We start from the raw sequence: 230,686 nt of genomic DNA, 5'->3' as shown, positions 1-230,686 counted from the left end.
TTAAAATTATCGAAAAAGGACCAGTTATGACAGCTGTTTCGATTACTTCAGATGCTCCCGGTGCTAACAAACTGGAGCGTATCATTTCGCTTTACAACGGAAGTGATGAAGTGTTGATTCAGAATGTTTTGGATAAAAAAGCAATCCGTACTAAAGAAGGAGTTCACTTTGGGTATCCGTTCAACGAACAGTTTACCAAAACCACTCTTGATGCCGGTTACGGATCAATGGAATTTTTGAAAGATCAATTAGCGGGATCAAATATGGATTACCTGTATGGAAGAAGATGGGTGGATGTTTCTGCTGGAGATAGAGGAATTCAGTGGATGTTGTTGGAGTCGCCTTTGGTGGAACCTAACAGTATCATTGATGAAAGAAGAGAGGTTGTTCCTAACCATAAGGAATGGAAAAAATCAGAGAAACCAACTTCGACTTGGTTCAGTTACGTGATGAATAATTATTGGCACACAAATTATAAGGCAGATCAGGAAGGAATTGTAAATTTCAAATATGCACTTCGTCCACACGCTGCCGTAAATGACACCGAAATGGAAAAAGAGGCTTCCGAATTTACGCAGCCTTTGATTGCATTGACAATTAAGGAAGATGTGAAACTACCTTCCAATCTTTTTGAACTGACCAATTCAAAAATAGTCGTTACCAGTTTGACACCAAATGAAGATGGTACAATATTGATGCGTTTGTTCAATCCGGAACAATCGGAACAAGAAACCAAATTTGTATGGAAATCTTTGACACCAAAATCGATTATTGATGTGACTACTGGAAAAGAAAAATCAAATTCATCTGAAATCACCATGGTGGGAAGCGGCGTTTCGGAGTTTATATTGAAGAATTAGAACAAAACAGTTAATCAGAATAAAAAAAATATGAAAACATCCTCAAAAATAATATTGTTGCTGGTAATGACCATTTCGATTTTTTCCTGTTCAAAGAAAGAAAATGATTTTAATCCTTCATCTTGGGTTGATCCGCAAATTGGGTCGGTTCATGGACGCTGGTTTTTTTACACACCAGCTTCAGTGCCTTTTGGTATGGCAAAATTGGCGCCTCACACAAATGCCTATGGAAGTATCGGGAGTTGGGAGCCTTGCGGTTATGATGACCGTCATAATTCAATTGAAGGTTTTGGCCATTTTCACGAATTTCAAATTGGCGGATTGGTGGCCATGCCGGTAACGGGAAAATTACAGACAACTCCGGGAACTTTGGAAAAACCGGAAACGGGTTACCGATCGACTTTTGATAAAAAAGAGGAACATTCTGAGCCAGGATATTATTCGGTTTTTTTGAAAGAATACGGTATTAAAGCTGAATTAACAGCTACCGAAAGAGTTGGTTTTCACAGATACACTTTCCCAGAATCGAAGGAATCACGCATAATTTTCGATATAGGACACCGTCAGGGTGAAAGTAGTGGTGTGACCGAAGCCGAGATGAAGCTTTCCGGGAAAAATACCTTGGAAGGAACCATAGAAACTTTTCCGGAATATTTAAAATTCTGTGATCCAGAAAAACGAGTGAAAATGTATTTTGTGATTCAGATGAACAAAACACCAGAATCATACGGTTCTTTTGTGGAAGACAAAACTTTCGACAATCAGGCTTTAACCAAAGGAATTGGAAACGGAATGTATGTGAATTTCTCGACTAAAAAAGGTGAAGTTGTAGAAATGCAGGTTGGACTTTCTTATACGAGTATTGAAAATGCAAAACTGAATCTGAAAACTGAATCTGAAGGTCAGACTTTTGATGCGGTAAAAGAAACAGCACACGAGAAATGGAATGAAAAATTAGGACGAATCAAAGTTGAAACGAAAGACAGTATTAACAAAGTAAAATTCTACACAGGTTTGTATCACGCTCTTTTAGGTCGTGGATTAGCGAGCGACGTGGACGGAAGTTATCCAAGACACGATGGTAAAATAGGTCATATTCCTTTGGACGAAAAAGGGAAACCTAAATATAATCATTATAACACGGATGGAATTTGGGGAGCATGGTGGAATTTGGGTCAACTTTGGGCATTGGCTTACCCAGATTATTTGAGCGAATACATTCAATCGAATATTGATTTTGCAAAAGAAACTGGTTGGTTGCACGATGGTGTGGCTGCGGGAGCACATTCTAATGGTGTACAAACAAACTGTTTCGGTTTGATGATTGCAATGACTTACAATAGTGGTATTCGTGATTTTAATGTAGAAGAAGCCTATAATATTGCCTATAAAAATGAAACTGGTTATAACAACCGTCCATTTGGTTCAGGGAAATACGATTTGGCTTATTTTGTAAAAAATGGTTATATCCCTTCGAAAGATACTATTTTGTCAAACGGATGGAAATTCAATTTTGGGGCTTCACACACACTTGAATTTGCCTATACTTCTTATGGGGTTTCTCAATTTGCAAAGGCTTTGGGCAAAAAATCAGATTATGAAAAACTGATGAAACAGGCTGGAAATTGGAAAAATATTTTTGATCCAGAAACCAAATTTATTCGACCAAAATACGAAAATGGAGTATTCGTTGAAAATTTCGACCCAATGCAGGCTTGGAGAGGATTTCAAGAGGCCAATGGTTACCAATATACTTGGTATGTACCGCAAGATCCAGCAGGATTAATAAAAATACTAGGCTTGGATTTGTTTAATCAACGATTGGAAACGACATTTAATGAAAGTCAGAAATCGACTTTTGGAGGTGGAAAAGGAATTGACAGTTTCTCAGGATTAGAAAAGTTATACAACCATGGAAACCAACCTTGTTTGCATCATTCTTATTTGTTCAATTATTCTGGAAAACCTTGGTTGACGCAAAAATGGTCACGTACGATTTGTGACGAATTCTACGGTGCAGAACCACTTCATGGTTATGGATTTGGACAGGATGAGGATCAAGGACAATTGGGAGCCTGGTATGTTATGGCGTCTATGGGGTTATTTGATGTTCAAGGACACGCAGCCATGAATCCGACGTTTCAATTTGGAAGTCCATTATTTGATAAAGTAACCATCAAATTGGATAAAAAATATTATAAAGGCGAAGAATTAGTAATTGAAACCAAAAACAATTCGAAGAAAAATAGATATATCCAATCGGCTTCTTTCAATGGAGAAAAAGAGGAGAACGCTTGGATTGACCGCAAGAAACTAACAGATGGAGGAACTTTAATTTTTGATATGGGAGCTAATCCTAATACCAAATGGGGAGTAAAAACACCACCGCCATCGATGAGTACAAGCAAATAATTAGTGATCAAATCCTGTAAGCTTCTAACGATCTTGTAGGCTGACTTTAAAAGTTAATATTAGAATCTAAATCTTATTGTGTTTTTGCAATAATTCAAATTAAATTAAAATGAAAAGAATCCTTTCGTCTATAGTTGCACTTGCTTTTGCATTGACTACTTCAGCTCAGCAAAAAACGGTTATTGACCCAAAATTATCTGAAAAAATAAAAAATGATTCCTACATGCCTTTTGTAAAAAGCAAAGCTTTGGAAGTAATGAAAACTGGAGTTAATGCTGGAGATGGCTACCGTGAAGTGTGGATTAGGGATTACAATACATTTATCGAATTGGCTGCTCAAGTGACTAAAAAGGAAGATATAAAAGAAAATCTTTTAGTGTTTTTCAGAATGCAGGGAGAGGATGGAAACATCATTGACGGTTATACACCTAAAGAAAAAATTGGAAAAGGTGAAACTGATTTTTCATATTCAAAATTGGAACCAAGGTATGCAGCTCATAAAAATACAGTAGAAACGGATCAGGAAACGTCATTGTTACAAGCAGTTTATAAATACATTAAATTGACAGGTGATAAATCAATTTTAGCTGAAAAGGTTGGAGATATAACTGTTGCTAAAAGATTGGAATGGTCTATGGATTTTCTTATGCAACACAGGTATACCAAAAAATACGGCTTAATTACCGGAGCAACCACAGCCGATTGGGGTGATGTACAACCAGAGCCAGGTTACGGAGTTGATGTTGACGGGAACACACACGTAGCTTGTGATATTTATGATAACGCAATGTTTGTCATGGCATTGGAGAATATGATTGAAATCATTCCTATGACTAAAACGAAATGGGGAAAAATCAAAACAGATGTAGCAAAAAATTGCCGTACATATCTTTGGGATGCCAAAAGACAAAAGTTCATTCCGCACTTGTATTTGAATGGATCACCTTTTCCTGCTGATTTTGACGAAAATAATATTTTCTACTTTGGAGGAACTACTGTGGCAATGGAAGCAGGATTGTTGAGCAAAAAAGAAGTAAAAGCCTCATTGGACGAAATGGTAAAAAGAGTAAAAGAAGCCGGAGCGCCTTCTATCGGTTTGACGCTTTATCCTCCTTATCCTAATGGTTATTTCGTAAACAAAATCATGAATCCTGTGTACAGCTATCAAAATGGCGGTGACTGGACTTGGTTTGGTGCAAGAACGATTCAGCAATTAATCAAATATGGTTATGTGGAAGAAGCTTACAGAGAAGTGCAACCTATGCTGAAACGTGTGAAAGACAATAATGGTTTCTACGAATGGTATTCGGTAGATAATAAGCCAAGAGGTTCTGGAACTTTCAGAGGGGAAGCGGGCGTTTTGTACACGGCTATTGTGATGTTTGAAAATCTGAATAAATAATAGAATTAAAATGAGAGGTGAAGTTGATAAAACAGTAAATCAACTTCGCTTTTTTGTTTTTATATGAACTAATCAAAATCCAAATGAAAAAAAGTATAAATCAATTTATAGGAACTAAAGGCTTTAAATTTTTGCTTTTTTTGCTGTTGACCAGTTTTCAGTTTAATTCTTACGGCAAGACAATCCCTCTTGTTGTAAACGGCAAGAGCGATTATGTTATCGTAATTTCTGCCAAGGAAAATGAGTCGGAAAAAAAGGCAGCTTTGCTTTTACAAAAAAACATTTTTCAAATATCAGGTTATGAGATCCCTATTTCAAATCAATTGGGAAAAAGAAAAAAAGCAATCTATATCAATGTTTCCAATATCGTTCAGGATCCTGATGGATTTTCGATAAGGACCAAAAATGAAAAGCTTTACATTGAAGGTGGAAACAAAAAAGGTTGTATTTATGGCGTTGTAACGTTGTTAGAAAAGTATATGGGTTGTCGTTATTACAGTTCGACTTATGCATCTATTCCTTCGAAAAAGGATATTAATTTGCCTGAGATTGATTTGAAAGACGAACCAAAAAATGATTGCAGAATAGTTTACATCGTTGATAAAGTTGGGCAGGAATTTATAGATTGGAATCGACTCAATACCATTGATGACATTTTTGCGGAAGGTTATTATGTGCATACATTTGGGAAATTTGTTCCGTGGCAAGAGTATTTCAAAAGCCATCCGGAATATTTCTCCGAAATGAATGGCAGAAGAAATATTGATCAGTTGTGTTTGTCAAATCCCGAAGTTTTGAAACTGACTATCGAAAAACTAAAAAAAGAAATGGTACTTCAGCCAAATAAAGAATATTGGTCGGTAAGCCAGAATGATAATTTTTCGTATTGTCAATGCGAAAAATGCAGTAAGACTATTACAGAGGAAGGAAGTCCATCAGGGCCAATTATTCGGTTTGTAAATGAGGTAGCTAAACAATTTCCAGACAAAATCATCTCGACTTTGGCTTATGAATATTCACGAAAAGCACCCATTATTACAAAACCTGCCAAGAATGTGCAGGTGATGTTGTGTACTATCGAATTGAATAGAAGCAAATCAATTGAAGAAGATAAAGGAAGCGAATCATTCAAGAATGATATAATTGAGTGGGGAAAAATCTGTAATCACATTTATTTGTGGGATTATAATATCGATTTTGCCAATTCAGTGAGTCCTTTTCCAAATTTACACGTGTTACAGCCCAACATTCAGTTTTTTGTAAAGAATAATGTTTCAGCTCATTTTCAACAGGCTAATGCTTCGGTAGGCTCTGAATTCTCAGAGCTGAAAGTGTATTTGCTTTCCCGTTTGTTATGGAATCCTGATGCAGATGTAGCTCAATTAACAGACGAGTTTTTGAACGGATATTATGGCAAAGCGGCTCCTTGGATCAAAAAATATATCGACAAATTAGAGAGTGAATTGAAGAAAAGTAACGATGGACTTGATATTTATGGACATCCGACAAGTCATCAGAATACTTTTTTATCACAAGCCAATATAAATGATTATAATTCTTTTTTTGATAATGCAGAAAAAGTTGTTCAGACTGATGCAGCCCAGTTACTACATGTGAAAGTGGCGCGTTTGCCATTGCAGTTTGCTATTATGGAAATTGGAAAGAATGATATGTTTGGACCAAGAGGTTGGTATTCGGAGAAAAATGGAGAATACAATGTAATTCCTGAAAAAGTGCAAATGATAGAAGATTTCTATTCGGTTTGTCAGCAGGCTAATATTGATCATTTGAATGAATCGGGACTGACACCGAAATCGTACTATGAAAGTACCAAACGTTTTATTGATGTACAGGTAAAAGGGAATTTGTCGTTTAAGAAAAAGGTAACTTCAAGTGATGCTCCATCACCTCAGTACAGCAAAGGCGATTTGGCTTATTTGACAAATGGTGTTAGAGGAGACAGCAATTACAAAGTACATTGGCTTGGGTGGAATGGAATCGATTTTACTTTAACGCTCGATTTGGAGAAAACGGTTCAAGCAAAAACAATCGAAATCAGTTCACTTTGGGATGCCAAAAGCTGGATTCTTCATCCTGCAGGTATTCGCTGTTTGGTTTCGGAAAATGGGAAAGATTTTGCAGAGGTTGGTAACGTGTTAACAGACGGTGATCAGGAAAAAGCAGAAGTGAATAAAGTGTTTGCGTTTGGAGTACCTCAAAAAGGTATTCGATATGTGAAATTTGAGGTAAAAGGAACAAATCAATTGCCTGAGTGGCATCCTTCAGCAGGATCGAAATCATGGGTGTTTATTGATGAGATTGTAGTGAAGTAAAAGTTTAAATAAAAGGCTATAAAGTTTTGTCTGGTTGGAATAAAGTGAAAGAGGACGTACGGAAAATCGTGATACCAAATTCCCTTTTGAAAATCCAGATAGTACGCCATTAAAAATTGATACTGATTATTTCGGAAATAAACGTTCTACTGCAAACCTTTCACCAGGAGCATTTGGGAATAATGGAGGTAAAATTGATAAATTGCAGGTTTGGTAAGAATGTGTACTACCTGTGAATCTGAGATAAAGAATAATTAAACTTGAATATAATGGATATGAATTTAAGAAGACTGTTAGTTGTGTTATCAATTAGTTTTTACACTTTGGTTGCTGTTGGCCAACAGAAAACGTCAGCTTACAAAAATCAAGATTTGCCTGTTGACAAAAGAGTTGAAGATTTATTAAAGCAACTTACTGTTGAAGAGAAAATTTCGTTGATTGGTTTTCAGAGTCGTCCTGTGGAGCGATTGGGAATTCCTGCATACAATTGGTGGAATGAAGCTTTACATGGTGTGGCGAGAGCTGGACGTGCAACAGTTTTTCCACAGGCCATTGGAATGGCAGCGACTTTTAATGATGAATTGTTTCATCAAGTGGCCACTGCGATTTCGACTGAAGCTAGGGCCAAAAACAATATGGCAGTTGCCAAAGATCGTCGTTTACAATATATGGGTTTGAATTTTTGGTCGCCTAATATTAATATTTTTCGAGATCCACGTTGGGGTAGAGGTCAGGAAACTTATGGGGAAGATCCTTTTTTGACAGGAAAAATGGGAACGGCTTTCGTCAAAGGAATGCAAGGTGATGACTCAAAATACATGAAAACAGCGGCATGTGCGAAACACTTTGCAGTGCATAGCGGACCGGAAAGTACTCGTCACTCATTTAATGCGATTGTCGATGAAAAAGATTTAAGAGAAACATATTTATACGCTTTCAAAAAATTAGTTGATGCCAATGTAGAATCGGTGATGTGTGCTTATAATAGAGTGAATTCGGAACCTTGTTGTACCGGAAAAACTTTGTTGACGGATATTTTACACAAAGAATGGAATTTCAAAGGTCACGTGGTAACAGACTGTTGGGCATTGCAGGATATTTACGAAAGTCATAAAGCATTGCCTAATAGTGTTGCAGTTGCAGCGGCGGCTATTAAAGGTGGTGTAAATATGGATTGCAGTGATTTACTGCAAAAAGATGCACTAAAAGCATTAGAGCAAAAGTTAATTACGGTAAAAGATATTGATAAAGCATTGGCTCCTTCGTTGCGTACACAATTCAAATTGGGTTTTTATGACAAACCAGAAGATAATCCGTATCGAAAATATGGAGTTGACAGCATTGCCAATTCATACCACATTGGATTAAGCCGAAAAATGGCGGAACAAAGTATGGTTTTGCTAAAAAATGGTCTTGTGAACGGCGTAAAAATACTACCAGTAGACAAAGAAAAATGCAAAGCGATTATGGTTGTGGGACCAAATGCCGCATCGATTGATGCTTTGATGGGAAATTACCATGGAATCAGTGATAAGGCTGTAAATTTTGTTGAAGGAATAGTGGGGGCGGTTGCTCCAGATACAAGAGTGGAATACGATATGGGTTGTGACTTTACAGATACCCAACGTTTCAACGGAATGTGGGCTTCGTCCATGTCTGATTTGACGGTTGCGGTGATTGGATTCAATCCTGTTTATGAAGGTGAGGAAGGTGATGCTTTCTTGGCGGATGGAAAAGGCGATCGAAAAAACATGGAGTTGCCAGCTTCACATATTGCGTATATGAAAGCGTTGCGAAAAGGCTCTAAATCACCAATTGTTGCGGTGGTTACAGGTGGTGGAGCTGTAGATGTTTCTTCTATTGAGCCGTATGTTGATGCGATTATTTTCGCCTGGTATCCAGGGGAACAGGGCGGAACTGCTTTGGCTAACCTTATTTTCGGAAAAGTGTCGCCATCAGGACATTTACCGATTACATTTTATAAATCTTTCAGTGATTTACCGGATTATAATAGCTATGCGATGGGCGGAAGAACCTACCGTTATTTCAACAAGGAGGTTCAATATCCTTTCGGATTCGGATTGAGTTATTCGACTTTTGGTTACAATTGGATTCAAAAACCAGAGAATGTAAAAACGACTTCCGATAAAATTTCAATGCAAATAAAAATTGAAAACACTGGTCAATATGATGCTGATGAAGTGGCTCAAGTATATATAGAATACCCAAATGTTGATAGGATGCCTTTGAAAGAATTGAAAGCATTCAAACGTGTGTCAATTACTAAAGGGAAGTCTCAAAATCTAACTTTGGAGATTCCATTGCAAGAACTTCAAAAATGGGATGATGCTAAAAAACAATTCAGAATCTATGAAGGAAAATATACTGTGAAAATTGGTTCAAATTCGAGAGATGCCCAGTTGGAAGCAAGTTTTGAGATTTCCATGAAATAATAATAACTCTAATAAGAAGATTACAAGTTTACTGCTTTCGCAGAAAAAAATAAACAAATTAAAAGAAATGAATAAAAATTTAAAATCAGCACTTTTTGCAATTTTAGGACTTTTTTGTCTGCAAGTGCACAGTCAGTCTGCCAAACAAAATTTGACACAATATGTAGATCCTTATATAGGAACTGGATTTCACGGACATGTTTTTATGGGAGCAAATGTGCCTTTTGGAGGAGTTCAGTTGGGGCCAGTGAATATCTCACAAGGATGGGACTGGTGTTCGGGTTATCATTATTCGGATCCAACGATTATCGGATTTTCGCATACACATTTGAGTGGAACGGGAATCGGAGACCTTGGCGACTTACTTTTTATGCCTGCACAAGGTAAAATCAACCTAAAAAAAGGAACTGCCAAAGACATGGATAACGGTTATATTTCGTCTTTTGACCATAAAGATGAAGTGGCAAAACCGGGTTATTATTCGGTTATTTTGAAGAAAAATGGAATCAAGGCCGAAATGACAGCTACAGAAAGAGTTGGATTTCAAAAATATACTTTCCCTGCTTCAGAACAATCACACATTATTTTGGATTTGGTTGAAGGAATCGGTTGGGACAAAGCGGCAAATACTTATATCCGTGTAAAAAATGATACATTGATTGAAGGTTACCGTTTTTCAAAAGGTTGGGCTGTTGATCAACGTATTTATTTTGCAGCGATTTTGTCAAAACCGGCCAAGAAAATCCAATTGTATAATAATACAAAAGAGATGATCAATAAAGTGGTTTTGGGAGACAGTGCCAAAGCTGTAATCCAATTTTCGACATTAAAAGATGAGGTAATCAAAATTAAAGTTGGGATTTCTGCTGTGAGTTCCGAAAATGCGTTAATGAATATCAAAAAAGAAATTCCAGGTTGGAACTTCGAAAAAGTGACTGCCGCTGCCGATGAAAAATGGAACAATGAGTTGAATAAAATTACGGTAAAATCGAAAGATGTAGTCAAAATGAAAACATTCTACACGGCTTTATATCACACGATGATTGCGCCTTCGACTTATAATGACAGCAATGGTGATTATTACGGTTCGGACAAACAAGTGCATAGGGCTGCAGGATTTACGAATTTGACTACTTTCTCTTTGTGGGATACTTATCGTGGGGCAAATCCTTTGTTTACGTTGACTCAACAAGAAAGAGTTTCGGATATAGTCAATTCGATGTTGGCGATATATCAAGAATCTGGGCATCTTCCAGTATGGCATTTGATGGGGAATGAAACCTATTGCATGCCCGGAAACAGTGCAATTCAGATTGTTGTTGATGCCTATTTGAAAGGAATTAAAGGAATTGATGGTGAATTGGCTTTCGAAGCGGTAAAAGCAACTGCTATGCAGGACGACCGCGGATTGAATTACGTAAAATCATTAGGATATATACCTGCGGATAATTTGAAAGAATCAGTTGCAATCGGAATGGAATATGCTATCTCCGATGGTGCAATTGCAATGATGGCAAAAAAGATGGGGAAAACCGAAGATTATAATTATTTCTTCAAACGTTCAAAAGCATATCAAAAATATTATGATTCCTCTACAACTTTTGTACGTGGAAAAGTGAGTGATACACAATGGAGAACACCATTTGATCCGTTTAAATCAGCACATATGAAAGATGATTTTGCCGAAGGAAATGCTTGGCAGTACACTTGGTTGGCACCCCATGATGTGGAAGGACTTGTTGCGATGCTAGGAGGTGAAAAAACGTTTACAAAAAAACTAGACTCTTTATTTACGGTAAAAGGAGATATGGGAGCAGAAGCTTCAAATGATATTACTGGTTTGATTGGTCAATATGCTCACGGAAATGAGCCGAGTCATCACATTACCTATTTGTATAATTTCGTAGGGCAGCCATGGAAAACAGCTGAAAAAGTGCGTTATATTATTGATAATTTGTATAGTGATAAGCCAGACGGTTTATGTGGAAATGAAGATGTAGGACAAATGTCGGCATGGTATGTTTTGAGTTCAATGGGAATATATTCCGTGAATCCTTTTAATGGAGTTTTTGTTTTCGGAAGTCCGTCAATGGATGAATCAGTGTTGAATTTAGGCGATGGCAAAAGTTTTACCGTGAAAGCGATCAACAACAGTCCAGAGAATAAATACATTCAAAAAGCTACATTAAACGGAAAAGCCTACACCAAAAGTTATATCCTTCATTCAGATATTATGAAGGGTGGAGAATTGATTTTCACAATGGGAGCAACTCCTTCGAAATCTTGGGGAACTGCCGTGAAAGATCGCCCTTACTCGGTTGAGATTAAGAAATAGCTTTAGTTGTTTTTAAGTATTAATTTATAGTGTAAAAAAACATGAAAAAGAAACTGATTTTTGTTGTTCTGGTTTTCTGTACGGCAATCATTGCTAAGGCTCAAACAGAATACTACGTTTCTGCTACTAAAGGAAGTGATGCCAACAAAGGATCAAAAGAGAAACCGTTTAAAACTATTTCTGCTGCCGCAAAAGTAGCCAAAGCAGGAGATGTAATTACAGTTCATGCCGGAACATACAGAGAAAGTATTCAACCGGAAGTGGGCGGAATTTCGGATACAAAACGCATTACCTATCAAGCCGCAAAAGGAGAGAATGTTGTCATTAAAGGTTCGGAAGTTGTGAAAAAATGGACGAAAATAGGAAACGATACTTGGAAAGCGATTGTGCCTAATACTATGTTTGGTAGTTTTAATCCATTTAATGATTTGATTCGAGGTGATTGGTTTTTGGCGAATGGACGTCAGCATCATACTGGCTGTGTGTATTTGAATGGAAAATGGTTGATGGAAGCTGCAAAAAAAGAAGATGTTACAAATGTTGCTATTCCTAATGATCCGCTTTGGTTTGCCGAAGTGGATGCTCAAAATACTACAATTTATGCTCAATTTATCGGCGTTGATCCAAACAAGGAACTGGTTGAAGTGAATGCACGGGAAACAGTTTTTTATCCGAAGAAAGCATTTGTGAATTATATCACAGTGAAAGGTTTTACAATGTGTCATGCTGCAACCAACTGGGCACCGCCAACAGCAGAACAAAAAGGATTGATTGGAACCCATTGGAGCAAAGGTTGGATTATTGAAAACAATGACATCAGTTATTCAAAATGTTCTGGTGTTTCGCTTGGAAAATATGGTGATGAATGGGATAATAAAGCCGAATCTGCCGAAGGTTACGTAGGAACGATCAACCGTGCTTTGGCAAATATGTGGAATAAGGAAAACATTGGCGGACATATCGTTCGTAACAATACGATTGCTTTTTGCGAGCAAACAGGGATTGTAGGGAGTATGGGCTGTGCCTTCAGTATGATTTCAGGAAATACGATTCATGATATTCATTTTAAAAAATTGTTTAGCGGTTACGAAATGGCAGGGATTAAATTTCACGGAGCTGTTGATGTGCAGATTATCGGAAATCATATTTATCGTTCCGATATGGGAGTTTGGTTGGATTGGATGGCGCAAGGTATACATGTAGCTAACAATTTGATGCACGACAATATAGCATGGGATTTGTTTTTGGAAGTTAATCACGGTCCTATGTTGGTTTATAATAATGTTTTACTCTCAAAAGTGTCTGTATTTATGAATTCGAGGGGAGCAGTATTTGCACATAATCTTTTTGGAGGTAAAGTAAATGCTATTTCTTATGATAGTCGTTTGACACCTTATCATAAGCCACATTCCACGGATATAGTAGCTTTACACGATAATCCAGCTGGTGATATTCAATTTAGAAACAATTTATTTATCAGTGGTGGAGAGGTAAGTCAGTATAAGAAAAATATTTTGCCAGTTTTCTTCGATGGAAATGTATATACAAAAGGGTCAGTGATGGCAGTTTTGGGTGATAAGCAAAGGAGTTTTGGTGAAATAAATGAACAGGCAAAAGAGAAAGTGAAAAATGTGCCTGATGTAGATGCTGTGGAAAAAAACTTTATTTCAAATGAAAATTTTGATGCCGATGCAAAATTGATTACGGAAGGAAAAAGTGTGTATTTAGAAATTAAGTTGGATAAAAATTGGTTAACAGATCAAAAAAGAACACTTGTTTCTACGGACAATTTAGGAAGAACAATTGTCTCTAAGCTTCCTTATGAAAACACTGATGGAACAAAATTTGTCATTGACAAAGATTATAATGGAGCAAAACGTTTGGAAACAAATCCATCTCCAGGACCTTTTGAAATTAAAACTTCAGGAGAACAAAAAATGAAGGTGTTTTAAAAGGATAAAAATGAATTAAAAACCAAAAGAGACAATACTAAAAGGCTGCCTCTTTTTTTGTCAATTGCATAGTTAGTCAATAGCTTTTAATTTAAATTTTTAAAATCAGGCATGCACAATTTAAAACTTATTATAGGATTCTTTTTGATGCATTGGGTAATATCTGCCCAAGACAATTTAGATTTTAAAAAATTAGTTGGAAAGGTTGATTCTTCGGACTTTTTTTTATCTCCTGATTATTATACATGGTGCAGTAGTGTTGTGAAAGGCGAAGACGGTAAATATTATATGTTTTATTCCCGATGGTCGCATGGAAACAGAACCGAAACCGATGATCCGATGAATTATATTTTTAATGGGTTTAGTGGATGGTGTAAATATTCGGAAATTGCTTGTGCCGTAGCAGATAGGGTTGATGGTCCTTATAAATATGTTGCTACTGTTTTAAAATCCAAAGGTACTAACGATTGGGATAAATTTACTTTCCATAATCCTCAAATACGAAAGTTTAATAATACATATTATCTGTATTATATCTCAAATTCATATGATTCATCTTTGTTTGAGAATGACGACAAGAAAACAAAGGAATGGAAACAATGGTTGAAATATAATTGTACACAAAAAATTGGAGTTGTTAAAGCGAATCATATTTCGGATTTTATTAATGGAAAATACACAAAACCTAAAGTGCCATTAATGCAGCCTGATAATGTAAAAACTTTTGAAGTTACCACAAATCCAACTGTTATTCAGGGACATGATGGAAGATATTACATGATGTTTAAGTCCCGTAAACCCAATGTTGGGAATATGACTTTTTGGATGGCGGTTAGTGATGCTCCCGATGGAAAATTCACGATCGTAAGTGATGTGTTTACCAATGAAGATATGGCTTGTGAAGATCCATGCATGTGGTATGATAAAAAGAGAAAAAGATATTACGCTGCTGTAAAATATTATTCCAATAGCAAAAAATTAGTGCCTCAGTTTGGTGCATTGGCTCTTATTACATCAGAAGATGGTGTGAATTGGCAAGGTGCCAAGAATCCTTTGATTTCGTTGCGTGAACTGAAAACTCAAGAAGGGAATATTGAATTGGCACATTTGGAACGTCCTTTTGTTTATACGGATGATAAAGGACAGCCAATAGCTTTGTTTGCTGCTGCATCAATCAAAGAACCATCAAAAGGTGGAGAGCATCCAACATCAGAATACAATTCTTTTGTGGTTTGTTTTAAATTGAAAAGTGATAAAAAATAAAAATGTATAAATTGAAATTTGATAAAATGAAAAAGATTGTTTTTCTACTGATTGTTTTATTGGGAATGGGATTGATACATGCGCAGAAAAAACAAGTAAGTGATGGGAAACCCAACGTGATTGTCATTTTAATGGACGATATGGGATATGCTGATACAGAACCTTACGGTAATGCTGGATATTCGACTCCCAACTTTGACAAGTTGGCCAATGAGGGTGTGCGCATGACGCATTTTTATGCTGCCCAAGCAGTATGCACAGCTTCGAGAGCAGCTTTGTTGACAGGTTGTTATCCTACCAGAATTGGTTTAGGTCATGCATTGGGACCTTGGGACACAACGGCATTAAATCCAAAAGAAGAAACTATTGCCACTGTATTAAAAAAGCAGGGCTATGTCACTGGAATGTTAGGAAAATGGCATCTTGGATCTAAAGCGCCATTTCTTCCAACTCATTATGGTTTTGATACTTTTTACGGTATTCCGTATTCACATGATTACTGGCCAGTGGATTATAAAGGAAATCCAGTTCCGAAAGACACACCTAATGATTGGCGTGCCACATGTCCAGTTCTTCCTATTTATGAAGGAGATACTCAAGTGGGGACTATCCCTACGCTAGAGGAGGCATCACAACTTACAACTACGCTTACCGAAAAAGCAGAAGCGTTTATTACTAAAAATAAAAACAAACCTTTCTTTTTGTATTTGGCTCATCCTTTGCCTCATGTACCGCTAGCTGTTTCTTCAAAATTTAAAGGAAAGTCGGGGGCTGGATTATATGGAGATGTTATTAGTGAAATAGATTGGTCTATTGGGAAAATAATGGAGGCTCTGAAAAAGAACGGGATCGATAAAAATACGTTACTAATTGTTACAAGTGATAATGGTCCATGGCTTTCTTATGGAAATCATGGAGGTTCAACTGGTGGTTTGAGAGAAGGAAAAGGAACCGCCTGGGACGGAGGAACGAGAGTACCTTGTTACATTAGTTGGCCTGGAAAAATTGCTCCAGGATCAGTATCCAACCAGCTGATGACGAATATGGATATTTTACCGACAATCGTTGGTGCGACTAATGCTCATTTGCCAAAAGAAAAAATAGACGGTCTTGATTTTTTACCCATGTTAACTGGAAAAATCAATAAATCCCCCAGAGAAGTGTTTTATGTGTATTATGATAACAATAATTTGAAAATTATCCGATATAAAACTTGGGAACTGGTTTTACCTCATAATTCCCAAGCATATAGTCAAGGGTTACCAGGAAAAGATGGAACTCCAGGAAAAGTACCTTATGTAAATGTGCCAATGGCTTTATATGATCTTATTCATGATCCAGGAACGATTCAGGATGTACAAAGTCAGTATCCAGAAGTTGTTGAAGAAATTATGAAATTGGCTGAACTGGCAAGAGAGGATATGGGAGATGCACTTACCAAACGTGTTGGGAAAAATAACCGACCTGCAGCCAAAATGGAATAAAGAATTTAAAATTAACTTAAGTTATGACCAATAAAAATGACGAAAAAAGCATATCTACTTTTACTTTTTTTTCAATGTTCATTTCATTTATGACTTTTGGACAAGCAAGTAAAAAACAACCCAATATTATTGTTATAATTTCAGATGATCATGCGTATCAATCTATTGGAGCTTATGGTGTCAGTTAAAAGGTTAACCAAATATTGATAAGTTAGCCAATGAAGGAATGCTTTTTACAAATGCCTGTGTGACCAATTCGGTTTGTGAACCTAGTTGGGCAACATTCTTGACCGGAAAGTTTAGTCATATAAAATGAATATCACAAGTAAGAGGTTGAACTAATCTGTTGGACTCTTGTACTCCGCAAGTTTAATTTTGAATAGAAGACAAATACTAATTAAATAAAGATAATATTGAGTTAGTAAATATATTTTTGCTATTGTATCTTTAGTATTTTAAAATAGTAGGTATAAAGCGAGTTATGTAGAAGCAGCAGATGCATTGGGTTATAAGTTTAATATACCGCTAAAAAACTAAAAGTCTAAAATTTAATAACTAAAAAATGAAGGTTGCCTTATTTATACCTTGTTATATCGATCAATTTTATCCAAATGTAGGTATTGCCACTTTGCAATTATTAGAAAAATTGGGATGTAACGTTACTTTTCCTTTGCAGCAAACCTGCTGTGGACAGCCTATGGCCAATAGTGGTTTTGCAAGTCTGAGTAAGGGTTGCGACGTCAATTTTGTTAAAAATTTCTCTGGATTTGATTACATAGTCGCTCCCTCAGGAAGTTGTGTTTTACATGTAAAAGAACATTTGCATGATGACAAACATCCAGGAGAAGCATTACAGATTCGTAATGCCATTTATGAACTCACCGAGTTTCTCACCGATATTCTTAAAGTAGAAAGTATTGATGCCAGTTTTCCTTATAAAGTAGGACTTCATAATAGTTGTCATGGACAGAGAGGATTGCATCTTTCTTCGATGACCGAAAGAATGTTACCTGAGTTTTCTAAACCGGAACAATTATTAAAAATGGTCAAAGGTATAGAGCTTAGTAAACCTAAACGCAATGATGAATGTTGTGGTTTTGGTGGGACATTTTGCGTGTTTGAAGAAGCCGTAAGCGTTAAAATGGGTAAGGACAGAATAAGTGAACATGAAGTGAATGAAGTCGATTACATTACAGGAGGAGATACCAGTTGTCTAATGCATTTGGAAGGAATATTAAAAAGACAAGGGAGTAATACAAAAACCATTCATATAGCTGAAATATTGAATAGTTTGTTATAAAAAACAATTTATCTTTAGTAAATATTAAAATAAATTTAAAAAGTATGACGGCAAAACATGCTGCATTAGCGGAAAAATTTATAGCAGACGAGCCAAGAACCGATTGGCACGATGAAACATTATGGTTTGTTCGTGAGAAACGGGATAAGGCAGCCCATGGTTTGCCGGAATGGGAACAATTAAGGGAATGGGGTTCCCAAATAAAAAATCACACACTCTCCAATCTTTCAAATTATTTAAAAGAATTTGAAGAAAAAGCTACTGCCAATGGCATAAAAATACATTGGGCTGCAGATGGCGAGGAACATAATAAAATAATTCACGAGATTATTCGGAGACACAATATTCAAAAAATTGTGAAAAGCAAAAGTATGCTTACTGAAGAATGTCATCTGAATGAGTATTTGCAACATAAAGGTATTGAGGTAGTCGATACGGATCTGGGCGAACGTATTGTTCAATTCAGGAAAGAGCCTCCAAGTCATATTGTACTGCCTGCAATTCATTTAAAGAAAGAAGATGTTAGCGCTACTTTTCATGAGCATTTGCAAACCGAAAAAGGAAATAACGATCCGCAATATTTAACAGAGGCAGCGAGACAGCACCTCCGTAATAAGTTTGTTGAGTCAGAATTAGCAATAACCGGAGTGAATTTTGCGATTGCAGAAACTGGAGGTTTTGTGGTTTGTACCAATGAAGGAAATGCCGATATGGGAGCTCATACTGCTCCTGTCCACATTGCTTGCATGGGGTTTGAAAAATTAATTCCGAAAGCAGAACATCTTTCCGTTTTTTTAAGATTGTTGGCCAGAAGTGCCACAGGCCAGCCAATCACTACTTATTCCAGTCATTTTCATAAACCAAGACCGGGGCAGGAAATGCATATTGTGATTCTTGATAATGGTCGCAGCCGACAATTGGGCCGCGAAGATTTTAGAAACTCATTAAAATGTATCCGCTGTGCTGCCTGTTTCAATACTTGTCCAGTGTATCGCCGTAGCGGAGGTCATAGTTATCATACTGCAGTGGCAGGGCCAATTGGTTCCATTCTAAATCCTAATTTGGATATGAAAGCCAATGCCGATTTGCCTTTTGCATCGACTTTATGTGGCAGTTGTACTAATGTATGTCCCGTTAAAATTAATATTCACGAGCAGTTGTGGAAATGGAGACAAGTGGTAGTTGCCGAAGGGTATGTTATGTCCAGTAAAAAAATAGGAATGAAAGGAATGAATTTTGTAATGTCGAATCCTAAAGTGTACCGTTTTGCCGGAAAAATGGGAAGATGGTGTTTGCATTTATTTCCTTTTATGGTTAAGAATAAATTAAATGTTTGGTTCAAACAAAGAGAAATGCCAGAAGCGCCTAAAGAATCATTCCGAGATTGGTATTTAAAAAACGGGAAAACAAAAAAATAAAACAGAACTCCTGACAACGAAAGAGTATGAGTGTAAGAGAAAATATTTTGAATGCCATAGCGGCCAACCAACCTAAATTGGTTCCGCTTCCTGTAATAGATGAAGCTTCTGTTATCCATTATGAGGATTTGTATGCGCAATTTAAAACAGTGTTGGAAAGCATTGGAGGAAAAGTAGAATTGATTTCGAATACAGAAGTACTAAAAGAGCAATTAGCAGCTGATAAGTCAAGCGGAAGTTTTGTAGTGAATACGATAGCAGCTCTTGGAAATGTTGATAATCAAGTTGTTTCTTTAACGGCAATCGAATTGGAAAAAGTAGATAAAGCCTATATCGAAGGAACTGTTGGGGTAGCTGAAAATGGTGCTGTGTGGGTTTACGAAAGTCAAATGATAAACAGACTTGTTCCTTTTATCTGTCAGCATTTGGTTTTGGTAATTTATAAAAAAAGTATTGTACCAACTCTGCATCAGGCTTACGAAAAAATAGAAGCAGCTAGAGAAGGTTTTGGGTTGTTTTTAGCAGGACCTTCTAAAACGGCCGATATTGAACAGTCATTGGTGATTGGTGCACACGGAGCAAGAAGCGCAACGATTTATGTCGTAGAATAAAAGTATAAGTTAATAGTGTTTTGTCCTGTAAATTAAGTCGTTATCCTCTAGGAAGGCTTAGTTTTATAATTTTGGACAAATAATAATTAAACAAAGATAATATTGAGTTAGTTATTATATCTTAGTAATTATACTTTTATACTTTTAAAGTTATATAATTTTAATAAAAAATAAGAGAATAGTAGTGTTTTTGAATGTTAGTTTTCTAAAACGATTTACTAAATTGATTTTAGAAAAAGGTTTCTGTATTGATGGATATTCGAAAAGGAATGAATTTACAGTAAAATATAAGTATAATATAATAATAGCAAGAAAATGAAACTAATACGTTTTGGAGAAGTCGGAAAAGAAAAACCAGGTATTTTAATCGAGGAAAAAAGATTTGATGTTTCATCAATTGTAACTGATTACAACGAAGCATTTTTTGAGAACGATGGATTGGAAAAATTAAAGAAAGCATTGGAAAGCAATCCTGTTTTACCAGAAGTTGATGCTTCTGTTCGATTGGGATCTCCGGTAGCCAGACCTTCAAAAATTATTTGTATCGGATTAAACTATGTGGACCATTGCCATGAAACCAATGCTCCAATTCCGGAAGAACCAATAATTTTCTTTAAATCGACTACCGCTTTATGTGGTCCAAACGATGATGTTATTATACCAAAAAACAGCGAAAAAACAGATTGGGAAATCGAATTGGCTTTTGTGGTTGGTAAAAAAGCGAGCTATGTGGAAGAAGCCGATGCTTTGGATTATGTTGCTGGATATTGCCTGCATAATGATTACAGTGAAAGAGCTTTCCAAATTGAACGCGGAGGACAATGGGCCAAAGGAAAAGGATGTGACACATTTGCTCCACTTGGACCCTTTTTGGCAACCCAAGATGAAATTGCAGATGTCAATAATTTGTCGATGTGGTTAACGGTAAACGGAAAAACCTTTCAAAACAGTAATACATCCAATTTGGTTTTCAAAATTCCTTTTTTAGTACATTATTTGAGTCAGTTTATGACTTTGCTTCCAGGTGATGTAATCAGTACAGGAACTCCTCCAGGAGTTGGTTTGGGAATTAAACCAGACCCTATTTATATGAAAGCTGGAGATGTTGTTGAATTAGGAATGGAAGGCTTAGGGTCTAGTAAACAATTGGCGGTAGCTTACAGCAAATAAATTACTGTTGCAAAAAAAGCATTTTTGCATTGGAGATTATAATAGTCGGATTCCACATTCATTAAAATATAATTGTAGTTATTTATGAAAATCGACAGTCATCAGCATTTTTGGAAATTTCATCCGGTAAAAGATTCTTGGATTAATGCCGATATGAAGATACTTCAACGGGATTTTTTGCCATCAGATTTGCATTCATTGCTACATGAGAATGACATCGATGGTTGTGTGGCTGTTCAGGCGGATCAAAGTGAAGAAGAAACTCATTTTCTATTGGAATTGACTTCGGAAAATGATTGGATAAAAGGAGTTGTGGGATGGATTGATCTTAGAGCTGAAAATTTAGACGATCGATTGCAATATTTTTCACAATATAAAAAGCTGAAAGGTTTTCGTCATATCGTACAGGCAGAACCCGAAGACGATTTTTTATTAAGAGAAGATTTTTGTGAAGGAATATCAAAATTGGCAAAATATAATTTCACCTATGATTTGTTGATTTTTCCCAAACATTTGTCCTATGCTGTTGAATTAGTAAAACAATTTCCAGAACAGTCTTTTGTGATAGACCACTTGGCAAAACCTGATTTTAAGCAATCTGATTTTTCTCTTTGGGAAAAAGGAATTCGTGAAATTGCGAATTGCCCAAATGTATTTTGCAAAGTATCTGGTTTGGTTACCGAAGCCGATTGGAACAACTGGAAAGAATCTGATTTTACCCATTGTCTGGATGTTGTCACAGAAGCTTTTGGAATGAGTCGTTTGCTTTTTGGCAGTGATTGGCCAGTAAGTTTGCTTGCTGCATCTTATAAGCAATCTTGGGGGATTTTATTTCGTTATTTTTCGAAATATCCAAAGGAGCAACAAGATAAATTTTGGGGAGGAAATGCAATAGAATTTTATAACCTATAATGAAGATATTTGATTAATTATAAGATTCTTAAATCGATTCGTGTCGATAAATATAGAATCTAGTTCAGAGCCTAAAATAATAGCGCAGTATAAAAAACAGTAACATAATAAATAAAAAAAATGTTAAAGAGCAATATAGATAAGTCTACAGGATTTGAAAAAAGATTTGAGAATATTAACACCGTAGTTTTTGATAACTCAACTTCGGCTTCGGTGGCTGTTGCAAAAGAAATAGCAAATATTATCCAACTAAAACAAGAGAATAATGAATCTTGCATATTGGGACTGGCAACAGGATCTTCCCCAAAAGGATTATATGCTGAGTTGGTGCGCATGCACAAAGAAGAAGGACTTAGTTTTAAAAACGTGGTTTCATTCAATCTAGATGAATATTACCCAATGGAACCCGATTCGATAAATAGCTATGTTCGATTTATGAAGGAATTGTTGTTTGATCAGGTTGATATCTTGCCTGAAAACATCCATATTCCAGACGGGACTTTGTCAAAAGAAGAAATTGCAGAATATTGCGCCAGTTATGAAACCAAGATTGAAGCTCTTGGAGGTATTGATTTGCAGATTCTGGGAATTGGAGGTAACGGTCATATTGGATTCAATGAATCGGGATCTTTACAGAATTCCAAAACAAGATTGGTGGCATTGGATCATATCACAAGAGTGGCGGCAAGTGGCGATTTCTCGGGACTGAGTAATACTCCAAGAACTGCAATTACACTAGGGGTAAAAAAAATAATGGAGGCCAAACAGGTTATACTGATGGCTTGGGGAGAAGGAAAATCAAACATCATCAAAGCTTCAGTTGAAGGCACGGTGACCAATCAAATTCCGGCTTCCTTTTTGCAGGAACATAAAAATGCTGTTTTTGTTTTGGATAAAGAAGCCTCTTCAAAATTGACAAGAATTAACGCTCCTTGGTTGGTGGAAAAAATTGTGTGGACTGACAAATTGATTCGAAAAGCGGTATTGTCTTTGGCTCTTCACCTAAAGAAACCAATTTTAATGCTTACCGATGCAGATTATATCGAAAACGGTATGAGTGATTTATTAGCCGATTCAGGTCCGGCTTATGATATCAATATCAAAATATTCAATAAATTACAAAATACGATTACCGGATGGCCTGGAGGAAAACCAAATGCTGATGACTCGAACAGACCCGAAAGAGCCGAGCCTTCAAGAAAAAGAGTCCTGATTTTTAGTCCACATCCAGATGATGACATTATCAGTATGGGGGGGACTTTTATGAGACTGCAACAGCAAGGACATGAAGTGCATGTGGCTTATCAGACTTCTGGAAATATTGCCGTTGCCGATGATGAGGCATTGAGATTTGCCAATTTCGTCCTTGATTACAATGAAAAATTCGATATTAAAAGTGTTGAAGCGGATACCATTTATAAAAAGGCAGAAACATTCCTTAAAAACAAAAAAGCAAGCGAGATAGATATTCCGGAAGTTAGATACTTAAAGGGATTAATCAGAAAAGGGGAAGCCCGTTCAACGAGCCATTTCGTAGGTTTGCCAGACGAACAAATTCATTTTATGGAGCTTCCTTTCTATGAAACAGGAACTATTGAGAAAAAACCTTTGGGAGAAGATGATATCCAGTTGACAATGGATCTTATCGAAAAGATAAAACCACATCAAATCTATGCAGCAGGTGATTTAGCAGATCCGCACGGTACGCATAAAGTTTGTTTGGATGCCATTTTTGAATCCGCTAGACGATTGAAACCAAAAGACTTTATGAAAGATTGCTGGGTTTGGTTGTATAGAGGCGCTTGGCAGGAATGGGGAATCGATGAGATTGAAATGGCCGTACCAATGAGTCCAGATCAGGTTTTGTCCAAAAGAAAGGGAATATTCAAACATCAATCTCAAAAAGACGGTGTGGTGTTCCAAGGTTCGGATGCTAGGGAATTCTGGCAAAGAGCGGAAGACAGAAATAGAGAGACAGCTATGTTTTACCAACAGCTCGGGCTAGCTACTTATGCGGCTATGGAGGCTTTTGTTAGATGGGAATATTAATAAAAATCATTTACAGACAGGGAGTTTTCTGTAGTAAAAAATCTAAGAATAAAATATTTTATAAATAAATTAAAAACGTAAATATGGTAAGATCATTTATCGTTACACTTCTTTTTTGCAGTGCAATGTCATTTGCTCAGGAAGTAAATATCATTCCTCAGCCGGTACAAGTTACCAGAAACACAGGGAGTTTTGTAATTAATGCTAAAACAAGTTTGGTTGTTTCCAATAATGAGGATAAGCGCACTGCGTCTTTCCTGAATAAATATTTATTGGATTACTATGGTTTTAAATTGCCAATAGTTAAAATTGCCGATAAAAATTGCATTGAGTTAAAAAGCCTTAAGGGTATTGATGGACTTAAGAGTGAAGGTTATAGTCTGAAATCAGACAATAAAGGTGTTGTAATTAACGGGAATTCTCCAATTGGTACTTTCTATGGGATGCAAACTTTGATTCAATTGCTGCCTGTTGAAAAAAGCAATAATCTTGTAATTGCATCGGTAGATGTAAAAGACGAACCTCGTTTTGTTTACAGAGGATCAATGTTGGATGTTGCGCGTCACTTTTTCCCGGTTGCCTTTGTTAAAAAATACATCGATTATTTAGCTCTGCATAAAATGAATTATTTTCATTGGCACCTAACCGAAGATCAGGGGTGGAGAATTGAAATTAAAAAATATCCTAAACTTACTGAAATTGGATCCAAAAGAAACGGATCTATTATTGGTAGATACCCAGGTACAGGTAGTGATAATACTCCAGAAGGAGGATTTTATACTCAAGAAGAAGTCAAAGATATTGTAAAATATGCCTCTGATCGTTTTGTTACAGTAATTCCAGAAATCGAAATGCCAGGACATAGTAGTGCTGCCATTGCTGCCTATCCTGAGTTAAGTTGTTTTCCAAATGAGAAAACTGAACTCTCAGATAAAATGATTTCTAATAAAAGCAAACAGGAATTGGCAAACGGAAAAACTAAAATTGTTCAGGAAACATGGGGTGTTTTTACGGATGTGTATGCCCCAACAGAATATACATTTAAATTTTTGCAAGATGTTATCGATGAGATAGTACCTTTATTTCCTGGGAAATACATTCACGTCGGTGGAGATGAATCACCAAAAGATGCTTGGAAAAGAAGTGAGTTTTGTCAAAACATGATAAAAGAAAAAGGATTGAAGGATGAGCATGAACTTCAAAGTTATTTTATCCAACGTATGGAGAAATATATTAATGGCAAAGGAAAAACATTAATAGGCTGGGATGAAATTCTAGAGGGTGGTCTTGCGCCAAATGCTATTGTAATGAGTTGGAGAGGAGAGAATGGTGGAATTACAGCAGCAAAAGAAAAACATCAGGTGATTATGACCCCAGGAAGCCATGTTTATTTGGATCATTCCCAAACGAAAAATGACAAAGAAGTTACTATTGGTGGTTTTACGAACTTAGAAAAAATTTACAGTTATGAGCCAATTCCAAAGGAATTGAATGAGGAGGAGGCTAAGTATGTGTTGGGAGCCCAAGGAAATGTATGGACAGAATATATGCAAACTCCTGCCAAAGTAGAATATCAGATATTTCCACGTTTGAGTGCTTTAAGCGAAGTTTTGTGGTCTCCGAAAGTAAATAAAAATTGGGCAGTATTTCAAACAAAAATCGAGACTCAGAAAAAAAGATATACTATGTGGGGTGCAAACTATTTTATAGAATATCAAACTGTACTACCAAAGACATTTAATAATTAAAGATTATTCAATTTTGGACAGTTTTTGACACTGTCCTAAAAAGTGTAAGTTTTAAAAAAGGGTTTGACTTTTTAATTAAAGTCGAACCTTTTTTTATATGTTCAGGATTAGTTGAGATTGATCATCAATTTTGTTTTGTGACGTTCATTTTTGCTACCAATTTTCTTCGAATAATTTTATTAAATCTTTTTTTTAATAGTTCATATTACTTTTAATGAATCTATTCTTAACTTTATAAACTTGTGAAGGTACTTTTAAGAAATCAATCCAAGACAATAGCTTGTATTGCATAACAAAAAAATATAAAGATGAAAGATCAAAAAAAAACTAGCAACAAAACCAAAGCGGCACTTGTTTTGTTGATTGTTATGGTTATTATTCTAATAAGCAATTTTATTAGATTGCAAAACTCCCAAAAAGCGAATGAAAACATTAATGCAATCTATAACGACAGATTGGTGGTTGCCCACTATATCTTTCAGTATGACAATGAGCTTCATTCTATAAAAGCAATGGCTCTACAAAACGTGCTAAGTGACTTGCAGAAAAAAGCTGCAATTGCGACTGCCATACAAAACATTCATAAAATTGATAAATTATATTTGAATACTTTTTTGACTCCCAAAGAAAAAACATCTTTTGTTTCTTTTTTGGCTTCCTGTTCTGCTATTGAACTTCAATCGCAAAATAACAACTGGAGTCAAGTGACACAATCTAGTGACCAAGCGCTGAAAACACTGGAATTATTGTCACAAATCCAAATTAGTGAAGCTAAATTCAATCTAGAAAGTTCCAATTCCATTCATAGGGAGAACACGACTTGGGGACAACTTCAAATTGCTTTATTGGTGGTTTTAGGCGGTTTCGCATTATATTTGCTAATCGTAAAGAAAACCAAAATAAAAGTCAAAATACCAGAAGCACCAAGTATGAATTGACCGCAACCGAAAAATAAAGCACCACAGTAACACAATTTTATGGATCGTGACCAATTTATTTTCTGCCTCGAAGCAGTTCCAGATGTAGAGACTAGTTTTAATACCGAAGTGCTCAAAAACTTAGAGCGACTAGCTTTTGATCAAGGAATAGCTAGCATTTACAAAACGTGTGATACTATTGAAGGTTTGGAAGACAGCTTGAATGCGTTGCTTTATGACGACCATAATTTTAAGGACTATGAAATCATCTACTTAGTGATGCCAGGTGAAGAAAATAACATTTGCCTTAACAACTATTACTACAGTTTGGAAGAAATAGCCGAAATCTTTGAAGGAAAGATGAAAGGGAAAATTTTGCATTTCTCTAATGCCAAAGTTTTGGATCTAAGCGAGGAAGAAGCACAATACTTTTTGGACATAACAGGTGCTCGAGCTGTTTCGGGTTATGGACTAAAATCCAATAACTTAAAAAGTGTATCTATTGATAAAGCTTTTTTTAGCCTATGCCAAGAATATGACGATATCATAGAAATTGTAGAAGAATTGCATCAAAAGCACTATTCACTTTGTAAGTTGCTGGATTTTAGATTGTATTATTAATGGATGTAATTTTAAACTTTCTAAAAAGACATGTTTTAGATTTAATAAAAGCTGCATTTTTACAAAAACCAATCGATTAAATTCCTAATTTAAGGGCAGAATTAATTGTCTCTAAAATTTAGGTATTCAATGATAAAAGCGCAATACACTAATTATTCAATCTCAAAAACAGATGTTTACGTAAATAGAGCGGTGACTTATGTAAAATCTACTCTTTTGTTGCAATCTTTTTGTATGGGATGTCTATTCATAAGCTATATCAATTTTGATGCCTTAGCTACTGCTAAAGATTTCGCGTTTAATTTTCATCTTGTTTTTGGCTCATATTTTTTCAGTTTGGTTTTAACAACTCAATTGGACGCTTACAGCCGATATCAGAATTATAAAATGGCCAAAGATTTAATGCATCAATACGGCTTTAAAAAATCTCTTATTAAAATATTTTCTAAATCCAGATGCCAAAGGGATGCTTTTGCAGAAGCAGCAAGAAGTCTTGGTTACAAAAAAGAAATCGATAATTATTTTTATAACATTGGATTTCGCTGGTATCATATTTTACCCGTAATTATATTAAAAAAGCCGACAATTCTTTTGACCAAAGAGTATTGGATTTCCACTTTATTTGTGGCAAATTATAAAAGTAAATATTTTTACTGGTGAGAAAATTAGATGTCCAAAAGATAGCGCTCAGTTATGATGCACAACCCATCGTAAAAGGTATCAGTTTTTCGATTACCGAAGGTAAAATAACAGCTCTTATTGGGCCAAATGGCGCTGGGAAAAGTTCTATTTTCAGAATCTTATCTGGATTGGTCAGTCCTGATAGCGGATTTGTTTTCTTGGACGGAATCCAAATGAAAAGCTTTAATGATTTACGCAGTCATTGTGGTTATTTACTCGAAACCGCAGATTTTTATGCTTATCTAAGTGGTAAAAAGAACCTAGAACTTTTAATAGCCCTCACCAGATCTTCTGCAAATGCAACTGAACTTCTGGAAATGGTTGGACTGGCAAAAGATGCGGACAAAAAAGTACAGCATTATTCCAAAGGGATGAAACAAAGACTTGGATTGGCACAGGTTTTAATAGATAATCCTTCTTTTTTAATTTTGGATGAACCCTTCAATGGTTTGGATCCAGAAGTGAAGGAACTAATTCTGAAACTACTGACTGACTTAAAGAACAAAGGAAAAGGCATTTTGGTTTCAACCCATTTATTGGAAGATATTGAAACTATTGCAGACGATTTTATACTGTTAAACGAAGGCGAAATTTACCTCTCTGGTTCAATGGAAACTTTTGGAAATGATAGACAAAATGTAAAAATGCACTTTGATGTACTACTTCCGCAAAATTTAAATCTAGGATTTGAAAACTGTATGAACGCAAATGTTCTTACGCTTAAAGCAAATGAAAAAGAAACCCAAACCATTTTGAAAGAATTATATGAATTGGATCTAATTCCTTATAAAATAGACAGATCGAGTCTATTATATGACAAATACATGGAAATTATTAAATGATAGAACTATTACGATTTGAGTGTATAAAGCTAATTCACAGACGCAGAACTTTTTTAAGTATTGGGTTGATGATGGTCTTGGTTTGCCTCATTTTTTGGGGATTAAAATCTGAAGGCACGAATGCTTTAGCTTTTATATTTCAATCTTTGGATAGAAACTTTGAAGTTCAGGGAAATGTTTTGAATGGCTATTTGGCATGTTTTTTAATATTAAATACACTTTGGATTCACGTACCTGTTTTAATTTCCATCGTAACTGGTGATCTATTCAGTTCCGAATTGGAAAATGGCACCATTCGTATTTTGATGACAAGGCCAATAAGCAGAAACCGTGTTGCCTTGTCCAAGCATTTTACAGCCGTTGTGTTTGTGTTTTTCTTTATCATTTGTTATGCCATTATTTCAATAATTCCGGCTTTGATTTTGTTTGGCAAAGGAGATTTAATAGTAGCTTTTAATGGATTACAAATCATCGAAGAATCCCAATTGCCATTGCGTTTTTTGGGAGCATTTGGCTTTGCTTTTTTGGCTATGACAACCCTTGCAATTCTTTCTGTTACCGTTAGTTTTTTTGTTAGAAAATCATTGGTTTCCATTTTAATCACATTGGGGTTTATTATCATTAGCACATTGTTACAAACCTTATCGGGGTCCTTGTTTACAGGCTGGGAATTCTTTTTGATAACCTATCATTTTTCACAATGGCAATTATTTTTTTATTCGCATATTGATTATGGGGCCATTGCTAATTCAACGATTTGGTTGCTTTTATTTTCTATTGTTTGTATCGTTATTTCAATCATTCGATTTAAATTTTTAAAAATAACAGAATGAGGTATATTCTTTTCATAGTTATTGTTTTCTGTAATAGCTTTTTTGCAAAAGCGCAAACAGAATTAATGGAGAAACTCAAAGCTCGTTACGACATTAAAAATGGATACGAAACTATGGTAAACATTAGCATTGATGTTCCTGGATTAACAGTTTCTCCAAAAGATTTAAGCATTAAATATGAAAAAGGGAAAAAAGTACAGATAAAAGGAAAAGGAATATTGTTGATTCCAAAAAAAGGCTTGACCAATCAGTTTTCGGAATTGCTTTCTAGCCAAGCACATTGGATTTTTCTTTCGGATAATGGAGGTTTTGTTAATTATAAATTGGTTTCTATGGATTCCAAAAGCGATTGGGTTACAGCCGATTTAAAAATACTGAAAGAGCAAAGCAGAATTGACGAGATTGACTTGATTACCAAAGATTCAGGGGAATATCTAATCAAGCATTCCTATTCTTCAGGTAATTTTCCGAGTACGACAGAAATTAGTTTTTGGACTAGCAAACTCAATATTCCCTTGAAGTTTCTGGGAAAAACAAGTTTAAATAAAGCAAAAGACAAAGATGGAAAAATAAAGGGAAAAATCTTCCTGAAGTTCAGCGGTTTTCATTTTTTATAGGGTAGTAATCGTGTTGGTCGATTTCTATTGTCGATAATAATTAATGGCAATTTTATTCTGAGGTTGTCAATTAAAATTATTGTTCTTGTCATGCGAGAGAGATAAAAGCTAGCTACCGAAGTAGCGCGGATAGCCCGACAACATTGGGGTAAGGGGCGAATCGATGGAAAGTAGGGTAACCCCTTTTCCTAATGGTGGCTCGCCCACACTAGCTTTTGCGAACTGATGGATTAAATACATGTTTTTAAACCATAAAAAAAACGCAGCCCATTATGGAATGCGTTTATCTATACTTAAGAAACGATTTTATTTATCGATTGATCCGAGAACTCTTTTCATGAAAGTATTTAGAGCTTCTTTTTTGTCTGTGCCTTGTTGTACCATTTTGTGGACTTCAATTGCGCCGTACATGTTTGAAATCAATTCTCCGATAACGTCCAATTCTTCATCTTTCAATGATGGGATTTCGGTCATGGCTTCCAGTACTTCGATGGTTTCGATAATGTAATCCTGATCGTTTTCCTCGATGAATTGGGTCAAATGTTTTATTACGGGTAACTTCATTTTAGTGTTTATTTGTTTAATCGGTATTTGTTTAATCGTTATTTTTTGAAGTGTTTAACTGTTTATAATAGTTTAGCGTTTCAACAAATAAACGTTTGCCAATTAAAGAATTTCGTTTACCAATTCAATTAAAACTTCTTGTTTGTTGGTTTGCGTTTCGTTTACCAATTTTCCATTTTTGAAAGTGGCAAAAGTAGGCAAGTTACTTACGTTGGCTAGTTTTCTGGATTCTGGAGAACTTTCGGCATCAACTAAAACAAATGAAATTCCGTCATTTTCTGTTGCCAATTTTTTGAATTTTGGTTTCATGATTCTGCAATTTCCACACCATGAGGCTGAATATTGAACCACCACTTTTTCGTTTTGTGCTATTAAAGCACCTAACGTATCTTCGTTTAATTCGATTAACATAGATTTTTATTTTAAGTTGCTAAGATTCTAAGTCTCTAAGTTACTAAGTTTAAAAACTTAACATCTTAGCGACTTAGTAGCTTAGAGTCTTTTTTGTATTAGTTTAAGCTTAGGTATTCAGCAGTACTTTTTCTGTCAGCACTCATTGCTTCTTTACCAGCTTCCCAGTTTGCAGGGCAAACTTCACCTTTTACTTGAATGTGAGTATAAGCATCAACCATACGTAAATATTCGTTTACGTTACGTCCTAATGGCATATCGTTAACACTTTCGTGGAAGATTTTTCCAGTCTCGTCAATTAAATATGTAGCTCTGTAAGTTACGTTTGAACCTTCGATGATTACTGAATCTGTATCTTCGCTGTAACTAGTAGATTCGATATCAAGAATTCCTAAAATGTTAGCTAAATTTCTGTTTGTATCTGCAAGAATTGGGTAAGTTACACCTTCAATTCCACCATTATTTTTTGGAGTGTTTAACCAAGCAAAGTGTACTTCGTTAGTATCACAAGATGCACCAATTACGATTGTGTTTCTTTTTTCAAATTCTGGTAAAGCAGCTTGGAAAGCGTGTAATTCAGTTGGACAAACAAAAGTGAAATCTTTTGGGTACCAAAACAAAAGTACTTTTTTGTTGTTTTTTGTAGCTTCTTCGAAAATGTTGATTTTTAAATTATCACCCATTTCTGAAATAGCGTCTACTGCAATACTTGGGAATTTTTTACCTACTAATGACATATTAATTAATTTTATTGTTTGATATTTTTAATGGTGCAAATATACGGCATCTAAAAAGAGTCGAACAATAAAATTTTATTATAAATATTTATATAGTGATAGTTTTTGATTATTGAAATTCGTTAAATCCCTGTAATTGAAACTGGTAAGCTGCCTTTTCCTTTTTTGTCTTCCAATAATTGTTCGGCTGCACTTTCTTGAAACTCCACAAAATCCTGATACATCACAACAATTCCTATGGTTTTATCTAGATTTGGAATCACTTGTAAGGCATAAGGGTTTCCAAAAACATAGAGAATGCATTTTTTGGTTTGAAACAATTGACCTAAAAACTCCAAAACAGAATCTTCCAAATCAAATTTATTCAAAGGTTTTGCTTTAGGTATAAATAAAGAAATGAGTACGGTATCAAATGGTTCAAGGTCTTCAATTAGTGTTGTTTCAACTAAATCGTTGGCATTTTCAATAGCATATTCTGGAGATGGTAAGATTGGACCTAATGTTTTAAAAAACTGATTGTCAATTGTTTTGTAAATACTCAATTTAGCCAGGCGCTCCCTGTTTTTAGCGTCAAAAAGAAGGATTGAGCTATTTTTATCCTTAATTTCGGTAATGCAATAATCGGCTATTTTTCGATTTAATTCTGAAGTGATTTTGAAATCGAAATTAGCAGCAGGTTCTTTGTTTTCGTTAAAAAGGCCTGCTTTTTCCTTGCATTTCATAATGCGATTTAAACTAGCTTCGATTCGTTCTGGACTTGCATTTTTTAGGATTTCTTGAATTCCTTCAGCTACGTTTTCGGCAAAACATAGGACATCATTCCCAGCGTTGAAAGCTTCCCATTCCAATTGGCCTTTAACATCATATAATTTGGAAACGCTGTGCATGTTCAAAGCATCCGAAATAATTAAGCCGTCATAGTCTAATCGCTCACGCAAAAGAGTCTCAATAATGTTCTTTGATAGAGTAGCGGAAGTTTCTTTTCCGTCGTTCAGAGCGGGAACAGCCAAATGACCTATCATGATAGAATCTATCTGATTTTCGATTCCTTTTATAAATGGCACCAATTCGTTTTCGAGTAATTGTTCTAAGTTTTCCTGTAGAACAGGTAATCCCAAATGCGAATCCACATTGGTATTCCCGTGTCCCGGGAAGTGTTTCAAACAACCTAGAATTCCAACATCGGACATTCCGCGAAGGTATTCTAAAGCGTATTGAGCGACTTTTTCTTTATTGGAACCAAAAGAACGATACCCAATAACCGGATTATTAGGATTATTATTGATATCGGCCAATGGAGCTAAATTATAATGGATCCCAGCCTCTTTTAAGTCCAATGCAATTTGTTTTCCCACTTCGTACACTAAATTTATTTTTGATTCGGGCAAAGCACCAAGGGTAATAGCATAAGGATATTGCGGTGTTTTTTCGACACGCATCGCTAAGCCCCATTCGGCATCAATACTCATCAATAGGGGAGTGGTAGCACATTTTTGATAACGCAAAATCAGGTCTTTCAAACGCTGATAGCTGTCATCGTTGAATTCCACTTTTTTCTTGCTCTCATAGTTGGTTGCCGCACTGGCCCTGCTATGAAAAAACGTTAATCCACCGATGTTATGTTCTTTGATTAATCGTTCTGTTTCCAGAATATTCTCTTCCGTATCGTTGATAAAAACGGCAGGAAAAAAGAATTGCCCTATTTTTTGTTCTAGTGTCATTTTGAAATGAATATGATATTTAGTTTAAATATGACATATAAGTTAAAAACTGTTAGTTATTAAGCTTAAGTGTTCAATAATTACTATTATAAATATACGTTTATGACTTATATGTTTAAAAAAAGATGTTTTTATTTCTCTTCTACTTTCTTACCATACTCATCTGGATAATCAAGATATTGGGATAAAATTAATCCTGGAATTGTGGCCAAAAACACCCAAATAAAGAAATTTCCGTATCCTAAATATTCTTGTATAAAACCGCTGGCCATACCAGGAAGCATCATTCCCAATGCCATAAAGCCAGTGGCAATAGCATAGTGCGAAGTTTTGGACTCACCTTCGGCTATGTAAATCAGGTACATCATAAAGGCAGCAAAACCTAAACCATATCCAAATTGCTCAGCAATAACTGCGGCATAAATATAATAAACAGATGTTGGATGAAAATATGCCAAGAGTATAAAGCCAATTATAGGTAAGTGCATAGCAAGGAACATACGTAGCATCCATTTGCGCAGTCCACCTTTGGAGATTATGATACCCCCTAGAATTCCTCCAATGACAAGTGCTATTACTCCAAAAGTTCCATAAATGATTCCCACATCTTCAGTGGCCAATCCCATGCCTCCCTTAGTTTTGTTATCAATTAAGAAAGGTGTAAGCATTTTTAACAATTGGGATTCACCTAATCTGAAAAGTAAAATAAAAGCAACTGCAATTCCAATTTGTTTCTTTTGAAAGAAAGAGGTAAAGACTTCACTGAAACTTGTTTTTTGACTGGTTTCGACCTCGGTGGTTTCTTCTACTTTGGGAGTCGAGAAAAAGTTGTAAATGGTGAGAGAAATAGCAATTAGGGCAACAAAAATCATAGTATAAGACCAGGCTTTGGTATTATCTCCAAATTTATTCTCCAAAAAACCTGCTAGAATTACAATCAACCCATTACCGGTAAGCATTGAAAGTCGGTAAAATGTACTGCGAATCCCTAAGAAAAAAGCTTGTTGTTCTTTGGCCAATGCCAACATATAATAGCCATCACTTGCCACATCATTGGATGCAGAAGCAAATGCCCCAACCCAAAAAAGTGCCAAACTCAATATGAAAAAATGATTAAAAGAAATTGTCATACCCACAATCAAAAAGGTAATTGCAATCAGCAATTGCATCGCCAAAAACCATTTTCTTTTGGTGGCATACAAATCAATAAACGGACTCCAGATTGGTTTAATAACCCAAGGTAAGTACAGTAAACTGGTGTAAAATCCAATGTCTTGATTATCAACCCCTAAATCTTTATACATTATCACCGATACCGAGATGATAATAGCATACGGAAAACCCGATGAAAAATTCAAAAACGGAATCCAATACCAAGGCTTATTTTCTTTCATTATTTTTATATTGTTTAACTGTTTATTTGTTTAAAAGTCTAATGGTTAAGAACGTTTAGTTGTGTCTAGCTTTTTGGGTTCGCTTTAAAGCAATCTTTATTTTGTTAGTGTTTCAACTTCAACTTGTAAATCGATTATGGTTTCTGGGCTTTCATTGGCATAATAATCTACGAAAGTAAAGGCAAAGGCTTTTTTGCCTATCATTTTATAATCTGGTACTTCAATGCTGAATCCTTCATTTTCTTCTACGACAGCAATTTTGTCCAGAATTTGTGAAGCATCATTTATATTTATTTTAGAAGCATCTTTTGCGCCGTAAACCACTATATACCTAACTTTTGATAACAGTTTTGGCTTCTGAAAAGAAATATAATAATTGGCCGTATCTTTAGTGATGGTATTGATAGCCAATGTTTCGGTAATTGTCTTTTTAAAATTAGGTACAGGCAATGGCAATGCTGGATATTTGTATTCATATTCTTGGAGTACTTTGACTACGTCCATATTTTTATTCATAAACCACTTGGCACTAAAAAAACCATTTCCCTGCACATTTGGATACGAACGTGTAAGGTCAATTTGATTTGGAATTTCAAATTTATTATTCCAGTGTCTGTCAGAATCGGATTTGATTTTGTAGGTACTGTTTCCCACATACAATGCAGTGTTGCTTGGTACATTTTCTGACCACCATTTTATCAATTTGGCATACGAAGCTGTTTTGTGGTCAATGCTCCAGTATAGTTGTGGTACAATATAATCAATCCAGTTGTTACTCATCCAGTCAACAGGATCAGCATATAAATCATCATAATTAGTTTGTCCAGAAACGGTATCTGATCCTTTCGGGTCAACTGATTTATTACGCCAAACCCCAAATGGACTAATACCAAATTGTACCCAAGGCTTTAGTTTTTTTATACTAGAGGAAATATTTTTGACAAAAGTGGTCACGTTGGAACGCCTCCAATCCGCCAAGGAAAGTCCGTTCCCAAACTTTTGAAAGGAAGCAGTATCATTAAATTCGATTCCTTTTATTTTGTAAGGGTAAAAATAATCATCAAAGTGTATGGCGTCAATGTCGTATTTTATCACCACTTCTTCTACAATTGTTGTCAAGTGTTGCTGTACTTCGGGTAGAGCAGGGTTGTAATAGTATTTTCCTCCATACTCAATCATCCATTCTGGATGTTTGTAATAATCATGGTTAGGACTTAAGGTTTCGGTTTTCAAATCGAAAGTGGCTCGATAGGGATTTAGCCAAGCGTGAAATTCAAAACCACGGTTATGGGCTTCGGTAATCATCCATTCGAGGGCATCAAAATTTGGGTTTGATGGTTTTCCTTCTCTTCCAGTCAGGTAACGAGACCAAGGCGCTAATGTCGTTGGATAAAGCGCATCCCCTACAGAACGTATTTGTACAATTACGGCATTGTAATTGAGTTTTTGGTAAGTATCCAAAATATCGATATAGTCTGCTTTTTGTTTTTCTACGGAATCCGCACTGCTTTTTGGCCAGTCGATATTGACAACGGTGGCAATCCAAACGGCTCTAAATTCGTTTTTTGGATGCATCTCTCTTTTTTGGGCATGCCCAATGATAGCAAAAAACAGGAGATATATAGTTGGGAATAGCAGGGACTTCTTTAGGATCATTTTTACTCTTTTTATAAAGAAATCAAAAGTAGTTTTTTTAGCTAAGTATATTAAATTAATTGGGAATAAAAAATCAAGACAATTGATTTTTGTTGAAGAATTTGATATTCTAAGCAGAGGAATTGTCTGTTTTTATTAATTCTGGAATGGTTTTTGGTGTTAGGGAAACTTTAATTGCAAATTGTGTGATTTTAAACTTTTTAAATAAAAATTGAATTATATTTTGTTTAAATGTATTTTTTGAGTGTATATTTGACTTTTTTTAAGGTTTAAAAGAGAAATGTTGTTTTAAAATCCCAATATTATAAAAAATCAAAATCTTGACTTTAAAGAATGAATATGTTTTTTATATTTGGGCTTTACTATTTTTTTCTTTTTACTAAAAATACTATAGCAAAAAATACTAAATATTAATTTTTAACGGTAAAATATATAACATGGCACTAAAAGGGCTTTTTAGAAAAAAAACGGTTCAAGATATCTTAGCACAGGTTGAAAAAAATAATTTGGAAGGGCATGAAGCGCTTGGAAAACATTTGACAGCCAAAGATTTAACCGCTTTTGGGATTGCAGCCATTGTTGGAGCAGGAATTTTTAGCACTATCGGGAAGGCCAGTTTTGACGGTGGTCCAGCTGTAATATTTTTGTTTTTGTTTACAGCTGTTGCTTGTAGTTTTGCCGCATTTGCTTATGCTGAATTTGCTTCGATGGTTCCTGTTTCGGGAAGTGCTTATACCTATTCTTATGTAGCTTTTGGAGAATTGATTGCTTGGATTATCGGTTGGGCATTGATTATGGAGTATTCTGTTGGGAATATAACGGTGGCCATATCGTGGAGTGATTATTTTACGGGACTACTCTCTAGTGGCGGAATCGATTTACCTCAATGGGTACAAATGGATTACTTAACGGCTTCTACTGGTTTCAAAGATGCTACTGCTTTGATGGAAGGAGGGAAGACTTTTGAAAATTTGAGTTCTGGGATGCAAAATGCTTATACTGCTTGGACAACATCTCCTGTAATTGGTTCTTTTCATTTTGTTGCCGATTTGCCTGCACTGTTGATTATTGTTTTGATTACTGCCTTGATTTATCGAGGTATGAAAGAATCTCGTAATGCTAGTAACATTATGGTAGTGGTTAAATTATGTATCGTTCTTTTGGTAATTGCTGTTGGAATATTTTATGTGGATACTACAAATTGGAGCCCTTTTGCGCCAAATGGTGTTTCGGGAGTTTTAAAAGGAGTGTCAGCGGTGTTCTTCGCTTATATAGGATTTGATGCTATTTCGACAACTGCGGAAGAATGTAAAGATCCACAACGTGATCTGCCAAGAGGAATGATGTGGGCAATTATTATTTGTACGATTCTATATATTGGTATTGCTTTGGTTTTAACAGGTATGGTGAGTTATAATACTTTGAATGTTGGTGATCCATTGGCTTTTGTGTTTGATCAATTGCATTTAAAATGGATGTCCGGGATTATTGCGGTAAGTGCCGTGGTTGCTATGGCAAGTGTATTATTGGTTTTTCAAATGGGACAACCGCGTATCTGGATGAGTATGAGTCGTGACGGTTTGTTGCCTAAAAAATTCTCTAATGTGCATCCAAAGTTCAAAACGCCTTCTTTTGCAACAATTGTAGTTGGTTTTGTTGTGGCGGTTCCTGCTTTGTTTATGAATTTAACTATGGTTACCGATTTATGTAGTATCGGAACATTGTTTGCTTTTGTTTTAGTTTGTGCTGGAGTTTTGGCTTTGCAAAATAGAACCGACATTCCAAGAGGAAAATTTAAAACTCCTTATATTAATTCAAAATATATTTTTCCTTTATTAATTGTTGTCGCTTTGATTTTCTCTTTTGGGTATAACAAAAAAGCGACTATGGATTTCATTACTAATGAAACAAAAACAAATGATTCGGAATTTATCATAACTTCATTGAATAAAGAAGAAACTCAAAAAGTGTATGATTATTTGGTAAGTATTGAAGGGAAAACTAATGCTACTGAAAAACTTGATGTGGAGCATTTGTTGAGTCAATATCAGCAAGATGAGGCAAAGTATGAAACAGTTGTTGCAGGATTGCCAATTTCGGATTCTATAAAATATGAAAGCGGATTTGATTTATTCAAACACAAAATACCAATGTGGATTTTCTTAATTGTTATCGTTGGATTGGTTTTTTGGTCTTACAAAGAAAACTTGTCTTTGATTCCACTTTTGGGTTTAATATGTTGTTTGTATATGATGGCGGAGTTAAGTGTTTGGAATTGGATTTACTTTACTATTTGGTTGCTGATAGGTTTGGTGATTTACTTTGGTTTCAGCCGAAAAAACAGTAAGCTAAATACTGAAACTGAATAAATTTTTAGAGAAAGAATAGTGAAGGTGATAGGTTGAAAACTGATTTTTTAAACAATATAAACGTCTTGATCATTGAATGATTCAAGACGTTTTTTTTATGGAATGCTTTTGGAACTTTCTTCTAAAAAGTGAAATATTTGGAATAGCCCCGATGGAAGGGAAAATCCTCCGTTTTTTTGCGGAGATTACTTTACTATACTTTTATTTTCATAGGAGTTCAGTGAACTTCGTTTGGAATGAGAGCGGGAGGAATGTTGTTGTGAAATGTATTTTTTCTGCTCCTAAATTTTAGAACTAAACTATTTAATGAATTTGCTATGATGGATTAAAAGCAATCTTAGGTTTGCTTGAGTTATTTAAAAGGTTTGTATATAATTCTTGATGAAATCGTTATAATTCGAACAAAAAACCTCTAAAATTAAACTTTAAACAAAACTTTATTCCTTAATTTTGCATCACTAAAAATAAAAATCACATACTATGAGTTCATTTGACGTAGTCATTATAGGTTCTGGGCCAGGCGGATATGTTTCAGCTATTCGTTGTGCACAATTGGGTTTCAAAACAGCAATTATAGAAAAATATTCCACTTTGGGTGGAACTTGCCTGAATGTAGGTTGTATTCCATCAAAAGCATTGTTGTCTTCTTCACATCATTATGCTGAAATCAAACATTTTGCCGATCACGGAATTGAACTTTCTGGTGATGTAAAAGTGAATTTAGAGAAAATGATTGCTCGCAAACAAAGCGTAGTTGATCAAACTTCGGGAGGGATTAATTTCTTGATGGATAAAAATAAAGTTACTGTTTTTAATGGTTTGGGTTCTTTTGTAGATGCGACTCACGTTGCAATTGCAAAAGCTGATGGAACATCAGAAACTATTGAAGCCAAAAATATTGTTATCGCTACAGGTTCAAAACCGTCTTCTTTGCCTTTTATCAAAATTGATAAAGAAAGAATCATAACTTCAACAGAAGCTTTGGCTCTTAAAAAAGTGCCGAAACACCTTGTTATCATTGGTGGTGGTGTAATTGGAATTGAATTAGGTCAAGTTTATTTACGATTAGGAGCGCAAGTTTCGGTTGTGGAATTCATGGATAGAATTATTCCTGGAATGGATGCTGCTTTGTCTAAAGAATTGACTAAAGTGTTGAAAAAACAAGGAATGAAATTCTACACTTCTCATAAAGTACAATCAGTTGAGAGAAATGGAGATGCAGTAATTGTTCAAGCTGAAAATGCTAAAGGCGAAACAATCACTTTAGAAGGAGATTATTCTTTGGTATCAGTTGGTCGTCGTCCTTATACAGATGGATTGAATGCTGACAAAGCTGGGGTGAAAATTTCGGATAGAGGACAAGTGGAAGTGAATGATCATTTGCAAACTTCGGTTCCTAATATTTATGCTATTGGAGATGTGGTTCGTGGAGCTATGTTGGCTCATAAAGCGGAAGAAGAAGGAACTATGGTTGCTGAAATCTTGGCTGGTCAAAAACCGCATATTGATTATAACCTAATTCCTGGAGTAGTTTACACTTGGCCAGAGGTTGCTGCAGTTGGACAAACAGAGGAGCAATTGAAAGCATCTGGTGCTGAATATAAAGTGGGAAGTTTTCCTTTCAAAGCTTTAGGTCGTGCTCGTGCGAGTGGAGATCTTGATGGATTTGTGAAAATTATTGCTGATGCCAAAACAGATGAAGTTCTAGGAATACACATGATTGGTGCAAGAACTGCAGATTTGATTGCTGAAGCAGTTACTGCGATGGAATTCAAGGCTTCTGCCGAAGATATTTCAAGAATGTCACATGCGCATCCAACATTTGCGGAAGCGATAAAAGAAGCAGCATTGGCAGCAACAGATAATAGAGCTTTACACGTATAGTTTCAAGCTTTTTAAAAATAAAAACCCCGTCTCGTTATAAAAATGAGACGGGGTTTTTGTTTAGAATGGTTTTATTTATGCTGTGAATAGCCCTTTGTAACTATTCCATTTCGTGTAAAGTAAAAATATATTTCCTAAGAATAAAAAGGCTGCTACAGGAATACCTTCCGGAGCGAGGAAAATATGTGTGCAAATAATATTGACTGAAATAGGCATCAGTAGAATAAATGTTAGTTTATTGAATTTTCCAATGATAAATGACAATCCACAAATGAGCTCTATTGTTTTTACCAAAGGAATTAGATAGCCAGAAGCTTTGAGTCCATCGTTGAAGATTTTCATATTTCCTGCTAAGGGCGGTTCTGGAAACAAATTCAAAAAGTAGCTTATAGAAGCGAATAGTAATAATAGTCCAATTAGAGAACGAATGATAATGGTCGCAATTTTCATAATTTGTAGGTTTTAGTTTGATGTAGATTTTGCTAAATGGTTTAGTATGTAAAAATATTAATTTCTTTTAAATAAGTTTTTGTAATTTTTCCAGTAGATGTAAATTAAAAATAAGTTACCCAGGAATACAAAAAGGGCTAGTGGTAATCCGTTTGGATTCAAAAAGAAATTTATGAATAAAATATTTGTACTTACCGGTAATACAATAAGATTGGATAAGGCAACGTATTGACCAGAGAGATATGAAATCCCGCATAATAATTCTATTGTTTTAACCATTGGCATTAAATAAACAGAAGAGATTAAGCCTAGTTGGAAAGCTTTGAAATCTCCTGAATTTGCAAGGTCTGGCATTATGTTAAAAAAATAGGCTATCGATACAAAAACTAGTAATAAGCCAATTACTGTGCGGATAAAAATAGTAGCAGTTTTCATATTTTGAGTTTTTAAGGAGTTAAATGTTTTGGCAATTATTTGATATTGGGAGTGAATAAATATCTTTTCATTCATTTAACATTGGCTGTTTTATGTGTAAGAAAACTAGCTTTAATGTACTAACAAATTTAGTTAATAAAATTCGTAAATTATGTTTTGTTAACTTTTAATTTGTATTATAAATTGTTAATATTTATTTATAGTGCTGATTTTTTAAATAATTAACATTATTTGAGTGTTAATGTGTAAAGTGAATGATAACGTTATTTTATGAAAAGTTCGATTTGAGAAGCGATTTTTTTTGTTGTAATTTTGAAGTCCATAAACAGATTAATATTTGAGAACTTCCATTTATAAATTTATTGAAGAACCATTGCAATTCAAGCAGCAGCTTATTGCTTGGGGACAAGAATTTAGAGAAATAACTTTTCTGGACAGCAATTCATTTACCAATGAATATTCTAGTTTTGACTGCGTTTTGGCAGTTGATGCTTTCACGTCTATGAAAACGGATTACCACAATGCTTTCGAAGATTTAAAGCAATATCAACAAACAACTAAAGATTGGTTGTTTGGGTATCTTTCGTATGATTTAAAAAATGGTGTTGAACATTTGCAATCCAATAATTTTGATGGATTGAATTTTCCGGATTTGTACTTTTTTCAGCCTAAAAAGTTATTTTTATTAAGAGGAAACCAACTTGAGATTCAATATCTCAATATGTGTGATGATGAAGTTGAAAATGATTTTGATGAGATAATTAATTGCCAAATTTCGAGTGCCGAAAATCAAAATAAAATAGCTATTGAGCAACGCATCTCGAAGCAAAATTACATCGAGAAAGTTTCTAAATTACTGAAACATATTCATCAAGGAGATTTGTATGAAGCCAATTTTTGTATGGAGTTTTTTGCTCAAAATGCTGTAATAAACCCTCTGGAAAAATTCTTCAGGCTTAATGAAATTTCTCAGGCTCCGTTTACTGTGTTTTTTAAAAATAACAAGCAATTTTTGATTTCGGCATCTCCGGAGCGTTATTTGAAAAAAGATGGTGAAAATTTAATTTCACAACCTATAAAAGGAACCTCCAAACGATTTTCAGATCCAGTAGAAGATGAAAATTCTAAAAACACTTTAGCTCAAGATCCTAAAGAAAGAGCCGAGAATATTATGATAACCGACTTGGTTCGTAACGATTTGTCTCGAACTGCTCAAAAATCTTCAGTGGAAGTTAAAGAACTATGTGGGATTTATTCTTTCCTGCAGGTACACCAAATGATTTCGACTATAACATCTAAAATCGATCCCCAATTTTCGTCCGTAGATACGATTAGAACCACATTTCCTATGGGAAGTATGACTGGTGCTCCTAAGTATGCTGCAATGAAAATCATTGAGGAACTTGAGGAAACCAAACGAGGATTGTACAGTGGGGCAGTGGGTTATTTTTCTCCCAATGGAGATTTCGATTTTAATGTAGTTATTCGTAGTATTCTCTACAATCAAGAAAATGAATATGTATCATTCTCTGTTGGAAGTGCTATAACTTCATTATCCATTCCAGAAAATGAATACGATGAATGTTTGCTTAAAGCAAAAGCGATGCATGAAGTTTTGCTATAAGTGAATTCATATTGGATTAAATAATAATCAGTATTTTTGATAGATGAAAAGTATACTCCAAAATCATATCGATAAAGAAATTCCTTATTTGAAACAGAAAAAACTGCTTCTCGCTGTAAGCGGTGGTTTGGACAGTATGGTTTTGTTGCATTTATTTCAGGAATTAAAGTGTGATATTGCTATTGCTCATTGCAATTTTCAGCTTCGGGGAGTAGAGAGTTTTGGGGATCAAAAATTTGTGCAAGACTATGCGGAAGCCAATGAGATTCCTATTTTCGTGATACAATTTGATACTGAGGCTTTCGCCAAAGATTATAAATTTTCAATTCAGGTTGCAGCCAGAGAACTGCGATACAATTGGTTTTATGAGTTATTGGAAACCGAAAAATTTGATTATATACTGACTGCACATCATGCTGATGATAATCTAGAAACTTTTTTGATTAATCTCACACGAGGAACAGGATTGGAGGGATTGACTGGTATTCCAGTTCAAAATAATAGCGTAATTAGACCTTTACTTTTTTTATCCCGCCAAGAAATTGAAAATTATGCCAAGCTAAATGACATTCAGTGGCGAGAAGACAGTAGTAATGCTTCGGACAAATATGTAAGGAATAAAATTCGACATCATTTGATTCCTGTTTTAAAGGAGTTAAATCCTCATTTTATGACCTCATTTTTGAAAACGGAAGGATATTTGCAAGAATCATTAGCCATGGTTGAGGATGCTGCAATTATGATTTATCAGCAAGTAGCCAACGAAGTTGATAACCAAATTCATTTTGATTTGAATAAATTGCTACAATTACCCAATTATCAATCGTATTTATATCAATGGTTGAAAGAATATGGTTTTAGCGCTTGGGAGGATATTTATGATTTGGTTGTAAGTCAATCGGGCAAACAGGTTTTTACCGCTGATTTCCGTTTATTGAAAGACAGGGATTTCTTAATTTTGTCGCCTATTGAGGATTCACAGGATGAAACGGAATTTTTGATTAATGAAAGCGTAACAGAAGTTAATATTCCCTTAAAAATGACTTTTTCTGAAGTAACAGATATTTCGGTTGCTACAAATAAAACTATATTTGTCGACGCTGATCAATTGGTTTTTCCATTAATGTTACGGAAGTGGAAAACGGGAGATGTTTTCCTGCCTTTTGGAATGAATGGAAAGTCAAAGAAGGTGAGTAAACTTTTTAAAGATAAAAAATTATCATTGATTGAAAAAGAAAATAGTTGGCTTTTATGTTCCAATAATGAAATAGTTTGGGTGATTGGAATTAGGGCTGACCATCGATTTAGAACCTTAAATACAACCAAAAATATTCTTAAAATAGAATTAATTTAGACATTAATAATGAAGAAAATACTTTTTATACTGTTTGCTTTTTTAGCTTTCACCAAAGTGAATGCTCAAGTTTTAGATCCGGCCAAATGGACTACTACAATCGAGAAAAAATCGGAGACCAATTATATTTTGACTTTCAATGCCGTTATTGAAAAAGATTGGCATTTGTATTCACAATTCACCCCTGATGGAGGTCCATTGCCTCTGGAGATTATTTTTAAAGATCAAAAAGGGAATTTTAATTTGGTTGGTAAGGCTAAAGAAAGTAAAACAGCCACTGCTTTCAATGACGTTTTTGGAGTGAATGAAACTTTCTTTCATGATAAAGCCCAGATTCAGCAAGAAATTACATTGGTAAATCCAAAAATCAATTCAATTCAAGCCGAATTGAATTATCAAGTTTGTAAAGAGGTTTGTATCAATCTGGAAAAGAAATTCACTTTCAAAATTCCAACAGCCGAATCAGCTGTTGCTGTAATTACACCTGTTACTACTATAAAATCGGATACAACAAAAGCAGACACGACGAATACTTTTACAGTGGTAACAAAAGAAACTGTAGCTCCCGTTGAAAAGGAAGTTATTGGGCAGCCGAAACCGACTTCGGAAAGAGGATTGTGGTCAATTTTCTTTATTGCGTTTTTCTCTGGTTTTGCAGCTTTGCTTACTCCTTGCGTGTTTCCAATGATTCCTATGACAGTTAGTTTTTTTACTAAACAAAGTAAAAATAAAGCGGCAGGAATTAGAAATGCAATTATTTACGGAATTTCGATTATTCTAATTTATGTATTGTTAGGATTTTTGGTTACCTGGATTTTTGGTGCCGATGCGCTTAATGCCTTATCGACTAATGTTTGGTTCAATATATTATTCTTTATTTTACTAGTAGTATTTGCAACTTCATTCCTTGGAGCTTTTGAAATTATGTTGCCTAATTCTTGGGCTAATAAAGTAGATAGTCAGGCCGATAGAGGTGGTATTGTAGGTATATTATTTATGGCATTGGCCTTGGCTATTGTTTCTTTCTCTTGTACTGGACCTATTGTAGGAACACTTTTGGTGGATGCCGCTTCTAAGGGAGGAATCGCTCCGATAATTGGGATGTTTGGGTTTTCATTAGCCTTAGCATTACCGTTTATGCTTTTTGCAATGTTTCCAGGATGGTTGAACTCTTTGCCAAAATCGGGAGGATGGCTGAATACCGTTAAAGTTGTTTTAGGATTTTTGGAATTAGCTTTGGCATTCAAATTTTTGTCGAATGCTGATTTAGTTTTACAATTGCATTTGTTAGAAAGAGAAGTGTTCTTGGTAATTTGGATTGCTATTTTTGGAACTTTGGCCTTTTATTTATTTGGCAAAATAACATTACCTCATGACAGTCCGATTTCACATATTTCGGTGGGGAGATTGTCTTTAGGTTTATTAGTTTTGTCTTTTACAATGTATTTAATACCAGGACTTTGGGGCGCTCCACTTAAATTGATAAATGCATTTCCTCCTCCAATGGAATATAGTGAAAGCCCGTTGGGTGTAGGTGGTTCGAATGCTGGTAGTGCTTCGTCAACCGTTTTGCCGGAAGGAGCAAAATTAGGTCCAAATCAAATCGTCGTTTTTGATGATTATGATGAAGGACTAGCTTATGCCAAAATGGTGAACAAACCTATAATGCTTGATTTTACAGGACACGCTTGCGTGAATTGTCGAAAAATGGAAAATAATGTTTGGTCGGATGAAACTATACTTCCAATTCTTAAAAATGAAGTAGTGGTCATTTCATTGTATGTAGATGACAAAAGACCATTACCGAAAAACGAACAATTTATTTCCAAATCTACTGGAGCTGAAATTGAAACGATTGGTGATAAATGGACAGATTTCATGATTTCTAAATACAATACCAATACGCAGCCTTTGTATGTTTTAACCGATTTGCAAGGGAACAATCTGAATGTAAATCAACCGACTATAAGTTATGTGAGTGTTGAAGAATATGAAGCTTGGTTGAAAGTGGGGATTTCTAAATTCACGAAATAATATAATAGTATAATAAGTAAAATAAAAAACTTCCAGTCTATTAAAGGCTGGAAGTTTTTTGTTTAAAGAATATTGAATCAAATATATTTAACCGATTATCTATGCTATAAGGTAGGATTATGAAGTTGTTTATCAGTGGTTTGTAAGAAGTGATGATCTGTATGAATGGTTATTATTGATGATATAGGATAGTAGTTAGTAGTAATAGTGATACTAATGGGTGGATGTTTTTATTTCTCGATAATTATGGTACTTGCTTTTGCGCCCAAATCCAATAGATGTTCATTGATGTTTTTTACAAAATCAGTGGGTCCACAAACATAAAAATTTTGACTAAAGTCTGAAATGGCATCGATTAGGAAATTACGATCGATTCTTCTTTCCAGAAATCCGATGACATTTTCTCGGGTGTATACGTTTAGGAAATCTTTCTTTAGCATTTTATGTAATTCCTCTGCCATAATTACATCTTCTGCAGTTTTGTTGCTGTAAATAAGTTTGTTGCCATGGATATATTGTTTTCTGTATAAATCACGGAAAATGGAAATAAATGGTGTTATTCCTGCTCCCCCAGCAATGAAAGTCCCTTTCCCTTTGTATTGAATAGCTCCAAAAACATCATGAAGTATCAATTCGGCTCCAGCATTGATACTGCCTAATTTATTGGTTACTCCTTTATGATCTTTGTAAATTTTAATCATAAATTCGAGATAATTCTGCTCCCTTAAATTGGTAAAAGTGAAAGGTCGTAGCTTGTTTTCCCATTCAGGAAGGTTTATGGAAACATCGGTTGCTTGTCCTGGAGAAAAATCGTATCCATCAGGTTTTTCGGTTACAAAGCATTTTACATCATGGGTGATATAAAATGCTTTCAATATTTTCACAATGTGGGTTTCCATAAATTTGATTGTTGATTTAATTTGGATCTGTAAAAGCATTATTTCTCGCCATAGATTACAAGAGCACTTGAGTCTATAATAACATTGTTGTCTGGATATTTTTGATTCACTAATGAATATACTTCTTGTTTTATTTTTTGTCTCATTGCGTCGTTTGCTTTGCTAAGGGCAGCAACTACAGGGGCGGCAACATCATTCATTAGACTCCAATAAACATCTGTTGTTTTGCAATTTAATTTCCCTGTAACTTCATTTTCTGAAATATTTTTGAGGCCCGCTTGAGAAAATAAATCAGACATAAATCCCGCTTTTGAACAACGAAACATTCCAGGCGATCCAGGTGGAGCAGCGGGTATTTCGATGTTTTTACTAATGGTTCCCATAGTGGCGGTTATCCAGAAGTTTTTTTCGGGTATGTTCCAAACTGCGGTTGCAATTTTGCCTCTAGGTTTTAATACTCTAGTCATTTCTTGTATAGCTAATAGCATATCGGGGAAAAACATAAATCCAAAGCGGCAACTAACAGCATCAAAAGTATTGTCTGCAAAGGGAAGTTCACTAACATCGCATACTATGGTTTCAAAATTTTTGATTCCTCTCTTTTTTGCATTTTCTTGGGCTACTTCGAGCATTCCTTCAGCTAAGTCTGTAGAGATTACTTTTCCTGCGCTTAAATGAGATGCGATAGTTAGACCTGGTTCTCCAGTACCTGCGGCGACATCAAGTACGATATCGTCATTTTTTGAATTTAGTAATCTGATGATTTCGTCTCCCATGGGCTTTAGGAAATCCATTGTGAGTTCGTCCCATTTTTTCCAACCGGGAGAAAATTTATTCCAAGTTTCTTTCTGTTGGTCCCTAATTTGTTCGGTTTCTAGTTCCATAATAGTATAATTTATTGTTGTTAATTATATTTTGGACGACACGATTTTGTAGGGAAGGAATAGATAGAGGTTTAAGGGGATTTATTATTTTGAAATGGGATAATAAATTTAAGAATATAATAGATTTACTTGTGTTAAAGGCATCATATATTTTGTAATAATTAGGGAGATAGTGATATAAAAAAAAACACTCTAAAATAAATTCTAGAGTGTTTTTGAGGTATTAGGAAATTGAGTTTTATAAAAATTCTCCGTGTTGAGAAATGTCTAATCCTAGTTCTTCTCTTTCTTCAGTAACTCTTAAAGGAGTAATTTTATTTACAATAAAAAACAAGAAATAAGAAACGCTGAAAGCAAATATAGAAACAAGAACCAATGCTTTCAATTGAATTAAAAATAAAGTAGGATCACCAAAAATTAAACCTTGATTATCGCCAACAATTGAGTTTACAGATTTTGATGCGAAAACACCAGTTAAAAGCATACCTACCATACCACCAACACCGTGACAGGCAAATACATCCAAGGCATCATCAATTTTTCCTTTAGGGAATTTGCTTACTACAAGGTTACTTACAATACTGGCGATAATACCAATTGCCATTGCGTGAGGAATACTTACGAATCCTGCAGCAGGAGTAATGGCAACCAATCCTACTACAGCACCGATTGAAGCTCCCATTGCTGAAAGTTTATGTCCCAAAATTTTGTCTAAAAACACCCATGCCATTGCAGCAGCAGCAGCAGCAACAGTAGTGGTTCCTAATGCTTGTGCGGCAAGGCTACCTGCTCCCACAGCAGATCCGGCGTTGAAACCAAACCATCCAAACCACAATAAACCAGTTCCAAGTAATACATAAGTAATACGAGCTGGGTTTGCTTTTTGAACTTTTCTTTTTCCTAAGAAGATTGCACCTGCAAGAGCAGCCCAACCTGCACTCATGTGAACTACTGTTCCACCAGCAAAATCCAATACTCCCCATCCAAAGAATAATCCATCAGGGTGCCAAGTCATATGGCATAATGGAGCATATATAAATAATATGAACAAAACCATAAATAATAAGTAAGCCCAAAAACGTACTCTTTCTGCAAAAGCTCCCGTGATTAAGGCAGGTGTGATGATTGCAAATTTAGCTTGAAATAAAGCAAACAAAATCATAGGGATGGTTGGAGCTAATTCCCATGCGGTATTAGCGCTCACACCGTTAAAAAATAGATTTGAAGATGGATCGCCAATAAAGCCTCCTATCGAAGGTCCGAAACAAAGTCCAAAACCAATTACAACCCATAATATGGTTACTATAACCATGGCCATGTAGCTTTGCAACATGGTGCTGATAACATTCTTTTTGCCTACCATTCCGCCATAAAAGAATCCAAGTCCTGGTGTCATCAATAATACAAGTGCTGTGGCTACAATCATCCAAGCCGTGTCTCCAGTGTCTGTTTTTAATTCAACAACGTGTGCTCCTAGTTTTGATGATTCAGTAAGGAAATGAATTGAAAAAATGGATAATACCAGGATTGTGATTAATGTCACACTTAAAATAATTTTTCGCATAATTTTTCGGTTTTTAATTTTTTATAAATGTATCAAATGATTTTATACCCTCCAAAAAATATGGGTATGCATAGCTATTTTTGCGGATATTGTATTTCATACCCCTAAATTTTGACGGGTATTAAATTTTTAAAGATAAAAAATAGAATGTGTTAATGAAATTTTAAGTTTTTTTTAAGTTTTGCTCTTGAATTAACCAATTATTCGTGAAATTATCGCTGATTTAGGTAATTAAGCGAACTTTTTGTTAATGATAACTTAAAATTATTTTCTCCGCGATGAAATTTAGCAGGGATTTATATTTAATTATTTACGTTGGTTTGGGTGGTAGTAAATGGTGTTTTGAGGTCTTTTTAGTTTTTGTCATTGTAGGTAAATTTGTTAAATTTATTAAAAATATGTTTAGTATTTCTAAATTATGTGATTATTTTCTTGTTTTAATTGAATTTGTTAGGTTTTTGTGGTTTTGATTTAACTTTTCAAAAGAAGTGATTTGGTTGTTCGATTTGATGTGACTGAGATAATGAAATATGATGAGTTTGTAGATAGTTGAAATTGAATCAAAAAAAAACACTCTAATTTCTTAGAGTGTTTTGGTTTTATAGCTGGAATGAAAATCTATAAATATTCCCCGTGTTGTGAGATGTCTAATCCAAGTTGTTCTTTTTCTTCAGAGACCCTTAGAGGAGTAATTTTGTTAACTAGGTAAAAAAGAAAGTAGGACATTGTGAATGCAAATATAGAAACACCAATAAGAGCGATCATTTGATGGATAAATAATTTAGTTTCTCCAAAGGCAAGCCCTTGGTTGATAACTGCAGGGTTGATGTCTTTGGAAGCAAATACTCCTGTTAATATCATTCCGACCATTCCTCCAACACCATGACAAGCAAACACATCCAAGGCATCGTCGATTTTTCCTTTTGGAAATTTACTGACCATAATATTGCTAACAAGGCTACCTAGAATTCCGATTGTGATTGCGTGTGGCATACTGACAAATCCTGCTGCAGGAGTAATGGCTACGAGTCCTACTACTGCTCCAATACAAGCTCCCATTGCCGAAAGTTTATGACCCATAATTTTATCAATAAATACCCAAGCCATTGAGGCTGATGCTGCAGCCACTGTTGTGGTTCCCAGTGCTTGTGCTGCAAGACCGTTTGCTCCCATAGCCGATCCTGCATTGAATCCAAACCATCCGAACCATAATAATCCAGTTCCTAATAGTACATATGTTATACGGGCGGGGTTTGCTTTAGGTACTTTACGCTTTCCAAGAAACATGGCGCCAGCAAGTGCTGCCCATCCTGCGCTCATATGTACAACTGTTCCTCCGGCAAAATCCAATACTCCTAAATTGAATAATAATCCGTCTGGATGCCAAGTCATGTGAGCTAACGGAGTGTATACGAATAGAATGAATAAAACCATAAATAAGAGGTAAGCCCAAAAACGGATGCGTTCAGCAAAGGCTCCTGTTACAATGGCTGGAGTTATAATGGCAAATTTTGCCTGAAATAATGCGAATAATAAAAAGGGAATTGTTGGTGCCAATTTCCATGAAGTACCAATGCCAACGCCTTGAAAAAAGAGGTTCGGAAGAGGGTTTCCAATTATTCCTCCTATAGATGGACCAAAGGATAGTCCAAAAGCTATCAGTACCCATAAAACAGTCACGATAATCATGGCCATAAAACTTTGTAGCATGGTGCTGATAACATTTTTTTTGCCGACCATACCACCATAGAAGAAGCCCAATCCAGGAGTCATTAATAATACTAATGCCGATGCGACTAGCATCCATGCAGTATCTCCTGTGTCAAATTTTGAAATTTCAGAAAGGTTGGTTGGGTTTTTTGTTAAAAAGTAATTAGAGCAATAGGATAGTACCAAAATCGTGATGAGAATCACACTTAAAACTATTTTTCGCATTTTGAATTATTTTATTTTTTTTGATGCAAAAATAAAAAATCATTTCAATCACCCTGTTAAAATGGATATGTGTATGTTATTTTTGTCATTTATATATTTTGCACCCCCTATATTTTGCATGGGTGGTGTAAAAATCATTAAAAAATAATAATAATTTAATTTTGGTTGTTTTTTTGTCACTAATGCAAAATGAGGTCTTATATAAATTGTAGCTGTTTATTTCAATTTATTGGATATTATCAAGTTAGAGTTATATATCTAATAATTGAGCTGTATATTGTTATAAAAATTAATGGAATTGTAATTAATAATAGATTATCGGTTTAAACTGTAAACTATAATACAAATCTAATGTCTCCTTCAAAACCAGTATTCATTTGTGTAAAAGTATTCAGTTGTTGAACCATTTTGTCCAAGTCGGTTTTGGTATGATGAGCACTGATTACAATTCGGCTCAATTTCCCTGAGGCTGTTGGATACGGAAAGGATGTTGGAATAATGTTATTGCCTAAGAGTAATTGGAGTAGTTCCTCATGGTCAAAATAAATAGCGGGATAATCTTTGGTAAAGGTAAAAGCAGAGTTGTGAATTAAATGCTTAGCAACATAATTTAAATTGTCTTTTAATTGTTGTCTTTGCAAATGATAAAGTGTCTGAGCACTTACAAAGGTTTCCAAAAAAGCGGGATTCATTCCAGACGCTCCCACAAAATTTTGCTGTTTTTTTATTTCTGCTATAAATTGAGAATCCCCAGCAATAATACCTCCAGAAAGACCTATTGCTTTCCCCAGTGATGCGATAATGATTTTGTGATGAACATTTGGAAGTTCGTATTGACTTAAAACGCCTTGTCCATGGTCACCAAGAATTCCTATACTGTGTGATTCATCGAGCAGTAAAGTAATTTCTTTATCACTAGGAATGTCTTGCAGGATACTCAAATCAATAGGAGTAACTTCGAGTGACGGAATTGCGTCGGCAACGATTCCAATTCTAGAAACGGTTGGATCTAAAAGAAACGGATTTAGTTTCCCATTTTGAATTAGTGGCAACGAAAAGGGATGAAGTAAAGCAGGATGCGTATTCGGAAAATGGAAAACCAAATCGGTGGTATGTTGGAGTTGTTCCAAAGCCAATTTTCCTGCCAGCATTCCAGATGAAATACTAACAGCAGCTTCGGTTCCAATTTGTTTAGCTAGTAATTCCTCTGCAGTTTTGTAAACGTCCAATTGGATGTTCGCCGAACGCGAACTACCATAACTCGTTCCCCATTTTTGTAAACTAGCCAATAGCATATTTTGAAATTCGGGTAGGGTAGTAACACCCAAATAATTGGTGCCACCAAAGTACAGAAACTCTTCTCCGTTCTTGTAAAATACTCTATTTGGAATTTCGTTTACCTGCATTGGTTTATACTGATTATAGTTGTTATTGGTTTATTAAGCTAGCACCAATTCCGTTAGAATCTGCATAATGAACAATTCCGTCAGTAATTGTAACGCCAGTGGCAATATCTTCAGATAATAATAAAGCGCCATCCATATCTACATAATCCAATTCCGGCAGTAAATGTGCAATAGCCGAAATACCAACAGTAGATTCTGTCATACAGCCCACCATTGTTTTCATGCCATAGTGTTTGGCTTCGGCTATCATTCTTCGAGCAGGCGTAAGGCCACCACATTTCACTAGCTTTATGTTCACCCCGTGAAAATGGTTGTGACATTTAGCGACATCTTCTTCAATAATGCAACTTTCATCAGCAATAATAGGTAGGACAGAGTGTTTGAAAACCTCTTTGTGTGCCGCCCATTGGTCTGCTTTCATTGGTTGTTCCAGAAATTCGACACCTAGCTTTTTTAATGCAATTGCATTATTAATTGTTTCAGTAACTGTCCAACCACAATTTGCATCAATTCGGAAACGCGCATCGGTATGTTTGCGCAATTCAGTAACAATTGCAATATCATCTTTGGTACCAAGTTTGATTTTATAGATTGGCCAAGGCATTTCTTTCAGTTTCATCACCATTTTATCCAATTTGTCAATCCCAATCGTATAATCGGTTTTAGGGTTGTGCAAAGGAGAATTTCCCCAAAGTTCGTATAGTTTTTTACCTTTTTTCTTGGCATACAAATCATTGTAAGCCATATCCAAAGCACATAACGCAAACATATCATTCTTTAATAAAGCAGAAGCTGCATCCCAGAATTCCTCAGGAGTTTCGTTATTGTGTGATTCTATGAACGGAATAATCGATTCCAAATTAGCTCTCATGCTATCCACCGTAATGTTATAATACGGATTTGAAGTAGCCTCACCAAAACCCGAAAACCCCTCACTTTGCAATTCCACAATCAGTGTAGGCTGAATATCGTGCGACTCCCTCGAAATTGTAAAAGTGTGCTTAAGTTTGAGTTTAAAAGTGCGGATGATTATTTTCATGGTAGTTGGGTTTTAAGTGAGTCAAGAATCAAGAAGAAAGAGTCAAGAAGAAAGATTTTTGAATTGTGGATTTCTAAACCGAATTCTTTTCTCTTTACTCTTTCTTCTTATTTCTATTCTCTAAAATAAAAAATTACCTCAAAATATGTTGACTCAGGATTTGGTACACTTCATTGATATTATTTCCACCTTTACCAAACTGTTTGGAAATAGGAACAACCTCACCAGCTAGCCAAATCTTCAATTCGGCATCCATGTCCAGAATTCCGGCGCTTTCCTTTGAGAACTTTTTAATGGATGTATACGGAATCGAAAGATAATCAACCTTACTACCTACCAATTGTTTTTCGACCAAAATGAGTCTTTTATTGGTGAAAACAAACATATCCTTGATTACTTTGTATCCTTTTTCGATTCTTTCGCCCTCTATCAATAAAGGTTCAAATTCCTTCGAAAGATTATCAAGATTTACTTCCGATGCATTACCCAAAATAGCATTAAATAGTCCCATGGTCTTTTCTTTAAATTATTTGAATCAAATTTAAAGATTTTACTTGTTTTGGCATTACAATTTGTAGAAAATAGTCTCAATCATATTTTACCTTCAATTCGAATTCAATTTCATTATCATCCAAATCTGCGATTTTAATAAAATTGAGGTTCTTAAGAAGTTTTATCGCTTTCTCGTTTTGTTTAGTTGTTATTGCCCAAACTCGTTTTAGCCCGATAGTATTTAGTCCAAAGTTTATGGCTAATAACATTGCCGAAGTCATAAAACCTTTTCCTCGGTATTGTGGTAATAAAACGCAACCAAGTTCACCCGCTTCTTGGTCAAATCCACGATAGTAACCACAAGTCCCAATAATTTTGTTTGTTGAATTGTCTGCAATACCCCAATGAATGGAATTTCCTTCAAGATAGTCTTTGGTTATTTTAGTCTGCATGTCTGTTGCTTCTTGAAAAGTTGTTGCCTGAACTGCATCATAAAACGAAATTTCAATAAGATCTTCAATATCTGAACTCAGAATTTCTCGCAATGAAATTTTGTCACCAGAGATAATTGGGAAAATGTCATATGGAGGTAGTTTCATTTTATGTGTAATTAGGTCTTTATATATTTCCCAATAAACGAAAATACAAATTTAAAAAGAAAGTTACTGAACATTCTCACAATCAAAAGGCAACGTGAAATTTTCAGGATTACTTTAAAAAACATTGTGAATTAATCATAATTCGGAGAGAAGAATATTTCTTCTTTATTGTTTGTTTTATTAGAGACTCTAATCTCTTTTAAGCAAGCACCTTTTTCATCTTTGGTTTCACAGTATATTGAAACTTCATCAATTATTGTATCATTTTTGTCTCTGATAACAATTTTTGAAAGTTCTTTGTTGGTGTAAAAAAAAGACTGCGTGTAGAAAGGAGTAAAATTATCTACTATTTTATCAATACTTCCATTTGTATTATAGTGATAAATGGCTTCGTTTTGTTTGTATTGTTTTTTAGTATAGCAACTGATTCGTTCACGTTGTTTAGGTTTCCAACGTGTTTTACAGTAATATGGTTCTTTATCTGGATAAGATTCGACTATAAACCATAATTTTTTTTCGGTTTCTTGCAATAGATTGCCTGTAGCATCAACAGTTTTGGAGTATTTGATTCGGCCATTTTTGGTAAAGAGCATTTCTTTTTTATATAAAAGCTTTTTCTGATTATTCACTATTGCATATGTTTCTTCGGTTCCCGACTTTATTTCTTCAGGTAATAGTAGTTTCTTGACATCCTTTTTTGTAGCACATGATTGTACTGCTAAGAGTAGGATAAAAAATAGAACTTTCATAATTGCAAAGCTTATGGATGTGCTAAATTACTAATTTTAAAGCATTTATAAATATAATGAGATAAGTTAGAAGTAAAATTAATCTTAGTGGGTTTTGTTGTTCGTGTAACGAAGACAAGAAAATCTGCGTGATCTAGTTTTAAACGAGCTTGTTTTTAGAATTTAATTTTTGGTTCAACAATCGCAAGATTATTAATGATTTTCCATTTATCATCGATATCCAATACGAGAGAATTATACGAAATGAAATGATTTTCAGAACTTTCCAATCGTATTTTTACCATAGCGATAGCACCACTTTCATCGATATTTTCAACTATCATTTTTCTGGGCAAACCACCAAAAACACCTTCTTTTATATTCGATAAGTATTTTTGTTTGTCAATAATTGTTACACCTGGAATTCCCATAAAACCATTATTTGTGACCCTAAAATCATTATGAAGTACTTTATCTAATAATTCTACATTACTAGTATCACCGCCTTTGACAAAATTGATTATGGCTTGATTTATTTTTTCTCTATTCGTCATTTTATTTGTGTTATAAGGGTTGATAGTTCGTTGTTACTAAATCAACTTATGTTTTATTTGTTTACTCCTTTTTGTAAACATTTGGATCGAAAAGTTCCATATATAATTCTGGTTTTGGCAATTTATTAAAACCATATTTTTCATAGAGCCAATCTGCTGTTGAAGTTAGCAAAATCCAACGCCTTAGTCCTTGCAAGTTTGGGTGTTGCATTACAATTTTCATTAGTATTTTTGAAAGTCCCCGCCCACGATAATTTTCTAAAACATAAATATCTCCTAAATAGGCAATAGTTGAATAGTCTGAAATCACTCTTGCAAAACCAATTTGTTTGTCATTATGAAACAGTCCAAAATTTAGTGAATTATCAATAGCAGTTTTTACTCTATCAAAAGGAATATTGTCACTCCAACCAGAATGCTTTGATAAAAACTCGTGAATGGCAATAATGTCCAATTTAGTTTTGTCAGTTGTAATAAAAAAATCTTCAAATGAGTGTTCAATTATTTCCATTTTTTACTTGTCTTCGTTGAATTAATGAAGTTATCATTTTACAATGATTGTCAATTCGTTTATTGGTCTGGCAGTATTATCAAAATCGTTTTAAACAAGTTAGCTTGATCTGATATAAAACTAATTTTTTTATTTCAAAAATAAGAAATTAGAGTCGTAAATGTGTAAGGTGTTGGTTTTCATTAGTTTTAAGTTTGAATATTTTTTTTCGTATTTTAGGGTTACATTTGATTTTGATCAAACCTGTAATTAGAAATGTAATAGACATAAACTAAAAACATTTTCGTAACCTTTAAACATAAATGGATATTAATAAGACCAATAAATTTTCTGCTGAAATTCAAATAATAGGAGTGAACCCATTTGTTTTTCTACCCAATACAGTTTTGGATTCTATTTTTAAGGAAGCCAATAAAGACAAAGGAAAAATTCCTGTAAAAATGAAAATTGATGGTCACGAATTTATCCAAACTTTAATAAAATATAGTGGACATTGGCGGTTGTACCTGAATACTCCGATGCGGAAAATGGCCAAGAAAGAAGTAGGTGATACTGCGAATTTTGAAATCGCTTTTGATCCAGAAGAAAGAGTGATTCCGATGCATCCCAAATTAATCAAGGCATTAAGGGATAATCTAGAGGCACAAAGAATATTCGATAGTTTAAGACCTTCTTTGCAATTGGAAATCGTCAGGTATATATCGTTTTTAAAAACGGCGGAATCTATTGATAGAAATGTTCTGAGAGCCGTAAACTTTTTGCTCGGTAAAGAAAGATTCATAGGAAGAGATAAACCTTAGTTTGGCCGAAAATTTTGTGTCTCTAACGCTTTCTTTGCGAACCTTTCAGGTAATCGTTTAGATATTTGCATCAAAGCAAATAAAATATAAAATGAATTTTGGCTATATAAAAAACACGAAAACCTCTTATAAGTAAGAATATGATTAAATATTTTTGGTTTGAAGTAAAATAGTATTTACATTTAAACAAAACTATTTTATATGTTAATTAAAGTTTACGGAAGTGCCGTTTTTGGAGTAGATGCAACTACTATCACAGTTGAAGTGAATATTGATAAAGGAGTAGGCTACCACTTAGTAGGTTTGCCGGATAATGCCATCAAGGAAAGCAGTTATCGCATTGCCGCCGCCTTAAAAAATAATGGTTATAGTCTTCCTGTTAAGAAAATAACCATCAACATGGCTCCCGCCGATTTACGGAAGGAAGGTTCTGCTTATGATTTGACATTAGCAATTGGAATTCTTGCTGCATCGGGACAAATCAAATCTGAGGAAGTCGGCAAATATCTCATCATGGGAGAACTTTCGCTCGATGGAAGTTTACAGCCTATAAAAGGGGGACTTCCTATTGCCATTAAAGCCAAAGAAGAAGGTTTTAAAGGTTTCTTCCTACCCAAACAAAATGTAAAAGAAGCTGCTATTGTCTCTGGACTTGATGTTTATGGTGTTGAAAATGTATTGGAAGTCATTGATTTTTTTGAAGGCAAAGGAACATTACAACCTACCACTATTGACACTAGAGCTGAGTTTTACAAAACCTTAGATTTTCCAGAATTTGATTTTGCTGAAGTTCGTGGACAGGAATCCATAAAACGTTGCATGGAAATTGCAGCAGCTGGGGGACACAATATAATTCTCATAGGTCCTCCTGGTTCCGGAAAAACAATGATTGCCAAGCGATTGCCGAGTATTCTGCCTCCAATGACTTTGAAAGAGGCTTTGGAAACTACAAAAATTCACAGTGTTGCAGGAAAAGTGAAAGATGTGGGGTTAATGAATCAGCGGCCGTTTCGCAGCCCGCATCATACGGCTTCGAGTGTGGCGTTAGTAGGTGGTGGTAGTTACCCGCAACCTGGCGAGATTTCGTTGGCGCACAATGGGGTTTTGTTTTTGGATGAATTGCCCGAATTTAAACGCGAAGTGCTGGAGGTAATGCGGCAACCTTTGGAAGATAGGGAAGTAACTATTTCGAGGGCAAAATTTACAATAACCTATCCTTCATCATTTATGTTGGTGGCAAGTATGAACCCAAGTCCTAGTGGATTTTTTAATGATCCAGATTCTCCCAACACTTCCTCACCTCATGAAATGACTCGTTATTTGAGTAAAATTTCAGGGCCATTATTGGATAGAATTGATATTCATATTGAAGTAACGCCTGTTCCTTTTGATAAATTAACCGAAAAAAGAAATGGGGAAAGTAGCGTAGAAATTAGAAAGCGGGTTACTTCGGCTCGTGAAATCCAATCCAAAAGATTCGAAGAAATTGATCATATTCATTATAACGCACAAATGAGTTCGAAACAAATTCGGGAGCATTGCGCACTTGATGATGCTTCACTACAACTGTTGAAAACCGCTATGGAAAGATTGAATCTTTCTGCCCGTGCTTTTGATAGAATCCTCAAAGTTTCTAGAACAATTGCTGATTTAGAAGGAGTAGAAGTAGTTGGTTCTGGACATATCGCCGAAGCTATTCAGTATAGAAGTTTGGATCGAGATGGGTGGTTGGGGTAAAGATTTTAGAATACAGAATTTAGATTTAAGAATTTAGATATAAAAAAATGAATAAAGATTTTTACATAATATTGTCAGGAATGATAAAACTGGACGACGTTTCCTGAAAAAGCCACCGGAGTGATAGGAACAGGCAAAGCAAATCTTTCTGCTCCAAATCATTTTATTTCCAATTCAAATCGCTTAATTCTAAAAGCAATTTCTTTAAATAATTTTGGAGAGGTTTCAATGTTGAAATTTTTTTTATCAAGATTTCGATATACCAATCGGCTTTTTGTTTCTGCGGTTAAATTAATGGCTTGAATAGTTTCCGTCGCTATGTCTTTGTATTCAATAGGTTTCTTCTCTTTATTCCAACCTTGCATGTTTTTAAGAGGGATTTCAATTCTCAACCATTTATCGGCCATTTCTCTTTTAAGAGTTAAGTTAAATGCCATAACATTTTTATTTTGGGTAAATATCTGAATGTCCAAATTAAACAATCCGTTATCCCAATTTTTTATTTGTTCATCTGACAATAAATGACCGTAAACAGATTTTATTTTATCCAAGTCTGGTATGCTGCTCAACTCAGAATCGTAGTAAATGTCAAGATATATTTTGTTTACAGAACCTATCGAAACATCCCTTCCGAGAGGTTTTAGAACATAGCCATTGGCATGTTGATGATCCCAATCGCCATACTTTTTGACCAAAATACTACTAAAAACTGAACCTTTAAAACAGGAATTAGGACTGATTGTAGCCTCTTTGCTGACAGTATAATTACTTGCAGGTTTGGTTAAACCTATCCATTGATTATCTATGGTTTCAATATGGTTCCAAGTCCCATAAATCGCATTTACGCTATCGCTTAGTAGCACTATATTTTTAGGGGAGGTCTTTGATTTTGAATTACAGTTACGAGCAGATTCGTCTATAACCACAGCTGATTCTTTGCAAGAGGCAAATACAAAAAGATAAACAAGAATTAAAAAGCGTGTAATGTGCATGATGTGAGTATTTTGGATAAAAATATGCAAAATACTTTAGATTTGGTGCAACATTAGGTTGATGCACCAAATTCAGTATCACACTGCGTCAGTGTTTATTATCTATTAGAACGTCTGTCGTTATTTTGACTTGGACGTCTTGGACCGAAACTATTAGAAGTGCTTCGGTTTGGATTATCGATTTTTGGTTTCTTAGGAGTTGAATTGCGTTGTTGTCTCCCTTGACCTTGTTTGATTGGTTCGGTTGACGCGTTAGGATCCGGTTCAAAACCTTTAATATTTTCTTTAGGCAATTTCAGGCCAACCAATTTTTCTATATCGCGAAGAAAAACGGTTTCGTCTGGACTAAATAACGAAATAGCTTCGCCACTCGCTCCGGCTCTTCCGGTTCTACCAATTCGGTGAACGTAATCTTCGGGAATATTTGGCAATTCAAAATTAACAACATGCGGTAATAATGGAATATCCAAACCTCGGGCTGCAATATCAGTAGCGACCAAAGCTGTCAGGCTTCCGTTTTTAAAACCGGCTAGGGCTTTGGTTCGCGCGCCCTGACCTTTATTGCCATGAATAGCTGCTGCTTTAATTCCGGCACTAATCATGCTTTCAGTCAATTTGTTGGCGCCCTGTTTGGTTCGAGTAAACACCAAAATCTGTTTCCAGTTGCCTTCAGTAATAAGTTTAATTATTAATTCTGTTTTTTTCTCTTTTGCAACAGGATATATTTTTTGAATAATAGCATCAACAGTTGTGTTTTCGGGAGTGGCTTCAACTTGAACCGGATGGTGCAGAATACCCATTGCTAATTTCTTGATGTCTTTTGAGAAAGTTGCCGAAAACAGTAAGTTTTGTCTTTTTGGTGGCAATACTTTCATAACGCGTTCAATGTCACGTAAAAAACCCATGTCCAGCATACGGTCTGCTTCATCCAAAACTAGAATTTCTACTTTTGCAAGTGAAATTAAACCTTGATTGTGCAAATCGATTAATCGACCGGGAGTTGCAACAAGAATATCGACCCCTTGGCGCAATTGGCTTACTTGAGGGTTTTGGTTTACGCCACCAAAAATTACTGTGCTGCGTAAATCTAAAAATGTACTATATTCTTTTATATTGGCTAATATTTGTGCAGCTAGTTCTCTTGTTGGGGTTAATATTAGGGCACGGATAGGTCTTTGTCTTAAGTGTTGTCCTTGAGATAATAATTGTAATATGGGCAATGTAAATCCTGCTGTTTTTCCTGTACCTGTCTGTGCAGATGCTAATACATCTTTACCTTCTAAAATAGGTGGAATTGCTTTTTGTTGTATTGGGGAAGGAGTTGTATATCCTTTTTTGCTGATAGCTTTTAATAAAGCATCAGATAATCCTAATGAATTGAATGACATAAATATTGTTTATGAAGTAAACACTATTTATTTAGTTTACTCCTTTAAGTTGGCGCAAAGGTACTGTTAATTTTTTCGATCTGCCTTTGATTACCTTACTTGTTTACTTAAAGATAGATTGGATGTTGTTGAATAGTAGCTGAGATGTTACTAATTTTGAAAATAGCATTGATGAGATTTCGATTTAATCCATCTCCGAAAAAGTATCTCCTTTTTTGATATCGCCGCTTTCGAAACCGCGATTGAACCAATACATTCGTTGCTCGGAGCTTCCGTGTGTAAAGGAATCGGGAACAACTTGACCTTGTGTTTTTTTCTGGATTGCATCGTCACCAACTGCATTTGCAGCACTCAATGCCTCTTCAATATCACCATGTTCAAGCATGGCATTTTTATTTTCGTTATAATGCGTCCAAAGACCCGCATAAAAATCAGCTTGCAATTCTAAAGCAACTGAAAGTTTATTGCCTTCTTTTTCGCTTCTGTCTTGCTGTAATTGATGCACTTTATTGGAGGTTCCTAATAAAGTTTGTATGTGATGCCCAAATTCATGCGCTATTACGTATGCGATTGCAAAATCACCTCCTTTGGCTCCAAACTTGGTTCGAAGTTCCCCAAAGAAAGACATATCCATATAAATGGTTCTGTCTCCGGGACAATAGAAAGGTCCGGAAGCGGAACTGGCTCCTCCGCAAGCCGTTTCAACTTGGCCACTAAAAAGAATAAGTTTTGGAGCTTCGAATGTCAGGTCGTTTTCTTCAAATATTTGAGCCCAAACGTCTTCATTATCGGCCAAGAGTGTTTTGACAAATTCACCTTCGGTTTTTTCCGCTTCAGTCAAAGGCCTAGTTTCGGTTTGAGTAGTTTGCTGTTGATTTAATTGCTCTAAAATTGGGGTTATCATTTGAGCATTTTCGCCACCAAAAGCATTTACAAGTAGAATAATTATACCGATTACTCCTCCACCAAGGATTGTTTTTCCACCTGAGGACATACCTCGACGATCCTCTACATTATCACTTTGTCTTCTGCCAATCCATTTCATATTTAGATAGTATTAGTTTCATAAGAATATGTTATGCTTCGCCTGTTCACTTACACTCGAATTACCATTCTCCAGCTATTCTATGATTTTGGAATCAGGGCAATCTTATAATATGCTACTTTTAGTTTTTAACCATTTTTCTAAAATATCTTCAAGCGTTTTTTTTACGATGGGTTTAGGTACATAATCATTCATACCTACTTTGATGCATTTTTCTTTTTCTCCCATTACGGTTCCTGCGGTAAGGGCGATAATAATGGTGTCTTTAAATTGTTCGATTTCTCGAATTTGTTTGGTAGCTTCATAACCATTGACTAAAGGCATCTGGATATCCATTAAAACAATATCTGGAATGACTTCTAATGCTTTGACAAGGGCTTTTTCTCCATCAACAGATTCATAAATTTTAGATTTTGGAATTATCTGTTGAATCAATGTTTTTGTCAAAAGCATATTGATTTTATTGTCTTCAACAATCAAAATTTTTGGTTCTTCATTTTCCAATGTTAATGTACGATTTTCTAGGATATTTTTTTCCTTATCTATTGTTTTTTTTGGTTTTAACTTATTAGTACTTTTTAGTTTTATATCAAAGAAAAAGGTGCTTCCTATGTTGAATTGACTGTTAATCTGTAATTTACTATTCATCAATCCAAGTAATTGATTGGAAATAGTTAATCCTAATCCTGTTCCCCCAAATTTTTTGGTAGTTGAACTGTCTTCTTGTGAAAATGCTTGAAAAATTATTTTCTGATTGTTTTTTCGAATTCCAATTCCGGTATCTTTTACTGAAAAACGTAATAAAGTTTGACTTTTTTGAATTTCTAATGCTGAAATGGTAAGGTCAATTTTTCCTTTATGGGTAAATTTGACTGCATTGGTCAATAGATTGATAAGTACTTGTTTTAAACGTATGTAATCTACCCAAATGTATTTGGGTACATCATCATTTATTATGTAATTTATCTCTAAATTCTTGGAATGTGCTTGATAATTAATCAGCTCTTTTATTTGAAGAATAATATCGTCGACACAATATTTCTCTATATTGAGTTCCAATTTTCCTGATTCAATTTTTGAAAAATCCAGAATATCATTTACTACTTCCAATAAAATATTGGCCGATTGATTAATGGTATTCATATACTGTTTTTGCGTTTTTTCTAGCTTAGAATTCATTAATAAATCAGTATAGCCAATGATTCCATTTAAAGGAGTTCGTATTTCATGACTCATGTTGGCAAGAAATTCTGATTTGGCTTTATTTGCAGCTTCTGCCAATTCTTTCTCTTTAACAATGGATTCATTCTTTTTCTTTTCGGTAATATCAATTAATATTCCTTCCATGAAAGCAATTTCACCATTCTTTATGATCGAATCTCCAAACTCTTCTACCCAGATTATTGAACCATTTTTATGCATAATTCTATAAATGACATGTAATGGTTTTTTTTCTTCTAAGGCACATTTATTTTTTAATAAAACATTTTTTAAATCTTCAGGAAGAATTAAGTCTATAAAATATATTTTATTTTCTAAGAAATCAGATTTTGGATATCCTGTTAACTTTTCTATTTCGTCATTTAGATAGATTTTAGTAAATTTTTCATCATAATTGGATAAGAAAACAGTACCAGGAATGTTATTGGCCAATAATCGGAAACGTTCTTCACTTTCTTCTATAATGGTTTCATTTATGTTTCTTTCTATAGAAGAGGATATGTTTTTAACCAATAAATGTAAAATAGAAATTTCATCGTTAGTCCAAATTCGTTCTTTCGTTGAATCATCGAATGCAAAAAAACCATCAAATTCATTTTTAATGGAAACAGGAAAAAACAACATTGAATTTGGGTTCAAATTCTCTAGATATGATTTTATGTTTTCATTTTGAATTTTATCTTTAATGCTTTCAAAAAATTGTTGAGGGGATAAATCTTTTATATTATTTTCAAATTCAGAAAATGAAAGGTTTTGTAATTTTGGATGTACTGTGTCAAAATCTTGCAACTCATTTGTCCACATGCATTTTTGGTCAAATAAATTTGTTTTTGGATCTTTCTTAAAATAGGAAATACGTTCTGAGAGAGTCACTTTTCCAATCTCATTTATGATTCCCATAATGAGTTTACTTGTGCTTTTTTGCAATAAAAATTGATTTGCATTTTTATTGATAACTAAAAGAAGTTCACTTTTGTAGGCTAGTTTTTGTTCAATTTCTAAACGCATTTGTGAAGCCAAAGCAATTACTATCAAATCTGAGATGGATTTTGCAAAGTTAATATCCTCATTGTCCCAATTTTTGATGCTTTCTGTGGATTCATAAGAAAGAATACCTTTTAATTCTCCGTCAATAAAAACAGGAGTATCAAGTGTTGAAAATACGTTATTAGTATTTACATAATTACTTTTTATTTCATTGTTGGTAGCATAAGATATAATATCGGATTGAACAACTTGAAGTTTACTTTCAATTTTTTCGAAATAATCTAAATTTTCATTTCTATAAAATTGAAGCCCACTTTCTATTGTGTTTGTTTTCGATTTATAAAGTTTATGGCATATAATTTTATCAGTATCATATATCCAATAACTGGATCTACTTACTTCCAATTCTACAGATGTAATTTTTAGGATATTAATAATGGTATCCTCTAATTTTTGAGAATTTGAATGATTTAATACAGCAATATCTTTTAGCGTTTTACTATATTTTTCTATTTTTTCTTGTCTTTTGTTTTTTTCTTCTTCTAAGTTTTTGAACAAGGTGATATCTCTCGCAATACCCGAATATCCTGATATTTCTCCGAAACTATTTTTTCGGACGAAAACATTTTGAGATACCCAAATTGCCTCACCATTTTTTTTGATTATTGGAAATTCTAGTGTAGTGTAATTTTCCTCGAAGTATTGAATGTTTTTATAAAAACTCATTGTATTACTTGCGTAGTCTTTATGAATAATGGTTTCAAAATCTTTGGCAAGAAATTCTTCTTTGGAGTACCCCAAAAGTTTTATACCATAATCATTTACGAAAGTAAAGTTTCCTTTGTAATCAGTTTCAAAAATGATATCAACTGCAGTTTGAATTAAAGTTTCATACTGATTTCTTATTGTTATTTCGTTGGTTATATCCTGGCCTATCCCAATAATTGAATCTTCCGAAAATTGTTTGTCAATCCATTGGATAAATTTATATTCTCCATTTTTGCATTTTAATTTTCTAACATATAGTCGATTGTCTATAAAATCTATGTGATAATCAATACCTATAAATTCAGGATCTTCTGTTAGTCTCCAAAATTCCATACCCATTACCTCAGCAGGAGTATAACCTAAAATTGAAGTAATAGTGTCACTACAAAAAGTAACTTCACCTTCTTTGTTTGTTGCTATGGTAAGTGAGTTTCCTTTGTTAACTATCTCATTTGCAAAATTAAATTTTTCTTGGATTTTAGTTATTGAGACGTTTCTTATATGGTTTATAATAAAAACCATAAGACCAAAATTGATCAATGTAATAGCTTTTTTGACAGGAACTAAATCAAAAGAAAAAATTATAAACAAATAGAAAAAGACGAAACCTGAAAATAGCCAATATTTTTTAATAGGTTTAAGGATAATATAGGAAAAGAAAAATACAATTATAAAGCCGTAAGTAGGGAGAATGTCATTTGGTAGGAATATAATGTTGTATCCAATTAACATTGAATAAAAGTAAAATAATAGAATAAAAATAGTTTTGATTCTATTATAGAAGTATTTTGATTTTTCGCTTATTAAAAATAACAATAGAAATAAACATCCTATAGAAAAATTGCTGATTAGTAGACTTTTGGGTCTGACATGAAATAATTCAAATAGAATTTCTAAAAATGGAAGTATTAGCCCTAAAAACAATAAATAAAGTTGGTATTCTCTTTTGTCTGATTCTTCAGTTGGAAGGTTATCTGTATTCTTTAAAATTGAATTTATCCTGGAATTCGAATAAAATAAAGCGATTACTAATATACTAAGCAATGTCGATAAAATAATATTTCTATGGCTCGACATTATTAAATGTATTGCTTCCAGACTTAATTGCGTAGAAATATATACTAAGCTCGACAAAGAAAAGTTGAAGTTTAAAGAAACTAATATGTTAAAAAATAATAACATAGATTTTTTGGGTAACTATTTGATTAAAATGTTTGTTTCTACGATTAAATTTTTTTTAACTTGAAATTTTTTACTCTATTTCTTGAATATCTATTCCAACAATAGCACTGTAAATAGCATAATTCATTGAATAAAGAAAGGGCAAAGTAAAAAACACACCAATACAACATCCTATAAAACCTACTAATGACCCAATAAATGCTACAACTATTAATCCTAGAATAACAAAAGGTTGCTTGAAGATTATTAGAATACTATGTTTTATAGCTTCGATTGCTTTTAAATCTCCAAAAATAATAAGTGGTATAGCAAGAAGTGTAATATAGGAAATAAAATAAGTTATGACTTTTCCAAGTAATTCTAAATGAACATATGAAAGCAAAGTACCTTGAACAAAACTAATTGTTGAAATTAAAAATGAGGATATTATTATTTCTTTTAGATATGGAATTTTATAATAACTAAATAAATCAGAAATATGGAACTCTTCATCTCGATCTCCACAATGTGCCATTTTTAAAAATGCTGCCTGGAATGGACTAAACAGACAAGAGACTATAAGAGACAAGCTGCCTACAAATAAAAAATTAGATTCGGATAGATTTTCAATTTTCAATTTTTCAGGAGTAAGTTCCCTTGTCATTGCAGTAATACCTATTACAGAAACCAATGATGTTCCAATTAAAATAACAAATAAAAAAGTAAAAATGAAAAGAACTAATCCTGCATATAATGCTATTTTTTTATAATTTTCGAAGGCGTGATTAAATACATTGGCAAAATCAATTTGGTATCCGTTTTTTTCTATATCGTGTAATCTTTCTTGGGTTTGATTCATTTTGAAAAGGTTAATTATGTTGTCTTGATTGAGCGATTATTTGAAATTTGTTTTTTATTGATCCCGGAATTAAATATTATGTTGATTTTGAAATCGATGACAAATTTACTTCTTTTTTTCTTTAAGAGTTAAAATCTTACTTATGAGAAATGAGTAGTTACCAACAATTTTATAATCATGGAATTTTGAGTAGGAAGATGCTTTTTAATATTAAAATCAACGTGTAACTTCCTTTTTTTGTGTTAAAAATAGGATCAAATAGTTCGATAATTTTAAAAGTAAAGCACTTGATAGATCTCAAATTTTATAAAAAAATCGAAATAAATAGGTGCGCCAATTTTCCTTGATGATTTCTTGTGAAATCTTGATAGATTTCTAGTTTAATAGCAAATTGTTTTTAAAAAAAATATTTTAAAAATTAATAAAGTTGAGTTGCATTGAAAAATCAATTATTACAAAGTCTTAAATTGATAGTTTTGAAAGAAATAATTTCTCGTGTTTTGTGGATTTTTTAATGAATTAGTTTGTCTTCTAAAGCCAATTTAGCAATCTCTTTAATGTGTTTATTTTGTTGGCATAAGGAGCATATCGTAAATCCAAATCCAGCCAATTGGCTTTTTTTACAATTCCTTTCTTATGAGAAAAAATATCAAAGCTTAGCTGGCCATGATAAGCACCTATTCCACTATGACCGACACCTCCAAAAGGAAGTCTTTTGTTGGCAAAATGAATAACTGTATCGTTGACACAACCACCTCCAAATGAAAAAGAGGTAACTGTTTTCCTGGCGAATTTTCTATCGTCTGTGAATACGTATAATGCGAGAGGTTTCTCGTATCTTGAAAGGGTTTGGGTTATTTCCTTTTCGTCTTTATAGGTAATTATCGGTAATATTGGGCCAAATATCTCTCCTTCCATCAGTAAGCTGTCAAGAGAGTTTTCTTCGATTAAAGTTGGGCCAATATAGCGATCTTCAATGTCTATTTCTCCACCAAAAATAACTTTTTCAGGTTCAATCAGACTCATTAGTCGAAGACAATTTTTCTCGTTTACAATTCGAGGAAAATCGGGAGATTCTTTTGGGTTTTTACCATAAGCTTTTGTGATTTCTTTTTTCAAAAATTCAACAAAATGATCTTTCATGTCTTCTTGAATCAAAATATAATCTGGAGCAATACAGGTTTGTCCTGCATTCAAAAATTTTCCCCAAACAATTCTCTTGGCAGCTAACTTTAAATTTGCTGTTTCATCAATAATACAAGGGTTTTTTCCGCCTAATTCTAGGGTTACAGGAGTGAGGTGTTCTGCGGCAGCTTTGGCAACAATTTTCCCAACAGCAACGCTTCCTGTAAAGAAAATATAATCCCAGCGTTGTGCCAATAATTTCTGTGATGCTTCGACACCACCTTCAATTACTTTAACGTGTTGATGTTGGAAAGCTTTTTCGATAATTTTAAGCAGTATCGCTGAAGTTTTTGGTGTCAATTCAGAAGGTTTTAAAACTACTTGATTACCCGCTGCAACAGCTGATACCAAAGGACAAATCGCTAATTGAAAAGGATAATTCCAGGGAGAAATAATTAAGACTTTCCCGTAGGGTTCTTTTACAATATAATCGGTTGATGGAAAATTAAGAAGTGAGGGAAATACTCGTCTTATTTTACTCCATTTCTCAATGTTTTTTATAGTGTCTTTTAATTCCGATATAACATAGCTGGTTTCTGTGGCAATCGATTCAAAAGGAGGTTTCTTGAAATCATCATATAAGGCCTGAATGATTTCATTTTCATGCTTGATAATTACATCCAATAATTTTATTAAAGCTTCTTTTCTTGAAGTAATGTTTAATTTGTAACTCATAGCAAAATATATTATTTTATATACTGCAAGTTAATTTTAAAATTCAAATTATAATATTTTTTTCATTAAAATATTAAATGGCTTTCCAAATCACTTCGTCAGGAGTAGGGGCAATAATTGTAATATTTTCTTTGGAAACAGGGTGAATAAACACCAGTTTTCGGGCATGTAAATGTATACCACCATCAGGATTACTTCTGTCAAAACCGTATTTTAAATCTCCTTTTATTGGTGACCCAATAGCAGAGAGTTGAGCTCTAATTTGATGGTGTCTCCCAGTGTGCAGTTGGATTTCAAGCCCATAATAGTTGTCCAGTTCTTTGATGATTTTGTATTCCAAACTTGCCAATTTACTATCAGGAACTTCTTTTGTATGCGCTTTTGAAGTGTTGTTTTTTTCGTTTCTTTTGATGTAATGAACGAGAGTGTCTTCGTTTTTGGAAGGTCTGTTTTTGACTACTGCCCAATATGTTTTTTGAGTTTCCCTATTGCTGAATAATTCATTCATTCTAGTAAGGGCTTTGCTTGTACGGGCAAAAACCACAATTCCAGTTGTAGGTCTATCCAGTCGATGCACCACTCCCAAAAAGACTTCGCCAGGCTTGTTGTATTTGTCTTTAATGTATTCTTTTACAACGTCGCTCAATGGCTTGTCTCCAGTTTTGTCTCCTTGCACAATATCACCTACACGTTTATTGACCACGATAAGATGGTTGTCTTCGTGTAGGATTTGGAGATTGTTTTTATTTGAAATTATTTTATTGGACAATGTAAATTGTTTAGCGAATTTTTGATGAATGAAAACTACTAATATTGCTCTTTCTCGTTTGGAAAATCTTTCGATTTTACATCCTCTACATATTGACTAATTGCAGAAGTCATTCCTTCATATAGGTTCATGTATCGTCTCAAGAAACGAGGGCTGAATTCATTGTTCATACCCAGCATATCGTGAATTACCAATACTTGTCCATCTACACCGCCACCGGCACCAATTCCGATAACGGGAATCGAAATGCTTTGTGCCACTTTTGTTGCCAAATGAGCTGGTATTTTTTCTAGTACCAAAGCAAAACAACCTAGTTGCTCAAGTAACTTAGCATCTTCGATTAATTTTTCGGCTTCTTCTTCTTCTTTGGCACGAACGGTATAAGTACCAAATTTATATATAGACTGCGGCGTCAATCCCAAATGTCCCATAACCGGAATTCCTGCATTCAAGATTTTTTTGATTGATTCCTTGATTTCTTTTCCACCTTCCAATTTCACAGCGTGACCACCACTTTCTTTCATGATTCTGATAGAAGAACGTAAAGCCTCCTTTGAATCGGATTGATAACTTCCAAAAGGTAAATCAACAACTACCAAGGCTCTTTCTACAGCTCTAACCACAGATGAGGCGTGATAAATCATTTGATCCAATGTAATAGGTAGAGTCGTTTCGTGACCCGCCATAACATTGGAGGCAGAATCGCCAACCAAAATCACATCAATCCCAGCAGTATCTACAATTTTGGCCATTGTATAATCATAAGCCGTAAGCATAGAGATTTTTTCTCCATTGGATTTCATGTCGATTAAGGACTTTGTGGTAATTCTTTTGTAATCTTTTTTTATTGCAGACATTGTGTTTATGTTTTAATTCCGAGTCTTCGGATTGATTTTGTTTTTGAGAATGCAAAAGTAATAAATAGAAATTTTTTAAATTGAATTTTAATGAGGAATATGAAAAATGAGCCTGTATAATTTAAAGTATTTGTATTAATCAAAGTATTTTAAAGAATTTCAGTGACAAATAATTAAAATAACTAATTTTGATAATTAAAAAACAAAATACAGTTTTGAAAAACATCCTAATTATAGATGACGAAGAAAAATTGCGTCATCTCCTTGCCAGAATCATTAAATCAGAAGGATTTGATGTTATTGAAGCCCCTGATTTAAAGTCTGGTTTCAAGAAATTGGAGACAAATGATATTGATGTCGTTTTATGCGATGTTAAACTTCCAGACGGCAATGGCGTTGATTTTCTTCAAAAAATTAAACCTGCTTTTCCTATAACCGAAGTTATTCTCTTGACTGCTTTCGGCAAAATTTCCGATGGTGTTCAGGCCATGAAGAATGGTGCATTTGATTATATTGTAAAAGGAGATGACAATGATAAAATCATCCCGCTTTTGTACAAAGCTTTGGAAAAAGTACAGCTCCAAAAGAAAGTCAAGCAGCTTGAAAAACGAATTTCCGATAAATATTCTTTTGACAGCATTATAGGGAAATCAAAGGGATTGGAGCAAGTTATTGATTTGGCAAAGAAAGTTTCTAAGACAGAATCGACAGTGCTTTTAACCGGAGAAACTGGAACTGGTAAAGAAGTTTTTGCACAGGCCATCCATGAAAATAGCAATCGGGCCGGAAAATCGTTTGTGGCTCTTAACTGCAGTACTTTCAGCAAAGAAATTTTGGAAAGTGAATTGTTTGGACATAAACAAGGAGCTTTTACAGGAGCAATAAAAGATAAAAAAGGTTTTATCGAAGAAGCCAACGGAGGAACTCTGTTTCTGGATGAAATAGGGGAGATGCCACTAGAACTGCAGGCTAAATTATTACGGGTTTTAGAAACGAATGAATATATCCAAATTGGTGACACAACTCCAAGAAAATCTAATTTTCGTCTTATTGCGGCAACTAATCGCGATTTAAAAACGGAAAGTGATGAACACCGTTTTCGTTCGGATTTGTATTTTAGATTAAATATTTTTGAGATTAAAATTCCGCCATTAAAGGAAAGAATAAAAGATATTGCACCCTTAACCAATTATTTTGTAGAGCAATTTTCATCAAGAGTAAATAAAAAATCATTGATAATTGACGTCGATTTTCTTCATAAATTAGAAACCTACCATTGGCCGGGAAATGTCCGTGAATTGAGAAACGTAATTGAGCGTTCCGTTATTCTAGTGAACGACGATGTCTTGACACAGGATGTTTTGCCTTATGAAATTCAGCACCAAATGGATCATACAAACAAAACCTTATCGGCTTTTTCAATGCAGAGCGTTGAAAAACTCCATATTCAAAAAGTACTGAACTATACCAAAGGAAATAAGGCCGAAGCAGCCCGATTACTTGAAATAGGCGTTGCAACCCTTTACCGAAAATTAGACGAATACAATATTCAATAAATCCATACCAAAGCTATCGTTTTGAGAAAAGCCTATCATTTTGATAGGCTTTTTTTATGCCCTTTTTGGATGAAAAATGGGCAATCCAATCAAAAACAGTGCTTTATGATTTTTTATTTTTTTTGGAATGTTTTTTGGCATAGGCGATACAGAAAATAAATACTAACTATTATGAAAAATCAAGTCACCACTGTTTATAAACAAGCAGAGCGCTTTGCAGAAATCACAAAAACGGCAATCATTACCGGAAACATTAATCGAGCAAAAAAATGTTTGGCACTGGCTGAGCGGCTGTTTGAAACAGGAAGCAATGAAACCAAAAATGCTATTTCAAATGTGTATGTTTTTTCGGTTTCCTCTTTTATGGAACTGCGTCATTGCACGATTTCTAATCTGTTTCCAAAATCGTTGAAAGCAGAATACATCAAGCAAATTAATGCTTCCGGAGTCTAAAACTAACCTTAATTTTAATAAAATGATAATCACATTTCTTTTACTCGCATTAGGAGCTTTACTCTTTGCGATTTGTTTCAAATCCGTTGAATTTTTTGAAAAAATTTAGATCATGACAGCACTATTTATTATTGCACTTGCCGTATTCGGTTATTTGGTTTATGTATTAATCAAACCCGAAAAATTTTAAAAATGAAAAAGGCAGATAAAAAAATATCCGTAGTAATTATGGCTTGGGCATTAGCCTTTCTAATGCTTGTTATGTTTTTATAAAAGCCGAAAAAATTAATTTCTAACAAATAAAATATGAACACAGAATTTTTTGGAGTCATCAGTATTTTTATCGTCTCGATAGTTTTGGCTATTCCTGTTGGAAGATATATTGCCAAAGTGTATTTAGGAGATAAAACCTTGCTTGATGCAATTTTCAATCCAATTGAAAAATTTATTTTCAAAGTCAGTGGTATCAATTCTACTGAAGAAATGAACTGGAAACAACACCTGAAAGCGTTATTGAGCATAAACATGGTTTGGTTCTTTCTATGCTTTTTTGTTTTAGTTTTTCAGGGAAGTTTACCGCTTAATCCAGACGGAAACCCATCCATGACCCCGGATTTAGCATTCAATACCGCTATTTCATTTGTAGTGAACTGTAATTTACAGCACTATTCAGGTGAATCGGGTCTTTCTTATTTAGGTCAGCTTATGTTGATGTTCCTGCAGTTTGTTTCTGCTGGTACGGGAATGGCCGCCGCCGCAATGGTTTTTGTTGCCATGAAAGAGAGAACGACAGACAAATTGGGAAATTTCTATAATTTTTTCATCAAAAGCTGTACCCGCATTTTATTGCCTCTTTCTGCTATTGTAGCTGTGGTTTTAGTGTTTAGCGGAACACCAATGACATTTGAAGGAAAAGATAAAATTGTGACTTTGCAAGGTGATACTGTTGAAGTTTCCCGTGGTCCAGCCGCAGCATTTATAGGTATCAAACATATTGGTACAAACGGTGGTGGTTTTTTTGGAGCCAATTCGGCACATCCATTAGAAAATCCTACCTATTTAACCAATGCAGTTGAATTGTGGGCGCAATTAATCATCCCGTTTGCAATGATCTTTGCGCTAGGTTTTTTCTTGAACAAAAGAAAATTTTCTTATGTCGTTTTTGGTGTAATGACTGTCGGTTTCTTAATGCTGGTCATACCAACAATGATAAGCGAAATTAACGGTAACCCTGCTATCGAGAGAATGGGAATTGCCCAAGCAACTGGTGCTCTGGAAGGCAAGGAATTACGTTTCGGGACTGCGGTTACCAGCTTTTGGGAGATAGCCACAACGGTAATTTCTACAGGATCTGTCAATGGAATGCACGATAGTACAATGCCCGCTTCGGGAGCTATGCAATTAATGGCCATGATGGTCAATGCCTTTTATGGCGGCTGTGGTGTAGGATGGTTGAATTTTTACATCTTCATAATTCTGGCTGTATTTATTTCAGGTTTAATGGTGGGACGAACACCTGAATTTTTAGGAAAGAAAATTGAAGCTAGAGAAGTGAAAATCGCAGCTTTCATTGCTATTCTTCACCCGTTATTGATATTGGCTGGAACTGCATTAGCCTCTTATTTTACAGCTAATGATACTGCGATGGGATACTGGTTTAATGGAAACGCTACAGGCTGGCTGAATAATCCGGGAAATCATGGATTTTCAGAAATGTTATACGAATACACTTCGAGTGCAGCTAATAATGGTTCTGGTTTTGAAGGCTTAGGTGACAACAATCCATTTTGGAATATCACAACAGGAATTGTGTTGTTGCTTGGACGTTTTATTCCGATCATAGGTCCTTTGGCCATCGCAGGCCTTTTGGCAGAAAAAAAATACATTCCTGAAAGTGCGGGAACTTTAAAAACTGATACTTCTATTTTTGGTGTGATGGTTTTTGCAGTAATCCTAATCATCTCAGCACTATCGTTCTTTCCAGCATTGGCACTTGGCCCTTTAGCGGAGTATTTTACATTAAAATAATATAAAAAATGACTAAAAGTAAATCCAATTCATTGTTTGAAAGTAAGCAGGTAAAAGAGGCCTTAGTGCAGTCTTTTGTCAAGCTTAATCCAAAAATAATGTTCAAAAACCCGGTAATGTTTACCGTAGAAATAGGCACTGCCATTATGTTTGCCGTATGTGTTTCTATTTTGTTTGGAGCACAGGATCAAGGCAGTTTTATTTATAATTTCATTGTCTTCTTGATTTTATTGTCGACGCTTTTATTTGCCAATTTTGCCGAGGCGATTGCCGAGGCCAGAGGAAAAGCGCAGGCAGACAGTTTGAGAAAAACACGCGAAGAAACGCCTGCAAAACAACTTTTATCCAATGGAGAAATTAAAAGCGTAAAATCTTCCGATCTAAAAAAAGGAGATGTTTTTGTATGCGAAGCGGGTGATTTAATTGCAACTGATGGTGAAATCATAGAAGGGTTAGCGACTATTGACGAAAGTGCAATAACAGGTGAAAGTGCTCCCGTAATTCGTGAAGCGGGTGGTGATAAATCATCTGTTACCGGAGGGACAAAAGTGTTATCTGATAAAATTAAAGTGGTTGTAAGCTCAGAACCAGGGGAAAGTTTCCTTGATAAAATGATTGCTTTGGTAGAAGGAGCAAGCCGTCAGAAAACACCAAATGAGATTGCTTTGACGATTCTTTTGGCAGCCTTTACTTTGATATTTGTGATTGTCTGCGTGACTTTGAAGCCATTTGCAGATTATGCGAATGCACCCATCACCATTGCGGCTTTCATTTCTCTTTTCGTATGTTTAATTCCAACAACCATTGGTGGGTTGCTTTCTGCCATTGGGATTGCGGGAATGGATAGAGCATTACGTGCTAATGTAATTACCAAATCAGGAAAAGCAGTGGAAACTGCCGGCGATATTGATGTATTGCTTTTGGATAAAACAGGAACAATTACTATTGGAAATCGAAAAGCAACTAATTTCTATCCTGCAAAAGGAGTTATGCTAGAAGATTTTATCAAGTCTGCAGTATTGAGTTCACTTGCGGATGATACTCCGGAAGGGAAAAGTATTGTTGAATTGGCAGGATTGGAAGTAGCTCAAAAATTATCTATTGACGGGGCGACTTTAATAAAATTCACAGCCGAAACCAGAACCAGTGGTGTCGTTTTAAAAGACGGAACCAATATTAGAAAAGGTGCTCAGGACGCTGCTAAAAACATTGCGCTTCAAGCGGGTAAAGTCTTTCCTGAAGATATAGCCGAAAGAGTTATTGCTATTTCTTCAAAAGGGGGAACACCATTGGTAGTTATCAAAAATAACGAAGTTCAAGGTGTTATCGAACTGCAGGATATTATCAAAACAGGGATGAAAGAACGTTTTGAACGTTTGAGAAAAATGGGTGTAAAAACCGTGATGGTTACAGGAGATAATCCTTTGACTGCCAAATTTATTGCCGAAGCTGCCGGTGTTGATGATTTTATTGCCGAAGCCAAACCTGAGGACAAAATGAATTACATCAAGAATGAACAGCAAAATGGTAAGCTCGTGGCGATGATGGGCGATGGTACTAATGATGCACCCGCTCTTGCACAAGCTGATGTTGGTGTGGCAATGAACAGCGGAACGCAAGCTGCCAAAGAAGCTGGAAATATGGTCGATCTGGACAATGATCCAACCAAGTTGATTGAAGTTATTGAAATAGGCAAGCAATTGTTGATGACCAGAGGAACACTTACCACATTTTCAATTGCGAATGATGTTGCCAAATATTTTGCCATTGTTCCTGCGCTTTTCATTACAGCTATTCCAGCTCTTGAAGGATTGAATATTATGCATTTGCACAGTCCGGAAAGTGCCATTTTATCTGCGGTGATTTTCAACGCGATTATTATCCCGATATTGATTCCGCTTGCTTTGAGAGGTGTTGATTATAAACCAATCGGTGCGAGTGCCATCCTAAAACGAAACCTATTGATTTATGGTTTGGGCGGGTTGATCGTTCCTTTTATTGGAATCAAAATAATCGATTTGGCTGTAGCCTTATTTATGTAGGGGAAAAAGATGCTAAGATTCTGAGATGCTAAGTTTCTAAGTTTTCGCTGTGGAAATATTTTTAAAGAATCAGCATTTCAAAGATCTCAGAATCTTAGAAACTTAGTGACTTAGAGTCTAAATTAAAAACAACAAACAAAATGAAAAACATATTTTCAATATTAAAATTTACGGTGTTAATGATAGTTTTATTTGCAGTCATTTATCCTTTGGCGATTTACGGAATTGCACAATTTGCACCAAATCAAGGGAAAGGAGAAACCATTTCTGTTAACGGAAAAGTAGTAGGTTATCAAAAAATAGGACAAAAATTTGATAAGTCAAATTATTTCTGGGGACGTCCATCGGCAGTAGATTATAACGCTGCGGGAAGCGCAGGAAGCAACAAAGGACCAAGTAATCCAGAATATTTGGCTTTGGTTCAAAAAAGAATAGACACGTTTTTGATTGTTCATCCGTATTTGAAAAAGTCAGAAATTCCATCAGATATGGTGACGGCTTCGGGGAGTGGTTTGGATCCTAATATTTCTCCGGAAGGAGCTTTGATTCAGGTAAAACGTGTTGCTAAGGAACGCAAATTATCTGAAGAAAAAGTAAAAGCATTGGTGGAAACCAAAATCAACAAACCATCGGTAATGGGGACTTCAACAGTAAATGTTTTAGAGTTGAATATAGCTCTGGATGAGTTGAAATAAAAGAAAAATCAATTTCAATAGCAATTTCAATGGCAATGTGAATTTCAGTTTTAAATAATTGAGTGCTAATAATAAAAAAAGTTCTTAAAAACGAGATGCCCTAGCCCAGATGGAAACGGCATCCTTTCCTTGCCTCCTTTAGGCAAGGAAAGATATAGTGGACAGCTGGATTAGCTCCTAATAAATATAGAGAGGATGAGATTGCTTCGTTCCTCGCAATGACAAATAAAATGAAAAAAATAATAGTTACAGCTTTTATAGCTTTTGGTTTTACGACAATGAACGCTCAAGAAGAGTCAAAAAGTCCAATTACTTTTTCCGCTTATGTGGATGTATATTACAGTTATGATTTTGGGAAACCAGATAATCATACTAAACCAGGATTTATTTACAGTTACAATAAGTCTAACGAAGTGAACCTGAATTTAGGCATGGCCAAAATGAATTATACAAAAGAAAATGTTCGTGGAAATTTGGCTCTTATGGCTGGAACGTATGCCCAGTACAATATGGCTGCAGAACAAGATTTGCTGAAAAACGTTTATGAAGCTAATGTGGGGGTTAAAATTTCAAAAGACAATAATGTTTGGATTGATGCTGGAGTTATGCCTTCGCACATTGGATCTGAAAGTGCTATTGGGAAAGATTGCATGACTTTGACCAGAAGCATTGGAGCTGAAAATTCTCCATATTATGAAACAGGAATCAAAGTTGGTTATACTTCTCAATCCGAAAAATGGTATTTGGCTGCAATGTATTTAAACGGCTGGCAGCGCATTCAGAAAGTTGATGGTAATCATACGCCGGCTTTTGGAACTCAGGTGACATTTAAGCCAACGGCAAAAGTGGCATTAAACTGGAGTACTTATGTTGGAAACGAGCAACCTGATATTGATAAGAAATGGCGCTATTTTAATGATTTTTACGGAACATTTAAATTGACTGATAAAACAAGTATAATCACGGGTTTTGATATTGGATTGCAGCAATCTGCTAAAGGAAGCAGTGATTACGATGTTTGGTATACTCCATCTGCAATCATTCAGTACAAGCCCACGGACAAAATTCAATTGGCTGCCAGAGGGGAATATTATCAAGATGAAAAAGGGGTAATTATCGCAACAGGAACTCCAAATGGTTTTAAAACCTATGGCTTCTCGGCAAATTTTGATTATTTGCCAGTAGAAAATGTAATATTTAGATTAGAAGCCCGAACTTTGAATAGTAAAGATGATATCTTTTTGAAGGATAATAATCCTACTGATAGCAATGTTTTTATAACGACATCTTTGGCAATATCGATTTAAAAAAAAGACAGAAATCTGTAGTGAAAAGTTAGAAGTAAAATGTTCTTTATTGTAGCATTTTACTTCTGACTTCTCACATTTTACACAATTATAAAATGGACAACGAAAAAGAAAATAATGTCAAACACTTTCTCGATTTAATTCAAAAATCTCGAAGAGGAAAGTTTAAAGTCTATATTGGCATGAGTGCCGGCGTGGGGAAAACTTTCCGTATGTTGCAGGAAGCACACACGTTGTTGCGCAATGGGATTGATATAAAAATTGGTTATATCGAGACGCACAATCGCAAGAAAACCCAGGATTTGATAGAAGGCTTGCCAATTATTCCAAGGCGAACGCTTTTCTATAAAGGAAAACAGCTTGATGAAATGGATTTGCAGGCTATCATCAACTTGCGTCCCGAAGTGGTTATTGTTGATGAATTGGCACATACCAACATTGAAGGCAGTAAAAACGAAAAACGCTGGCAAGATGTGATGGAGATTCTTGAAGCGGGAATCAATGTGATTTCGGCTGTAAACATTCAGCATATTGAGAGTTTAAATGAAAGTGTTAAGCAAATTTCCAATGTCGATGTTAAGGAAAGAATTCCCGATAATGTGTTGCGGTTAGCAGATGAAGTCGTTAATATAGATTTAACTGCCGATGAACTCATCACACGATTGAAAGAAGGAAAAATTTACTCGGCCGATAAAATTCAGACCGCGTTGGAGAACTTTTTTAAATCAGATCAAATTTTGCAATTACGGGAATTGGCTTTACGAGAAGTGGCCAGCCAAGTTGTTCGAAAAGTGGAAAATGAAGTTCCAAGATATCATGCTCTGCGACATGAGAAGTTATTAGCCTGCATTAGCAGTAATGATAGAACGGCCAAAATTGTGATTCGGAAAACGGCTCGATTGGCGAGTTATTATAATAGCGACTGGTATGTGCTGTATGTTGAAACGCCAAAAGAAAGTCCTAATAAAATTGCTCTCGACAAGCAACGGCATTTGATTAATAATTTTAAATTAGCTACACAATTAGGAGCCGAAGTAATTAAAATCGAAAGTAAAAATATTACGGATGGCATTCTTAAAATTGTGGAACAAAATAAAATAACAACGGTTTGCATAGGGAAGCCACATTTTAATTTGTTGAAAGTAATTTTGTCCACCACTATATTCAATAGATTATTGAAAAATCTATCGTTATCCAATATTGACCTTGTAATTCTATCATAAGATGAAAATTAAAACTAAGTTAAACCTAGGTGTCGGACTGCTTTTTTTATTGATAATTATCCTAACGTTAGTGAGTGCATTTTATATTTTTTCGATAAAAAAAGACACTGAAAACATATTGAAAGCCAATTACAATACATTGGAATATTCAAGAAATATGTTGCTTTCTTTAGACGAGATAAATAGCGACGCCGAGAATGCGATAATTACATTTGAAAACAATCTCAACAAGCAAAGCAAAAATGTTACCGAAGTTGGGGAACATGATGCAACCCTCAATTTGAAAAAAAGTTTTAATCTTCTGAAAGTAAACAGAACAGATCAAAAATTAAAAAACCAAATTCGACAGGACATTTTTGAGATTATGAAGTTGAATATGTTTGCCATTAAACAGAAAAGCGATGTTGCCAAGCAAACTGCCGAAACGGCCAATATGTGGATTGCCATAACGGGTACGCTTTGTTTTCTGATAGCCTTTAATCTATTGGTGAACTTGCCCAATAATATTGCCGACCCAATTAAGGAGCTTACAGCAAGTATAAAGGAGATTGCTAACAAAAACTATTCGGAACGGGTACATTTTATGGATCATAATGAGTTTGGTGATTTGGCAAAATCATTTAATACGATGGCGCAAAAATTAGAGGAGTACAACAGTAGTAATCTATATAAATTGTTGTTTGAAAAGAAAAGGCTGGAAACTTTAATCAATAATATGAATGATCCTATTATTGGATTGGACAATCAAGGGTTAATTTTATTTGTAAATGATGAAGCGTTGAAAATCATTGGTATGAAATCGGAGGATGTTCTTGGTAAAACGGCATCGACCTTGGCATTGACAAATGATCTAATGAAATCATTAATTGAAAAAAATAGTGCAAATGAAGCTAATATCCGAGGACAAAAAGTACTTCCGATGAAAATTTTTGCTGACGGAAAGGAAAGTTATTTCGAGAAAGAAAATATAAACATAACGATTCAGCCCACCGGTGAAGACCAGATGATTAACATTGGAGATGTCATTATTTTGAGAAATATCACTCCATTTAAAGAGTTAGATTTTGCAAAAACAAATTTCATAGCTACTGTTTCTCACGAGTTAAAGACTCCTATTTCATCCATCAAATTGAGTTTGCAGTTACTTGAGAACAAAACCACTGGAACAATTAATGAAGAGCAAAAACATTTGATTGAAAGTATTAAAGATGATAGTCAACGACTGTTAAAAATCACTGGCGAATTACTCGAATTATCACAGGTCGAAACTGGAAATATACAATTGAATATTGAAAAAAGTAATCCGTACGAAATAGTCCATTATGCTACTGAAGCCGTAAAGATGCAAACAGATCAAAAACAAATTGAATTACTTATTGAAGCTGATGAGAATCTTCCGGATATCAAGGCCGATAGTGAAAAAACAGCTTGGGTACTTATTAATTTTTTAACCAATGCGATTCGGTATTCTTCAGAAAATAGCAAAATAACTATGAGGTTAAAAAAGGATAATATGCAAATCTCATTTGCTGTCATTGATACTGGAAAAGGAATAGATAATCGGTATAGAAGCAAAGTTTTTGACAAATATTTTCAGATTCCGGGAAGTCAAAAAACAGGCACTGGATTGGGATTGGCAATATCCAAAGAATTTATTGAAGCTCAAGGCGGAACAATTGGTGTAGAAAGCGAGTTAGGCTTAGGAAGCACTTTTTATTTTAAACTTTTGACAATTTAATTTTAGTCTGTCGATTTCAGAAGGCAGAATGCAGATTTCAGTCTGCAGTAAGCAGAAAAAAAGATTTCAGAATAAGAAGGTCAACCTCTTATCTGAAATCTTTTCTTTATTCTGTCTTCTGAGATCTGCCTTCTGCAAGCTGAAACCTGTCTTCTAAGACCTTAACAATCCGCCATATTTACGGCAATTGCAAGTCCGCCTTCAGAGGTTTCTTTGTATTTAGAGTTCATGTCTTTGGCTGTTTGCCACATGGTATCAATTACTTTATCGAGAGAAACTTTGGCATTTTTGGCATCAGTTTCCAGAGCAAGTTCAGCAGCGTTAATTGCTTTTATTGCACCCATTGTATTTCTTTCGATACACGGAATTTGTACTAAACCACCAATTGGATCACAAGTTAATCCCAAGTGATGTTCCATGGCAATTTCGGCAGCCATTAAAACTTGGTCAGAAGTTCCACCCATTAATTCGCATAAAGCGGCTGCAGCCATAGCACTTGAAACTCCAATTTCAGCTTGGCATCCTCCCATTGCGGCAGAGATAGTTGATCCTTTCTTGAAAATACTACCAATTTCGCCGGCAACCATCAAAAATTGTTTGATTTCTTTTTCTCCAGCTTGATGGTTTTCAATAACTAAATAATACATTAAAACTGCTGGAATTACTCCAGAACTTCCATTAGTTGGTGCAGTAACTACACGACCAAGTGCCGCATTTACTTCGTTTACAGCTAATGCAAAACAGCTAACCCATTTTAGAATTTGACGAAATTTAACTTCGGTTTTTCTAATTTCTTCAAGCCATTCCTGCGGAGTGGAATAATTGGACAAACCAATCAGATTTTGATGCATGTCAAAAGCGCGTCTTCGTACATGTAATCCGCCAGGAAGTATACCTTCAGAGTGGCAACCGATATACATACATTCCAACATGGTTTTCCAAATACGCATCAGTTCATGATGGATCTCAGCCTCAGGGCGCATGGATTTTTCGTTATCGTAAACGATTTCCGAAATTGATTTGTTTTCTTTTGTGCAATAGGATAAAAGCTCGCTAGCTTTGTTGATAGGGAAGGGGAAAGCACATTTTATGGCTTCCTTGTTTTGGGCATTTTCTCGTTCCTCTTTGACCACAAATCCACCACCAATAGAATAAAAAGTAGAACTGTATTCGGTCTCATTATTGAAATAGGCCGTAAAAGTTAATCCATTAGCATGAAAAGGGAGAAAGTTTTTATTGAAAACGATGTCTTGAAGAAAATAAAAAGGAATATGGATTTGGTTTCCAAAATTGATTTCATTTTTGGCTTCAATCGATTTTATAATTCCGTCAATATCTTGGATAGGAATGTATTCTGGATCCTGACCACTTAGTCCGAGCATAATAGCCAAATCGGTGGCATGTCCTTTTCCAGTTAATGAAAGAGAACCGTATAAATCAATTTTTACTCTTATTATTGAATTGATATCATATTCACTTCTCAGTTCGTTTAAGAAACGTTCAGCTGCACGCCAAGGGCCAAGTGTATGAGAACTTGATGGTCCAACACCAATTTTAAGCATATCAAAAACTGAGATACATTCTTCCATAAAAGTTTAATTTTTTTGATGAACAAATATAATTATTAATTGAACTATTGTGGAGAAATTTATGTTTAAAAATGATAATTTGATAATATTATTTAAAAATAAGCTTATTGGTTTGAAGAATTGATATTTTTATTTGCGTTCGGTTTTCAGTTTTTGAAGATGCAAATAGTTTAGTTTTTATGAAGTTGAATCTTTATTGAATCCTAAGTTTTTGAATGTATGATATTCTAAAGGACTGTTACTCATTTCTCATTATTATTGATTTTAAATAATTTAAAAATTGCTCTATAGTTTTTACCGATTTTATTGGCTTTAAAAGATTTAAATCATACATTTGTCGCTACATTCAAAAATTCCGGAAAACATGTTTGAATTTCATCAGTATTTAGGCTTTTTACTTTTCTTAACCATCCTTACAATGGGATTTTGGTTAATGTTTTTCCTAGTTGGTTTCGTATCCTATTGGGTAGGTGGAGCAACTTGGGAAGCTTATAAAGAAAAGAAAGCAAAACAAAAAGAAGAAGAAGCATAGTCTTATTTTTACTTTACAAAAAAAAGGATTCGTATTTACGAATCCTTTTTTTATGGTTTAAAAATACCTCATTAGACTTTGCAAAAAGCCTAATGAGGTATTAGTTAATATTATCCAGGGAAATCACCGTTATTGTCGTCTTGTGGCTTTTTAGGTTGTGCATTCTTTTCTCTATCGTTTTTAGGTTTGTTGAAACGATATGTGAACGACAAATTGAATTGACGTTTGCGGAATTGCATTTCACCATACGATGTTTGATTTTCAAGATACGTATAAGATCGCATAATTCTCGTGTTGAAAATGTCACTAATATTGAACGCGATAGTTCCTTTTTCTTTCATTACATCTTTACTGAAAGCGGTGTTCATACCAAACTGACCTAAGTTTTTTCCTTGCGCAGTTTTTTGCTCACCATTGTAGGTTGCATTTAATTGCCAGTCGATTTTGTATGGTAAAGTTAGTTTGGAGTTAATTCTTGCGAACCAACTTGTAGCTTGGTTGTCAAGATTCTGAACTACAAGTTCGTCATTATTGTCCGTATAGCTGTGTTCTCCAGTTGTTTTTACATTATACAAATTGAAATTACTGTTTATTTTCCATATTTTGAATGGGGTGTAATTTAATGTAAATTCAAAGCCGAATTTTTGTTCTTTACCTAAGTTAATTGGTTGGCTTTTAATAACAGGAATTCCGTTTACTTCATCACCTGTAGGAGATCGTACAAAGCTGAAAACATCTTTGGTATCTTCAAAATATGCCGAAGTATTGAATGTTACTTTTTCCCAACGTTTGATATATCCAATATCAAATTTGTCAGTTAAAGAAGGATCTAGGTCTGGATTTCCTTGAAAAATATTAACGTTACTTGAATAGTTTACAGCAGGGTTCATAAAACGACCTCTTGGTCTTGTTAGACGTTTACTGTAGCTTGTAGTGAAGTTACTTTGATCTGAAATTTCATAACTGATAAAAGCACTCGGAAAAAAGTTGTTGTACTTTTTAGTATTATATTCATTAGTTTCTAATAAATTTACTTCGACATTAGTGTCTTCCCAACGCAATCCAAATAAATAAGAGAATTTATTTTTTTTGAAACCATACTGTGTATAAAGAGCGTTGATGATTTCTTTGTATTCTAAAGTATTTGATAAATCCTTGATTTTTACGGGAGGATCTTGATCGTCAAGAACATAATATTCGTTATTTAAATCACCAAAATTTCCTTTATATCCAGCTTCAAACTGACTTCCTTCTCCTATTGGAAGTACATAATCGGCCTGTAGTTGTCCTTGTTTTTGAACTTGGTTATTTAAGGTGTTGTTGTAATTGTCAGAACCTGTAATAATACTTTGGTTATCATCTGTATTTCTTGAAATAGAAGCATCAACAGTAAGTTTGTGTCCTTTGTCGTTGAAGTTTTTAATTAAGTTTGAAGTAAATGAGGTGTTTTCACTACCAGTTTCTCCAGTGTTCAAACGGTAAGTTGAACCTGTGAAATTATGAGATGCATCATAGTTGTTGTAGTTAACTAAATCATTGTCTTCTCCAGTATTTTTTTCGTAATTGATGGCATTTGTCCAATAAGTATTTGGTGCTACTGTCCATTCAACTCCAGCTCTTCCATTAAAACCATCTCTAGTTCTTTCTGTCTCACGATCTTCGTCTAAAAAGTTTTTAATAGAGCCGTCTTCATTGAAGTATTCAGAATTAGTTTTACCACCACCTTCATTTGTTCTGTGATTGTAACCCGCATTAGTAAAGTAGTTTAATTTTTCTGTTTTATAATTCACATTACCACTTAAGCCATAAGTTTCTGGAATACCTGTTGATGCTATGATGGTTCCATTGAAACCTTGATTTTTACCTTTTTTAAGAACGATATTGATTATTCCAGAACCACCTTCAGCATCATATCGTGCTGATGGATTAGTGATAATTTCAACTTTATCAACGGCATCAGCAGGAAGTTGTCTTAAAGCTTCGGCAATATTTACTGCATAAGATGGTCTTCCATCAATTAAAATTCGGATGTTGTCACTTCCTCTTAAACTTACATTTCCTTCGGTATCAACAGAAACAGAAGGAACATTGTCTAAAACATCACTTACCGTTCCGCCTTTTACCATCATATCCTGACCAACGTTGTACACTTTTTTGTCCAGTTTTATTTCAACTGATGATTTTTCGGCACGAACAATAACTTCGTCCAATTGTGAAGCATCATCTTCAAGTCTAATGGTGCCTAGAGAAGTTTTTTCGGTTATATTTTTTCCTTTTATTTCGAGAGGTTTGAATGAAATGAATTCAATAGTAATATCATATTCTCCAGGAATAACATCAGCTTCAAATTCGCCTTTTCCGTTTGTGATTCCGCCTGATACAGCTTTGGGATTTTTAATATTTTTTAATGCAATTGTTGCATATTCAAGTGGTTGATTGCTAGTTTTGTCTACAATTTTTCCACTCACTTTGATTTTGTTAAATGTTGGAGGCCCTTGTTGAGCAAAGTTGGATAGTCCTAAAAATAGAAATAAAAGAACTAGAGTAAGGTTGAATTTTTTCATTAGTAATAAATAAGATTTCTCCATTGGATAGAGAAAGCTTTAAAAGGTTTAAAATTGATTTTGCTAAAATTATGTTAATGTCTATATGAATGGAATTACCTTCTCCAAATCCCGACCGATAATAGCTTTATTTCCATTAACGACTATCGGTCGTTCTATAAGTATAGGGTTTTCGGCCATAGCTTGAATAATTTCATTTTCGCTCAATGTTTTTCCTTTGAAATTTTCTATCCAAATACTTTCTTTTTGACGAACTAACTCAATTGGCGTTAAATTTAGTTTTTGAAGTAGTATAGTTAATTCTGCTGCTGTTGGAGGAGTTTTGAGATAATTGATGATTTCAATTTCTTTATTGGATTCTTCCAAAACTAGTAAACAGCTTCTCGATTTTCCGCACCTTTGATTGTGGTATATTTGTATCATTATTATTGATGAATTTTGGATTTATGCTAAAATAAATAGCTATTTTTAATTCGGGCAAAAATAAGATTTGAAATACCATTTGAAGTATAATTTATAAAAAAAATAGCGAATGTTTTTGGAACAAGGAATTGATAGAAATAATAAATTTTGGAAGTATATCTTAGGATTGATATTTATAGTTGGTTTTTCTTTTTTGGGTCAAATGCCTATGTTGGGAATGCTGTTGTTTGAAACATCATTTCGAGGGAAAAAATACCCAGCAACTGATGAAGAATTGCTTCATTTTTTTGAACCAAATTTGAATTTGTTTTTACTGCTCCTTTCATTTGTGTTTACTTTAGGCGGAATTTATTATGTAGTCCGGTTTTTGCATCAGCAAAAAATCCTTTCTATTGTTACAACAAGAAAAAAAATAGATTGGAAAAGAGTGTCTTTCTCTTTTCTAGTTTGGTCAATATTTACAGTAATTTCAACACTGTTGATGTGTTATTTAAATCCAGCTGATTTTAAAATTAATTTTCAATTCATTCCTTTCTTAATTTTGGTAGTGATAGCCACTCTTTTGGTTCCTATTCAAACCAGTGTTGAAGAATTAGTTTTTCGAGGTTATTTAATGCAGGGTTTTGCTAATTTGTTCAAGAATAAATGGTTTCCGTTATTGATGACGTCTAGTATTTTTGGTTTGATGCATCTTTTTAATCCCGAAGTGACCAAGATGGGAAATATAATAATGGTGTACTACATAGGAACTGGTCTATTGTTAGGAATAATGACTTTGATGGATGAGGGTATGGAATTAGCTTTGGGTTTTCATGCTGCAAATAATTTGATTGGAGCATTATTGGTAACTTCAGATTGGTCTGCTTTTCAAACGTATTCTGTTTTTAAAGACGTCTCAGAACCTGAGGCTGGACTTGATATTATCTTTCCTGTTGTTGTTATTTATCCTCTACTTTTGATTATATTTGGATTGAAATACAAATGGTCTGATTGGAAAGAAAAACTTACAGGATCGATTGTTTAATGGTGTGAATTAAATATAAAAAAAATAATCAATATGGATACAGTAACATACAAGAATGTGCACAACCGTTTTAAATTAAATGGGTTTCATTTGACAAAAGAAGATTTATGCAGAATAGCCTATAGTTTTATAAAAGAAGGCGAAGATTTTGAACAGTCCGTAGGTGATTTTTTATTGGACTGGTTTGATGATAAATCCTATATTGATATGCGTACTTCTGGCACAACAGGAACTCCAAAATCGATTAGAATTGAGAAAAATGCAATGGTTCAATCAGCTATAGCTACTGGAGATTTTTTTGATCTTAAGCCCGGTGATAGAGTATTACATTGCTTGCCGGCCAATTATGTTGCTGGTAAAATGATGTTTGTGCGTTCGTTTGTCTTAGGCTTGGATGTGGATTTTGTAGCTCCAAGTTCCCATCCTTTAGAACATAATGATGAGAAATATGATTTTGCTGCTATGGTACCTCTTCAAGCTAAGAATTCAATTGATAAATTAACGAGCATTAAAAAGGTAATTATTGGTGGTGTGAAAATTCATAAATCATTGGAGCAAGAATTAATTAAATTGCCGATCGATATTTATGAATCATATGGAATGACTGAAACAATCACTCATATTGCTGCCAAGAAAGTTGGTACTGAGGCCTTCACTACATTACCAAATGTTACTGTTTCTGTAAATGAGCATCAATGTTTGGAAATTGTGGCCAAAAATATCGGAATTGAAAAAATTGTTACAAATGATATCGTAAAATTGATTTCAGATAATCAGTTTATTTGGTTAGGACGTTATGATAATATAATTAATAGTGGTGGTATCAAATTAATGCCAGAGCAAATAGAAAGTAAATTATCAAATTTAATTGAAAGACGTTATTTTGTGAATGGAGTGCCAGATGAAACTTTGGGAGAAAAAGTAGTTCTTTATGTGGAAGGTGCTCCAATAGAAATCGATCATTCTGTATTTGATGTTTTGGATAAATATGAAAAGCCTAAAGAAATTGTTTTTATTCCAAAATTTAAAGAAACTGCTACTGGTAAAATAATGAGAGAAGAAAGTAGAAAAGTGGCTGTTTAAGTAAAGACTGTAAATTGTAAAAACAAAAGAGAGGATGGTTATTCCTCTCTTTTTTATTTGATGTGAATTTTGGTCAGGATTATTTTTGCATTTTAAAAAAATAATCAGCTGAATTTTTTCCGCTTCCATAAATTAAAAAAAACAGACATACTGCGAGAGTAAGGAATGCTAATAATAAATTTTGATGATGCATATATCCCATGAAATTGATGATTACGGCACAAATTAAGATTGGTAATTGTGCAGCGATAGCCCAACGTGTCAATAAGCCACAGAAAATTAAAATTCCTCCAATCAAATGGGCTGGTGCTATGTAATGAACCAAAAACATTCCACCTCCGAACTTGTCGATTGGAGATAATAATTCAACTAAATATTGAGCGTTTGAAAAAAAATAGATCCCTTTCATAAATAGAAAAACACCAAGAGCCATTCTGAGTAGATCTACGGGTAAATAAGTGTGCGCATTGGCCCACTTATTTAAGGTTTTTACATTGTTCATAATGTCTTAAGTTTTAAATTAGTAATACTAAGTTATTAATAATTAATGACATATCGATAATTTTTTACGGCATTTATTAGTAATATCTCTTGTTTTTAGTATTGTAATTATAATATTAATAAAGCAGAGGTGGTGAAAATATCATAAATTGATTGTGGAAGATTTTTTTAGTGGAAGATTTTTTCAAGGTATTGTGTTTTAAACCCGATATTTTTGATTTATTTTTATAAAAAAAAACTCCTGGTAAGTCAGGAGTTTTATGAAATTTTTATTTGAAATCATTAGGTAATTAAACTTGGATTACTCCTAAATTAAATTTCTTTTCAATAGGGGAGTGATTAGCTGCTTCGATACCCATAGAAATCCAAGTTCTGGTTTCCAGTGGGTCAATAATAGCATCTGTCCACAAATGAGCTGCTGCATAATAAGGAGAAACTTGGTCGTCATAACGGGCTTTGATTTTGGCAAATAATTCGGCTTCTTTAGCTTCATCTACAATCTCACCTTTTCCTTTTAGAGAAGAAGCTTCAATTTGTGCCAATACTTTTGCGGCTTGGGTTCCACCCATTACAGCTAGTTCTGCACTTGGCCAAGCAAATATTAATCTAGGATCGAATGCTTTTCCACACATCGCATAATTTCCTGCTCCATAAGAATTTCCTACTACGACAGTAAATTTTGGTACTACTGAATTGGAAACGGCATTTACCATTTTAGCACCGTCTTTTATTATTCCCCCATGTTCAGATTTGGAACCAACCATAAAACCAGTAACATCTTGAACAAATACTAACGGAATTTTCTTTTGGTTGCAATTGGCAATAAAACGAGTGGCTTTATCTGCAGAATCCGAATAGATTACACCACCAAATTGCATTTCGCCTTTTGTGGTTTTTACTACTTTTCTTTGATTGGCTACAATTCCCACGGCCCAACCGTCAATTCTGGCATAACCCGTAATAAGAGATTGCCCATATCCATCTTTGTATGCTTCAAACTCCGAATTATCGACCAATCGATTGATGATTTCCATCATGTCATATTGTTCGTTTCTGGCTTTTGGCAAAATGCCGAATATTTCTTTTTCGTCCAAAGCAGGTTTTTCTGCTTTGATACGATTGAATCCCGCTTTGTCAAAATCACCAATTTTATCGACTATATTTTTTATTTTGTCTAATGCATCTTTGTCGTCTTTTGCCTTGTAATCAGTAACTCCAGAAATCTCACAATGTGTAGTTGCTCCTCCCAAGGTCTCATTGTCTATGCTTTCGCCAATGGCTGCTTTTACCAAATAACTTCCTGCCAAAAAGATACTTCCCGTTTTGTCGACAATCAGAGCTTCATCGCTCATTATTGGAAGATAAGCACCACCTGCAACACAACTGCCCATTACGGCTGCAATTTGTGTAATACCCATACTGCTCATTATGGCGTTATTTCTAAAGATGCGTCCAAAATGTTCCTTGTCTGGAAAAATTTCATCTTGCAGAGGTAAATAAACTCCGGCACTATCAACCAAATAAATGATTGGTAAACGATTTTCCATTGCTATTTCCTGTGCTCTTAGGTTCTTCTTTGCTGTAATAGGAAACCAAGCACCTGCTTTTACAGTAGCATCATTGGCCACGACGATGCATTGTTTTCCTTTGACGTATCCTATTTTAACAATTACACCTCCCGATGGACATCCTCCATGTTCAGTGTACATTTTTTTACCTGCAAATGCTCCGATTTCAATTGATTTTTTATTTTCATCTAAAAGATAATCAATACGTTCTCGAGCTGTCATTTTGCCTTCGGCATGAAGTTTTTCGATTCGTTTTTCGCCGCCTCCTAGTTTGACTTTGGCAAATTTTTGTCTTAGTTCAGACAGTAAAAGTTTATTGTGATCTTCGTTTTTATTGAAGTTTAAATCCATAGATATTGATATATTTTGTACCGAGCGCTAATTTACGAAAACGATTGAGATAATTTTAAACTATTACGTTCTAATTTTTTATGGAAGATAAATATTTTACTGGAAATACGAGCCTTTTTTGAGTTTTTAATATGTAAAATAAGTTAATTATATAATTTTTTGATTTTAAAACATAACATAGAATAATCGCAACGCTTGTAATTTTGTTTTAAATCAATCTGTTATGATGTTATACAAAAAAAGTCTATTTCTGTTTTTAATGTTATTTGTTATTTTTCCCACTTACTCTCAGGTTCAAGCTTTGGTTAATGATAAAGTTGTACTTAAAAGTATGGCTGCTCGTTGGGAATTAGATTCTACCGCGGTAAGAGGAACTTTTTTGGTTACCCCTTACAAAACAATTTATGTTTTGCCATTTGTATGGTCCAGTAATCCAAATGAACAACCTCATTCGGGAAATACCTCGCCGGAATATACGCCACCCGCCCAAGTAGATTATGATGTTGTCGAGATGAAATTTCAATTGAGTTTTAAAACTAAAATTCTTCAGAGTTTTTTGTGGGGGCGAGCGGATTTGTGGGTAGCCTATACTCAAATATCGCATTGGCAACTTTATAACTCAGAATTATCCCGTCCATTTAGGGAAATAAATTACGAACCCGAAATTATTCTGAATTTTCCTGTAAAATTTAATGTATTAGGATTTAAAGCTAGGATGATTGGTGTTTCATTTGATCACATGTCGAATGGAAAAAGTTATCCGAATACAAGAAGCTGGAATAGAGTTATTTTGATGACAGGTTTTGAAAGAAAAAATTGGAATGTCTATGTTAGGCCTTGGTATGTAATTCCTGAGTCAAAAGGAGATAATCCTGATATTTCCAGCTACATTGGTAATGCCGATGTGAATATTATTTATTCAAAAGATCGTAGCGTTTTTACTTTGATAGGAAGTCATAATTTTAATTTTGACGGAAATATGAGAGGTAGTTCCACTTTTTCTTGGGCATATTCCATAAAAGGAAATCTTAGAGGCTATTTGCAGGTTTCGCACGGTTATGGAAACTCACTCATTGATTATAATCATAAACAAACTACTATTGGTGTTGGCGTTTCATTAATTGAATGGAAGTAGAGTATTGACTTTTAGAATTTATTATAAAAATAAAAATGCCTTTCAAAATATTTGAAAGGCATTTTTGTATGAGATAATCAAAACGAGACTATTCTTCCTCACGCTGTCCCATCATCATTAGGTAGGCTTTTAGGAATCCATCGATGTTTCCGTTCAACACGCTGTCAACGTCGCTGGTTTCTTGTCCAGTTCGAACGTCTTTTACGAGCTTATAAGGCTGCATCACGTAATTTCGTATTTGTGAACCCCATTCGATTTTCATTTTTCCAGCTTCAATATCACTGCGTTGCTCTTGCTGTTTTTTAAGCTCAATTTCATATAATTGAGAACGTAACATTTGCATGGCTCGAGTTCTGTTGTCGTGCTGTGAACGAGTCTCAGAACACTGAATCTGAATTCCGGTTGGTTTATGGGTCAATTGTACTTTGGTTTCCACTTTGTTTACGTTTTGACCTCCAGCACCACTGGAACGTGCGGTTACAATTTCGATATCGGCAGGGTTGATTTCTATTTCGATAGTGTCGTCAACAAGCGGATATACATAAACCGAGGCAAATGATGTATGTCTTTTGGCGTTACTGTCAAAAGGGGAAATACGAACCAAACGGTGTACGCCATTTTCTCCTTTTAGATATCCAAAAGAATAGTCACCTTCAATTTCCAAAGTCACGGTTTTTATTCCCGCAGCATCACCTTTTTGAAAATTCAGTTCCCTGATTTTGTAACCTTCTTTTTCGGCCCACATCATGTACATACGCATAAGCATTTCGGCCCAATCGCAACTTTCGGTACCGCCGGCTCCGGCTGTAATTTGAAGTACGGCACTCAAAGAATCACCTTCTTCCGAAAGCATATTTTTGAATTCTATAGCTTCAATGTGAGCTTCAGTTAAGTTGTACTGATCGTCTAATTCTTCGGGAGTTAACTCTCCTTCTTTGTAGAAATCATAGGCAAGCTGCAACTCGTCTGTCATGTCAACAGCTTTGTTGTAATCTTCTATCCATTTCTTTTTTCCTCGAAGATTTTTTACAATAATTTCAGCTTCTTTGGCGTTGTTCCAAAAGTCTGGTGCAAAGGTCTTTTCTTCTTCGTTGGCTATTTCGATAAGCTTGGCATCAACGTCAAAGATACCTCCTCAACGCACCAAGGCGTTCCACAATACCTTTTATTTGTTCGGTAGTTGTCATAAATTTATAGTAATTTTGCGTAGGAAATTATTAGACTGGCTGTTTTTTAGCCCTGATAGCAGTGGAAATCCTTTTCTGTTTTTTCTTTAAAAATAGAAAAGATTACTTCACTTAATATTCGTTTTCAGCGGAGTTCAGTGAACTTCGTTTGCAACGAATAGCAGGATTAGCTCCTAATAATTTTACTGGTTTTGAATGCAAAAATAGAATATAGTTTTTAGATTATGGAAATAAATTTGATTAGCGATACGATTACCAAACCATCGGTTGAAATGTTGCAATACATGTTTAACGCTCAAGTGGGGGATGATGTGTACAAGCAAGATCCAACTGTTATAGCGCTTGAAGCGAGATTGGCGGGAATGTTTGGTATGGAAGCGGGGCTTTTTTTTCCATCGGGGACTATGGCGAATCAAACTGCGATTAAGTTGCATACCCAGCCCGGAGAGCAATTGATTGCAGATAAATATGCGCATGTGTATCATTATGAAGGAGGAGGAGTTTCGTTTAACAGTGGTGTTTCTTGTTGCTTGCTGGACGGAGATCGAGGGATGATTACCGCAGAACAGGTTGCTGGTGCAATAAATGATCCTGAGTTTTACCACAGTCCGCTAACGAGTTTGGTTTGTGTGGAAAACACAACAAATAAAGGGGGTGGAGCTTGTTATGAATTGGAAGAATTAAAGAAAATAAAAGCTGTTTGTGATGCTAATAATTTAAAATTTCATTTGGATGGTGCCCGAATCTGGAATGCAGTAGTTGCCAAAAAACAGCATCCAAGAGAATTTGGGGTATTGTTTGACACGATTTCGGTTTGTTTGTCTAAAGGATTGGGCGCACCAATCGGGTCAGTGCTTTTGGGAGATAAAGCAACTATTCACCGAGCATTACGAATCCGGAAAATATTGGGTGGAGGTATGCGTCAAGTGGGATATTTGGCGGCAGCTGGAAATTTTGCTTTAGATAATAATATTGCCAAATTGATTGATGATCACCGAAGAGCTAAAGAAATTGCCAGTGTATTGTCAAAATTGCTTTGGATTGGTAAAATTGAACCAGTAGAAACCAATATATTGATTTTTTCCGTTCGCGAAGGGTTGAGTGAAAACTTGCTTATTGAAAAACTGAAAGAGAAAAATATTTTGATAAGCTCTTTGGGTCACGGAAAACTCCGAATTGTGACGCATCTTGACTATAAGGAAGTGATGCATACCTATGTTTTGGAAACCTTACAGAAGATTACTCTTTAGTTGAAGTATGTTACAGTTTTAAAAAAAAGCAGGATATTTATATCCTGCTTTTTTTTAGTTTATTTTATCAACTATTATAAAATTTGAATTAATTGAAGAATCTGATTTGAGCTCTAAAAATTTATAGGTATTAGTTGTGACATTGAATTTTAGAATAGCATAAATTGGATGTTCTATGTTTGCTTCTTTTACTGTACTGAATATATATTCATTGTTTGACTTGTCTATATATCCAAGCCCAAGGGGGTCACTGTTTACTAAAGTTTCTGCGGGTAATAGATCTTCATAAGTGTTGTTTGTTAAATTAATTTTAGCAATAGTTTTATCGTAACCGTTGATTTTATAAGTTATGCAATATGCAGTATTGTTTAAATATACAGCTGCTTTAATAAACGAGAATTTTGAGTTGTTGAATAATGTTTTTTTAGCTGTATTGTTTTCTGTATCAATTTCATAAGTGTCTTGACCTGGGAGTGAACTGTAAAGCATGTTACCATTTAAAAAAGTTGAAATAGAGGCAGTTTGGTCAAAACTTACACCAGAATAATTGATATCAAAAGTATTTGGGTTAATCTTTACAAGATATGATGTGTTATTTACTGGTGTAATATTAATATTGCTAACAATTATTCCATAAAGTACTTTCTTTGAGTCATCCCATGTAAGCGATGAAATTGCTGGCTCTGAACCTACTATTTCATTAGGGAAGACTAATGTTCTTGAAGATGTTGTCTTTGTTTTTTTGTCAAAAATAAAAAGCTTTGTTAAGCCTGAATAATATTCAATTAAAAAAATCTTATCTGTGTTTGATGTAACAGCACATAAATTTACTGTCCCGGAAGTTAGACCATCAAATTGAGAGTAGGATGTTATTTGGCCGGTGTTATTTCCTATCTTATTTATTTCTCCCCAAGAATTTACAATTAAATAATTGAAATCATCTTTAATTTGATCAGTATCTGCAACCGCTGACGGAGTTTCATTTGAACATGAAAAAGATAATGTTAAGCAAATCACTGCTAAAAATTTTATTAAAAACTTCATATTTTATTTTTTAGGGTTTAAAAGTTAGTCTGTAGGACAAAACTAATAAAAAAGTTTCAGGTTTCGAGTATAGAACTTGAAACCTGAAACTTTCTAAATTTGAAACAAAATATTTTATTTAAACATATCTTCCATTCCTGGAATCATCGGCATGTCCATTTTGGCAACGGCATCCAATTCAGCTTGGTTGATTTTTGCTGCTTTTTCTATAGCTTTATTTAGTACCAAAATCAAGTAATCTTCCAGTTGTTCTTTGTCTTCCAATAATGAATCATCGATTGTGATTGATTTAATTTTGGTATTGGCGGTCAAAGTGACTTTCAATAAGTTGTCGCTACTTTGTTCTTCAATTAGTACGGTGTCTAAACGTTTTTTAGTATCTTCGATTTTTTGTTGGGTTTCTCTAAGTTTGCCCATCATTCCCATTAAATCCATTTTGGTGATTTTTAAATTATTGAACGACAAAATTACAGAATTAGATTTTTATATACGTTAAATAAGGTTTAAAACGAATTCGATTTAAAATCTGTTTATGTTATTTTTGCATTTTAAATACTAAAACCCCGCGCAAACAATGCCAAAAAATAGTTTACCTCCCATAGCCAAAGTAATCCCTAAGAAATTAACAAAATTTGGCGAAGTCAGAATCGATAATTATTTTTGGTTAAATGACAGAGAAAACCCCGAGGTTATTGATTATTTGAATCAAGAAAACGCCTATTACCAAGAAAAAACGGCTCATACCAAAGATTTTCAAGCAGTTCTTTTTGAAGAAATGAAAAGTAGAATTAAGGAAGATGATCAATCAGTTCCTTATTTGTATAACGGTTATTATTATATCACTCGTTTCGAAAAAGGTCAAGATTATCCAATTTATTCCCGAAAAAAAGAAAGTCTTTCGGCAAAGGAAGAAATACTCTTCAATTGCAATGAAATGGCAAAGGGTAAGCCTTATTTTCAATTAGGGATTTTAAGTATTAGCCCTGATAATAAACTGGCGGTTTTTAGTTATGATATCATTGGGAGAAGAATTTACACCATTCAGATAAAAAATCTGGAAACCAATGAGATTTTAGAGGATAAAATTGAAAACGTTACCGGAAGTGCGGTTTGGGCGAATGATAATAAAACGATTTTTTATTCGGATCAGGACGATGTTACCTTGCGTTCGCATAAAATATTTAAGCATAAATTAGGTGCAAAGCAAGCCGATGATGTGTTGGTTTATTTTGAAGAAGATGAAACTTTCAATGTGGAAATTGCAAAGTCAAAGTCAAATAAATATTTGGCTATTGAATCGGATAGCACTTTAACAACTGAATACCAAATTCTGGATGCCGATAATCCTGATGGGGAATTTAAGATTTTTCAAAAAAGGGTTCGAGGAATGGAATACAGTATCAGTCATTATGGGGATAGTTTTTATATTATGACCAATAAGGATAAAGCAGAGAACTTTAAACTGATGAAAACTTCTGTGAATAAAACTTCAAAATCCAATTGGGTAGAAGTTATTGCACATAGAAATGATGTTTTGCTTGAAGATATTGAAATATTCAAAGACTTTTTGGTAGTTGAAGAACGTGAAAATGGTTTGAATAAAATAAGAATTATGCCTTGGAGTGGAGAAGGAGAGTATTATCTTCCTTTTGAAAGCGAAACTTATACGGCATATACGACTTCTAATGTTGATTTTGATACTGATATTTTGCGTTACGGATATCAGTCGATGACAACGCCTTCCTCTGTTATTGATTTCAATATGAAGACTAAAACCAAGGAAGTAAAGAAAGAACAAGAAGTGCTTGGAGGAGAATTTGATAAAAATAATTATACCGAAGAACGTGTTTGGGCAACAGCAGAAGATGGAGTTAAAATTCCAATTTCGATGGTATACAAGAAAGGTTTAAAGAAAGATTGCAAGAATCCGCTGCTTCAGTATGCATATGGTTCTTATGGGCATTCTATGGATGCTACTTTTTCGACAACTCGACTGACTTTATTGGATAGAGGTTTTATTTTCGCTATTGCACATATACGTGGTGGGGAAGATTTGGGAAGACAATGGTATGAAGATGGTAAGCTGTTGAAAAAGAAAAATACATTTACAGATTTTATAGATTGTTCCAAATTTTTAATAGCCGAAAAATATACTTCTCCAGAACATTTATATGCAGAAGGTGGTTCAGCCGGTGGTTTATTGATGGGAGTTATTGTAAATAATGCTCCTGAGCTATACAATGGAATTATAGCGCAAGTAGCTTTTGTGGATGTTATTACTACGATGCTTGATAATAGTATACCGCTTACAACAGGAGAATATGATGAATGGGGGGACCCAAATATAAGGAAATATCATGATTATATGTTGTCATACTCTCCGTATGATAATGTTTTAGCCCAAAAATATCCAAATATGTATGTGTCAACAGGATTGCATGATTCTCAGGTACAGTATTGGGAACCAGCTAAGTGGGTTGCTAAATTACGTGCTTTAAAAACTGATGACAATCTTTTGTTTTTGGATACAAATATGGATGCAGGTCATGGTGGAGCGTCTGGTCGCTTTGAAGCTATTAAAGAATTGGCAAAAGAGTATAGTTTTTTATTAGATTTAGAGAAAATTGAAATCTAATTAGATTTTTTTTGTTAGATTTGCATCATATCGGGGTGAATTAAAAAAATGCTCTCAGATAAACTATTTTTTTATGAAAGAAGAAATAAATGCTTATAATAATGTTTTAGAGTTAATAGGTAATACACCTCTTATTAAACTAAATAATATAACCGAGAATTTAAAAGGTAATTTCTACGCTAAAGTAGAATCCTTTAATCCGGGTCATTCTTCGAAAGATAGAATCGCTTTATATATTATCGAAGAAGCAGAAAAGCAAGGGATTTTATCGCCAGGCGATACCATAATCGAAACTACATCAGGTAATACTGGTTTTAGTTTGGCAATGGTAAGCATCATAAAAGGGTACAACTGTATTCTTGCGGTAAGTTCAAAATCTTCAAAAGATAAGATTGATATGTTAAGGAGTTTGGGTGCCAAAGTTTATGTTTGCCCAGCACATGTTTCTGCAGATGATGATAGATCTTATTATAATGTAGCAAAACGTTTACATGAAGAAACTAAAGGGTCAGTTTATATCAATCAATATTTTAACCAATTAAATATTGATGCACATTATAAATCGACTGGGCCAGAAATTTGGAAACAAACAAATGGTAAAATAACGCATCTTGTAGCTTGTAGTGGAACTGGAGGGACAATCTCTGGGACGGCCAAATACTTAAAAGAGCAAAACCCTAATGTTAGAATTCTTGGAGTTGATGCTTTTGGTTCTGTATTGAAAAAATACCATGAAACTAAAGAATTTGATAATGATGAAATTTACCCTTATAGAATTGAAGGGTTAGGGAAAAATTTAATTCCATCAGCTACAGATTTTGATATTATAGATAAATTTATAAAAGTATCAGACGAAGAAAGTGCTCACTCTGCAAGAGAGGTTACTAGAAAAGAAGGGTTATTTGTTGGTTATACTTCTGGAGCAGTAATGCAAGCAATTAAGCAATACGCTGAAGAAGGAGAGTTTGATGAAAATAGTAATGTTGTGGCTATTTTTCCTGATCACGGTTCTCGTTATATGAGTAAAGTGTTTAGTGATGAATGGATGAATGATCAAGGATTTTTTGATAGCATTAACGAAGAAGAAGTTCAAAAAATCGAATTTATAAAATAAGATTCAACCTTTTAAAATATTAAACTCCAGTTCTGAACTGGAGTTTTTTTTTGTTTAAAATTAGGATGCTTTTAGAATTAGAGTAAGATTTTTTTTAAAATAATTTGGTTCGACATTTTAAGATAGAGTAAGGGAGTTTTCGTTTTTTGATTTTTGTATAAAGTAATTTAAAACAGTATAAACTTGTTGTTTAAATAGCTGTAAAGTTGGTTTTATTAATAGTATAATAATGATTGTGAAATATCTTTATTTTTTTTGGTGAATTTAACGAGTATTTTAACTCTTAGTCGGAATATTTAGGTAGAGACATAATCAAGTGATAGTTTTGGAATTAACAAATGAGGTACATCATTTATAGGTAATGAAAAAAAATATTACTTCTTAGTATTCTGTAAATTCAAATCAGAGTTCAAATTCACAAAAGTTGAAGGTTAAATAAATATTTTGTTATTAGTAAATTACAAAGGCTGAACTTAAATATTCAGTCTTTTTTTTATAAAAAAAAAAACTCTAGAATTTCTAGAGTTTTAATTGTTTTGTATAGTTGCAAGAATTACTCTTCCATTGTATGATAAACGTTCATCACGTCATCATCTTCTTCCATTTTTTCAATTAATTTTTCAACATCGGCCATTTCGGCTTCGGTTAATTTTTTAGTTATTTGTGGAATTCTTTCAAAACCAGAAGACAATATTTCTAATTTTCTACTCTCTAATTCTTTTTGAATAGTCCCAAAACTTCCAAAAGGAGCATAAATTAAAATTCCGTCTTCGTCCTCGAAAACTTCTTCAGCTCCAAAATCAATTAGTTCTAACTCTAATTCTTCTGGATCAATTCCGTCTTTTGGGATTCTAAAATTACAAGTATGGTCAAACATAAATTCTACAGAACCTTGAGTTCCCATAGTTCCATTACATTTGTTAAAATAGCTTCTAACGTTTGCAACAGTTCTATTGTTGTTATCTGTAGCGGTTTCAATTAAAAGTGCGATTCCGTGAGGAGCGTAACCTTCAAATAATACTTCTTTATAGTTGGCAGTGTCTTTATCGGTTGCTTTTTTGATAGCACGTTCGACATTATCTTTAGGCATGTTGGCTGCCTTTGCATTTTGAATAACGGCTCTTAATCTTGAATTGGCTTCAGGATTTGGACCACCTTCTTTTACTGCCATTACGATATCTTTACCAATTCTAGTAAAGGCTTTGGCCATTGCTGACCAACGTTTCATTTTTCTACCTTTTCGGAACTCAAATGCTCTTCCCATTTCTTATAGTTATTTTGAACCGCAAAAATACAGCTATTCCTTATTTTTCCAAAAGCCTATTGAAAATCTTTTGCAAAATAGTGTGTTATTAGTTCGTTTTATTTTGTTTTATTTTGTTTTAATGTTTTGTAATCAGCTATAATGGCTATTGCTTCATTAAGATAGTGATTGGATTTTAAATTATCGAGTTGCATTTTGTTATACTCGATAAGTGAAGGGTAAATTTCAAGCAATGATTTGTTGTATTCTGAATTGGATACGTTTAAATTCAATTCATCAGTTTTGAAATTACTTATTTCATCTGATAAATTATTAATATTATTTTGGTTTTCAAAAACTGCTTCCAAAGTCATCGGGATTTCAAACTTAGATTTCTTTATAACAGCATCAATCTTTGAATTGAGATCAATAATGGAATTGAAATAAGAATCTTGAGCTACTCTATTTCTACTTTTTATTGCAAGAGATTCAATTAATTCATTGCTTACATAGGGTGTAAAACGAATTCTTGTGTTTAAACTTTCATTTTTTAAAGCCGTCGGGAATCCACTTTCTTTTTGAAAAACATCTTGATAAATAGTTGGAATTTGTACATCTGGTATAACACCAACAGCCTGATGACTTTTTCCTGTAATTCTGTAAAATTTACTAATGGTTAGTTTTACAAAATGTTGGTCGTCATTTTTTTCTAAAGGAACAATAGTTTGCATGGTAGCTTTTCCTAGAGAAGTACTTCCTATCAAAAGTGCTCGGTTGTAATCTTGCATGATTGATGCGAAAAATTCGCTTGCTGAGGCTGAATTACCATTGATTATAATAACAATAGGCCCTTTGTAAATCACGCCTCTATATGGATCGTTTATAACAGATAATTCTTTTTTGTTATCAACTACAATGGATATTGGTCCGTAGTCAATAAACAAACCAGCTAATTTTACCGCTTCTTCCATAGATCCACCACCATTGTCTGTTAAATCAAGAACCAATCCCTTGATGTTGTCCTTCATTAATTTAATGGTTTCTTTGGCAACATCTTGAGCGCAACCTTTACTGTTTCCTCCTTCAAAATTAGAATAGAAACTTGGTATTTTTATGTAGCCTATTTTGATGTCTTTATCAATTATAAAGCTATATACCGTGTTTTCTTCATCTTTTAAAATTTGTTTTTCAATATTAACCTTGAAGCTTTTTCCTGAATTCCTTTTGATAGTCAATGTTATATTAGTATTCAACTCCGAGGACATCAGAGTCGCTATAGATTCTAAAGAGGCACAGGAAACTTCAAGTGTTTCTTTTTGATTAGAAACTGCAACAATTTGATCCCCTTTTTTGATTCTTCCAGTTTTAAATGCTGGTCCATTAGGGTCGATTTCGTCTACAATAATTTCGTTTTTGTCATTTAGACTGACGTCTAGTCCTAATGAAAGCTTTTCTTTTGATAAAGTTGATACAAAGCTGGATTTGGTATCGTTGCTAAAATAATTGGTGTGTGGGTCAAAATAATTGCAAAAAATATTAAAAAAATTGTCTTCGAATGTTTTGTTATCAGATAATAATACATTGATTTTACAAAGTTCATTTTCAAGAATACTCTTTTTGGATGTATGACTCATCGAGATAAAATTAAGTTTCAACGAATCTAAGTTTTTGCTTTTTTCAGAGATATCATTGAATACTTCAAACCTGATTTTTTTGTTTAATGCTTTCTCAACTTCATTCTCTTTTAAATAGAAATTAGAATCCCTTTGTTTGAATCGAATTGTGTCTTTTGTGTTGAAATCAATAGTTTCACGGTTGAGTTTTTCAAAAATTGATTTATTTCTTAGTAATGATTTTTTATATTCGTTTTTAATGTCTGAAATAAAAAAACAATCTTTCTTTAAGATGAGATTGTCCAAGTTGAGTCGGTATTTTTTGGATAATGTGTCAACTTGTGATTTTAAAAAAATGTTCCTAGAGGGATCCAATTCATCAAATAACTCATCAAAAAGATAAGCCGATAAACTGTCGTTTACCGGCTTTGGGCTAAAATGCTCTTGTTGGAGTAATTTATTTATTTTGAATAAAATGTCACAACTTGTATCACTATTTTGTGCAAATAGAGAGAATGTGAAAAAGAGAAATACAAATGTGATTTTTTTCATAAATAATTATTTTTTATAAAAAGGGAGTTTTACCACTTTGGCAGGAACATCATTTTTTCTGATTCTGATATAAATATCACTATCTACTGCACTATTTAAAGTTGTAACATAACCTAATCCAATTCCTTTGTTCATAGAAGGAGACATGGTACCAGATGTTACAATTCCAATTACAGCTCCAGAACCATCAACTATTTCATAGTCATGTCTCGGTACTGCGCGTTCTTGCATCTCGAAAGCTACTAATTTTTTTGTTACACCTTCTTCTTTTTGCTTTTTTAAATTATCAGAATTAGTAAATTCTTTGTTGAATTTGGTAATCCATCCTAATCCAGCTTCAAGAGGTGACGTTGTATCGTTAATATCGTTACCATACAAACAGAAGCCCATTTCCAATCGCAAAGTGTCTCTTGCGGCTAAACCAATAGGTTTGATATCATAAGCAGCTCCAGCCTCAAAAACTTTGTTCCAAATTGCTTCTACTTGGTCGTTCTTGCAATAAATTTCAAATCCACCCGAACCTGTATAACCTGTTGCAGAAATGATAACATTAGGGAAGCCTGCAAAATCTGCTACTTCAAAATGGTAATAAGTAATAGCTGATAAATCTATAGACGATAATGACTGCATAGCCTCAACCGCTTTTGGTCCTTGAATTGCAAGCAAAGAATACTCATCAGACAGATTTTTCATCTCAACACCCAAATCATTGTGCGACGAAATCCAATCCCAATCTTTTTCAATATTTGAAGCATTTACAACAAGTAAATATTCTTCTTCTTTCATTTTGTAGATAATTAAATCATCTACAATTCCGCCGCCATTATTAGGTAAACAAGAATATTGGGCTCTTCCAATAGTCAAAGTCGCAGCGTCATTTGAAGTTACTTTTTGGATCAAAGCCAAAGCATTTGGACCAGAAAGTATAAACTCTCCCATGTGCGACACATCAAAAACACCTACTGCATTTCGAACCGTTTCGTGTTCTGCATTTACCCCTTCATAAAGAATTGGCATATTGTATCCAGCAAACGGTAGCATTTTCGCTCCCAAACCCTCGTGTATGTGCGTTAAAGCAGTATTTTTCATTGTTTTTATATATAATTATTAAAGTGCTAATTTATAGTTTTTATTTTGCTTGGCAAAGCCTATAAATGTTGAAATGCTTTTAAAATAAATACCTTTTATTAACAATAGATAATTTACAAATAAAAAATTATTTGACAGAATGAAAAATAGGTGTTTTGAGGTTAAAATTGAAAATAAATAAATGAACTTCCGCTTTCTTGAGACCATATCAGTAATAACATTATTGAGGACCATGCTATTCCAAGTTTCCACCAACTCAGTTGATGTGCGACATCGAGAACTTTAGTGTTTCTCATAAACCAATGTGTGACTATTATCGCGGGAACTATTATAGAAACCTTAATAATCGCTAATGTGGTCAATAATGCTTTACCATCAGTTTCGGTACCAGACATTGAAATTAACATTTGCCATGCTTTAGAAAATGTATCTGAACGGAAAAATACCCATGTAATGTTTACTAATATGAAAGTAAGTAGTGCGTAAAAAAATCCAACCCATCCACTGTCTTTTGTTGTATTATTTGATTCAGTATTATTGTCTTTTTTGCGATCACTAAGATATTTTTCAATCCATAAATAAAGTCCATGCAAACCACCCCAAGCAACAAATGTCCAGTTTGCACCATGCCAAAGTCCTCCTAATAGCATAGTGAGCATTAACGCATAATATGTTCGGAATTTACCATGACGATTTCCTCCAAGAGGAATATACAAATAATCTTTAAGCCAACTTGATAATGTAATGTGCCAGCGTCTCCAAAAATCTGAAAAGCCAATTGCAGCATATGGGTAATTAAAATTTTGTGGCAATACAAAACCTAAACACAATGCTACTCCAATGGCACAGGTAGAATATCCGGCAAAGTCTAGGAATATTTGGCCAGAAAAAGCTAAAACACCTATCCAAGCATCTAGTGCGGGTAAAGCGTCATTAGAATTAAATACCGCATCGGAAGTAGATGATAGCATTCCATCGGCTAAAACTACTTTCATAAACAAACCTAATGAGAGTAATAATAAGCCATCAAACATTTGCTTTTTTGAAGCAATTCTTTCGGTTTCAAATTGGGGAACCAGTTGCGGAGGACGTACAATGGGCCCTGCAACTAAGTGTGGAAAGAACGTCACAAACAATGAAAAATCTAACATTGATTTTACGGGTTCACTTCTTTTATGATACATATCGATAGTGTAGCATAAAGTTGTGAAGGTATAGAATGAAATCCCTGCCGGAAGTATTATGCTAGGTGTTGCTGGATGATATTCAAGGCCTAAAAGATTGACAAACGTAACAAAATTATCAAGTAAGAATGTACCATACTTAAAAAAGCAAAGCATTCCTAAGTTGCCGATTAAACTAATTACAAAAAGGAATTTTTTCTTATGTGGATTGACTTGAGTGAAAAGTGCTTTACCAACAAAAAAATCAATCACTGTAGAAAGCCATAATAACAATATAAATGGAGGATTCCATGCAGCATAAAAAATATAACTAGCAATAAGTAAATTAAATTTTTTGAACTTCCATGAAATGGGAAGATGGTGTAAAGCAAGTATAATTATAAAGAAAGCTACAAATGTATAGGAGTTGAATATCATAATTGTAGAGTATTAATTTAATTTTTGATATTTAGAAACTGGAAATTCCCAACCTTTTTCATTATTGAGAATTTGAATGAAATGTTGAGTGAATATTTTAGCATCTGTAGGACTTAAATGTGAAAATTCAGGACAATTAAGGTTTGCAATTGCTGGGTAATCTTTAAAATGAATTCCGGGACAATTGGTTATTTGTAGTAATTTGCTCCAATATTTTTCTTTTGGGAACGCCATATTTTCACCTTCATAATAAGGCCCACTTGAAGGTGTTCTGACAAATATTACTTCACCGCCACGAGACTTTATTTTGTCTATAGCTATTTTTACGGATGTGAAAATGGCGTTTAACTCTTTTTCCTGCATTGGAGGCGCATGCTTATTCAATTGACTAAAAAAATACCAAACTCCTTTTACTTGATTACATAGTTTAGGGTCATTAGCAAAATCTTTTGTCATTACTGTTTGCCTGTCAAAAGTATTTCGACTAAATTTCCAAGGAAATATTGGCATCATGAATACTCCAGGTCGACTTGGAATTTCCATTGCGTTTAATTTTGCATTAAGGGAAAAAAAATCTTTGTCGAGAAATACAAAAATAGACTCCAGTGGTTTGTTTAATGCGAAACTAGCTTGTTGGGCTGGAGTTCTGTCATGGTAGTATTTAATGTTTTTAACTGGTTCATCAATATTAGGTGGAGCATTTGAAAAAAATAATCCTTCAGTTACATCTATGATAAGTTTGCCTTTAAAATTGGGATCATTTGCTAAATCTTCTAGTATCGGTCTAGGACAAGTACCTTCAATTGCTAATTGCACCGCATCAAAACCGGTTTGATTTTTCCATGTTGTAATGTCCAGATCATATTTGTTTCTTGAGGAACCAATAAAAACTACAGTTGAACTTGGCGATTGGTAGACTTTTTCTCTAGTATAAGACCATAAGGGAGGGCCGTCATCATAAGAATTGTTTACGCCAAGATTTCGAAGATACATTTCCCAGCATAGTACCACACAAACTGTTATGATTACCATTAAAACTGCTGATTTTAAAAGAGATTTGTTTTCCATATATTATTTAAATTAAAATTTATTTTTGGTTATATGGTGAATTGTGATTTTTATAATCATCGAGCAAATTGATAAAAGTCTTTATGAATTACCAATAGGTACATTGTAATGACGGAAGGGGAGTCCTTAAAAATCAATCTATTAAATTCATCTCGTTTGGGGTAGAGATAGTTTATTTGTATTTAATAGATGTTTTAACAAAAATACTGAAAATTAATTATATAAAATCGTAAATATTTGATTTTTAATTGATTGTGAAATTGTTTTTTAACAGTTTAATCATATGCTAAAAAATGCTTTTGTATCAGTAATAGAAGTATTCAAAATGCGCATCAATTTTAATAGTTGGGGGAAAAATAAGTCTTAAAATAGCTATAGGTTTTGGATTATTTTTATTTGTTTTATGTAATTGAAAAAGAATAGAATAAAATTATTATTTTAAATTAATACTTTAAATAATAGGATTAATTTATGATTATCCTTTTGTGAAAAAGAATACTATGTTTTTTAGATTTTAATACTTTAATTTTTACTTTCAATAATCTCTTTTATAATATTGAAATGATGTTTAGTATGTATTTTAATAAATCGAATTGTTTGCTTCAGATTCAATTGTCCCATGAAAGGATGTTCAAAATAATTATTTGCTGAAAGAGTGCTTAATTTTTCTAGGTTAGTTTTTCCTTTTTCAAGATGATTGATTAATGAATTGGTAGTGAAATCCTCTTGCGGTCTAACCATTCTTGGTGCTTTGACTTTTCCTCTTGGAATTTTATTGAGTGTAAATACTAGAAAGCGATTAAAGTTGAAAGTTCTCTTGTAATTGTCCGGATTTGATTTATGAATGGATTCAACAACCAAGTTCATCGTTAGTAAAACATGCTCAATATGCCAGCCTACAGAAGATTTTGAAACTATTGGGTTGAGTAGTTCTTGATTGGGAATTTTGCTTTCTAACTCAATCATTAGTTTATTTAGTTCTTCCATAGTAGTTTTAGTTCAGTTTTTTTGAATTTTAGTAAGTTTTAGAAAATGATACCAAAATGTGAATTCGATACGAATTTAGATTTCAGAAAAGTAAATGTAACACAGATTTCAAGAAAATCATTGGTTACGTAAAATAAATGATAAGAGTACTATTTTTCGCTTCTTTGCTCAACAAGCAATTCAAGGTTTTTTTGTTTGATGGGGGTTCTGTATTGAATACAATACGGAGTATGGTATTGATGATTTTGGAGGAAATTAATTTGTATCTCGTTCCATTCGGGTACGCTTAAATTTGGGTTTGTATGTTTTATTTCATAATATAGATTGGTTCCAATACGCTCAAAACTATCTGTTCCAAGATATTCTAAGTCGGCGTCGGCCAGTATAGATTCCAATTTGGTTTTAGGCTCTTGAGGAATAGCGGTAGCCTGAATCATTCCAGCAATGATTTCAATTTCGCTTTTTGTATATCCGAATTGAGGTAACTTATGTTGGGCAAGTTTGATGCTGACTTCTTCATGTCCATCAGCAACAGAATTGATAAATCCGGCATCATGAAATAGAGCTGCTGTTTTTATTAATATAATATCTTCTTCAGGAGTGTTTTCTTTGTTAGCAATATATTCAGCCATTCTTATAACATGTTCGGTATGTTTCCAATCATGATAGGTTAAGAAAGGGGCTAAGTTCTCTTTTAGTGAATTAATAACTGTATGACACAATAAATCCCAATTTTTCATATACTAATGCTTGGCTTTATTTCTTAATATACCACCTCTTGCTTCTTTGATGTATTGAATATACATAAAGGCATGTGGATCCAATTGGCTAACTTCTTCTTTTATTCTCAGTAATTCTAAGCGGGTAACAACTGTTATTATAATGTCACAATCTGTTTTTTCATGGAATGCATGCGGTAAATAACCTCTTTCTCCCTTAACGACTGTAATTCCTTTGCCAAATTGTTGTACAATTAATGATTTTATCGCCTCACTTTGGGATGAAATAATATGCAAAGAAGTGTATTGTTCTATTCCATGGGCAACATAATCCAAACATTTAATTGCCGAAAAATAAGTAACGATAGAGTACAAAGCGGTACTTATTCCAAACGACCATGCCGCGCATAGAAATAGTGTTGAGTTTATTCCGAAAATAACTTCTGATACGTTAAGACCAATTTTTCGTGTAGTCAATAACGCAAGTATTTCGATTCCATCTGCTGCTGCACCACTGCGAATGACAAATCCCATCCCCATTCCGATTAAGCATCCTCCAAATAGAGCAATCAACAAATGATCAGATGTTACGGGCTGAATGTCAATAAATGTCATACTTAGTGATATCAATATGAAGGTGATTAAACTTTGTATGGCAAAAGTTTTACCTAGAATAGCCTTCCCAATAAATAAAAAAGGAATATTTAAAACCAATACTAAAATGCCAAAAGAAATGTGTGTGATTTCATGAATGAGTATTGAAGCCCCAATAACTCCGCCGTCCAAAAATTTATTAGGAATCATAAAACCTTTTAATGCTAAGGTGATAAATGCAACTCCAACCAAATTGAGAATGATATTTTTCAGTTCGAATATTTCTTTCCAGTCAATGGGTTCTTGGTTGAATTTCATATTTTCTTTGGTTTTGAGAGTGAAGTTAGTGTAAAAATACGTGTATTGTGTTTAAATACAGTTGGTTATAATTGTAAATTTAAGAAAAATACTTCTTTTGAATTCTTATTTTTTATTTATTTTTTGAAAAAGCTGTTTTTAGGCCTTTTGTTTTCATATTTTCTTGTTATTTGTTAATTTTTAAATTTAAAAACGTTAAATTTGGTTAATACTTTTGAAAAATGTAATAAAAATCTAATTTTTACTTTCCTCAAATCGACTTTTTAACCTATAAATTTTATTGGAATTAATTAATCTTTTAAATCTAAAATTTATGAGTAAAAATGTTCAGATAGTTTTGACTGTTGATGCCAATAGTCTCTATCAAATGTCGAATCCATCCCAAGAGGAAATTGATACCGTGACTACTTTATCGGATGATAATGACGGAATTTCTGAAAATGGAAAAGTTCAAGATTTTACATCTAATGTATACCTTGGACATAACGTAGAATGGATAGGCTCAACCACAGACAATGGTTATTCTGTGGCAATAGACCGAATCGTTTATGATTTTGATTTGAATGATCCTAATGATAAGTGTTTTTTGGAAGATGATATTACTATTATGGGAACAGGAGGTTCTAATAGCAAAGTTGTAGCTACGATTAAAGACCAAGTTGAAATGGCCAAAACGCAAAATATTTATAAAATAGAATTTAGTATTCATTATAACGATGGGGCTAAATCGTATTTGATAGATCCTAAACTAATAGCAAATGGATGATATTAAAAAAGTTATTTAGTCATTATATTAACATCACAATTTATTTAGGACTATTGTTTTTTCAGCAAATTGTTGTTTTTGCACAAGATCAAAAAGTAGCAGATAGTCTTGTGAAAATTTATAAAACAAAGAAGCTTAATAATTCTGAAAAAATGGAATTGTTGAGGAATTTGTCATTTAATGAAAGTGATAACTTTGAATTATCATTAAAATATGCCGAGGAGCTCATTACTTTATCAAAGGCTGAGAAGAACTATTTGTATTTGTATAGGGGATATAGTCAAAAAGGAAATAAAAATCGAATTGTAGGGAATTTTAATATTGCACTAGACTCTTATTTCAAGAGTATTGATGCAGCAGGAAAAGCAGACTATATAGTAGGTGAAGGATTGTCTTATATGAGTATTGCCGATGTGTATTCCAACATGGGTAGCATTGGGAATGCAGAGTTGTACTATGATAAGGCTATTCAAATTTTAAGAAAAACAACTAATCGACTTTCGCTGGCAACTGCTTTATTAAATGCAGGAGATGAATATTCTAAGAATTTAAAATTCAATTTGGCTTTAAATTATTTTGATGAGGCTGGGATTATATTCAAAAAGGAAAATTATCTCATAGGTATTGCCTATACTTTAGGAAATAAAGGAATGGTTTTTGCTAAGCAAGGGAATGATGAATTGGCAATCAAAAATATAAGTGAAGCCATTTCAATTTTAGAAAAACAGGAAGATTATTACGGTATATCGGATTATCTCATCTATATGTCCGATATTTATTTTAAGCGAAAAGAATGGAAAACTGCTCTTGATTATGCAAGAAGAAGTTTGGACATTGCCCAAAAGAAGGGGTTGAAAGATCAAGTCCAAAAGTCGAGTTTAATGCTTTCTGAATTGTATCAACAAGCGGGTAATATACCGGAATCATTTACCTATTATAAAAAATATATTACCTATCGAGACAGTGTCAAAAACCTGGAAGAGGTGGAGAAAATGGGAAATTTGAGAACTAAGTTTGAGGTTTCAAAAAAGCAGGCAGAAGTTGATTTGATGACTCAACAAAAACGAACCCAAAAAATAATAGCCATTTCTTCCATAGTTTCATTTGTTCTTGTTTTCTTTCTGGCTGTTGGCTTGTTCAGAAGATATCGTTTTATAAAAAAAACGAATAGTATCATTGAAGCTGAAAGAAAAAGATCAGATACATTATTATTGAATATCCTTCCCGAAGAGACAGCATTGGAGTTAAAAGAAAGCGGGAAAGTAGTAGCCAAAAGATTTGAATCAGTTACCGTTTTGTTTACCGATTTTGAAGGATTTACGCAGTATGCAGAAAATTTGTCACCGGAAAAACTAGTAGAAAGTATCGATTATTATTTTTCAAAATTTGATGCAATTATTGAAAAGTATGATTTAGAAAAAATAAAAACATTGGGGGATTCCTATATGTGTGCAGGTGGATTGCCTTTTCCTACAGCAGATCATGCTCATAAAATGATTTTGGTAGCTCAAGAAATTTTAGAATTTGTTCAACATTCGAACAGGGAAAACCCACTGAATCATACACGTTTTAACATTCGTATTGGAATTAATACAGGTCCTGTAGTTGCAGGCGTAGTAGGCACCAAGAAATTTGCCTATGACATTTGGGGCGATACTGTAAATATCGCTTCTAGAATGGAATCGAATTCAGCTCGAGGAAAAATTAATATTTCTGAAAATACATTTGCCATTGTTAAAGACTCTTTCGATTGTGAGTATAGGGGAGAGATAGAGGTCAAAAATAGGGGGATGCTGAAAATGTATTTTGTGAATAACACAAATCATATCAATGGAAAATTTTAATTAAGGAGACAAAAAAAGACTTTTTATCTCCCTAAATACATTACTATCTATTCTATTGGTATTTTTGAAGCATTGGTGGAAAGCCACATGTCAAAATTTTGTAGTTCAGGATTTAGTTCCTTTGCAAAAGTTTCATTTCTAGCGTTATTGAATTCGTCATTAAAATCTCTTTTGAACTGAAACATATTACCCAAATCATCTGCACCTGGAAATCCAAAATTACGATACGCTTCTGGGGTTACGGGATTAAAAAGTACTTTTTTGTCCAATGCTTTTGATAGTTTTTCTGCCATTTCTTTCCATTTAACTTTTCTCCTGCAATACCAACCGTTTTTCCAATCAATTCTTTTCCTTTTTTGAAAATTCCGTAAGCACATTTGCCAATATCTTCTGCTGCTATGGCTGGCAATTTTTTGTCATCCATTGGGAATGCAATATAGTAATTGCCGTCTTCTCCTTTTTGTGGTCCCATACCAAAATGAATTAAATTGTCCCAATAAAAAGAAGTTCTTAAGAAAGTAGTTGGTAATCCAGCTTCGGTAAAGAAGTGATCAGCTTCTCCTTTTCCGTCAAAGTGTGGTACTTTGTATTTACCGTGTAGCGTTGGCATTCTATCATCATCTAGCCTCATCCAGTTTCTGGTATCTTCTAATGTTGACCAGATGGTGTGTTGCAAATGAGATTCTCTCGCAGCTTCGATAAAGTTTTTTACTTCCTGTTGTTCTTTTTCAACTGAGAAATGGTCCCAGAAAAAAGTAACGAAATAAACACCATAAGCACCTGCTATAGCTTTTTTGATGCTTTGTATGTTGTCAATGTCAGCTTCTACGACTTCGGCGCCTAATTTTGATAATGCTTTTGATTTTTCTGAATTGGCATCTCTGCTTACTACCCTTACAGCAAACTCACTAGTTGCATCTGCCAAAATAGCTCTGGCAAGTCCGCCTGTTGCACCAAATACGGTTATTATCTTTTTATTTTCCATTTTTATTATTGCTTAAATTTTTAAACTATTTTGTGTTTAAAATGACATATAAAGATAAATAAAATAATTAATTAATTACTTGATCTTTAAGTAATTGTGCTTTGTTGAGCACTAGTTTTTAATACAAAAAAATAGTCCCTCAACATTGGTTCGCTGAGGGACTATTTTGAAACTAAGTTTGATTAAAAATTCTACTATAAAAGTATTATTTTTTGGAAAATAAATTTTGAACTACCCAAGCAGGACCAATCATTAAAAATTGAATATCTTTTAGGAATGATGGTTTTTTACCTTCAATGTTATGACCATAAAACTGTCCAATCCAAGCAACCACAAAAACACCAATTGAAAAAGCCCAAAGAGGAACAAATTGTCCAATGTAAAAATTAAGAATCAAACAGAGGAATGAAAAAATAGCTATTTTAATTGCCATTACAACAGATAATCTTAAGTAAAATAGTAAAACAAATAATATAACAACCACGGCCCAATTTTCTATTATTGGTTGGTTGAGGTGTAGTAAATTATTCAAAAAAGCGCTTGGAATACTCATTAGCAAACCAACAATTGAAAAAAATATTGCAGGAACACAAATGTAATGTATAGCCTTGTTTTTTGGATTTTGATGACTTACTGCGTATTCTTCAAACCATTGATCTAATGTTTTCATATTTTATATTTTTTTTACTAATTTATAAAATAATAATCAATGGATGAAAAAGTGCTAAAGTATTTTTTCTAAGACCATAAATTCCAAATGTTGGTCTGTAATAATAGAATCTGAATCATTGAGTAGGAAAGGCTCTCTTACTCCTGTATCGACGTATCCATGTCGTTTATACCATTCAATTAATTTTTCCCTAATGGTAATAACTGTCATTACAATTTTGGGCAAACCTAAAGATAATGCGTGAACTTCGGCTTCCTGCAACAGTTTTTTTCCAAGGCCTCTATTTTGCAATTCGGGTGAAATAGATAGCATTCCCAGATAGAGTTTGTTTCCTTTATTGGAAAGCAAAACGGATCCAATGATTTGGTTATTTTCTGTATATTTTAAAATTGTATTTTCTTTATTTTTAATAATTTCTTCTAATTCATCTAAAGTAATTCTTTTACCTTCTAAAAGGTTAGCTTCAGTGGCCCATCCCTTTTTAGAAGTTTCACCACGGTAGGCGGAGTTAATTAATTTTTCTAAAGTAGAAACGTCTTCTAGGGTTGCAATTGTAATCATGGCGCTAAAGTATATTCTGGTTTTGATTTTAAATGATTTAGTGGATTTAAATATCTTATTTTTTTCTTGTTATTGATATGATTTGTATTTCGGGTTTGAAATATTGTTCCTGTTCGGGATGAAGTAGTTGAATCTTTTTTACGATTTCCATGCCTTTTATGACTTTACCAAAAGCTGCAAATCCTTGCCCATCCTTGTTTCTTTTACCGCCAAAATCTAAAGAAGGTTGATCATTTATACAAATAAAAAAATTGGTGGTAGCCGAATTGGGTTTGTCTCTCGCCATAGAAAGTGTTCCGTTTTTATGAGTCAATCCAGTTTGTTTTGTAGTTTCAAGCGGGATGGGTGCAAATGTTTTTGTAGAATCAATTTCACCTCCCTGTATGACCTCAATCTTTATGGAATCTTTGGGTTGATTGTTTAGTGTTACAGCTCTAAAGAAGCTAGTATTGTCATACAAATCTGCATCGACATACTTTAAAAAATTGGCTACCGTAATCGGAGCTTTTTCTGGATATAATTCTATTGTGATCTTACCCATTGACGTGGTGATGTAGCATACTTCTTTCTTTTGTGCCACAGCCGATACGACCACAAAAAGCATTATTAAAAAGGTTAGGAGGATTTTTTTCATCTTTCGATATGTTTGTGCTTCATTTTTAATATGTCTTTGGCATGTTTTTCAAAGATAAAAAAGGATATGTTTAAAAATGAACAGCTTAGTTGATTTTTGATGTTGTTTAAATTAAAGATGTGTTCGATTTTTTTGCGTGAGTGATGGCAGTGGAGCTCTTTTTTTGATCCCTTTTTTTGAGGGATCAAAAAAAAGCGGGAACGTACAGCACGACCCGCAGTTTTTATGAAGGGGCACGCCCAAATGAAATTTTATTGACCAGTTACTGCAGCTGGTGGAGTAGTTTCAGCAGGGGTTTCAGTGGTTGCTGGAGGTGAAACAATATAATTTGGAACAACTTGTGGAGTTGCAGGTTTTTCGGCTGCTACTGGAGAATTTAAAGGTGATCCTACTGGAATATCACAACGATGCCCAGGTTGACCGTGAGGAGGATTCATTCCTTTTGCTGTTTTCGCAGGGGTCATGGTTGTTGTTGTAACAGTTTGTCCCGAATTTGGAACAACTTGAGACGCTGTAGAATTAGTGGCAACAGGAGAATTCAAAGGTGATCCTACAGGGATGTCACAACGGTGGCCTGGCTGACCATGAGGAGGATTCATTCCCTTGGCTACTTTTACTGGAGCAGCAACTGTTTGTGTTTGTGTTTGTGTTTGTGGCTGAGTTGCTGTATTTTTATTTACATCATTTTGCTGATAAAGGATACTGGGTTGAGGTGCAGCAACCGTTTGATTTGTTTGTGCATTGGCTACTTGAGTAAAAGGAACAACAACTTTAGGAGTTTGGTTTTCCGTTTCATTTTTGCAAGAAATCAATACAAATGCTATAATGAATAGGGGAGTTAACAAATTTTTCATGATTTGATTTATTGGTTTTTACAAATTTAGGATTTTTAATAATACATCACGAAATTAAGATTTAGTTCGATAGCCTTTTATTTTTACAAAGCTTTATTGAGACAAATTGTAACAATCGTACTTGACAGGTTGAGACATTTTGTACTCCTGTGTTTGTATTTTTGTCTATGAAAATAATCGTATCATTCCTGTTCATAGGCTTTTTTTACAATCTGTTTTCCATCTACGGTAACTATTATAAAATAAAGCCCTTTAGCTATTTTTTTAGATAAAGGTAATTCAAAATTATATTGGCCTTTTTGTTGATAGCTAGGGTTTTGGTCAAATGAAATAATTTTTTGTCCCAAAGTATTAAATAAATCAATTTTGACATTAACATTTTCGCTTAAAACATAGTTTACATTTAATGTATTTTCATTAGTGTAAACATTAAATTGATTTTCTTCTTTTTTAGTGCTTGTAGATACCATTTTGCTTGTTCCACTTTTTGTTATACTAAATTGGTCAACTACAGTTCCAGTGCTTGCTAGGTATTTACAGGAAAGATTATCACCACTGATATCTATCACCAATGAACAATTATTGACGTTGTTATTAAAGTACATACAAGGCATTGGGTAACCGGATTGTGTTCCCTCTGGGCTTTGCCCTGATGAGCCGCATACTGCATAAACAGTTCCGTCATAAGGTGTAGTTTTTGTAAAGTTATTGGTAGCAGTACTAACCTTCATGGCTTGTGTAAATGTAGAAGACAATCCAAAATGACCTTTAATCAAATAACTTCTTTCATTGCTGTGCGAATGGCCAGAAAGAACTAAATCTACATGATAACTTTCTAACAACGGAATAATATTAGTGCGCATGTTTTTTAGTTCAATGTCTGTGTTGCTGTTATGGGCGCTCAATGAGTAGGGAGGGTGATGAAAATAAACTACAGTCCATTTTTGGCTATTAGCTGCCAAATCATTATTGAGCCATTGATACATGGGACTTGTGTTAGTATTTAAGGCTCCATAACTGTCCAACGAAATAAAATGAATGTTGCCATAATTGTAGGAGTAATACTTAGGAGAATTGGATGCAACACCTCCAGCTTCTGCATTTTGTGGTAAAGAAAAAATAGAGAAGTAAGGGAAATTTGTGGTAAGTGCATTTGTGCTTTGATAAGTAGCACTGCCATAGTCGTGATTTCCGGGAGAGGGAAATAGGGGAATGCTTTTAAATTGGTCTGGATATTGTGTAAACACATTGTTTTGAAATTCTAAATCCGTTCCTGTAGAATATGCATTGTCACCCAGCCAAATCCATAAGTTGGTTGGAGTTGTTCCAGTGTAAGCGTTGTAAGCGTTGCGAACAGCGACTTGTTGTGTAGAACCGTTTCCAAAATCGCCAATAGCCCAGATACGGACTGGTGCTGTGCTTCCTACTAATGGAGCGGTATAAAAATTATTTTTTGTATCGCCTTGCAATTTTTGAGATGAAGTGCCTATTGAATAGAAATAGTTTGTGGCAGGAGTTAATCCAGTTAACGTAACAATGTGTTCTGTAACCATAGCTGCATCGCTGGCTGTGTTACCATAAGTAGTGCTTGTTCCGTATTGTACAGTACTATTACAAGGCAAATCGGTACGCCAACGAATGGTAATTCCATTAGGAGTTAGTTTTTGTAGGTAGGCTCCACGCGTAACGACTGGTGTTGCTGCAGTACTCGAAGCATTTAAGCGTGCATTAAAACTGATATCGGTACTGGATGCTGCCTGTTGATGAATCTCAACAGCCATAACATTGTTGCCCGAAACAAGAGCATTTGTATTTAATGCAGTTGAAATCCATGCTGATTCATCTGTGCCACCAATGGCAACTGGCGATAAAGTGTTATAAGCAATCGTTGTGGTTGGCATGTTGTTGCGAAATACTTCGTTTCCGTTTATATAAACGACAATTCCATCATCTCGTACCACATCTAATGTAAGTGTTTTGTATGTAGCTGCATTGGTAACATTGAATGATTTTCTGAAATAAGTAGTTATGTATTTTGCGGTTGAAGAAGGGCCATAACTCACCACTGTTGTTTCGCCTCCATCTCCATAGCCCAATTCAGCATTTCCACTTGCCCATGCGGTATCATTAAAAGCAGTAGCTCGCCATGCTGTACCCTGATTGGTACCGTTGTCCAAATATTTCCATGGTGAGTTTGCTGCTATGAGATTTTCGTTTGCTGCAGCAAGTGTTGTGAAATTTACTATAGCACTATATGCTCCTGTAACGGAACATACCGCTTGTATCTTAAATTCATAGATACTATTGGCGGTTAATCCTGCTAACGATTTTGAGGTAGTTGTAGCAGTAGTGGTTGTCCATGTTGAATTTCCAATTACTCGGTATTGAATGTTATAACTTGTAGCTCCTGAAATTGACGACCAAGAGAGGGAGGCTGTTGTTGCAGTTATTGATGATGCAGTAAGAGAAGATGGTGTTGCACAAGTTGCAGAAATTGAAGTTGCATCCAATTTTAAATTAAAACTTAAATCGCTACTGTTTATAGCCGACTGATGAATTTCAACTGCCAATACATTATTTCCAGTAACAAAAGAGGAAGGATTTAATGTGAATGTATAAAAAGTAGATTCGTTTGTTCCGCTAACAGCTGAACTTGCCAATTTTCTATAATCAATAGTTCCTGTTGGCATATTGCTTCTTGCGACCTCAACCCCATTTAAATATACAACCGCGCCATCATCACGAAGCAGACCTAATGTGAACGTTGAATAATTAGCTGGTGCTGATACAGTAAAAGCTTTCCTGAAATAAGTAGTACGGTACCTATTGGAAGCATTTGGGCCATATTTCACGATTGTGGCTTCTCCACCGTCACCATAACCTAATTCGGCATTTCCGCTTGTCCAAGAGGCATCATTAAAAGTAGCTGCACGCCATGCGGTACCTTGATTGCTTCCATTGTCTAAATATTTCCAAGATGCATTTTGAGTAATAATGGAAACTGTTTGGGCGATAACTGTAGTAAATAATAATACAAATAATAGAGTAAAGTATATCCTTTTCATAATCACCAGATATTAAATTAAAACTTCTGCGAAATCAACTATAAAGTTACTTAAAATCAGGTGTTTACTATTTTGTTTTCTGTAATAATTTGTGTGTATTGTATATATTTGATTAAATGTAAGTAATTGTTTATTAGTAGTTTAGGTTTAAGATTGTTTTGAAAATATAATTGTATTCAAATGTGATTTCATCAACATTCACAATTTTATTATATAAAAAAACTACAAAGTAAAGTTTCCTTTTCTTTGTAGTTTTTGATTGTATTTAAATGCAGAAAATTAGTCTTTTTAATCTTCCTCAATTTCAAATTCGGCGTCTTTTTCCCAAATTTCCATTTCGCAGGGCTTGCAATTGAATTTTAGTTTGTATTCCAATTCTCCCTGTTTCAGTACCAATGGCTCTTTCAGTTTGGTTTCCATAGTATCTCTATGGTATTTTGGACATTTGGCTAGCTCATATTTGATACAATATTTGGTAGTCATCACACGAGATTTTCCAGGATCCCATTGTAATTCAAATGCTTTTTCAATTTCGGTTACTCCATGTCGCTCATAAAATTTACGAGCTAATTTGTTGGAAACATTATACATGAAATCCAATTTGGTTTCAGGATAAGGATGATAAGTTTTTTCGATTTTACGTTCTTCGCGTTTGTAATTTTTCAAACGAATTTCAGATAATTGTTCGTAAACGGTTCTGCGCATTTCATTGATTTTTGAAATAGGCAAAAACCAATTATCAGTAAACTGAACGGCTATTTCATCAGCTGTGTAAGGCGTAAAACCTGTTTTGGCCAATTGCGCTTTGATGTTTTCTTCAATGGATTGATTATTTTTGGTTTGTTCTTTTGGATGAGCCAATTGAACTGAACTCATATTTCCATCTTCATCGGTGGCAAGTAACTCAAAACCAGTTTCGTTTTCGAATAGCAATAAAGAGGTGCTTATTTTTCGAACTGCACTGTCTTCACGTTCTACTATTTTTATAAAAGCAGCATCATTGTTTCTGTAAATAAAAGTGCCTTCTTTGACTTCTTTTAGAACATTAGGATATGCTAAACCATTTTCTACTTTATTTACATAAATACCATCGGCTTCGTTATTTTCATTGATATAGCACAAACCATCGCCATTGTTCAATACGTGACCATTTTCAATTTCGTATGCATTTCCAACTGTTCGTATTAATTTACCGATGTATTGCCCTTTTGATTTTGGGCTTTCCCAAGAACCAATAGTAGCATGACGTTCATTAACAAAATAATCGGTATATCCTCGGTTGAAAGTACGATTCAAAGCTGAATCAAAAGTATAAGTACATTTTCCAGAAGAAGCTTTGGTGTATTTATCGTTATCTGCCAAGAAAGCATCTAGTTTTTGTCTAAGGTAAGAAACGTTGTTTTTTACATAGACGATATCTTTTAAACGGCCTTCGATTTTGAAAGAGCAAACACCAGCTTCAACCAAATTTGGAATTTCGTTTGAAACGTCAAAATCTTTGATAGAAAGTAAGTGAGTGTTTTTAATCAAAGTTTCTCCGTGACCATCGATGAGGTTGTATGGTAAGCGGCAGTTTTGGGCACAAGAACCACGATTGGCGCTACGTTCCCCATTGGCTACACTCATATAGCAGTTACCACTGAAAGAAACACATAAAGCTCCGGTTACAAAGAATTCCAACTCAACATCAGTTGCGTTGCTGATTTCTTTGATTTGATGTAAGTTTAATTCACGAGCCAATACCACACGTTTGATTCCGGCATCAGATAAAAACTTCATTTTGTCGGCATCTCTATTATTGGCTTGTGTACTGGCGTGTAATATGATTGGAGGTAAGTCCATTTCCATAATAGCCATATCCTGAATAATCAGTGCATCGACACCAATGTCATACAATTTCCAAATCATCTGACGACAAGTTTCCAATTCATTGTCGTAAAGAATGGTATTCATAACCACAAAAACGGGAACATTGTATAAATGGGCATATTGTACCAATGCAGCAACATCTTCAATTGAGTTGGTTGCATTAGAACGGGCACCAAATTGTGGAGCTCCAACATAAACAGCATCAGCACCACTGTTTATGGCTGCGATACCATGAATTAAATCTTTTGCAGGGGCTAATATTTCTACTTTCTTCTTCATCAGTTGATGATCATTTTATAATTTCTAAAAAGCTATTTGCTTGTGTATTCACAAAAAGCGTGCAAAGTTCTTATAAATATTCCGAGATTTCTAACTCAAAAGGATTTTTTTTGAATTGAGGATGAAAAAGTAGGATTTGTAATAAATGAAAAAGAAATGTAATGGCATGTATAATGGCTTACCGATGTTTTGTCTTTTTTATTCAATCAACTTTAGTTTTCTAAATGCTTCTTTGGTTGAATTTAATCGGATTATAGGAAATTCATCCATATTGGTTTCTTCTTTTTCAACATTGGTTGCAAAAAAATAAACCGAATTGTTAGTTTCTAAGTAGCCGACTAACCATCCGTTGTTGATGTCATTTCTCATACCCCAGCCAGTTTTTCCACTTAAAGTATAACTTTTAGTTTTTTCTATTATCATGATGTCTTTCATGACATTTTCGGTTCGTTTAGAAATTGGCAATTTAGAAAAATACAATCTTTCCAAAAAATCAATTTGTTGCATTTGTGAAATTTTTGATTTTCCTTGTAACCAAAAATTATCAATAGTCAGGGTGTCGAAAACCATTCCAGGATAATTCAATTTCTTTAGATAGGTTTTCATTCGATTAACGCCAATTTTTCTTGCTACTTCTTGGTAACAAGGAACGCAAGAAGCACGAAATGCTTCTTTGAAAGTTAAATCTTTTTCCCATTTTTTAAAATTTCGTTTTTCTCCATTCCATTTGAAAATGACAGAATCGTTTTTGATCACTCCCGTTTCTAAAGAGATGATCGAATTTGGAATTTTAAAAGTAGATGCTGGAATGACTCCCATTTTTGCCCAAGAAAAATCATTGGAATAATAAGTTTCACTTTTTATATCATAAATCAAAACGGCTCCTTTTACTTTTAGGCTGTCTAGAATAATTCCAAATTCTGGTTTTAAAACTTCGTGTGTATTTCTGTTTGTTATTTGGGCTTGGATATTCCCATTTGCAAATGCAACTAGGCTTAAAAGGATTATTATTTTTCTCATTTTAATTTTGGTTTTATTTTTAGTTTAGTTTAGTTTAGTTTTTTGAAAAAAGCAATATAATGCGAATTTACTTTAATTTGTTTTCTAAAACCAGCTATAATTCATCTGTTTATAGTCTTAAAACTTATGTGTTTTAATTACAGTTGGGGGTTGGTAATGATTACGGGAAGTAATCCTTCCAGGGAGAGGACTTTTCATTTAAATAAAATGTTTTTGGTTTGCAGTATGTTACGTGAGGGATAGTAGGGAGCTACAGAAGTAGCCCGGATAGCCGACCGCAATAGGGAAAGGGGCGAATAAAGACCAACATTAGTCAGCCCCTTTCTCTATTGTGGTCACGCCCAAATTGGCAGCTTGATTTTGGAATCACTTTTTTGTGAAAAAATGCAATAAATTTCATAATCGAGTGTTATGTTATAAGAGACAGGTTGTGCTTTTTTTGAAGTATGATTTTGATTTTAAAACAGATATAAAATTTAATTGATATGAAAAAGTTATTGTTTCTAGTTGTTATGATTGGAATGTACTTAAATGGATATGCCCAGGATGAATTTAATAATACATTCAAGCCGATTCCTCCTGAGAAACCAATTGTTGAAAAGGATATTCCTCCAAAAGAAGTTCCTCCAACAGTTACACCTCCAGAAATTGTAAAGAAAAAGGATTCTTTGCCGTTTGATCCTAAGGCGCTTTTTAATGATATCAATTACTATAAAAAGGATGCAAATACAGAGGGCATTTATTATAGAAAAAATCAATATTTAGGTAATATAAAAACTAAATCTTTGACATCTAAAGTGCGTTATCGTGACGCTGCTTCTTTGGACGAAGACTACATAAGAGTGTTTTTAAATCATAAAGTAATTGTGCCGGAGGTTGTTTTGGAAGGCGATTATAAAGAATTTGAAATAAAACTAGAAAAAGGAATGAATAGGATTGACATTGAAGCATTGAATGAAGGAACTGAACCTCCCAATACAGCACAATTTGAAGTTGTGGACGATAAAGGAGTTGTTGTGATGAAAGACCAATGGAACGTTGGAAAGGGGTATAAAGCAAGCGTTATAATTATTAAGGAATAGAAATTCGCCACTGACTGTAATTGATTTTTACAGATAGGACATTTTATAGAGAAAACTACTGAGAGATAACATATTTCTCGGTAGTTTTTTTATATAACATTTCAAAAAAGTGCATTATTTCTTGAAATCAGAGACTAATTTATTTGTTTAGCATTAGTTACTCATTCTCATTTTTTTTTTGCAATTCTTTTAAAAAATATTTGTAATTCTTTTGAAATTAATTTGTATTTTTCTCCAAAATTGATATTGATTAAGCTTTGCTGATAATCAATAGGATACATTTTTTCTGGTGTATTTGCACCCCCACTATTTATAATAGTTAAAGGTATTTGCTAAAATTTTTAAAAGCCAAAATCAAAAATTTGTGCTTAACCTATTTATTGCTCCATTTTAACACTATATATTACTATGAAAAAAACTTTACTATTATTACTTTTTATCACACAATTCATTTTTGGACAAAATCGGGATCCAAGACAGGACAAGATGAATTTTACTCCGGGTAAGATTATTGTAAAATTAAAAGACCAAGTAAATACAAAAGTGACTTATACCTCCAAGGGTGTCGGTTCCTCAAAGGAAAACATAGGCAAACTTCTGGGAATCGAAAGCAAGGTTTCTGGTTCTGCCGTATTGTTTTCACAGCAATCAGTACAGCAAAGTTTGACTAACAGGAAGACAAAACGAACCGACAGCAGACTGCCGGAAATTCACTCTTTGAAAAATATCTTTACATTGGAGTTGAAAGACAAGCAGGAAAATGTTTTGGCACTGGTGGAAGATTTAAAGAATAACCCGGATGTGGAATACGCAGAGCCAGATTATGTCTTCAGCGTAAATGACTTTAAGGCTGATGCGAAGACATATACCGATGCCGATTTCAAAAAAAGAGTAGGAACTACCGTAACTCCAAATGATCCTCTGTATGCACAGCAATCTAACATTACGGCTACACACATTAATGAAGTTTGGAATACGTACGGAACAGGAAACGGTTCCCAAATAATTGCGATACTAGACACGGGCGTAGATTACAACCACCCCGATTTGGCCCCAAACATTTGGACAAACGAAAAAGAACTTAACGGTATTGCCGGTTACGATGATGATGGCAATGGTTTTATTGACGATATTAGGGGTTGGGATTTTATCAATAACGACAATGCACCTTTGGACGACAATATGCACGGAACCCACGTGGCGGGTATTGCCGGAGCCGTGGGCGGAAACGGCATGGGTATAGCCGGGGCTGCCTGGAACGTGAAGCTGATGCCGATTAAGATTTTTCAAAGTAACGGAGAAGGTAATGCGAGTACCATAGCTTTAGGGATACAATACGCTGCAAACAATGACGCAACGATTATCAACATGAGTTTCGGTTCTTATGCTGAATCTACAACAATGCGTAATGCACTTGAGAATGCGTATGCAACGGCTGTGCTGGTGGCTGCAGCAGGGAATAGTGGAATATGTATAGGTCCGGGAAAATGTCCCGATAATCAACCTAGTATGCCATCCTATCCAGGAGCCTATTCTTTTGTTTTAGGAGTTGAAGATATTGCTGGATATTCTAATTACGATCAGGATGGCTCAGTGTTTTCTGCCTATTCTAATCTGCTGAATTACGAATTGAAAGCACCCGGAAGCGGTATCATGAGTACGGTACCTAACGGTGGGTACAGAACTTTGACAGGCACTTCCATGGCAACTCCTTTGGTTGCCGGAGGTATTGCACTTTACTTGCAGCAAAAGCCGAATGACAGCAAAGAATTATTGTTTGGGAATTTGATAAATTCTTCGACATCATTTGTTGATTTTAAAAAAGGAATTGAAATTACGCCTACTCCAGAATTAAAAGTCCTTTCTGCTATAAATAAGGACGATAGTAACGGACAGAACGGTAACGGTTTTCTAGAACCCAATGAAATAATTGACATTTTCCCTTTAGTGAAAAACTACTGGGGCCCAACCAACGATGTTCATGTAGGGATTGAATTTGCCGAATTTGAAGACCAAACCAAGGCAACAATACTAACTCCTGAAATAGTCATTGGGTCTATAACTGCTTATGCAAAACTACAGGATTTGACAAAATCTCTGAAGATAAAAATCGCATCAAATGTAGCTAACAATGTGAATGTTAAATTTAATTTGAAAGTATGGTCGGGACCGAACAAAGAGTATTTGACTTCAACCGAATATGTGATTAATGTGAAAAATTCCATATTGTTGTTTGGTATTATTAATCAGGATATGACCTTATATCCAGAAAAAGAATATTTGGTATCGGATAATGTAATTTTTTCAGAGAATGCTACTATTACTATTTTGCCAGGTACTACCATAAAAATAGCAGATAATAAAAATATTAGTTTAAATGATAATGCCCGATTGGTCGCCCAAGGGACCAAAGATGCTTTTATCACATTTACAAGTGAAAATAATTATTGGTCAGGTTTTTCCTTTTTAAGTAATAATGAAAATAAATCAATTCTTGATTATGTCAAAGTAGAAAATATTAATAAGACCATTATGTTTAATTATCAAAGCAAAAATGCTGTGTTTTCTAACTTACTGATGACAAATTGTTCAACCCAGTTATTTACCAATACGGCTAATATAGAATTCTTAAAATGTAGCTTTTACGACAATAATATTTCTCAGTATGGTAGCATTACCGAATGTAATGTGAATAGCACGAATATTATTAATAACACATTTGAAATTGGAATTGGTTATTATTCTGCTAGTAGCCCGTCGAGCTATTTGAATATTTATAATAATATTAATTCTTATTACTTTAATAATACGGGTACATCACAGCCTATTACTGCTTATTTAGGAACAGGAGATCCTTCAAAATATAGAAGAGAGGTTAGAGATGCTTTAAATGATTCTTCTAAAACAGGACTTATGAATATGAGTGCTATTTCTAAAATACCTTATGAAGAAAACCATGGTGTCGTTTGGAAGGTTCTAGTAAATGGAAAAGATGCTCAGGACGAATATGAACTAATGGATCCGATAGGAGTGGGTCAACATGAATTCAAGGTGTATTTTAACCGAGCTATGGATACCAACTATCCTCCTCAGATAAGCTATGGGGTTAGGGAGCCTTATGACCAAAAGATGATTTCAGAAAAAGGAACATGGTCTGCTGACGGTAAAATATATACTGTAACTCACGAGGTGAAAATTGGAGCTGCGGACGGTATCAACAGAATCCGGGTAGTGGGATCAAGAGATCTTGATAATTTTGATATTCCTACTGAGGACAGTCGTTTTAATATGTTGGTTCAAAGTGCCGGTTCGGCTTCGGTAGGTTTTGAGGCTACACCTGGTCTTGGTAAAATAGCCTTAGAGTGGAAAGAACTTTCAAATACTCAGCTTGAGGATGTCTTGGGCTATAATATGTATCGCTATACCGCCAAAGAAGATCATACTTTTACAGAGCTGGAAAAAATCAATAATACCCTAATTACGGCTTCGGAAAATGAAGCCCCTAAATATGTTGACTTTAATGTGGAAGAAGGGAAAACCTACTACTACAAATATAAAGTGCTAAGAACTAGTTTTGATGAAACCGATTATTCAAAAACCGTGGCCGTTAGTCCGCTTACGTCTAAGTTGGGAGACAGCAACGGTGATTTTAGTGTCAATGTCCAGGATTTGGTTCAGTCTGTAGATTATATTTTGGGCAATAACCCAACTCCTTTCATCTTCCTTGCCGCCGACGTGAATGCCGACAAAGCGATCAACGTACTTGATATAGTGGGCACTGTGGATATTATTCTGAATCCCAAAACAGGAAGAAAAGCAACTGCAAAATCAAGCATTGCTTTCTATCCAAATGAAACGGTGGGCGATGCCGTTTTTCACTGGGAAGGAAACGATTTGTATGTGGAGTCCAAAAATGCCATAGGAGGACTTCAGTTGGCTTTTGATTCTGAGTTTGAATTTAGCAAATCGGATGCAATAAATAGTTTCGAGTCGCTTTCGTACAAACAGGACAACCAGAAAGTGGTTATGGTTTACAGCTTTAACGGAACCGCTATTCCGGCAGGAAAAATAAAACTGCTAACCAAGAGCAATGCTGTTTCAGACAACCTGGATATCAGCAAAGCCGTGGTGGGAACGCCAAGCGGCCTTAAGCTGAATGCGGTTTTCAACACATCGGCCATACCGGGTATAGCCGCTCCTTTGCAGACGAATTTCACCGAAATCGTATCGTTATCGCCTAATCCAACCAGCGGGATAGTGAATATTGAATATTACCTTCCTGATAATATGGACAATGTTTCGTTTAGCGTATATGATCTATCGGGTAAAAGAATTTGGAGCCAAAACAATTTTAAGAATACTTCCGGTTACAATACTGTCGGCCTGGAGCTGAACGGATTGAGTAACAACATATACTTTTTGGTTATGGACGTTCAGAGAAATGGAGAGTTGAAAGACCGTATCGTGAAAAAAATAATCGTTAAGAAATAGTCATTGCGAGGAACGAAGCAATCACACTCAGTAGATCGTGCAATACTTGTCTGTCTTAGTGTGATTGCTTTGCTCCGCTACCAATGACGTTTTAAACAACCTAGCCCTACAGGTACCCCTCTAAATAAGGGGAAATGCAAATAATATCAATGAAACTTAAAATATATTCCCTTTTTGTTTTTTTTGCGGCTGTTGCACTGAATGTTTCTGCGCAGAATGCGCTTTCCATTCAGGCTACGGAAGTGCAAACGAATGCTGATTTTGACTTGAATATTTCAATGCAAAATCAAGAAAATATTGCTGCCCTGCAGTTTGACATTAATTACGATTCAACCGCTTTTGCTTTGCTAAACGGACATGTATTGACTGCTGCTGCACCAAATCATACGCTATCGGTAAGTACTCCGTCTCCAGGAGTGGCAAGAATTATTGTTTTTTCGCCCTCCAAAGCTGTTTTTGCTTCCGGTTCCGGTTTGTTGTTGCGGCTTAAAATGAGGTCAAAAACTCTTCCTGGCAACCTTAATTTCAGTTTCAGCAATATCATTCCTTCTTCAGATACCGGTATGACAATTGCTATGGGAGGAACAAATCTGGATATTGTCGTAAAAGGAGCTATTCTGAAACTGTTGTCTACAGGCATTGATTTTGGAAGAGTTCCAATTGGAAATAATGTTTCACAGCAATTACAGGTTCAGAACACTGGGAATATTCCTTTGATGTTAATAGGAAACAACTCGGTTTCTCCTTTCAGTGTGCTTGATGCCTATCCAATTACGGTTAATCCAAATGAGGTTAAAAATATTACGGTTGGATTAAATACTGCTACCAAAGCGAATACCTCTGCAAACCTTAGTTTTCAGAATAATGATCCCGATCCTATCCGAAAAATTCAAGCAGTTACGTTGAAAACCGATGTATATGCCGTAAATGAAATCCATTTAGGAAGCGGTAGCGGTACCATCAATTCCGAAATTGAAATTCCAGTCAATGTGAATAATATGGAGTCATTTAATGGTTTTCAGTTTGACGTATTGCTCCCTACAGATGTTTCTTATGTAGAGAACTCTATAATTCCGTCTCAACGTTTTAATGGACAGACTATAAATGCTTCTGTGGTAAATGGGAACACCATTCGATTTGTTGCTTTTTCTGCTACTAATACTGATTTCAAAGGAATCGACGGAGAATTATTTCGTTTTAAACTGAAACCGGCTGTATCATCAGGGACTTATGGTTTGGCCATTTCAAACCCAATTCTTGCAAATGCAACTTTGGGTAACATTCAGTCGGATTCTTATAGTGGATATTTGCAGATTAATTCTCCTAATCTTACATTAGACACCGATGTAATTTCTTATGGTGCTATTCCGATTACCCAGTCAAAGACCAGTACAATCAATTTGACTAATACTGGCTCTGCGTTGCTGATAATTGATTCAATAGTATCTTCATCTAATCAGATCGGAATAAACGCTTCTTTGCCGATTGAACTTTTGCCAGGAGAAAACAAAACCGTGACATTAACTTATAATCCCGCAAGCAATGGTGATTTTTTTGGTACTGTTTCCCTGAGACACAATGGTCCCGATTTGCAAAAGATAATTAATGTGTATTCCACTGTCTTTTCTCCTAACTATGTTATGGTCGACAGTGAGTCAGGTGTAAAGAATCAGTTGAATAATCTATCTATCTTATTAAAAAACAATGATGCTGTAAGAGCTGTTCAGTTTGACGTTGAATTACCAACGGGTTTTGATTTGCAAACAGCTAATATTGCTACAACAGCAAGAACAGCTGGGTTTAATGTGACAACTTCGCTTTTGAGTAGCAATAAGTACAGAGTATTGCTTTATAGTTTTTCTAATGTGTCTTTAAATGCAGGTTCTGAATCCATCTTGAATTTCCCCGTCTTTATAAATTCTAATGTAAATTTAGGGGCATATCCTTTTACTTTTTCAAATGTAACAATAAGTGATACTTCGAATAAGAATATCAGTAGTATTGCCCTTGAAGAAGGAAGGATTACAATCGGTGTACCTCCTATAGCGACTGCCGATCAAATTTTGGTTGTGAAAGGAGGAACGGTTACAACGCTGGTTGGCGGGGCAGACACCGTTTTGGCAAACGACATTGACTCAGAGAGCAACCCACTTACGGCAATATTGACTTCGGGAGTGAGCAACGGTACGTTGACATTGAACAATGACGGGACTTTCAGTTATACGCATGATGCTTCTGAAACTATGACGGACAGTTTTAGTTATAAAGCCCACGACGGAATTTTAGATAGCAATATCGTTACTGTGACTATTACAGTAGGAAATAAACCGGTTATAAGTTACAACAGTCCACAATCCTATACAGAAGGAATAACTATAATGTCTCTTGAACCAACAAATACAGGAGGGATCGTAACGAGTTATTCTATAGCTCCGAGTTTGCCGACAGGTTTAGTTTTCAATGAGACAACCGGAACCATCAGTGGTACTCCGACGGTTGCTTCCGTACAAACGAATTATACGGTTACCGCTACCAATAGTTATGGAAGTGAAACTGCTACAATTGCAATAAAGGTAAACTCTGCGGGAACAAAACCATCTATAAGTTACACAACTCCACAAACATTTGTTATTGGAGGAGCCATCGTTGCAATATCACCAACAAACACGGGTTCACCCGCTACAAGTTATGATGTAGTACCAAGTTTACCGACAGGTTTAGTTTTAAATAACACTACCGGAATAATTAGCGGCACGCCGACGATAGCTTCTGTGCAAACGGATTATACAATTACCGCAACCAATAGTTATGGAAGTGGTACTGCCTCGATTGTAATAACGGTAAACTCAGCGGGAACAAAACCATCTATAAGTTATGAAACTCCACAAACATTTGTTGTTGGAGGAGCCATCGTTGCAATATCACCAACAAACACGGGTTCACAGGCTACAAGTTATGCTGTAGCACCAAGTTTACCGACAGGTTTAGTTTTAAATAACACTACCGGAATAATTAGCGGCACGCCGACGATAGCTTCTGTGCAAACGGATTATACAATTACCGCAACCAATAGTTATGGAAGTGGTACTGCCTCGATTGTAATAATGGTAAACTCTGCGGGAACAAAACCATCTATAAGTTATGAAACTCCACAAACATTTGTTGTTGGAGGAGCCATCGTTGCAATAACACCGACAAACATGGGTTCACAGGCTACAAGTTATGCTGTAGCACCAAGTTTACCGACAGGTTTAGTTTTAAATACTTCAACTGGAATCATAAGCGGCACGCCGACGATAGCTTCTGTGCAAACGGATTATACAATTACCGCTACCAATAGTTATGGAACAGGAACCGCTACAATTGCAATAACAGTAAACTCTGGGGGAACAAAACCATCTATAAGTTATGAAACTCCACAAACATTTGTTGTTGGAGGAGCCATCGTTGCAATAACACCAACAAACACGGGTTCACCCGCCACAAGTTATGCTATAGCACCAAGTTTACCGACAGGTTTAGTTTTCAATGAGACAACCGGAACCATCAGTGGTACTCCGACGGTTGCTTCCACAGAAACGAGTTATATGGTAACGGCAACTAATTTATTTGGTAGTGGTGCTGCTACGATTATCATAACTGTAAATTCAAATCTAGATATTGAGGATGTGGTATTCAAAAATATGATACTCTATCCTAATCCAACAACAGGTGAGGTAAACATTGATAACGTCTTGGTGCAAAAAGTAAATGTGTATAATAATGCAGGACAATTAATTAAAACTATTACCAACAATGAATCCGCAAATACAACTTCTGTATCATTAAACAATGTACCAGCTGGTGTTTATTATTTAAAAATTGAAACTGAGAATGCAAATACTGTTAAACAGGTCATTAAGCAATAATTCTGGGATTTTGAGTTTACACTAAATAAATTTTGAGCCCCATTTAGTGGTGTGCCTATCTTTTTGGTAGGCTGGCCTATTGTTTAGCTAGGTGAGCCTATTTATTTTGTAGGCACCACCTATTTTTTTGATAGGCTCATCTATTGTTTTGATAGGTGAGCCTATTCATTTTGAAGGCACCACCTGTTTTTTGATAGGTTAGTCTATCTTTTTCTATTGTGGTCACGACCTGAGAAGTTTAAAATCTAAGAGTTTGAAATTTGAGTTTTAGAATTTCGTACTTTTAATAGAAAATTAAAACTCATGAATAGTCCTATTGCAATCGACAGAAATGAAATCCTGAAACGCTATAAAACCATTGACAAATACACTCATAAAGGTATTCAGGGGCATGCTTTGCTCGTTGGTGGGAGTTATGGAAAGATAGGGGCTATGTGTTTGGCTTCTAAAGCGGCTCTGAAAACAGGTTGTGGATTAGTGACCGCTTTTGTACCACAATGTGGCTACGAAATTGTACAAATCTCCATTCCGGAAGCGATGGTTGTGACAGATGATCATGAAAAATATATTTCGGAGATTGCTTTGAATTTGGATGTCAATGCGATAGGGATTGGCCCTGGAATGGGACAGAAAATGGCAACTCAAAAGGCACTTCACGATTTTTTATCGAATACAAGTCTTCCATTGGTTATCGATGCCGATGCACTGAATATTTTGTCACATAACCCGTCTTGGGTAGCTTTGGTTTCACCCAGAACTATTTTGACTCCACATCCCAAAGAACTAGAACGGCTGATTGGAAAATGGTATACTGAGGAAGAAAAGTTTGGAAAAACCGTAGTTTTTTCGCTTGTAAACCAAGTGGTTATAGTGATGAAAGGTGCCCCGACTTACATTGTTGATGGTGAAATGATTTATGTAAATACGACCGGAAACGCTGCGTTGGCCACTGCCGGAAGCGGGGATGTACTAACGGGGATGATTACGAGTCTTTTGGCGCAATCTTATAGATCCATCGATGCAGCTATACTAGGCGTCTACCTCCACGGTTTGACCGCTGATATTGCTTTGCCCGAAACGGGTTATCAGTCTTTTATCGCTTCGGATATTATTGTAAATATTGGGAAAGCGTATTTGAGTCTTGAGTCTTGAGAGTTTTAACTATCTAGTAAAATCTTAGTTTCTTAATAGCTTAGCGTCTTAAAGAAAATAGTTATTTGTAAGTTTGTAGTTCGTAAAATCAGATTATGAGAAAACCACATGAATTAAGAACTGTAAATGTTACGCGCTATATTTCGCCGCTGCGGGAAGGTGGTTCGTTGCCTGCTCTAGCCGAAGCTGATGATGATTTTAAATATGTTTTGAAATTTAGAGGTGCTGGGCATGGCGTAAAAGCCTTGATTGCTGAACTCATAGGCGGAGAAATCGCCCGAGTTTTGAAGCTTAAAATGCCCGAATTGGTTTTTGCCAATCTCGACGAAGCCTTTGGCCGTACCGAAGGAGACGAGGAAATTCAAGATTTATTGCAAGGAAGTCAAGGACTGAATCTGGCTTTGCATTTTTTGTCGGGAGCTATTACTTTTGATCCCGTGGTTACAAAGCTTCCTGCAGATTTGGCTTCGCAAATCGTTTGGTTGGATGCCTTCATAACCAATGTTGATCGTACGTTCAGGAATACCAATATGCTTATTTGGCACAAAGAATTATGGCTTATCGATCATGGAGCGTCGCTATATTTCCATCATTCTTGGAATTCTTGGGAAACGCATGCGAAAAGCCCTTTTGCGCTGATAAAAGACCATGTGTTATTGCCTCAAGCCAGCGAATTGTTAGCAACAGATCTTGCCTTTAGAAAGTTACTTACCAAAGAAATTCTACAGGATATTGTCAATTACATTCCAGAAGATTGGCTGCAATGGGAAGACACTGATCAAACTCCTAGCGAAATAAGAGATGTCTATTTTCAGTTTTTATGGACGAGATTGAATCATTCAGAAATTTTTATAAATGAAGCCCAAAATGCAAGAGAAAAACTTATATGAATATGCCGTTATTCGCGTTGTACCAAGGGTAGAACGAGAAGAATTCCTGAATGTAGGCGTTATTCTTTTTTGCAAAAGCGCCAAATTCATAAAAATGCTCTATTCAGTTAATGAAGCAAAATTACTGTTGTTCTCGGAAGATTTTGATTTGGAACAACTCGAATTAAATTTAGAATCTTTTCAGAAAATCGCTCATGGGGACAAAGCCAGTGGGCCTATTGGTGAGTTCGATATTCCGTCCCGTTTTCGTTGGTTGACCGCTATCCGAAGTTCGGCGATTCAAACTTCCAGACCGCATTCGGGTTTATGTGAGGATTTGGATAAAACAATTCAACGCCTTTTTGAAGAACTGGTTTTGTAACTAAATAAAAACTACAATTATTATAAGGATTCGTGCTTAAACAAATTAAAAAAAAACTACAAGATAATGGCTAATTATTTTGTAGTTTTCAATTGATGTTTTGTCGTTTGTCTTACTATTATGTTGGGATTTTTGACATATCCATGTAGAAAATTTCCCAAGTGTGCCCGTCAAAATCTTCGATAGTACGCATTTGCATAAAACCATAATCTTTCATTTCGCTCGGCTCTATTCCGCCAGCGTTTAGACCATTTGTCATAATACTGTTAACTTCATTAAAACTGTCAGTCGATAAAGAAAAAAGTCCCGCTATGTTTGATTTTGTGTCTGCAATAGGTTTGGTTGTAAAGCTTGAAAACTTTTCGTGTGTCAAAAGCATTACAAAAATGTTTTCACACCAAGCCATGCATTTTCCGCTGTCATCCGAAAACTGAGGATTGTTTGCAAAGCCTAATGCAGTATAAAATGTCATAGATTTTTGCAAATCAGTTACTGCTAAATTGATGAAAATTTGTTTTGCCATTTTTTATTTTTTTATCTTATTGAATTAAGCATCTGGAATATTAGGTTCGACCAAGCGTTTTAATTTGTCTAACGATTCTTGCCAGCCTAAATAGCACATTTCAGTAGGTATTGCATCAGGTATTCCTTCCTGTGTTGCAAAAAGTTCTGTACCGCATAGTACTTTTCGCAGTTCGATTATTGTAATCATTTGTCCTGGTAAATTTGGGTCGTCAAACTCGTCTGTGTATTTTAATCGTTCATTAGGTATAATTTCCAAATATTCGCCACCAAATGAATGACTATTACCCGTAGTAAAATTGCTAAATGACATTTTGTATTTTCCGCCAATTTGCAAATCCATACTATGAACTTTGCAGACAAAACCATAAGGAGGTAACCAAGACGCCATTGCATCGGCATCTGTGAATGCTTTATAAACTTTCTCAGGAGGTGCCGAAAAAACTCTGTGAAGTGTAACTTTATTATTTGCCATGATGTTGTTTTTTAGATAGTTAAATTTAATATTTTTTGAATTAAATTTAACTGTTTGGCCAAAATTTTTTGTTTGTAGTTGAGTGTCGTTTTATTATAAATGCTAATGTTTCTTTACTACAGCGGGTTGTTATTTTGATTGTAGATTTGTATTATTTGCTCAGCGCGTGAGTCGAAATTGGGAAACTTTGCTTAAGTTTTATAACAACGAATACTTCGTAGAGGAATTATTTTGGTATAAAAAAGGAAACCATTTAAATTTCACTAATCACTAGCAAAATTTAAATGGCTTTATATAACTTATATGGTTTGAAAAACCTTTTTTAGCAGAATTATTTTGAATTCAAGAAAGCTTTCAATTCATCATAAGTTGAGATTTTAACGCTTACTTTTTCTTTATTCATTACGCTTTCAATTTGTGTTGGAAGTGGTAAACTTACTCCTAAAGCTGGTTCAACAACATCCAAGAACTTGATAGGATGTGCAGTTTCTAAGAAAATACCTATTGCGTTTGGTATGTTTTGCAATTCTTTTTTCAATCCTAAATACCCAACAGCTCCGTGTGGTTCTGCGATATAGCCTCTTTCGTTATGGATGGCTTTCATTGCTACCAAAGTTTCGGCATCAGTAAAGGTATACGAAGTGAAATCTTTCTTGAACTGTTCCAAATCGTTTTGGTACATCTCTTGGATACGAACGAAGTTACTTGGATTCCCAACATCCATAGCATTCGAAATGGTAGCGATAGATGGTTTTGGATCGTAAAGTCCGTTAGTAAGGAATCTAGGAACGGTATCATTTACATTGGTAGAAGCCACAAAATGCTCGATAGGTAATCCTAATTTCTTAGCAATAATACCAGCACAAATATTTCCGAAGTTTCCGCTTGGACAAGAGAATACTAATGGTTTGTTTTGTGATTTCAGTGCTTTGTATGCAAAGAAAAAGTAAAACATTTGCGGTAACCAACGCGCAATATTAATTGAATTGGCAGATGTTAATTGCATATGGCTTAAACTTTCGTCAAGAAATGCTTTTTTGACCATGTCTTGGCAATCATCAAAAACACCATCGACTTCAAGTGCTTTTATATTCTGTCCCAAAGTCGTTAATTGTCTTTCTTGAATATCACTCACTTTTCCAGAAGGGTAAAGAATCACGACATCAACACCGTTTACGCCAAGAAAACCGCTGGCGACTGCTCCTCCCGTATCTCCCGAAGTGGCTACAAGAACCGTGTTTTTATTTTTTTTGTTGTCTTTGTTGAAATAAGCCAGGCAACGAGACATAAATCTTGCGCCCACATCTTTGAAAGCCATTGTTGGACCGTGAAATAATTCAAGAGAGTAGATTCCATTTTCAACTTCCACCAATGGGAAATCAAAACATAATGTTTCGGCTATGATTTGTTTTAAAGTTTCGGCAGGAATTTCGTCTCCCACAAATTGTTTAATCGCTTCAAAAGCAATTTCTTCGTGTGATAAACTTTCGATAGCCTCAAAAAAACTTGGTGCTAATGGTGTGATAGTTTCTGGAAAATACAAACCTTTATCTGTTGCTAATCCTTGTATTACTGCTTCTTGAAAAGAAACGTTTGGTGCATTATGGTTTAAGCTGTAATATTTCATTTTTTTAATTGCTTTAGGCTTTAGGCAATAGGCTTTAAGCTTTTTGCCTTTGCGTTCAATTATAGTCTTCGATTATTTATTTTTTATTTTACAGTGATCAGCTTACAGCCTATAGCTTACGGCTTAAAGCGTTCTAATTCCTTCATCATTCACTTTGGAAACGTGAATCTCATAAGGTAAATTCATTTCTTCGTAAACGGCACTCATTGCTTTGGCAATTTTATCTGCGTTTTCTTTTCCTTTGCTTAAAGCAAAAATAGAAGGACCAGAACCAGAAATTCCTGAACCCAAAGCTCCGTTTTCATAAGCTGCTTGCTTAATTAAATCAAATCCTGGAATCAGCATACTGCGGATAGGTTCTATTATTTCATCATGTAAAGAACGACCGATTAACTCATAATCATGAGTGTAAAGTCCTGCGACTAATCCGCCAACATTTCCCCATTGCGTAATGGCGCTTTTTAGGGAAACGGTTTGCTTCAATACCGAACGTGCATCCGATGTTTTTAGCTCAATTTGAGGATGAACCACTGTAGCATATAATTCTGATGGACTTTCAATTTTGATGATATCCAAAGGATTCGATGATCGTACCAATGTAAAACCTCCCAAAAGGGCAGGGGCAACATTGTCTGCGTGAGCATTTCCACTCGCTAGTTTTTCGCCTTGCATGGCAAACTTTACCAATTCTTTTCTGGTGAAAGGGCGTCCCAACAATTCGTTGATACCAAAAACTGCACCTGCTGAACTGGCAGCACTACTTCCGATACCGCTTCCCGCTTTGATGTGTTTGTAGATTTCGATTTCAAAACCAAATTCAGTTTCGATTTCCTCCAACATTGCCAAAGCAGCAACTCCAGCAACATTGTTTTCGGTTTCCAATGGTAAATCGGCACCTACGATTTTAGTAATACGAACTCCTTTTACATCTGATTTGCGAACAATCATTTCATCGCCTGCAGTAGCTAAACAAAGTCCAAGTACATCAAAACCGCAAGAAAGATTCGCAATGGTGGCGGGACAAAATATTTTTATTTCAGTCATTTTATTTTAAGATTCTAAGCTCCTAAGATTCTAAGTTTCTAAGATGACTGAACATCTGATAAACTTAGAATCTTAGCAACTTTATTTACACATTTCCTATTCTAATTACATCGGCAAAAATTCCAGAAGCGGTAACTGCTGCTCCTGCGCCAGCACCTTTTATCAATAAAGGTTGATCAACGTAACGATCTGTATAGAATAAAACGATGTTGTCTTTTCCTTCCAAATTGTAAAATGGATGATCTTTCGGGATGAATTGTAAACCTACGCTTGCTTTTCCATTTTCAAATTGGGCTACAAATTTTAGTCGACTTTCTTTTTGATTGGCTTCTGCCAAAATTGATTCAAAGTGTCTCGCATGTTCTTTTAATGAAGCGAAAAAAGCCTCATTATTAGTAGTTTCCATACAGTCTTTTGGAAGGAAAGATTTGTTTTCAATATCTTTAATTTCCATTTGATAACCGCTTTCACGAATCAAAATAAGGATCTTTCTAGCAACGTCAATTCCACTTAAATCAATTTTCGGGTCTGGCTCTGTAAAGCCCTGAACTCCAGCTTCTTTAACTACATCATGAAAAGTGTTATTTTTATCAAAATTATTAAAAATAAAGTTCAAACTACCTGATAAAACAGCTTGAATTTTATGCACTTTGTCACCAGAAGCGATTAGGTTTTTTACCGTATCTATGATTGGTAATCCAGCTCCAACATTAGTTTCAAAAAGGAAAGGCGCATTGAATTTACGAGACAAACTTTTTAGGTTTTTGTAATTATCATAAGCTGATGAACAAGCAATTTTGTTACAAGTTACTACCGCTACATTTTGTTTCAAATATTGATCGTATGTTTTTGACACTTCTTCATTGGCAGTGATATCTACAAAAATACTGTTACGTAAATTGAGTGCTTTTACATTGGCAATAAATTGTTCTTTGTTGGCTGATTCTCCTTTTTCAAGCAGTGATTGCCATTCTTTTAGAGGCATTCCATCTTCATCAAAATACATTTTTCTAGAATTGGAAACAGCAATAACCCTTACGTTTATTTTTAAATTTTCTTTTAAGAATTTTTTCTGCTGATGGATTTGTTCAATGAATTTCTCACCTACATTTCCAACACCCATTACAAATAGGTTTAATTGCTTGGTGTTTTCTTCAAAGAAGTTTTCGTGTAAAGTATTCAACGCTTTTTTGACGTCTCTTTCATTGATAACAACCGAGATGTTTCTTTCCGAAGCACCTTGTGCAATCGCACGAATATTGACATTGTTCTTTCCTAAAGTGCTAAACATTCTTCCGCTTAAACCTTGGTGGTTTTTCATGTTTTCACCTACCAAAGCAATTATGCAAAGATTTTGTTCTACAATACAAGGATCAATTTTGTTTTGTGCAATTTCTATTTGAAAAGCTCTGTTTATAGCTATTTCAGCAGTTTCGGCATCTGAATTTAAAATACCAATACATATAGAATGTTCCGATGAAGCTTGAGTAATAAAAATTACGTTGATGCTTTCATTAGATAAAACTTCAAATAATCTTTTTGAAGAACCAGCAACTCCAATCATTCCAGAACCTTCTAGAGTAACCAAAGTGATATTGTCGATATGGCTAATTCCTTTTACTGGGTTTGTTTGCGCTGAAACAATATTGGAAATCAAAGTCCCTTCGGTTTGTGGCTCGAAAGTGTTCTTTATTATAATTGGAATATTTTTTCTTAAAACAGGCTGAATTGTTGGAGGGTACAATACTTTGGCACCAAAATGAGACAATTCCATTGCTTCTTGGTAAGATATTGTAGCTATAGGTTGTGCTTGTTTTACAATTTTTGGATTGGCAGTAAACATTCCGTTTACGTCTGTCCAAATTTCTAAATCTGTAGCATTTAATGCTCCTGCAATAATGGCAGCAGTATAATCCGAACCACCACGACCTAAAGTTGTATTTATACCATCTTCAGAAGTAGCAATAAAACCAGGCAACACAACTACTTGATTTTCATTAGATGCAAAAAAATCTGCAATCAGTTGGTTTGAAACCTCAAAGTTCACAGCTGCTTTTCCGAAATTATTATTGGTTTTAATCAATTCTCGGCTGTCTTTGTAACGGCTGTTTTTTAGTTTTTGCTTTAAAGCTTCGGCAATGATATAGGAAGATAATAATTCACCGAAACTTAGAATGGTATCCAAAGTTCTTGGGGATAATTCGCCCAATAGAAAGCAACCGTCAAGCAGTGTTTCCAGGTGATTGATGATTCTTTTGATATGACTTAATAAACCACTTTGTTCACTTACGGGAATAAGTTGTTTAAGTGCTTCTAAGTGTTTTTTCTCGATTTCGGTAACAATATCTTTAAAGGTTTCGTCATTTGCAGCCGCTTTGGATGCAGCCAATTGCAATAAATCGGTTACTTTACTTAAGGCGGATACAACAACAACAAGTTTTTCTTCTTGTGATTTATTAATGACTATATCTAAAACTAGTTTTATGTTTTCTGCATTGGCTACCGAAGTTCCGCCAAATTTTAATACTTTCATATTGTATTGTATTTGTTTGATGTAATTTAGTATCGTTATTTTTTATATGATTATCCGTATTTGAAATCCTAACGATTTTATATTGTATTTCTTATTTTAAATTGCAAAAAGGCTTCTATACACCTATGACTTTCTTTCTTTAAAAAAAAAGTACAGCAACTGGATTATATGTAAAATGTATACCCCTAAGGGGTAGTAGTTGTAGTAGATGTAGTTGTAACAGCAAGTGCAACCCAGATTTGAGTTGTTATCGAAGGATGATATGTGCTGTTAAAATTTTTCATTTTGATTTTTCAAAAGTACAGTTTTTCATCAAAAAATAAAGCTTTTAGGTTCGTTTTTGCGAATAGTTTAACGTTTGAATTTTTATTAGTACTCAAATTTAATATTGCGTAATTTATCACTTTATTTATTGAGATTATGTTTGTTTTGAATTTGAAATCAGAGGGTTTTAGAAGTTAACTGTCGTTAAAATCGAGGGATATTTTACTTCTAAAGTGCTAATATCACTAAATGAGCATTTTTTTAACATTTAAGTTCTATAAGTTTATATTAAATAAGAGTTTGCAAAAAGGTTATGTCTTATTCGATTTTTTTTGGACGTTATAAATTATTTAGAGGTATTTAAGAAGGAATAAAAAGCTTATATGGTTTATATGTTGAATTATTTTATTCTTCATAACGGAATGTGAAAAAATATCAATCTTTAAATTATTAAGTTTGTATTTTCTAGGGTTTTTATTATTTAATAGTTTTAAAATTAATCAAATTTATATACTTCAATTATATGTTTTTAAGAGATCATTTAAAGAACAGCATCAAAATTTTTCTTTGCACAATCGTATTTTTGGTTTCTCCAGAAATAGTTGCGCAGCTTAAGCACGAGTCTAAAACTGTTGGAATGACAGAGTTAGATGAGAGTCAAGTACCAGAATTAATTGGTAAAATTGAAACTTATAATTTTACCATAGATAGAAGTCAATTCTTGCTTGAAAGAGGTTATGATGTTTCTGTTATTGAAAATGCTTTGCCAGATATTGAAAAAAAGATAAAGGGATTTAAGAGACGATTTGAAAAGAATGGACAAAAAAAGAATTTGCGTAGCCTTAACAGTACAGTTATATTATTGGGTGAAATATCAGATAATTTGAATTCTTATAAAACGCTTGTTTCTGGTTATTGTGATCAACTAACTAAAAGTAATGAGAAATTAAAGAAAATTTTAGCAGATCAGGAATTGAAAGTGCAGGTACAAGATTCGGCACTGCAGATACAATTGACGGATGTGCTAACGGAGGCTAATGAACTAAATAAATCGCAGAAAAAAGTGCTGGCCAAGCTAAATTTATTGCGTAGCCGTGTTTCGATTAATTTATTTGAAACCCAAGATTTATCTTCGGATATGGTTTATTTATCCATTTCAAAAAAGATTAATATGTGGACGCAAGAAGAATCTCCTCTTTTGGCAGCAAATATAAATCAATATGAAAGTTCTTATTTTGATATTGTTATAAAAGCTTTAGAGCGTTCTGGAAAGATTTTGATGATTTATTTGAGTAATAAAATAAATATTATTTTTTTAAGCCTTTTATTGTTTGCTGGTATAACGGCTTGGATGCTTTCAAATAAGCGTAGAATTAAAAAACTAGAAGATTCTGAATCAATTTTGGGTCAATTAAAATTTTTGAAGAAAAGTGTAATCATTGGTTCTGCATTTGGTTTCTTTGGTTATATACCTTTTCTTTTTGGTAATCCTCCGATGTCTCTTTTGCATACTTTTGAATTTTTTCGACTTGTTTTGCTTTGCTTTTTACTTTTGCCTTTTTTGACTGAGCAAGCAAAGGTTATGTGGTTTTCTTTATTAGGAATCTGGTTTTTTTATTCAATAGATGATGTTTTACTAGATTCGGCATTTGGAGAACGGTGGGCCTTGTTTGTTGCGGGGATCTTATTATTAACTTTATGTATTAAAATTATTAGGAATAGAACCCAATTGTTGATTGAGGTAGAATCTTCTCCAGCAACTAAAGTTTTGGTTATTTTTACCATTGTACAAGTCATTTTGTCTATAATATTTAATTTAACAGGGCGATTATCACTTGCTAAAATATTTGGTGTTAGTGCCGTGCAATGTTTAGTTTTAGGGATTAGTTTAAAGGTATTTTGTACTATAATTATTGAAGCTATCTATTTGCAAACAGAAGCTTATCAATCTAGTCGATTTTCAAATTTCATTAATTTTAAAGAACTTCAACATCGTCTCGTAAAGTATTTATGGTTATTGGCTTCAGTTGTGTTTATAATTGCTTTGGCTAGAAATATTACCTTATACGATTTGTTGACTAATTTTTGTGCTGATTTTTTTAATGCAGAAAGAAGCATTGGTAGTTATAAATTTACTTTTTTAAGCATTGCAATATTTATATTTATTCTTTGGCTCTCATCTGTAATTTCAAGTTTTATTAGTTTTTTCTTTAGTGAAGAAGCTGCACTTACAGGAAAAAGGAGTGGGCTAAATTCGATGATGTTACTGATTCGTTTGGCAATCTGGACGATTGGTTTTTTTATTGCTGTTGCTGCAGCAGGTATTCCGATTGATAAACTTTCGATTATGCTTGGTGCTTTGGGTGTTGGTATTGGTTTTGGTTTGCAAAACATTGTGAACAACTTGGTTTCAGGTGTAATTATAGCCTTTGAGCGCCCTATTCAAATTGGTGATCAAATTGAAATTGGCAATAAATCTGGTGTGGTTAAAGAAATTGGTGTGCGTTCTAGTAAAATACACAGTGCAGAGGGTTCTGATATTATTGTTCCCAACGGCGATCTATTGTCGCAACATTTAATTAATTGGACAATGCAGGATAGAAGCAAACGATTAGAGTTTACGATTGGAGTACCATACACTGCTGATATAGAAATAGTAAGTAAACTTATTGGAGAAAAATTAGCGACGAACGAAAAGATTTTAGAATTGCCCAAACCTGCAGTCATTATTCAAGATTTTGGCGAATACACAATTAATATAAAAACCTTGTTATGGGTGGCAGATTTATCTCTTGCAGGTCAAGTCCGTACAGAAGCGATGAATGATGTTAAAACAGTTTTAGCTGAGGCAGGGATTAATCTTCAGGTTAGACCATTGAGTTAAATATAGTAGTTCCAGTATTTCAGACTTTTTGACTTTTTAGCGCTTTCGTAAGTCCATTGGATTTTTAAGGTGTAATGATCTTTTTTGATAATAATTTTAAATTATTATCAAAAAACGTTGCTTTTTAATATTGATTTGTGGAATTTTGAACACTTAAAATCAAATGAAATGGAGAATACACATTATATAAGTACCGAATTACTTTCTTTTGAAGTCTTACAAGAAATTATTTCTCATAATAAAACTATTGCTCTTTCAGAGACTGCAAAAACAAATATCTTAAAGTGTAGAAAATACTTAGATACTAAAATGGCTTCTCATTCGGAACCTATTTATGGAATCAATACAGGTTTTGGATCACTTTGTAATGTGAAAATTTCAAATGAAAACCTTTCTAAACTTCAAGAAAATCTTGTAAAGTCGCACTCTTGTGGAACAGGAGAGGAAGTGCCAAACGATATTGTAAAATTGATGCTGTTGCTTAAAATTCAATCTTTAAGTTATGGGCATTCTGGAGTACAATTGCAAACAGTGGATCGATTAGTTGATTTTTATAATAATGATATCTTACCAGTTATTTATACTCAAGGTTCACTTGGGGCTTCTGGAGATTTAGCTCCTTTGGCGCATTTATCATTGCCTTTGTTAGGAGAGGGAGAAGTTTGGTTTGAAGGTAAAAAAGTTAATTCAGCAGAAGTTTTAAAGCATTTTGGTTGGGAACCTATTGTTTTAAAGTCAAAAGAAGGTTTGGCATTATTAAACGGAACTCAATTTATGAGTGCTTATGGTGCACATATTCTAATGAAAGCAAACAAGTTTTCGTTTTTAGCCGATTTAATTGGAACAATATCATTGGAAGGATTTGATGGTAGAATTGAACCTTTTAATGAGTTGATACATTATATACGTCCACATAACGGTCAAATTGCTACAGCCAAAAGAGTAAAGGAATTTTTGGAAGGAAGTGAAATTATCGAACAGGCTAAAACGCATGTTCAAGATCCATATTCTTTCCGCTGTATTCCACAAGTACATGGAGCTTCAAAAGATGCGTTTGATTACGTGAAAAAAGTATTCAAAACCGAGATTAATTCGGTAACCGATAACCCAAATATATTTATAGAAAGTGATCAGATTATTTCAGGTGGGAATTTCCATGGACAGCCTTTGGCTTTGGCCTTAGATTTTATGGCGATTGCTTTGGCAGAACTTGGAAGTATTTCTGAACGTAGAACATATCAACTGATTTCGGGTTTGCGTAACCTTCCTGCTTTCTTGGTGGATAATCCAGGATTGAATTCAGGATTTATGATTCCGCAATATACTGCTGCAAGTATTGCAAGTCAAAACAAACAATTGGCAACTCCTTCGAGTGTAGATAGCATAGTTTCAAGTAATGGTCAAGAAGATCATGTGAGCATGGGAGCTAATGGAGCTACCAAATGTTTACGAGTGATGGATAATTTGGAGCGTATTTTAGCTATTGAATTGATGAATGCTTCCCAAGCAATAGAATACCGTAGACCTTTGCAGTCAAGTGATTTTATAGAAATGTTTTTAAAATCTTACAGGAGTGAAGTTCCTTTGGTAAAAGAAGACAGAATTCTTCATTATGATATTGAGAAAACTGTTGGTTTTCTAAATAGTTTTCAAATCGAAGAAGATTTGTTAACATTAGCTTAACATTAGCTTTAAATAATGAATTAATTTTGCACTACTAAAACATAAACAAATGTCATTAAATAGTATTTTTCAATTTCTAGTTCCAAAAGACAAAAAGTTCTTTCCTCTTTTCGAAGAAGCATCAAGTAATTTAATCGAGTTGGCTTCAATTTTGCACGAAGCGGTAAATCTTCCTTTGAAAGAAAGAGAAGTTCTTTTTATCAAAATTGATGAACTAGAGCAAAAAGGAGAAGATATTACACGTCAAACTAATTTAGAATTGAGTAAAAATTTTATTACTCCGTTTGACAGGGAAGACATTCACTCCCTAATCACTTCAATTGATTATGTAGCCGATTATCTTCATGGTGCTGCTTCAAGAATGCGTTTGTATCAAGTGGATAAAATCACAAAATCAATTCGTAAAATGACAGAAATCAATCTAGAGGCCTGTCAAAATATTGATGTTGCGGTAAAAGAGTTGAAAAACTTGAGCAATATGAAAACGATCACCAACGCTTGTGCCAAAATTAATAAGTTGGAAAACAAGTCGGATATGGTGTATAACAAAGCTGTTTTTGAAATTTTCGAAAACGAAACCGATGCCAAAAATATCATTAAATATAAAGAAGTGTTATCAGTTTTAGAATCAGCAACTGATAAATGTAAGAGTGTTGCCAGTGTTTTAGAATCTATTACGGTAAAACATTCTTAATTTAACTATATTCATTTGAAGATATTGATATGACTTTACTCATAATTATTATAGTTCTAGCATTAATTTTTGATTACATCAATGGTTTTCATGATGCGGCCAATGCTATTGCTACTGTTGTTGCAACCAAAGTTTTATCGCCATTTCAGGCAGTACTTTGGGCAGCTTTTTTTAACTTTTTGGCCTATTGGGTTTTTGGTTTTGGAGTAGCAGATACCGTTGCCAAAACTGCCCATACTATGGAAATAAATCTTGTTGTCATTTTGGCAGGAGTCATTGCGGCAATTGTTTGGAATTTATTGACATGGTGGCTTGGAATTCCTTCAAGTTCTTCTCATACTTTAATAGGGGGGTTCGCAGGAGCAGCTTTAGCTCACGCGATTGCTGTTCATGGATTTTCTGGGTATGTTGCAGATGATGGAAAAATACAACATTGGTACGATATTGTGAGTTGGTATAAAGCCGGAAAAGATGGAGGAATGCCTTCTGGAGTGCTTATTATTGTTGCATTTATAGTTTTGGCTCCATTATTGGGAGCGATGGCTTCGTATTTAATTTCTATTTGGTTATTGAATGCTTCTCGTAAAAGTATTTATCCTAAATTGTTTACAATAGCATTAATGATAATAACTGTTTGGTTTGTATATAATCAAATGATACCATATGAAGAGATCATAAAAGATGGTGGAAATCCACGTTTTGAAAATTCAGTTTTTTGGAGTGTTGCTTTTGAGCCTCACAATATAAAATGGTTTTTGGTAGCTTTTATTGTTTTGACTGTAAGTCTTTTTTGTTTGATATTTAGCAGTCTAAATCTTCATCAAGCTGATGCTGCATTGAAAAAAATGCAATTGGTGTCTTCTGCTGCGTTTAGTTTAGGTCATGGTGGAAATGATTCGCAAAAAGTAATGGGTATTATTGCTGCAGCTGTTGCAGTATATATCAATACAAATCCTGGTGTACATATGGATGCTTGGTTAGATGTGGTACTTCCGTCAGATGGTGCTGAATTTAAAATGCCTAGCTGGATTCCTTTAGCATGTTATTCCGCAATTGCTGCTGGAACATTGAGTGGAGGTTGGAAAATTGTAAAAACGATGGGGTCTAAAATTACCAAAGTAAGTTCTTTCGAAGGTGTGGCGGCTGAAACAGCTGGTGCGTTAACGCTATATTTTACAGAACATTTTAAAGTTCCTGTAAGTACAACACATACAATAACAGGTTCTATCATTGGTGTAGGTTTAACCAAAAGAGTTTCAGCAGTACGTTGGGGAGTAACAGTAAGTTTAATTTGGGCTTGGGTACTAACGATTCCTGTTTCTGCATTACTAGCTGCACTAGTATATTGGTTTCTAAATATATTTTTATAAAATAATTATCACATTATAAAAAAAACCATTCGAATTTCGAATGGTTTTTTTGTGTCTTAAAATTTGTATTTATTTTTTTTGGAGCAAGACTTATTTTACAATAATCAGCAGTTCTCCAGCTGTCCACGATATCTTTTTATCTCAAAAAAAATCGAGACAAAAAGGATGCCGTTTCCATCTGGGCTAAAGACAGGATTCTTGGTTTTATCAACTTATCCAAAAATGGAATTCAATTGTATATTTAGCTATAATTTACAAAAAAAAAAGCAAAAGTTACAGGGTATTTTAAACTGTTTTTTAATTCCCTTGAATTAAATCTTTATGATTTTTTCTGCGCTTATAGTGGGTTTGCTTTAAGTCATTTTCACCTGTAATAATGCTTATGTTTCCATCAATTTCAAGCATCGCCAGTTTTACTTCCTTAAAATATTCCACGCCATGCTCTCTCATAGCTTCTTTCAATTCATCCGAAGTGATATCTAACTTGCCTAAGTTTTTGAAATCTAAAGTTCCGTTGTGAATTAAGATTTCAGGTTTCTCAAGCATGAATTCGCTGAATTTTTTATACCTAAATATTAATTTCTTTAATATAAAATTAATAGCAAAAAGTATTGTAGCTGCAGCCAGGCCACCCCAAAGAGTTGTATTATTTCCCACCATGGCATTTTGCACGGAGTTGCTTATTAGCAAAATCAAAATTACATCAGCAGTATTGAGTTGAGATAATTCTTTTTTACCAAAAATACGCAACGCAATAACCATGAATAAATACACAGCTGAACTACGAATAACAATATCTAGGTAGGGATTCATCGTGTAGATTTTGGTTTTTATCTTTACTTGTAGGTGTGTTTTGTTCTTTTAAGATGATCTACTTAATTTTAAAATTTTTCTCAATTGCCTTAATCATTTCTCCAGCGATGTCTTTGTTGGTGGCACCTTCAATTCCTTCAAGTCCTGGAGAAGAGTTTACTTCAAGTAATAAAGGTCCTTTTGCGGAGCGAATTATATCAACACCAGCAACTTTTAAATCCATTGCTTTTGCTGCTTTTATGGCTATTCTTTTTTCTTCAGCAGTAACTTTAATCACAGATGCTGTTCCACCCAAATGGATATTGGCTCTAAATTCGCCTGGCATCGCTTCTCTTTGAATTGCGGCAACAACTTTACCATCAATTACGAAACAACGTATGTCTTTTCCGTTAGCTTCTTTGATGAATTCTTGCACCAATATATTTGCATTAAGGCTTTTGAATGCGTTGATTACACTTTCTGCTGCTTTTTTGGTTTCTGCTAATACAACACCTTTTCCTTGAGTTCCTTCCAGTAATTTTACAATAAGAGGCGAACCTCCAACCATTTTTATTAAATTATCGGTATCCAAAGGGGAATTAGCAAATCCAGTAGTTGGGATATCTACGCCGTGATTTAATAATAATTGCAAAGAAAATAGTTTATCTCTAGATTGCGTGATGGCAGTCGATGAGTTTAAGCAATATACTTTTAAAGCTTCAAACTGTCGAGTTAAGGCACAACCATAAAAGGTAATACTTGGTCGGATTCTAGGAATGATTGCGTCAAATTGATTTAATATTTTTCCGCCACGGTAATGAATTTCTGGAGTTTTAGCGTCCAGTTTCATGTAGCATTCTTTAATATTCAAAAAATGCATTTCGTGACCACGCATTTCTCCAGCTTCCATAATCCTTTTATTGCTGTACAATTCTGGATTACTTGCCAAAAGTCCTATCCTTAAACCAGAACTTGCTTTTTCTGAATTTTTATATAATTCAACAAGGCTTTCTGTTGTAGGTTGTCCTAAAAGATATTTTTGTTCTGGGTCTACCAATATCCTTCCGCTCATGGCTTCACGTCCCAAAAGCATTCTAAAACCCATTGAATCACGATTTGTTAGGGTCATTTCAATAGGCCATTTTGAATCTCCAATAGCAATTTGAGTTTGAATTACATATCGGTGTTCTCTAAAGCCACTGGAACTTTTTACTATTCTTTTGTCAACCATTGGGGCTTCACAATGGATAACAGTTTTTGTGTTGTTCTGTATGGGATTAATGTCAAACTTTACCCAATTGGCGTCATTCTTTATAAATGGAGCAATATTTATGGCGTGTAAAGCAGATGTTTTTGCACCAGAATCTACACGAGCTTTAATTGTTGGAATTCCTAATTCTGGAAAAGAGCACCATTCTTCGCTACCCAGTATGACTTTATTTTGAAACATAAATTAATTTTGTTGATCTTTTTAATAACTATCAAATGTAGATATTTGTTTTTAAAAAAATACGATAATATCCTATAAAAAATAAACCCGTTATGTTATTAAAACGTAACGGGTTTGTTATGTAGTATTTTATTTTAAATTATTGATTAGTAGGCTCTTCGGTTTGATTAGTTGGTTCTTCTGCCTTGTGGATATTTACTGTTAATTCTTGTGAACCATCTACAATATCCATAAAGATTTCATCACCAGATGCAATTTTTGAAGTGATAATTTCTTCAGCCAATGTATCTTCAACGTATTTCTGAATCGCTCTTTTTAATGGTCTTGCACCAAATTGCTTGTCAAAACCTTTATCAGCGATAAATGCTTTGGCTTTATCAGATAATTTTAATTGATAACCTAGTTCTTTGATGCGGTCATAAAGTTTTTTTAACTCGATTTCAATAATTAAATTAATATCTTCTTTTTCCAAAGTGTTAAATACAATTACATCATCAATTCTGTTCAAAAATTCTGGTGCAAAAGTTTTCTTTAAAGCATTTTCAATAACACTTTTAGAATTATCATCGGCTTGTGCAATTTTGGCAGCTGTACCAAACCCAACTCCTTGTCCGAAATCTTTCAACTGACGAGCACCAACATTAGATGTCATAATAATAATCGTGTTTTTGAAATCAATTTTGCGACCTAAACTATCTGTTAAAAATCCATCGTCTAGCACTTGAAGCATCATGTTGAAAACATCAGGATGTGCTTTCTCAATTTCGTCAAGTAACACAACACAATATGGTTTTCTACGAACTTTTTCAGTCAATTGACCTCCTTCTTCGTAACCTACATATCCTGGAGGCGCTCCAACTAATCTTGAAATCGCAAATTTCTCCATGTATTCACTCATGTCAATTCGAACCAATGCATCCTCAGAATCAAATAATTCCTTAGCAAGAACTTTGGCTAATTGTGTTTTTCCAACACCTGTTTGGCCTAAGAAAATAAAAGAACCAATTGGTTTGTTTGGATCTTTCAATCCTGCGCGATTTCTTTGAATAGAACGAGCTATTTTTAAAACTGCTTCGTTTTGTCCAATTACTTTATTTTGAATAAGCTCAGGCAATTTGGCCAGTTTGTTACTTTCCGTTTGTGCAATACGATTTACTGGAATTCCAGTCATCATGGATACAACATCAGCAACATTATCTTCGGTAACTAATATTCTGTTGGTTTTAGAATCTTCTTCCCATTGCTCTTGTGCTATGGCTAAATCTTTTTCTATCTTTTTCTCATCATCACGAAGTTTGGCTGCTTCTTCATATTTTTGTTTCTTAACAACCAAGTTTTTCAACTCTCGAACTTCTTCTAATTGTCGTTCCAAATCTAATATTTGTTTTGGGACATCAATATTGGTTATGTGAACTCGAGATCCAGCTTCGTCCAATGCATCGATTGCTTTGTCTGGTAAAAATCGCTCAGACATATATCGATTAGTCAATTTAACACAAGCTTCAATAGCTTCTGGTGTGTAAATTACATTATGATGATCTTCATATTTGTTTTTAATATTGTTCAGGATAGTGATTGTTTCTTCAACGGAAGTCGGTTCAACAATTACCTTTTGAAAACGTCTTTCAAGTGCGCCATCTTTTTCTATGTATTGACGGTATTCGTCTAAAGTAGTTGCGCCAATACATTGAATTTCTCCTCTTGATAGTGCGGGTTTGAACATGTTTGAAGCGTCTAGTGAGCCAGTTGCTCCTCCAGCGCCAACAATTGTATGTATCTCATCGATGAAAAGAATGATGTCATCATTTTTTTCCAATTCATTCATCACGGCTTTCATTCTTTCTTCAAACTGTCCTCTATATTTTGTTCCAGCAACAAGACTAGCTAAATCTAGAGTGACTACACGTTTGTTAAATAATATACGGGAAACTTTCTTTTGAATGATTCTCAATGCAAGACCTTCAGCAATAGCCGATTTACCAACACCTGGTTCACCTATTAATAAAGGATTGTTCTTTTTGCGTCGGCTCAAAATTTGAGAAACACGTTCTATTTCTTTTTCACGCCCTACCACAGGGTCTAATTTTCCCTCTTCTGCCATTTCTGTTAAATCTCTTCCAAAATTGTCAAGTACTGGAGTTTTAGATTTTTTATTTGATTTATTGGCGGGATTATTAAAATTACCTTCTTTGAGGCTGTCATCTTGTCCTGAATCGTCATTGTAAGATTCGTTTTTTGGCAAGTTTTCTAAAAAATCGTCTTCGTTTGGAGTCATATTGATGTATTGTTCTTTAGCTACGTCATAATCGATTTTGAGTTTATTCAATAGCTTGGTTGTAGGATCATTTTCGTTTCTCAAGATACACAACAGTAAGTGTGCAGTGCTGATTGATGAACTTTGGAAAACTTTTGCTTCTAAAAAAGTAGTTTTCAAAGCACGTTCCGCTTGACGTGTCAGATGTAAATTTTTCTTTTCTACACTAACATCAATGCTAGGACTGGCAGGGCTTAGGATTTCAACCTTCCTTCTTAAATGGTCAAGATCTACAGATAGGTTGTTAAGGATGTGAATTGCTTTACCATTTCCATCCCTTAGAATGCCAAGCATTAAATGTTCAGTACCTATAAAGTCATGTCCAAGGCGTAAAGCCTCTTCCTTGCTATAAGTAATAACGTCTTTTACTCTAGGTGAAAAATTATCATCCATATTATTAGGTATTGTTATTGTAAATTTAGTAAATAAGATAATCAAAAGCAAAAATCATACCTTTAAATACTCTTACTGCTAATTGACAAAAAAAATGAAGAACATATAGTTAAAGCCTGTTTAATTTATTAACTAAATCGCAATAAAATTTTGTTAATAATTCGAGCAAATTTCTGTCTATTTATGAGTGAAAACACATTGAGAAAGGTTATATTAGCGGGATTTTTTAAAACAAAATAATTTTAATTTAAGTATATATTATGTCTGAAGGAGAAAAGTTAATTCCTATTAACATTGAAGATGAAATGAAAACAGCTTACATCGATTATTCGATGTCAGTAATTGTATCAAGAGCACTTCCAGATGTTAGAGATGGCTTGAAACCAGTACATCGAAGAGTACTATTTGGAATGCATGATTTGGGAGTTAATTCAAGATCTGCCCATAAAAAATCCGCAAGAATTGTTGGGGAAGTTCTTGGAAAGTATCACCCTCATGGTGATACATCTGTTTATGATGCCATGGTTCGTATGGCGCAAGAATGGAGTATGCGTTACTTATTGATTGATGGTCAGGGTAACTTTGGATCTGTAGATGGTGATAGTCCTGCTGCGATGCGTTATACTGAAGCCAGGATGCGTAAAATTTCGGAAGAAATTCTAGCAGATATAGATAAAGAAACAGTTGATTTTAAATTGAATTTTGATGATACATTAGAAGAGCCAACGGTTATGCCAACTCGTGTTCCTACCTTATTGGTAAATGGTGCAACAGGAATCGCAGTAGGTATGGCTACCAATATGCCACCTCATAATTTAACTGAGGTAATCAATGGTACATTGGCTTATATGGACAATAATGACATAGAAGTTGATGAATTAATGACACATATTAAAGCTCCAGATTTTCCTACTGGTGGTGTAATATATGGTTATGAAGGAGTTCGTGAAGCTTTTAAAACAGGTAGAGGTAGAGTAGTGATGCGTGCCAAAGTTGGTTTTGAAGAAGTTGATGGACGAGAAAGTATTATTGTTACCGAAATTCCATACCAAGTTAATAAGGCAGATATGATCAAACGTACTGCTGATTTAGTAAATGAAAAGAAAATTGATGGTATTGCCAATATCCGTGATGAATCGGATAGAAATGGAATGCGTATCGTTTATATATTAAAACGTGACGCTACGCCAAATGTAGTATTGAATACACTTTATAAGTTTACACAATTACAATCTTCTTTTAGTGTTAACAATATTGCAATTGTTAAAGGTCGTCCACAAATGTTGAATCTTAAAGATTTGATTCATTATTTTATAGAACACCGTCATGATGTTGTTACTCGTAGAACGCAATTTGAATTGAAGAAAGCTGAAGCGAGAGCTCATATTTTGGAAGGTTTGATTATTGCTTCGGATAATATTGATGAAGTAATTGCTTTAATTAAAGCGTCAAAAAGTACTGAAGAAGCTCGAGATAAATTAATCGAAAGGTTCAATTTGTCTGATATTCAATCTCGCGCCATTGTTGAAATGCGTTTGCGTCAATTAACTGGTCTGGAACAAGATAAGTTAAGGTCAGAATACGATGAAATTATGAAGTTAATTGAGCATTTGAAAGCTTTATTAGCGGATGTTAATTTAAGAATTGCTTTGATAAAAGAGGAGTTGACTGAGATTCGCGATAAATATGGTGATGAGCGTCGTTCTAAAATTGAATATTCGGGAGGAGATGTAAGTATTGAAGATTTGATTGCTGATGAGAATGTGGTTATTACAATATCTCATGCGGGTTATATTAAACGTACAAACTTATCGGAATATAAAACACAAAATAGAGGAGGAGTTGGGCAAAAAAGTGCTGGTACAAGAGATCAGGATTTCTTGGAGCATATGTTTGTTGCTACGAATCACCAATATATGATGTTCTTTACGCAAAAAGGAAAATGTTTCTGGATGCGTGTTTATGAAATCCCTGAAGGAAGTAAAACTGCCAAAGGTAGAGCTATTCAGAATTTAGTGAATATTGAAAGTGATGATAAAGTAAAAGCATTTATCTGTACTCAGGATTTAAAAGATAAAGAGTATATCAATAGTCATAATCTTGTAATGGTAACAAAGAAAGGACAGGTTAAGAAAACTTCATTGGAGAAATATTCTAAACCAAGAATTAATGGTGTTGCTGCAATTACAATTAAAGAAGGTGACGAATTATTAGAAGCTAAATTGACTAATGGTGAAAGCCAAATCATTTTAGCTGTCAAATCTGGTAAATTGGTTCGTTTTGAAGAAACTAAAACGCGTCCAATGGGGAGAACAGCTTCCGGAGTTCGTGGTATTACTCTAAAAGACGAAACTGACGAAGTGATTGGAATGGTAACTGTAAATGATATGAGCAGTGAAATTTTAGTAGTTGCTGAAAATGGTTACGGAAAACGTTCTAGTCTAGATGAGTATAGAATTACTAACCGTGGAGGTAAGGGGGTTAAAACTCTTAATATTACTGAAAAAACTGGTAAATTAATTTCGATAAACGCTGTGACAGATGCTGATGATTTGATGATTATCAATAAATCTGGGTTGACTATTAGAATGGCTGTAGAAGATCTGCGAGTTATGGGAAGAGCAACCCAAGGTGTGAAATTGATTAATATAAAAGGTAATGATTCAATAGCAGCCGTTACCAAAGTAATGAAAGATGACGCTACAGAAGTTGTTGTTGATGAAGATGGAAATATTGTTGAAGATTCTGCAATCGAAAGAGTGAAACCTGTTTTGGAAGTGCTTGAAGATGATGGAGTAACTGAAGAGGACGAAGATGAGGATGATGAGGAAATAGAGGATGAGTCTGAAGAAAGTGAAGAAGATGATTCAGATGAAGAGAATTAAGTAATAAAATTATCTTAAACATTTATTCTTTATGACAAAAATCATAAAGAATAAATGTTTTTCTTACTATTTTTGTGGTTTAAAATTTAAAATAATTATTTATGAAAAGTAGATATGTAATAATAGCGTCAGCATTATTTTTATCAGTAGCAAGTATTGCTCAAAAAAATGAAATTAAAGCTGCTGAAAAAGCTTTAAAAGCAGGTAAGTCTGATGAGGCTATTACAATTTTAACAGGTGCGGAGTATTTGTCTGTTAATGCGCCTGATGCTGAAAAAGCACAATTTTTATTTGTAAAAGGAAATGCACATTTGGATTTAGCGAATAAAAATATTGAGACAGATAAGAATTTAAGTCTTGCTGCAAAATCGTATAAAGATTTATTGGATGCTGAAAAAGCTTCTGGAAAAGCGAAATATTCAACTCAAGCAGCAGCATCAATTGCTGAAATTAAAGGAAAATTAATTAATTCTGCAATTGAAGATACTAAAGCTAATAAGGACGCAGAGGGAGCTAAAAAGTTATATGAAGCTTATTTACTTGAGAAAAAAGACACTCTTAATCTTTATTATGCAGCATCTACTTATGTAAATGCAAAAGATTATGATACTGCCCTTAAACTGTATGAAGAATTAAAAGTTTTAAATTTTTCAGGAAAAGCAACTTATTATTATGCTGTTAATAAAGTAAATAGCCAAGAAGATTATTTCACTACAGCTGCAGACAGGGATCGTTTAGTTAAAATGGGTACTCATGAAAAGCCAAGAAATGAAAGTGTACCTTCAAAAAGAGGTGAAATCTACAAAAATGTAGCTTTGATTTATGTTCAACAAGGGAAAATGGATTTAGCTAAAAAAGCTGTTTCTGATGCTAGAAAAGCTAATCCAGATGATACTTCGTTAATATTGACAGAGGCTAATCTGTATCTAGAGTCAAAAGATATGGATACTTATAAAAAGTTAGTTTCTGAAGCGTTGCAAAAAAATCCAAACGATGTAGATTTGATTTTTAATTTGGGTGTTGTTAGTGCTCAATCAAAAAACTATAGTGAAGCTGAAAAATTCTATACTAAAGTTATGGAATTGGATCCAAAATACATTAATGCTTATATCAATATGGCTGCAATGAAACTGGATGATGAAAAAGTTATCATTGATGAGATGAATAAGCTTGGTACTTCTGCTGATGATATGAAGCGATATAATGTGTTAAAAAAGAAACGTGAAGATTTGTTTAGAAGTACAATTCCATATTTAGAGAAAGCGGTAGCGTTAGATCCTAAAAATGTTGATGTGGCTAAAACATTATTGAATGTTTACAGTGCATTGGAAATGACTACAGAGTATAAAGCTTTAAAAGCTAAAATGTAGTTTTAAATAAGTTGTCAAATTAAATCCTGCTCGAGTATATTCGATGCAGGATTTTTTTATTTTATGCAATTATGTTTTTTACTTTTTAGTAAGGAATTGTCAGTCTTTTTTTGAATTAAAATTATTAGTAGAAATATAATTTTATTTTGATTAGAATATTGGATCGGTTTAGTGTTGTGAAATAGCATAATGATGGATTGCCATATTAATTTATTATATCAAAAAGATTTTATAGTGCAATAATGATTTGATATTGGATTGCTTTTTTTTAAATAAAAATAGAAAATAACAGAGATCATCTTGCTTTGTGAAATTATAGTCTTTTTGTTAAAATTTATAAATAATTTGTTTGTAAAATCAAAAAATAATTTTATTTTAGAGCAAAATTATGAATTTAGAGTTAATATAGTTAATTAACGAGTTTGTGTAAACTAAGTATTGTTAATTATGTAAAAGTAATTTGAGTTTTTAAAAATGAATAATCCAAATTGTTTAATCAAAAAAAATATTTATGTATGTAAAAAAAACTACTTTCTTCTAAAATGTTATAAAAAGTATTGTCTAGAGCAAAAAAATCTAATGAACTTTTTTTAATGCATTTTTAAATTTTTTTATTTTCTTTTTTTGTTTATTGAGTATTATAGTCTTTCTAAACTTATGAAGGAGTAAAAATTAATTTTTCAGAATTTCTATATAAAATAATCAGCCCCTAATATTAATAACTAAACTTAACCAAATGAAAAGAAAATTTGTAATGCTATCAATAGTATTATTGATAAATGCTGGTATGTACGCGCAAAAGGATCAAATAAAAGCAGCTCAATCTGTTTTTGAAAGCGGAAAATCTCAAGATGCCTTAGGTGTTTTGAAAAAAATTGAATATTTGATTTTTAATTCTACAGATGAAGAGAAGTCTGATTTCTATTTTTTGAAAGGTAATATTTTTAAAGATTTGGCTTCAAAAAATATTGATATGGCTAATAATCTTTCTTTGGCATCCGAAGCTTATCAAGAATTGATTAAATTTGAAAATGAGGCGGGTAAGTATAAGTATTCTTTACAAGCTAATGTAGCTTTAAGAGAGATGAAATCGAAGCTTGTTAATGGTGCTGCAGATGATTTTAAGGTAGGTAAATATAAAGAGAGTGCGGAAAAAAGTTATAAGGTCTACTTATTTGATAAAAAAGACACTTTAAATTTATTTTATGCAGCTTCTTCATCAATGAGTGCTAAAGATTATGATTCGGCTATTAAATATTATGAAGAATTGAGGAAAATAAATTATTCAGGAAAAGGGGTAGTTTATTATGCAATAAATAAAAAAACAAAAGTAGAGGAAAGTTTTGCTTCTGCTAACGTTAGAACTGCAAGTGTTACTGGTGGGTTTCATGAAAAACCAAGGGATGTTTTTTCGCCTTCTAAAAAATTTGAAATTAATAAAAATTTAGCTTATATCTATCTTGAAAAAAATGATGCTGTTAAAGCTGAAATTTGTTATAATAAAGCTTTAGAGTTGGACCCAAATTATATTGATGCTTATATTAATTTAGCTTATATCAAATTGGAATCTAAAAAGGCTTTAATGGATCAAATGGATGCATTAGGAAATACTCCAAAGGAAATGGAGCTTTATGATCAGTTGAAAGTCAAAAAAGAGAATTTGGTAAAAAGTGTGATTCCATATCTTAAAAAAGCATTGGTAATAGATCCCAAAAATCAAGATGTTATGAAATCTCTTTTGGGGGTTTATAGATCTTTGGATATGACCAACGAATATAATTCATTAAAAGCAAGTATGTAGCTTTTATGAGTGTACAAAAAAAAAGCTAGAAAATTTTCTAGCTTTTTTTTATATAATTTTTTTTATTACTCTTAGTTTGTGAGTGTGTTTGTTAGTTTCGGCATTATAGATTCCTAAATGATCCAATCTATCGATTCTCACCTTTCCGCTTGCATGAATAATATAATTGTTTTCCATTATTATTCCAACGTGAATGATGTTTCCTTCGTCATTGTCGAAAAAAGCTAAATCACCAGGTTCACTCTCTTCAATAAAGCTCAATGCTTCACCTTGTGTTGCTTGCTGAGATGCGTCTCGCAATAATTTGTAACCATTTAGTTTATATACCATTTGTGTGAAACCTGAACAATCTATGCCAAAAGGTGTTTTTCCACCCCATAAATAGGGAGCGTTCAAATACATAAATGCAGAGTTTATTATTTTGTTTCTTGGTTTTATACCACTTACTTTGGCTCCTTCAAAATTAAAATTACTCGGGTTAATTTCTGGATAGTTTAAAAAGGATAAGGAGGATCCAAGTGGGATCGGAATTAATAAATTAGATGGGGCAACAATATATTCTATTAAATCAGCATTGAGAATTATTGCTTCTGACGAAAGCTGTTTGTAGCTGGATTCTGTAATAAATTGAAATTGTTTAGTATCTACCCAGCCTTGGTATTCGTCATATTGCATTTTTATATGAGACCACTGTTTATATTGTTCCAAAACTTCAAAATGTTCTCCAAATAAGACTTGAGAAACAATTTCACTTTTATCACTGGCTTCGGCACGAAGTGGAATCATGGCTAAATTACAAATTCCAAACATTTATATAAATTAGAAATTAAAATAATACGAATCAAAAATATTTGTAAAAATAGTAATTTTCAATTCGTATTATTTAATAATTGTATTTTATTTAAAGTGATCTTTATGAAATATTTCTCTCTATAACAAAGGCTGAAGCACCACCACCGCCATTACAGATTGCTGCGGCTCCATATTTTGCATTATTTTGTTCCAAAACATTTAATAATGTCACGATTATTCTAACACCTGAACAACCAAGAGGATGTCCTAATGATACGGCTCCTCCGTTAATGTTTACTTTTTTATTATCTAATCCTAGTATTTTGGAATTGGCCAGTCCAACTACTGAAAAAGCTTCATTAAATTCGAAATAATCAATTTCATCTAAAGTTAGGTTTGCTTTCGCTAATGCTTTAGGAAGTGCTTTTGCAGGGCTTGTTGTAAACCATTTTGGTTCTTGAGCGGCATCGGCATAACCTTTAATGTATGCTAACGGCTTTAAACCTAAAGAAATTGCTTTTTCTTCACTCATTAAAATAACCGCTGCTGCACCGTCATTTATAGTTGATGCATTTGCTGCGGTAACTGTTCCGTCTTTTGTAAATACAGCGTTTAATGTAGGTATTTTTTCTAGAGAAACATTAGTGAACTCTTCATCTTTTGAAATAATTATTGGCTCACCTTTTCTTTGAGGAACGGCAACAGGAACTATTTCATTGTTAAATTTACCTTCACTCCAGGCTTTAGCTGAGCGCTCGTAAGATTGGATTGCAAAATTATCTTGTTCTTCTCTAGATATTTTATATTCCGTTGCACATAGATCTGCAGATACTCCCATGGCATTATTGTCATAAGCATCTGTTAATCCATCTTTTTGCATTCCGTCAACCATAGTGCTAGGTCCAAATTTGGTTCCGTTTCTCAAATTCATATAATGTGGAATCAAACTCATGTTTTCCATTCCTCCAGCAACTACAATTTCAGCATCACCACATTGAATGGCTTGTGATCCTAACATTAGAGCTTTCATTCCGGAAGCACATACTTTATTAACTGTAGTGCAAGTGACATTATTAGAAAGACCAGCGTAAATTGCAGCTTGACGTGCGGGAGCTTGACCTACGCCAGCCTGCACGACATTACCCATAAAAACTTCGTCAACTAAATTTGGATCTAATTGTATTTTTTCTAATGCACCTTTTATGGCTATTGCGCCTAATTTTGGTGCAGTAATTGTAGATAATCCTCCCATAAAACTGCCGATTGGTGTTCTAACGGCAGAAACGATAACAACTCTTTTGCTCATGTTTATTATATGTTGATTTATAGTAGCAAATTTAAACTTATTTTGTAAAATTCAAATTTTTAATGAATTTAAATTGGGATTTATTTAACGAATCTCTGTTTTTTACTTTGTTTTCATTTAATTCTCTAATAAAAGTGTTTTTACTATTTAGAGCTGTTTTGTCATATGATATATGATGTAAAATTTTAAAAAGAATAGGATAAATGAAGGTTTGTATAAATATTCGAATAATGATTTAGTCTTCCGAAATAATGATAATAGTCTTCTTCTAGTTTTTTATTTGCAAAAAATGGTTTTTTGAGTGGTTGTTATATATTTGATAGTGAAGTCATTTGAATAAATAGTAGAAAAATATGAAAAAAAAGTGCTGAAATAGTTGTGAGAAACGTAAACATGTCTTAAGTTTGCAACCGCAAAACAGGACACGTTCCTTGAGCTTGGAGAGTTGCCTGAGTGGCCGAAAGGACTTGTTTGCTAAACAAGCGTATGGGTAACTGTACCAAGGGTTCGAATCCCTTACTCTCCGCAATTTATTCTTGATTAAGAATCACAGCAAGATTCAATATTTTATTATATTTTCATAAAATAAATTAACAGATTGTTTTCGGGGTGTAGCGTAGCTCGGTTATCGCGCCTGCTTTGGGAGCAGGAGGCCGCAGGTTCGAATCCTGCCACCCCGACAAATAAAAATAATGGACGCATAGCTCAGCTGGATAGAGCACCTGCCTTCTAAGCAGGCGGTCGAAGGTTCGAATCCTTCTGCGTTCACTAAGTTGCCATAAGAGGCAAAAAAACAAGTGCACATACAGGTCGTAAGGCCAAGTATAGTGCGCTTTTTTGTTTTTTTAACCTTTTATTTTTGCAGTATGAATTCAGTTTCAAGAAGTATTTTTGACACGCTAGTGGACACGCAAAAAATTTACGTGTCAATGAAAGAAAGATTTTTATTAAGAGAATATGATTTAAAAGATGGGAAGACATCTTTACAATTAACGATAACACCTTCAACTCCAAAAATCAGGATCCATTTGGATATTAATGTTTACCGGAAAGATTGGAATTCTGTTACTCAAAGGCTGATGCCAATTTCAAAAAACAATCAGGATATTAATTTGCTTTTAGATAATATAAAGTCTAAGCTGACAGAAATTAAAACATCATATAGGTTATCTGATAGAATATTAACTCCCGAAAATCTTAAAAAGGAATATTTGAACGGGATGCCACGTGTTCGATTTACTGCATTTTATAAAATAATGCTAGAGGAGGAAAAGGTATTGATGGAACCAGGATCTTATAACAGATATAATTCTGTGTTAAAAAAAATTATTGCATTTGATGATGATGTGACTTTTCAGGATTTAGATCATAATTGGCTGGATAAATTTAGGAAGCACTTGAAAGGTTTGGGTAATGAAAATACTACTGTTGCCGGTAATATAGCAGCTGTAAAAAAGTTTTTAGGAATTGCTTTCAAATCCGGAATTAAGTTAGCTCTGAATGTTGATGAAATTAAACCCGGAAGTACAAAAGGAAATCGAACTAGTTTAACAACTCATGAACTTAAACGAAGCTGCGAATACTATTTTAGCCCATTTATAAATGATTCACACCGCTTAATATTGGGTTATTTCCTTTTTAGCTGCATGACTGGTTTAAGAATATCTGATGTTCAAAAATTGACCCGTAAAAATTTTATGGATGACTACGTTACCTTTATTGCTAAAAAATCAAAAAAGGATCAATCTATTGCTTTAAATATGAAAGCCCGTCAGATAGTAGATTATGAGCCAAATTTGTTTGTAAAAAAATTTCGCGATCAACATATTAATGATGAATTAAAAAAAATTATGGTAAACGCTAAAGTTCAAAAGAAAGTCACTTTTCACGTAGGCAGGCATACATTTGCAACCAGTTTTTTACGTGCTGGAGGTCAAATCGAAAAATTACAGCTTTTACTTGGCCACACTGATATTAATCAGACTATGATTTATTCACATATAGTTCAGGCTGATGCAAATGCTGAAATTTTTCTAATTGACAAGTTATTTTAAAGTATTTGTTTCAATTTCAACAGTAAATTGTTCAGGAGTTGTTTCAGTCCTGTTTATGTTTTTAATTATGTGATATCTGTTATAGGCGAAAATCTTGGTTTTCGCCTTTATTTTTTGAAGCTGTTCGTCCCAAGCTTTAAAACTCCAAGTAAAAGCCTGAGCGAAAATCCGAAACTCAAACCATTTTTGCCAATATATAGGATGGATTGCAGGGAGTAAATATTCTGTGTTGGATTGTGCCAAATTATTACCATTGTATAAACCATCGTATTTCACCAAAAACACTTTAGAATCATTACTTTCGAATGCATGTGCTGTTTGAACACCGTTACTGGTAAGTAATGGTAACGGCAATGCATTAACTTCAATTGTGCTTGTCTTATCGTCGGTTGTGTAATTTGAATACGACACACCGTCTTTATTTTGAAATACGGGTTCAAATTTATAAACAGTGCTTTCCACATCTTGAAATTTAAGTTCAAATGAGTTTCCTTGGGTGAATTTCCTCAGCGGTCTTTTTATCTCCGCAAATTGTAAATCTTCTGCATCCTCATAATTTATTTCGTCTTCCACGGGATTCATTACGGCAAGCTTTCCAACAATATCCAAATCATAATTGAACCAGTTTTTAATCACTTTTACAAAATCACCAAAGGTTATGTCCGCTACTGCTTTGGTTAAATCAACTTTGTTTTCATTTAAAACTGATGCTATTGCGGTACCCGAAGAATCAAACAATACCAATGTCAAAACGGATAAATCGATGATGGTTTGCTCTTCGGTATAATTTATATAACCTTCTATCGTGATATCGTTCGGGTTTGCATCGGCAATTGTTTCAAAAGTAATATCAACATCATAGGTCCTGAAAGTAGTTCCATGATCCCAATTGGTTGGGGATGACTTTTGGTCGAAAAGTATAGTATTTCTATATTTTATTCTGAAATAACACCAATAGTTTGACCAACGCAAACTCTTTATTGTTCCTTGAATGTTATACTTACCTGGTGCCGCCAAAACAACATTGTAATAAAAATTTTGAGTCTGTGTACCCGTAGTGATCGTTGCATCCTCAGACATCTGAATAATGTCCAATGGTTCTTGAAGCGTTGGTTTTTTAAAATAATCAACATCACCATAAAGGCAAGCCTTTGTAATTCGTTCATCTGTCAATATTTTTCCAGACAAAGTATAACCCGCATCTACCATTCCGCGCTGCAGAATGTGTAAAATATAGGGTAGTGGTTGCATTACATTCCTGTTATAGGTAATATCTTCAACTGTATCTACGGTGTTTTCAAGGAAAGAACCACTCACACGGTTATTTAAGATGCCCCCGAAATTTTCCCATATTCCTTCTGAAGTATCATACCTGTCAACATGAACCTGCGGAAAATTATAATTAACTTCTGGCCATGTCTTTGTGATTACTGATTGGGCATGATCAAAAATTGTTGTTCCGGATTCCAAAGTAAAATTAGCCAGGGACAATTGAGATAATTTTTTGTCAAAACTTGGTAATTGTTCAAATCCAAAACGAAGTGTACAACTTAATTTCTCCTGAATGGATTCCACTTCCAAAACCGCTTGCTCTATTTTATCTCCGTGTACATATAGTAAATCGAAGTACGTTTTTACATCATCAGAATTGAATTGGGAGATGAAACCAAATGCGATATCCAAATCAATTTCCAAATCAATTTCAAAAGGAAACGAATATTTCAAGAAAAAACTATCCGAAAACCAATTGTTCTCTTCGGTATCCGATATTTTGAAAGGCGTTAGGTCTAGTTCAAAACTAGAGTGTATAAGTTTCCTCATCGTAGGCTCTGTTAATAGTGAATTCTAAAGGGAATGATATCGTTTCGGCTTCATAATCTTGCTTTGGAAGTTTCTTGCCAATTGGACGAAGAGAAATCCTTTTTTCTCCCTGAACCAACCAGACTCTTTTGGAGCGCATTAAACTTTCAATAGTATCGATATCCGTAAAGAGTAACCAACCTGTATCGATAAACATTTTCACTTCTTTTGAAGTTGATAAATGTTCAAGGGCTTCTACTAAATTCTTATATACTTTTTGAGATTGATATTCTAAATCAGGGTCTAGTACAGCAGTCCCCGTGCACTCAATTGCTGATTGCACTTTAAATTCATTTTCCCAAACAATCATATTTGAATAATAAGAATTTGGGAAAATATAAAAAGCTTTTTTGGGAGCATCTTCATTAACTTCCCCAACTAAATCAATTACATATTCGATTACATCTCCTTGTTTGAAATTTTCAAATGTTACTTTTTTGCAGAGAGTGGTAGTTGCATCAGTTGGTAATACTACAGTAGCAATCAAGTCCCCATTCTTGAAAGTTCTTAATTCAAAACTGCCCGCAGGAATTAAAATATTTAAATAAGCAAAGCTTTTTTGGGTAACTCGATTTGGTTTTGGGTTGAATTCCAAAAATCCATAATTCTCAAAATAACGACTTAATCCAGCTACAAAATGAATGTCTGCAGATGTTCCAGATCGTACCACACTATCATCCAAAAACAGTTTTTCGGAAACGGTTACTTGTAATTTGGTGAATTTATATTGTTCTAAATTGTCATTAACATCTGGAAAATTTCTCATTAATCTATGAATTAATCTTCCCAAATTGACTTCGGATTTTCCTTTAAATAAAACCACTTTTTGGGGAATCAGATTTTCATATAATTCTTCTGTGAAAAAATCATAGGTATTTATTAATGCATTAAATTGAAAATAAGTACCTACGTTTTCTGATTGAAATTTAAAAAACACAGGATCTAACGTAAATGCTTTTTGTCCAATTGTGTATGGTGTCTCAAAGAAATCCGATAATCTTGATACGCTAACAGTATAATTAATATTGCCAAAATGAACATTATTCTTTAATATTTCAAATGTACCCGCCAAATCTACCCCTGTAAATATTGCATCACTATCATAATATTCACTTAAACCAACTCCAACAATAGCGTTGCCAGAACCCGATGCTACAAAATAAGTTCCAGTACCATCAGTTACTGAGACTATGGTTACTCCTGGAGATGAAGTCCCTAATATAAAATTAGGTTTTGATTTAACTTTCCACAAATCACCGGTTAATGTAATAAGTTGAGTAGGGCTAGGTACGTTTTGTTGATGTACAAAGGCCATACTTACTGGCGTAAAGCTGAAAGTTGGAGGAGGGTCTTCAGGGTCAATTGGTTCATCATCACCTTCCGTTATTGTTATTGTAACATCAGCCGTTTCTAGTACTACTGAAAAAAGCGCACCAGGATAATTTGCAGTAATTATTACAGTACCTTTTCCTTCCGATTCTGGACCACTATAACTCGATAAACTAAATAAATCTTCAGAATTATAATCTGAATTAAAAGCAGATACATAATTATCTGAAGTATATCCGTCATAACCACCTTCCTCTACATTCTCATCGGGTATTGAAACTTGGCCAGATGATAATCGAGTATTCTTAAAACTTTCGTTTAAATGCAGCCCCAAAGACGATTCCAAAATATTTAAATCAGAATGTGTTAATGGAACTTCGTTAAACACTATTGTAATACTTGAATATGCCATTTTATTATTTTTTAGCTTTATTTCTTAAATCATTAAAATCTTTAATACTGTCCTGAATGTTCTTTGCTGATTGCAAATCATTTTTAAAAAATTTACCAACCACCCCATTATCACGTAGGTTTTTCATGACCTCAGTATTCTCCGCTACTACAGCTAATACCATTTGTAGTAATTGGTTGTCATTAGATGATGATGGAGTAGTGGTATTAGTTTCAGCGGGAACCTCGTAACGTCTGGCTTCTTGATTATATAATCCTTTTTCCCATCCTTTTATACCATTGAGTTCACGAATAAGTGAATCCTTAACTGCAGGGTGCATTTGTCGCCATGCTTTATTGTCGATTACCATTTCGGGGCCATTCTCAGCTACAAGGAAATGACTTGTATCACTCACTAAGCCGGAACGTGTTTTTCCTGCATACTTAGACTTGAAAACTTTGCCGTCCTGTTCTCGCTTTACGTAGTTGCCATATAATCCTGATTCGTATCCTTTGGCGGGTAATGGTTGTTTAGCAATTGTAGCAATTTGTATTGCGCCAATAGCAGCTGCTATTCCTGCTAAAATGAAATTTGGTAATGATGCAGCAACACCTTTTGCTGTACTAATAACTGCGCTCACAATTGCCATTTGTTTTTCTCTTTTGGCTTTATTGTATTCAGTTTCCGCTTTTTTCTTCTCTAACTCTTTATCAATTTTATCAACTTGTTTGTTGTATGTTTTCTGAGAAATCATACCGCTATCCAATTGCCTTTTTAATTTATTTTTCTTTGCATCTGAGGCTCTTTCAAATTTTGTTAATGCAGCAGATTCTACCGCATTTTGATAATTGCCATAAAGTCCCCAAGCGTTTTGCATCCCTATTAGGACCATATCCAAAGCCTGTAATTTTCCAGCGAGTGAATCTAAATTGTTAAAAGCATCAGTCCATTGAGTTGGCGTGAAACCTAAAATGTCCTGTTCACCAAATGCAGATTTAGCAGCTTCTCCAAGTTTTTCCGCACCTGATTGCTTTTTAGGGTCTTTTGCAATTTGAATTTTCGACATTGCATTTTCAAGGAAAGCAATGTCTTTATTGAATTTATCTCTACCTTCTGGTGTTAAAATACCTTCTGATAAAACTTTTTTTAATTCGTCAATTTTCTTTTTTAAATGTTCTTTCTGCAGAACTAATTCATTTTTATCAAAATCGTCTTGGCGTTTTTTCTTAGCCTTATCAGATAAATCTAATTCGGCTAATTCATTATTGAAATTAGTTTCTCTTTGAAGTTTGCCTAACTCATATTGTTCCTGTTCTTTTTCAATTGCTTCCTTGGCATATTTCTCTTTTATAGTGGCAACTTTGATATCATGAAGAATAACAGCGTGCTCCATATCAGAATTATTGGAATCATTTAATGATTGCCATTGTTCTGCTTGTGCTTTCCAATACGCTCGTGTGTTTTTAGAAAGTTTTTCATTTTTTGAATTGGCAAATGCCTGTTCAATATCCTGCTCTTTTATTAAACCTTTTTCTAAATCTTCAATTTTACGGCCAAGATTTACCTGTTCGATGATAATTTCTTTTTGTTCACCTTCCTCCATTTTATAGAGACGGTTATCCTGTGCTTGGCGTTCCAATTTTAATTTTTCATCAAGGAATTTACGGGTATCTTCTAACTGTTTTTTCTCAGCTTCTTCACGTTTTTTTCTTGCTGATTCGGCGGATTTATCAGAACTATCACCTGGTACATTATAATCTGATGTATCCGGTGTTGGAGAAGAACTAACTCCAAGCAAAGAATTTAAAGATTCTTTGTCTGCTTTCAATAACATAGCTAATTGTCTACCTCTGGAAGATTTTAGAGCGACTTCTTTTTTATATTTTTTTTCTAGTGAAGCAAGTTCTTTTTCATTAAGATTAATCCTGTCTTGAATGTCTTTTACCTCATTCTTTTTGAAGTTATTTGTTTCTTTAACTATTTTTTTAGTGTTAGAAAGTAATGAAGATGCTATTTTGAATTCATTTTCAGCATTCGCTAATTCATCTGAAATACCTTCGAATCTAGATACACGTTCATCAACTGACAAATTTTTATTATTATATGCTCCTCCTTTTTTATAATAATCTTCTTTTGCTTTTCTCGCATTTGATAGTCTTACTTCGGCATTATACAATCTTTGGGTTGCATTTATTTCTTTTTCAATATTTCCTTCATTAAGTTTAGCGAAAGCTTTTGCTCTAGCCACTTGGTCTAAAGCTTCGATATAAGTTGCATAGATTGCTGTCAATCCATAAACTTCCTGACCTTCTTTTACAAGAAGTCCATTAAATTCTGGAGCAATTTTAACTAAATCTTCATAAGCCTTTTTTCGGGTTTCTAAGGAAACATTCGTGTCATTGATTACAGTTACCAATGAACTCATATGCGCTTTTGTTGCAGAAGTTGATTTTCCAACTTCATCTACAAGTTTCTTTTGTTGTTTACTGAATGATTCTTGGGCTACTACGCTGTTATTTACAGAATCCTTAAAAGCTATATATGCGCCAATAACAGCTGTAAGCACTGCTAATACTGCTCCCCATGGACTTGTAGCGGTTGCAACATTCATAGCTTTTAATGCGGCTGTTGCTCTGGTAGTTGTAATTCCGAAGAAGTTCATTACTCCAGTATAAATAGTCAATCCCGCGATTTGCAGTGAAGTCCACATTACTTGCAGTTTTTGTTGCAATAAATTCCATGCGGTTGCTTCACCTAAAGTTCGAGTTCTTAACGCAGCTATAGTTGTCCATGCTGTGTATGAAATTAGCGAAGCAACCATTAATGCTAAAATTTTAGCAGTAAATACAATCATTATCCTCCATGCGGATACTTCCTTGTTTGCTTCCTCTGTGGCACCTATGAAATTAGCAAGCCAATTCACTCCTATTGTTAGCCACTTGATAAATGTTTCTGAAGAGAACCATCCGGAAACTGTTTTGCTTATTTTTTCGAGTGTTGCTGCAAGGTTATTATTTTTGATATCATATTCATTTACCAGCGAAGTTCCAGAAGCAAAGGAGTTGTTTGATAAATCGATAAGTTCACGAAAACGCCCAACGTTATTACCCATTGCGCCAATTACCTTATTTGCACCATCAGCACTGATTCCTAGATAATCCAAAGTTTTTGCCGTTTTAGTTGCATCCATCCCTCTCATACCTTCAGAGAATTTTAGCATGAACTCCAAAGGATCGGTGTTAATCATATTCTCGACCGCTTTTTGTGATATCCCCATGACTTTGGCAAACTTCCCACTTTCGGTAGCTGCTTGCTTCATGAAAATACCATAGGCACGAGCCGAAACTTCGGATTCGATTCCAGATTCTTCAAATGCAGTTCCCAAAGCTAATGTTTCCTGTATAGTTGGTTTTAATACATCGGTAAGTGAACCTATACGGGTGGTGAAATCTGCAATATTTGCTTCGGATGCTGTTCCGTTTGCTCCAAGATCGTTGATAGCAGAACCAATGGAGTTATAAGCCTGTTCTACTCCTAAATTTTTAGTTTCTTCAAATAAGAATTTAATTTTTCCAAGTTTATTTGCCACTTCCTCAGCACCTCCAGTAAATGAATCTCCAAGAGCGACTGAAGCTTTATTCATTACATTAACGAAATCGCCTATTTCGGCTTTTGCAATTCCAATACGCCCGCCTTGCTCAGCTATCCCTAAGAGATCAATTCTTGAAGTACGGGTTTGGAGCAATCCAAAAGACTTGGTCAGTTCATCGACTTCGATTTTGGTCATGCCCGTGGTTTTCATCACGTCCGATTGGGCATCGGATAATTTGCCGTTGATGTCGATTATTTTTTGAACAGAAAGAACTACACCTGTTAAGGTGGCAATTACCCCAAGAGCCATTCCTTGATATTTATTGAATCCATCAGCTAGGGAACTGATTGATATTTTTGCAGTTTGTGAATTACTTCGTAATTCCTGCATTCTGCCATTAACTTGTTTTAAATCGGCATCGGTTTTTTTCCAATCAGACGAATTAGGATCTAATAATTTTAGTTTTCTTCCTAAAACAGATGCTTCTGTACCCAACTGTCCCATTGTTTTCTCAGTCAGCTTCAAATTTGAAATTAACCCTTGAAGTTTAGCTTCACTCTGTTCAATTTCAAGACTATTCGCCTTCATCTTTGCCGTTAGGTTTTTGTATTCCTGAGAATCTTTACCTAATTGTTTGGCAATCATTTTTTGTTCGTAAGCGTAATCGCTATTTGCATGCTTTAGCTTTATGACTGCTTTCTCTAATTCTAATATGCCCTTTTGAGCTGAATTACCATTGATTTCAATGGATAATTTCAACTTTTCGTCTGATATTGTCTTTGCCATTAGTGCTGATTTTAAGTAAAATTGGCACTAAAAAACAGTTAACGATGTGACATAAAAAAGCCCCGTGAATACGAGGCTTTGAGTGGTATTTTGAGGTATTGATTTTGGAATTATTCTATTTTTTCAAAAATTGAAATTTCGGATGGTTTTGCTGTAATAACATGATCATCATCAATTAGAATTAATGTTTTGTTTTCTAGCTTCCACAAAGAACCGGCATCAATTATTAAATTGTTTTCGGCTTTGAAATCCTTTGTATTTCGATACAATTCTTCGCACTGGGTGTGCTCTATTAAAGTTTCGAGATCTGTATTTCCTTTTAAGAAGTGGACGAAAGCCTGTCTATCGGCATAGAGTGTTTTTCCTGTTGAATCAAATTGAATCTTTAGCGGTTCATAATCACTAAAAGCAGGGGATATCCAAATAAGGTTCATTGCATCCTCGAACGATTTGTTCTTGATGTGTACTCTAATGCCTTTGCCGTAGAATACTTTTATGTTGACTTGGCTAGGCATTTTTACAACATTTTTGTAGTTGACGAAATTCTTTAACTCCTTTTTCTATCACTTCATCAGTGAAAGGCAGTAGTTTGTCTGTCAAAGTCTTTAGGTCTCTAATGGCACGCATAACCTCAATTCTGAGAGTTACATCGTCCATGTTTTCAGTTTCCAATTCGAGGTCAAAAATAAACTGGAATGTGGCTGGCATTTTTTTGATATCTTCGAGAGATACCTCCATTAGGAATTCGGCCATTGCTGGCATTACATCAGTGTGTGATGTTTTTACATTTTCGTTTTGCATGTCTGAAAATATTATACACGAAACCCTCGTCTTCGGTTGTGCAAAACCATTCCAAGGAATGAGATCAGGGCTGTCACCAGACACCTACAACGTGAACGAGGGTTCGCTTATGTTAACTTAAAAAAGTTTTTTAGGATTGCTCCTTGAAATAATGGTTTTGCAGAGCAAACGTACAAATATAAAATGAATGTGCAAAAAAAAAGATGTGCAATTGCACATCTTTGAAATTAAGCTTAGAAAATCCTATTTTTTTAGATTTAAAACAAACAACGTTAAAGCACCACCAATTAAGGTGAAGTAAAACCAAAATTGAAGATTTAGTTTTATTCTTGTATTGCTTTTTTCGATTTGTGTTAATAGCCGGGTTTGTTTTTCTTGAAGTTCACGATCTGTTAGTTTTTCAATTCCTTCATAAAAATTTTTGGATTCTTGGTCGCCGTAATAAATTGGGTTCATAATTGGTTTTTAATGGTTAATTTTTATATCTAATTTTTACAATAACACTTATATATCCTGATATATTCAATGTTTCGATATACGATATGTTTTCTTTTTTTATAATTTGATGAACTTCATAGGTTTCCTCTGCTGGTACATATCCAATATCCCAACCTGAATTCACAACTTTTATTGCATCCGAATCGAAACTATTATCTGGTTCAGGTACTAATGTAATTAAATCAAATTCTTTGCAAATATTAAAAATAGGATAGCTATAATCTGAAAGATGAACTCCTTTTACTGAAAATGTATATTCATTAGGAAACTCTTTAAGATTTATTTCAATCTCTTTTCTCTTAACATTATTATTTACCTTTTCTGTAGATGGAGGTTTAGTTGTAGCACCTATTATCATGAAAATAACAAACGCAATAATTAATATAATTAAAAAGGTTCCCATAGTTTTTTTGGATTTAGTTAAGTTGTAAATATAAGAAAATCCCTCTTGTGGGAGGGATTTTATTTACTGACTACTCCGTGTAGCTATTTGTACCTAATTAATAGGTGTAAGGAGTCGAACCTTAACTTAACTACCAAGTTTCAATAACCAAGCAGAATCGAACTGCATTAGCCTTAAATATTTTATTCTTCCAAATTCCTTAGTTCATCCTTGATAGCATTGGTAAAACCAAAATGCAACTCCTTAATAATATTGTTATAATGACCCCAAATAATACGGTTGTGTATTGGGTGGGATTTTTTGCGGTTCTTGCCTTTCTTCGAAGTTCGCATCTTCATATCTACAAATCGATGCTTTTTGAGGTGGGTGTAATCTAAACCATTTTCCGTTACCGTAAATCCCCGCCCAGAATACCATTCATTGGTTTCAAAACCACGGCTAGACATATAACTTCGTTGTGCTTGGTCAATGTCCTTACTAGAATCCTGCATCACTCTGCGAATGAAGCGACCTTGGAGGATTTGGTCCGATATGTTTTCGCGTGATTCTATTAGTGACATTTTCTTTTATTTGTTTGGGTCGAAGTGTAGTGTATGAGTATAACCTGATGGTTCATCAAAAGTGCTTGAAAAAATTTTATTAGGCATAGATTTTATAACACAATTAAATACACTTATTTTATTCAATTGATATAATACACCAAGCATATCGCCAACGGAGGGTTTAGCACCACGGCCTTTTCGCCAATTGTATATTTTGTCTTCGGAAATACCAATTAGATTTTTATAAATTGCTTTCTCTTCAATTACTGAATGAAATAATACTTCGATTTCTTCTGTTGTCATGGCTTTTGTTTTCCGTAAATATACGGAATTATTGCGGTGTATCAAAATTTAATTCGACTTTCCAACCGTTACATTGGTTCATTTCCCAAATAGGAGATACCCTGATAGATTCTTCATCGAGCCACGATAAGAAGTTACAAAAAACGCCATTACGATTGGATTTATCTTCTATAAGTTTATCTATAAATGCCTTTGCTTTTACTTGAGTTTCTACAAAAATATTTATAAATCCGTCATGATCATGCTCGGAATAATCCGTTTTGTCGAGAATAAAGAACTGCAGAATGTTTTCCCACTTAGTACTGTCTTCTTGTCCTTTCATTTGAAAATCAGGCATTACAGCAATAAGAAAGGTATTCTCTTCCTCAACTCGTTCTTTTAGCAGCTTAGACAATCCACTGTTATCAATTATCATATTATAGTAATTGAACATTTTTTTGCCGTCTGCATCCAATAACTGAGCGCATACTTCTGCTTGATATTCTCGCAATCTATTTAGTGCTAGCATTGTTTTCGTGTTTTTGTCGTTCTAAATCGGTTCTGCGGAGATCATACATTCTTATCATTATATCCCAAAAATTAGTATTTCGGACTTGATCAATATTTCCAAAAGTGCCACTTTCAGCAATACTAAAAGCTATGCTGTCCATTCCAATACCTGGTATATCTTCTGATGGCGTTTCGTTGCTATCGGATCCATTGTTTTCGAATAAAATTGCTAAATCAATTTCTTTTCCTCCCCACATTATTTTGGCATCGATAAGATACTTTTGAAAACTCGCAAAAAGAAGATAAAATCCGTAAACAAAGCCAATTGGTGCATGTTTTAGTTCTTTTGCATTGACCTCCAATAATTTTGAATTATATGGTACCCGAATATCGCCATTGTAGGAACTTAAATATTTCTTGATGAAATGAAAAGCCTTTTTTTCTCTATAAAATACAGCTGTCAAAAGTTTTAGTAATTCCATATCTCCAGTGGCGTGGAAATCCAAAAACAAACGCAAAGCATCAGTATATTCGCCAAATGTCATGTTCATGAAACTATCGCTTGGTCCGTAAAGTGTTTTGAATATTGGTTTGAAACTTGGTATCGGGTTATTAATGTAATCCTGCTTGATTATTTTTTTTCCCTCTTTGTCGGTATCAAAGAAATCATCGATTAGTTCGGATAATTGATAAATATTTGCAAACTTTTCTTCGTCATCATCATCTTTTTTGGATGGTACCATTTTCATTAACTTGTAGACAGCATGAGTTCGAAACTCATCATAGTTTATTTGTTCGTTCTGAAAATAGAATATCAATTCGCATATATCCATATACTGCTGTTGGTCACACTCTGATAAATCACTTGGAATGTAACGCTTTACATTAGCTTCGGGGATTTCGATGATACGCATTTATGCTGAAAGCTTTAAATTATGATATATTTTCACATCAAGATGCTTCATTTCTTCTCCATATTTAAGGAGTATTTCTTCTCTTATTTCGGCGTTGCTTTTAATCCATGGGGGGATAAACTCCGAAGAAGTGTTAATGGCAATATATTCTTTGACCATTTTTAGAATATTCCCTTTTAGAATAATTCTATCTACTTCACGGTCTTCAAGTGTTTTATACAGTTTTTTGTTGATTTTTCCGAATTTCCTGATCGTTCGAAAATTCCTTAGGTAATTAAAGAAATTGGCAATTAATTTAAATAGTGATTTCATTAGTTAAGGTTTTGGATGGATTTATTTATAAAGCAGAAAAGTATTTTTCTCCGTAAGTCTGTTCCGGAATAACCGAGGTACATTCATCAACAGTTGGTGCCGGTTCTAGAAACTTTTCAATTTCAATTTTTACTCTGTCAAAATCAGAACGCCATGCTTGTTCCGCTTCTTGAGTTTCATTTTTTAGCGTTGGTTTTGCTCCTCGTGTGGTGGCTCTGTCACTGGTAACATGCTGTAATACACCTTCGGGATACAATTGAACCGATAAGCGTGGCATAGCCCAAGCAAATGAATACGCAACCGATGCTTTTCGAATTAGTCGAATCAACTCTAAATCATTTTCATCGGTTATTGGCGTATTCGCTCTTAGCACCTGTTTCAATGCGTTAAATTTTTCAGTACCAACAGTGGGTCTGATTTCATATTGCTCGCAATCCGAAATGCCAGGGGCTAACTTTATTAATAACAATCTTGATTGTATTGGGAATACTTTATCAAAATCGGATACGGTTCTTATGAATAGATTGTGCGTTGCTTTGAAAGCTTCGCTATTTGTCCAAATTGAGTATAATGTTGTGGTTAATTCATGTTCAACTTTAGAACGATCAAGAAATTTGATTAAATCATCCAATGCTCGGTAATAGCGTTTTTCCATTGCTGCATTATCACGGTCAAGCATCCATTCCCAAGGCAGTTTTTCACCATCATCCTGACGTTGTTTTCTTCCGTTATTCGTGTGAGAAACATCGTTTGTAGGTGCAAATAATCGATAGGCATTTACAGCAATTGGATAACGTACTGCATAAATGAAGTCTTTGTCTTCATCCGCAATTGTGCCATCATTAAAGGCTTCAACTGCTTTTTTATAAACTTCTTCGCCTATCAAATCAATCACATCGTTGGTGGCAGTGATTAAATCCGGAATCAGGTTTTTAAACTTCAAATCGGCATCGATGAAACCCATTAACTCTTTGAGTTCGGTATTGCCAGTTGTTCCTGTAGTGGTAAATAGTAATTTCATCTTACTTATTGATTATGCGTTCGCTTGGTGTTACTGCTTCTTCTTTTTCTGGCTTTTCATGAAGGAAACCTAGCTTTAATCCTTTTTTGGGAAAATTGACTTTTAAAGCATAGTTAACGGCTTTCATGATTATAAATTCGGGGATATCAATACCGGTTTGAAGAAAGGTTTTAAGTGCGTAGATTTGCTCAGAACCTGAATCACTCTTTCCGCTTTCGGAAACATTGCCTAAAGCTGAATGTAGATTCAATCCCGCTGCTAATGCATGATTAGCATGATCTGAAATTAATATGTGAGCAGACACAAAGTCTTTAATGTTTTGATCTATAACTTTAATTTCCCAACCGTGCTCAAGTAGGTTTGCTCCCTCAACTGTAAAGCTTTTGGTAGTATGCAGATACTTACCAGTATTTTCATCCCCAGAAAGAACAACCGATATTTTTTCAAGGAATAATCTTTGATATTCCATTAACATTTTCGGACTGTAAGGAGTCGTTGCTTTCACACAATTCGCCTCTATTTCCTTTTGTTTTTTATCCCAAAATGCTTGAGGAGAAATGAAATGATATTTTAGATTCATTGAGTTATTACGCAGTGCTTTGAATATTAAAGGCACTGCAGTAGAACCTTTCAACCATTCAAGCGAACCATATAAATCAGGCACTGTATAATATTCCGTACAAAAGCTGTACATATTGGAATATATAATAGAATTTGGATTAGCAAAAGGGTTTTGGAAATCGAATAGGGGATATACCTTAAATTCAGTAGACGCTTGAACATTCTTGAATGACCACTCTGATGTTATCGCATGAGTAGCCTTTCTGCTTTTATTATTCTTTTCAGTGGCCAATCGCGTTCTATCACAATATTGATGAACAATCTTAGCGATGAAAGGAGTTCCTATACGTGAACCTTTGTTTAATTCAAACTTAGAAAACACACCCTCTATATGTTGATAGTCAGTACAGGCTTTTAGTAAATAGTCCTGATACTCCCATGACTCTAACCATTCTTCAACGTCTGAATCTTCTTGAAGTATTCTGATGCGTTTATTACCATCCTTTGTCTTAACTAACTTCTCTTTGTATAATACAGGACCGCTACCCCAAATTAATTGAGTCTTCTTCTTTAAGATACCTGGTGCAATGTTGTTAGACTGTACAGTTTCTTTTATGATATCTGGAAGATCATCATTAGCACCAAAAGGATGAACTAAGTAATCACCAATATAACTGCATTGATTATTCCAATCAAGGCTGTTAGTCTCTGACTTGGATTTATAGAAGTCTCTCGGTGTATCTCTCACTTGGTAAGTGAATGCTACATCAGGTGTGTCTATAATGGCATCTCTACCAATGTACTCTATATTCATAACTATGGTTTTATCGTGTATCCGTTGAATTTCATTAACAATGGGAGATAGAACCATCGGCTCTTGTCATTACTGTTAACATAACCTATCAAGATATCAGCCTTATCGCTCTGGTCATCACGGTAGCCTTTCCTTAGCTGAGCCTTTGTGACATCTTTAAAGCCATCACTCGTGCGGGTAGTTGCATTGTATGACAAGAAAGTGAATGTGAATGGAACGCCTAACTCGGTTAGTCTACGCATTCTTTTCAATGCATCGTACAGCTTGATGGTTTGAGACATGTAATTACCTATTCTTAATGTTATACAATAGTACTATTACCATAGCACTAATGGTGTGACATGAACAATAGCAAGGGGTTAGGTATCCTACGGAGCGTAAACGGTGGGCGGGCGGTCGGCCGCCTCGATCATATCTCTTTCAAAAAGGGACTGAGGTAACGAGGAACCGAGTTTTGAGCGGGACGGTATTTCGAAAAACAAAAACAGCTTTTAACCCCTTTTTATTTGGGTTAATTCGCTTGTTTTCAATTTCTTATGGTTTTTATATTTTTTGTAACTGCCTAATATTGAATATTAAAAGAGGTAATTCTAGCTATTTAGAATGATTCTTTATTTTGAATTTAAAGTCAAAAAATCTCATTATTACCTTTAAATATTTCCGTATAAGTACGGAATTTTGTATCTTTAAGTATTGAAAATCACTAAATTATATCATTATGAACACAGTAAAACAAGAAGTAAAAAAAGTAGAAGTTGCAAAAGCATTACCTACACTAAACAAAGTAGAAACTACCGCAGTAGACAAAAATCCTGCTACTATGGCAATGATTGCAAAATTCATTGACAAAACACCCCCAACGGCAGAGGAACGCATCCAGAGAATAACCCATTTTGATGCAACCTCTAAAAGGTATAAACACCTAAAAGAAAAAGCCAACGATTTAAAAATGTTCGATGCAGGAAACGACAAAATAAATGCAAAAATCATTTTGAAAAATCAGGCAGGTTTTGAGTTTGAAGTAAGCAACTCTAGCGTAATAAAAAAAGTTAGGGATACAATGGAAGAAGAATTAAATATTCTACTCGCAGAAGCAGAAAACGAGGTTTTAAACTTTGAAATCTAGTAATAAAACAAAACTCCTGTACTGGTCGAAGAGTACAGGAGTTTAAAAATCACTTAAATTATATAAGCCATGACGCGAACACAATCTAATAGCCACAAAAATACAGCTTTTAAACTGTCCGAGCAAGTAAAAGCAACACTACACGCCAAAGGATATTCTTTTCTTTTTAATTATCAAGATTACGAATACTACAAAAAACAGGCAAAAAGAGCATTTAACAAAGCCCAAGCCATTGCAGAATTATTTATCCAGGATAACCAACCAACAAAAAGCGATTATCATGGATACATCTTTTAATATCCGAAAATTGACCGTTTCCTCTCGATTTGTGCGAGCACTTTTTAAGAAATCAACCCACAAGCCAAAATTAACAATTTCGGGCGATTGGATGCAAAAAGCAGGTTTTGAAATAGGGGAGAAAGTAACCGTTTCAGTATCTCAAAATTTATTGATAATACAAAAAATATAAGCCATGACAGAAAAGCAAGAAGAACACCAAGCCAAAAAAAGAGCATTAATAGCACTTTCCAAATTAGCCAAAGCAATACAGGAAAACGAAGAAGAGGAAGAAAGAAATATTAACAGCATTCTAATTGAAGACTTCTATACAGACCCCGAAAACCAAGAATTTAACACCTTTCACGAATGGATTAAAAAAGGTAAACGAGTAAAAAAAGGAGAAAAAGCCTTTCTAGTTTGGGGAAGAAAACGGAAAAGCAACCAAGACCAGCCAACCGCAGAACCAAAGACCGAAGAAGAAAAGAAATTTTCATTTTATCCGCTTTGTTATCTGTTTTCTAATGCTCAAGTTCAAGACCCAAATGTTAAAGAATAGAGACGTACCAAAGGAGTTAAAAAATTTTAACTCCTTATTTTTTGGATTCGAGTATAAATATAACTTAAACGAAGTTTTTGACGATTTGCTAACTGTGATTATTTGCGCAATGGGAAGAGGAACGCAGGAGGAACTTTATTTAAAAACTATCCAAAAATACAACAGGAAAGAACTTGACATTCTTTGCAATCTGTTTGCCGAACTTGTGAATATATACACCTTTCACACGGCTGAAAATGATTGGTGCGACCCTCTAGGTGAATATTACGAATGTTTGACAGGGAATTATAAAAAATCAAATTTCGGTCAGTATTTCACGCCAAAAAGCCTCTGTGATTTAATGGCAGGAATTACCATTGATAAATATAATTTTGGATTAAAAATAAATGAGCCTTGCTCTGGTAGTGGAAGAATGGTTTTAGCAGCTAATAAAGTAGCAAAAGGAAATTATTTTGTTTGTGAAGACCTTGACCCGATATGCTGTAAAATGACAGCTATTAATTTATGCTTTCACGAAATTAGGGGAGAGGTTCACTGTCACAACTCCTTAATGATGGACAAACCCCGCTTTTCATTAGCCACAAATTACGAATTTTGGAAAAACAAAACTCACTCTATTCTATTTTATAACAATGATTAAAACGGCTAATTTCAAGCCGTTTTTTTTATGCCAAAAAAAATCCGCCCAAGCGGGCGGAGGCAGTATTAAAGTTTTTCGTTTTGATTAAAAACTATTGTTTTTTTTCTATTCATACCAGACAATTCATTATAAACGTCTAGCCAATTTGCTCTTTCCACATATCCCTCTGGAATATAAGATATCGCATCAGTAAAATGATCTTTTCTGTCAACTTCCGCTAACGCTACAGATTCTCCCTTTTGATTCATGACAAGTTCAGGCAATCTATTTTGCTCAAAACCTAAAGGTATTCCCATAATATGTGGCATAACATTTAAAATGGCATTTTGTTCCTCAATGTATCCCAAAAGGGTTTTGGAAGGTGAATTGTCAATTCTTTCTATAAATGCCTTCATACCAAGTCTATTTTTCATATAAATTCACTTATGAGTTAATTTTTCTTTTTGATTAAAAACTATCGTTTTCCAATTTCTCCATAACTTCTCGCAGGATTGACTTTATTAAGCTGTTCTTTTGATAACAAAACGGACGCTTCATCTTTGGAATAACCATTACCATCATAAGCAGCAAAGCCAACCAGCTTTTTTAATGGAACTGAATTTATAATATTCTGTTCCGCTTTTAAAGAAATAGCAATTTGCCTATTACAAATGTCCTGCACATTTTCCGTTATCATTATTTTGTCGTTCATAAAAATTAATTTTTACATTTTCCAAACTGGAAACCTTGATTGATATTCACTTTTTATAGCTCTAAACTGATCCATAATTCTAGATTTAGTTTCATTATTTATGGAAAATCTATCGGAATCCATGATTTCTATTTTTAATTTTAAAATCGAATATAACTCCTTAATCTCACTATCCGTAATCCCTTCTATATTGATTTTTGTTTTAATCTCACCATATATAGAAATGTCCCCATTTGAATGAGTTATAATTGGTTCTATAATTTCAGTTATTTTAATTTCCATATAAATTCACTTATAAGTTAATTTTTCTTTTTGATTATAAACTATCGTTTTTTTTACAGTTTTCTAGTGTTTTAATAAAATTTATTAAATCATTATTTTCATATATAGCAAAAAGTGAATCTTCTTCATATAATCCATCTCTTTCAGATCTTTCAAAATCTAATTCTAAGGAATTGTCTTTTGCATTATCTAACTTATCAATAAACTCTTCTGATGAATTACTTTGAATATTTCCAATCAAATCAGTATAAAAATAATCTATAGGTTCTATTCCATTATAAATTGTATCTCCTTTAATTTTCAAACCATTAAATACTACTGGTTCATAATGAGAAAATAAAGTCCCGTTAGGTAAATTGTAAAAAATTATTTTGTCAACTATTTTCATAAAAAATCAATTAAACGTTAACACTTTCCTTAAACCCAACAAAATGTTTCCCTTCAGTAATTTCAATCAGCGCAGCCGAAAATAACAAAGGAGCATCCACTTGTTTATAAATGGGTAATTGTTCTTTGATTTTTTTCAAAGCTTCAAATTCTGTGATTTCATTAGCATTCATTACCATTTGAATTATTTTAACATAAGGAGTTATTACAGCCTCATATTTATCTCCCAAATCTGCTTTAACGCTTTTTTGAGCATCTTTTAAAACAGATAAATTTTTGAATGTACTTTTATTTGTCATGGCTTTTGTTTTGATTCTCAAATATACAAAATAATTATCCCCCTACACTTGGATCCATTCCGGAATACTGTGAATGTGTATTCACTTGCTCCACAAAATCCATTCGATAAATCCAATACTTAAACGCATCAGAATAATTTGTCGAATACATAGGACGTAAATACAGTGGCAAACTTTCCGATGATTTATCTTTATGCAATGTTCTGGTACCTTTAGCGTCAGTTTTCATTTTGATTTTTGTGAGTTCTAAGGAACTTTTTAAGCATTTACACAGGAACTTGTCAATTTTAAGTTTTAATAGTCCTTGGGTAGTTTCTCCCATCAATTCTTTGGCAAAATTGAACTCTTCAACATGATAAATAGTTCCTTGACCTAATGACATTAAATTTACCGTCCATCCTGTAGAAATGCCGTTTTCATCAAATTCAATTGCTCTTTGTAATGCACTTGCCCAATCTCTTTTGGTTTTTGCATTAGCATTCCCAGAACGATCATAATACATGTCAAGTACTTTGACTTTATGATATTTATAAAAATCCCTGAACTGTTTACCAAGATGTTTTTCATTCTCCGGAGCCAATGTGTGGAATGCTTTAAGACCATATAAGTAGTTTCCTCTAGGTTGACCTGATATCATACTACACATATCGCCAAAATCCACACCCGCTTCCAGTTTAGCATTGTGGTCTATATACCTCAAAGCCAAACTGCTTTCCTCTATTTCTTCGCCAATTGCAAATTTGTCATAATAAGAAGTAATCACGCCATCATCATAAAAATGATGCTCGCCAAGATTACCGTAGAATTTTTCCCCTTTCTTCAAATTGATTTTAAGAGAAAGAATGGCGCTTTTAAATTCTTCAATTCCTAAAGCTTTCAAGCTGTCTGCAAAAAAACCGTCCGTAAGGATATCCACATTTACAAATGAGGAAACCACATAGAAGAAAGTTAGATCTTTCCTTGCACGAACCCAATGCATCGTCCACTTAACCAGCTGTTTTTTTAGATTCTCAACTTTTGCATAATCTTTTATTTGTACAGCTGCAAGAACTTCCAGTTTGATTTCATTCAAAACCAATCCCACCTGCAGAGCGTTTTTAACCTGGTCAAGATTCATGTTCTTTTCCATAGATAAAATCCATTCATCATCACCCAATAGGATATTAGGCATATCTGTTGTGAATGTATTCCCACGATAAAAAACCGAAGTTCCAAATTGTGCATATTCTCCACGCAATGCAGGAGTAAGCTTGTCTAATTTCGCTTTTTTAAGCAATCTGGCTTCATCACCATATCGATGCTGAAAGGAATCCCCCGCTAGTCCGCTTGGCTGATCTAAACTCCCAATCGTGAACAGATTCCCTAAATAAGTATAAATAGTGTGTTTGAACGATTCTACAGGCTTGTAGCATTTTTTAAAATGGGATGGTGGTTTTGAATCAGTAACATAATGCTTCCCCTCAATCCATCCTTTACGATTCCATCCCTCAATTAGGGTAGGAGTGATGTTTTTCAGTGCATTGACATAAGTATCCGAAACAAAAACCTGCTTACTATGTGGCATATCACGGCAAATGGTCTGTGATCGTTCCGCAATAATATCCGAAGTCTTAGCTGTAGCACGACCCGCAATAAGATATAAGTCCTTTGGCGCAATTAAATCTATTGCTTGTTTTACCCAAGAAGCATATTGGCCTGTTACTCTGTCATCTTCAAGATTTACGTGCGTCCTCCTGCTCATTTGGGAATATTTTTATTGGTAAAATTTGGGCTTCACGCTTAATTTGGATTTTCTCTTTCTCTGAAATATCCGGGTACAAATCGATTTGAGCCGATAGTTTATTACGGTCCACTTTTGGCATACCAAGCATTTCAGCATCACATGTATAAACAATAAATGGAGTTCTTAATAATTCTTCTGGTATTTCTTGAATTTCTTCTGTAAATACATCTCTCATATTGGCCGCTTTCTCGCACATATCTACAATCCTTTTAGAGTCTGCAGTATCTTTTTTAATTCTTCGGGAGAAGTTAATTTCCTGATCAATAATATTTGCATAAAAATTGCGCCACCCTTTTTTGGAAACTTCCTTGTCAGTATAGAAATACTCTAACGTTTCGTTATATAATTGGGAAGCTTTGTGTCTTGAAAATCCCTCGAATGCAATCAAATGTTTGAGAACAGCTTCTTTGCTTCCCCATTTATCAATGCGCAAAGTCATTCCATAAATTTTACCTAGCATTTCCACATAGGCGTGAATTGCTTCTGGAGCATCGTCGGGGTTTCCCGTCTCCAAAAAATCTTTTAGATCATCTAGTCCAACATTATTAATCAACATCTTCGTGTCCGTATAAAATTTGATCTCTAATTCTTTCTATCTCTGTGGCTTCACGCAAACCAATAAATATTTGCGTTGCAGTAATATTGCCTGATTCTGCCAATTCTTTTTGTTTATTACTAATATTGAAATCTGAAACTAATTTTCCTTTTTCATAAGCAACTCTCACCGTACTTTCCTTTTCATACCACAACCGCATAAACGCCTGTTTATCGACTTGGAGATAAAGCGCAATTTTCTCTGGAGAATAATTGCAACCCGCCAAATCCTCAATCGAGGTAATCTCTTCTTCGGTAAATTTTAGGTCTAGGAATTTCATAATTCTTAAATTAATGTTTTGCGTTGCATCTGCCACCTGGAGTATGTTTTTCTATCTCATTACAAATGCATTTTCTTTTTGGCGGAGGCGGAGGATTTGGATATCTTGGAACTCTAAAACTTCTCGATCTCGGTTTTAACATCATCGAGAACCACCCAAACAGCATGATTAAAAATATTATTCTATCCATTTTGATTTTATTAAAATGTAAATACCCAGTAGAAAATATCCAAATGCCAATGCAACAATTGGCTCAATAGGAAATTCAATTGGCAGATAATCCGATATAAAACCAAGAATTAATGATGCCACCAATAATGTGATTCCTATTTTTTTCATGCCTTTCTATTTAATTTATTCTTTCGTTGAACTGATCTACAATAATTATATACTTGTCTCTACTAACAAATTTCAATACAGAGTTAATACCTTTTTCAAATGATTCTTTAATTGTTATTATTTCTTCATCTTTGAATTTTTCATCAGTAAAGTGGAGATTATTGAAAACAAAATTTTCTGTTATTTTTCTTTCATATATTTTTCTATCTATATAATCAGTCAAAGCAATATCTAGTGGTCTTATTTCCAAATTATTCTTTTTCGAGTCAGACATCTCAATATTTTTTAAGTTTTGAATCCGTAAACAACTTCATTCTAAAATCATACAAACCCTTGCTATTGGCAAAAGTGTATTGCTCATATTGTGCGTTTTCGCTCCAGTTCCCCGAACCTTCAATCACAAAATGAGAATCATGCGTAGCCAGTAAACAAACTTTTGCATGTACCCAAGCATACAGTACGTTTACATTTGGCCTGCTTTTTGCCATTCCCATAAGGTTATCAATAACCAAAGGATTTCGCTTGATCATACTATCACTTACCAAAAGAGTGATTCGTTCAATCTGACCTTTGTCATGCATCTCAATCAATGCATCGATAACCTTTCTACTTATGCTGTAAGTTGAAGCGTGTAATTCCTTGATAGGGTAAATTTTAGCTACCAACGGAATAAATGTGAAAGCATTAAAAGCTGTATCGCTTTGCAAAAAGAAAAACTCTTCCGGAGTTGGTACCCGCATCAAATCATTTTCCAATGAAGAAACCTTTTGATAATGCGACACCAGGTATTTTGATGTAAAGACCTCCGTTTCCCTATCGCTTGGGAGTGCTTCAGGGGTAAGGAGGTCTTTATAATTAAACCAAGACATTACTTAGGGCTAATACCCAAAGTTTTGTTTACCAAAGCCAATTTCACTTCACGATCAGCAACACGAGTATTAATTTCTAATATTCGTTCCTCGTTTTTAGCCTTAACTGCTTTTGCCAATTGTTTTCTGTTATCAGAAAAATATTTAGCAGACGAACCTTTGAAATTGTGCAATTCATCCGGAGTCATGACTTCTACTTCTCTAGTCAATTGTAGTCTTCTGAAAATAGGATGAACCCCAAGAACTTTACCAGTAGTTTGGTACGCGTTCAACTCATCGTATATTTTTTGATTTTCATCAAAACACTTCACAGCTTCATTACCAAGAATTGCTAAGTCTTCATTAGAAATAACAGTTTTCCCTAATCCAGCATCAGCAATTTGTTCCTGCAGTTCTAGATAGCGATTCCAAGCCGTAATCTTATCAGCAATCAATATTTTGAATTCATCCGGACAATCAGCATTATTCAAGAATGGAAATTCCACACGAATAGATTGATTGTCGATTTTTGGAGATAATTTTAAAGTTTGATTTTCTTCTTTCAAAGCTTCGTTTTCAGCTTCCAGTTCTTCTTTTTCGTTCTCTAAATCTGCTTTTTCCTCTTCAAGATCTTGATTTTCCAAAGCTAAATTTTCATTTTGTTCAGTCAATTCTTTTACATAAGCATTATCCTGAATATCTGAGGTAACGACATTGATGTCCTTAACTTCTTTTTTTGCCATGATTTGGTTTACAAGTGTAATACTCAAATATTCCCAAGCCTTAGTCAAAACTTCAATTGCTTTTTCTCCTTCTTGATCAATTGCTAATTCTAAAAGGTCATGTACATCATTATGTTCTGCTTGTCTTTTAATAGCCCAAGCAAATAATTCCTCGTCAGTCTTTTCAAAAACTGGCTTCAATTCAAGGAATAAGTTTTCATCTGAATCCAAAGAAATCACATAATCAACACATAATTTTAATTTAGAATATACCTTTGAAATTCCAGCATTATCGGCTGTTTCAATATAGTTTTGCAAATCAACTGGTGAAAATTCCTTAGTAGCCACCCAATCTTTAAGTTCTTCTGCAGGCACTGCTAGAAAACTTGCAAAAAAAGCGGCTGTTTTTGAATCTAAAGAATTCCATTTTTCAGTTTCTTTTGTTTCTAATAGTTTTTTTACATTTTCATTTTCTGTGGTGTCAATATCCAAAGATTCCCATGCTATTGTCAAAATTTCAATAACTTCTTCATCTTTATCTGAAATAGCAAAACCGAGTAAATAATCTACATCTTGGAATTCGGCTTGTCTTTTAATTGCCCAGTCAATTAAGTCCTGAATTGAATCAATAGCCAAAAGCGATTTTTGTACTTCCATATATTTTTTATATCCATCGCTTAGCCCATCATCTGAAGCTTGCAAACTAATAACCGGAACTTTCTCTACATCTGTAATTCCGTGCATTTTCTGCAGATCATACAATAGATTTTCCAACACACGTTCCGAATATCCTCCCGCATTCAATGTGCGCTCTACAACTTCGCTTTTAGTTGGAGATTCACGATATAATTGAAAGGCTTCATTAAATTGTTCATGTTTTTCTTCAGGTAAGTTCTGGAAGAATGTAATTACTTTTGTTTTCATGGCTTTTTAGTTTTTGAATGATTGTAAAATTGGTAATTACCTGTCAAAATTGCTGTGACATGAAAAAAGCCACTGCAATTGCAGTGGCTTTTCATCCAAACTAACTAACCAAAAAATACTTATGTTCTAGACTTTTCAATTAAGAAAGTCAATGCTCCATTTACAAATACTTCCAAGTTTATTGTAGCACCCGCTAGACCTACCCATGTAGTTCCATCTTTCAAGATTGCTTTCTTATCAGTTACGCCAGTAGCTAATGTAGCTGGAGCAACACCGCCACCACCTATCAAGGTAATTGTATCACCATGATTCAAACTGATTTCAGAAAAAGCAATAGCAGCGGTAACCGCCAAACTTGGTAACTGATAGATACGTCCGTTTGTTGAATTCACCGGAACTGCAGTAGAAGAAACCACAGTAAATGGGTCAGTGAAACTTAATGATCCTGTGTAGTGTCCTGGTACATATCCTGATTTGGCCATTTGCTCAAAAACAAGCATATGTTTTCTGGAATCATTATCATCTACTAAAGATGGTTTCAATTGCACCGGAGCACACTTGGTACCAATTACTTTTCTGAAAGCATCAGAACAGCTACCATAAATGATAACAGCATTTACACCTGTCCAGTTTTGTACAAACTCAGCAAGTTCCAATTCGTTACCAGGAGATTCCCCTTCAAATTTTTGTTTGAAAGAAACGGCATCTTCATCACCATCACTTTCAAATCCCGCTTTGATTTTAGAAGGTGTCATATACACCTGAATCATCTTGGCATTTGGTTTCATTATGAAATCACCTGTATGGTTAACACCTTTGGAATCACGCAATGGCCATGTTGCGATATCATCAACTGCAACAATAGTTACATTTGGCTCTTTTGGAGCAGCCGCCCCTGGTGATTTACCTAGGGGTTTTAGCACATTTACTCTTTGATACATATCTATTACTTTTAAGCAGTTATACTTTTACCAGTTTCAACCCAAACGCCATTAACAAAAGTCAATTGCATGTAGTCATCAGTATCTCCCAATGTCGCATTAGCTATAACATTTATGTTTCCAACCACGTCAGCAAATGTTAAATCAACAGCAGCTGCATTAGTTCCATAAATTTTGATAGTCTTACCTTCAACACCATTCAAGATGCTTGTAATTGCTGTAGTAACCGCACCTGTAAATCTGAATACGTTACCTCCTTTAGAATCAATCACACCAGTAGTGAATGAAATATCAGTTGTTGCTGCAACATCAGGAATAATGGTTCTGCTCAACTCTTTGAATTTACCATCTTCTTGAGCAAACAATACAATAGTTCCTCCAAGTGCTAAATTAAAGTCAGAAGCCAAAAGTAAATTAGCATTATTTACTAAGTTTTTAGCAGCTGCTAAACCAGTATTCCCTTTGATTCTGATTACAGAACCTTTGGTAGCACCTTCAATAGAAGTGATGTTTGTTTTCCAAGCTGAATCTACTTCAATATTAGGGAAAGTGATTTTCAAAATTCCAGATTGATCATCAAATGCAGGCGCGAAAACTTCATTTCCAAATACCGGCATATTGTTAGACCATACTTTTTGAATTTCAAATGATCTAGGATCACCCGCTTCCAATTTAGTTCCTACTTGTTTCAAACGAATACCTAAACGATAATCAGCAAAGATGTCAGTATCTCTCTTATTGTGAGTAATAGTGAATTTCCCTTTTTCATTTACATTGTAATCCAAGATCTCCACGTTTGAAGATTTTGTGATTGCTATAAAATCCGTTTTAGTTTGATCAATTAACTCCTGAAAAATGAAGTTTGGATAATCAAGTGGCGAATTAGATTGATACTGAACTTTTGATTGCTCAATTGCAGAATTCACAACTAATGGTCGCAATTCTCCAGCACGTTTCAAATAAGCTTTTAACCATCTTGATGATAATTGAATTTCAAGACCTTGCTCTTTTCTTTCAATTTCAGGCATCAACTCAATCAAAGTGTTGATATGATCAACGATGTTTGCTTCAGTTGGCGCACCAATATCAAACGCACGGTATTTTTTCTCTACATCTCTGTAGTAGTACCATAAATATCGCAATCCGTTTTGAGAATTAACTGCTGCACCTGGTACATCATCACCGTCTGGAGACTCGGCATAGATACCATTGATTTGCGCAATTCTGTCGTCAAGCATTTGGCGTTTGATCAATTCACCCAATAAGAATCCAATGAATGACATTTTCCAAGGATTGGAACCATCCGCTTTGTTGTAGCTTCTAATCCAAGTAGTTTCCATTTCCTGCAATTCATATCCTTTGAATGAGATATCAATTTTCTTACGGTACACTTGACCTCTTTCAGAAGCAATTTTGAATTTGTTTTTAGGAGACCATCCTTTGGCTCTACCTTGAACAATTTCATCAGGCATGATAAATCCGTCAGAAACGCGGTCAAGTACACCAGTACGTCTGCTCCATTGTGATGGTAAGTCACGGAAATCATTAAACAATGAAGTCAATGTTCCGTTGTTTTCCTCCACAAAATGTTCTAAGTCACTTTGCAACAAAGGAATTACTCCAGATTGATTAAAGTCGGTTGCAGTTACGCCACCGTCTCTCATTCTAGCATTCCATGCTCTGCCACCTTCAAAGGCATCATAAGAATTATTAGAACCAAACAAGTGAGTTGCAGAATGTTTCATAATTGCTTTTCCTCCTGGTATTACTGCCAATGGTTTATCACCTTCTGACTCGTTAAGTAATTTGTTAATGGTACCAGCCATTTCCTTGTTTTTAGCAGCGATAGTTTTGACAATGGCAAGTACATTATCATTCCCTTCACCATCGTTTGCAGCATTCGCTAATTCTTCTGCAGTTAGACCTGATTCTAATACAAGTGCATCAAGTTCATCTTTGGCAGCTTTCAAAATTAAATTTTGATCTGCCATTGCTTTGATTTCGGAATTGATTCCGTTAATCGCTTTTTCAGCATCTTTTTCGCCAAGGGCATCGACAATCTTTTGTCGCTGCGCTTCATCCAAATTCAGCTGTTTATTTTCAGCATCAATAGGGAGTTCTTTGGAGCCAAACAGTGCATTTAACAATGCTACTGTTCCCGCCATGATTTTAAATTTCATAGGAGTTTTGTTTTAGGGTTAAAAATTATTTTACTTATAGTGGTTCAATTCACTCATTATATGAAGCTTTTGCATAGCTTGATGTTGGCTACCAATGGAATCTATCATTCCATATTCTAAAGCTTTATCAGCACCAAAAGACTTACCAGTTAACACACCTGTTTCTTGCTTTAAATCAGGACATGTAGAAATAACAATTTCTTGAAACTTGATTGCCAAAGGAGAAAGCATTTCCTTTTTAATCATATCATATTTGCCTTCTAGCATTAAATTCCAAGCTTCGTTTTTATGCAGACTTTCATCCGGATAAACATCATGAAATTTGTATCCTAAACTTTCAAGATATTTTCTTGTATCGAGATAAGACAACACAATCCCAACAGATCCAAAAGAAGCCGATATGTTATTATCTGCCATTTTATGGTCAGAAACCGCACACATCGCCCAATATCCTAAAGAATTAACCTGATCGCCAATTCCTATAATTGGTTTTGTTTTGGTTTTTCCAAATTCAACAAATGGACTTGCCGCCGATACTGCTCCCCCTGGAGAATCCACATTAAAAAGAGTTCCAATGATATTCGGATTATTATCCGCTACACGCAAAGCGTTTACAATTTCAAGACCTCCATAACTCCACCAGTCACCATACTTCATAATTGGTCCAATCATATCAACTACTGCAACCGAATTTTTTGGAGCATTAAGCATTCCATTAGAATCAGGTCGGACTGGCTTGCCATTATCATCGAATACTGATAAAATTGCTTTAGTGCTTTTTTCAAAGTCAACAGATTCGCCAGTAATGATCTTATGAAATACGTTAGCATAAATATTAATTCCCTCGATAGATAAAGCCCATTCTGCTTTCATCAAATCCATTAAAGAGTTATTTACTTTCATCGTTGTAATTTTTTTACGAAGTTGTTGTTATTTCAAGACAATCGCTGTGACATGTTATTTTCACTGTTATTGCAGATTGTTTTCAACCGTTCTTATCAGTTCCTTTTTGAGTTTTAGAATTTCGGCTTCGAGTTTCCCCAATTTTGTAAACATCTTTTCCTCCACTTCTGCGAGTGATTCAATTTGCGCAAAGAGCAGCGCTTTTTTAAATTTTAAATCCCTTAGTTTGATTTCGAGATCGTTCATCGCTTGATATTTAAAATTGAAAAACTATAACCTACCCAAATAGTCTGATTGGTATCAAATGAAGCCGTCAGAACGTTTCCTTTTCTGTTTTGGAACATCAAGTTCGCTTTGGCTTTAAAATCATTTAGAGCCGTGTTATTTCCAACTTCAATTCCTGCTAAAACCCTGAAAGCAGTTTCTTTGGCTTGTACCGGAACTTCCAATTTTCTTTCTTTGAGCGTGTAGGTGGGTATTACTTCTTTGACTTCGCCCTGAACAATTCCTTTGAAATCTATTTTAATCACATCATTCTCAAACAAAGAATTGAAATTATTCAATTGAATCGCTTTAGCAAATTGTAGTTTTCTTATGCTGTCATTGGCTTTGGCAAAATCCTGTTTTAATTTTTCATTTTCCGCAATCAGTTTTTTATCAATTTTATTTTGAACAAAAACAGTTTCCCCTTTTTGCACATTTGCTTTTTCATTTGCATTTATGACAATTGGCGTATGATTTGGCACTTTCGTATCAAACTTTCCTTTCACTTCCGGAACAGTAACTTTTACCGAAGTCACTGCTTTTTCTTTATTGGAACAACCATTGAACCACAAGAAAAAGAACAATAAAATCCAGCCTAGATATTTTAAGAATTCTTTGAATCCTGATGAATAGGGAATTATTTGTATCATGATTAAGCTTCGTTTGTGGAAACAGCACCAGTGGCCTCCAATTTGATTACTCTAACATTGTCCGGCTGTGCAATTTTCCAAGGAGTTCTGCGGATGGCCACACAACGTTCTTTCTTGATTCGGGTAATGCAAACCATATCCGATTGATTCCCGCCCAAAACATGGTAAGCTGTTTTGTCTTCGCCAATATAAATTCCAACGTGACCGCCACCGTCACGAACAAATACCAGAACATCACCAAGCATAGCAATGGTTTCTTTCGTTCCATAGTTTGCCCAATTCCTTGCCCACAATGGTTTTTCTACAAAATCAAATCCCGCTTTGTGGACCACATAAGCAACAAACAATCCGCACCATGGAATATCATCTTTACGGTACTCTTTTTCCATCCCCAAAGTTTCTGCCCAATGCAGTATTTCAATATTGTCACGCGCTCCAGGTACTTCTTTAATGCCTAATAATTTTAATGCTTCAATTAGAATTTTTGGAGATTTTTCGGCTTTAAGCCATTGATAGATATTTGCCATAAGGAATTATTAATTATTTATTGCTAATTAGCACACTGTCAACGGCTAACTTGGTTTCAATTTCACTAATGATTTTATTGAGTTTGATTTCCTTGTAAACAATCTCTTTTCGCTGTTCTATCACTTCTTTTGGAGGATAGAACTTTGGTAATTTTGGCGAAAGCATTATCGCACTAAAAACCACAATCCCGATGATGTAAAATGTTGTTTTCATTTGTTGGAGGTATTTAATTCTGCTCGTTTTTCCCTTTGTTGAATAAGGAGTTCCAGTAGATGGTTAAACTTATCTGTATAATACACAAGCTTAGTCGTATATTTTTCCTGTTCTTGGGTACGAGAATTATTAATAGCATCAATTCGAGTAGAAAGAATGGTATAATTTTCTCTATGGCGTTTGTCATTGTAGTAGGCTATTGACATTACTGTTGCCAGTAAAATGATATAATTCAATTGGATTCTTTTGATTTGGGGCAATAAGAAGTACCAGTCAAATATCTTGGGAAGTTCTCGGAAATAGTCTAGTATCTTCATAGGTCACTTTTTATTTAATCCAAAAATACTTTCACTCTAAAGAAAAATCTGTGACAGGAGTGAAGCACAAAAAAAAATACCCTTACAGAACATAAGGGTATTAATCAAGATTTGCCGTGACAGCTATTTATGAAGCAAAATTCAAAATCCTTGCTGACTTCTTATTTTGGAATCGTGCGATTATTTTCCCGTTTTTTTTTTCACGATAAAAGATTTGCCGAAAAGTGTCATTTGAGAATCCAAATTCAAGTAAATCATATTTGTCAATCCATTTATCAATAGCCGAAACTACCACCGCTTCATCATTGTTTTCAATACAGCCATTCATGTAGGATACAAATGACATTCGGAATATATCCTCCAACAGATCATTAATATCATCATTGGCCTCTTCCGGAAGCATCAAGTAAGAATTTCTCCCGCTTTCATGTTTATAGAACTGGCCAGTGTATATTTTCTTGTTCCCATCATCCGAAACCTTTAGACATAAATTGAAATTATTTATCTTCAATGGCTTGCCCGATTTAATCATTAGCATCCTAATAATTTTCCCAATACTGGAAACATCCGGAGAAAACAAAGCCGTCTTGACTTTCTGATTTCCATAAGTAAATACATCCCCTTCACTTTCCTTAAAAAAGTAGGGAACCAAATGTTCACGAATAGTAATTGGGACAATGGATGACATAGGCTATTGATTTAGTGAATTAATAAGTAATAATCTCTTGTGATCTCTTTTCTCTGAAATGGAGTTAGTTTTCCACGTTTTAACCTTGCATAAGGAACAAATCCAACTCCGATAATTGTAAGTCCTACAAAACGACTAAAAGCGCTGTATTGTCCTTTTCCTTTACGTTCGTTCCCTTTGGCATATATCCAGTCTGCTTTCCATTTTGTCACAAAATTTGAAGCTGCATTGTTAACCATATAATGGTAATCATGCAACATTGCGTCCAAATCCAAATGAGGCAAGTCATGTAAATCTTTTACAATAGTTGCACCATCAAAAGCATTTGTATCATCACAGAAATAATCGAAAGCTTTTAAATAAACTTCTATTTCGTTTATTCCATAACCTTTCAAATCCAAAAAACGAAATACTTTATCTCTACATTCAAAAAGAGTTGCTTTGTCCTGGTTGAAATATTTTGATTTTGAACCTAGCACAATACCCATTTTTCAGGAAGCAACATAAAGACAGTTAGCCCTGTTGGCGATCCATTTTCATCAAGAATAAAATCGGTTTTCACGAAATACAGTAATCCATAAGGCAACTTCGCCCACTCTCTTTCATTGCTTGACAATTCTACTATTACACCGTCTACTTCTTTAGTAAATGAAACGCCCAAACTCTCTATATAAGAATCCAATGCAGTTAATTCAGAATTGGATATAAATTTTGAAAACTGTTCTCCATAAAGTAGTTTTGCTCCATTATCACCAACTAAATAATTTTCAATTTGGTAACTTCTTCCATTTGGCAGAGAAGTAAAACTTACAATACTGGTTTCAATTAGTGATTCTTTGTACCCTGTACGTGCATCCCCGTATTTTCCTTTTTCTGTTGATTTTATCATGATTAAGCTACTTTATAAAATGATTTAATATTATTCATTATTGGTGTATTATTGCTTCTATTATCAAAATTAAATACGATTACTTCGCTAAGATTCATATTATAAGTAGTGCCATTATGTCCATGATTTAATCTACCGATACCTACTGAATAACTACCTGTCCAGTTTGCAGTATTTACGGTTAAAGGGTTTTGGTAGACAGCCTCTGTTTGACCAGAAAAAGAAGTATTTGAACTATTATTAACATCACTAGACCCGTTATTATGAAATGAAATCCTAAACAAAGGCTTAGGAGGTAAATAAGCGCCTTTAGCACTATTTCCAAACCCTGTTATTCCTATGTGGTTTTTTATTCTTACAATGTGCGAAGTAGCATCGCCCGATGCTCCGCTTACCATAGCGCCATATCCTGTGGTTGGAAATATAGCCATTACACCACCTAAATTTGGCGACCCTGTTTTTGTTGAAACAGTTAAAAAAATACTAAATTGATTAAGAACAAAAATTGGCAACGTCATAGTGTGAGCAGTTGTGAATTTTATCGTAGGCAAGCCAAGTTCGACGTTCAAAACCCCTGATTCCACTATAATAGGTTGACTAGCTAACACGGTTTGTACAGCGTTGTTTCCGTTACCCGATTGGTCATACCATGTTCTTACATATCCGTTTCCACTACCTACAAATGATAGTAAAGAAGCTGAGTCTAATTTATAACCTAAAAACCCTATGTCTAATTCTGTATTATCTGAACTTCTTCTTACTCTAATACAATTGCCACTATAAAAAGTATAGGCTTTTCTTAAACTAAATACAATATTTGAAGCCCCTGTTCCGTCAAGGTATCTATATTTAATTCTTCCAAAATCATATCTCCTTTTCATAATTATTGCAATAAGATTACTGAATTTGTCGAACCTCTTTGAAAGAAAGCAAATGTTGTTTTCTCAGGAGTTGCAGTGGGCGTTCCGTTTTCCCAAGATTTTGGAGTAGTAATTGCCCATGCAACTGTAGCACCTGTCATAGTATATCCCTCCCAAGCATGATTGGCAGACAAAGTAGCAGGAACAGTTATCGTGCTTGGAGCAGTGGCAATTATCAATTTACCATGCCAAGACGGCTGAATAGTTACAGCTCCACTTATCTCTATCTGGCTTCTGAAATAATCTAAAATATATGCCTTGATAGTCGACCACTTCCAAAATTTAGTTTTATTAGAATCTTGTGAATCCGAAATACCTATTTTATCGTTATCTACGATTGTTGTCTTTTCAGGTGCAGCAGCAATTTGAGAACCGAGATTACTCACAACATTTTCAGATGAATAACCCGCAGGACTTGTTTTATAAGTCCAATTAGAACCATTTGCTCCAACATAAAGATTTCTTACATCATTCTTTAATTCATCATGATTTGTAACAGGTGGATTCTCAATATCAAATATTGTAGCAGCTGCAGGAGTATTTGCATTAACGTACACTATTTGCGAATAATTGGAAGGTGTATTGTCAAACAACTCATTCAGAGCATCTCGAATCTGATTTATTTCTTCTGCAGAAAGGTAGGTTTCTTCACCATATTGTTGCAGGAAAGCTAATAGTTCTGGACTATTAACTTTGTCAAGCCAATTAACAGGTAGATTTGAACTCATAACTAATAAAGTGTTAAGGGTATAAAGGCAGGCAAACCATAAGAATTTGGATTTGGAACATAACCGGATGGAGATATCGAAACAGTTTTGAATGTTGCCTCTGCTGTTTTAATATTCGTTTTTATCTCAATTTTTGGACGTGCATTTTGTTTAAAATCGTTTCTGCCAATAACCAAATCAAGTCCATTGGTCAATTTCAGTTTTAGAAATTTTACATCCATCATCATTGCCAATCGCTCGGCTCTCTTTTCATCAGTCGATGGAAAACGAATTGTGACACTTTGTTTGTATAATGGACCAGAGTTTACTGTTTCACTTTCTTCACCAAACGAAACAGAGGCCAAACCAAAATGCGCTTTGGTAAAATCCGTGCCGGACATTAGAGAATTATGGAATTGTTGCCAGTCCAAAATTTTGGAAGGAATAAGATCACCATTAAATGCAAGTTCGACACCGCATATATTTGGATTAGTTTTCACCTTATCAAGTAGTTCCATAAAAAAAATATTTTTACGAAGATAACAAAAACTATACTTTTTAGTATAACTATTTGTAATAATTATACAAAAAAGTATAAAAAAACCGCTCAATTGGAGCGGTTTTAAGTAACTTGATATTTATTGATCAACCGTACAGATTACGGCTCGATTCCCATTGACTCCATTTCAGCATCAGAAGCCCTTTTAATACGATCAATATAACCTTGAATTCCTTTTACTGTGTTTTGATTTCTTGGATAATCATATTTATTTTTTAGAGCACTATCTAATTCATGGTTATAACCTTCGCGAATTGCCCAACGATAGCCTAATATCAATTCAGAAGTAAGCAAGTGCCTGTCTTGAGTTACTTTATCCACTTTTTCAAGTGCAACGGTCATGTACCAGTCATATTCCTCTTTTTGGTAAATAACAGGAGTTGGAAGATTTAAAGTAATCGTTTCTTTAAGGGTAAATTCTTTCTCTCTTTCACGTTTATACACGTCATTTTCTTTTACTAAATACATATTATTTATTTTTAAGTTAGAAATTCCTCCGCTTACGAAGGTTTTTTTGGTGATAGGTAATCATCTATAGCTTTGTGAATTTGAGACTTTGAGCATTCAAATTCTTTCATCAGCTGTGAGATAGAATTAAAAGTCGAATGACGCCATCGTTCAACTATCTTTATCTTGAGTTCGTTCGATATCGGTGGTCGGTGATAAGTTTGCTTTTTCATGTTCCTCTCTTTTTTCACTATCATTGATTTCCTGAGCAATCAATATCACTTCTGCAAAAACACCTTTTACAATGTAGGATGGCGTTTCTCGCATCTTGTCTTTTATAGTCAGCATTAATTTTTCTATTGAATTCAGTTCTTTATTCATGTTTCTTTTTTAATATGAATTTCATAATTACCTCTATTGTCTAACTCAGTTTTTTGATAAACTGGCGCTTTCTCCCAGTTCACATCTCCTTTAGAATTACATCTAATATATACGTGATATGGCCATATCAAAGGCAAGATATAGCCCCATTCTTCTTGTACTTTTGCCTTAGTAACTTTTAATACATTTAGTTTTCTCATAATTATTTTATAAGTTCCAAATCATCAGGCGAAACGCCATATATTTCTGTATTACCGAATTTAACGTCTAAGTAGTCCTTGCGATCTCTATTTTTCCCCAGCAGTGTTACTGGCATACCTACACCTATTTTATCACCTCCTAAATTCATAATCTCATTTAAGACAGTGGCTTGCTTGCCTTCAAAAAATGAACTAGCCGATTTTTGTACAAAACTTTTTCTCATGTTGTTTATGTTTGTTCCTGCTATTCTATAAGCAAGATTATTATTTTAAATATACTTCCCTGTTAAAAATCAGATACTGAAAAATATGCATCTGAATATCTGTACGTAACTTTAGTAGTGCATATATCAAATTTTGCTGTCAATGTTCTTTTAGTTTTACCAATTATAATTCCTTCTCCTTTGGTTCCGTGATTAAATTTGTGGCCGATTGGCACTTCTGATATTTTCATAGTATTTAGTTTTAAGCGGCTAATTCTTTTTCTTTAACTGAATTAGCCTTTGATGATGTTGATAATATTGCCTTGGCTTGTTTCACTTCTACGGCATTGCCAATAAATTTTTTATTTTGGGTTTTTGTACCTTTCAAAATATATCCTTCCGGAAAACCCATTATTCTAAGCAATTCCACTTCGGAAAACATTCGCATTAAAATATCTTTCAAGCCATACATTGCCATAAACTCTTTAAGTTTTACTGCATGTGGCAAATCAGTTTCGTAAACTTCGATAGCTAATTCTCCCGTTTCTGTAGTGATTAAATAATGTGGAGCTTTATCCATTCGAGCAATCAAAGTAGGAGCAGGGTCTTCTATACTGCGAGTGCTCAAACTAAACCAAGAAGGATTAATAATGTAATGAGTTCTAACAGTAGTTACCGTTGGACTAATGCCCTTTGATGATGTAACTGGTGAAGTAGAACTATTGAAATTTAGTATTAACGGATCCGTTGATATCAAATTCATCTTTGGATTAGTCGGCATTGTGCCAGCAATACTGTCAATGCTTGAATTTGTTTCTCTTCCAAAATCACGATACACAAAATGGTTAACGCTCATTAATGCCATTCTATCTTTGGTAGGAACTGTAGGCGATACCGTATCGATTCCTTGAACATTTTTCCCAGTGCCGTAGTATTTCTGAATAAACTGCTTCTGATTTAATTTGGCAACATGAACAATACAACCTCCAAGAATTCGCTCAAAAGTTTTATCCGAAGTTATTCTACCTGGTATAAAAATGCTTTCTCCTTTTTCTTCCAGATCCAAAACATCTTTTACAGCATTCCACGGTTTCAATTTATTTTCCGGAGTAACTTTTTTCGAATTGGTTGGTTCTGGCCACTCAATATTAAAATGAGGTTTTGCAAATTGTGCAAAATATCGGATTCGGGATGTGTAAGCATCAAAATCAGCAGCGTTCAAAATCCTATGATCAAAATTAAATCCGTGTGATTCCATTTTACTTACCCAATCATTATAATAAACGGCTTTGTATTCCGGAACTGGTACCATGTGGTAGCAGCCTTTTTTATCTAAAGCCAATTCTGATTGCAAGTGATCTGATTTTTTACCCTCTTTTATTCTTAGAGGTCCCCAAATCATAAACTCCCGAACATTTTCAATATAGACAACATCAAAATCAATTTCTAAATAACGAAGTAAGTCATAAGCTAATGTTCTGCTGTCTGAATCACGAGACATACCGCCTTTGGCTTTAGAATGATTGGTACACTCTAATGATGCCCAAAGCGCAAATAATGCCGTAGGATCCTTTTCTCTGATTTCGGCAATGAGGTTTTTTAAAACTGTTAAATCCAACTTTCGAATATCTTCAATTGCATGGATGCAATCTGGATGATTAGCGGCGTGGCTTTTAATTGCGATTGGGTCATGATTAACGCAATATATAACTTTCACATTTTCGGCTTGTGATGCACCGGTACTTGTTCCGCCACCGCCACAAAATAAATCTACTACGTATATCATAATCCAAGATATTTTAAAAGTCCTTCTGTATATTCGTTCTTTTCGGTGTGGCAAATCCTTTGCAATAAATAAACTTTGACAGGGTAGGTTCCAGCACTATCAGCTTTCATAAAGTCTTCACCACAATTTGCAGTATTTCCTTTGCTGTCTATCCAAATATATTTTTCAGTTTTTGGCAATTCAGGAATTGCACCGGGGAAAGCATTTATCCAATGGCGTTTTGAAGTGATTTCAAAAACAAGGGTTGCGTTTATTTTTATTTCTTCGGCCATTATATAAAGTCGTTAGGTTTCTCAATTTGTTCAAACTCGTAAACCCAAACGAATGGATTTTTATTCCAAGATTCTATTCCATTAATAGATTCCCAAATACATTGAAATGCTCTTGATGCTTTAGAATACGCTCTATATTTCATTGCTCCTCCATTAGGATGTATTGAACCTTTATATTCGCCAAATGGACCATACTTTGAACAACCTTCCTGTATAGCATCTTCTTCTGTAATTTCATTCAGCCTTTCAACTCGAATAGATTTTATTTTAAGGAATATTCTGCAGGCTACTTTCGGCATATGAATAGATGGTTTCCATTTAGCACCTTTATAGTTATTATCTGCCTTATATCCATAACTTAAAAAAGCGTTTGTATCGGAATCATGTATATAATGGAAGTTTTCCCGAACCCAAAGCACATCCCCAACATTGTAAGGACATTTTTGATACATCCACGTTTCAGTACCTTTTACAGTAAAATAAGCATGTAAATTTTTGTCTTCTTCATTATCAGGATTTCTGCATAAAGCTTCAAATTTCCATTCATCAGGATTTATATTTACTTTTTCCAAGCCTTTGGTTCTGCGAGTTTTCGTTTTTATACCTTCCAAAATTCCTTGAACCATTGGAGTAGAATATAGCATTGGGTGAAATTTCGTTTTCATATCTACCAAAATTTAATTAAGAATAAAAAGCACATAAACAGAACTCCCACACAAAACCAAACCAATCTGATTACTCTCAGATCTTTAATTTCATCTTTCAGCTGTTGGGTGTGTAGACAAGCTTTTTCGTTAAGCCCGCATACGATACAATTTTTATTACTCATGGTTAATTATTTGAAAGTGATTTAAAAGGAACTGCAGTTTGTATTTCTGGATCCTGAACCATTAAGTAGGTTTTTACAGGATAAGGAGTTTCGGTTTTGTGATTTTTTAGATCATAACCGTTGGTAGCAAACCCCTTTTTATCTAAGTGCAGTAACTTTGAATTCACACCTAGTTTGTTAATGCAATCCTGAACGTTTTTTACCCAGGAATGGAACTCTTTAAATTCTCCTATAAGAATTACTTTTATAGGAATTTCAATTACTTTGTTTTCTTCTGTCATGGTGTTATTATTTAAGTGATTATTATTGTGATTTCTTTTGTACCGGGCTTTGCTTTTTTTAATTCTTTTAAAAGCTTTAAGGCTAATTTGCATTTTACAGAATCATTTTGAGCATCAATAGAATCCTGTTCTGTGTAATTTTTGCTTCCTAAAAACTGATCGGGAAATTCATTGTATCTTCGAATCATCATTGCATGATGTTCCGATTGTCGCATTCTTTTTTCAAGAAATATTTCTAATTTTTCCATTTTTTAACCGGCTTTTTTATATTCCTTTTTTCTAAAATGCTGTCTCTCATTCGGGATGAAAATCTGCTTTTTGGAAACAAGATTTTCGAGATATAAACTCGTTGTGCTATCGTCTATATAGAATGGACCCGAAAGAACTTGGCTAGCATATGTGTAATACAAAAGATGCAGCCGGACATTTTTTGAGTTGTATTTTACATCATCTAAAGAAGCTTCGCGCAGCACTAAGTCAAAAATGAAATCAGTAGGGGAGACAACTTTGGGAATAGGAGTGATCACTCCACATAATCCCCAAGTCATTCTAATAAACACATTCATAAAGTTGGTACCTTCATGAAGGTTATAAGGGCCTGAAATTGCTTTTGTTTTTTCATCCAAGTAGAAAACAGTTACGTTTTCTTTGATTCCTTGTACCGCATGCATTTCGTTTACATTTCCAGTAAACAAATCATGCTTTGTAGCAGATCTTAATGCTGTTCGAACTTCTAAAAATGTTGGATTCATAATTATAGATTTTATACTTTTAATTGTCTAAATCTCACAAGTGACTGTGTTCTGGCATATCTTTCCTGTTCTACAGTTAGACCACCATCGTTGACTATTAGCAGGAAACCTTCACATACTTTTTCTAACTCGGCAAAATCCCTGCACCTGGTGAATATTAGTCTGATCTCGTTAAAGGTGTACATTTTATTAAGTGATTAATTATTCTTCGTAATCTTCTTTTATATCATCATTTTCTTTGAAAAAATCCAACATTTTAAACACCTGTGTTGTGTCAAATGAGTTTCTTTTTAATTTTCCTAGTATTTGCTTTTTATCTAAGGAAACCCCAAAAAACTCCTCATTTATTTCTTTATCGGAGAAATCATATACTTCGCTATCTATAAGCCAAACCCATTTTTTTTTAAATTCACTAATCAATTTTTGGTTGTAATATTTAGTGTGTTCTTTTATGAAATTTTGCAGTTCATCAATATTTAATTGCAATATTTTGCAACGATATCCTACGGGTAATTTCAAAAGTTTGAAGTAAAAATCCTGAACATTTTTACCTATTCTTACTACATTTCCATCAAGCATTTCTATTTCCACATCACGGCCATCCATATCAATGTGTTCTACTTCTAAAATTTTTACTTCTTTTTTCATCGCTAAATTATTTTTTGATTATAAGAGCATTTTATTTCTGTGTACGTATAGCTTTTCTTTAATTCGGGGATTGATTGACAGATAATGATAAAATGTGGTTTTTTTAAATTAGGAGTCATCTCTTCAATTCGATCTAAAAGTTTAGGTAATTCCTTGCTTGGAACTTCTTCTACTATTACCAAGTCTCTTCTTAAAAGGAATACATTTGTGGTGCAGCCAATTTTATTAAAATCAGTTTTTAAAATTTTTTTGCCAGAATTTAGGCATTGGATTGTCTCTGATAAAAGTGTTTTACCTGAGCCTTGTGGTCCTGTTAGGATAATTGTTTTTGCCATCGTTAAATGATTTTTAATTATTAAGTGATTAATTATTTACTCTATTTCTGATGTCTGATAAATTGATTTGAAGTGAGTTATTTACAATTTTTGGGAGTAGATCAAAAGCTTCTGGAAAATTTTCTTCTACTGATTTATAAGTTCTAAGAGCGAAAATTGTTATTGATAAATCGGCTTCTAATTTTTCGACTGATTTCTCAGCATCTTTAATTTCATTAAAAAGCTTTAATAATATTGATGCATTTTCAACATCAGGTAATAGTTGATGTTTATTTTTATTAGGCGATGGTAACTCTTTATTTAAAAGGACTCTTTGAAAATTCCATCCATTTCCACTTATTTCCACACTAGCAGATGTATCTGTATAGTTTGGATATTTTTTATAAAAAGTTAAAACATCAGTAGGAATTTGTTTAAGCAGTAATTTTTCTACTTCCTCTTTTAATTCCTTTTTCTGAATATCTATTTTTTCTTTTTTTGGCTTCACTAATTTTTTAGCTGTCAATTCTGCAATTTGTTTTGTGATTTTGCTCATGGCTTTTATTTATTTAAGTGATTTTTAAATTTTTTATTTTTTTTGAAAAAAAATATTTTTTTTTCGTGATACACATTAAGTCCTTTTTTGTCTTTTACTTTCCCAACATCTCAACCTTTAAAAATCAAGGCTTTATCTTCGTTTATGTTGAGAATGTTACAGAAACTTAATTTTATTTCTCAACACTCTGTAACATTCTCAACATTTTCTCAACTTTAATATTTTAAAAATCAATAAGTTAGATATGTTGAGAATGTTGTGACAGTTTTTTTATACTCCACGCTTCCGTTTAATTATATTTTTTTTAAATGGGTCGCAGGGAAATTTTATAAAAAATCGGAATCGGCGCCCTCAATCTCCCTCCAATTGAGCGGGAGCTGTTCATCTTGGCCTGATTCAGTATTGTCTTTTGATTTGTTATCCCAGAGTGTACCTTCGTTTAATTGGTACATTATTGAGCCAGTAATATCTTCTCTTACGTTTTCAGAAAGCTGTAGCATGTTAATGCTTGTGGCGCTGGAACGATTGGCCATTCTACCACTTGCAAAACTGTGGGATTTGATATCTTCTATCCACGCTCCTGATTTTTTCAATTCATCTTTGAACGAAGCACGGCCTGGTGGCATTTCATGATATTGTGACCACCATTTGCGCTCGATCTTATCCATTGTGTGTGTCCATTGAATGTACAGCGTGTTTTCTTCTACGCTAACAATATAGTTGGCCTGCAATCTTTCGTCTTTATTACCTCGGAGCGATGCGATGAAACAATCCCAAAAACGAATCATTATAGATGCCGAATTGATTTTTGCCGTTTGATGCTCTACTTGGTTTTTAAAATGTTCCATCATTTCATTTTGGGTGAATGGGAGTGTCAAATCGGTCATATCCCGAACGATCTCAAAAGTGGTTGCCAAAACTGCAAGGTTTGAAATTATTCTTCCTTTGGCTGTTTTAAAGTTCTCTTGAAGAATACCTTTCCATTTGCGGTAACCTTTAGAATAATTCTCTTTATATACTTTTCTGTAGGTCAATAAATGATGGGAGTAACCGCTAACACCTTTTGTAGTCCAGTCATTCAATTCGTCAAACTCAACCATTTCTTCTTGGCTGAAAACGTTTTTTGTCATTTCGTTCCAAATCAAACGGATGATCAATGGTTCTGAATTTGGGTAATCATTTCCTGTAAGTATTACCGATGATTCGATATCTACGGTATCCATTGCAATTCTGCTTTCAATGCTTCCTTTTTTGTACCCAACTCTATCCCATATAGATTTGATGGTTCCATCAAGCTTGTTATCTCCTCGCTTATATTCTGATAATTGAGAAATTCCGTTTTTGAATTGTGCCAACTCAATAATTTTTGCTTTTAATGTAGATGCACCCGCTTCCAGATTGATAGGTATTTGCGGAATTCCTGCAAAGCTTTGAACGATATAAGCCAACTCATCTTTTCCGGAACCACCTGGTCCATAAAAAAACAATATTGGAAAGCTTCCTGTTTCGTCCACTGCAATATCTTGGAACAATGATGCGATAGCGAAGAGTAGGGCGGATATCCCGTGTTCACGATGTACTTTTAAAACTTTTGCCGTGTAAGATTCAAATGAAATAGGATTTTCCATTACTCTAAATTGCTTTTGAGCCTTATATTTTCCTGATGTATGCTTGTAGATCTTGTTTGCCGAAGCGATATAATAGTGAGTATCATTGTGTACAAAAACCCCATTTTCATCTAATACGATATCAACGCCTTCTTCATTGATTATTCTATTATTCCAAACCCAAATATTGGCATCTGGTTGCCACCCCAGCACTTCAATTTTTCGGCCATCTCCCATATTGTCAAGAAGAAATGTTCTTAATATCTGCAGATCATTATTGCTCCCCTTGAAATTAAAATTTCCGTGGCCACTCATTGTGTTGTAAAAATTCAAAGGCGTATTTAGATTCTCTGAATTGGTATCGAAGATTACTTCTTTGTTGTGAATGTTCTTAAGACGAATCAGTTTTCGAGGAAACTTTTCATCATTCATATGCTGTAAAACTTCAATAGAAAAATTTGAAATCGAAGTGAAATATACTTTCCCGTCACGGCTTTCAGGCAGTGACATATAGATCTGATTGTTTGCAACAAACATTCCATAGTGCTTGATGTTTTTTTCTAATTCCTTCATCGGAACTTTCACATCAATTGGTAAAACATAATCAATGTGATATTCTTCCTCTACAGGTTCAATTTCTGCACGTAATTCTTTTATCCAAGAATTAATCGTGCTTTTTGGAAGTTTGCTTTCTAACTGGATCCAATTTAAATAAATTTGAAAGTAGGCATCATCTTCTATATTGATGATTACTTTGCAAAGTTCCTTGGCTCCAGATGCTCTATTTATTTCCGCATTCTTATAAGCGGTTTCAAATTTTATTGTCAAATCTGAAACGATTGTTTTTTGTTTTTTTAAATGTATTGGCTCCTGAAAATTTTTAATTTGGTTTTTAATTTTCTCCAAATTGCTTTTTACAGCTGCAGTCGTGATTTGTTGTTCTTTGTATTCATCAGATTTTTTGGTTTTTGTAATTACAATTTCTTTTAGAAGATTGTCAACGGTCAAAAAATCAGTTTCAATCTTGTTTCTTTCCTGTATTAGCGCCTGTTTTTCAGTTTCAAATTCGATGATAAGGTTTTGAAGAATTTCTTTTTCTAAAATCAGATCTTCCTCAAGTTGATAATAATCTTTCTTGATAAATTCATTTACCAATATTCCAAATCCATCTTTACGGATACCAGGTACTTTGAACATTTCGTTCAATCCGCCACAAAGCGCAATAACATCAGAATACTTACGACAGAAATCATCAGGGTCTAAGTCTGTATAAATTACTTCGGTACGAAATCCTTGTTTGATAAAAAGAGGAATTTGTTTTAATACGGCAGCTTTACCTGCAGGATCAGGATCCATCCAAAAAACTGCCTTTGTACAAAGTTTTTTGAGTTCATTAATTTGGATATCGGTAATAGCAGTTCCGCAACTGGCCACTGTATTTTCTAATCCGTAAAGATGCGCTCCGATAACATCATTATAACCTTCACTCAAAAAAGCTTCGCCACGTTTGCGTATTTCCAATTTTGCTTTATGCAGGCCAAACCAAACTTTAGATTTATTGTAAAGTAAATTTGATGCGTTCACATCTGGATTAATCCATTTTCCTCTATTAGGCTTTCCGGAAATATCACGCCCGCCAAATCCAATAATTAACCCATTACCATCGTGGATTGGATATATTACCCGCTCAGAATATTTATCCCATTGATTAGTGATCAATCCTAAAGCTTCTCCTTGAGAAACTCTTCCGGATGCCGATAATTTATTATAAAGAAAATTATCCGGAGCAAATCCAATTCCCCATTCTAATATAGTATCGTCTGAGTATTCTCTTTTAACTTTTACTTCCTGCACAGCAGAATGGTCATCAGAAAGGCGCAAAAATTCTTTTTGGTATAATTCGTGTGTAGCTTTTAAAACTTTGCGTAATTCTTCCTTTTTCTCTAATACTTCCTTTTTCTTCTCCGAAAATTCTACAGCTTCATATTCTACAACTTCACTATAGATTCCTGCAATTTTTTCAATAGCTTCAGGATAAGTACAGCTTTCTTTCTCCATAACGAATGAAACAACGTTGCCACCTTTTCCAGATGAAAAATCTTTCCATATGTTTTTCACTGGAGAAACCATTAGTGATGCTGTTTTGTCATCGCTAAAAGGAGATTTAGCCTTATAGTTGGCACCGGCTCTTTTTAATTCTACATACTTGCCTATGACTTCATCAATATGGGCACGCTCCAGAAGTTTGTCTATAAATGTTGTTTTGATATATCCCATAACTAAGCCTCCTGATGATTTGGGGTTAGTACTTGGGCGTCGATTACATTGATCTTCAGATTTGAGTTATTAAAACCTCTTCTATAAACCTCTTCATTAGTCATATATGGCTTTGGGAAAAAGAAATTATTAGTTTCTTTTTTTAGCGATAAAAAAACATTTGAAAAATTTATAATAAAACCAGTTCCTGAATGATGTTTTGTCACTATTGCATTTTGTATTTTTCTTTGTAGCTGGCGTAGTTCTTGGAGTGTTAGGAACTCAAACGATAAGGAATCATTTATTAATGACAACTCATATCTTAAAGGTTTTGAAAGAACTTGAATCTGATGATCAGTATAGAACCCTGAATTTTCAACACTCTCAAGTTGTTCCTCGAGTAGATCTTTTCTTGATTGAAGTTTGTCGTCTAACATATATTTTAATTTAATGGTTTAGTTAAAAAAACCACCCACAAGGAGTGGTTACGTGTGTAAGTGCACACACAGGATTGGTAAGAACGTGACCCAGTTTTTTTAGAACTGAATAAGGTTTAAGAAAATGGATATCATAGCCCCCTCTTGTTTGGTTTGGATTCCGAGTTTCTCATATAGATATTTTTTAGCCTTATGGAATGAGCCTAATGGTAGATTCAATTCTTCGGCAATAACATCGTTGGTTTTGTTAGTGGCTGTAAGTTGAAGAAGCTTTACTTCCTGTAATTGTAGTTGCTGGCCGTTGTAGGATGGAAGCTTACAAAGGATTCCTTCGCTTTTGCAGTTTCCTCTTAGCGGGCATTCCCAATATTCTCCTTCTTGGAGTTTACCATCCTTGATATCACCTTGATAATCCAATCCACCAAATCTGCAACTCACAAATTGCTTAGTTCTTTTGATTTTGGAATCCGGATGCATGGCCATTAAGTGGCTTTTTACTAAAGGATCTTTTTCAATTTCTTCATCTAAGATTTGGATAACCGAAAATGAAGCTTCGTCTAAGGGAAAAACTTTACTATTTTGTATAACTTTTGTTTCCTCCTGATCATTAAAAAATTCTATGCAAGAATCTGCAAGACCAGGATAAAGCCTGTTGATTGTTGGTACTGTTTGTGTCATGGATTTGTGATTTTTAAGTGGTCAATTCTTTTAATTTGTCTTCTAAAACCTTGTTTTCCAATGCTACTTCGACCATTGCATTTAGAATATCAATTCGTTTAGATAGTTTTTTTTTGGTATTTCGAATCATTCCTGCAGTAACATCAGTCCCTTTTGGAAGTTTCTCTAATACAGCGGTTACATAATTGAATGGCAAATGATTATCAATTATTTCATACGCCTTGTCGATGTGCGTTTGCACATTCTTGCCTTTGTTATTTATTGTTATATTTGTCATCAGGTTGTTATTTGTTATACAAAAGTATTAAATAGTTGTACTAAAAAGTATAGTTTTTGTAATAAATTATACTTTTTAGTATAATTTAAAATCATTCTAAATATGGGATTTTCAAAAAAAATAAAAGAATTCTTTGATAGTAAGGGTTTGAAGCAAAGAGACGTAAGTAAGATAATGGATGACTACAACGAACAGATGGTCAGTCGTTATATGAATAGCGATGAAATTTCATCGACATTCATTAAAAAAATAGCCAAATACTTCCCGGATGCGGATATCGATTATTTAGTGCGAGATGATGATGATACAATTCATATTATGAATGAACCTGGCGATTCCTACAACACAGAAGCAGTCCAGTTAGTAATGGAAATAGAGGAAAAATTAACCAAATTAAAAGAGATTTTGGCACGGAAAAGCCACGATAAAATATAAAAAGTCAATAAACATGCAGGTTTACAAGTGTGCAAGTATTCCTTCTGCGTTCACTTAGACCAATTTTTAATTCGATTAAAAATTGGTTAAAACACAGGAATCCCGCATCTTTACTAAGATGCGGGTTTTTTTATTCTTCATTTTTATTTTCAAAAACGCTCATTATTGCACGAAATTTTGTGGATTATTTGTGGCATTTTATACTGTCAAAAAAAGTTGCCACAAAAACAACGTAATTTTATGTTCAAAAAAACTCATTTTGCTCGAAATTTTATGGATTGTTTGAGGATTGTTTGTGGCATTTTACGCTTTCAAAAAAAGTTGCCACAAAAAACAACGTAAAGCATTGTTTGTTAGAGATGTAAAGCTGGTTAACGACTTGATTTAGAGATATTATAATTCGACCTTTATTAACTTATTAAATTGTTGAATTATGTTAGAAAACAGTTTTGGAATTATCTTCTTTTTGAAGAGTTCTGCAAAGAGTACCAATGAAAGATTTATTTATCTTAGGATTACTGTTAATGGTGTGCCCAAAGAAACCTCCACTAAACGAAAATGGAATGTAAACAGATGGGAGCAGAAAACAGGAAGGGCAACAGGAAATAAAGAAGATGCTAAAACATTAAATTTCTTTTTGTACTCGCTGGAAATGAAAATAAGAAAGTTTGCAGATCAGCTTACGGAAAAGCAGGAATCCCTGAGCAGTATAAAGCTGATTAATTTTATTTTAGGCAAAACCAAGCAGAGAACTACGGTTCTGCAGGAATTTCAGCTTCATAACGATCAAATGCTTGCTTTAGTAAAAAGGGGTGAATATGCCATTGGTACCCATGTGCGTTTTGAAATATCAAAAAAACATGTTAAAGACTTTATGCTGTATAAATTTGGTGTGGAAGATATGGAGTTTAACGAACTTAACTTTGAGTTTGTAAAAGAATATGAATTTTATCTCAAGACTGTAAAGAACAACGCTAATAATACAGCACTTAAATACATTACTAACTTTAAGAAAATTGTTCTTATTGCATTGGATAAAGAATTTCTTGTTGCAGATCCTTTTAAAAGATTTAAAGGTAAAAAGATAAAGGTTCCGAAAAGACCTTTAGCAGGATTTGAATTGTCATTGCTGGAGAAGCATAAGTTTTCGACTGCTCGTCTTGGAGTAGTTAGAGATGTTTTTGTTTTTCAATGTTATACCGGCCTAGCATACATTGATGTTTTTAATCTAAAGCAATCAGATATTAAAGAAGGTGTTGACGGGGAACAATGGATTTTAACAGAAAGACAAAAAACAGGAAGTCCTATTAATATTCCATTGCTGCCGAAAGCGGCTGAGATTGTAGAGTTGTATAAAAATCATCCTGTTTGCATGGAAAGAAATTCGGTACTTCCAGTAAGTTCAAATCAGAAAATGAATGAGTATCTCAAAGAAATAGCTGATTTATGTGGAATTACTAGTGCATTAAATACTCATAAAGCCCGAAGAACTTTTGGAAGTACCGTGACATTGAATAATAATGTGCCAATTCATGTCGTGAAAGAAATGCTGGGACATCAGTCAGTGAGTCAGACAGAAGAGTATGCTATAACTGAGCAGATTGCTATTGGCCGTGAGATGCAGGGATTAAAACAACGACTGGCAGATAAGGAGGATGTTACGGGTGAGTTAGCTTTACGGACAATTGAGAGGATGGAGAAGGAGTTAAACGAAATGAAGAGAAAGCTTAGCTTGTTAAAGTAATGATTATCAAAAGGGAAGCTAGTGTGAAAAATTCCCTACTTGAATAAATGAGACTTTTTATGACTCATAAAATACAAATTTCAAATAATTTTATGAAGGTTTTGAATAGATTGGCTTACTAACTGTAATGTCTGTTTGTATTCCACAAACGATTTGGTTTGGATTTTCTGTTATGGATTGATGTAAAATTGTAATATATATCATTCAGTTGGTTCTGTCTCATCTGTTAATAATTTTTGTCTTTAGAATTTTAAATCTATTCAAAAATGAATATTAAAGGTCATTGTTATCTTAAAGGCATAATCCTGAAGGCAGTGATGAAAAACGCGGTGAATAAACAATTTAATCACCGCATTTTTTGCGGAGAATAATCATTATATTTACCGCATAAATTAAAAAGTAATGGCAATCTACATTCATCAACTTAAAAATTGGCCTCATTTGCATTGGAATGAGCAAGAATTTATTTCGTTATTAAGCGAAGTAAGAAACTTGCAGGGAAAACTTATGGGTAAAGTAGAATTGCTCGGTTTCGAACTAAAAGGTGAAGCCAATTTAGAAACTTTAATTCAAGATGTACTGCAAACTTCTGAAATTGAAGGTCAAATATTAAACCCCGAACTAGTTCGTTCCTCTATTGCAACAAGACTTGGATTAGAATATTCTGGTTTAGAACATTCAGATAGACACGTTGATGGGATCGTAGAATTAATGTTAGATGCCACTCAAAACGATAATAAAACATTGACTGATGAGCGTTTGTTTGGCTGGCACGCCGCACTATTCCCATCAGGAAGGAGCGGTATGCATAAAATTGAAGTAGCAAATTGGCGTTCAGGCGCTATGCAAGTAGTTTCGGGAGGCATGGGTCGGGAAATAGTGCATTATGAAGCTCCAAAAGCCGAAAGGTTAGCATCAGAAATGGAACAGTTTATAGACTGGTACAATAATGAACAAAATCTAGAATCGTTGCTAAAAGCAGCTGTCGCCCACTTATGGTTTATAACGATACATCCATTTGATGATGGAAATGGAAGAATTGCCAGAGCTATCACTGATATGCAACTTTCTAAAGCAGATGGTGTAAATCAAAGGTTTTACAGTATGTCAACTGAAATAAACAAACAAAAGAAAAGCTATTATACCATATTAGAGAGAACTCAAAAGGGTGAATTAGATATTACAGAATGGATAGTTTGGTTTTTAGAATGCTTAAAAAATAGTATTCTTTACTCAAGTACAATCGTAGACAAAGTAATTAAAAAGCATCATTTTTGGGTTAAAAATGCGGGCAAAATAAGTAACGAGCGTCAGCAAAAGATGCTTAATAAACTTATGGATAATTTTGAAGGCAACTTAAATACTAGTAAATGGGCTAAAATAGCTAAAACTTCTCCAGATACTGCCCTTAGAGATATAACCGATTTAGTAAATAAAGGTATATTAGTTAAAGCTAATTCAGGAGGAAGAAGTACTCATTATGTTCTAAAAGACAGCTTTTAGAATAAATACGTAGTAGATATTTTTATTTCAAAAAAATATAACTTAAAATTAAAAATATTTAGAGTAGGAAATGCATCATCAATAATTTGATCTAGTTTTTTATGGTAATTTGTTCAAATAGGATATTGTAGCTTTAATATCTTTGTGACCTAGCATTTCGCTGATAACTTCAATTGCTATATTTTCAAATTTTAAAAATGTAATAAAAGCATGACAGGAAGTGTAAAAAGTTATACACTTGTTTATAGCGGATTTGACACTAAATTAAGCCCATTCTTCGGATTTACCAATCCCGATAGCTATCGGGACCAAAATACAAAACCAACTACCATTAAGCCTATTACCTAAATCGTTTGTAGAAAATGTTAGCTGTATTAATTATTTTGAGAGGTTTATAAAATCTGATATTATTCTAAACTATCTCAAATTAATAGAGGTATGAGAGGGGTAATATAATACCCTATGTTAATTAAAGAAAACAACATTAGATTCTTAATTTATTCTAAAAATATATACTTTTGTTTAACCTTCGATTTATCTTAATAGATCACCTATTTTAAAAGTATTAATGGCAATTATTATTTATTGATTGAAAAATAAATATTTTTTTCAATTTAATGATGAACCACTTAGTGAAAATGAATGCCAAAATAATCAAAATTTATTCTATAAAATACCACAAATTGTATGTCAAAAAATATAATATTATTACTCTTAATAACATTGTTTTCCTGTGACTCAAAGGAAGATAATCAAAAAAGGATTGTTATCGGATTTTCGCAAAGTATTTCTGAAGAAGATAGCTGGAGAAAATCTATGGATAATACAATGATGGTGGAAGCTTCACTACATCCGGAAATCGATTTAACTATTTCTAATGCAAATGGCAGTACAAAGAAGCAGATTAATGATATTGAAAAAATGATGGAACATCATTTGGATGTCTTAATAGTTGCTCCATATGGATCCGATTCTATAGTGCCTGTAATTGAAAAAGCAAATAAAAAAGGTATACCAGTCATTATTGTCGATAGAAAAGTTAATACATCCAATTATACTTCATTTTTAGGAGCAGATAATGTTGAAGTTGGTCATATTGCAGGAAAATATATTGCTTCTATGTCTAATGCTCATGCAAATGTTGTGGAAATTAAGGCAACGACTGATATTTCACCTAGCGTAGAGAGAAGTTTAGGTTTTAAACAAATTATCGATCAATATCCAAACATTAAAAAGGTAAGTATAAGTGCACCGAATTTGGAATCACTTAATAATAATTTTAGTAAGGTCTTGGATAGTATGCAAAGAATTGATTATGTTTTTGCTTTTAATGACAATATGGCACTCCAAGCATGGGAAGTTGCAAAGCGGAAAGGTCGTGAGAAAAATATAAAATTTATAGGAATAGACGGATTGAATGATCCAAATGGAGGTATACAGGCAGTTAAGGATGGTAAACTAACGGCAACCATATTGTATCCAACTGGAGGTAGTGAAGCAATTAAGCTTGCAATTAAGCTTGCAAATAAGGAAATAGTTTCTAAAAATAATATACTTAATACAACTTTAATTGATTCTCTGAATGCCGATATAATGAGTAATCAATTTGATAAAATTTCGGTTCAACAATCCGATATTGAATTGCAACAAAATAAAATTAAAGAGCAAGAGAAAAAATATTCTACCCAAAGAAATCTTCTGATTGTCATTATTCTTTTTAGTTTGTTAATTTTTGGACTAGCTGTCTTTAGTCTATACTCTGGTATAAAATTACGTAGTAAAAAGAAAGAATTAGAAAAAACGAATATTAAAATTGTAAATCAAAAAAATGAAATTGAATTATACGCCAATAAGTTAAAAATCAGTAATGAAGCTAAGATTAATTTTTTTACAGGACTTTCTCATGAATTTAAAACTCCGTTGACATTGATATTAAGTTCGATAGAATCCTTACATGATGAGTTTCAAAATAAAAGTAATACAGTAAAAAAAGATTTAGATTTAATGTATAATAATTCTAGAAGATTGCTTCGGTTGATTAATCAGTTGCTTGATTTTAGAAAAGGTGAAAATCAAAGCTTTGCTATAAACGTTTCCAAAATAAATCTTTGGAGTTTCTCAAAAAGAATAATTAAAGAGTTTGAAAGAGAAGCCTCAAGAAGAAATATAAAATTTGATTTTTCTTCAAACAATAAAGGTTTAGAGGTATATATAGATCAAAATTTAATAGACAAAGTATATTATAATTTATTGTCTAATAGTTTTAAGTTTACACCTGATAATGGTAAAATTGAGATCTCTATTGTTGAGGAGAAAGAGTTTGGAATTGTAAAAATACACTTTAAAGATTCTGGGATTGGGATACCTGAAAAGGATTTGGCAAATGTTTTTATTCCTTTTTTCAAAGGGTCGAATAATTATAAAAATGGTTCGGGCGTGGGACTAAATTTGTCTAAAAACTTTATGGATTTACATCAAGGTTCAATTGAAGTTAAATCAAATAAAGGAACACATTTTACTTTGACTTTAAAATTAGGTCGTGATCATTTTAAGGATGAAGAAATAATTGAAAATTCGAATGATCAAAATTTTGAAAACGATTATGAATATAATTATTTAGATAAAACATTAAATGAAATAAGCTCTCCTTTGTTTGATGAAAATAAACAAACCATTTCAATCATAGAAGATAATGTAGAAGTTATAGATTTTATTTCGTCAAAACTAAGTGAAAATTACAATGTTTTTAAATGTAATGGAATAAATTCAGTTGAACATGTATTGGCAACTATTCCTGATATTATCATATGTGATTTAAATTTACCGGAAAAAAATGGTTTTGAAATTTGTGAAATTTTAAAAGCAAATTTTCTTACTTCTCATATCCCGACAATTATATTGACTGCTTCGGATGATCACGAAACCAATATTAAAGCGTTGGAAGTAGGGGCAGATTTATTTTTGACAAAACCCTTCAATTTGCAAGTATTGAAGCAAGCAATAAAAGGCTTGTTATTTAATAGGGAAAAATTAAGATATTTTTACACTAATGCTAGGACACCAGTACAAACTGAAATAAAAGGTTTTGACTTAATTGAAAAGGAATTCCTAAATAAAATAGACTTGTTTATAGATAAAAATATTGATGATTCATCATTTTCAGTTGAAGACCTTGCTGCTTTATTGAATATATCTAGAGTTCAATTATATCGAAAAGTAAAAGCGGTATTAGGTATAGGGGTTGGAGATTATATAAATAATTATAGACTTGAGAAATCAAAAGAGATGTTGAAATCTACAACTTTGAATATTTCAGAAATTGCATATTCTTGTGGATTTGCTTCTCCAAATTATTTTTCAACGGCCTTTAAAAGTAAATATTCTATTTCGCCTAAGGATTTTAGGAATGTTTAATAAAAAAAGCATGTTACATTATTATAAAAATAATAATTTTCAAGTTGTTTTCTTGGGGAGTGAATGATTGTTTATTCTGTTAAAGGTTTGTTTTACAGTGTTATTTGTTTTTTATTTTGATAAAAATGTCAATGTAACATAATCTAACTATAACGTTTTATTGCTTTTGTATTTTTATCGAAAATAATAAAAATGAAAAAGTATATAATTGTATTCCTTACCTGTTTTGCAGTTTTAAGTTGCAAAACAAAAAAAGATCCAACACCTGATCCCACTCCGATACCGACACCAGTCCCAAATTCGGCTAAGGAAATACTTTTTTTTGGTTTTAATGAGAATTCTGGACAATCACTAGACGAAACTAAAACAAAATCTAGTTTTACTATAAATGGCCCTGTAAATTCCGCAGAAAGAATTGTTGGTGTAGAAGGAAACGCATTAAGAGTAAATGGGTATTATGGTTGGGCAACTGGAAATGCAAAAGTTACTTATCCTACCAGTCAAGTATGTGTTACGGGTTGGATTGCTCCTGCAGCATTTCCTGTTCAAAGAAAAGATTTAGATCCAATCACAGAAAATACTATCGCGGCTATTTTTTCAAATATAAACACAACTAATAGTTCAGGAGTTGCATTAGGAATCAATCATCATGGTAGACTTATTGGTCAATTTAAAGTAGGAACCGAATTGGTACAAATTCTTTCAGAGAAAGAGATAGAACTAAAAAAGTGGAGTTTCTTGTCATTAAATATAAATGCTGTTCAAGGTACCGCAACTTTATTTCTCAACGGTGCTAAAATAAAAGATATTACATTTCCAGGAGGCATTCTTGCTTGGGATAACAATGCCACAATATATATAGGCAAGGAGTCGAAAAATAAAACAATAGCGGGTTTTGAAACTAACGGTTTGAGTGGAGCAATAGATAAAGTTTCGGTTTGGGATAAAAATCTATCAGATACAGAAATTTTAGCACAATATACCGCTGTCACTCCTTCGGAACCAATTTTAAAGATACCAACCGATGTTAGATTTGCAAACGATATCCATAGGCCTAAATATCATTTAATGCCCTCGGCAGCTTGGACTAATGAGTCCCATGGCTTGATTTATGTCAATAATAAATACCATATTTTCAGCCAAAGAAATTTTAACGGTCCTTATTTGGAACATATCAATTGGGGACATTATGTAAGTGATGATCTGGTGAGTTGGAATGAAAAAACGCAAGTATTGTGGCCAGAGCCAGGATTTGATGAAGTTGGGATTTGGTCTGGTCATGCTGTAATTAAAAATGGAGAGCCTTTTATTTTTTATACTGGAGTCAATAAATCTAGAGCCGGAATTGGGCTAGCCACTTCTACTGCACCATATGATGTTTGGAAAAAGAATGCTAATCCAATTATCACCAATGCACCTACTTCATTTGCAAATGCAGATTTTAGAGACCCATTTGTATTTCAAAATAATTCAGAATGGTATATGATGATAGGAACTGGACTAAGAAACGGTACACCAAGAGGCGGACTGTTTCTGTATAAATCAACAGGTGGAGATTTTACACAATGGTCTTTACAAGGAACTATGCTTGAAGGAAATCCTTCTGTAGATGGAACTGGAGATTTTTGGGAAATGCCGATCTATTATAACTTTGGTTCCAAAGCAATCGTGTTAATCAATAAACTTCCAAATGCGAATGCCTTATATTGGTCGGGTAGTTTTAATGGTTCTCAATTTGTTAGAGATAATGCAGTTCCAGAACGACTAGATGTTATTAATCAATTGTTATCTCCTTCCATTGGTCAAGATAGTAATGGGAACTTAACTGCAATTGGAATTATTCCCGATGGTGTTTCTTCAACTAAGCATAAAGCACAAGGTTGGGCTCATGTTTTTAGTTTACCAAGAATTTGGACACTTGTCAATGGCAAAATAAAACAAGTGCCACATCCTAATTTATTGAAGTTAAGAGGAGCTGTTGCAAATTTCTCTAATGTGAGTTTCGGTCAGTCTACTTCGAATGTGTTAAATGGAGCTTCTGGTTCACAATATGAAGTTGTCGCCACAATCGATCCTGGTACAGCCACTAAAGTTGGTTTTTCGATAAATAAAAACATTGTAACTAATGAACAAACGTTAATTTATTATGATTATTCTACCAGTAGTTTTGTTGTAGATCGAAGTAAATCATCCATATTGACAGATGTCCCTTTGTCTAATCAATCCACAAATTATGTTTTACCTGCTGGGAGTGTAAAGTGGAGGATTTTTGTTGATGCCTCTGTAATTGAGGTGTTTGTAAATGACGAATTGGCTTTTGCAACACGTTCATTTCCATCTACAGCTAACAATATATTGGATTTATATGCTCAAGGTGGTGCAGCTAATGCAATTGATTTGAAAATTTACAATATCAATGGCGGAGGAGTAGCTTCAGTTTCAAGAGGTGTAAATGATAAAAAAGAAACAATGCATCCAACTGTTTATCCAAATCCATCCAATGCAAATTTTAATATTAAGTTCAATAAAAAGGAAGATGCAGTAGTTTATGCTTATGTATTTGATATAAAAGGTTTTCCATTAAAAAAGATTGAATCAGTTTTAAATTCAGAGAATCAAACCATTAATTGGGATGGTTATATGGAAAACGGAAATAAAGCAAATGAGGGTATTTATATTATAAAAGGTTTTTATAATGAAGAATTATTCGATGCAAAATTAATAGTGAATTAATGGGTTAAAATATTTTGGTTCGAAATTTTTCAGGATCACTAAAAATATAAATTTGATAAGAGGGCAATCCATTTGGGTTGTCCTTTTCTCGTTTTTATTGCAAACAATTTTTTGGCACGGTCTATTTTTATTCTAATGCAATTAGATTAATAACATAACTAATTTAATCTACGCTTCAGATGGCAATGGTAGTATAAAAAAGGGGAAAAGGAGATATTCTGTTTCGAATTGGATAATGATTCACAGAATTTGTTGATCAAATTTTGATTATTTGGGGTTTTTGTTGCCGATTCAAAATACCTATATGAAATCATGGTTCGTTGAAGATTAGGAGAATCATTGATGTTAGGGCATAATTTAACGATTTAAAAGTAAACTATAATCATTTTAATGTTGATTCAGGTTCAAACGGGCATCATTAAAAATCGGAAACAAAGCCCCAATATTTTAATAAATTATTAAGAAAAACTAGCCATTATTATTGAATATTTTGACTAATTTTTTATTTAATTATTAATGAACTGATTGAAAATAGTTATTCATTTTTTAAATCAATAAAAAAGAAGTAATAAAAAAACAGTATTAATAAATAAAGTATTAAAAAAGTATTGATTGTTAATTTTTAGTATGTACACCATGTTACCTGAGTGTAATTCTATGTAACATAATTAAAAGAAATAGAAATTAAAACAAATCTACCGTATTGTAAGTTGTTGAAAGTAAGCGACTTGTGATTTGTGTTTTTTTATCAAACGTTATAGTAACATTTTGAAATGTCTAATTTTATGTTAAGATATAGTTTTGGAAGTATTAAAAATATATAATGATGAATAAAAAAATAATGAGTTGGTCAATCATTGCGGCATTCGCAGGATTCTTGTTTGGGTTCGATACAGTAGTAATTTCTGGAGCAGATAAAACGTTACAGGCATTATGGCATTCTAGTGACTTTTTTCATGGTTCAGTAGTAATGGCTATGGCCTTATGGGGTACTGTTATTGGAGCTATTTTTGGAGGAATTCCAACAAATAAATTAGGGAGAAAAAAAACGTTGTTACTTATAGGATTTCTTTTCGCTGCTTCTGCATTAGGAACAGCATTGGCAAACGGCCCATGGTTTTTTGCATTTTTCAGGTTTCTTGGAGGTTTAGGAATTGGAGCCTCAACAATAGCGGCACCGGGTTATATTTCTGAAATTGCTCCGGCTAAAGATAGAGGCCGTTTAGTTGGTTTTTATCAATTCAATATTGTACTTGGAATTCTTTGTGCTTTTTTATCTAATTATTTATTAAGTGATATTGGAGAGAACTCTTGGAGATGGATGTTAGGCATACAAGTTTTTCCTTCGCTAGTTTATTCATTTTTAGTATTCAATATACCAGAAAGTCCTAGATGGTTATTATCAGAGTCAAAAATAGAAGAAGCTAAAGTAGTTTTACAGAAAGTGTTTTCAAAAGATGAAATAAATCAATTCATAGAAGAGGTAAATAATGACAACATTGCAACTCCAAGCAATGAAAATATTTTCATGAAAAAATATAGAGTTCCTTTAATGTTAGCTTTTTTAATGGCTTCATTTAACCAATTGTCAGGTATTAATGCATTTTTATATTATGCACCAAGAATTTTTGGAGAAGCAGGTTTAGGGGCAGATGTTGCACTTTTAAGCAGTATAGGTATAGGGTTCATAAATTTAATTTTTACAATGGTAGGCGTTTTTCTAATAGATAGACTGGGTCGTAAAATGCTAATGTATATTGGATCCATTGGATATATTATTTCTTTGAGTCTTGTTTCTATGGCTTTCTTTTTTCACTGGACAGGAATGTTTGTGCCAATATTCTTATTCTTATTTATTGCATCTCATGCCATAGGTCAGGGGGCAGTGATTTGGGTGTTTATATCTGAAATCTTTCCAAATCATTTAAGATCATCAGGTCAATCATTCGGTAGTACTACACACTGGGTTTTAGCTGCTATCATTCCTTCTTTGATTCCTTTTCTATTTACTACAATTGGTGCAGGAGTTGTGTTTTTGTTTTTTGCAGTAATGATGGGCTTTCAACTTTTGTTTGTATTTGTCATGATGCCTGAAACCAAAGGAATTTCTTTAGAAAAACTAAGTAAAATATTAATTAAAAAATAATTAGGATGAAAAACACAGTAATTAAAGGACTTTTTAAAAGCATATTTTTCATTCTAATGATGGTTATTATGAATGGCTGTAGTTCTGCGATAGCAACAGATGAAAAAATATTTACTAATGAGGAGCTGTATAGGCCTAATTTACATTTCACACCTAATAAAGGTTGGATGAATGACCCGAATGGACTGTTCTTTTATAAAGGCTTATACCATTTGTATTTTCAGCATTATCCTGATAAAAATGTGTGGGGGCCTATGCATTGGGGACATGCAACAAGTAAGGATATGATAACATGGGAAGAGCAAAAAATTGCACTTTTTCCTGATGAGAAAGGATACATTTTTTCAGGAAGTGCGGTGGTAGATGTTCATAATACTTCGGGATTTGGAAGTCTGAAAAATCCACCTATAGTTGCAATGTTTACCTATCATGATGCAGTCAAAGAAAAAACGGGAGCTATAGATTATCAATCACAGGCAATAGCTTATTCACTGGATGAAGGAATGACTTGGACAAAGTTCAAAGGTAATCCAGTAATAAAAAATCCCGGAATTAAAGACTTTAGAGATCCTAAAATGACATGGGATGCCATCCATAATCAATGGATAATGGTATTAGCGGCTGATGTTGAAACTAATATATATCGTTCTTCAAATTTGATTAATTGGGAATTAGTCTCTGCATTTGGTAAGAATCTTGGCGTTCATGGTTCACCTTGGGAATGTCCAGATTTTTTTCCTATTAAAGTTGAAGGATCAACAGAAATGAAATGGGTGCTTTTACAAAGTATTAATCCAAATGGGCCAAATGGAGGATCTGCTACACAATACTTTGTTGGTGACTTTGACGGAAAAACATTCACGCTTGGGAATTCTTTTGCTAATGATTTAAAACAAGAAACAGCCTTTTGGGTAGACTATGGCAAGGATAATTATGCAGGAGTTACCTGGTCTAATATTCCTGACACAGATGGACGTAAATTATTCATAGGCTGGATGTCAAATTGGGAATATGCGAATAAAGTTCCAACTGAAAATTGGAGAAGCAGTACTACTATTGCAAGGGAGTTGAAACTTTTAAACATTAATGGTCATTATCGAATTGTCTCTTTGCCAGTAAAGGAATTGGATAAATATGTTTCAAAAACTATCAAGAGAGACCTTCTTACTATTGATAAAGAGACTGTGATAGTTGACAAATCTACAGTTGATATGTCAAGATTGGATATTCATTTTACGATGAATGGCTTGAAGGACGATAATTATGATTTTATCCTTTCTAATAAAGAGAAGAATGCCCTTCATTTTGGAATCAATAAAAAGGATAAGTGCTTTTATATTGATAGAAAATATGTGAGTAAAACAACATTCTCAGATGAATTTGCAAAGAAAATATCAAAGGCTCCAATTTCATCCGATTTTAGTTCAATTGATGTGAGGATAATTATTGATAAAACCTCGATCGAGGTGTTTTATGATAATGGAAAAACAGTTATGACTGAGATTTATTTTACAGACAAACCAATGGATTCATTTTCAATTGCTAAAGCAAATACCGCTTTTGAACTTAAAAATGTATTTATAAAACAATTAAATATTAAATAAAATTGATGCAGCTATTCTAAAACTTAAAAACTAAAACCAAATAACCAAACAAATTTAAACTATGATTAATAAAATGAAAAACATGAAAAAGAGTATAACAATATGCTTTCTTTTTTTTGTATCTGTTTTGGCAGCACAGCAGGTTCAAATAAAAGGGGTTGTTAAAGGAGAGGATGGTCTGGGGCTTCCAGGGGCTAATATAAATTTAAAAGAGAGTAATACTGCTACTTCTTCAGATTTTGATGGAAAGTTTAAAATAAATGCCAAGATTGGTGATGAATTAATTGTGACATTTATTGGATATAAATCAAGGTCTGTAAAAGTAGATGACATTAATAAAACATACAATGTTGTATTGGTAGATGAGAGCAATACTCTTAAAGAAGTAGTTGTTGTTACGGGATACACATTAGAGAAAAAATCTGAAATATCAGGTTCAGTTTCAATAGTTAAAATGTCTGAAATTACAAAACAGCCAACACCTAATCTATTAACAGCTCTACAAGGCAGAGTTGCAGGTTTACAAATAAATTCTGGAGGAACACCAGGAGGCAGTGATACTCAAATTGTCATTAGAGGATTAACTACTGTAAATAGCGGTTCTGCACCCCTTTGGGTAATAGATGGGGTTCAAACTAATAATTCATCAGGATTAAATCCAGATGAAATTGAGTCTATTCAGGTTTTGAAAGATGGGGCTTCTGCAGCTATATATGGTACTTCTGCAGCCAATGGGGTAATCGTTGTAACAACCAAAAAAGGGAAAAAGGGTGTTTCTGAATTTTCTTTCAAAACAGAAACTATTGTAAACAAACTTAGGGATAAAATAGGTTTATTGAATTCTCAGCAATGGGCAGATGTGACTTATCAAGCCCAATTGGGAGCAGGAATTACAACACCAACACATCCTGTTTTAATCAATAATGGATCAGGCTTTACTATACCACAATATCTAGACCCAAATGGCGTACAAACTGCATCAGATACGAATTGGGTAGACGAAATTATCAGTGATTCTTATTCTTCCAACACAGATTTTGGGTATCGTAAAGGAACAGATAAATTGAGTTTGTATACACAAGTAAGCTATTCTGAAGATAATGGAATCCAAAGGTATACTAGCTATAAAAGATTGAATGCTAGATTGAATACCTCATACAAATTTTTCAATGACAGATTGGCTATAGGTGAAAACTTTTTGTTTTCAAAAATTGATGAAGTGAAAAACAATCAATTTGAAAATGCAATTCTTCAAAATCCTTTGATTCCAGTTTATACAAATCTAGGAGATTATGCTGCTCCAATGTCTGGGGGACTGCAGGACAAGCCTAATCCATTAGCCAATTTATGGAGTGGTAGAAAAAATGTTGAAAAGATTACGCGTTTTCTGGGCAATGTTTATGGTAATTTAAAAATCACTAAGGATTTAACATTTAACACTATTTTAAATTTTGACAGTGGAACTAACAAGTTTAACACTGCTACGGAAGCATTTTCTGTCAATGGATCGATTCCTTCTGTTTTCCAAAATATTACTACCGATGACATTGATAACGATTATACTGCAACCATTTTTACCAATACATTAGAATACAATAAAAATTTTGGAAAAAGCAAGATTTCATTATTAGCAGGTATCGAGAATACGGCAAGACAAGATAATTTTCATAATAATTTAATAAGAGGTGTCGATATTACTGACCCTTCAGGATATGTAGTTAGAGATGATGCTGAATTTCAAACTATTGAGGATAAAGTTGAATCCTATAAGATTTCTCAATTTGGATCTGCGAAATATGTATATGATGACAAATATGTGCTTTATGGTTCATTAAGAAGAGATGGTTCTTCCCGATTTGGACCTAATAATAGATATGGAGTTTTTCCGGCGGCATCAGCTGCATGGAATGTCAGTAATGAGAATTTTTTAAAAGACAATAAATCTTTGTCGAATTTGAAATTAAGATTTTCATGGGGAGTTAACGGTAATGATTTGATTGGAGATTATTTGTATTTATCCAGTTTTATCAATAATACTTCTGGGGGAGTTATTGAAAATTCTGACTATGATATTGATGGCGACGGCGTAGGTTCTTCTGGTGGTGTTGTACAAAAAAGACAAGCAAACCCAGATATAAAATGGGAAACTACTACTCAATATGATGCCGGATTTGATATTGGGTTTTTTGATAATAGACTTCAGTTTAATACTGATTTTTATATAAAAACTACTGACAATTTAATTCTAACTCCTATTGCATTAGCAGTATCAGGCGAGTCAACTCCTCCAACTATCAATGCAGGTTCTGTTAGCAACAAAGGCGTTGAAACAGTGTTGAGCTATAAAAGTAATTCTGCTAATGAGTTTGTTTATGGAGTTGATTTAAATTTTTCTAAATATGAGAATAATGTAGAAAGCCTTGATTCTGATTCCAACTTTTTACTTAATGGTGTTTCTATAACACAAAAAGATTCTCCAATTGCTTCATTCTATGGTTTAGTTGCTGACGGAATTTTTAGAACTCCAGAAGAAGTAGCTGTTCATGCGGACCAGCCAGGAAAAGATCTTGGTAGAATTAGATATAGAGATGTTAATAAAGATGGCGTAATTAACCAAAGTGACAGAACTATAATTGGAAATCCTCACCCTGATTTCACCTATGGAATCAATTTAAATGCTACGTACAAGGGACTTGATATGAGCTTATTTTTTGATGGAAAACAAGGGAATGATATCTATAATACCCAACGTAACCTTGGCGACTTTGCCTATTTTGGATTTAATTATGGGACAAATACATTGGACGCTTGGACACCAAGCAATGCAAATTCAAATGTTCCTGCCTTATCTACTTTAAATAGTAACAATGAACTTCAGCCTTCTAGCCATTTCGTAGAAGATGGATCTTATTTCAGATTAAAAACTATAACTCTAGGGTATTCATTAAGTCAAGATTTAGTGGGAAAATTAGGAATGGGTAATTTACGATTCTATTTTGTAGGTCAAAATTTATTCTCATTCACTTCTTTCACTGGATTTGATTATGAGGTTTCTGGATTAAGTGCTGGTGGAATTGGTGTTGCGGGTTATGGAATTCCTCACTATAAGTCAGTTGCTTTTGGTATTAATGCGAAATTTTAATTAAACGAATTATGAAAACAAAATTTAAAATAGTATTTGCATTTGTTTTAGGACTGCAAATGACATCTTGTGTAACTGACAGCGATTTAGAAGTAACTGAATATAATGTTCTTTCCGAAACTAATGTTGATCCTGATCAATTTGTAATTGCTGCCTACAGTGCATTGGATTACCGATACAATACAGGACAAACTAGAGATAATTGGCCTTTTGATCATGCTCCGTCAAATTGGGTGGCTTGTGATATTCGTTGTGGAGATGCCTACAAAGGAGGCGGAGGAACTGGTGATAACCCTGGAGGCGGAATGCACCAATTAGAAACACAGAATTTATTTCCTTCAAGCGAGAATGTATACAACCTTTGGAGAGCAATTTATTTTGGCATTCAACGTGTAAATACTGGTTTGAAAACATTAAATACTGTGGACGCAGCTCAATTTCCAAATAAAGAAGTGAGAATTGGAGAACTAAAAGTACTAAGAGCTCATTTTTATTTTGAAGCAATTAAGAATTTTGGCTCCATAGTTTGGATTGATGAAAATACTCCTGCTAGCGATATCAATAAAATTCCAAATACATTCGATTTCAACTTTATGTGGTCAAAAATTGAAGACGATTTGAATGATGCTATCTCAAAATTGCCAGATACTCAAACAGAGTCAGGCAGAATTAATAAGGTGGTTGCCTATGCCTTTTTATGTAAAGCTCAAATTTTTCAAAAGAAATGGACAGAAGCTATAGTAAGTTCAAATTATGTAATTAATTCGGGTAAATACAACTTAGTTTCAAATATTGAAAAATTATACTCTGAACCAGGTTATGGAAATTTAGAAAATGTATTTGCTGTTCAATATTCTATAAATGATGGGTCTAGTTTAGGTAACCTTAATTTTGGGAATTTATTAAATGCTCCTGACAGTCCTGGTGATGATGTAAATAATCCATATCTAAATGGAGATGATTTTGATAAACCGTCCCAAAATTTAGTAAATGCCTACAAAGTGGGTGCAGATGGATTGCCTTTATTTGATTCTTTCAATAGTTCAAATGTTACTCTAACGGATTTAGTTGATCCAAGATTGGATCACGCTATAGGAAGGGATGGTATTACTTGGAAAGATTGGGGAGCAAGAGCGCAACAGGGAAATTGGAATAGAGATGCATCAACTTATGGTAATTTTTTAGTAAAGAAAAATGTAATTTCTCCAAATTCAAGTGGTTTAGCATCAAATCCTACTGGTTTTCCATGGGCACTTGGAAATTTAGATTTTCCTATTATCAAATACAGCGATGTCTTACTATGGAAAGCGGAAGCATCAATCGAAAGCGGAAATATTCCAGAGGGGGTTTCACTAATAAATCTGATTAGAACTAGGGCAAAAAACACTGCTTATGTAAAAGATTTTGCGAACCCTTCGATAAATGCGGCTAATTATTTGATAAACACCTATACTTCAAATTTATCCAAAGACCAGGCTACTAAAGCCCTAAGAATGGAAAGAAGATTAGAACTAGCCAATGAAGGTCATACTTACTATGATTTAGTTCGATGGGGAATTGCTGAACAATATGTTAACGACTATATCGAAGTGGAAAAAACCAGACGTGGTTATTTACAAGGAGCTTCTTTGCAACCACACGAATTATATCTTCCTATTCCTCAAATAGAAATAGACGCTAGTTCAGGTGTTTATACGCAAAGAGCTGGATATTAATAAAATAACTAACCAAAACCAAATTTTTTAATATTATGAAAACAATAAAGAAACAATTTTCCTTTTTTAAAATAGCAATAGTATTTTTTGCATTAGCTATTACCTTATTTGGATGTAGCAAAGATGATAATTTTAATGATAATGTTCCAGATTACACGGAATCTATTATCCAATCCTTCAAGGTGGGCGATAAATATGCAGATATTAATCATACTATTGGAACTATTACGATGACATTGCCATCAGGCAGTGATTTGAAACATGTAGTTGCCGAAATAAGAATTCCTGATTCTGCAACAATCTCACCTGCTTCAGGAACAACTTTGGACTTCAGCGCAGGACCAATAACATTTGAAGTAAAATCAACAAATGGTGCCCATAGAACCTATACGGTAAGTATTGCTGCCTATGGAGACCCTAAAATGCTATCCTTTGCTATTGGAGATAAAAATGGAGTCATTGATGAAGTAAAAGGAACTATTGAAGTAGAAATTGGAAGTCAAGACGGAAGCTTAAGTAGTTTGGCTCCATCATTTGTAATTGCTGAAGGGACAACCGTTGATTTTGCTTCTGGTGTTGCCAGAGATTTTACTGCACCAAAAGTGTATACTATTTTATCTAATAATGGTTATACTGCAAAACAATATACAGTTACTGTTAAGCAAATAAAAACTCCTTCAATCGAATCTTTCGAAATAAATGGGACAGTCGGTATTATTGATAATGCTGCTAATTCGATTGTAGTGATATTGCCTGCTGGAACCAATTTATCTAGTTTATCCCCAGTAATTGCTTTGCCTGCTGAACAAACTGTGAGTCCAAGTTCTGGAGCTAATCAAGATTTCTCAAATGGAGCTGTACAATATACTGTTACCAATAAAGAAATGTTAACTAAAGTGTATAGTGTGACCGTTCAATCGATAGCCGCTACAAAATATGCATTTTTAGGACTTGAAGACAATATTAGCTCGCTAAAAGATGACGATGCAAAAGCGGCTGCCACTTGGATGCAAGCTACATATGGGGTTGACTTTAAATATATTAAAATTGATGATATTTCAGCTCAAAATATTGGAGACGTAAAAGTAGCGATGTTGTATTACTTGACCCCAAAAGAAGATTTAGGTTTCTCTGCAACAGCAACTGATGTATCTACTATGTTACCTGCTGCTTTAAGAGCAGGAAGTTCTCAAGTACAAGTACTTAAATCTTGGGTAAAAGGTGGAGGAGATATCCTTATTGCCGGTGATCCAAATCCTTTTGTATTTTCTTTAGGAAGAGTCCCTGCAAATTTTGGTGCTGCTAGAGCTCCAGGAAATTATGTTTATTCTGAGTTTGGCTGTTCAGGTTCTAACGGATGTTATGATACAGGAAAACCATCAGATGATATTTGGGGACTAGGAATGAGAGATTCAAATAACTCTGGCAATAGAAGAGGTCATGCAATTTTTAATAATTTAACTTTTGAAAATGGTGAATATTTACCATTACAAAATAGTGCTAATAGAGAAGTTAGATTGATTTGGTGGCAACATTTTGATGGAATTTTGAATCCAAGCTGTTGTGGTTCGGATGCTGCTGCACAATTTGAAAAAACAATGACAGCAGTTAAGTTTGGTACATTAAGACATATTGGGGACGCATTTGGTTATGGCGCTGTCGAATTTAAAAGAACTGACTTAGCTAATGATGCAGCTTTTGATTCTACTATTTCAACTGACTTTAAAGGTCATGTTTTCGTAATCTCGAATACTATTCTAGGTTATGAATGGGATTCAAATGGTTCAACAAATGCCTATCAAAATAACATAGAAGTATTTACCAAAAACATCTTGGATTACTTGTATACTCTTGATAATGACTAATAAATCTATTAATTTTTTTAAAAAAGAATAGATGAAGTGAAACATATCATAGCGGGTTATAACAATCAGCTATGATATGTTAACTTAAAAACAATTAAAAAATAAATTTCTACAAATGAAAAATAAAAAATCAATCATTAAATATGTTTTGTTGCTTGCACTAGCAACAATAACATATTCGTGTGAAGAGCGTCTCAATTATGATGATGAGCTTCCTACTACACTTAACATTATTCAATCTATCAAAATAGGCGAAACAGAAGCAACTATTGATGATTTATCGGGTATAGTAAATTTTGTTCTACCTTCTGATACGAACTTGTCTGCCGTTGAATTAGATATAAAAAGTGCTGATGGGGTTGCCATATCTCCAGCTTCAGGTACAATAGTCGATTTAACAAGTCCTGTTTCAGTTACGGCAACATCAGGAGGTAAAACAAGAAAATATCTTGTTAACGCCCGTTTGCTCCCAAGTCAAATTGCATTTGTAAATGAAGCCGCTTCAATAGATTTAATTGCAGATGATGATGTAAAGGCAGCAGCACAATGGACAAAAGATACTTACGGCAGCAAATTCGTTTATATCCCGTTCTCAGAACTCACAACTGATGCTTTAAAACCGGTAAATGTTGTTTTCTTTTATCATGACGCTGTAGGAACATCGGCTTTGCCACAAGAGAGTTTAGATAAAAAAAGTGTATTAATCCAATATGTTGTTGAAGGAGGAAAAATGCTTCTAGGCGGTATGGCAACTAGTTATGCAGCGGTATTAGGTCGAGATAAAAGCGGGCTTTTAACTCTTAAGGGTAATGGCGCTGGAGGACCCAATCCCGATATCTGGACAATAGGCGCAGGAGCAAAGTTTCAAACTGATCAAAGAAGTCATCCTATTTATAATTTTACGCAAGTTATTTCAACAGATGC

200 protein-coding genes and 3 tRNA genes (2 of these 203 only partly in view) are annotated in these 230,686 nt (G+C 34.1%); 83 read left to right on the top strand and 120 right to left on the bottom strand.

Annotated elements, in window-relative coordinates; genetic code table 11:
• From J2W95_RS06710 to J2W95_RS06600, 24 genes are all read left to right on the top strand, one after another.
• Window positions 1–860: the final stretch of a glycoside hydrolase family 38 N-terminal domain-containing protein gene (locus J2W95_RS06710; RefSeq protein ID WP_310005243.1), read on the top strand. 2,488 nt of this gene lie to the left of the window's left edge; 860 of the gene's 3,348 nt are visible here — the last part of the coding sequence; its start codon lies off the left edge, out of view; the stop codon is at window positions 858–860.
• A gap of 30 nt (window positions 861–890) precedes the next feature.
• Window positions 891–3,272 carry a GH92 family glycosyl hydrolase gene (locus J2W95_RS06705; RefSeq protein WP_310005240.1) on the top strand — a complete coding sequence of 794 codons (2,382 nt, stop codon included), beginning with the start codon at window positions 891–893 and terminating at the stop codon, window positions 3,270–3,272.
• A gap of 109 nt (window positions 3,273–3,381) precedes the next feature.
• On the top strand, window positions 3,382–4,674 hold the full coding sequence (locus tag J2W95_RS06700; protein WP_310005238.1) for a GH36-type glycosyl hydrolase domain-containing protein: 1,293 nt from the start codon (window positions 3,382–3,384) through the stop codon (window positions 4,672–4,674).
• 83 nt (window positions 4,675–4,757) lie between these two features.
• The gene (locus tag J2W95_RS06695) at window positions 4,758–7,007 is read left to right on the top strand and encodes a DUF4838 domain-containing protein (protein WP_310005236.1); all 2,250 of its coding nucleotides are present in this window, start codon (window positions 4,758–4,760) and stop codon (window positions 7,005–7,007) included.
• A 269-nt stretch (window positions 7,008–7,276) separates the two neighbouring features.
• The gene (locus tag J2W95_RS06690; RefSeq protein ID WP_310005234.1) at window positions 7,277–9,460 is read left to right on the top strand and encodes a glycoside hydrolase family 3 N-terminal domain-containing protein; all 2,184 of its coding nucleotides are present in this window, start codon (window positions 7,277–7,279) and stop codon (window positions 9,458–9,460) included.
• 67 nt (window positions 9,461–9,527) lie between these two features.
• Window positions 9,528–11,795 carry a GH92 family glycosyl hydrolase gene (locus J2W95_RS06685; protein WP_310005232.1) on the top strand — a complete coding sequence of 756 codons (2,268 nt, stop codon included), beginning with the start codon at window positions 9,528–9,530 and terminating at the stop codon, window positions 11,793–11,795.
• A 41-nt stretch (window positions 11,796–11,836) separates the two neighbouring features.
• Window positions 11,837–13,747: a right-handed parallel beta-helix repeat-containing protein gene (locus J2W95_RS06680; protein ID WP_310005230.1), complete on the top strand. Its 1,911-nt coding sequence runs from the start codon at window positions 11,837–11,839 to the stop codon at window positions 13,745–13,747.
• A 111-nt stretch (window positions 13,748–13,858) separates the two neighbouring features.
• On the top strand, window positions 13,859–15,010 hold the full coding sequence (locus tag J2W95_RS06675; RefSeq protein ID WP_310005228.1) for a glycoside hydrolase family protein: 1,152 nt from the start codon (window positions 13,859–13,861) through the stop codon (window positions 15,008–15,010).
• Between the two features lie 26 nt (window positions 15,011–15,036).
• Window positions 15,037–16,494: a sulfatase family protein gene (locus tag J2W95_RS06670; RefSeq protein WP_310005226.1), complete on the top strand. Its 1,458-nt coding sequence runs from the start codon at window positions 15,037–15,039 to the stop codon at window positions 16,492–16,494.
• Window positions 16,495–16,517: 23 nt separating this feature from the next.
• Entirely contained in the window at window positions 16,518–16,682 is a 165-nt protein-coding gene (locus tag J2W95_RS17410; protein WP_409025118.1) for a hypothetical protein, read from the top strand.
• A 38-nt stretch (window positions 16,683–16,720) separates the two neighbouring features.
• Window positions 16,721–16,810, top strand: coding sequence for a hypothetical protein (locus J2W95_RS17405; RefSeq protein WP_409025117.1), 90 nt, complete (start codon window positions 16,721–16,723; stop codon window positions 16,808–16,810).
• Between the two features lie 246 nt (window positions 16,811–17,056).
• Window positions 17,057–17,794 carry a (Fe-S)-binding protein gene (locus tag J2W95_RS06660; RefSeq protein WP_310005224.1) on the top strand — a complete coding sequence of 246 codons (738 nt, stop codon included), beginning with the start codon at window positions 17,057–17,059 and terminating at the stop codon, window positions 17,792–17,794.
• Between the two features lie 44 nt (window positions 17,795–17,838).
• Window positions 17,839–19,212, top strand: a complete 1,374-nt coding sequence (locus J2W95_RS06655) for a lactate utilization protein B (protein ID WP_310005222.1) — start codon at window positions 17,839–17,841, stop codon at window positions 19,210–19,212.
• 26 nt (window positions 19,213–19,238) lie between these two features.
• Window positions 19,239–19,823, top strand: coding sequence for a LutC/YkgG family protein (locus tag J2W95_RS06650; protein WP_310005220.1), 585 nt, complete (start codon window positions 19,239–19,241; stop codon window positions 19,821–19,823).
• Window positions 19,824–20,138: 315 nt separating this feature from the next.
• Entirely contained in the window at window positions 20,139–20,993 is an 855-nt protein-coding gene (locus tag J2W95_RS06645; protein WP_310005219.1) for a fumarylacetoacetate hydrolase family protein, read from the top strand.
• 84 nt (window positions 20,994–21,077) lie between these two features.
• Window positions 21,078–21,905: an amidohydrolase family protein gene (locus tag J2W95_RS06640; RefSeq protein ID WP_310005217.1), complete on the top strand. Its 828-nt coding sequence runs from the start codon at window positions 21,078–21,080 to the stop codon at window positions 21,903–21,905.
• A 120-nt stretch (window positions 21,906–22,025) separates the two neighbouring features.
• Window positions 22,026–23,954: a glucosamine-6-phosphate deaminase gene (gene nagB, locus J2W95_RS06635; RefSeq protein ID WP_310005215.1), complete on the top strand. Its 1,929-nt coding sequence runs from the start codon at window positions 22,026–22,028 to the stop codon at window positions 23,952–23,954.
• A gap of 83 nt (window positions 23,955–24,037) precedes the next feature.
• Complete coding sequence (locus tag J2W95_RS06630; RefSeq protein WP_310005214.1) at window positions 24,038–25,702, top strand: beta-N-acetylhexosaminidase; 1,665 nt, start codon at window positions 24,038–24,040, stop codon at window positions 25,700–25,702.
• 308 nt (window positions 25,703–26,010) lie between these two features.
• Window positions 26,011–26,640 (top strand): MCP four helix bundle domain-containing protein, encoded by a 630-nt coding sequence (locus J2W95_RS06625; RefSeq protein ID WP_310005212.1) that lies wholly within the window; start codon window positions 26,011–26,013, stop codon window positions 26,638–26,640.
• Between the two features lie 39 nt (window positions 26,641–26,679).
• Window positions 26,680–27,240: a DUF6642 family protein gene (locus tag J2W95_RS06620; RefSeq protein WP_310005209.1), complete on the top strand. Its 561-nt coding sequence runs from the start codon at window positions 26,680–26,682 to the stop codon at window positions 27,238–27,240.
• A gap of 129 nt (window positions 27,241–27,369) precedes the next feature.
• On the top strand, window positions 27,370–27,900 hold the full coding sequence (locus J2W95_RS06615) for a hypothetical protein (RefSeq protein ID WP_310005207.1): 531 nt from the start codon (window positions 27,370–27,372) through the stop codon (window positions 27,898–27,900).
• A complete protein-coding gene (locus J2W95_RS06610) occupies window positions 27,897–28,763 on the top strand; it encodes an ABC transporter ATP-binding protein (protein ID WP_310005205.1) in 867 nt (288 codons plus the stop codon). The genes J2W95_RS06615 and J2W95_RS06610 overlap by 4 nt, the downstream gene beginning before the upstream one ends.
• The gene (locus tag J2W95_RS06605; protein WP_310005203.1) at window positions 28,760–29,596 is read left to right on the top strand and encodes an ABC transporter permease; all 837 of its coding nucleotides are present in this window, start codon (window positions 28,760–28,762) and stop codon (window positions 29,594–29,596) included. Before J2W95_RS06610 ends, J2W95_RS06605 begins: the two co-directional genes overlap by 4 nt.
• Entirely contained in the window at window positions 29,593–30,213 is a 621-nt protein-coding gene (locus J2W95_RS06600) for a hypothetical protein (protein WP_310005201.1), read from the top strand. The genes J2W95_RS06605 and J2W95_RS06600 overlap by 4 nt, the downstream gene beginning before the upstream one ends.
• A gap of 306 nt (window positions 30,214–30,519) precedes the next feature.
• Here the strand turns inward: J2W95_RS06600 and J2W95_RS06595 are convergent, their stop codons facing one another.
• The 6 genes from J2W95_RS06595 to J2W95_RS06570 form a co-directional block, all read right to left on the bottom strand.
• A complete protein-coding gene (locus J2W95_RS06595; protein WP_077378508.1) occupies window positions 30,520–30,777 on the bottom strand; it encodes a DUF6952 family protein in 258 nt (85 codons plus the stop codon).
• Between the two features lie 102 nt (window positions 30,778–30,879).
• Complete coding sequence (locus tag J2W95_RS06590; RefSeq protein ID WP_310005198.1) at window positions 30,880–31,188, bottom strand: thioredoxin family protein; 309 nt, start codon at window positions 31,186–31,188, stop codon at window positions 30,880–30,882.
• Between the two features lie 98 nt (window positions 31,189–31,286).
• On the bottom strand, window positions 31,287–31,925 hold the full coding sequence (locus J2W95_RS06585; RefSeq protein ID WP_310005197.1) for a peroxiredoxin: 639 nt from the start codon (window positions 31,923–31,925) through the stop codon (window positions 31,287–31,289).
• A 122-nt stretch (window positions 31,926–32,047) separates the two neighbouring features.
• Window positions 32,048–33,646, bottom strand: coding sequence for a glycoside hydrolase family 3 protein (locus J2W95_RS06580; protein WP_310005195.1), 1,599 nt, complete (start codon window positions 33,644–33,646; stop codon window positions 32,048–32,050).
• Window positions 33,647–33,777: 131 nt separating this feature from the next.
• On the bottom strand, window positions 33,778–35,040 hold the full coding sequence (locus J2W95_RS06575) for an MFS transporter (RefSeq protein WP_310005193.1): 1,263 nt from the start codon (window positions 35,038–35,040) through the stop codon (window positions 33,778–33,780).
• Window positions 35,041–35,136: 96 nt separating this feature from the next.
• Window positions 35,137–36,696, bottom strand: a complete 1,560-nt coding sequence (locus J2W95_RS06570; protein ID WP_310005191.1) for a glycoside hydrolase family 10-like protein — start codon at window positions 36,694–36,696, stop codon at window positions 35,137–35,139.
• Window positions 36,697–37,133: 437 nt separating this feature from the next.
• Here J2W95_RS06570 and J2W95_RS06565 point away from each other — a divergent pair, with 437 nt between their 5' ends.
• The gene (locus J2W95_RS06565; RefSeq protein ID WP_310005190.1) at window positions 37,134–39,065 is read left to right on the top strand and encodes an amino acid permease; all 1,932 of its coding nucleotides are present in this window, start codon (window positions 37,134–37,136) and stop codon (window positions 39,063–39,065) included.
• 480 nt (window positions 39,066–39,545) lie between these two features.
• Window positions 39,546–40,949 (top strand): dihydrolipoyl dehydrogenase, encoded by a 1,404-nt coding sequence (gene lpdA, locus J2W95_RS06560; protein ID WP_310005189.1) that lies wholly within the window; start codon window positions 39,546–39,548, stop codon window positions 40,947–40,949.
• Window positions 40,950–41,024: 75 nt separating this feature from the next.
• Here lpdA and J2W95_RS06555 read toward each other — a convergent pair whose 3' ends face one another.
• Together J2W95_RS06555 and J2W95_RS06550 are read right to left on the bottom strand one after the other, a co-directional pair.
• Window positions 41,025–41,399, bottom strand: a complete 375-nt coding sequence (locus J2W95_RS06555) for a DoxX family protein (protein ID WP_310005187.1) — start codon at window positions 41,397–41,399, stop codon at window positions 41,025–41,027.
• A 57-nt stretch (window positions 41,400–41,456) separates the two neighbouring features.
• Window positions 41,457–41,834, bottom strand: a complete 378-nt coding sequence (locus tag J2W95_RS06550; RefSeq protein ID WP_310005185.1) for a DoxX family protein — start codon at window positions 41,832–41,834, stop codon at window positions 41,457–41,459.
• Window positions 41,835–42,171: 337 nt separating this feature from the next.
• Here J2W95_RS06550 and J2W95_RS06545 point away from each other — a divergent pair, with 337 nt between their 5' ends.
• From J2W95_RS06545 to J2W95_RS06535, 3 genes are read left to right on the top strand one after another with little or no spacing between them, the layout of a single operon-like run.
• Window positions 42,172–43,458 (top strand): anthranilate synthase component I family protein, encoded by a 1,287-nt coding sequence (locus tag J2W95_RS06545; RefSeq protein WP_310005183.1) that lies wholly within the window; start codon window positions 42,172–42,174, stop codon window positions 43,456–43,458.
• A 43-nt stretch (window positions 43,459–43,501) separates the two neighbouring features.
• Window positions 43,502–44,812, top strand: coding sequence for a tRNA lysidine(34) synthetase TilS (tilS, locus tag J2W95_RS06540; RefSeq protein ID WP_310005181.1), 1,311 nt, complete (start codon window positions 43,502–43,504; stop codon window positions 44,810–44,812).
• Window positions 44,813–44,821: 9 nt separating this feature from the next.
• Window positions 44,822–46,846, top strand: coding sequence for a protein-disulfide reductase DsbD family protein (locus J2W95_RS06535; protein WP_310005179.1), 2,025 nt, complete (start codon window positions 44,822–44,824; stop codon window positions 46,844–46,846).
• 230 nt (window positions 46,847–47,076) lie between these two features.
• On the opposite strand, the gene J2W95_RS06530 is transcribed toward J2W95_RS06535, so the two are convergent.
• From J2W95_RS06530 to J2W95_RS06480, 11 genes are all read right to left on the bottom strand, one after another.
• A complete protein-coding gene (locus J2W95_RS06530; protein ID WP_310005177.1) occupies window positions 47,077–47,745 on the bottom strand; it encodes an FAD-binding oxidoreductase in 669 nt (222 codons plus the stop codon).
• 38 nt (window positions 47,746–47,783) lie between these two features.
• Window positions 47,784–48,629, bottom strand: coding sequence for a class I SAM-dependent methyltransferase (locus tag J2W95_RS06525; RefSeq protein WP_310005175.1), 846 nt, complete (start codon window positions 48,627–48,629; stop codon window positions 47,784–47,786).
• Window positions 48,630–48,867: 238 nt separating this feature from the next.
• Window positions 48,868–50,193: an ammonium transporter gene (locus J2W95_RS06520; RefSeq protein ID WP_310005173.1), complete on the bottom strand. Its 1,326-nt coding sequence runs from the start codon at window positions 50,191–50,193 to the stop codon at window positions 48,868–48,870.
• Window positions 50,194–50,811: 618 nt separating this feature from the next.
• Window positions 50,812–52,128, bottom strand: a complete 1,317-nt coding sequence (locus J2W95_RS06515) for an ammonium transporter (protein ID WP_310005172.1) — start codon at window positions 52,126–52,128, stop codon at window positions 50,812–50,814.
• Window positions 52,129–52,463: 335 nt separating this feature from the next.
• Window positions 52,464–53,534, bottom strand: coding sequence for an aminotransferase class I/II-fold pyridoxal phosphate-dependent enzyme (locus J2W95_RS06510; RefSeq protein WP_310005169.1), 1,071 nt, complete (start codon window positions 53,532–53,534; stop codon window positions 52,464–52,466).
• A 22-nt stretch (window positions 53,535–53,556) separates the two neighbouring features.
• Complete coding sequence (locus J2W95_RS06505) at window positions 53,557–54,573, bottom strand: dipeptide epimerase (protein WP_310005167.1); 1,017 nt, start codon at window positions 54,571–54,573, stop codon at window positions 53,557–53,559.
• 133 nt (window positions 54,574–54,706) lie between these two features.
• On the bottom strand, window positions 54,707–55,084 hold the full coding sequence (locus J2W95_RS06500) for a PH domain-containing protein (RefSeq protein WP_310005164.1): 378 nt from the start codon (window positions 55,082–55,084) through the stop codon (window positions 54,707–54,709).
• A 76-nt stretch (window positions 55,085–55,160) separates the two neighbouring features.
• Window positions 55,161–55,664 carry a GNAT family N-acetyltransferase gene (locus J2W95_RS06495; RefSeq protein WP_310005162.1) on the bottom strand — a complete coding sequence of 168 codons (504 nt, stop codon included), beginning with the start codon at window positions 55,662–55,664 and terminating at the stop codon, window positions 55,161–55,163.
• 131 nt (window positions 55,665–55,795) lie between these two features.
• Window positions 55,796–56,413, bottom strand: a complete 618-nt coding sequence (locus J2W95_RS06490; RefSeq protein ID WP_310005160.1) for a hypothetical protein — start codon at window positions 56,411–56,413, stop codon at window positions 55,796–55,798.
• Window positions 56,414–56,568: 155 nt separating this feature from the next.
• Complete coding sequence (locus tag J2W95_RS06485; protein WP_310005159.1) at window positions 56,569–56,946, bottom strand: nuclear transport factor 2 family protein; 378 nt, start codon at window positions 56,944–56,946, stop codon at window positions 56,569–56,571.
• A 61-nt stretch (window positions 56,947–57,007) separates the two neighbouring features.
• Window positions 57,008–57,457 (bottom strand): GNAT family N-acetyltransferase, encoded by a 450-nt coding sequence (locus J2W95_RS06480; protein WP_310005157.1) that lies wholly within the window; start codon window positions 57,455–57,457, stop codon window positions 57,008–57,010.
• 302 nt (window positions 57,458–57,759) lie between these two features.
• On the opposite strand from J2W95_RS06480, the gene J2W95_RS06475 reads away from it, so the two are divergent.
• The gene (locus tag J2W95_RS06475) at window positions 57,760–58,257 is read left to right on the top strand and encodes a DUF1905 domain-containing protein (RefSeq protein WP_310005155.1); all 498 of its coding nucleotides are present in this window, start codon (window positions 57,760–57,762) and stop codon (window positions 58,255–58,257) included.
• A 201-nt stretch (window positions 58,258–58,458) separates the two neighbouring features.
• Window positions 58,459–59,994: a YifB family Mg chelatase-like AAA ATPase gene (locus tag J2W95_RS06470; protein WP_310005153.1), complete on the top strand. Its 1,536-nt coding sequence runs from the start codon at window positions 58,459–58,461 to the stop codon at window positions 59,992–59,994.
• Between the two features lie 158 nt (window positions 59,995–60,152).
• On the opposite strand, the gene J2W95_RS06465 is transcribed toward J2W95_RS06470, so the two are convergent.
• The 8 genes from J2W95_RS06465 to panB all read right to left on the bottom strand — a co-directional run bounded on the left by J2W95_RS06465 (window position 60,153) and on the right by panB (window position 71,901).
• Window positions 60,153–60,986 carry a hypothetical protein gene (locus tag J2W95_RS06465; RefSeq protein WP_310005151.1) on the bottom strand — a complete coding sequence of 278 codons (834 nt, stop codon included), beginning with the start codon at window positions 60,984–60,986 and terminating at the stop codon, window positions 60,153–60,155.
• Between the two features lie 98 nt (window positions 60,987–61,084).
• Window positions 61,085–62,374 (bottom strand): DEAD/DEAH box helicase, encoded by a 1,290-nt coding sequence (locus J2W95_RS06460; RefSeq protein WP_310005149.1) that lies wholly within the window; start codon window positions 62,372–62,374, stop codon window positions 61,085–61,087.
• A gap of 184 nt (window positions 62,375–62,558) precedes the next feature.
• Window positions 62,559–63,419, bottom strand: a complete 861-nt coding sequence (ypfJ, locus tag J2W95_RS06455) for a KPN_02809 family neutral zinc metallopeptidase (protein WP_310005147.1) — start codon at window positions 63,417–63,419, stop codon at window positions 62,559–62,561.
• 105 nt (window positions 63,420–63,524) lie between these two features.
• A complete protein-coding gene (locus J2W95_RS06450; protein WP_310005145.1) occupies window positions 63,525–66,917 on the bottom strand; it encodes a PAS domain S-box protein in 3,393 nt (1,130 codons plus the stop codon).
• Window positions 66,918–67,647: 730 nt separating this feature from the next.
• Complete coding sequence (locus tag J2W95_RS06445) at window positions 67,648–68,415, bottom strand: hypothetical protein (protein ID WP_310005143.1); 768 nt, start codon at window positions 68,413–68,415, stop codon at window positions 67,648–67,650.
• Window positions 68,416–68,946: 531 nt separating this feature from the next.
• On the bottom strand, window positions 68,947–70,275 hold the full coding sequence (locus J2W95_RS06440; RefSeq protein ID WP_310005141.1) for an aldehyde dehydrogenase: 1,329 nt from the start codon (window positions 70,273–70,275) through the stop codon (window positions 68,947–68,949).
• Window positions 70,276–70,348: 73 nt separating this feature from the next.
• A complete protein-coding gene (locus J2W95_RS06435) occupies window positions 70,349–71,044 on the bottom strand; it encodes an RluA family pseudouridine synthase (RefSeq protein WP_310005139.1) in 696 nt (231 codons plus the stop codon).
• Between the two features lie 38 nt (window positions 71,045–71,082).
• Window positions 71,083–71,901: a 3-methyl-2-oxobutanoate hydroxymethyltransferase gene (panB, locus tag J2W95_RS06430; RefSeq protein WP_310005137.1), complete on the bottom strand. Its 819-nt coding sequence runs from the start codon at window positions 71,899–71,901 to the stop codon at window positions 71,083–71,085.
• Between the two features lie 215 nt (window positions 71,902–72,116).
• Here panB and J2W95_RS06425 point away from each other — a divergent pair, with 215 nt between their 5' ends.
• The 9 genes from J2W95_RS06425 to J2W95_RS06390 all read left to right on the top strand — a co-directional run bounded on the left by J2W95_RS06425 (window position 72,117) and on the right by J2W95_RS06390 (window position 82,943).
• On the top strand, window positions 72,117–73,457 hold the full coding sequence (locus J2W95_RS06425; RefSeq protein ID WP_310005390.1) for a sigma-54-dependent transcriptional regulator: 1,341 nt from the start codon (window positions 72,117–72,119) through the stop codon (window positions 73,455–73,457).
• 171 nt (window positions 73,458–73,628) lie between these two features.
• Window positions 73,629–73,910, top strand: a complete 282-nt coding sequence (locus J2W95_RS06420) for a DUF7674 family protein (protein WP_310005135.1) — start codon at window positions 73,629–73,631, stop codon at window positions 73,908–73,910.
• 112 nt (window positions 73,911–74,022) lie between these two features.
• Window positions 74,023–74,100 (top strand): K(+)-transporting ATPase subunit F, encoded by a 78-nt coding sequence (kdpF, locus tag J2W95_RS17400; RefSeq protein WP_016362011.1) that lies wholly within the window; start codon window positions 74,023–74,025, stop codon window positions 74,098–74,100.
• A gap of 116 nt (window positions 74,101–74,216) precedes the next feature.
• A complete protein-coding gene (gene kdpA, locus J2W95_RS06415; RefSeq protein ID WP_310005133.1) occupies window positions 74,217–75,938 on the top strand; it encodes a potassium-transporting ATPase subunit KdpA in 1,722 nt (573 codons plus the stop codon).
• An 8-nt stretch (window positions 75,939–75,946) separates the two neighbouring features.
• Complete coding sequence (gene kdpB / locus J2W95_RS06410) at window positions 75,947–77,980, top strand: potassium-transporting ATPase subunit KdpB (RefSeq protein WP_310005130.1); 2,034 nt, start codon at window positions 75,947–75,949, stop codon at window positions 77,978–77,980.
• 140 nt (window positions 77,981–78,120) lie between these two features.
• Entirely contained in the window at window positions 78,121–78,675 is a 555-nt protein-coding gene (locus tag J2W95_RS06405; RefSeq protein WP_310005128.1) for a K(+)-transporting ATPase subunit C, read from the top strand.
• A 230-nt stretch (window positions 78,676–78,905) separates the two neighbouring features.
• Entirely contained in the window at window positions 78,906–79,982 is a 1,077-nt protein-coding gene (locus J2W95_RS06400) for a porin (protein WP_310005126.1), read from the top strand.
• 95 nt (window positions 79,983–80,077) lie between these two features.
• Window positions 80,078–81,205, top strand: coding sequence for a sensor protein KdpD (locus tag J2W95_RS06395; RefSeq protein ID WP_310005124.1), 1,128 nt, complete (start codon window positions 80,078–80,080; stop codon window positions 81,203–81,205).
• A 1-nt stretch (window position 81,206) separates the two neighbouring features.
• Window positions 81,207–82,943 carry an ATP-binding protein gene (locus tag J2W95_RS06390; RefSeq protein ID WP_310005122.1) on the top strand — a complete coding sequence of 579 codons (1,737 nt, stop codon included), beginning with the start codon at window positions 81,207–81,209 and terminating at the stop codon, window positions 82,941–82,943.
• A 161-nt stretch (window positions 82,944–83,104) separates the two neighbouring features.
• On the opposite strand, the gene J2W95_RS06385 is transcribed toward J2W95_RS06390, so the two are convergent.
• On the bottom strand, window positions 83,105–84,532 hold the full coding sequence (locus J2W95_RS06385; RefSeq protein ID WP_310005120.1) for an L-serine ammonia-lyase: 1,428 nt from the start codon (window positions 84,530–84,532) through the stop codon (window positions 83,105–83,107).
• A 364-nt stretch (window positions 84,533–84,896) separates the two neighbouring features.
• On the opposite strand from J2W95_RS06385, the gene J2W95_RS06380 reads away from it, so the two are divergent.
• Window positions 84,897–85,064, top strand: a complete 168-nt coding sequence (locus J2W95_RS06380) for a hypothetical protein (RefSeq protein ID WP_116795336.1) — start codon at window positions 84,897–84,899, stop codon at window positions 85,062–85,064.
• Window positions 85,065–85,174: 110 nt separating this feature from the next.
• Here the strand turns inward: J2W95_RS06380 and J2W95_RS06375 are convergent, their stop codons facing one another.
• A complete protein-coding gene (locus J2W95_RS06375) occupies window positions 85,175–87,628 on the bottom strand; it encodes a TonB-dependent receptor (RefSeq protein ID WP_310005117.1) in 2,454 nt (817 codons plus the stop codon).
• Between the two features lie 81 nt (window positions 87,629–87,709).
• Window positions 87,710–88,051: an arsenate reductase (glutaredoxin) gene (arsC, locus tag J2W95_RS06370; protein WP_310005115.1), complete on the bottom strand. Its 342-nt coding sequence runs from the start codon at window positions 88,049–88,051 to the stop codon at window positions 87,710–87,712.
• A gap of 109 nt (window positions 88,052–88,160) precedes the next feature.
• Here arsC and J2W95_RS06365 point away from each other — a divergent pair, with 109 nt between their 5' ends.
• Complete coding sequence (locus tag J2W95_RS06365; RefSeq protein WP_310005113.1) at window positions 88,161–89,075, top strand: CPBP family intramembrane glutamic endopeptidase; 915 nt, start codon at window positions 88,161–88,163, stop codon at window positions 89,073–89,075.
• A 33-nt stretch (window positions 89,076–89,108) separates the two neighbouring features.
• Complete coding sequence (locus tag J2W95_RS06360; RefSeq protein WP_310005111.1) at window positions 89,109–90,158, top strand: AMP-binding protein; 1,050 nt, start codon at window positions 89,109–89,111, stop codon at window positions 90,156–90,158.
• A gap of 79 nt (window positions 90,159–90,237) precedes the next feature.
• On the opposite strand, the gene J2W95_RS06355 is transcribed toward J2W95_RS06360, so the two are convergent.
• Both J2W95_RS06355 and J2W95_RS06350 read right to left on the bottom strand, forming a co-directional pair.
• Window positions 90,238–90,660, bottom strand: a complete 423-nt coding sequence (locus J2W95_RS06355; protein ID WP_310005109.1) for a DoxX family protein — start codon at window positions 90,658–90,660, stop codon at window positions 90,238–90,240.
• 289 nt (window positions 90,661–90,949) lie between these two features.
• Window positions 90,950–92,578, bottom strand: a complete 1,629-nt coding sequence (locus J2W95_RS06350) for an acyl-CoA carboxylase subunit beta (protein WP_310005107.1) — start codon at window positions 92,576–92,578, stop codon at window positions 90,950–90,952.
• Window positions 92,579–92,801: 223 nt separating this feature from the next.
• Between J2W95_RS06350 and J2W95_RS06345 the strand changes: the two genes are divergently transcribed.
• Window positions 92,802–93,713: a phospholipase A gene (locus tag J2W95_RS06345; protein WP_310005105.1), complete on the top strand. Its 912-nt coding sequence runs from the start codon at window positions 92,802–92,804 to the stop codon at window positions 93,711–93,713.
• 88 nt (window positions 93,714–93,801) lie between these two features.
• Here J2W95_RS06345 and prfB read toward each other — a convergent pair.
• Window positions 93,802–94,900, bottom strand: a protein-coding gene (prfB, locus tag J2W95_RS06340; RefSeq protein ID WP_310005103.1) for a peptide chain release factor 2 whose coding sequence is annotated in 2 segments (ribosomal slippage) — window positions 93,802–94,836 and window positions 94,838–94,900 — 1,098 coding nt in all. Because the reading frame shifts where the segments join, the coding sequence is not laid out codon by codon here.
• Window positions 94,901–95,124: 224 nt separating this feature from the next.
• Here prfB and J2W95_RS06335 point away from each other — a divergent pair.
• Window positions 95,125–96,150, top strand: coding sequence for a threonine aldolase family protein (locus J2W95_RS06335; RefSeq protein WP_310005100.1), 1,026 nt, complete (start codon window positions 95,125–95,127; stop codon window positions 96,148–96,150).
• Window positions 96,151–96,204: 54 nt separating this feature from the next.
• Here J2W95_RS06335 and J2W95_RS06330 read toward each other — a convergent pair whose 3' ends face one another.
• Together J2W95_RS06330 and J2W95_RS06325 are read right to left on the bottom strand one after the other, a co-directional pair.
• Window positions 96,205–97,194: a hypothetical protein gene (locus tag J2W95_RS06330; protein WP_310005098.1), complete on the bottom strand. Its 990-nt coding sequence runs from the start codon at window positions 97,192–97,194 to the stop codon at window positions 96,205–96,207.
• Window positions 97,195–97,308: 114 nt separating this feature from the next.
• A complete protein-coding gene (locus tag J2W95_RS06325) occupies window positions 97,309–97,629 on the bottom strand; it encodes a YbaB/EbfC family nucleoid-associated protein (RefSeq protein WP_310005095.1) in 321 nt (106 codons plus the stop codon).
• Window positions 97,630–97,768: 139 nt separating this feature from the next.
• Here J2W95_RS06325 and J2W95_RS06320 point away from each other — a divergent pair, with 139 nt between their 5' ends.
• Complete coding sequence (locus J2W95_RS06320) at window positions 97,769–99,829, top strand: S9 family peptidase (protein ID WP_310005093.1); 2,061 nt, start codon at window positions 97,769–97,771, stop codon at window positions 99,827–99,829.
• A 73-nt stretch (window positions 99,830–99,902) separates the two neighbouring features.
• Complete coding sequence (gene capA / locus J2W95_RS06315) at window positions 99,903–100,943, top strand: cysteate synthase (RefSeq protein ID WP_310005091.1); 1,041 nt, start codon at window positions 99,903–99,905, stop codon at window positions 100,941–100,943.
• A gap of 553 nt (window positions 100,944–101,496) precedes the next feature.
• Here capA and J2W95_RS06310 read toward each other — a convergent pair.
• The 8 genes from J2W95_RS06310 to J2W95_RS06275 form a co-directional block, all read right to left on the bottom strand.
• Window positions 101,497–102,207, bottom strand: coding sequence for a YebC/PmpR family DNA-binding transcriptional regulator (locus J2W95_RS06310; RefSeq protein WP_310005089.1), 711 nt, complete (start codon window positions 102,205–102,207; stop codon window positions 101,497–101,499).
• Window positions 102,208–102,305: 98 nt separating this feature from the next.
• Window positions 102,306–104,351: a S41 family peptidase gene (locus tag J2W95_RS06305; RefSeq protein ID WP_310005087.1), complete on the bottom strand. Its 2,046-nt coding sequence runs from the start codon at window positions 104,349–104,351 to the stop codon at window positions 102,306–102,308.
• A 6-nt stretch (window positions 104,352–104,357) separates the two neighbouring features.
• Window positions 104,358–105,440, bottom strand: coding sequence for a glycine cleavage system aminomethyltransferase GcvT (gcvT, locus tag J2W95_RS06300; protein WP_310005085.1), 1,083 nt, complete (start codon window positions 105,438–105,440; stop codon window positions 104,358–104,360).
• A gap of 161 nt (window positions 105,441–105,601) precedes the next feature.
• Entirely contained in the window at window positions 105,602–107,041 is a 1,440-nt protein-coding gene (locus tag J2W95_RS06295) for an MBOAT family O-acyltransferase (RefSeq protein ID WP_310005084.1), read from the bottom strand.
• Window positions 107,042–107,053: 12 nt separating this feature from the next.
• Window positions 107,054–108,109, bottom strand: coding sequence for a hypothetical protein (locus J2W95_RS06290; RefSeq protein WP_310005081.1), 1,056 nt, complete (start codon window positions 108,107–108,109; stop codon window positions 107,054–107,056).
• Window positions 108,110–108,631: 522 nt separating this feature from the next.
• Window positions 108,632–109,096, bottom strand: coding sequence for a DUF1569 domain-containing protein (locus J2W95_RS06285; RefSeq protein WP_310005078.1), 465 nt, complete (start codon window positions 109,094–109,096; stop codon window positions 108,632–108,634).
• A gap of 149 nt (window positions 109,097–109,245) precedes the next feature.
• On the bottom strand, window positions 109,246–109,836 hold the full coding sequence (locus tag J2W95_RS06280; protein WP_310005076.1) for an HD domain-containing protein: 591 nt from the start codon (window positions 109,834–109,836) through the stop codon (window positions 109,246–109,248).
• A 3-nt stretch (window positions 109,837–109,839) separates the two neighbouring features.
• Entirely contained in the window at window positions 109,840–110,727 is an 888-nt protein-coding gene (locus tag J2W95_RS06275) for a YitT family protein (protein ID WP_310005073.1), read from the bottom strand.
• Between the two features lie 313 nt (window positions 110,728–111,040).
• On the opposite strand from J2W95_RS06275, the gene J2W95_RS06270 reads away from it, so the two are divergent.
• On the top strand, window positions 111,041–111,493 hold the full coding sequence (locus tag J2W95_RS06270; protein ID WP_310005071.1) for a hypothetical protein: 453 nt from the start codon (window positions 111,041–111,043) through the stop codon (window positions 111,491–111,493).
• Window positions 111,490–113,337 carry an adenylate/guanylate cyclase domain-containing protein gene (locus J2W95_RS06265; protein ID WP_310005069.1) on the top strand — a complete coding sequence of 616 codons (1,848 nt, stop codon included), beginning with the start codon at window positions 111,490–111,492 and terminating at the stop codon, window positions 113,335–113,337. The genes J2W95_RS06270 and J2W95_RS06265 overlap by 4 nt, the downstream gene beginning before the upstream one ends.
• Window positions 113,338–113,384: 47 nt before the next feature.
• Here J2W95_RS06265 and J2W95_RS06260 read toward each other — a convergent pair whose 3' ends face one another.
• The 9 genes from J2W95_RS06260 to blaOXA form a co-directional block, all read right to left on the bottom strand.
• The gene (locus J2W95_RS06260; protein ID WP_310005067.1) at window positions 113,385–113,630 is read right to left on the bottom strand and encodes a hypothetical protein; all 246 of its coding nucleotides are present in this window, start codon (window positions 113,628–113,630) and stop codon (window positions 113,385–113,387) included.
• Window positions 113,576–114,322 (bottom strand): NmrA/HSCARG family protein, encoded by a 747-nt coding sequence (locus J2W95_RS06255; protein ID WP_310005065.1) that lies wholly within the window; start codon window positions 114,320–114,322, stop codon window positions 113,576–113,578. Before J2W95_RS06255 ends, J2W95_RS06260 begins: the two co-directional genes overlap by 55 nt.
• Window positions 114,323–114,527: 205 nt before the next feature.
• Window positions 114,528–114,992, bottom strand: a complete 465-nt coding sequence (locus J2W95_RS06250) for an Mpo1 family 2-hydroxy fatty acid dioxygenase (protein ID WP_310005063.1) — start codon at window positions 114,990–114,992, stop codon at window positions 114,528–114,530.
• Between the two features lie 54 nt (window positions 114,993–115,046).
• On the bottom strand, window positions 115,047–115,553 hold the full coding sequence (locus J2W95_RS06245; RefSeq protein ID WP_310005061.1) for a GNAT family N-acetyltransferase: 507 nt from the start codon (window positions 115,551–115,553) through the stop codon (window positions 115,047–115,049).
• Between the two features lie 55 nt (window positions 115,554–115,608).
• Entirely contained in the window at window positions 115,609–116,187 is a 579-nt protein-coding gene (locus tag J2W95_RS06240) for a peptidylprolyl isomerase (RefSeq protein WP_310005059.1), read from the bottom strand.
• Window positions 116,188–116,438: 251 nt separating this feature from the next.
• Window positions 116,439–117,041, bottom strand: a complete 603-nt coding sequence (locus J2W95_RS06235) for a hypothetical protein (protein WP_310005057.1) — start codon at window positions 117,039–117,041, stop codon at window positions 116,439–116,441.
• Between the two features lie 182 nt (window positions 117,042–117,223).
• Window positions 117,224–120,106 carry a metallophosphoesterase gene (locus J2W95_RS06230; RefSeq protein ID WP_310005054.1) on the bottom strand — a complete coding sequence of 961 codons (2,883 nt, stop codon included), beginning with the start codon at window positions 120,104–120,106 and terminating at the stop codon, window positions 117,224–117,226.
• A gap of 288 nt (window positions 120,107–120,394) precedes the next feature.
• Window positions 120,395–122,254 (bottom strand): peptidase U32 family protein, encoded by a 1,860-nt coding sequence (locus J2W95_RS06225; protein ID WP_310005052.1) that lies wholly within the window; start codon window positions 122,252–122,254, stop codon window positions 120,395–120,397.
• Window positions 122,255–122,452: 198 nt separating this feature from the next.
• Entirely contained in the window at window positions 122,453–123,274 is an 822-nt protein-coding gene (gene blaOXA / locus J2W95_RS06220; RefSeq protein WP_310005049.1) for a class D beta-lactamase, read from the bottom strand.
• 485 nt (window positions 123,275–123,759) lie between these two features.
• Between blaOXA and J2W95_RS06215 the strand changes: the two genes are divergently transcribed.
• The 6 genes from J2W95_RS06215 (at window position 123,760) to J2W95_RS06190 (ending at window position 135,158) form a co-directional block, all read left to right on the top strand.
• A complete protein-coding gene (locus J2W95_RS06215) occupies window positions 123,760–124,356 on the top strand; it encodes a hypothetical protein (protein WP_310005046.1) in 597 nt (198 codons plus the stop codon).
• A 408-nt stretch (window positions 124,357–124,764) separates the two neighbouring features.
• Window positions 124,765–128,847 (top strand): S8 family serine peptidase, encoded by a 4,083-nt coding sequence (locus J2W95_RS06210; RefSeq protein ID WP_310005044.1) that lies wholly within the window; start codon window positions 124,765–124,767, stop codon window positions 128,845–128,847.
• Window positions 128,848–128,981: 134 nt separating this feature from the next.
• Window positions 128,982–132,755 carry a putative Ig domain-containing protein gene (locus tag J2W95_RS06205; protein WP_310005042.1) on the top strand — a complete coding sequence of 1,258 codons (3,774 nt, stop codon included), beginning with the start codon at window positions 128,982–128,984 and terminating at the stop codon, window positions 132,753–132,755.
• A gap of 303 nt (window positions 132,756–133,058) precedes the next feature.
• Window positions 133,059–133,907 (top strand): NAD(P)H-hydrate dehydratase, encoded by an 849-nt coding sequence (locus J2W95_RS06200; RefSeq protein ID WP_310005040.1) that lies wholly within the window; start codon window positions 133,059–133,061, stop codon window positions 133,905–133,907.
• Between the two features lie 95 nt (window positions 133,908–134,002).
• Entirely contained in the window at window positions 134,003–134,797 is a 795-nt protein-coding gene (locus J2W95_RS06195) for a HipA family kinase (RefSeq protein ID WP_310005038.1), read from the top strand.
• Window positions 134,775–135,158 carry a DUF3037 domain-containing protein gene (locus J2W95_RS06190; RefSeq protein ID WP_310005389.1) on the top strand — a complete coding sequence of 128 codons (384 nt, stop codon included), beginning with the start codon at window positions 134,775–134,777 and terminating at the stop codon, window positions 135,156–135,158. The genes J2W95_RS06195 and J2W95_RS06190 overlap by 23 nt, the downstream gene beginning before the upstream one ends.
• A 118-nt stretch (window positions 135,159–135,276) precedes the next feature.
• On the opposite strand, the gene J2W95_RS06185 is transcribed toward J2W95_RS06190, so the two are convergent.
• From J2W95_RS06185 to thrA, 5 genes are all read right to left on the bottom strand, one after another.
• Window positions 135,277–135,681 carry a VOC family protein gene (locus J2W95_RS06185; protein ID WP_310005036.1) on the bottom strand — a complete coding sequence of 135 codons (405 nt, stop codon included), beginning with the start codon at window positions 135,679–135,681 and terminating at the stop codon, window positions 135,277–135,279.
• Window positions 135,682–135,705: 24 nt separating this feature from the next.
• Window positions 135,706–136,155: an SRPBCC family protein gene (locus tag J2W95_RS06180; RefSeq protein ID WP_310005032.1), complete on the bottom strand. Its 450-nt coding sequence runs from the start codon at window positions 136,153–136,155 to the stop codon at window positions 135,706–135,708.
• Window positions 136,156–136,486: 331 nt separating this feature from the next.
• On the bottom strand, window positions 136,487–137,782 hold the full coding sequence (thrC, locus tag J2W95_RS06175; RefSeq protein ID WP_310005030.1) for a threonine synthase: 1,296 nt from the start codon (window positions 137,780–137,782) through the stop codon (window positions 136,487–136,489).
• A 123-nt stretch (window positions 137,783–137,905) separates the two neighbouring features.
• Complete coding sequence (locus J2W95_RS06170; protein WP_310005028.1) at window positions 137,906–138,826, bottom strand: homoserine kinase; 921 nt, start codon at window positions 138,824–138,826, stop codon at window positions 137,906–137,908.
• 85 nt (window positions 138,827–138,911) lie between these two features.
• Complete coding sequence (thrA, locus tag J2W95_RS06165; protein WP_310005026.1) at window positions 138,912–141,359, bottom strand: bifunctional aspartate kinase/homoserine dehydrogenase I; 2,448 nt, start codon at window positions 141,357–141,359, stop codon at window positions 138,912–138,914.
• A 787-nt stretch (window positions 141,360–142,146) separates the two neighbouring features.
• Between thrA and J2W95_RS06160 the strand changes: the two genes are divergently transcribed.
• The 4 genes from J2W95_RS06160 (at window position 142,147) to J2W95_RS06145 (ending at window position 148,254) form a co-directional block, all read left to right on the top strand.
• Window positions 142,147–144,507: a mechanosensitive ion channel family protein gene (locus J2W95_RS06160; protein WP_310005024.1), complete on the top strand. Its 2,361-nt coding sequence runs from the start codon at window positions 142,147–142,149 to the stop codon at window positions 144,505–144,507.
• 168 nt (window positions 144,508–144,675) lie between these two features.
• Window positions 144,676–146,190: a histidine ammonia-lyase gene (gene hutH / locus J2W95_RS06155; RefSeq protein ID WP_310005022.1), complete on the top strand. Its 1,515-nt coding sequence runs from the start codon at window positions 144,676–144,678 to the stop codon at window positions 146,188–146,190.
• Window positions 146,191–146,239: 49 nt separating this feature from the next.
• Window positions 146,240–146,884, top strand: a complete 645-nt coding sequence (locus J2W95_RS06150) for a DUF47 domain-containing protein (protein WP_111410419.1) — start codon at window positions 146,240–146,242, stop codon at window positions 146,882–146,884.
• A 29-nt stretch (window positions 146,885–146,913) separates the two neighbouring features.
• Window positions 146,914–148,254 carry an inorganic phosphate transporter gene (locus J2W95_RS06145; protein ID WP_310005019.1) on the top strand — a complete coding sequence of 447 codons (1,341 nt, stop codon included), beginning with the start codon at window positions 146,914–146,916 and terminating at the stop codon, window positions 148,252–148,254.
• Window positions 148,255–148,551: 297 nt separating this feature from the next.
• Here J2W95_RS06145 and J2W95_RS06140 read toward each other — a convergent pair whose 3' ends face one another.
• The 3 genes from J2W95_RS06140 to J2W95_RS06130 form a co-directional block, all read right to left on the bottom strand.
• On the bottom strand, window positions 148,552–149,067 hold the full coding sequence (locus tag J2W95_RS06140; protein WP_310005017.1) for a DUF421 domain-containing protein: 516 nt from the start codon (window positions 149,065–149,067) through the stop codon (window positions 148,552–148,554).
• A 58-nt stretch (window positions 149,068–149,125) separates the two neighbouring features.
• Window positions 149,126–150,496: a 30S ribosomal protein S6--L-glutamate ligase gene (gene rimK / locus J2W95_RS06135; RefSeq protein WP_310005015.1), complete on the bottom strand. Its 1,371-nt coding sequence runs from the start codon at window positions 150,494–150,496 to the stop codon at window positions 149,126–149,128.
• A gap of 139 nt (window positions 150,497–150,635) precedes the next feature.
• Window positions 150,636–153,203, bottom strand: coding sequence for an ATP-dependent Clp protease ATP-binding subunit (locus J2W95_RS06130; protein ID WP_310005013.1), 2,568 nt, complete (start codon window positions 153,201–153,203; stop codon window positions 150,636–150,638).
• A gap of 260 nt (window positions 153,204–153,463) precedes the next feature.
• Between J2W95_RS06130 and gyrA the strand changes: the two genes are divergently transcribed.
• The 3 genes from gyrA to J2W95_RS06115 all read left to right on the top strand — a co-directional run bounded on the left by gyrA (window position 153,464) and on the right by J2W95_RS06115 (window position 159,259).
• Complete coding sequence (gene gyrA, locus J2W95_RS06125) at window positions 153,464–156,088, top strand: DNA gyrase subunit A (protein WP_310005011.1); 2,625 nt, start codon at window positions 153,464–153,466, stop codon at window positions 156,086–156,088.
• A gap of 101 nt (window positions 156,089–156,189) precedes the next feature.
• Entirely contained in the window at window positions 156,190–157,458 is a 1,269-nt protein-coding gene (locus J2W95_RS06120) for a tetratricopeptide repeat protein (protein ID WP_310005009.1), read from the top strand.
• Between the two features lie 736 nt (window positions 157,459–158,194).
• The gene (locus tag J2W95_RS06115) at window positions 158,195–159,259 is read left to right on the top strand and encodes a tetratricopeptide repeat protein (RefSeq protein WP_310005007.1); all 1,065 of its coding nucleotides are present in this window, start codon (window positions 158,195–158,197) and stop codon (window positions 159,257–159,259) included.
• A 48-nt stretch (window positions 159,260–159,307) separates the two neighbouring features.
• On the opposite strand, the gene J2W95_RS06110 is transcribed toward J2W95_RS06115, so the two are convergent.
• Together J2W95_RS06110 and J2W95_RS06105 are read right to left on the bottom strand one after the other, a co-directional pair.
• A complete protein-coding gene (locus tag J2W95_RS06110) occupies window positions 159,308–160,069 on the bottom strand; it encodes a C40 family peptidase (protein WP_310005005.1) in 762 nt (253 codons plus the stop codon).
• A 103-nt stretch (window positions 160,070–160,172) separates the two neighbouring features.
• Window positions 160,173–161,357, bottom strand: coding sequence for an acetyl-CoA C-acyltransferase (locus J2W95_RS06105; RefSeq protein ID WP_310005003.1), 1,185 nt, complete (start codon window positions 161,355–161,357; stop codon window positions 160,173–160,175).
• A 439-nt stretch (window positions 161,358–161,796) separates the two neighbouring features.
• Between J2W95_RS06105 and J2W95_RS06100 the strand changes: the two genes are divergently transcribed.
• The 4 genes from J2W95_RS06100 (at window position 161,797) to J2W95_RS06085 (ending at window position 163,411) form a co-directional block, all read left to right on the top strand.
• Window positions 161,797–161,883, top strand: a tRNA-Ser gene (locus tag J2W95_RS06100).
• A gap of 79 nt (window positions 161,884–161,962) precedes the next feature.
• Window positions 161,963–162,037 (top strand) — tRNA-Pro (locus J2W95_RS06095).
• A 14-nt stretch (window positions 162,038–162,051) separates the two neighbouring features.
• Window positions 162,052–162,125 (top strand) — tRNA-Arg (locus J2W95_RS06090).
• 161 nt (window positions 162,126–162,286) lie between these two features.
• The gene (locus J2W95_RS06085) at window positions 162,287–163,411 is read left to right on the top strand and encodes a site-specific integrase (RefSeq protein ID WP_310005001.1); all 1,125 of its coding nucleotides are present in this window, start codon (window positions 162,287–162,289) and stop codon (window positions 163,409–163,411) included.
• Here J2W95_RS06085 and J2W95_RS06080 read toward each other — a convergent pair.
• The 14 genes from J2W95_RS06080 to J2W95_RS06015 all read right to left on the bottom strand — a co-directional run bounded on the left by J2W95_RS06080 (window position 163,403) and on the right by J2W95_RS06015 (window position 178,027).
• A complete protein-coding gene (locus tag J2W95_RS06080) occupies window positions 163,403–165,232 on the bottom strand; it encodes a hypothetical protein (RefSeq protein ID WP_310004999.1) in 1,830 nt (609 codons plus the stop codon). The two genes, J2W95_RS06085 and J2W95_RS06080, sit on opposite strands and share 9 nt — an antisense overlap.
• Entirely contained in the window at window positions 165,210–167,012 is a 1,803-nt protein-coding gene (locus J2W95_RS06075; RefSeq protein ID WP_310004997.1) for a hypothetical protein, read from the bottom strand. The genes J2W95_RS06080 and J2W95_RS06075 overlap by 23 nt, the downstream gene beginning before the upstream one ends.
• 4 nt (window positions 167,013–167,016) lie before the next feature.
• Window positions 167,017–171,369 carry a phage tail tape measure protein gene (locus J2W95_RS06070; RefSeq protein WP_310004995.1) on the bottom strand — a complete coding sequence of 1,451 codons (4,353 nt, stop codon included), beginning with the start codon at window positions 171,367–171,369 and terminating at the stop codon, window positions 167,017–167,019.
• Window positions 171,370–171,479: 110 nt separating this feature from the next.
• A complete protein-coding gene (locus J2W95_RS06065; RefSeq protein ID WP_310004993.1) occupies window positions 171,480–171,884 on the bottom strand; it encodes a hypothetical protein in 405 nt (134 codons plus the stop codon).
• On the bottom strand, window positions 171,877–172,170 hold the full coding sequence (locus J2W95_RS06060; RefSeq protein ID WP_310004991.1) for a hypothetical protein: 294 nt from the start codon (window positions 172,168–172,170) through the stop codon (window positions 171,877–171,879). The genes J2W95_RS06065 and J2W95_RS06060 overlap by 8 nt, the downstream gene beginning before the upstream one ends.
• A 243-nt stretch (window positions 172,171–172,413) precedes the next feature.
• On the bottom strand, window positions 172,414–172,626 hold the full coding sequence (locus J2W95_RS06055) for a hypothetical protein (RefSeq protein WP_310004989.1): 213 nt from the start codon (window positions 172,624–172,626) through the stop codon (window positions 172,414–172,416).
• A 16-nt stretch (window positions 172,627–172,642) separates the two neighbouring features.
• Window positions 172,643–173,071: an HIRAN domain-containing protein gene (locus J2W95_RS06050; RefSeq protein WP_310004988.1), complete on the bottom strand. Its 429-nt coding sequence runs from the start codon at window positions 173,069–173,071 to the stop codon at window positions 172,643–172,645.
• A 182-nt stretch (window positions 173,072–173,253) separates the two neighbouring features.
• Entirely contained in the window at window positions 173,254–173,562 is a 309-nt protein-coding gene (locus tag J2W95_RS06045) for a hypothetical protein (protein WP_310004986.1), read from the bottom strand.
• Window positions 173,563–173,637: 75 nt separating this feature from the next.
• The gene (locus tag J2W95_RS06040; RefSeq protein ID WP_310004983.1) at window positions 173,638–173,916 is read right to left on the bottom strand and encodes a hypothetical protein; all 279 of its coding nucleotides are present in this window, start codon (window positions 173,914–173,916) and stop codon (window positions 173,638–173,640) included.
• A 28-nt stretch (window positions 173,917–173,944) separates the two neighbouring features.
• Complete coding sequence (locus tag J2W95_RS06035; RefSeq protein ID WP_310004981.1) at window positions 173,945–174,424, bottom strand: hypothetical protein; 480 nt, start codon at window positions 174,422–174,424, stop codon at window positions 173,945–173,947.
• On the bottom strand, window positions 174,408–175,319 hold the full coding sequence (locus tag J2W95_RS06030) for a hypothetical protein (RefSeq protein WP_310004979.1): 912 nt from the start codon (window positions 175,317–175,319) through the stop codon (window positions 174,408–174,410). Before J2W95_RS06030 ends, J2W95_RS06035 begins: the two co-directional genes overlap by 17 nt.
• Window positions 175,320–175,631, bottom strand: coding sequence for a hypothetical protein (locus J2W95_RS06025; protein WP_310004977.1), 312 nt, complete (start codon window positions 175,629–175,631; stop codon window positions 175,320–175,322).
• A 25-nt stretch (window positions 175,632–175,656) separates the two neighbouring features.
• A complete protein-coding gene (locus J2W95_RS06020) occupies window positions 175,657–176,652 on the bottom strand; it encodes a DUF6712 family protein (RefSeq protein WP_310004975.1) in 996 nt (331 codons plus the stop codon).
• Between the two features lies 1 nt (window position 176,653).
• A complete protein-coding gene (locus J2W95_RS06015) occupies window positions 176,654–178,027 on the bottom strand; it encodes a hypothetical protein (RefSeq protein WP_310004972.1) in 1,374 nt (457 codons plus the stop codon).
• A gap of 718 nt (window positions 178,028–178,745) precedes the next feature.
• Here J2W95_RS06015 and J2W95_RS06010 point away from each other — a divergent pair.
• The 5 genes from J2W95_RS06010 to J2W95_RS05990 all read left to right on the top strand — a co-directional run bounded on the left by J2W95_RS06010 (window position 178,746) and on the right by J2W95_RS05990 (window position 180,628).
• Complete coding sequence (locus tag J2W95_RS06010; RefSeq protein ID WP_310004971.1) at window positions 178,746–179,153, top strand: hypothetical protein; 408 nt, start codon at window positions 178,746–178,748, stop codon at window positions 179,151–179,153.
• A gap of 69 nt (window positions 179,154–179,222) precedes the next feature.
• Window positions 179,223–179,450 (top strand): hypothetical protein, encoded by a 228-nt coding sequence (locus tag J2W95_RS06005; RefSeq protein ID WP_310004969.1) that lies wholly within the window; start codon window positions 179,223–179,225, stop codon window positions 179,448–179,450.
• Complete coding sequence (locus J2W95_RS06000; RefSeq protein WP_310004967.1) at window positions 179,434–179,622, top strand: SymE family type I addiction module toxin; 189 nt, start codon at window positions 179,434–179,436, stop codon at window positions 179,620–179,622. Before J2W95_RS06005 ends, J2W95_RS06000 begins: the two co-directional genes overlap by 17 nt.
• A gap of 3 nt (window positions 179,623–179,625) precedes the next feature.
• Window positions 179,626–179,988 carry an ArdC-like ssDNA-binding domain-containing protein gene (locus J2W95_RS05995; RefSeq protein ID WP_310004965.1) on the top strand — a complete coding sequence of 121 codons (363 nt, stop codon included), beginning with the start codon at window positions 179,626–179,628 and terminating at the stop codon, window positions 179,986–179,988.
• Window positions 179,975–180,628 (top strand): N-6 DNA methylase, encoded by a 654-nt coding sequence (locus J2W95_RS05990; RefSeq protein ID WP_310004963.1) that lies wholly within the window; start codon window positions 179,975–179,977, stop codon window positions 180,626–180,628. Before J2W95_RS05995 ends, J2W95_RS05990 begins: the two co-directional genes overlap by 14 nt.
• Window positions 180,629–180,693: 65 nt before the next feature.
• On the opposite strand, the gene J2W95_RS05985 is transcribed toward J2W95_RS05990, so the two are convergent.
• The 44 genes from J2W95_RS05985 to J2W95_RS05770 all read right to left on the bottom strand — a co-directional run bounded on the left by J2W95_RS05985 (window position 180,694) and on the right by J2W95_RS05770 (window position 209,461).
• A complete protein-coding gene (locus tag J2W95_RS05985) occupies window positions 180,694–181,041 on the bottom strand; it encodes a hypothetical protein (RefSeq protein ID WP_310004961.1) in 348 nt (115 codons plus the stop codon).
• 41 nt (window positions 181,042–181,082) lie between these two features.
• Window positions 181,083–181,319 carry a hypothetical protein gene (locus J2W95_RS05980; RefSeq protein WP_310004958.1) on the bottom strand — a complete coding sequence of 79 codons (237 nt, stop codon included), beginning with the start codon at window positions 181,317–181,319 and terminating at the stop codon, window positions 181,083–181,085.
• Between the two features lie 12 nt (window positions 181,320–181,331).
• Complete coding sequence (locus J2W95_RS05975) at window positions 181,332–181,601, bottom strand: hypothetical protein (RefSeq protein WP_310004956.1); 270 nt, start codon at window positions 181,599–181,601, stop codon at window positions 181,332–181,334.
• A 34-nt stretch (window positions 181,602–181,635) separates the two neighbouring features.
• Window positions 181,636–181,989: a hypothetical protein gene (locus tag J2W95_RS05970; RefSeq protein WP_310004954.1), complete on the bottom strand. Its 354-nt coding sequence runs from the start codon at window positions 181,987–181,989 to the stop codon at window positions 181,636–181,638.
• A gap of 10 nt (window positions 181,990–181,999) precedes the next feature.
• Window positions 182,000–182,287 carry a hypothetical protein gene (locus tag J2W95_RS05965; protein ID WP_310004952.1) on the bottom strand — a complete coding sequence of 96 codons (288 nt, stop codon included), beginning with the start codon at window positions 182,285–182,287 and terminating at the stop codon, window positions 182,000–182,002.
• A 34-nt stretch (window positions 182,288–182,321) separates the two neighbouring features.
• Window positions 182,322–184,028 carry a hypothetical protein gene (locus J2W95_RS05960; RefSeq protein WP_310004950.1) on the bottom strand — a complete coding sequence of 569 codons (1,707 nt, stop codon included), beginning with the start codon at window positions 184,026–184,028 and terminating at the stop codon, window positions 182,322–182,324.
• Entirely contained in the window at window positions 184,000–184,626 is a 627-nt protein-coding gene (locus J2W95_RS05955; protein ID WP_310004949.1) for a hypothetical protein, read from the bottom strand. The genes J2W95_RS05960 and J2W95_RS05955 overlap by 29 nt, the downstream gene beginning before the upstream one ends.
• Window positions 184,616–184,945 carry a hypothetical protein gene (locus J2W95_RS05950; RefSeq protein WP_310004947.1) on the bottom strand — a complete coding sequence of 110 codons (330 nt, stop codon included), beginning with the start codon at window positions 184,943–184,945 and terminating at the stop codon, window positions 184,616–184,618. Before J2W95_RS05950 ends, J2W95_RS05955 begins: the two co-directional genes overlap by 11 nt.
• Before the next feature lie 177 nt (window positions 184,946–185,122).
• Window positions 185,123–185,284: a hypothetical protein gene (locus J2W95_RS05945; protein ID WP_310004945.1), complete on the bottom strand. Its 162-nt coding sequence runs from the start codon at window positions 185,282–185,284 to the stop codon at window positions 185,123–185,125.
• Between the two features lie 10 nt (window positions 185,285–185,294).
• Window positions 185,295–185,558 carry a hypothetical protein gene (locus J2W95_RS05940; protein WP_310004942.1) on the bottom strand — a complete coding sequence of 88 codons (264 nt, stop codon included), beginning with the start codon at window positions 185,556–185,558 and terminating at the stop codon, window positions 185,295–185,297.
• A 1-nt stretch (window position 185,559) separates the two neighbouring features.
• Window positions 185,560–186,153 (bottom strand): hypothetical protein, encoded by a 594-nt coding sequence (locus tag J2W95_RS05935; RefSeq protein WP_310004940.1) that lies wholly within the window; start codon window positions 186,151–186,153, stop codon window positions 185,560–185,562.
• Entirely contained in the window at window positions 186,153–187,778 is a 1,626-nt protein-coding gene (locus J2W95_RS05930) for a hypothetical protein (RefSeq protein WP_310004938.1), read from the bottom strand. Before J2W95_RS05930 ends, J2W95_RS05935 begins: the two co-directional genes overlap by 1 nt.
• Before the next feature lie 119 nt (window positions 187,779–187,897).
• The gene (locus J2W95_RS05925) at window positions 187,898–188,719 is read right to left on the bottom strand and encodes a hypothetical protein (protein WP_310004936.1); all 822 of its coding nucleotides are present in this window, start codon (window positions 188,717–188,719) and stop codon (window positions 187,898–187,900) included.
• A gap of 11 nt (window positions 188,720–188,730) precedes the next feature.
• Window positions 188,731–190,899 carry a hypothetical protein gene (locus J2W95_RS05920; protein WP_310004934.1) on the bottom strand — a complete coding sequence of 723 codons (2,169 nt, stop codon included), beginning with the start codon at window positions 190,897–190,899 and terminating at the stop codon, window positions 188,731–188,733.
• Window positions 190,900–190,929: 30 nt separating this feature from the next.
• Entirely contained in the window at window positions 190,930–191,802 is an 873-nt protein-coding gene (locus tag J2W95_RS05915; RefSeq protein WP_310004932.1) for a Clp protease/crotonase-like domain-containing protein, read from the bottom strand.
• A gap of 66 nt (window positions 191,803–191,868) precedes the next feature.
• A complete protein-coding gene (locus J2W95_RS05910) occupies window positions 191,869–192,048 on the bottom strand; it encodes a hypothetical protein (protein ID WP_310004929.1) in 180 nt (59 codons plus the stop codon).
• Window positions 192,045–192,716, bottom strand: a complete 672-nt coding sequence (locus J2W95_RS05905; protein WP_310004927.1) for a hypothetical protein — start codon at window positions 192,714–192,716, stop codon at window positions 192,045–192,047. The genes J2W95_RS05910 and J2W95_RS05905 overlap by 4 nt, the downstream gene beginning before the upstream one ends.
• 2 nt (window positions 192,717–192,718) lie before the next feature.
• Complete coding sequence (locus J2W95_RS05900) at window positions 192,719–193,243, bottom strand: TIGR02594 family protein (protein ID WP_310004925.1); 525 nt, start codon at window positions 193,241–193,243, stop codon at window positions 192,719–192,721.
• A gap of 13 nt (window positions 193,244–193,256) precedes the next feature.
• Window positions 193,257–193,457, bottom strand: coding sequence for a hypothetical protein (locus J2W95_RS05895; RefSeq protein WP_310004922.1), 201 nt, complete (start codon window positions 193,455–193,457; stop codon window positions 193,257–193,259).
• The gene (locus tag J2W95_RS05890) at window positions 193,454–193,774 is read right to left on the bottom strand and encodes a hypothetical protein (protein ID WP_310004920.1); all 321 of its coding nucleotides are present in this window, start codon (window positions 193,772–193,774) and stop codon (window positions 193,454–193,456) included. The genes J2W95_RS05895 and J2W95_RS05890 overlap by 4 nt, the downstream gene beginning before the upstream one ends.
• 127 nt (window positions 193,775–193,901) lie before the next feature.
• A complete protein-coding gene (locus tag J2W95_RS05885) occupies window positions 193,902–194,462 on the bottom strand; it encodes a hypothetical protein (RefSeq protein ID WP_310004918.1) in 561 nt (186 codons plus the stop codon).
• An 11-nt stretch (window positions 194,463–194,473) separates the two neighbouring features.
• Window positions 194,474–194,950 carry a hypothetical protein gene (locus J2W95_RS05880; RefSeq protein WP_310004917.1) on the bottom strand — a complete coding sequence of 159 codons (477 nt, stop codon included), beginning with the start codon at window positions 194,948–194,950 and terminating at the stop codon, window positions 194,474–194,476.
• Window positions 194,935–195,351 carry a hypothetical protein gene (locus J2W95_RS05875; RefSeq protein ID WP_310004915.1) on the bottom strand — a complete coding sequence of 139 codons (417 nt, stop codon included), beginning with the start codon at window positions 195,349–195,351 and terminating at the stop codon, window positions 194,935–194,937. The genes J2W95_RS05880 and J2W95_RS05875 overlap by 16 nt, the downstream gene beginning before the upstream one ends.
• A 2-nt stretch (window positions 195,352–195,353) precedes the next feature.
• Window positions 195,354–196,232 carry an arabinofuranosidase catalytic domain-containing protein gene (locus J2W95_RS05870; protein ID WP_310004913.1) on the bottom strand — a complete coding sequence of 293 codons (879 nt, stop codon included), beginning with the start codon at window positions 196,230–196,232 and terminating at the stop codon, window positions 195,354–195,356.
• Window positions 196,233–196,234: 2 nt separating this feature from the next.
• The gene (locus tag J2W95_RS05865; RefSeq protein WP_310004911.1) at window positions 196,235–196,999 is read right to left on the bottom strand and encodes a hypothetical protein; all 765 of its coding nucleotides are present in this window, start codon (window positions 196,997–196,999) and stop codon (window positions 196,235–196,237) included.
• Between the two features lie 2 nt (window positions 197,000–197,001).
• Window positions 197,002–197,496 carry a hypothetical protein gene (locus J2W95_RS05860; RefSeq protein WP_310004909.1) on the bottom strand — a complete coding sequence of 165 codons (495 nt, stop codon included), beginning with the start codon at window positions 197,494–197,496 and terminating at the stop codon, window positions 197,002–197,004.
• A 140-nt stretch (window positions 197,497–197,636) separates the two neighbouring features.
• The gene (locus J2W95_RS05855) at window positions 197,637–198,005 is read right to left on the bottom strand and encodes a hypothetical protein (protein ID WP_310004907.1); all 369 of its coding nucleotides are present in this window, start codon (window positions 198,003–198,005) and stop codon (window positions 197,637–197,639) included.
• Window positions 198,006–198,155: 150 nt separating this feature from the next.
• Entirely contained in the window at window positions 198,156–198,365 is a 210-nt protein-coding gene (locus tag J2W95_RS05850) for a hypothetical protein (RefSeq protein ID WP_310004905.1), read from the bottom strand.
• Window positions 198,362–198,565, bottom strand: coding sequence for a hypothetical protein (locus J2W95_RS05845; protein WP_310004903.1), 204 nt, complete (start codon window positions 198,563–198,565; stop codon window positions 198,362–198,364). The genes J2W95_RS05850 and J2W95_RS05845 overlap by 4 nt, the downstream gene beginning before the upstream one ends.
• 2 nt (window positions 198,566–198,567) lie before the next feature.
• On the bottom strand, window positions 198,568–198,789 hold the full coding sequence (locus tag J2W95_RS05840) for a hypothetical protein (RefSeq protein ID WP_310004900.1): 222 nt from the start codon (window positions 198,787–198,789) through the stop codon (window positions 198,568–198,570).
• A 62-nt stretch (window positions 198,790–198,851) separates the two neighbouring features.
• The gene (locus J2W95_RS05835; protein WP_310004897.1) at window positions 198,852–199,019 is read right to left on the bottom strand and encodes a hypothetical protein; all 168 of its coding nucleotides are present in this window, start codon (window positions 199,017–199,019) and stop codon (window positions 198,852–198,854) included.
• Window positions 199,020–199,030: 11 nt separating this feature from the next.
• Window positions 199,031–200,554 (bottom strand): DNA cytosine methyltransferase, encoded by a 1,524-nt coding sequence (locus J2W95_RS05830; protein ID WP_310004895.1) that lies wholly within the window; start codon window positions 200,552–200,554, stop codon window positions 199,031–199,033.
• The gene (locus J2W95_RS05825) at window positions 200,551–200,826 is read right to left on the bottom strand and encodes a hypothetical protein (RefSeq protein ID WP_310004893.1); all 276 of its coding nucleotides are present in this window, start codon (window positions 200,824–200,826) and stop codon (window positions 200,551–200,553) included. The genes J2W95_RS05830 and J2W95_RS05825 overlap by 4 nt, the downstream gene beginning before the upstream one ends.
• A complete protein-coding gene (locus J2W95_RS05820) occupies window positions 200,826–201,491 on the bottom strand; it encodes a hypothetical protein (protein ID WP_310004892.1) in 666 nt (221 codons plus the stop codon). Before J2W95_RS05820 ends, J2W95_RS05825 begins: the two co-directional genes overlap by 1 nt.
• A 166-nt stretch (window positions 201,492–201,657) precedes the next feature.
• Entirely contained in the window at window positions 201,658–201,936 is a 279-nt protein-coding gene (locus J2W95_RS05815; RefSeq protein ID WP_310004890.1) for a hypothetical protein, read from the bottom strand.
• 11 nt (window positions 201,937–201,947) lie between these two features.
• A complete protein-coding gene (locus J2W95_RS05810) occupies window positions 201,948–202,184 on the bottom strand; it encodes a hypothetical protein (RefSeq protein WP_310004889.1) in 237 nt (78 codons plus the stop codon).
• 3 nt (window positions 202,185–202,187) lie between these two features.
• The gene (locus J2W95_RS05805; RefSeq protein ID WP_310004886.1) at window positions 202,188–202,688 is read right to left on the bottom strand and encodes a hypothetical protein; all 501 of its coding nucleotides are present in this window, start codon (window positions 202,686–202,688) and stop codon (window positions 202,188–202,190) included.
• Between the two features lie 201 nt (window positions 202,689–202,889).
• A complete protein-coding gene (locus J2W95_RS05800; protein WP_310004884.1) occupies window positions 202,890–203,336 on the bottom strand; it encodes a hypothetical protein in 447 nt (148 codons plus the stop codon).
• A gap of 2 nt (window positions 203,337–203,338) precedes the next feature.
• On the bottom strand, window positions 203,339–203,671 hold the full coding sequence (locus J2W95_RS05795) for a hypothetical protein (protein ID WP_310004882.1): 333 nt from the start codon (window positions 203,669–203,671) through the stop codon (window positions 203,339–203,341).
• A 28-nt stretch (window positions 203,672–203,699) separates the two neighbouring features.
• Window positions 203,700–204,206, bottom strand: coding sequence for a hypothetical protein (locus J2W95_RS05790; RefSeq protein WP_310004880.1), 507 nt, complete (start codon window positions 204,204–204,206; stop codon window positions 203,700–203,702).
• A gap of 326 nt (window positions 204,207–204,532) precedes the next feature.
• Complete coding sequence (locus J2W95_RS05785) at window positions 204,533–208,090, bottom strand: DNA primase (RefSeq protein WP_310004879.1); 3,558 nt, start codon at window positions 208,088–208,090, stop codon at window positions 204,533–204,535.
• Window positions 208,091–208,092: 2 nt separating this feature from the next.
• Entirely contained in the window at window positions 208,093–208,506 is a 414-nt protein-coding gene (locus J2W95_RS05780; protein ID WP_310004877.1) for a hypothetical protein, read from the bottom strand.
• Between the two features lie 99 nt (window positions 208,507–208,605).
• Complete coding sequence (locus J2W95_RS05775) at window positions 208,606–209,184, bottom strand: helix-turn-helix transcriptional regulator (RefSeq protein ID WP_310004875.1); 579 nt, start codon at window positions 209,182–209,184, stop codon at window positions 208,606–208,608.
• A gap of 13 nt (window positions 209,185–209,197) precedes the next feature.
• The gene (locus J2W95_RS05770; protein ID WP_310004872.1) at window positions 209,198–209,461 is read right to left on the bottom strand and encodes a hypothetical protein; all 264 of its coding nucleotides are present in this window, start codon (window positions 209,459–209,461) and stop codon (window positions 209,198–209,200) included.
• A gap of 102 nt (window positions 209,462–209,563) precedes the next feature.
• On the opposite strand from J2W95_RS05770, the gene J2W95_RS05765 reads away from it, so the two are divergent.
• The 12 genes from J2W95_RS05765 to J2W95_RS05710 form a co-directional block, all read left to right on the top strand.
• A complete protein-coding gene (locus J2W95_RS05765; protein WP_310004870.1) occupies window positions 209,564–209,896 on the top strand; it encodes a helix-turn-helix domain-containing protein in 333 nt (110 codons plus the stop codon).
• A gap of 433 nt (window positions 209,897–210,329) precedes the next feature.
• The gene (locus tag J2W95_RS05760) at window positions 210,330–211,640 is read left to right on the top strand and encodes a site-specific integrase (RefSeq protein WP_310004868.1); all 1,311 of its coding nucleotides are present in this window, start codon (window positions 210,330–210,332) and stop codon (window positions 211,638–211,640) included.
• Window positions 211,641–212,042: 402 nt separating this feature from the next.
• Window positions 212,043–213,143, top strand: a complete 1,101-nt coding sequence (locus tag J2W95_RS05755; RefSeq protein WP_310004866.1) for a Fic family protein — start codon at window positions 212,043–212,045, stop codon at window positions 213,141–213,143.
• A gap of 210 nt (window positions 213,144–213,353) precedes the next feature.
• Window positions 213,354–213,491: a hypothetical protein gene (locus tag J2W95_RS05750; protein ID WP_310004864.1), complete on the top strand. Its 138-nt coding sequence runs from the start codon at window positions 213,354–213,356 to the stop codon at window positions 213,489–213,491.
• Between the two features lie 339 nt (window positions 213,492–213,830).
• A complete protein-coding gene (locus J2W95_RS05745; RefSeq protein ID WP_310004862.1) occupies window positions 213,831–216,557 on the top strand; it encodes a hybrid sensor histidine kinase/response regulator transcription factor in 2,727 nt (908 codons plus the stop codon).
• 192 nt (window positions 216,558–216,749) lie between these two features.
• On the top strand, window positions 216,750–219,290 hold the full coding sequence (locus J2W95_RS05740; protein ID WP_310004860.1) for a glycoside hydrolase family 32 protein: 2,541 nt from the start codon (window positions 216,750–216,752) through the stop codon (window positions 219,288–219,290).
• An 826-nt stretch (window positions 219,291–220,116) separates the two neighbouring features.
• Window positions 220,117–221,436 carry a sugar porter family MFS transporter gene (locus J2W95_RS05735; RefSeq protein WP_310004858.1) on the top strand — a complete coding sequence of 440 codons (1,320 nt, stop codon included), beginning with the start codon at window positions 220,117–220,119 and terminating at the stop codon, window positions 221,434–221,436.
• A 5-nt stretch (window positions 221,437–221,441) separates the two neighbouring features.
• Entirely contained in the window at window positions 221,442–223,040 is a 1,599-nt protein-coding gene (locus tag J2W95_RS05730; RefSeq protein WP_310004857.1) for a glycoside hydrolase family 32 protein, read from the top strand.
• Window positions 223,041–223,122: 82 nt separating this feature from the next.
• A complete protein-coding gene (locus tag J2W95_RS05725; protein ID WP_310004855.1) occupies window positions 223,123–226,182 on the top strand; it encodes a SusC/RagA family TonB-linked outer membrane protein in 3,060 nt (1,019 codons plus the stop codon).
• Between the two features lie 11 nt (window positions 226,183–226,193).
• Window positions 226,194–227,897 (top strand): RagB/SusD family nutrient uptake outer membrane protein, encoded by a 1,704-nt coding sequence (locus J2W95_RS05720; protein WP_310004854.1) that lies wholly within the window; start codon window positions 226,194–226,196, stop codon window positions 227,895–227,897.
• A 35-nt stretch (window positions 227,898–227,932) separates the two neighbouring features.
• Window positions 227,933–229,762, top strand: coding sequence for a hypothetical protein (locus J2W95_RS05715; protein WP_310004852.1), 1,830 nt, complete (start codon window positions 227,933–227,935; stop codon window positions 229,760–229,762).
• Between the two features lie 115 nt (window positions 229,763–229,877).
• Window positions 229,878–230,686, top strand: the 5' portion of a protein-coding gene (locus J2W95_RS05710) for a DUF4960 domain-containing protein (protein WP_310004850.1). It continues 337 nt past the right edge of the window; only the first 809 of its 1,146 coding nucleotides appear in the window; its start codon is at window positions 229,878–229,880; the stop codon falls past the right edge of the window.

It is taken from the genome of Flavobacterium granuli (assembly GCF_031456055.1).
Taxonomy (GTDB): domain Bacteria; phylum Bacteroidota; class Bacteroidia; order Flavobacteriales; family Flavobacteriaceae; genus Flavobacterium; species Flavobacterium granuli_A.
The sequence above is the reverse complement of the archived record's forward strand: the minus strand, read 5'-3'. Positions and strand labels throughout refer to the sequence as shown.

Coding starts and splice junctions, on each gene's coding strand:
- J2W95_RS06705 (WP_310005240.1), top strand. CDS start 891: ATGAAAACATCCTCAAAAATAATATTGTTGCTGGTAATGACCATTTCG.
- J2W95_RS06700 (WP_310005238.1), top strand. CDS start 3,382: ATGAAAAGAATCCTTTCGTCTATAGTTGCACTTGCTTTTGCATTGACT.
- J2W95_RS06695 (WP_310005236.1), top strand. CDS start 4,758: ATGAAAAAAAGTATAAATCAATTTATAGGAACTAAAGGCTTTAAATTT.
- J2W95_RS06690 (WP_310005234.1), top strand. CDS start 7,277: ATGGATATGAATTTAAGAAGACTGTTAGTTGTGTTATCAATTAGTTTT.
- J2W95_RS06685 (WP_310005232.1), top strand. CDS start 9,528: ATGAATAAAAATTTAAAATCAGCACTTTTTGCAATTTTAGGACTTTTT.
- J2W95_RS06680 (WP_310005230.1), top strand. CDS start 11,837: ATGAAAAAGAAACTGATTTTTGTTGTTCTGGTTTTCTGTACGGCAATC.
- J2W95_RS06675 (WP_310005228.1), top strand. CDS start 13,859: ATGCACAATTTAAAACTTATTATAGGATTCTTTTTGATGCATTGGGTA.
- J2W95_RS06670 (WP_310005226.1), top strand. CDS start 15,037: ATGAAAAAGATTGTTTTTCTACTGATTGTTTTATTGGGAATGGGATTG.
- J2W95_RS17410 (WP_409025118.1), top strand. CDS start 16,518: ATGACCAATAAAAATGACGAAAAAAGCATATCTACTTTTACTTTTTTT.
- J2W95_RS17405 (WP_409025117.1), top strand. CDS start 16,721: ATGCTTTTTACAAATGCCTGTGTGACCAATTCGGTTTGTGAACCTAGT.
- J2W95_RS06660 (WP_310005224.1), top strand. CDS start 17,057: ATGAAGGTTGCCTTATTTATACCTTGTTATATCGATCAATTTTATCCA.
- J2W95_RS06655 (WP_310005222.1), top strand. CDS start 17,839: ATGACGGCAAAACATGCTGCATTAGCGGAAAAATTTATAGCAGACGAG.
- J2W95_RS06650 (WP_310005220.1), top strand. CDS start 19,239: ATGAGTGTAAGAGAAAATATTTTGAATGCCATAGCGGCCAACCAACCT.
- J2W95_RS06645 (WP_310005219.1), top strand. CDS start 20,139: ATGAAACTAATACGTTTTGGAGAAGTCGGAAAAGAAAAACCAGGTATT.
- J2W95_RS06640 (WP_310005217.1), top strand. CDS start 21,078: ATGAAAATCGACAGTCATCAGCATTTTTGGAAATTTCATCCGGTAAAA.
- nagB (WP_310005215.1), top strand. CDS start 22,026: ATGTTAAAGAGCAATATAGATAAGTCTACAGGATTTGAAAAAAGATTT.
- J2W95_RS06630 (WP_310005214.1), top strand. CDS start 24,038: ATGGTAAGATCATTTATCGTTACACTTCTTTTTTGCAGTGCAATGTCA.
- J2W95_RS06625 (WP_310005212.1), top strand. CDS start 26,011: ATGAAAGATCAAAAAAAAACTAGCAACAAAACCAAAGCGGCACTTGTT.
- J2W95_RS06620 (WP_310005209.1), top strand. CDS start 26,680: ATGGATCGTGACCAATTTATTTTCTGCCTCGAAGCAGTTCCAGATGTA.
- J2W95_RS06615 (WP_310005207.1), top strand. CDS start 27,370: ATGATAAAAGCGCAATACACTAATTATTCAATCTCAAAAACAGATGTT.
- J2W95_RS06605 (WP_310005203.1), top strand. CDS start 28,760: ATGATAGAACTATTACGATTTGAGTGTATAAAGCTAATTCACAGACGC.
- J2W95_RS06600 (WP_310005201.1), top strand. CDS start 29,593: ATGAGGTATATTCTTTTCATAGTTATTGTTTTCTGTAATAGCTTTTTT.
- J2W95_RS06595 (WP_077378508.1), bottom strand. CDS start 30,777: ATGAAGTTACCCGTAATAAAACATTTGACCCAATTCATCGAGGAAAAC.
- J2W95_RS06590 (WP_310005198.1), bottom strand. CDS start 31,188: ATGTTAATCGAATTAAACGAAGATACGTTAGGTGCTTTAATAGCACAA.
- J2W95_RS06585 (WP_310005197.1), bottom strand. CDS start 31,925: ATGTCATTAGTAGGTAAAAAATTCCCAAGTATTGCAGTAGACGCTATT.
- J2W95_RS06580 (WP_310005195.1), bottom strand. CDS start 33,646: ATGACACTAGAACAAAAAATAGGGCAATTCTTTTTTCCTGCCGTTTTT.
- J2W95_RS06575 (WP_310005193.1), bottom strand. CDS start 35,040: ATGAAAGAAAATAAGCCTTGGTATTGGATTCCGTTTTTGAATTTTTCA.
- J2W95_RS06570 (WP_310005191.1), bottom strand. CDS start 36,696: ATGATCCTAAAGAAGTCCCTGCTATTCCCAACTATATATCTCCTGTTT.
- J2W95_RS06565 (WP_310005190.1), top strand. CDS start 37,134: ATGGCACTAAAAGGGCTTTTTAGAAAAAAAACGGTTCAAGATATCTTA.
- lpdA (WP_310005189.1), top strand. CDS start 39,546: ATGAGTTCATTTGACGTAGTCATTATAGGTTCTGGGCCAGGCGGATAT.
- J2W95_RS06555 (WP_310005187.1), bottom strand. CDS start 41,399: ATGAAAATTGCGACCATTATCATTCGTTCTCTAATTGGACTATTATTA.
- J2W95_RS06550 (WP_310005185.1), bottom strand. CDS start 41,834: ATGAAAACTGCTACTATTTTTATCCGCACAGTAATTGGCTTATTACTA.
- tilS (WP_310005181.1), top strand. CDS start 43,502: ATGAAAAGTATACTCCAAAATCATATCGATAAAGAAATTCCTTATTTG.
- J2W95_RS06535 (WP_310005179.1), top strand. CDS start 44,822: ATGAAGAAAATACTTTTTATACTGTTTGCTTTTTTAGCTTTCACCAAA.
- J2W95_RS06530 (WP_310005177.1), bottom strand. CDS start 47,745: ATGGAAACCCACATTGTGAAAATATTGAAAGCATTTTATATCACCCAT.
- J2W95_RS06525 (WP_310005175.1), bottom strand. CDS start 48,629: ATGGAACTAGAAACCGAACAAATTAGGGACCAACAGAAAGAAACTTGG.
- J2W95_RS06520 (WP_310005173.1), bottom strand. CDS start 50,193: ATGCGAAAAATTATTTTAAGTGTGACATTAATCACAATCCTGGTATTA.
- J2W95_RS06515 (WP_310005172.1), bottom strand. CDS start 52,128: ATGCGAAAAATAGTTTTAAGTGTGATTCTCATCACGATTTTGGTACTA.
- J2W95_RS06510 (WP_310005169.1), bottom strand. CDS start 53,534: ATGCAGGTAAACGAAATTCCAAATAGAGTATTTTACAAGAACGGAGAA.
- J2W95_RS06505 (WP_310005167.1), bottom strand. CDS start 54,573: ATGAAAATAATCATCCGCACTTTTAAACTCAAACTTAAGCACACTTTT.
- J2W95_RS06500 (WP_310005164.1), bottom strand. CDS start 55,084: ATGGGACTATTTAATGCTATTTTGGGTAATGCATCGGAAGTAAATCTT.
- J2W95_RS06495 (WP_310005162.1), bottom strand. CDS start 55,664: ATGAAACTACCTCCATATGACATTTTCCCAATTATCTCTGGTGACAAA.
- J2W95_RS06490 (WP_310005160.1), bottom strand. CDS start 56,413: ATGAAAGTTCTATTTTTTATCCTACTCTTAGCAGTACAATCATGTGCT.
- J2W95_RS06485 (WP_310005159.1), bottom strand. CDS start 56,946: ATGACGAATAGAGAAAAAATAAATCAAGCCATAATCAATTTTGTCAAA.
- J2W95_RS06480 (WP_310005157.1), bottom strand. CDS start 57,457: ATGGAAATAATTGAACACTCATTTGAAGATTTTTTTATTACAACTGAC.
- J2W95_RS06475 (WP_310005155.1), top strand. CDS start 57,760: ATGGATATTAATAAGACCAATAAATTTTCTGCTGAAATTCAAATAATA.
- J2W95_RS06470 (WP_310005153.1), top strand. CDS start 58,459: ATGTTAATTAAAGTTTACGGAAGTGCCGTTTTTGGAGTAGATGCAACT.
- J2W95_RS06465 (WP_310005151.1), bottom strand. CDS start 60,986: ATGCACATTACACGCTTTTTAATTCTTGTTTATCTTTTTGTATTTGCC.
- J2W95_RS06460 (WP_310005149.1), bottom strand. CDS start 62,374: ATGTCATTCAATTCATTAGGATTATCTGATGCTTTATTAAAAGCTATC.
- ypfJ (WP_310005147.1), bottom strand. CDS start 63,419: ATGAAATGGATTGGCAGAAGACAAAGTGATAATGTAGAGGATCGTCGA.
- J2W95_RS06450 (WP_310005145.1), bottom strand. CDS start 66,917: ATGGTTTTTATTATAAACCATATAAGAAACGTCTCAATAACTAAAATC.
- J2W95_RS06445 (WP_310005143.1), bottom strand. CDS start 68,415: ATGAATCAAACCCAAGAAAGATTACACGATATAGAAAAAAACGGATAC.
- J2W95_RS06440 (WP_310005141.1), bottom strand. CDS start 70,275: ATGAGTTACAAATTAAACATTACTTCAAGAAAAGAAGCTTTAATAAAA.
- panB (WP_310005137.1), bottom strand. CDS start 71,901: ATGTCTGCAATAAAAAAAGATTACAAAAGAATTACCACAAAGTCCTTA.
- J2W95_RS06420 (WP_310005135.1), top strand. CDS start 73,629: ATGAAAAATCAAGTCACCACTGTTTATAAACAAGCAGAGCGCTTTGCA.
- kdpF (WP_016362011.1), top strand. CDS start 74,023: ATGACAGCACTATTTATTATTGCACTTGCCGTATTCGGTTATTTGGTT.
- kdpA (WP_310005133.1), top strand. CDS start 74,217: ATGAACACAGAATTTTTTGGAGTCATCAGTATTTTTATCGTCTCGATA.
- kdpB (WP_310005130.1), top strand. CDS start 75,947: ATGACTAAAAGTAAATCCAATTCATTGTTTGAAAGTAAGCAGGTAAAA.
- J2W95_RS06405 (WP_310005128.1), top strand. CDS start 78,121: ATGAAAAACATATTTTCAATATTAAAATTTACGGTGTTAATGATAGTT.
- J2W95_RS06400 (WP_310005126.1), top strand. CDS start 78,906: ATGAAAAAAATAATAGTTACAGCTTTTATAGCTTTTGGTTTTACGACA.
- J2W95_RS06395 (WP_310005124.1), top strand. CDS start 80,078: ATGGACAACGAAAAAGAAAATAATGTCAAACACTTTCTCGATTTAATT.
- J2W95_RS06390 (WP_310005122.1), top strand. CDS start 81,207: ATGAAAATTAAAACTAAGTTAAACCTAGGTGTCGGACTGCTTTTTTTA.
- J2W95_RS06385 (WP_310005120.1), bottom strand. CDS start 84,532: ATGGAAGAATGTATCTCAGTTTTTGATATGCTTAAAATTGGTGTTGGA.
- J2W95_RS06380 (WP_116795336.1), top strand. CDS start 84,897: ATGTTTGAATTTCATCAGTATTTAGGCTTTTTACTTTTCTTAACCATC.
- J2W95_RS06375 (WP_310005117.1), bottom strand. CDS start 87,628: ATGAAAAAATTCAACCTTACTCTAGTTCTTTTATTTCTATTTTTAGGA.
- arsC (WP_310005115.1), bottom strand. CDS start 88,051: ATGATACAAATATACCACAATCAAAGGTGCGGAAAATCGAGAAGCTGT.
- J2W95_RS06365 (WP_310005113.1), top strand. CDS start 88,161: ATGTTTTTGGAACAAGGAATTGATAGAAATAATAAATTTTGGAAGTAT.
- J2W95_RS06360 (WP_310005111.1), top strand. CDS start 89,109: ATGGATACAGTAACATACAAGAATGTGCACAACCGTTTTAAATTAAAT.
- J2W95_RS06355 (WP_310005109.1), bottom strand. CDS start 90,660: ATGAACAATGTAAAAACCTTAAATAAGTGGGCCAATGCGCACACTTAT.
- J2W95_RS06350 (WP_310005107.1), bottom strand. CDS start 92,578: ATGGATTTAAACTTCAATAAAAACGAAGATCACAATAAACTTTTACTG.
- J2W95_RS06345 (WP_310005105.1), top strand. CDS start 92,802: ATGATGTTATACAAAAAAAGTCTATTTCTGTTTTTAATGTTATTTGTT.
- J2W95_RS06335 (WP_310005100.1), top strand. CDS start 95,125: ATGGAAATAAATTTGATTAGCGATACGATTACCAAACCATCGGTTGAA.
- J2W95_RS06330 (WP_310005098.1), bottom strand. CDS start 97,194: ATGAAGTTTTTAATAAAATTTTTAGCAGTGATTTGCTTAACATTATCT.
- J2W95_RS06325 (WP_310005095.1), bottom strand. CDS start 97,629: ATGGATTTAATGGGAATGATGGGCAAACTTAGAGAAACCCAACAAAAA.
- J2W95_RS06320 (WP_310005093.1), top strand. CDS start 97,769: ATGCCAAAAAATAGTTTACCTCCCATAGCCAAAGTAATCCCTAAGAAA.
- capA (WP_310005091.1), top strand. CDS start 99,903: ATGAAAGAAGAAATAAATGCTTATAATAATGTTTTAGAGTTAATAGGT.
- J2W95_RS06310 (WP_310005089.1), bottom strand. CDS start 102,207: ATGGGAAGAGCATTTGAGTTCCGAAAAGGTAGAAAAATGAAACGTTGG.
- J2W95_RS06305 (WP_310005087.1), bottom strand. CDS start 104,351: ATGAAAAAAATCACATTTGTATTTCTCTTTTTCACATTCTCTCTATTT.
- gcvT (WP_310005085.1), bottom strand. CDS start 105,440: ATGAAAAATACTGCTTTAACGCACATACACGAGGGTTTGGGAGCGAAA.
- J2W95_RS06295 (WP_310005084.1), bottom strand. CDS start 107,041: ATGATATTCAACTCCTATACATTTGTAGCTTTCTTTATAATTATACTT.
- J2W95_RS06290 (WP_310005081.1), bottom strand. CDS start 108,109: ATGGAAAACAAATCTCTTTTAAAATCAGCAGTTTTAATGGTAATCATA.
- J2W95_RS06285 (WP_310005078.1), bottom strand. CDS start 109,096: ATGGAAGAACTAAATAAACTAATGATTGAGTTAGAAAGCAAAATTCCC.
- J2W95_RS06280 (WP_310005076.1), bottom strand. CDS start 109,836: ATGAAAAATTGGGATTTATTGTGTCATACAGTTATTAATTCACTAAAA.
- J2W95_RS06275 (WP_310005073.1), bottom strand. CDS start 110,727: ATGAAATTCAACCAAGAACCCATTGACTGGAAAGAAATATTCGAACTG.
- J2W95_RS06270 (WP_310005071.1), top strand. CDS start 111,041: ATGAGTAAAAATGTTCAGATAGTTTTGACTGTTGATGCCAATAGTCTC.
- J2W95_RS06265 (WP_310005069.1), top strand. CDS start 111,490: ATGATATTAAAAAAGTTATTTAGTCATTATATTAACATCACAATTTAT.
- J2W95_RS06260 (WP_310005067.1), bottom strand. CDS start 113,630: ATGGCAGAAAAACTATCAAAAGCATTGGACAAAAAAGTACTTTTTAAT.
- J2W95_RS06255 (WP_310005065.1), bottom strand. CDS start 114,322: ATGGAAAATAAAAAGATAATAACCGTATTTGGTGCAACAGGCGGACTT.
- J2W95_RS06250 (WP_310005063.1), bottom strand. CDS start 114,992: ATGAAAACATTAGATCAATGGTTTGAAGAATACGCAGTAAGTCATCAA.
- J2W95_RS06245 (WP_310005061.1), bottom strand. CDS start 115,553: ATGATTACAATTGCAACCCTAGAAGACGTTTCTACTTTAGAAAAATTA.
- J2W95_RS06240 (WP_310005059.1), bottom strand. CDS start 116,187: ATGAAAAAAATCCTCCTAACCTTTTTAATAATGCTTTTTGTGGTCGTA.
- J2W95_RS06235 (WP_310005057.1), bottom strand. CDS start 117,041: ATGAAAAATTTGTTAACTCCCCTATTCATTATAGCATTTGTATTGATT.
- J2W95_RS06230 (WP_310005054.1), bottom strand. CDS start 120,106: ATGAAAAGGATATACTTTACTCTATTATTTGTATTATTATTTACTACA.
- J2W95_RS06225 (WP_310005052.1), bottom strand. CDS start 122,254: ATGAAGAAGAAAGTAGAAATATTAGCCCCTGCAAAAGATTTAATTCAT.
- blaOXA (WP_310005049.1), bottom strand. CDS start 123,274: ATGAGAAAAATAATAATCCTTTTAAGCCTAGTTGCATTTGCAAATGGG.
- J2W95_RS06215 (WP_310005046.1), top strand. CDS start 123,760: ATGAAAAAGTTATTGTTTCTAGTTGTTATGATTGGAATGTACTTAAAT.
- J2W95_RS06210 (WP_310005044.1), top strand. CDS start 124,765: ATGAAAAAAACTTTACTATTATTACTTTTTATCACACAATTCATTTTT.
- J2W95_RS06205 (WP_310005042.1), top strand. CDS start 128,982: ATGCAAATAATATCAATGAAACTTAAAATATATTCCCTTTTTGTTTTT.
- J2W95_RS06200 (WP_310005040.1), top strand. CDS start 133,059: ATGAATAGTCCTATTGCAATCGACAGAAATGAAATCCTGAAACGCTAT.
- J2W95_RS06195 (WP_310005038.1), top strand. CDS start 134,003: ATGAGAAAACCACATGAATTAAGAACTGTAAATGTTACGCGCTATATT.
- J2W95_RS06190 (WP_310005389.1), top strand. CDS start 134,775: ATGCAAGAGAAAAACTTATATGAATATGCCGTTATTCGCGTTGTACCA.
- J2W95_RS06185 (WP_310005036.1), bottom strand. CDS start 135,681: ATGGCAAAACAAATTTTCATCAATTTAGCAGTAACTGATTTGCAAAAA.
- J2W95_RS06180 (WP_310005032.1), bottom strand. CDS start 136,155: ATGGCAAATAATAAAGTTACACTTCACAGAGTTTTTTCGGCACCTCCT.
- thrC (WP_310005030.1), bottom strand. CDS start 137,782: ATGAAATATTACAGCTTAAACCATAATGCACCAAACGTTTCTTTTCAA.
- J2W95_RS06170 (WP_310005028.1), bottom strand. CDS start 138,826: ATGACTGAAATAAAAATATTTTGTCCCGCCACCATTGCGAATCTTTCT.
- thrA (WP_310005026.1), bottom strand. CDS start 141,359: ATGAAAGTATTAAAATTTGGCGGAACTTCGGTAGCCAATGCAGAAAAC.
- J2W95_RS06160 (WP_310005024.1), top strand. CDS start 142,147: ATGTTTTTAAGAGATCATTTAAAGAACAGCATCAAAATTTTTCTTTGC.
- hutH (WP_310005022.1), top strand. CDS start 144,676: ATGGAGAATACACATTATATAAGTACCGAATTACTTTCTTTTGAAGTC.
- J2W95_RS06150 (WP_111410419.1), top strand. CDS start 146,240: ATGTCATTAAATAGTATTTTTCAATTTCTAGTTCCAAAAGACAAAAAG.
- J2W95_RS06145 (WP_310005019.1), top strand. CDS start 146,914: ATGACTTTACTCATAATTATTATAGTTCTAGCATTAATTTTTGATTAC.
- J2W95_RS06140 (WP_310005017.1), bottom strand. CDS start 149,067: ATGAATCCCTACCTAGATATTGTTATTCGTAGTTCAGCTGTGTATTTA.
- rimK (WP_310005015.1), bottom strand. CDS start 150,496: ATGTTTCAAAATAAAGTCATACTGGGTAGCGAAGAATGGTGCTCTTTT.
- J2W95_RS06130 (WP_310005013.1), bottom strand. CDS start 153,203: ATGGATGATAATTTTTCACCTAGAGTAAAAGACGTTATTACTTATAGC.
- gyrA (WP_310005011.1), top strand. CDS start 153,464: ATGTCTGAAGGAGAAAAGTTAATTCCTATTAACATTGAAGATGAAATG.
- J2W95_RS06120 (WP_310005009.1), top strand. CDS start 156,190: ATGAAAAGTAGATATGTAATAATAGCGTCAGCATTATTTTTATCAGTA.
- J2W95_RS06115 (WP_310005007.1), top strand. CDS start 158,195: ATGAAAAGAAAATTTGTAATGCTATCAATAGTATTATTGATAAATGCT.
- J2W95_RS06110 (WP_310005005.1), bottom strand. CDS start 160,069: ATGTTTGGAATTTGTAATTTAGCCATGATTCCACTTCGTGCCGAAGCC.
- J2W95_RS06105 (WP_310005003.1), bottom strand. CDS start 161,357: ATGAGCAAAAGAGTTGTTATCGTTTCTGCCGTTAGAACACCAATCGGC.
- J2W95_RS06085 (WP_310005001.1), top strand. CDS start 162,287: ATGAAAGAAAGATTTTTATTAAGAGAATATGATTTAAAAGATGGGAAG.
- J2W95_RS06080 (WP_310004999.1), bottom strand. CDS start 165,232: ATGAGGAAACTTATACACTCTAGTTTTGAACTAGACCTAACGCCTTTC.
- J2W95_RS06075 (WP_310004997.1), bottom strand. CDS start 167,012: ATGGCATATTCAAGTATTACAATAGTGTTTAACGAAGTTCCATTAACA.
- J2W95_RS06070 (WP_310004995.1), bottom strand. CDS start 171,369: ATGGCAAAGACAATATCAGACGAAAAGTTGAAATTATCCATTGAAATC.
- J2W95_RS06065 (WP_310004993.1), bottom strand. CDS start 171,884: ATGCCTAGCCAAGTCAACATAAAAGTATTCTACGGCAAAGGCATTAGA.
- J2W95_RS06060 (WP_310004991.1), bottom strand. CDS start 172,170: ATGCAAAACGAAAATGTAAAAACATCACACACTGATGTAATGCCAGCA.
- J2W95_RS06055 (WP_310004989.1), bottom strand. CDS start 172,626: ATGAACCCAATTTATTACGGCGACCAAGAATCCAAAAATTTTTATGAA.
- J2W95_RS06050 (WP_310004988.1), bottom strand. CDS start 173,071: ATGGGAACCTTTTTAATTATATTAATTATTGCGTTTGTTATTTTCATG.
- J2W95_RS06045 (WP_310004986.1), bottom strand. CDS start 173,562: ATGCAGGATTCTAGTAAGGACATTGACCAAGCACAACGAAGTTATATG.
- J2W95_RS06040 (WP_310004983.1), bottom strand. CDS start 173,916: ATGACAACAGAAGAAATCGAAGTATTATTTCATTCAGTAATTGAAGAG.
- J2W95_RS06035 (WP_310004981.1), bottom strand. CDS start 174,424: ATGCTAGCACTAAATAGATTGCGAGAATATCAAGCAGAAGTATGCGCT.
- J2W95_RS06030 (WP_310004979.1), bottom strand. CDS start 175,319: ATGCGTATCATCGAAATCCCCGAAGCTAATGTAAAGCGTTACATTCCA.
- J2W95_RS06025 (WP_310004977.1), bottom strand. CDS start 175,631: ATGAAATCACTATTTAAATTAATTGCCAATTTCTTTAATTACCTAAGG.
- J2W95_RS06020 (WP_310004975.1), bottom strand. CDS start 176,652: ATGAAATTACTATTTACCACTACAGGAACAACTGGCAATACCGAACTC.
- J2W95_RS06015 (WP_310004972.1), bottom strand. CDS start 178,027: ATGAATATAGAGTACATTGGTAGAGATGCCATTATAGACACACCTGAT.
- J2W95_RS06010 (WP_310004971.1), top strand. CDS start 178,746: ATGAACACAGTAAAACAAGAAGTAAAAAAAGTAGAAGTTGCAAAAGCA.
- J2W95_RS06005 (WP_310004969.1), top strand. CDS start 179,223: ATGACGCGAACACAATCTAATAGCCACAAAAATACAGCTTTTAAACTG.
- J2W95_RS06000 (WP_310004967.1), top strand. CDS start 179,434: ATGGATACATCTTTTAATATCCGAAAATTGACCGTTTCCTCTCGATTT.
- J2W95_RS05995 (WP_310004965.1), top strand. CDS start 179,626: ATGACAGAAAAGCAAGAAGAACACCAAGCCAAAAAAAGAGCATTAATA.
- J2W95_RS05990 (WP_310004963.1), top strand. CDS start 179,975: ATGTTAAAGAATAGAGACGTACCAAAGGAGTTAAAAAATTTTAACTCC.
- J2W95_RS05985 (WP_310004961.1), bottom strand. CDS start 181,041: ATGAAAAATAGACTTGGTATGAAGGCATTTATAGAAAGAATTGACAAT.
- J2W95_RS05980 (WP_310004958.1), bottom strand. CDS start 181,319: ATGAACGACAAAATAATGATAACGGAAAATGTGCAGGACATTTGTAAT.
- J2W95_RS05975 (WP_310004956.1), bottom strand. CDS start 181,601: ATGGAAATTAAAATAACTGAAATTATAGAACCAATTATAACTCATTCA.
- J2W95_RS05970 (WP_310004954.1), bottom strand. CDS start 181,989: ATGAAAATAGTTGACAAAATAATTTTTTACAATTTACCTAACGGGACT.
- J2W95_RS05965 (WP_310004952.1), bottom strand. CDS start 182,287: ATGACAAATAAAAGTACATTCAAAAATTTATCTGTTTTAAAAGATGCT.
- J2W95_RS05960 (WP_310004950.1), bottom strand. CDS start 184,028: ATGAGCAGGAGGACGCACGTAAATCTTGAAGATGACAGAGTAACAGGC.
- J2W95_RS05955 (WP_310004949.1), bottom strand. CDS start 184,626: ATGTTGATTAATAATGTTGGACTAGATGATCTAAAAGATTTTTTGGAG.
- J2W95_RS05950 (WP_310004947.1), bottom strand. CDS start 184,945: ATGAAATTCCTAGACCTAAAATTTACCGAAGAAGAGATTACCTCGATT.
- J2W95_RS05945 (WP_310004945.1), bottom strand. CDS start 185,284: ATGAAAAAAATAGGAATCACATTATTGGTGGCATCATTAATTCTTGGT.
- J2W95_RS05940 (WP_310004942.1), bottom strand. CDS start 185,558: ATGTCTGACTCGAAAAAGAATAATTTGGAAATAAGACCACTAGATATT.
- J2W95_RS05935 (WP_310004940.1), bottom strand. CDS start 186,153: ATGTCTTGGTTTAATTATAAAGACCTCCTTACCCCTGAAGCACTCCCA.
- J2W95_RS05930 (WP_310004938.1), bottom strand. CDS start 187,778: ATGAAAACAAAAGTAATTACATTCTTCCAGAACTTACCTGAAGAAAAA.
- J2W95_RS05925 (WP_310004936.1), bottom strand. CDS start 188,719: ATGTATCAAAGAGTAAATGTGCTAAAACCCCTAGGTAAATCACCAGGG.
- J2W95_RS05920 (WP_310004934.1), bottom strand. CDS start 190,899: ATGAAATTTAAAATCATGGCGGGAACAGTAGCATTGTTAAATGCACTG.
- J2W95_RS05915 (WP_310004932.1), bottom strand. CDS start 191,802: ATGAAAGTAAATAACTCTTTAATGGATTTGATGAAAGCAGAATGGGCT.
- J2W95_RS05910 (WP_310004929.1), bottom strand. CDS start 192,048: ATGAACGATCTCGAAATCAAACTAAGGGATTTAAAATTTAAAAAAGCG.
- J2W95_RS05905 (WP_310004927.1), bottom strand. CDS start 192,716: ATGATACAAATAATTCCCTATTCATCAGGATTCAAAGAATTCTTAAAA.
- J2W95_RS05900 (WP_310004925.1), bottom strand. CDS start 193,243: ATGGCAAATATCTATCAATGGCTTAAAGCCGAAAAATCTCCAAAAATT.
- J2W95_RS05895 (WP_310004922.1), bottom strand. CDS start 193,457: ATGAAAACAACATTTTACATCATCGGGATTGTGGTTTTTAGTGCGATA.
- J2W95_RS05890 (WP_310004920.1), bottom strand. CDS start 193,774: ATGAAGATACTAGACTATTTCCGAGAACTTCCCAAGATATTTGACTGG.
- J2W95_RS05885 (WP_310004918.1), bottom strand. CDS start 194,462: ATGTCATCCATTGTCCCAATTACTATTCGTGAACATTTGGTTCCCTAC.
- J2W95_RS05880 (WP_310004917.1), bottom strand. CDS start 194,950: ATGGGTATTGTGCTAGGTTCAAAATCAAAATATTTCAACCAGGACAAA.
- J2W95_RS05875 (WP_310004915.1), bottom strand. CDS start 195,351: ATGATAAAATCAACAGAAAAAGGAAAATACGGGGATGCACGTACAGGG.
- J2W95_RS05870 (WP_310004913.1), bottom strand. CDS start 196,232: ATGAAAAGGAGATATGATTTTGGAAGAATTAAATATAGATACCTTGAC.
- J2W95_RS05865 (WP_310004911.1), bottom strand. CDS start 196,999: ATGAGTTCAAATCTACCTGTTAATTGGCTTGACAAAGTTAATAGTCCA.
- J2W95_RS05860 (WP_310004909.1), bottom strand. CDS start 197,496: ATGGAACTACTTGATAAGGTGAAAACTAATCCAAATATATGCGGTGTC.
- J2W95_RS05855 (WP_310004907.1), bottom strand. CDS start 198,005: ATGTATTTAGTAAAAGAAAATGACGTGTATAAACGTGAAAGAGAGAAA.
- J2W95_RS05850 (WP_310004905.1), bottom strand. CDS start 198,365: ATGAATAAAGAACTGAATTCAATAGAAAAATTAATGCTGACTATAAAA.
- J2W95_RS05845 (WP_310004903.1), bottom strand. CDS start 198,565: ATGAGAAAACTAAATGTATTAAAAGTTACTAAGGCAAAAGTACAAGAA.
- J2W95_RS05840 (WP_310004900.1), bottom strand. CDS start 198,789: ATGAGAAAAAGTTTTGTACAAAAATCGGCTAGTTCATTTTTTGAAGGC.
- J2W95_RS05835 (WP_310004897.1), bottom strand. CDS start 199,019: ATGAAAATATCAGAAGTGCCAATCGGCCACAAATTTAATCACGGAACC.
- J2W95_RS05830 (WP_310004895.1), bottom strand. CDS start 200,554: ATGATATACGTAGTAGATTTATTTTGTGGCGGTGGCGGAACAAGTACC.
- J2W95_RS05825 (WP_310004893.1), bottom strand. CDS start 200,826: ATGGCCGAAGAAATAAAAATAAACGCAACCCTTGTTTTTGAAATCACT.
- J2W95_RS05820 (WP_310004892.1), bottom strand. CDS start 201,491: ATGAAAACGAAATTTCACCCAATGCTATATTCTACTCCAATGGTTCAA.
- J2W95_RS05815 (WP_310004890.1), bottom strand. CDS start 201,936: ATGACAGAAGAAAACAAAGTAATTGAAATTCCTATAAAAGTAATTCTT.
- J2W95_RS05810 (WP_310004889.1), bottom strand. CDS start 202,184: ATGGAAAAATTAGAAATATTTCTTGAAAAAAGAATGCGACAATCGGAA.
- J2W95_RS05805 (WP_310004886.1), bottom strand. CDS start 202,688: ATGAATCCAACATTTTTAGAAGTTCGAACAGCATTAAGATCTGCTACA.
- J2W95_RS05800 (WP_310004884.1), bottom strand. CDS start 203,336: ATGAAAAAAGAAGTAAAAATTTTAGAAGTAGAACACATTGATATGGAT.
- J2W95_RS05795 (WP_310004882.1), bottom strand. CDS start 203,671: ATGGCAAAAACAATTATCCTAACAGGACCACAAGGCTCAGGTAAAACA.
- J2W95_RS05790 (WP_310004880.1), bottom strand. CDS start 204,206: ATGAGCAAAATCACAAAACAAATTGCAGAATTGACAGCTAAAAAATTA.
- J2W95_RS05785 (WP_310004879.1), bottom strand. CDS start 208,090: ATGGGATATATCAAAACAACATTTATAGACAAACTTCTGGAGCGTGCC.
- J2W95_RS05780 (WP_310004877.1), bottom strand. CDS start 208,506: ATGTTAGACGACAAACTTCAATCAAGAAAAGATCTACTCGAGGAACAA.
- J2W95_RS05775 (WP_310004875.1), bottom strand. CDS start 209,184: ATGACACAAACAGTACCAACAATCAACAGGCTTTATCCTGGTCTTGCA.
- J2W95_RS05770 (WP_310004872.1), bottom strand. CDS start 209,461: ATGACAAATATAACAATAAATAACAAAGGCAAGAATGTGCAAACGCAC.
- J2W95_RS05765 (WP_310004870.1), top strand. CDS start 209,564: ATGGGATTTTCAAAAAAAATAAAAGAATTCTTTGATAGTAAGGGTTTG.
- J2W95_RS05760 (WP_310004868.1), top strand. CDS start 210,330: ATGTTAGAAAACAGTTTTGGAATTATCTTCTTTTTGAAGAGTTCTGCA.
- J2W95_RS05755 (WP_310004866.1), top strand. CDS start 212,043: ATGGCAATCTACATTCATCAACTTAAAAATTGGCCTCATTTGCATTGG.
- J2W95_RS05750 (WP_310004864.1), top strand. CDS start 213,354: ATGACAGGAAGTGTAAAAAGTTATACACTTGTTTATAGCGGATTTGAC.
- J2W95_RS05745 (WP_310004862.1), top strand. CDS start 213,831: ATGTCAAAAAATATAATATTATTACTCTTAATAACATTGTTTTCCTGT.
- J2W95_RS05740 (WP_310004860.1), top strand. CDS start 216,750: ATGAAAAAGTATATAATTGTATTCCTTACCTGTTTTGCAGTTTTAAGT.
- J2W95_RS05735 (WP_310004858.1), top strand. CDS start 220,117: ATGAATAAAAAAATAATGAGTTGGTCAATCATTGCGGCATTCGCAGGA.
- J2W95_RS05730 (WP_310004857.1), top strand. CDS start 221,442: ATGAAAAACACAGTAATTAAAGGACTTTTTAAAAGCATATTTTTCATT.
- J2W95_RS05725 (WP_310004855.1), top strand. CDS start 223,123: ATGAAAAAGAGTATAACAATATGCTTTCTTTTTTTTGTATCTGTTTTG.
- J2W95_RS05720 (WP_310004854.1), top strand. CDS start 226,194: ATGAAAACAAAATTTAAAATAGTATTTGCATTTGTTTTAGGACTGCAA.
- J2W95_RS05715 (WP_310004852.1), top strand. CDS start 227,933: ATGAAAACAATAAAGAAACAATTTTCCTTTTTTAAAATAGCAATAGTA.